Genomic DNA, 230686 nt, shown 5'->3' on the forward strand with positions numbered 1-230686 from the left:
CAGAACCCGTGACGAGGGAGGTGCCGACGCCGAACGCGTCGACGGGAGACGCCGACAGTGCGGCGATCGAATACTCGTCGAGGTCGCTTGTCACCGTGATGTGGGTGTTGACCGCGCCGAGCGAGTCGAGCTGGGCGCGCGCGCCGGCGACGACGGTCGGGAGGTCCCCTGAGTCGATCCGGATCGAACCGAGCCCTGTCCCGGCGACCGCGACGGCCCTGTCGATTCCGGCCTGGATGTTGTAGGTGTCGACGAGCAGGGTCGTCGAGGAGCCGAACGCCGCCACCTGGGCTTCGAAGGCATCCGCTTCGCTGTCGTGCAGGAGCGTGAAGGAATGGGCCGCCGTACCCATCGTGGGGATGCCCCAGCTGCGCCCGGCCTCGAGATTGCTCGTGGACGCGAACCCGGCGATGTACGCCGCGCGGGCGGCGGCGACGGCGGCGTACTCGCTCGTGCGGCGCGAGCCCATCTCGGCGATCGGCCGGCCGAGGCTCACCGAGACCATGCGCGCGGCCGCGCTAGCGACGGCGCTGTCGTAGTTGAGCACGCTCAACACCAGGGTTTCGAGCACGACGGCGTCGGCGAAGCTGCCCTCGACGGAGAACAGGGGAGAGCCGGGGAAGTACGCCTCGCCCTCCTGGTAGCCCCAGATATTGCCGCGGAAGGCGTAGTCGGCGAGCCAGTCGAGGGTGGGCGTGCGCACGACGTGGTTGTCGCGCAGCCAGGTGAGCTCGGCATCCGTGAATCGGAAGTCCCGGATGAGCTCGAGCAGGCGCCCCGTGCCCGCGACGATGCCGTAGCGGCGCCCATCCGGCAGCCGCCGGGCGAACGCCTCGAAGAGGCACTCCCGGTCTGCGGTGCCGCTCTGGATGGCGGCGTCCACCATGGTGAGCTCGTATCGGTCGGTGCGGAACGCGGAGGATTCAGTCACGCGGCCAGCCTATTCCTCCGGCGGGGTTGCCCCAGCGGACGGGCCGCGGCCGGCGTTCCCAGCCTGCCCCGGCCGCGCCGGGTCATACTCTCCCTACAGCGCGCCGAACGCGACGATGCAGTTCTGGCCGCCGAAGCCAAAGGCGTTCGCGAGGGCGTAGCGCACGGGCCGCTCACGGGCCACGAGCGGCACGTAGTCGAGCGTGCAGTCGGGGTCCGGCGTCGTGTAGTTGATCGTCGGGGGGATGATGCCCGTCTTGATGCTCAGCGCACAGAGCAGTCCGGACAACGCCCCGGCCGCACCGATCATGTGGCCGGTCATCGACTTGGGCGCCGTGACGGCGATGCGGTCGGCGGCGTGCCCGAGCGCCCGCCGGATCGCGGAGGTCTCGGCGCGGTCGTTGGCCTGCGTCGAGGTGCCGTGCGCGCAGATCACGTCGATGTCGCTCGGGTTGAGCTTCGCCTTCGTGAGCGCCTTCGTCATCGCGGCGCTCGCGTACTGTCCGGTGGGGTCAGGGGCGACGATGCTGAAGCCGTCGCTCGTGAGCGCCCCGCCGAGCACCTCGGCGTAGACCTTCGCTCCGCGTGCCCTGGCGTGGGAGAGGAGTTCCATCACGAAGATGACGGCGCCCTCGCCGAAGACGAGTCCGCTCCGGTCGGCGTCGAAGGGGCGGCTTGCCTCGGCGGGCGAGTCGTTGTGGGTGGATGCCGCGTGCATCGCATTGAGGCCGGCGAACATCACCGGGGTGATCGCCGCTTCGACGCCACCGGCGATGACGACGTCCGCGTCGCCCATCATTAGCATCGTGCGTGCCTCGAGGAGGGCGTATGCGCCGCTCGCACAGGCGAGCGCGCTCGCGTTGACCGGGCCGTGCACGCCGAGGTCGATCGCGACCTCGCATGCGGCCATGTTGAGCAGGGAGGAGGGTACGAAGCGCGGCGGGATCCGGCGTGAGCCGCCCGAGTTGACGAGTTCCGTCGCCTCCTGGATCTCTGCATATCCCGAGACGGCGCTGTTGACGACGACGGCGGTGTCGATGCCTTCCATGGATTCGCCGAACCCGGCGTCCTGGACGGCTTCGCGTGCCGCGGCGATGGCGAGTTGTGATGCGCGTGTGGCGCGCTTGGCCTGCTTGAACGGCATCCGCTCTGAGGCGATGAAGTTCTTGACCTCGCCCGCGATGCGGGTGGGCAATCCGGAGGGGTCGAACTGGGTGATGCGTGCGACGCCGCTGCGACCGTTCGTGAGGCCGGACCAGGTCTCCCGCCAGGTGTTGCCCAGGGGCGTGAGAGCGCCCAACCCGGTGATTACGACTCGGTCAATCATGACGATCATCTCCTCGACGGCGAATCTGACGCCGTCCTGCGCGGCGACCGTCGGTTGGCGGGAACCCTCTTTCGAGTGTAGTTACGGCCATATTCCCGGCGTGGTACACGCGGGCGCCCGCACGGCCTCGGAGCCTCGGTCAGCCGGGCCGACTAAGCTCGATTGTCGTGACGGATGCACCCATAGGAATTTTCGATTCTGGCGTCGGCGGTTTGACCGTCGCTCGGGCGATCAAGGACCAGCTGCCCAACGAGTCGATTCTGTACATCGGAGACACGGCCAATTCGCCGTACGGGCCGAAGAAGATCGCCGACGTCCGCGGCTTCGCACTCAAGGTTCTCGACGACCTCGTGGCCCAGGACGTGAAGATGCTGGTAATTGCCTGCAACACCGCGTCGGCCGCTGTGCTCCGAGATGCGCGGGAGCGTTACAGCGTCCCGGTGGTCGAGGTCATCCAGCCCGCCGTGCGACGCGCGGTCGGCACGACCCGCAACAACAGGGTCGGTGTGATCGGCACGATCGGCACCGTGAATTCACGGGCATACGAGGACGCCTTCGCGGCAGCGACGAACATCAGGCTTTTCACCAGGGCCTGCCCCCGATTCGTCGAATTCGTCGAAGCCGGGGTCACGACCGGCGACGAGGTGCTCGCCGTCGCCGAGGAATACCTCGCCCCCTGCGCGCTGCGGACATCGACACCCTCGTGCTGGGCTGTACGCACTACCCGTTCCTGCGCGGCGCGATCTCGTACGTGATGGGCGACGCCGTGTCAATCGTCTCGAGCGACACCGAAACCGCCAACGACGTCTACCGGATCCTCGTCGGGCAGGGCCTCGCCCGCACCGAGAAGGCACCTCCGAGTTACCGCTACGAGGCGACGGGCAACAGCGCCGATGACTTCCTCGACCTCGCCCATCGCCTGGCCGGCCCGGAGGTCTCGAACGTCGACCTGGTCGAGACCGGTGTCTTCAGTCTCAGCGAGCTCGTCGAGTTCGCAGCAACCCACCCTAATTCCGAGCACAACCACGCAGCGTCCCTCCTCCACCCGAGGGATGCCCGGCACACCAAGGAGACCTCATGACCGACATCGTGCGCGCAGACGGACGGGCCATCGACGAACTAAGGCCGGTCACGATCGAACGCGGCTGGAGCGACCAGGCCGAAGGGTCCGCGCTCATCTCCTGCGGACGCACGAAGGTGCTCTGCACCGCGTCGTTCACCAACGGTGTCCCGCGCTGGATGAGCGGCAAGGGCAAGGGCTGGGTCACCGCGGAATACGCGATGCTCCCGCGTTCCACGAACGAGCGGATGGCCCGCGAGGCGGTCAAGGGCAAGATCGGCGGCCGAACGCACGAGATCAGCCGTCTTGTCGGCCGCAGCCTCCGAGCGGTCGTCGATATGAAGGCGCTCGGCGAGAACACCATCGTGATCGACTGCGATGTGCTCCAGGCCGACGGCGGCACCCGTACCGCCGCGATCACCGGAGCCTACGTCGCACTCTTCGACGCGCTCGAGTGGGGTCGGCAGCAGAAGTTCATCGGCCAGAAGGCGCAGCCCCTCACCGACAGCGTCGCCGCGATTTCCGTCGGCATCATCAAAGGCGTTCCCATGCTCGACCTCGCATATACCGAGGACTCGAGTGCCGAGACAGACATGAACGTCGTCGTCACCGGCCGGGGCTCCTTCGTCGAGGTGCAGGGCACGGCGGAGGGCGCCCCCTTCGATCGTGCGGAGCTGAACTCACTGCTCGACCTCGCCCTCGCAGGGACCGTCACCCTGACCGAACTGCAGAACGCCGCCCTCGGGCGCTGACGGATGGGCGCTGACACCATGCGGCTCGTACTGGCCACCCACAACGCGCACAAGGTCGACGAGTTGCGCCGCATTCTCGCGCCGCAGCTCCCGGGGTCGACGTGCTCGCGTACGACGGCCCTGAACCCGTCGAAGACGGAACGACCTTCGCCGAGAACGCCCTCATCAAGGCTCGTGCAGCCGCGGCACACACCGGCCTGCCCGCCATCGCGGACGACTCGGGTATCTGCGTCGACATCCTCGGCGGCGCGCCGGGCATCTTCTCCGCACGCTGGTCGGGCCCGGCCAGGGATTCCGGCGAGAACCTGCGCCTGCTGCTCTGGCAGCTCGGGGACGTGCCGGAGGAACACCGCACCGCGCATTTCACCTGCGTCGCCGCCCTGGCGCTGCCGGACGGCACCGAACGGGTCGTGACGGGGGAGTGGCCCGGCCGGATCCTGACCGAGGCCGCGGGGGCCGGCGGCTTCGGGTACGACCCGATCTTTCTCCCGGACGGTTATGCGATCTCGGCGGCGGAGCTGACGGCATCCGTCAAGAATCGCGACAGCCACCGGGCGCGCGCCTTCGACGGGCTCGTCCCTGTACTGCGGGAGCTGCTCGGCTGATCCGGCACCGGCACCGGTCTCGATACCGGCGGAGGCGCCGCTCAAGCCCTGATAACGGCTCTCATTCCCAACTGGGCGCTGAACTGGCGACGCGCCCCGGCACCGCCTAGCGTGGAGGCATGGGCCACGATCACGCGCACGGGCACGGGCAGGCATCCGCCACCAATCGCACCCGGTTGTCCTTCGCGATCGGGATCGTCGCCCTCGTGCTCCTCGTCGAGGTCGCAGGGGCCTGGCTGACCGGGTCGCTTGCCCTGCTCGCTGATGCCGGGCACATGTTCTCGGACCTGGCCGGCCTGATCATCGCCCTCATCGCCACCGTCGTGGCCGCCCGGCCGGCCACGGACCGGCAGACGTTCGGCTACCAGCGCGCCGAAGTGTTCGGCGCGCTCATCAATGGGCTGATCCTGCTCGGCGTCGCCGTGTCCGTCGTGATCGGCGCGGTTTCCCGGCTGCTCGGGCCCGGCGAGGGCCACGTTCAGGCCGGACCGATGCTCTGGGTCGCCGTGATCGGCCTCGTCGCGAACATCGGCGCGCTGCTCCTGATGCGCCCTGCTGCCGGCTCCTCGATCAACATGCGTGGCGCCTACCTCGAGGTACTCGGAGACACTCTCGGCTCCGTCGCGGTCATCGTCGCGGCCGGGGTCATCCTCACCACCGGTTTCGAGCAGGCGGACTCGATTGCGTCCCTGCTGATCGCGGCCATGATCGTGCCCCGCAGCTTCACCCTGCTCAGAGACGTCGTACGGGTGCTCAGCGAATCGGTGCCCGTCGACACCGACGTCGCAGAGATCCGCAGGCACCTCATCGAAACGCCGGGGGTCGCAGCGGTGCACGACGTGCACGTCTGGGCGATCACGTCCGGCGCGCACGTGTTCAGTGCGCACGTCGTCGTCGAACCCGCCGTGCTGCAGTCCGGCGGCTCAGGGGCGCTGCTCGACGCCCTCTCGGAGTGCCTCAGCACCCACTTCGATGTCGAGCACTCCACGTTCCAGCTCGAGCCGGCCGAGCATGCCGATCACGAGGACTTCCCGCACCGCTGACCCCGACCTCCCGCTTCCTCTCCCCGCGCGCGACTCAAAGACGTCCGTGCCTGTTCCGAATTCAGGAGTTGAGGCCCGGAACCGGGATCAACGCACTCCTGAAGCGGTTCAGCCGGGCTCAGCTCCTGAATTCGGAACGCAGCGCGCGCTGGAGTCCGCGATGGGGAGTGTTAGTCGTCGTGCTTGGGGTGGCCGGTGAAGACATCCGCGTCGAGGACGAGGCTGCCGGTGTCGGTCGTCGCCGGCGCGGCCGCGGCGAGCGCCTTGGCCTTCTTCGCCTTGCGCGAGGACTGCACGTAGTGGAACGCGGTGGGGATGAGCGTGCCGAGCACGGCCGCGATCAGGATCAGGTCGATGTAGTGCGTGACGAAGTCGGCGACCGGCGGGATGTACCCCAGGAAGTACCCCCGAAGGTGAGGCCGGCGCCCCAGATCATGGCGCCGACGAGGTTGTACAGGGAATACTTGCGGTAATTCATGTGGCCGACGCCCGCGGCGACGGGTGCGAACGTGCGCACGATCGGCACGAAGCGTGCGATGATCACGGCGAAGCCGCCGAAGCGTTCGAAGAAACCGTTGGTGCGCTGCACGTTCTCGACGCTGAACAGTCCGGATTCCTTGCGTTCGAAGACGCGCGGGCCGAGCTTGTGACCGATCAGGTAGCCGACCTCGCCGCCGAGGAACGCCGCGAAGCCGATGGCGAGGGCGACCCACCAGATGTTGATGTGGATGACGCCCGCGAAGGTGAGGAGGCCGGTGATGACGAGGAGGGTGTCGCCGGGCAGCAGGAAGCCGACGAGAAGGCCGGTTTCGGCGAAGATGATCGCGCACACTCCGAGCAGGGCCCATGGACCGAACCCGTCGATGAGGTTTACCGGGTCAAGCCACGGGATGAGTCCGGCGTGGTTGAGAGCAGTGTTGAGCACGAAGATGACTCCAGTCGGTGGTGGCCATGGCGACCGCACGGTGATGAGCAGGGATGGTCTGTTACAGGCTAGCGCTAAAGGGAGGGTGGAACCCGTGAATTACCCGGCCGCGGGGTCGTCGGCCGGGGTATCGGCCGGGCCGTCTGGTCGGCCGCCGCCGGCCGCGTCCCGGCGGTTCTCGGCGCGGTCGGCGAGCCAGGTGCGGCCTCCGAAGAAGATGGATGCCGCGATGAAGACCCCGGCGATGACGTACGCGGCGCTCTTCACGCCGGGCAGGCTCGCCGCGAAGTATCCCGTCAGGGTGAGCCCGACGCCCCAGGCGAGTGCGCCGACGAGGTTACTGGAGAGGAACCGGTAGTAGTTCATCCGGCCGACCCCTGCGATGACGGGCACGAAGACGCGCGCCCAGGGCATGAACCGGGCGATCACGACCGACCACCAGCCGTACTTGCGGTAGAAGGCCTCGGTCTTCACGATGGCAGCGCGGGTGCGACGGCCACCGCGGCGATCGAGGTAGCCGCGGCCGAAATGCCTCCCGAGTAGGAATCCGACCTGGTCGCCGAGGAATGCGGCGATTCCGGTTCCGATCATCAGCACGACGATGTCCACGTTCGCCGCCGATGCCGCGACGAGCCCGGACCCGAACAGGAGCGAATCCCCGGTGATGAACGGGATGAAGACTCCGAGGAATACCGCGGTCCCGGCGAAGACGAGGGCCCAGACGAGCAGGTAGAACACGATGACGCCCGTGTTCGCGAGCACATCGGTCAGTTGGCCGTCGAGGGCCGATGTGCTCATCATGTGCGGGAGAGGGGACTTGAACCCCCACGCTCGAAAGCACAGGAACCTAAATCCTGCGTGTCTGCCAATTTCACCACTCCCGCTTGTGCCGTTCCAGTGTAGCCAGATCGTCTGGTCAGCCTGCCCCTCCGCGGCCCTGCAGGGCGTGGGTGAACGCCGCGGTTCGGGCACGGAGGGCGTCGACGACGGCGGCGACGGCGGGCTGGTGCAGGGACTCGGCGCGGAGCACCATCCAGTACGGCAGTTCCTCGTTGAACTTGTCCGGCAGGAGGCGCACGAGGTCCGGGTGCTGGTCGGCCATGAAACACGGCAGGAAACCGATCCCTGCTCCCGCCCTGGTCGCTTCGACGTGCACGAACACGTTGGTCGAACTCAGTGAGGGGCGCATCGACGGCACCTGCCGCCTGGGGGCATCGAGGTCGTCGACGAGCAGCATCGAATCGACGAAGTAGACGAGCGGATGCTCGGTGAGCTCTGCAACGCTCACGGGCGTGCCGTTCTCGGCCAGGTAGTCCCGCGACGCATACATGCCCAGGACATAGTGCCCGAGCAGGATCGCGTCGGCCCGGTGCACCTGAGGCTCTCCGACGACGACCTCGATATCGAGTCCCGACCGGTGCTGGAGCGCGCGCCGCGTCACCGTGACGATCTCGACCCGCAGGCCGGGATGCCGGCGCTGCAGCGCGGCGACCGCCGGCGTTGCGATGTACGCGCTGAAGCCATCCGTCGCCGAGAGCCGCACGACGCCGGAGAGCTGAGCGGCCTGCCCGGGAGGGCCGCCGAGCAGGGAGACGGCGGCCTCGACGTTTTCCGCGGCGTTGACCGCGCGGGAGCCGAGTTCCGTGAGCTCCCAGCCGCCGACCGTGCGGGACAGCACCCGGCCGTCGAGCGCCTTCTCGAGGGCTGCAATGCGGCGCGAGACCGTGGTGTGATTGAGGCCGAGGCTTTCCGCCGCGGTCACGAAACGGCCGCTGCGTGCGACCGCGAGCAGCACGAGAAGGTCGTCGGCGTTCGGCGGCAGGGTGGGGCGGGGTCCGGTCATATCTGCAATTATGCACACACGGAGTTCGGAAGTGGTCATGGCCGCAGAGCCGACGGGCGGCGATACTCGGTGGAGCCAGGGCGGCGACCCGCCCCCGGCATCCAGCGACAGTGTCAGCGAAGACACCGAAGGAGACAGACATGAGCGTCAACGAACGCATCACTGCCGACAGCCCCGGAGGCGCGGGATCCCGCGACAACCGGGAAGAAACCTCCGGCCTCAGGAAGATCGTGGCCGCCTCGATGGTCGGCACGGTCGTCGAATGGTACGAATTCTTCCTCTATGCGACCGCGGCGAGCCTCGTCTTCGGCAAGTTCTTCTTCCCGAACGCGGGCAGCGAACTCGACGGGATCATCGCCGCGTTCCTCACCTACGCGGTGGGCTTCATCGCCCGGCCGCTCGGAGGCATCGTCTTCGGCCAGATCGGCGATCGCCTGGGCCGCAAGCACACCCTGCAGGTCACGATCATCCTCGTCGGGGCCGCGACCTTCCTGATGGGCTGCCTGCCCGGCTACAACACGATCGGATACTGGGCGCCCGCGCTGCTCGTTGCACTCCGCTTCATCCAGGGCTTCGCCGTCGGCGGGGAATGGGGCGGCGCCGTGCTGCTCGTCGCGGAGCACAGCCCGGACAAGTCCCGCGGCTTCTGGGCGAGCTGGCCGCAGGCCGCCGTCCCGGTCGGCAACCTGCTCGCGACCCTCGTGCTGCTCACCATGTCGTGGATCCTGCCTGCGGAGCAATTCCTCGGCTGGGGCTGGCGGGTCGCCTTCTGGCTGTCCGCGATCATCGTGGTGATCGGCTACTACATCCGCACCCATGTCAGCGAAGCGCCGATCTTCCTCGAGGCCCGCGCCCAGGTCGAGGCCGAGAAGGCCATCAGCTACGGCGTGATGGAGGTCGTCCGCAAGTACCCGCGCGGCATCCTCGGTGCGATGGGGCTGCGGTTCGCCGAGAACATCCTCTACTACACGATCGTGAGCTTCTCGATCGTTTACCTCGTCACGGTGCACAAGTACAACACCAGCCAGTTGCTCCTGGCCCTGTCTGATCGCCCACGTCGTGCACTTCCTCGTGATCCCGCAGGTCGGCAGGCTCTCCGACCGCTTCGGCCGCAAACCGATCTACCTCACCGGCGCGATTCTCGGGGCCAGCTGGGCGTTCTTCGCCTTCCCGATGTTCGACACCCTCAACCCGGTCGTCATCGTCGCCGCGATCACGATCGGGCTGTGCTTCCACGCCTTCATGTACGCCGGGCAGCCGGCGATCATGGCCGAGATGTTCCCGACCCGGATGCGGTACTCCGGCGTCTCCCTCGGCTACCAGGTCACGTCGATCCTCGCCGGCTCGCTCGCGCCCATCATCGCGACGGCGCTGCTCCAGCAGTACAAGTCCTGGCTGCCGGTCGCGTTCTACCTCGTGATCGCGTGTGCGATCACGGTCGTCGCCGTTGTGACGCTCAAGGAGACCAACGGCATCTCGCTCCGCGACGTCGACGCGGCGGATGCCGCCAGGCACGGCCTCGAACCGGCCCCGACGCTGCGTTGACCGTGGAACAGTCCCTCGCAGGGAGGCGCGCCCTCGTCACCGGGGGAGCGAGCGGCATCGGCGAGGCCGTCGTGCGCTCCTCGCTGCCCGCGGAGCCCACGTCACGGTCGCCGACATCGACGCGGCGAGTGCTTCGGTGCTCGCCGCGGAGGTTCACGGTTCGACGTGGGTCGTCAACCTCGCCGACACTCCGGCCCTGACGGACGCCCGGCTCGCGGACGCTGCTCGGCGACGTGGACATCCTCGTGAACAACGCGGGGATCCAGCGCATCAACCCGATCCCCGACTTCGACCCCGCCGACTTCCGGCTGATCCTCGCCCTCATGCTCGAGGCCCCGTTCCTGCTGATCCGGGCGGCGCTCCCTGGGATGTACAAACGCGGTTTCGGACGGGTGGTCAATGTCACCTCGGTGCACGGCATCCGTGCGTCGCCGTTCAAGGCCGCATACGTCTCGGCGAAGCACGGGCTCGAGGGGCTCTCGAAGGTGACCGCCCTCGAGGGCGGTGACCACGGTGTCACGAGCAACTGTGTGAGTCCCGGCTACGTGCGCACGCCGATGGTCGAGAAGCAGATCGCCGACCAGGCCGTCGTGCACGGCATCCCCGAGTCGGAGGTGCTCAGTCGGATCATGCTCACCGAGAGCGCGGTCAAGCGCCTCGTCGAACCGGCGGAGGTCGGCTCGCTCGTGGCGTGGCTCGCCTCGACGGACGCGGCGATGGTCACCGGCTCGAGCTACGGCATGGACGGCGGCTGGTCGGCCCGCTGATCCGACTGGCCCATTCCGGTGTGCGGCCCGGACGGCGGATGCCTGTGGATAACTTCAACGGGGATCCGGCCGTCCGGGCACACTGTGCGCATGAGCGAGGCCGTGCGCATCATCACCGAGCAGGTGCGCTCACGGGTGCGCCGTGACGGCGTCGACCTCGCCTCCGACGAGAACCTCGCCGAGCGATACGTGCGCGCCGAGCTCCAGCGCTACAGTGAGCGGGCGCTCGGCGGGGCGCATCCGCTCATCTCCGACGAGCATCAGGCGGCCAGGGAAGTCGTCGCTTCGCTGACCGGGTTCGGGGCGCTCCAGCCGCTCCTCGACGATCCGGAGATCGAGGAGATCTGGATCAATGGACCGTCCCTGGTGTTCGTCGCTCGGGACGGCGTACCCGAACTCACCGACATGGTCCTCACCGCACGGGAGGTGCGCGACCTCGTCGAACGGATGCTGCAGGCCTCCGGCCGTCGTGTCGACCTGAGTTCACCGTTCGTCGACGCCTCCCTGCCGGATGGTTCGCGGCTTCACGTCGTGATTCCCGACATCACGCGGGAGTGGTCGGTCAACATCCGGAAGTTCACCCGGCGCATCCGCGACCTGAACCAGCTCGTCGGCCTCGGCTCGCTCACCCAGCAGGCCTCGGAGTTCCTGCGGATGTGCGTGCTCGCCGGACAGAACATCCTCGTGTCGGGAGCCACCCAGACCGGGAAGACCACGATGCTGAACGCCCTGCTGTCGGCGACCCGGCGCAACGAACGGATCGTGACGGTCGAGGAGACCTTCGAACTCGACCTGTCCGCCCGCGACGTCGTGTCGATGCAGTGCCGACAGCCGAGCCTCGAGGGTCGTGGCGAGATCACCTTGCGGCGACTGATCAAGGAGTCATTGCGGATGCGCCCCGACCGCCTCGTCGTCGGCGAGGTTCGCGAGGCCGAGAGCCTCGACCTCCTGATCGCCCTCAACAGCGGCCTGCCGGGGATGTGCTCCATCCACGCGAACAGTGCGAGGGACGCCCTCGCCAAGCTCTGCACGCTGCCGTTGCTCGCGGGGCGCAACATCGATTCCGCGTTCGTGCTGCCGACCGTCGCCGGGTGCATCGACATCGTCGTGCACTGCGAGATCGACCGGCACGGGCGCCGGCGGGTGACGGAGATCCTCGCGGTCAGCGGACGGCTCGCCGGCACCGTGATCGAGGCGAGCCCGATCTTCCTCGCCGACCGGGGCGGGCTCACGCCGACGGGCGGCCACCCCGGCAAGCTGGCCAAGTTCCGGGCGGTGGGGCTCGACCCCGCGATCGTGTTGCGGGCGGACCGCGCATGAGGCTCGCGCTGGGCTGCCTCCTCGGCGCCGGCCTGCTGCTCATGGCCGCGCCCTTCCTCTGGCCGCGGCGCCGGGTGGCGGCGGGCGCACAGGATTCACCCCCGAGCCCGGCTGACGGCGCAAGCGGACGGCCCCAGCCGCGCGGCCCTGCGACCTTGCGCGGGTCCCTCGCCCTTGCCGGCCTCGGCTCGCTGCCGCTCCCGGCGTTCACGGCGATTTCGCTCCTGCTGGGCCTGGCCTGCGCTGCCCTCGCCCAGGCGTTGATCGGAGTCAGGGTGCTCGCCCTTGTCGCCGGCGTTGTCGGCACCCTGGTGCCGATGACGATCGTGCTGTGGCGGGCCCGCGAGCGGCGGCGCTCGCACCGTACGGTCTGGCCGGACGTCGTCGACCACCTGGTTTCGGGCGTGCGCTCCGGCCTCGCCCTGCCCGACAGCATCAGCACGCTCGCCGAATCCGGGCCGGTGCCGACGAGGGCCGCCTTCGCCGACTTCGCCCGCGACTACCGCGCGACCGGGAGTTTCGGTTACTCCGTCGACCGGCTCAAGGCCGGCCTTGCCGATCCGGTGGCCGACCGCATTCTGGAGACCCTGCGGATGGCCAGGGAGGTCGGGGGAAGTGACCTCACCCTCGTGCTCCGTGACCTCGCGGCCTGGCTGCGGCAGGATGCCGCGATTCGGGCGGAGGTGGAAGCCCGGCAGTCGTGGGTCGTCAACGCCGCAAGGCTCGGCGTCGCCGCACCCTGGATCGTGCTCCTGTTGTTGTCCTCCCGGCCGGAGGGAGCGGTCGCATACAACACCGGCAGCGGGGTTGCCGTGATCGTCTCCGGACTTGTGGTGTCGGTGATCGCATACCGCCTGATGGTCTTCATCGGCCGCCTGCCCGAGGAACGCCGGTGGTTCCGGTGAGCGCCCCGCTCGCGTGGGGTGTGTTCTTCGGCGCGGTGCTCGGTATCGGGCTCTGGTCGCTCGTGAGCGTCTTCCCCCGGCTCAGCCGGCCCCGGCTGGCCGACCGGTTGGCCCCGTACATCCTGGACGTGTCGCCGGAGGCCCGCGCGTTCGTCGGGCGCACCACCGTCGATCCGATCCCGGTGCTCGGCACCCTGTTCATGCCGGTCTTCGGCCGGCTTCGACGCGGACTCGCGGCTCTCCTCGGCGGTTCCGACACCGTCGAACGGCGTCTCCGGCAATCGGGGTACCGGCGCAGCCTCGACGAGTTCCGCTCCCAGCAGCTCGTCTGCGCACTCCTGTCCCTGGCCGCCGGCCTCGTCGCGGTCGTGTTCGTCCCCGCCCTGCACGCCCTCCCGGTGCTGGCGGCTGCCGCGATCCCCGTGCTCGTCGGGCTCGGCGGTGCCTTGCTCTGGGATGGGCTCCTGCGCCGAGCCGCACACAGCCGACTCACGAGGATGCGTGCCGAGCTGCCGACCATTCTCGAGTTCCTCACCCTGTCCCTGTCGGCCGGGGAAGGCATCCTCGATGCATTGGCCAGGGTGTCCCGCACGAGCGCGGGGGAGCTGTCCCGCGAATTCGCCGGCGTCGTCGCCGAGGTGCACTCCGGGATCCCGCTCGTCGAGGCCCTCCAGTCACTCGCCAGGTCCCTGCAACTGACGGCGCTGACCCGCTTCGTCGACCAGGTCGGCGGTGCACTCGACCGCGGCACCCCGCTCGCCGAGGTGCTGCGCGCCCAGGCGCAGGACGCCCGCGAGGAGACCAAGCGCGAGCTCCTCGAGGTCGCGGGGAAGAAAGAGGTCGCGATGCTCGTTCCGCTCGTATTCCTGATCCTCCCCATGACAATCCTGTTCGCAATCGTTCCTAAAAGGGAGATTCGCGTGCGACTGGCTCTCGCCTGCGGATTGCTAGTTCGGGCAGGGCCTAAGGCCGCTGCTACAGGAGGACTACTTTCCTGAAGGGAATACAGACGTGAACACAAAGAAGGCGATGGTGAGCAACCCGACACCGACCGTGGATAGCTCTAACCGCGTAGCAGGTCGAGGACTTGGGCCGGTCTTCACTGAAATATCGACCAGCGGGCTGCTTAGCGTCATATTCGGCATACCGTCCGTGATGAAAAGCAGAGTCGAGGACGCCCTTCGGCGTATCAGTTGGGGGGCGAATCGAACTTGCGAGCCGAATACGTCCGCGGCTATTGGTCCGGCAACTGTAGGGTCCGCCACTATCGAACTCCCGAAGTCGAAGACGAGAGGTTTGTCAAGATGGAAGGAGGCCGAGGTTATGTCAGCACGGCTTCGCGACCTGACTGTCAATATGGCGAGATATGGGTCAAGGAGGACGCGCTCGTTGAACGTGACCTTTACATACTCGGATCGTGCGCTGACTAGTGGCGATGACGTTAGTGAATACGTCAACGATCGCTTCGGGAACTGTTTATGGAAAGTCCATACCAAGAAAAACGCCGTAAGTACGAGACCGACTATCCCCAATATGTCCATAGGGCTCAGCGTAAGCGCCCGTTCAAGCGACGGCAGACAGGAACGGACAGCGAGCACCTAGACGCGCTGAGTGGAAGGCGATGCCTGACTTTGCTGGGGAATATCAGGCACTTCCCAAACACCGAACACCCTGCCGGTCGGACGCTTGTCTCCATCGGTTCGGCTGACAACAACACGACAGAGTTCGCGCGCGATCGCGTTCCGCTCGGCGTCGGTGGCCGCGGGCCACGCATCGAGCAGACCCGAGGCGAGCGCCGCCCGCTCGCGCCCATCTGGCGGCGCTCGTGGCGAACCGATCAAGCGCGGCCTGCGCCGCGCCCTGTTCGGCCGTGAGCGTGTCTCGAGCGGCCAAGTACGCGGCCTCGGGAATGATCCGGCGCGCGTGGTCGACGGTTAGGTTCTGCAGGGCCGTTGCCGCGTTAGATATGACGCGATCAAGGCGCTCGCGCTCGACCTTCGCGGATGCCGAGCGCTTCGGAACGGCGCGCGCCTCACGGGTAACGGCCTCGGCGACGGTCGGGAGCCATTCGAGCACGAGCCGTTCGGCATTCCCACGGCGGTACGTCATCGGCCGGGGGCATTCGCGCCGCGCACACCGGTAGTACGGCTGCTCGGTCGGCGTCCCGCTGCGCGAGCCTGGCGACTTCAGGCTCATTCGGTAGCCACACGAGCCGCAGAGCACGATGCCTGACAGGGCGCTGACGGGCGACACGAGCCGAGCCGGGAGCGTGGCGCGCTCGCCGCTGCGCTGCTGGAATGCTGCCCAAAGCTCGGCGTCGATGATCGGCGCTTGGATGCCTGGCTGCATGATCGTGTTTGGGCACCGCTTGCCGCTGCGGTGGGTGAGTGGACACGCGGGGTCGTGGTGCACGAGCAGCCCGGCCGCGAATCCCGTGCGGAGGTAGTAGGCGACCCCGCGCGCGGTCGTGAGAGCAGTCACGCCGAGGGTGGCGAGGTAGTCAACGAGCGTGACGAGCCCGGCCCCGGCGACGTATCGGCGGTACAGCTCGGCCGCGATCGGCGCGAGTTCCGGGTCGGGTGTGTAGCCCGTGGCGCGATCGTAGGAATAGCCAAAGCGCGGCTTGCCATTGTGGGGGAGTCCGTTTCGCCAGCGGCGGCGGTGTGTTTCCTGCCATTGTTCCCCGGCGCGTTCACTCTCGAATGCTGCCATTCCGGCGAGGATGCCGCGCGAGAACCGGCCCGAGCTGGTCGTGGCGTCGATTGGCTCGGTGGCCGATTCGAGCCGCCCGCCTGCTGTCTCGATACGGTCGAGGGCAATCTCCCAATCGAGGCGGTTCCTGCTGACTCGCGATACTTTCCAGACCACGATGACATCGACGTCGCCCGCCTCGACCTGGGCGATCGCGCGCTCCATCTGGCGGCGTTTCCAGAATCGGCCGGATAAGTCGAGGTCGGTGATTATCTCGCCGAGGACGAAACCGGAGCGGGCGCAGTGGTCGCGGATCGCCGTTTCTTGCAACTCGGGCGAAATCATGTCGTCGCGTTCCTTCGAGACGCGGATGTACGCGACCGCGCTCAGTGGCCGAGCTGGAACGGCTCGAAGGTTCGCGGCCATTGCTACGCCTTCGCGACTACTGCGGCCTGCAGGCGGTCGAGCCTGGCCGAGAGTTCTTCGAGTAGCTGCCTGTCCGTGAGGTCGGAGACGCCTACCTTCACCTCGTGTAGGGCGGCGTCCTCGGGCGTAATGAGGCCGCACGCGGCGAGTGCTTCGACCACGGGGCGACCGTAGGCGCGGGCAAATTTGACGGCGAATGAGGGCTGGATCATCGCGCCTTGTTTCCATCGCGTGATGTTCGATTTATCGAATCCTGCACGGTCGGCGATAGCAGCGGGGCGGGCATCGGGGACAACGCTCTCGACGTATGCCCACCAGTTTGTATTGGTCATGTTCCTAGCGTAGTTGCGCAACTGCAACGGCGCAAGGCTGCAATTGTCCTGACCTGGAGGTGCTTATACACGCCTACGGATTGGGAATTGCGGTCGTGCGGGTGAAATTTGCTGAACAAATTTACAGCATCGAGTTTTCCGCTTTGTCGCCTGCTGATTGCGATTCGGCAACATTCGGACGAATTATTGAAGAACTGCGCGATCAAGTTGCACGACTTCAACACAACCCCTAGTGTCCTTATTGCACAACTTCAACCGAAGTGAGCGACACTGCAACACGGAGGGCAACACTGCAAATGGCACGAACAAAATTCACAGTTATGGCGAACGCTGAGCGGATCGCCGAGCTGAGCGCGGAGGCAGGGATCCGATCGAACGCCGAGCTGGCGTTATTCGTCGGGGTGGACAAGGGCACGCTCTCGCGCGTCCTGAGCGGGGCCAGCGCAGCCGGGCCGCAGTTCCAGGGGAGTTTCCTAACGGCCTTCCCGGTCAAGTTCGAGGAAGTCTTCGAGATTGTCGAGCGCGCAGCGGGCAAGGCGGTGGCGTGAGCGCCGAGGCGAAGGCCGAAGCGTTCCGCCGCGCTGGCGGCGCGCTCGCCGCCGTGCTTGATCGCATCAACACACAAGCAACACCCGAGGCGTGCGAAGCGCGCGAACTCGACCGCGCGGCATAGCGGCACCCGCCGACCGCGACGCAAAGAACCGACACGAAGGGCACATTCTTATGGTTCACATCCTCGACGTATTCGCCGCACTCGGCGGCGAAAAGATCGTCTCGCGCATCGCGCTGAACGAATGGGAAGGCCACGAACGACGCGCCCGCGCAACGTTCGCCCTGGCCCGACTGAACAACCTCGACACCCTCAACTTCATCCTCACCCGCACCGACCTGTTCGACGCCGCGTTCGCAATCTGGGACGACTTCATCGACGGCCGCACGATTCAAGACGGATGGCGCGAGGCCGACGACATCGCCTGGCCCGAGCTGCGCGAGCACGCCGCCGTGTTCGCCCGGGTCGCCGCGTATATGCCCGGCCGTGAACTTCTGGCCCTGGCCGACAAGGCGTGGGAGTCGCGCGCTTTCGCCGTCCCGATCAACCTCGGCGGCAGGCTGGCGGGCTCGATCGAGCGACGCCCCGACCGCCTTGCCATTCGATACTTCGCAACGAACGAAACGGCCGGGCTGACGGCAATCATCAAGCCCGGAAACACGACCATCCGCACGCCGAACCTGCCGCTCGTCGGCCCGCGTCCCGAACACGACCGCACGGCCCGTTTCAACGCGACACACGGCGGGCAGGCGGCAGCATGAGCCGCACGCGCCGCTCGGTTCGCTACCCGGCCGGGTCGGGCCGCACGTTCGAGCAGGTACAGCCCGAGCAGTCGCGGTGGCTAGCCGACCGCAACGACCGGATCGGCAAGGCGAAGCGCGACGAACATCGCATCGCGCGCGCCGAGGAGTTCACCGCGCGGCGCGACCTGGAACCGCGCTGGGCGATCGGAACGGCCGTGCAGGCGGTCGCATAGTGGCCTCAGTGGCGCTCGACGGCGCGCGCCCGAGGTCGCGCCGTCGCGACCCCATTACCTCGGTGGACGCCGGACGGACGGCCCCGCTGGTCACTTCGCAAGCTGCGGTACTCGCGCTGTTCGATCGCGTGGGCAAGCTCGCCGACCACGAGCTGGTCGCGCTCGCCGAATGGGCAGGAGTGACCTGCACGCCGCAGCGGATCCGCACTGCGCGGGCCGAGCTGGCCGAGGCGGGGCACTTGATCCTGCTCGAGGGCGCGTTTCGCCTCACCGATCGCCGACGTCGCGCCCGTGTCTGGGCGAAGCCTGAGCGGTCGGTCGCTTGACCGAAGCAATCGGCAGCGGCATCGCCGCGGCCGCGTTCGTGATCTTGTTCGCCGTGTGGTGGGTCATCAAGACCCCCGGCGACTAACCAACTGAGAGGAAACACCAATGAGCGTCAAGCTCGCCGGGCGACTGCCCGACACCGACCGGAACGGCCTCGACCGCCTTCAGGGCGTTCTGGTCAACCGGCCCGAGGAACGCCACCTCGTGATCGCCGTCATCGACTGCGCGACGACCAAGGTCGATCACAGCGCAGACGGCGACATCTTCACGCCGACCGCGGGCGTGCTTTTCATCGAGCCGATCACCGACCGCGACGACAAAAACGGGGTGCTCGACATCCTGGCGCGCGTTCGCGCTGAACGACTGGACGACGCCACCCTCGACTTCGACTTCGGAGTCGGCGACCCGCTGCGCGACGCCGCCGAAGACCTGCGCCGCACCGGCGCGACCGTGAGCTTCATGCGCCCCGGAGACGTGCTCAAACACGGCCAGGGAGTCTTCACCGAGGGGGACGCCGATGCCGATTCTTGAACGCGGCGCGCGCCTCGCGATCGACGCCGACTGCCCGAGCTGCGGCTGGCCCGAGCGCAATTTCGACACCACAAGCCGCCTGTTCGGCTGCAACAAATGCACGCACACATCTGACGAGAGGAACGCATGACGAACACACCAATGCCCGGGATACGGCTGGCCGCATCCGACGACCCCGAGGCGTGGCACGACGACCGCGCCGGGGGCGTAACGGCCTCCGAGATTCACGCGATCGCCAGCGGGGGCCGCGCCACCTGGCGGCGCATCCTGGCCGACAAACTGAACGGCTCCACGTTCACCGGCAACGCGCACACGCGGCGAGGCCACGAGCGGGAGGAATGGCTGCTCGAGCTGGCGGCGCAGCAGTACCCGGGCATCGAGTCGAACCGGCACCTGTACGCCAGCATCGACAACCTGCGGCACCGCGCGACGCCTGACGGCCTCGGCGTGCTGAGCAACGGCCAGCTCGTCGGCGCGGAGGTCAAGTCGCACGCCTACGGCTGGACGCGCACGGATGTCCCCGCCGAACACTTCGACCAGTGCCAGTGGGGCATGGTCACCACCGGTGCCGAGCGCTGGCTGTACGGCTGGGAGACGATGGGCGAGGACGGATTCGCCACCCTCGAAGACCCCGTGTTTCTGTGGATTGAGCGCGACGAAAAGCGAATCGCGCAGCTCGTGAAAGCGGCCGACGCGTTCCTTGCCTGGCGCGATGCCGGGGCACCCGAGGCCGACGACCTGCCCGACGACCTGGACGACGCGCTCGCCAATTGGGCGGACGCCCGCGATCGCAAGGCCATGGCCGAGGCCGACGAGAAGAACGCGGCGAAGGTCGTGCGCGCGTTCATCGCGGCGACCCCTGGCGCTGCGGATGACGGCATCAGGCGCACCGGAACTCGCGCCGGGTTCAGCTACACCGTCGCGCACGGGACCGAGCTGGACGAGGCCAAATGGCAAGCCGCCGAGCCCGAGTCATACGGTGCCTGGCTCGACCTCGCGAAGCGCGCCGAGGCCGCGGCCGCGGTCGCCCTCGCGCTGTACTCCAAGCCGACGAAATCGTCGCGGCTGAGCTTCGAGAAGTCGAAGGCGGCGGCGGCATGAGCGCGACTGAGCAGGATGTCGCGGCGACGATCGCCGAGTACGAACGCCTCGCGATCGGGACCGGGCAGTGGCGCGGGACCGTGGTCGAGTTCTCAAACGACGGCAACGTGTGGGCCGCGTACCTGTTCCCGACCGAAGCCGAGCCGCACCCGGCGCTGGCGCGTGCCACCGTGCACCGCGAGGGCGTGACCGTGCCCACCGTGGTCACCGTCGCATGGGCCGAAACGGTGCCCGCTGTCGCCGAGTGGGCCGAGCTGTGGAGCCGCAAGCCGCACTCGCTGTTCGGCGCTGCTGCGGCGCGCGCTGCGCTGCGGCGGGCGTTCCGCGACGCGATCGGCGACCGTCGCGAGCCCGAAGAAATCGACGCGGCCGCAGCACCCGCGGCCGCGGCGAGCATCGCCTCGGATTGGCTCGGAGAACTCGCCGAGGCGAACACCGCCGAGGCCGTCGCGGCGCTGTGGGCTCGCGCTCGCAAGGCGCGGGCGGTCACGGTGCAACTCGAGCGCTCATTCACGGCTCGGCGGCACGCGATCGCCGAGCAGGCGACGGCGCAGCAGCCCGAGGCGATCGCGGAGCCGCAGCCGAAGGCGAAGCCGAGTCCGGCGACCGTGGCCGCAGCTCGGCGCAAGCCTGGCGCAGCGTCGGGGTCGGCCGAGTGACCGACGCGCTCGCCGTGAACACGGCAACCGGCGACGTCGGCGTCGCCGGATCCGAGGTCGGCCTGGTCACCCTCGATATGGCGGCGCTGAGCGAGGACGACCTCCTCGCGATGTTTCCCACGCCGGTTCAGGCGGCGGGCGCGCTGCTGCTCGCGCGCCGCCTGATAGCGCAAGCGCCCGAGGTCATCAACGGCCGGTCGAAGGCGCTCAAGGATGCCAAGCGCCAGCTCCTGATCGCGAAGGGGTACGCCCGACAGCGCGCGAGCGGCCGGACGGCCGAAGATCGCCGCGTCGAAGCCGAGGCCGACGCCGAGGTAATCACCGCGGGCGAGTGGGTAGACAGCTGCGAGCTGCTGCTCGAATACGCGCGCGAGCGCCGCAAATCACTAAGCGAGGACGTGGAAATCCTGCGGTCCCTGAACGCCAACTTCCGACAGGAGCACAAATGACCGAAGACACCACCGAGCAGCCCAGGCCGTACTTCGCGGACGAGCTGGTCACGCTGTACCACGGCAGTTGCGAAACCGTCGTCGCCGGATTCGCCACCGGGTCGATTGACGCGATCGTCACGGACCCGCCTTACGAAATCGGCCTCATGGGCAAGGCGTGGGACTCCAGCGGCATCGCGTACAGCGTCGATTGGTGGCGCGAGTGCTACCGGGTGCTCAAGCCTGGCGGGCACCTGCTGTCGTTCGGCGCAGCGCGCACCGTGCACCGGATCGCCTCGGCGATCGAAGACGCCGGATTCGAGATCCGCGACGGAATCCTGTGGATCTATGGCACCGGGTTCCCGAAGAATCGCGACGTAACCGAGGCGATGACCAAGTACCTCGCGGGCGAAGGCGTGCCCGGTGTGGTCGCGAACATCAACCCGGACGTGTACGCCGTGACCGGGTTCCTAAAAGCTGCGCGGGATGCCGCGGGCTGGTCGAATCGCCGCATCGATGACCTGTTCGGCACGAACGGCATGGCCGGACACTGGACCTCGCAAGCGTCGCAGCCCGCGATTCCCTCGGTTCGCCAGTGGGGCGAGCTCAAAGCCGTCCTCGGGTTCGGCGACGAAATGGACGCGACCGTCGCCGAGCTGGCCTCCACCGAGAGGCCCGACGATTGGGGCACTCGCGAGAGCGTAGGCACGTTCCTCGGCTCACTCGGCCAGACGAGCGGCCCCGCGGGCGCATGGGGCACGGCGCTCAAACCGTCATACGAGCCGGTCATCGTCGCCCGTAAACCGTTCGCGGGCTCGGCGACGAACAACGTCATCGCCTACGGCACCGGGGCGCTCAACCTCGGCGCGAACCGGGTCGGCGGGCCGGACGGCCGCTGGCCGACGAACGTCCTCCTGGACGAGAGCCAAGCGGCCGAGGTCGAGCAGCAGAGCCGCGGCGGTTCGGTCGTGTTCCCCGTGTTCCGATACGTCGCGAAGCCGGGCAGCATCGAACGCCCGAACGTGGAAGGCATGACTCACCAAACGGTAAAGCCGCTCGAACTTATGCGGTGGCTCGTTCGCCTGGTCACACCGCCGCACGGCGTGGTGCTCGACCCGTTCGCGGGCTCAGGCACGACCCTCGAGGCGGCGTTGATCGAAGGATTCACGGCGATCGGGGTCGAGCTGGAAGCCGACCACCTGCCCCTGATCCGGCAGCGCCTGGCGAAGCCGCTCCAGCAGACCATGTTCGGAGACTGGGAGCAGGACGCCGCGTGAGCTATAACGACGACCTCAACGCGCACTGGTTCGGCGGCAAGCCGAAGCCCGTGCCCCCGCTGCGCCTCACTGGTAAAGACCTCGCGATCCGCAACAAACGGATCGACAAACGGGACGGCCAGCGCTGCGCCCGCTGCGGCGTCATCATCTGGTCGGGCGGCTCGCGCCACCACCGCAAGTTCAAGAGCCGCCGAGGCGGCGACGAGGTATCGAACGGCGTCCTGCTGTGCGGTAGCGGAACCACAGGCTGCCACGGGTGGGTTCACTCCAACCCGGTATCGGCGCGCATGGTCGGCCTCGCGCTCAACACGAACGACAACCCCCGCCTCGTCCCCGTTCGCCACGCCGCGTTCGGCGGCATGGACGTGTGGCTTGACGACCTCGGCAACGCTTCGCTGACACCGCCGCGGCTCGCCGCATGAATCGCCGCGGGCAGAAACTGCACATCCCCGAAACGGCGATGACCTACGCGGTGCACTGGCCCGAACTCGGCGTCCTCAAAGTCGGCCGAGCCTGGCGCATGTCGCGAATCCGCGGCTTCATCGCCTCGGGCGCGGAGGTGCTCATTCTGGTCCGCGACACGCCAGCGATATGGGAACGCGCCGCGCTCGCCGAGCTGGACGGCACGTTCGAGCGCGCGTTCACCGAGGCAGGGCAATCGCTCGACATTCTGCCGAACGGCCGCGGGTTCACCGAGTGTTTCCGGGTGGCATCCGCGGCCGTGGGTCGAGCACTTCAGACGATATTTAGAGGGATCGCACGCTATGGCAATGCACCGGCAAAGAACAATCCGGCCGGAGATATTCAGGAACGAGAACCTCGCCGACCTGTCGCCGGAAACGCGGCTGACAGCGATCGGCCTGCACCTGTACGCCGACGACCACGGGCGGGAGTCGGCGACAGCGGCGCTCATCAAGGGGGCGCTGTGGCCGCTGGATCGCGGCGTGACCGAGGCGACGATCGAGGAACATCTGGTCGACCTGGCGGACGCCGGGTGGCTGATTCTTTACGATCACGGCGGTCGGACGTACTACGCCCTGAGCGAATGGCCGCGGGTAGACCGCCCGGCCGACTCGATCCTGCCAGCGCCCCCCGCTGTGCCCCTGGCGACGCCCTCGGCCCCTCGCGAACCGATCGCGAATACATCGCGATCTTTCTCGGTAGGGGAGAGAGAGGGAGAGAGGGGGAGCGAGGGAGAGGGTGCCTGGAGGGACGCGGAGTGGGCGCGCGAGGGAGCTGAGGGGGAGCGGCATTCGCGAACCAATCGCGAGAACACAGACACCACACGCGCACCGTCCCCGTTCTGTCGCTCGCACCCGAACGGAACGGACAACCCCTGCCGATCCTGTGGGACCGCACGACTACGCCACAAGCAATGGGTGGCCGATCAAGTAGACCGAGCAGCGCCCCGCGGGCCGCGCTTCGACACAACCGAGGAGGGGCGATATGAGTCGACCAACACCCCCGAAGACTAAGCGCGGCCAGCGGGCAGCACTCGACCGGGCACTCGACGCGCACGTCCGCTGGGAGCAACGCACACTCGCTGACCTTCGGGTGGCCGGGTGGAACTTCACCACGATCGAGCAGGCGCGGCAACACCGCTCCCTGCTTCGCAAGATGGAAAGCCTCGGCACCGACGAGCAGGTCGAGCTGATCGCCCGAGCGCTCAACATGAAAAACCGCATCAAGCACACCGACGAAAGGCAGGCCGCAGAATGAGCGGAGAGACAGTAATCACGGTGGTGGGAAACCTCACCGCAGCCCCCGAGCTGCGCTACACGCAGGGCGGGCTCGCCGTGGCGAACTTCACGATCGCGAGCACGCCGCGCGAGTATGACAAGGCCAGCGGCGAGATGAAAGACGGCCAGGCGCTGTTCCTGCGCGCGAGCGTGTGGCGCGAGTTCGCCGAGAACGTCGCGGCATCGCTCACCAAGGGCACCCGGGTAATCGCGAAAGGGCGCCTGAAGCAGCGCAACTATGAGACGGCCGAGGGCGAGCGCCGGACATCCTTCGAGCTGGAGGTCGATTCGATCGGCCCGGACCTTCACTGGTCGCAAGCGTCGCTGACGCGGAACGCCCGCTCGAGCGGGCCGCAGCAGTCGAGCGGCCGCGACGACGACGGGGCATCCGCTGCGCCCGCTGGCGACGCCTGGGCGACCTCGGAGACGAGCTTCGGGGACGAGGTGCCGTTCTAGTGGCCGCATGGTTCAGGGTCGGCACGCGGTATCTGTTCTCGCCGTCCGACGAATCGCCCGAGGAGTTCCCGGCCGCGACGGTCGAAGTGTTCGTCCGTTATCCCGACGAGACGAAAACGGCGCTCGAGCGCGAGCAGGTCGGGCAAGTGCTGCACGCCCTGGCCGCGGATGTCACCCGAGTGCTCGGCGTGGAACTCGAGAAACGGTTCCCGGATGCCTGAGCCGACCAACAACGCCGACGACCTGGCCGTGATGATCCTCGCGCACGCCGAGGCGATGGAAGAACGCGGCCTGACGGCGACCCCAGCGAACCTTCGCTGGATCGCGGGACAGGTCGCGCAGCTCGCCGAGCCCGCGACCGCGCCCAGCGGAAGCATGATCGACGCCTACGCCGAGCAATTCGGGCCGGGTGTCAAGCCGGTCGGGTTCGTCATCGAGTATCGGCGGCCCCGAGGTCGAAAGCGTTGACCGGTCGCCCGTGCAAGCGCGGATGCACGATCCGCGGCACCCACTTCGCCGCGTGCCCTGACTTCGGTCGGGCGGGCGGCGCGTGCCGAGGCTGCGCGCCGGTCGAGTCTCGAGCGGGGTCGTTCATCTGCGAACGCTGCTATGACTCCCTGAGCCGGACGATCGACGCCGCGCCGGATGTCCTGGCGCTGATCCGCTCGAAGGCCGACCCGCTCAAAGCCGCGGTCTATGACCGGGTGCTCGTGTCCGGCAGCCGTTCGGATATGACCCCGGCACCCGTCCAGGCCGACTTCATCGACGCGGCCGACGACATCATCAGGACGCTGCGCGAGTGGGCGTACTACGCCGAGCACGGCGCGGCACGTTCGGGCGCGCCCCGTGGCCTGCAGCCCGGTTCGGCGTCGGATGTCGCCTATGACGACGCCCTCGAATGCACGGCCGTCATCCTGGCGAAGCTCGACCGCCTGACGAACGACGCCGAGCAGGTCGCGGCGCTGTGCGACGGGGTACTCGGTGGCGTCGGGATGCCCGACACGGCGTTCTGGACGGTCGCCCGGGCCTTGCGGCGTTGGCCCCTCGAAGAACGCGCGTGGTGGGCTGCTCAGCCTTGCCCCGAGTGCGACCTGCGGGCGATCAAGGTCAACCCGGCGAGGTTCCCGGGCGGGCCGACACTTTACAGCTGCCGAAGCTGTCGCTGGCAGCGACGCGACAACGACGCGGCCGGGTACTGGGCGCTGTTCTTCAGCCCGGCATCCGGCCGCGCCGCGTAAGGAAAGGAGCGGATGAAACACGACATCGACCTCGCCCCGGCGCTCACCGAGGGGATCCGGTATCTGGTCGCCAATCCACCGAAGGACGGCAACTACATGAGCGCGCTGTCGGTGCTCATTGTCGGCGCGGTGCCAGCGCTGGCCGAGCAGTTCGCCCGCGTCGCCGAGGCGGTCGCCGCCGAGCTGCGCCCCGTCGCCGAGCCGATCGCCGACGTCGACCGGAAGGTCGCCGAGGCACGAGCGGACGGCGCGCTCGCAGCCGCGGCCGCGCTGCGGCGGGCGGTCGCATGACGCGCCTTACGATCAAGGCCGCGGCCGAGCGGGTAGACAGGTCCGAGCGCACCATTTACCGCTGGATCGACCGCGACCTGCTCACGATCCGCAACGGCACTGTCGCCGAGCTGGACCTGCTCAAAGCCGACCGAACGCAACGCCAGCGCAAGGGACGCCCGCGCATAGTCGCCAGCGCTCGGCAGTCTGGAAAGCTGGCGGCGCTCGCCGACGAAACGGCCGTACGCTCGGGACTGTCGGCCGAGGTGTGCCGCGGGCTCTTCGCGGCCGGGTGGAACTACACCGAGCACGGCGACGAACCGGCCCGGTGGATGAGGCCAAACCAGAGTGGAAAGTGACGTGACGGCAGCTGCACCGCATGCCGTGACGCCCGGGACTTCGGATGTGCGCCAGTAGGCCGTGCGGGGGCCGCCGCTATTTGCATGCAACACCCTCGCAACAAGTGTGCCCCCCACAATGGATGTCACCTCGCCGTCCGTGTTGTCATTCCGAAACGAACAGCGATGCTAACTTTCAGTTACAGATATCAGAAATACTGGTAACAGGGGGAATCATGGCGCAAGTCGGCGCAGCGCGCGGAGCGAAGGAACGTCTTCGGACAATCAATTTCTACGAAATTGTGAAGTACAAGAACCCGCGAGTCAACGAACGAATGAAGCATGCCGACTGGAACGCGATCTTGAAGAGCATCAAGGATGTTCCGCTCAGCAAGCGCGTCTGGGAAGGGCCGACAAAGATACTTATCGGCGAGGTGCTGACCGTGGAGGGGCAGCACCACCTGAAGCTGTCGCTTGTGCGGAACCAAGACGCATGGCTGGACGTATACAACCCTGAGGCTCAGTCAATCGCCGAATTGAACTTGGGCGACGCCGGCGAACTGCTCGAGACTTCCATTGTTGCCTTCCTGGGCTTTGGGAATGTTATCGGAATGATCCAGGGTTCGACTTCGGCTCCCACGCCGAACGCACTCCAAGAATGGCTCAACGGCCTGAAGATTCTGGGGCCAAACTTCACCGTTGAGACGCAGGTTATGGTTTCACATGAGGCTCAGGAACTGGTCAAACAGTCCACTGAGGCGTCGCAGATCGAAGTGAAGATGCACACCAATCGTGCGGACGCACTCGAAAAACGCGGCTCGAAGTTGTCGCAAATCTTCAAGGCGGTCAACGCGGAATATGGTCCCATGACCGTGACGGTGATCCTTCGGGCGTCAAAGGCGAGAGATCAAAGCGAGGGGCGCGTGGCAATTCGCAACGAGGCCAAGAAGCTTGTTGAGGCAGCCGGAGCCAAAGAGGTAACGAGCGCAAAAGCGAAACTGATTTTCGTCGACGCGGATGAATCGACGCGGACGCAGGAAGTCGACTTCGCCAAGCAGAAGATCACCGCCAAACGAAAGATTGCGACGACTGGCGAGGACGGGAATCCAGTCCGCAATGCCTCGGCAATCCAGGCAATCCTTACGGTCGCCGAGTCCAACCATGACGAACTGCGCGCTATCGTAAACTCAAAGTGAATGTCGGTAGTCGGCCGCAGTATAAACGGGGACTGGCAATCGTCCAATATGAGGTGACGGGAGATGGAACCGTGAACAGGCTACAAATCGTTACGTCTTCCGTGCGGAACTTCTGGATCGACAACTTGTGGTTTGACGTCGTCATCGTCGTCGGAGTCCTCGGGGTTCACGCGGCCCTGATCCTCTGGAACCCACTGTTCGATATTCTGGGCTCGGCTGCGCCAACCGATCGGCGCGCGGTCTACGCGTCAGCGGCGATTGTCGTTTCGCTGCTTGGCTCATTTAGTGCAGTTGCGATCGGACAGTTGAGTTCCGCAAAGGGAGCGCGCGCTGAGGCTCTGCGCGGTCACGGCGCTGAGTCTTTGGCCCGAAACTGGCGCAGTATCTTTCGGGTAGGCATGTTGTCCGCGCTTCTGGCGCTTCTGGCGCTTCTGCTGGACCCGTCAGCGGGCAGCGTTTCAGCAGTTCCTGTCGTTGTCCGATGGCTATTTGAAGCCGGGCTTGTACTGGCGATAACCAAGTTTCTCAGGCTAAGCGCTCTGTTCTATGAGGTCATCACTCTCGCGTCAAGTAGTACGGCCGATGACGAGAATGCGCTCGCTGAGGCACCGGTCGTTGACGAGAACTGGCATAAGCGCGTCGCGTAACGAGAGATCGGCCAGCGAAGTCAGCGGGCGGCATACGCAAGCTCGAACGATTCGAACATACGTTCTGGTTTGGAGATGATTAAGCGTCAAAAGTGTCACAGGTTTGTGCTACGATTCTCGTGCGCGAGAGTAATGCCCAACTAGATCTAGTTGGGCATTTCGCGTTTAACGACTTCCCGACCGGATGCCCGGGCGGGACTGCCCGCCGTCACCGCCGAACCAACTACAGACCGCCCGACTGCCCGCGCGTGCCCGCGCGAGTGGCCGGGCGAGTCATCACACTCGGGCGGATGTCGACGGCGGGTTCAGACTTCGAGGGCCGAACGGCACCTCGAGCAGCACGGCCGCGAGGCCGAACGACCTGCCACCCTGGCGACAACGGCGACCGAGGCTTACGGCCCGGCAGCCTGAGCCGCGTCACGGCAGCAGCAACCCCGGACGCTGAGACAATGCGGGGCGCGCGTTACATCCCGGCGCGAGGAACGGGACGGGGCAGGCCAGGCGCTACTTCGGAGCGCCGGTAAGGCGAGCGAGGGGCCGCTCGCGCCTACCCCCGACTTACCCGGGGGTGTCGTGACCATGCACCGACATCCTCGGGTGACATCAACGCTGGCGGCGCTCGCCGCGGTCGCCCTGGCCGCGGGGGTCATCCTCACGCCTGGCCGCGGGCTCGGCATCGAGCAGCACCCGGCCGCAGTGCTCGCCGAGGCGCAGCCGGCCGCGACATCCTCGGCGTCGCCGGCCCCGATCATCCGCGACGGGTTCGCCTCGGCTGTGGTCGCCTGGCCGGTCGATACCGAGGACGCGAAGATCAGCGACCTGTTCGGCCCTCGGCCTGCGCCGTGCTCGGGCTGCACGACCAACCACCTCGGCGTTGACTTCAACCCCGGGGCCGAGTACCCGATCCACGCCGCAGCAGCGGGCAGGGTAATCGAGGTCGCCGGGCCGAGCGGCGACTACGGCTGGCACGTCATCATCGCGCACGACTTCGCGGGGCAGAAGCTCGAGACGCTGTACGCGCACATGCCGCGACGCCCTCTCGTGAGCGTCGGCCAGCGCGTCGGCATCGGGCAGCAGCTCGGCAACGTGGGCACTACCGGGAACTCCACCGGGCCGCACCTCCACTTCGAGCTGCGCGACCACGGCGTGCCCGTTGATCCGCTGCCCTGGCTCTACACCAACACGAGAGGGGCAACACATGGCTGACTACCGAGCCGCGAGCGAACGCCGCGCAGTAATGCCGACACCGAGCCGATCACGGCCCGAGCAGTTCGTCACCGCGCCCCCGCGTTCGATCGAGCGCACGGGGGCAAACAACACTGGGGGGCCGGGGTCGCACCCTCGGCGGGGGACCGGGAGCGCTAGGGTGCCGAACCGGGAGAACGGCCCCGACCCTGAGCCGACAGGCCGACAGCGCCAGGCGTTGCTTCGCGATGTCTGCCCGATCGGCTCACGCTGTCACCTATGCGGCGGGCTGATCCTGTTCAACCTTCGACGCTGGCACCCCAAGGGACCGAGCATGGACCACCTCCTACCCCGGAGTAAGGGGGTACCTGGGACCGGGCAAACCTGGCGCCTGCTCACTACGGCTGCAACTCGGGCCGAGGAAATCGCGACCTGCCCGAACCGGAGCGGATTCGCTCGCGCGAGTGGTGACACCCCCGGCCCGGGTCGCGGTCCAATTTTTTAGGAATCTGAGCCACGGACACCCGCGGCCTTACCAAAAACCCTCTCCCCGATCCGGACGGATGCCCGAATGGGCACGAATGGGCACGGACGCCCCGCTGACGAACGAACCGGGGCAGCTTCGGGCACCCGATTGGTGGCCGAGGTCGTGCCCGCAAATCGGCGCGAATGGGTCGAGCGAAGAACGGCGGTCGAAGCATGGCGAACCTGCCCGCGCACGGCACAATGCGGCGCTATCGCGCGGGATGTCACTGCATCAAGTGCAACGCGAAGAACACCGAGGTCAAGGCCACCGAGCGTGCCCGCAAGCGCGAGCGCGACGGCAAGGCGACGACCACACCACGCGCACCACGCCGAGCTGTGCCCACCGTGCCCACCATGCCCACCGCGGCCGCACCTGCCCCGCCTACTGAGCCCGACGCCGGATCGGTCGCTGGCGCGCTTGCCCTGGCGCTCGTGGCCGTCGAAGCCGACGACCCGCTGACCCTGTACCGCAAGGCGCACGCGCTGCGCCTTGCGTCGGTGCTGGACGACCTGACCAAGCCGCACCTGTGGCGAGGGATCACCACAGCGCTCGCCGAAGTACTGGCCGCGCTGCTCGGCGACAAGTCGCCCGAGGATGGAGAGGCGGCAGTGCTCCGTGAATTCATGGAAACGATCGGGGCCTCACGCCGAGGTCGAGGTTCGGCCAAGGTTCGCGACCCCGCGGAACCTGGCGCGTGAAACGATCGCCCCCGAGGTAGTCGCCACGACCCGGGTGCTCGGGCGCGAGCCGTTGCCCTGGCAGTCCGACGCCTTCGACGTCGCCTTCGAGGTCGATTCATTCGGCATTCTGTGGTATCGCGAAATCGTCATCGTTGTCCCTCGGCAGTCAGGCAAGACGACCCTGGTTATCCCGTGGGGCGTGCACCGCTGCACGACCTGGCCGGATCGCCAGCTCGTGGTTTACACGGCGCAGACTCGGCAGGATGCCAAGGAGAAGCTGGTCGAGGATCAGTTCTGGCTGATAAATCGGAGCCCGTTCCGTCGCCTGCTCAAACCATCACGGTCGGGTCGCATCGAGCCGAATATGAGCCACGGCGAAGAACACATGCGCTGGCAAAACGGGTCGAAGTGGGCGATCGACGCGCCGACTGAGAAGGCGGGCCACGGTAAGACCCTGCACCTCGGGATCGGCGACGAGATATTCTCGCACGCCGACGCCCGGGTCGAGGCGGCGATGTCGCCCGCGATGATTACGGTAGAAGACTCCCAAAAGCTCTGGATCTCGACGGCCGGGAAGACCAAGGCGCGGTCGCCGTTCCTGTGGGGCAAGGTCGAGGCCGGACGGAACCGGGTCACGGCGGGGCTCAATTCTCGGTCTCTGTTCATCGAGTTCTCAGCATCCGAGGACGCCGACTGGCTCGACCCGCTCGTGTGGTGGCGCACCATGCCCGCGCTCGGGTACACGCAGACGCAAGAGAAGGTCGAGGCCGAGGCCGAAACGCTCGGCGAGGACGAGTTCCGGCGCGCGTATCTCAATCAGTGGAAGGACGACCGCGGGCAGGACTGGAAGATTCCGGCCGAGCATTGGAACGCGGCGAAGGATCGCGACTCGAAGATGTCGGGCACGCTCGTGTGGGTCGTGGACGTGTCGCCCGAGCGCGCGCGCGCTTCGATCAGCGTGGCGGCGCAGCGGCCGGACGGCAAGATCCACCTCGAGACGGTCGAGACATCCGAGGGCACCGCCTGGCTGATCGACGGCGATCCGACCCGCGACCTGCGCGGCCTGGCGGCGCTCGTGGCCGATCACGGCGGCGACGTTTACTTTGACTTCATCACGGTCGGCGCGCTCGTGCCCGACATGCGCGACGCCGGGCTCCACCCGCACGCCATTGCCACCGAGGACGTCAAGGTCGCCGCCGCTGCGCTGTTCGACGGCGTAGTCAACGGCCGCGTGCGCCACCTAGGACAAGCCGAGCTGACCGACGCCCTCGCGTCAGCGGCGACGCGCAAGATCGGCGACGGGTGGGCCTGGTCGCGCGGCGCATCTATGGCCGACATCACGGCGCTTGTCTCGGCGACGCTCGCATTCTGGATGCTCGCGAAGACCCTGCCAGACCTCAACTACGACGCGCTGTCCGGAATCGGATAGCAGAAAGGAGGCCGATATGGGCCTCAAGGAATGGCTCGGATTCGGCGAAGAAAAACGGGCGCTCGACATCCCCGAGTGGTTCAACGACGAGCAGCGCGCCCGCGAGAACGCAGCGGGCGACAACGCCCTCCGCGTCATCCCGGTTTACGCCGCGGTGTCGCTGATCGCCGACCTGCTCGCGTCGCTCAACGTCGCGGTCTATGCCTCGGCCGGGGCCGGTCGCAAGCGGGTCGAGCCGCCCGCGTGGTTCCTTCGACCGGACCCGAGGATCAGCAGGTTCGACTGGCTGCACCAGCTCGCCGTGTCGCTGCTGCTGCGCGGGAACGCCTACGGGATCGTCCATAAAAATGCGTTCGGTATCTCGCAAGTTATCTGGCAGCACCCGGACACCGTGACCGTCGATGAGGCGGGGCACTGGCCGCAGTATTGGGTCGGGAGTTTCAACACGACCCTGTACGAGCAGGGCGGGCAAATGCTCCATATTCGCGCGTTCGTTTCGCCTGGCAGCGTCAAGGGCCTGTCGCCGATCGGGACGTTCCGCGCACGCTTCGAGACGTGGATGGACGCGGCCGGATACGGGGCCGATTGGTTCAAGAACTCGGCCGTACCGGCGAGCATTCTGCAAAACAAGACGGGCAACCTCAAGCCCGGGCAGGCCGAGGAAGTCAAGGCCAAGTGGAAGGCGAGCACGACCAAGCGCGAGCCCGTCGTGCTCGATCAGCACTGGGACTGGACGAAAGTGAGCGTCACGCCCGAGGAGGCGCAATTCCTCCAAACGATCAAGGCCACGGCATCGCAAATTGCCACGATATTCCGGGTCGACCCCGAGGATGTCGGCGGCGAGACGGCCGGATCGCTCACCTACTCGACCCGCGAGTCGAACCAGACGCGGTTCAACATCCGCACGCTGACGCCCTGGACGGTGCGATTCAAGAACGGGCTCGATCCGCTGTTCCCGGCCGGGCAGTCGGTCACATTCGACCTCGACGCGCTCGCGCGACCGAACCTGCTCGAGCTGCGGCGCGCGAACACCGAGGCGCTGCATAGCGGAGAGCGCACCCTGGCCGAGATTCGCGCCGAGGGCGACCGCGAAATGCTCACCGAGCAGGAGGTCGCCGACTGGCAGGCGTGGTACGCCACGCGGCGCTCGGCGAGCGAATCGACCTCCGAGTCCACATCAACGTCCGCAACCACTAACTAAGGAGGCACTAGTGCCAGAAACACCCGAGGTCGAGCGGCGAACATTCGACCGCCCGATCCACTTGCGAGCCGCGCCCGAAAGCGCAAACGGCCCCGGAATCCTGACTGGATACGGGGCCGTTTTCAATTCCGAGAGCCGCGACCTCGGTGGGTATGTCGAGGTCATCGACCCCGGCGTATTCGACACGATCGGCGAGGGCGACGCCCGGATGATCGACACCGGCAGCAACGGCCGCGTGCTGTGCCGTTTCAATCACGACAGCAACGGCCTCCTCGGCACGACGAACGCGGGAACGCTGCGGCTGTTCGTGGATGACATCGGCGTCCGATACGAGGTCGACCTTCCCGACACGCAGCACGGCCGCGATATGGCCGAGCTTGCACGCCGCGGCGACCTCGCGTTCTCGAGCTTCGCGTTCCGGATCCTGCCGAACGGCCGGACGTGGCGCGAGAACGCAAGCGGCCAGCTCGTCGCCGTCATCACACGGGCCGTGCTCGTGGATGTCGCCCCCGTCGCCGATCCGGCGTATTGGGGCAGCTCGGCAGAAATGCGGGCAGCCGTAGACCTGGACGCCATTCGCGCGTCCCTCAAAACCACCGACACCGAAGCGCGTGCCTCCGAGGTTCGCGCCGTGGCGATCGGCCGGGCACGACAGATCACCATCCTGACCGAAAGGAACCACAAATGACCACTACCCGCGAGAACATCGACCGCCTGCTCGCCGAGCGCGCCCGCGACTGGGAAGCGACCGGCAAGCCGCTCGCCGACATCGCCGCCACCCGCGAGTTCAACGCCGAGGAAGGCCAGACCTGGGCGCGCGTGAACGCCGCCTTCGACGCCGCCTCGGCGCGCATCAAGACCCTCGAGCTGTCCGAAGATCAGGAGCGGCAGATCGCCGAGTTCCGCGAGTCGGTCGGCAGCGACGACGCGCTCAGCACGGCGATCGCGAACGAGATTCGCGCGGTTCTGCTCGGCGATCAGCGCGGCGGCGCGGACTTCGCGTTCACCACGCGCGAGTTCAAGCGCGCGCTGACTTCGACCACCGCGGCCTCGGGCGGTAACACCGTCCCGGCGACGTTCTGGGCTGAGCTGATCCGCCCGCTCCGAGACTTCTCAAGCATCCTGCAGGCGGGCGCGACGATCATCACGACCGCCAGCGGCGAGGAAATCACCATGCCGACGCTGGCCTCGGCCGGTACCGCCGCGCAGACCGCCGAGTCGATCGCGCTCAGCGGAACGGACCCGACGTTCGGCAAGGCGAGCCTCAAGAGCTACAAGCTCGGCGAGGTCGTTCTCGCACCGCGCGAGCTGATCGAGGACTCGGCCGTCGACATCGAGTCGCTGATCGCCACCCTGATCGGCGAGAACATCGGCGTCCTGCTCGGCCAGCGCCTGGCTGTCGGCACCGGCACCGGCCAGACCGCGGGCCTCGCGACCGCGGCGACGACCGGAAAGACCGGAGCCGCCTACGCGGCAACGTTCGACGACCTGATCGACCTGTTCTTCTCGGTCGGCGCGCCGTACCGCACCCGGGCGTCGTTTATCGTCGCGGATCAGGCGTTCGCGTCGCTTCGCAAGATCAAGGGATCGGACGGCCAGTACGTCTGGCAGCCGAGTGTTCAGCAGGGCCAGCCCGACCTCATCCTCGGCAAGCCCGCGTTCGCCGACGCGAACCTCGCGGCCCCGACGAACGGCGCGAAGTCGGTCCTGTTCGGCGATGTCTCGAAGTACTGGGTCCGCTACGTCAACACCCTGCGCTTCGAGCGCAGCGACCACGCCGCGTTCACCAACGACCAGGTGGCCTTCAAGGGCACGCTCCGCGCGGACGGCGTGCTCACCGACGCCTCGGCCGTTAAGGCGTTCGCGGGGCTCGCGTAATGGCGTCGAAGTCCGACGCCGAGGTCGTGCCCGAGGTTGCCGCCGAGGTCGCGCCCGAGGTCGCGCCCGAGGTCGCGCCCGAGGTCGAGCCCGAGGCGACGACCCCGCCCGAGGTTGAGCCCGACCCGGGCCTGGCCGAGTTCGTGCAGCAGGTTCAGATCACCGGCACGCGCGACGGCGAGAAGTGGCCGGGCATCGGGCGGCGCGTGACGCTCCCGATCGCCGAGGGCCGCAGCTACGCCGCGCTCGGGTACGTCACCGAGGCGTAGACAGCAGCAGGGCAAGGCGGCTCCGGGGCGACTCGGAGCCGCCTTGCCTGGCGCGGAAAGGATCACGCATGGCATGGCCGATAACCCCCGCCGAGCTGCGGAAAGCGCTCGGATACACGCCCGAGCAGGGCGACGAACTCGAGCTCGAGCTGATCGCCACCGGAGCGTGCGAACGGATCGACTCAAAGACGGGCCGCGACATCGAACCGAACCGGCACCTGAAAGCGGACGGCACGCTGCCCGTCATATTCACCCTCGCCGCGCGCGAGACGGCGAAGCTGTGGTGGAACCAATCGAAGAACGGCCCCCGCGGGCAGGCACCCGACCCGGGGGCAGACGGCGCACCGCGCGGTATTGACTTGCCCCGCAAGGTCGAGGGCTGGCTCGGCGACTACCCGCCGCCGCCTGGCATCGCATGAGCGGGTCGAGCAACACCACGGCGCAGCACACGGCGAAGGTCGCCCTGTTCGAGGCGTGCAAGGTCGCCCTGGCGGGCGAGGACGTGGACGTGTCCTTCGGGTTCCGCTGGCCGTTCGTGTCGAACGACTGGGCATCGCTCACGGACACCGATTCCGAGGTCGACCCGAAGGCGATCGCACCCCGGCGCAGCCAAGACGAGACATTGATCCTGTCGATGTCGGTCGGATCCTGGCGAGCAGGCGACGACGCCGCCACCGAGCTGGCGACATCTGCGCGCGCATTCGACCTGCTCGGGAAGATCCAATCGCACATCCGAGAGAACGACATCACCCTCGGCGGGACCGTGCTGTGGTGCGTTCCTGGCCGGTCGAGTTCAGCCGGAGCAACAACAGACCAAGACGCCGAGTTCGGCCGACTCACTGAAATTGCCGCCACGTTCGTGTGCGCGCACCGCATCACCACCTGAGAGGAACAACACATGGCGAAACTTCGCAACGTGTCCCCGATCGGCGCGCTGGACATCCCCGCGCTCGGTCGGATCATCGCCGGGGGCGAGTCATTCGACGTCCCCGACGAGCTGCTCGCGAGCTTCACCGAGCAGACCGCAAACTACGCCCTCGTCCCCGAGGACGGCACCGAGAGCGAGCAGGCGCCTGACGCCGAGCCCGCGCCCGAGCAGGAAACCACGCCGGAAGGGGCGAGCGAATGACGCAACTGGATTACACGGTCGGAGTCGGTAAGGAATCGACCTACGGGGCCGCGGTCGCCCCGGAACAGTTCTTCGAGTCCGAAGCGAAGATGGACCTCGAAATCACGACCGTTTCGGCGTCGGGCCTTCGCCCTGGCAAGGGCGTCAACCGGACGAACCGCAACAGCGTGGTTCGGCGCGCAGTCATGGGCGACATCGACGTCGAAATTACCGACGCCGGGTTCGCCCTGCTGCTCGAGGCCGTTCTCGGAACAAAGACGAGCGCGGCCGGTGTGGATACGTTCACGATCAAGACGAACGACCCAATGCCCTCGTACACGATCGAGGAGGTCGTTCCGTTCCTGGGCGGCAGCGGGCAGGCCGGGCAGACCTTCGCCGGGTGTGTCGCCGAGTCGATCACGATTGACGTCAAAGAGGGCGCGATCGTCACCGCAAAGGTGTCCTGGATCGGCAAGCAGTACGCCACCAAGGGGTCGCCCGCTGCGGCGTCCTACCCGGCCGGGGACGAGCTGTTCACGTTCGTCGGCGGCTCGATCACCCTCAACAGTCTCGCGGTCGCGAACGTCACCGAGTTCTCGGTGACCATTAAGAACAACTTCGACGGCGGCGGGTTCAACCTCGGCGCGGCCGGGCTGCGCGCGCGTCGGCCGGAACTCGGCAAGCGCGAGATCACCGGATCGCTGAACGCCGAGCTGGTCAACGCCACGGTCACCGACTGGTACACGAGCCAGAATGCGCTCCCGATCGTGGTCAACCTCACGACCTCCCGCGGCGGCAAACTCGACATCACGCTGCCCGCGGTTCGCACGAAGGGCGAGCTGCCGAAGTCGAACGGTGGGCAGGTATCTGTTCAGACCGTGAGCTTCGAGGCGTTCGACAACGGGGTGGCAGCTCAGCCGGTCACGATCGCGTACAAGTCGGCGGCGAGCGTCGCCGACCCCGTCATTACGTCCGCGACATACGGAACCTGGTACACCGACCCGGTCGATTCTTACGTCGTGACCGTGATTACGGGCGCGGTTACGGTGTCGCTGGAAACCTTGCCCAAGGGCGCAAGCACGGGGACGTGGAGCGCTATTGCGATAACACCGCGGGCAGGCGTTCCCGGCACCTATGACTACTTCATCCCGGTCGACGCGACGGTCGGCAGCACCTACCGCACGCGGATCAAGGCGACAAACTCGGCGGGCGTTTCGGTTTACTCGACCGAAACCGTCCGCACCGTCGCGCCGTAGCAATGGCGGGCAGCGTCGCACCGAAGATCGCACTCGACGCGAAGGACGTTCGCGCAAAGTGGGACGCGGTAAAGGAGTTCTCGCCGCGCCTCGCGCGCGAGCTGCGGCGAGAACTTCGCAAGACCGGCAGCGAGGTCATTACTGAGCAACGCCGCGTTCTCGACGGCCCGCTGCCCACCGGGATCCAAGTCACCGGCCAGACCCTACGGCCGACACTGAACAAGAAAACCGGCCGGGTCGGAGTTCGGAAGCTGAACACATACGGCGACCGAGCCATCCAACGACCCGGCCGGTCAACCGGGCTGCGCGAGGGCATCAAGTCGGGCCTCGTCACCCGGGTCACAATCTCGAAGTCGCGAACCTCGATACAGGTTCGCACGACGAACGCGAAGAAGACGGGCTCGAACTTCTGGCAGTCGAAGAAGTTTCGCCACCCCGTATTCGGGAACCGGCAAGTCATGGTCAACCAGCGCGGCATGCCGTTCTTCTGGCAGCCCGCGATAGACGGCGGGCAGCGCATGGCCGGGCGCATCAATACGACGATCGACGCCGCATTCCAACAAATACCGAGCGACTAGCACGAGGAGGCCACTATGGCGAAATTGAGAATCAACGGGCACGACCTGGTCGTGAAAACGATGTCGAAGGCGCGGAACATCGACATCATCGAGCTCCAGCGACAGTCTGGGATCAAGATGGGCGAGCTGCGCGAACTCGTGACCGAGGCCGACCACATGGGAAACGTAATCGCGTCATTCCTGGCGCAGCACAACGCCGGGTTCAAAGTCGGGTGGAACGACCTGCTGAACGGCACCCTCGAAGACCTCGGCGAAATCATCGCCGAGCCCGGCGACGAGCCCGCGAAGGTCGAGGACGAGGTAGAGGAAAACCCTCCGGTGCGGTCCGAAACGGTCGCCGCCGCCGCCGACGCAGCAGCACCGGCCCCGACCCCCGCGTAGCGGCGATAGAAGCGGCCGAGCCGCGGGTCGAAGATCAGATCCGAAACCGGATTCTGACGATCAGCCACGCCGAGTTCTGGCCGGGCATTACCCCGTTCAACGTGGGCGAGCTGGAATACGGCGTCTGGCTGTCGCTCGCGCTGTCGTGCGACGCGCAAGTCGCGGCCCGCGAGAAGGCAAACCGAGAAATGGAAGCGAGGCGACATGCCAAACGCTAAGGACTTCATATTCAACCTCCTGGCCGACAGCTCGAAGGCCGAGAAGACAATCGACGGGTTCTCGAAGTTCGCCGGGAAGGCTGCGGTCGGAATTGCCGCAGCGTGGGGCGGCGTCAAGATCGGCGAAGCGATGTCGAGCACTCTCGACACCGAAGACCTCAACGCGAAGATGTCGGCCAGCCTCGGGCTGGTGCCCGCGGAATCGAAGCGGATCGGCGAGGTGTCGGGCCGGGTGTTCGCGCAGAATTACGGCGAGAATGTCGGCGCGGTCAACGGCGCGGTCGAGTCGGTCATTTCGTCATTCTCAGGAATGCGCGAGGCCAGCGAAGCCGACCTCGAGTCAATGACCAAAAAGACCCTGAACTTCGCCAAGGCGTTCGAGGTGGATGTCTCCCGGGCGTCGCAAGTCGCCGGGCAAATGGTCCGGCAAGGGCTCGCGACAGACGGCGGCAACGCCCTCGACCTGCTCACGGCATCCATGCAAAAGGTTCCGGTCGAGCTGCGCGGCGACCTGCTCGACGCGACCGACGAGTACGGCGGGTTCTTCAAGCAACTAGGGCTCGGCGGCGAACGCGGAATGAGCATGCTGGTCGCGGCCAGCGCTAAGGGCATGTTCGGGGTCGACAAGACCGGCGACGCGCTCAAAGAGTTCACGATCCGCGCGACCGATATGAGCGCAAGCTCGGTCGGGGCGTACAACGCCCTCGGGCTGTCTGCGGAGGAGATGTCCAACGACATCCTGGCGGGCGGCGACCGTGCCTCGGGTGCCTTCCAGGACATCGTTTCCGGGCTGCTGTCGATCGAGGATCCGACATCGCGGGCGAACACGGCGATCGCCCTATTCGGCACGCCGATCGAAGACCTCGGAACCGCGGACATTCCGCTGTTCCTGTCGTCGCTGCAAGGCGCAGCGGGTGGCCTGGGCGAAGTGCAAGGCGCGACCGAGAAGATGGGCGACGTCCTCAACGACACCCGACAGAATCGGCTCGAGACAGTGAAACGCGGGTTCGAGCAGTGGACAAAGAGCATGGTCGACGTCCCCGGGCCGCTCGGCGAAATCTCGGCCGGGCTGGTCGTTTTCGGCCCCGGCGTGCTCGAAGTGCTGGCAGCGCTCGGCCCAATGGCGATATTCATGGGTGGCCCAATGGCCTCCAGCCTCGGCGTCGCGGGTAAGGCCGTCTTCGGGTTCGGGGTGTCGCTGCTCGCGTCGCCGATTACCTGGATCGTGCTCGGAATCGTCGCGGCGATCGCACTGCTCGCCGGGGTCGTGTTCCTGGTCATCCAGAATTGGGACGGAATTGTCGCCTGGTTCGGAGGCGTGTGGTCGGCCGTTTGGTCGGGTATTCAGTGGTTCTTCGGCGTCATCACCGAGGCGTTCCTGACATTCGACCCGCTCGGAATCATCATCAAGAATTGGGGACCAATCACCGAGTGGTTCGGCAATTGGTGGGGCGGGATCAGCGGCATGGCGAGCGACGCCCTCGGCTGGCTCGGCGGCAAGGTCGGCGAAATCGTCGGGCTGTTCACGTCGATTCCCGCCCGCGTCGGCGACGCCTGGAACGGGCTGGTCGGGCTCGTGCGCGGAGTTGTCAAGAATGTCCTGTCGTTCGCGGTGGACATCTGGAACGGCACCCTCGGAACTATCAACTTTGACCTGCCGTGGATCCTCGGCGGCGGGCACGTTCAGTTCCCGAAGTTTCACCTGCCAGCGCTCGCCGCGGGCGGCATTGTGACCGGCCCGACCATCGCCCTTATCGGCGAGGCGGGACCGGAGGCGGTCGTTCCGCTGTCGCGCAGCTCGGAGTTCGGGATGGGCCGCGGCGGCGATCAGTTCGTCGAGGTGCCCATTGAGCTGAGCATCGACGGCACCGTGCTCGCGCGCATCCTGCGCCGAGTCATCGCCAAAGCGGCATATTAGGGGGCGCGGATGCAATCACCGACCAATACCACCCTCAACGCGGCGTTCGCCGCTCGAGCGGGCATGTTCGCGCGGCTCACCCGCCGCAGCGGGGGGTCAACGTTTCAGGACGTGACCCTGGCCGAGAGCATTACCGTCCGGCGCGAGCTGGCCGGGGACGTGCCCGAGGCGGTGTCGCTCGTGGGCGGCGCTGTAACAACCCGTGTGACGATCAACGCCGACCTGGCAATGCCGGGAGCGCCGCACCCTATGAAATCGGCAGACAGGGCCGCGTGGCTCGGCGCTGACATCGAGCTGGCGGCGGGATACAGCGCCGCCGAGGTTCCGGTGTTCTGGGGCAGCGCGCGCGAGCTGTCCGTCGATGACGCGGCGAAGTCGCTGACGATCGAAGCTCTCGACAACAGCGACCGAATGCGCGCCCCGGTAAGCCTCCCAATGTACGGTTCGCACTCTCACCCGATCGCGCCGCAGACCCTGTATCGGTTCCCGACGAACCTGTCGGCCGTCATCGTCGCCGCGCTGCACGCCTCGGGCATCCGGGTGACACCTGCCCCGAGAAACGCGAGCGCGTGTGTTATCTCGGTGCCGTTCGCGTTCGGAGCGCTGGCCGACATCGGCTGGACCGTGCCGAACGGGCGCGGCCCCCAACGGGGCGTGTCATGGCTCACGCCTGGCCGGTTCGTGGACATGCCCGCCGAGCAGACCGGCGACAACTACTGGAACGTCTCGGCATATCCCGACCGCGACACGAGCTGGGAACCGGGAGCAATCGCCCAGGTCGAGTTCTGGTACAAGCACACCCCGGGCACTGCGGCAAATCCGGTCGTTCTCGGCATGGGAGCACTGGCGGGAATCGCCCTGTATGTCGATACGTCGAGCCGGGCTTACTTGCGGTCGTCCGGAAACGGCGGTGCAACGTGGACCAATATCGACTTCAACACGGGCCGCACACTCTCGGCGGGCTGGCATCACATCGCCTACGAGCTGAACTATGCCGGGCGCGCGAAGCTGTGGCTGGACGGGAACCTATTCACCGACGTCGCCATCGGTAGTACCTCGGGCGTCCTCGGGCCGATCAAGGTTCAGGGGATCGAGCCGGGCAAGGTTCAGGCGTTGCACGTCTATTTCGGTATCTACACGGCGTTCTCGCCGCCGACCGTGTCTGTCGTCAACTTCACGGCGGCGGCGAGCGTGGACCGCGCCCTGCTGGAAGTTGAAACGCTGCCACGAATCGACGGCCGGATCGCGTGGGAGCTGTGCAAAGAGATCGCCTCGGCCGAACTCGGAATGGTCGGCTTCTCGGAGCTCGGCCAGTTCTATTTCAAGAACCGCGACACGCTGAACGGGTCGACCACACCGGTGGCAACGTGGGGCACCGACCTGCTCGACAACATCGCCGGATCCGTGAGCGTCGAGTCCATCCGCACTCGGGTGACGAGTTCGGTCCAACTGTCCCGGCTCACGCTATCGGGGCGGGGCGCGACTGCGGTCCCGTCCTACCTGGCGCAGGATGTTCTCACAATCCCGACCGGCATCTCCTCGCACATGCTGTACCCCGCGAAGCCGTTCGCGGCCGAGTCGGCGACGGTGTCGTTCATCACGCTTATGGGCGGGGCCTGGGAATCCGACATCGGGATCGCGCTCAGCACGAGCGCGAGCGGTGCCACCCGCTACACAGGCTCGGCCGTGTCCGCGACGATTCACCCGGTCGGGCCGAACGCCTGGCAACTGATCGTGCGAAATAGCTCGACTCAGGTTCTTTACACCGCCTGGCCCGCGGAATGGTCATCGCCGACAGAATCGAATCCACCATTCGGGCTGGCTGCTGGCGCGCCCGCAATATGGGTGAACGGCCGAGTCCTGGCCGACGAAACCGCGACCCCCGAAGTGCTCGTGAACGTATCCAACACGGCAGCGATCACCAAGTGGGGCGATCGTGCTCTCGCGCTCGACGCGACCGACTGGCGGCAGGATGTCGCCAGCGTCACGGCGCTGGCGAACCGCCTACTCGCCGACCTCCTCGAGCCGCGGTTCGAGCTGCACGACATCAGCGTCCCGCCCGACCTTCGGTGGCAGATCGGCGACCCTGTGCTGATCACCGATTGGCAAGGCCGAGTGCCGAACATGACGGCCAGAATCACGAGCATCGAGGTCAAGCTGAGCCAAACGGGCGAGAACGGCATGGTCGGAACCTACGGCCTGCGCGCACTCCCGGGGGTGGGCTGAGATGCCCGCCTGGCTGCAAGGCGTCACCCTCGGCGACGCGCTGCTATGGCTCGGTGGCATCATCGCGGCCGCGCTCGCCGTGTGGCGAGGCTGGCCAACATTCCGCAAGGTCGTGGCGTTCCTGGCCCGCGGGATCAAGCTGGTCGACACCCTCGCGAACCTGCCCGAAGACCTCGGATTCATCAAACACGAGCTCGAGGCGAACTCGGGCAAGTCGGTCAAAGACATCACGACCCGAACCGAGGCGGCGGTCAACGGAATAAGCACCGAGGTCGCGCACGTCAAGCGGCAAGGCGCGGCGCTGAAAACATCGGTCGCGAAATCGAACCGGCGCCTGACGCTGCTCGAGCAGCGCCTACTTGCGCTCGAGCAGGCCGAAACCAACTAACCCGACCGACGAATACGGCCCCGCGATCAGCGGGGCCGTTCGCATTTAAGGAGAGACTATGCCGACATTCGGAATCGACATCGCCACATCGCAGCAGGGGATCGACATCGCCCGCGCACGCGACGAGGGCGCACAATTCGTCGCCGTCAAGGCGGGCGGGTTCAACACGGGTGACCTGTACTCGGCCCCGTTCTACCACGCGCAGATTGACGGGGCGATCGCGGCAGGGGTGGCCCGCTGTCACTACTGGCTGATCGGCGGCGGGTTATCGCCCGAAGCTCAGGCCGACTGGTTCGCGGACCACCTGTACCGCTTCGACGTGACGCGCGACGTGCTCGCGCTGGACGACGAACGCCTCGACGCAAACGGCACCTTCTGGAAGGACGCCGAGGTCGCCCGGTTCATGCGCCGGGTTCAATTCCGCACGGGCATCGCCTGGGCGCGGCTGTGGAAGTACGCGGGCGCAGCCGACACGCGCACGTTCGCACCCTGGCCCGAGTGCGAAGCGCTCGGAGTCCGCAACTGGTGGGCAGCCTACGGCGACCGACCCACCGGGCACACCCCCGACCACACGCCCGACCTTCGCGGCTCGATCAGCGAGGCGCACGTTCATCAGTTCTCGAGCCGTGTTCAGGTCGCCGGGTTCGCCCTGGACGGCAACTACAGCGCGCACGACCTGGCCGAGCTGTTCGGCGGGGCGGCATCCGCGGCGGGATCCGCTGCTGCAAGCGCAGCACCGGCCGCACCGGCAGCAGCCACGGGCATCCCGCGCACGGGAACCGAGGAAGACGGCGTGCCCGGTGTCAACTACTGGAAGCGATACCAAGTCATCGCCTCCCGGAACGGCTACACCGGAAAGATCGACGGCGACCCCGGCGTGAACTCCCACCGCGGATTCGCTCGGTTCCTCAACTCCCTCGACTTCCCGGGATACGCGAAGACGAACGCCGACATCGACGGCAAGCCCGGGTCCGTGTTCTACACCCGCCTCCAACTGCTCGCCGAGAAGAACGGCTACACGGGCCGGATCGACGGCGACCCCGGGGTCAACACCTACCGGGGTGTCGCGCACTACCTCAACACGGCGATCTAGCCGCGTTTCACCAACGAACGAAAGGCAAAAACAGAATGAGCCAATTCATCGTCGCCACCGTGCGAACGCTCGTGCCGATCCTGGTCGGGTTCCTGCTCGGCCAGCTCGCGCGCCTCGGGCTCGAAGTCTCGGGACCGGTCGCGGACGGCCTGATCGTCTCGATCCAAACCACCGCGGCGTCGCTGTACTACGTCGCCGTCGCCTGGCTCGAGCGCAAGTTCCCCTGGGCGGGCTGGCTGCTCGGCATCGCACGCAACCCGGTATATGACCTGCGAACCGCGGCCGAGCGCATCGCCGAGCAGGACGCAACCGGGCCGAAGCACGCCGAATAGCTGAGCAATCAAGCGCCCCGCCGATCCGGGAACGGATCGGCGGGGCACCTGGCAGAGAGGAAAGCATGACCGAGGTACTGTTCGAGTTCGTCACACCGACCGCGGCAGGGGTAGACATCCCAGCGGTCGGCGTGATCGCCTGGTCGCTCACGGTCGCCGAGGTGGCCGCGGGCCGCACGCGCACCACCGAGCCATTCACGGCCCCCCTGGTCGCCGGGCGGGTGTCTGTGGAGCTGTCGCCGACCGGGCCGGGGCAGGCGTGGCGAATTAGCCCGTCCTGGCTGCGCGGCCTTGAGACGTTTTACAAGGCCGTGCCGCTCAGCACGACCCCGTTACGCTATGACGAGCTGGAAGACATAGACCCCCGCACCCTGGTCGTGTCACCGACAGCGCAAACGGCGTGGGACGCCACCATCGCCGCTGTTCAGGCGATCGCCGACAGCATGACGCCGGGCGGCGCGTTCTACATCGACCCAACGGACTCCGGAATCTTGCGCATCCGGGTAGACGTCAAGCCCGTCCTGACGCTCCACCCGACATCGCAAACGGTCAACAATCAGCAGCAGGTCACCCTGGACGCCGACGCGACCGGCAACCCCGCGCCGACCGTGCAATGGCAGGTCGACGCCGGGGCCGGGTGGGTTCCGATCGCGGGCGCAACGTCGAAGGACTACAGCTTCACGGCGACCGAGGCGGACAACGGCAAGAAATACCGGGCCGTGTTCACGAACGGGGGCGGGCAGGCCGCTACCGACCCCGCGACCCTCACGGCAGGCCAGCCGGTCGGGTTCCCAGTCATCCAGCAGTTCGTCCTGACTTATGACATGTATGACAACGACCCCGCGTTCGACTTCGACTATGCGGGAACCGGCGACCCCGCACCGACCCTCACCCTCGAGACGCGCTACCCGACACCGCCGTGGAATCAGACGGCCTGGACGCCGCGCGTCGCCACCTATGTCGGGCCATCGGCTGTCCCCGGGCTGAGCCGCTACAGCGCGCCATTCGTGGGCATGTTCGCGAGTCTCGACCTGCACGTTCGAGTCAAAGCGAGCAACACGCACGGCAGCGTGACAAGTCCAGAGAAAACAGCGCAGATTACGAGTTGGACGTGACGAAATGACAGATCCCGGATTCCCCTTACTCGAAGGCGGCATCATCCCGCGCCGGTTCCTGCCCGGGAACATCGGCGGCGGGCCGCAGGACGAGTCGTTCGCATTCTCGGGCGCGCTAGACACGATCCGCAGCGGCGTTCTCGGCTGGACGAGCCCCTGGTGGGCGTCGATCCGACCGCTCGGGCTCACCGTGACAATCGGAACAATGCCCTCGGCTGGCGCGAGCAGCCCGAACACATCGTTCGACCTGATCGTCGGGAGCGTCGTGGCGGGAACCGTGACCGTGACGGATTCCAACGACTACGCGGCCATGGATGTCTTCACGATAGACACCATTGGACCCGCAACGAGGATCACGGTCGACCTGTCCAAATGGTCGAACGCTGCACCGGTAAAGACCGGGAACGCAGTGGTTCAGTTCTGGTGGGAATACGTCATTGATTGAGCAGCCGCCGACCGTGCCTGCCCGGGTGCCAGCGCCACCCGGGCTCACCTATCCGCTGCGCTGGCGAGAGAACAGCGCGGCCGCGCTCGCCAAGGTGGTGGCCTCCGATATTCACTATGCGAAGATCCCGGCCGCGATCCGCGAAGCGTTCGCGGTCCCGTTCGTGTCGCCATATCTACCCGCATACCGCTTCGCCTGGGCTGCACATGTCGGAAGCTCAGAGCAGTTGTCACGGGACTGGGCAAAGAATCGCGACGCCTTGCCATTGCCCTGGGGTGGGAAATACCAGGGGGATTCGAGTGGGGGACCAATCGAACCGCTACCACGGCGGTCACTTCGACAACCTCGCGAGACGAAACACTGGTCCACGAGTTCGGGCACCATATCGACGCCACATACGGCACGCTGTGGCCGGGAGCAACGGAAGGGATACAGGAGCTCAGCAACACCGCTCCGTTCCTGGCGATACGGGCGCAAGTCGGCGCAAATATCCCAAAAGTTCTCTACGGGTCAACGAACCGCCTCGAGTGGTTCGCCGAGCTGTGGACAACGCAGATCATGAACGATTCGGTGACGTTCCTCGGGCTCGGAGGTAACGACCGGACCGCGGCCGTGGCGATCCGTAAGTTGTTCACCGATCGCCTACCTATGCCGCCGCTGCTCAACTTCTAACGAACGAAACGCCCCCGCCTCGGCCTAACGGCCGAGTCGGGGGCGTTTCGTCGTTCCTCGGGATGCCTTACTGGGCGAGGCGCTCTTTCAACCATTGCCACTTTGGGAGCTGTAGTTGCACGCCAAGCCCGCCTTCGATCTTCTCAACCTTCCCGTTAGAAACGAGGAGCACCTTTTCCGATTCGAGTCGTGCGGCTAGGGCCTGGAAGTGTTCAGTCTTGTATTCCCCGGCCGGGAGATATCCAACCTTCGCAAGCCCTTGTTTCACGATCGCGCAGACCATGACCGCATCCCTGTCCGCCTTGTTTGTCGGCTCGGCAACGAGGGCGAATTTGTGTTTTCCCTTACCTATTGCCTTGATATTCACTTGGTTATAGGTCACGCCGCGCACGAACTCCGTGCCTTCATTTGGTACGAGTTCCTGCGGCCAATCCTGTGGCGGCGTCTCTTTTTCCTGAACAGACCCATGATTCCCCCAATGTCGCGTATGTCGAAAGTCTAGTGACGCAACGCCAATCGACGGCGAAACCAAGGGGGAGCGGCCGGACTTTTAGGAACCACCGCATTCGCGATCTTCCCCGGCCTTTTCATCCTGCAGGCCGGTTTCTGACCGTGCCGGCCTCGACCGCATATATGGACCGCACCCTGGCACCCTCACCACCTGCACGACAAGCACCGACACGACGACCACCGAGAAGAGGAGACGAACATGCATACCCTGACGCGGCGCATCCGCAGGCAGTGGACGGCGAGGCACGACGACACCGGGGACGTGCCCGGCTGGGTCCTGATCACGCTGATGACCGCCGGGCTGGTGATCGTGATCTGGGGTCTCGCCGGGCCGGCGCTGAGCGGCATCTTCCAACAGGCGATCAACCGGGTGAGCGGACTCTGACGGGTTCGGCCCGCCCGGCGCACGGCGTCGCGCCGCAGACCGGCGGTCGGCGAGGGATGCTGCGCCTCGATTTCGGTGCCGACCGCGGCTCCTCGCCGGCCGAGTTCGTGCTCGTCGCGGCACTGCTGACGGTGCTGACCCTGACCGTGCTTCAACTCGCACTCGCGCTGCACGTGCGCAACACCGTGCTCGATGCCGCCGCCGAGGGCGCACGTTACGGTTCGCTCGCCGACACCGGCCTCGATGCCGGCACCGCGCGCACCCGGGACCTGATCGTGGCCGCGCTCGGTCCCGCCTTCGCGACCGACGTGACCGCGACCTACGCGAGTGACAGAGGCTTCCCAACCGTGCGGATGCGGGTGGTCGCCCCGCTTCCGCTGCTCGGGTTGCTCGGCCCCGATCGGAGCCTGGAGGTGATCGGGCGTGCCGTCGTCGAAGGCTCGGACTGAGGCAGACGCCACCCGTCATTCAGCCCCCGCCGGTTTTGTGAAACGAATCTCCCGCCGACTGCGCTCTGACCACGGGTCAGCGTCCCTCGAATTCATCACGACGGGCATGATTCTCCTTGTGCCGCTCGTCTACCTCGTGCTCGCCATGTCCGTGCTTCAGGGCGGCGCGCTCGCCGTGGAGGGCGCCGCCCGGCAGGCCGCCCGGGTCTATGTGCGCGCGCCGAGCGAGGCAGTCGCGGCGGAGCGCGCTCAGCGCGCGGTCGACTTCGCCCTCGCCGACTACGGCCTTCCGGCCGGGGACGCGCAGGTGTCGATCGACTGCGCGGCCGCGGCCGGCGGATGCCTGAAACGCCGCACCGCAGTGACGGTCACCGTGCGCCTGCGGGTGTCCCTGCCCCTTGTACCGGACGTGCCTGGGCTGGCCGGGACGGCGAGCGTGCCCCTCGAGTCGAACGCGACCCAGACCGTGTCCCGATTCTGGCAGCCGGGGACCGGACCATGACCGTGCGACCACGACGCCGGGCGCCCGAGGTGCGAGCCGCCGACAGGCCGGACGACCTGTCGGACGACACCGGTTCCACCCTCCTGCTCACCATCTTCTACGGCTTTCTCGCGCTCGTCGTGATCCTCCTGGTCGTGGCCGCATCGTCCCTCTACCTCGAGCGGAAACGCCTGCTCACCCTCGCGGACGGTGCCGCGCTCGCCGCAGCTGAGGCGTACACCCTGGACGCGGTCACCATCGCCCCGGATGGTTCGGCGGTCCCGCTGCGCACCGAACTCGATTCCGGTGCGGTACGCACGGCAGCGGATGCCTACCTCGCGGCGGCCCCGCACCCCACCCTCGAGGAACTGGTCGTGAGCCGGGCGGCATCCGCAGACGGTCAGAGTGCGACGGTGTCCCTGAGTGCGTACTGGCGCCCGCCCATCCTCACCCTCGTGCTGCCGGCGGGTGTTCCCCTCGAGGTGTCGGCCGTCGCCCGCTCGGTCTTCCGGTAGAGGCGCACGCGGGGCTACTCTCCACAGTGAACCGGGAGAGTCCGGGAGGAACCGGGAGGAACCGGGAGGCCCCATGTTCACCGATCGCCGCGACGCCGGCCGCTTGCTCGCCGAGCTCGTCGCCGAGCTGGACCTCACCGACCCCGTCGTCTATGCGCTGCCACGCGGCGGAGTGCCGGTCGCCCTCGAGGTCGCCCGGCGCCTGCACGCTCCCCTCGACCTGATCCTCGTGCGCAAGCTCGGTGCACCCGGATTCCCCGAGGTCGCGATGGGCGCCGTCGTGGACGGGGCAGACGCCCAGATGATCGTCAACGAGGACGTCTTCGTCGAGACCGGGGCCGACGCCGCGGGACTCGGCCGGGCCAGGCGCCGGGAGCTCACCGAGATCGAGCGGCGGCGCGCCGCCTATCTCGGAGACCGTCCCCGGGTGAACCCAGACGGACGGGTCGTCGTGGTCGTGGACGACGGGCTGGCCACGGGAGCGACGGCCAAGGCGGCCCTCGCCGCAGTGAAGCGCCAGGGCGCCGCCCGTATCGTCCTTGCGGTGCCCGTCGCCCCGGCCGATGTCGTCGAGGAGATGCGCGGGCTCGCGGACGACGTCGTCGTGGTGCAGACCCCCGAGCAGTTCTGGGCGATCGGCCAGTTCTACGTCGACTTCCACCAGCTCTCCGATGACGAAACGGTCACACTCCTGGCCGAGGCGTGGGCCGGGCCTTGAACCGTCCCGTCACCCGCTAGCCTCGAATTCGAGCGCGATCCGCGCGGCACGACATCGTGAACGAGACAGGGGCGCCCGGCGTGACGGCGAAATCCAAACGGCTGGCGGGGGCCGGTGCCCAGCTCGTCACCGAGGTCAGCATCAACTACGGCTCCTCGCTCGCCGGACTCGCGATCCCGATCGTCGGTTCCCCCGTCGTCGTCGCGGCCAGGCAGATCGTGATGGCCTGCGCGGTCCTGCCGTTCTACCGACCGAAGCTGTCGACCCTGACGTGGCGGCTGCTCTGGCCCGCGCTCCTTCTCGGACTTGACCTCGCCGTGATGAACCTCGCCTTCTACGAGGCGGTGCACCTGCTCGGGCTCGGCATTGCTGCGACGATCGAATTCCTGGGCCCGTTCTCCCTCGCCCTCTTCACCTCGCGGCGACCGCTCGACTTCATCTGCGCGACCACGGCGGCCGGGGAGTCTTCCTGCTGACCTGGTCCTCCGGAGAGATCAACCTGCTCGGCCTGTTCTACGCCCTCGTCGCGGCGGCGGCGTGGGCCGGGTACATCCTGCTGACCCGACGGGTCGCCGTGACCTTCCCCGGCCTCGAGGGCATCTCGGTCGCGAGCGTCGTCAGTCTCACCCTGCTCGTGCCGTTTGCGCTCCTCACCGTCGACTACACCCGGCTCGACTGGGGTGTGCTCGGGCTGCTGCTCGCGATCGGGGTGCTCTCCTCTGCATTCCCGTACGTGCTCGACACGTACATCCTGCGCCGGATCACCCCGCGGCTCTACGCGATCATCACGAGCTTCGGACCGGTCATCGCGGCGATATTCGGTGTGCTCGTGCTCGGGGAGACTCTGCTGCTCCAGCAGCAGATCGCGATCGTCGTGGTCTGCGTGGCCGCGGGCGCCGCGATCGCGACCCAGCGCGACCGCCCGATCTCCGACCTGGAGGCGACAGCGGGCGCCATTCCCTAGCCAGGAAGTGTCTCGTATATGCGTTTGAGGCTTATATAAGCCGAGTACATACTGAATGCATGCACATCTTGGACTTGCAAACCGCCTTCGATGTCCTCGTCGACGGGAACCGCCGCGCGATTCTCGCCGAATTGCGACTCGGCGACCGCAGCACCGGCCAACTCGCGGCGCACCTGGGCCTCAGCCAGCCCGGAACCTCCCGGCACCTGCGCGCGCTGCGCGAGGCGGGCTTTGTCGCGGTGGAGCCTCGCGCCCAGCAACGCATCTACTCGCTCGCGCCCACAGTGTTCGACGATCTCGACGCCTGGTTGCAGGGGTACCGCCGGGCTGCGGCGGGGAGAGTGATCCGCTGGCCGATTCGGTGCCGGCGACACGTGCAGCGGATGCCGACCCGAGCGGCGCGCAGGCTGCCTCCTTCCCTTCTGCGGTCCCGTCCGCTTCGCTACAGCCGGCGAAGTCCCCGAAGCCAGCGAAGTCCCACAAGAAATCCGCAAAGTCGAAGGCCGGGAAGTCTCGGAAGCCGGCGAAGTCGGGCGGTTCACGGAAGTCCTGAGCCCCCACCGGGCCGGCAAGGTCGAACGCGGGTGTTCCGCCGCTCCGCGGGTGGTGCACCAGACGCGGAGCGGCGGAATACCCGCGCTCGGCTACAGCCCGGAACCGAGCGCGGCGCCGCTACTCGGCGCCGCTACTCGGCGCCGCTACTCGACGATGATGCCCAGGTGATCCGCCATGATCGGGGCGAGGAGGCTCAGCTGGGAGTCGTCGACCGTGGCTCCGCGGAGACCCTCGAGACCACGGATGACGCTGAAATCGCTTCCGCGCAGGTCGACGTCCTTGAGCGTGGCCCTCGTCACGTCGAGAGTGCCGATCCGGCAGTCCCGGAGCTCGAGGCGCTGCACAGTCGCGCTGCCGAGGTCGAGCTCCTCGATGATGCAATTGCTCAGCAGGACATCGTGCAGCTGGGCGTTCCGCAGGTTGACGAAGTCGAGCTTGCTGCCGTCGAACTGCACGGACCGGAGGCTCGACTCGTAGAGTTCGACGGAGCCGAGGCGAGAGTGCTCGACGCGCACGTCGCGCCAGACCGAGCGGGGTGCGCTGAAGATGGCCGCGTGCAGTTCGCCCGCGACGCACTCCGACAGGGTTGCGCCGCGCAGTTTCGCATCGTTGAGCGACACCGTGTGGAATTCGCACTCGCGGAAGGCGACTCCGGTGAGGTCCCGTCCGTCGAAGTCGCAGCCGCTGAAACGCTGTGCTTCGACGTCGGCGCCAGAGACGAGCTCTGAGCCATCGGCATCCGTGAGGTCGTCGAGGCGGATCGGGTCGAGAAGGGGAGGTCTGGTGCCGGAGCGGGCGCGCGCCACGCTCAGTCCTGCGCCGCGGGTGCGGCGGGGCTCTGAACGGCGGAGACAGGCTCTGCGGTTACCGGCTCTGCGGCGAGGGGCTCGAGCACGAAGACGGGGATGATCCGTTCGGTCTTGACCTGGTAGTCGGCATAGTCGGGGTATGCCGCGACGGCGCGTTCCCACCACGCGGCGCGTTCGTCGCCGGTGACCTCGCGGGCGACCATGTCCCATTTCCGGGTGCCGTCCTGCAGTTCGACCTCGGGGTGGGCGACCACGTTGGCGTACCAGACCGGGTTCCGCGGTGCGCCGCCGAGCGAGGCGATCGCCGCGTAGCTGCCGTCGTGCTCGACGCGCATCAGCGGGGCCTTACGGATCTTGCCGGACTTCGCACCGAGCGTGGTCAGCACGATGACGGGCATGCCGCGCATCGTGGTGCCCTGCTCGCCGCCTGAGCTCTCGTAGAGGGCGACCTGGTCGCGGACCCACTGCTGTGGGCTGGGTTCATATTCTCCGATGAGGGGCATGACACCATTAAACGTCACTGCACTGGGGAACATTCCACATCGGTCATTCCCGGCCGGGCAGCGTTCCGGGGGTCCCCGACGCTGGTCCGGGCTTGATTCCGGGCCGGGGGCGGCGGGGAACGTAGCGCGGGATGTACCGGCCGAGCAGCACGGCGCCGATCAGCCCGAAGGCGCCCATCACGCCGCTCGCGAGGGAGATCGACACGATCGTGAGCCCGGCGACGGCGACCGGGGCGACCGCGCTGCCGAAGTCGCCGGTGAACCGCCACGCTCCGAGGAACGGTGCCGGGTTGTCCTTGGGGGCGAGGTCGGCGCCGAGTGTCATCAGGATTCCGCTGCCGATCCCGTTCGCGACCGACAGGAACATCGCGACACCGATGAGCCACTGCACGTTGGTGGACAGGTCATGCGTGAACGCGAGGACGAGGAGGCCGAGGCCGAGGCCGATCATCGAGGGGAGCGCGCTCCACATGCGACCGTAACGGTCCATGATCTGGCCGCTCGCGTAGAACAGGGCGAAGTCGATGCCGCCGGCGATGCCGATGATGAGCGCGATGTCCGGCTCGCTGATGCCGATGCTGACGGCCCAGAGCGGGATGAGGACGGCGCGGGCCGACCGCATCGCGCCGACGAGGCCCGCGCCGGTGCCGAGCCGGAGGAGGACGCCACGGAAGCTCCAGATGGTCTGGAACAGGCCCTGGCTCTCCTCCTCCGCGAGTTCCTGGCCGGCCGGGCGCACGGTTCCATCCGGGGACGTCGCGAGTTCGGGAGTGCCGAAGGTGCTCGCGGGGTCCGGCAACAGCAGGAGCACGAGGGCCGCGCCCAGACACGCGACGACGAACACCCAGAACACGGCCTGGGTGCCCCCGGTGAAGCGGATGACCGCGGTCGCGATGAAGGGGCCGACGAACCAGCCGCCGCGAAAGATTCCGCCGAGGGTCGACAGCGCACGCGCCCGGTAGGCGACCGGCACGTAGCTCGTCATGAAGGCATGCCTGGCGAGGGAGAAGATCGCCGTCGCGAGGCCGACGATGAAGATCCCGACGCCCAGCACGAGCGGGTTCGGGGCGACCAGGCAGACGAGGATCGCGATGATCGCGAGGAACGATGCCCAGATCATCGCGTTGCGCTCGCCGATCCGGGAGACGACCCAGCCGCTCGGGATGTCGCCGATGAGCTCGCCGACCATGATCATCGCGGCGATGAACCCCGCCATGGCGAGTGACGCCCCGAGGTTGTTGGCCACGATCGGGATCAGCGGGATGATCGCACCCTCACCGACGGAGAAGAGGAACGTCGGCAGGAAGGCGGCAAGGGCCACCGAGCGCAGGCTGAAGGGGCGTTCGGTGCTTGTCATGACTCCTCGATGCTACCCGGGTGCGCAGCCGCGCCCGGGTGGGCACCAGCCCGCGACCTGCGACGCCGGGTAGGCTGGGCAACAAATGATTGAGCTGGACATTTCGGAGCAGATCGCCGCATTGCGGGCCACCTTCGGCGACATTCGGGCCGTGATCGACATCGATCAACTGCGCACCGACATCGCCGACCTGAACGACCAGGCCGGCGCCCCCGACCTGTGGGACGACTCGGAGCACGCCCAGAAGGTCACGAGCGACCTCAGCCACCGCCAGTCGGAGCTCGCGCGCATCGAGAGCATCGAGTCCCGGCTCGACGACCTCGAAGTCCTCGTGGAGATGGCCAACGACGGCGAGGGCGACGAGGAGTCGGCCGAGGAAGCCACCGCAGAGCTCGCGAGCCTGCAGAAGGTACTCGGCGAACTCGAAGTGCACACCCTTCTCAACGGCGAATTCGACGAACGACCCGCCGTGATGACCATCCGCTCGGGCGCCGGTGGCGTCGACGCCGCCGACTTCGCCGAGATGCTGATGCGGATGTACCTGCGCTGGGCCGAACAGCACGACTACCCGGTGACGGTGCTGGACGTCGGATACGCGGAAGAGGCCGGCATCAAGTCCGCGACCCTGCAGATCGATTCGCCGTATGCCTTCGGCACGCTGAGCGTCGAGGCCGGCACCCACCGGCTCGTGCGGATGAGCCCGTTCAACTCCGCGGGCAAGCGCCAGACCTCTTTCGCCGCCGTCGAGGTCGTGCCGCTCATCGAGCAGACCGAGTCGATCGAGATCCCGGACACCGACATCCGCGTGGACGTGTTCCGGTCGAGCGGACCCGGCGGCCAGTCCGTCAACACGACGGACTCCGCCGTCCGGATCACCCACCTCCCGACCGGCACGGTGGTGAGCTGCCAGAACGAGAAGAGCCAGATCCAGAACCGCGCGGCCGCCATGCGGGTGCTGCAGTCCCGGCTGTTGCTGATCCAGCGCGAGCAGGAAGCCGCGACCAAGAAGGAATTCGCCGGCGTCATCACGGCGAGCTGGGGCGACCAGATGCGCAGCTACGTGCTCGCCCCGTACCAAATGGTCAAGGACCTCCGCACCAACTATGAGGTCAACAATCCCACCCAGGTCTTCGACGGCGACCTCGACGGTTTCATCGCCGCCGGCATCCGCTGGCGGAAGCAGGCACCGCAGGATTGAGCCCAATTCGGCGGTTCCTGCCTGTGAGGAAAAGCTTGCCGGTATGTCGAACTGGCAAAACACAGGATGCCTGCCTAGGCTCAAGGGGCCATGATCCGTTTTGACAGCATCACTAAGAAATATCCGGGAACGACCCGACCGGCCCTCGACGACATCAACGTCGAGGTTCTGCGCGGCGAGTTCGTCTTCCTCGTCGGTGCATCCGGTTCGGGTAAGTCAACCTGCCTGCGGCTGATCCTCAAGGAGGACAAACCCACGAGCGGGCGCATCCACGTGCTCGGACAGGACCTGCGGTCGATCTCGAACCGCAAAGTCCCGTACTTCCGGCGCAACCTCGGAGTCGTCTTCCAGGACTTCCGGCTGTTGCCGAACAAGAGCGTGTTCGAGAACGTCGCCTTCAGCCTGCAGGTGATCGGCAAGTCGCGCGGCTTCATCCAGGAGGCCGTTCCTGACACGCTCAAGATGGTCGGACTCGCCGAGAAGGCGCTCCGGCTGCCCCACGAACTCTCCGGCGGTGAGCAGCAGCGGGTCGCGATCGCGCGAGCCATCGTCAACAAGCCCCAGGTGCTTCTCGCCGACGAGCCGACCGGAAACCTCGACCCCACCACGAGCGCGGGCATCATGGCCCTGCTCGAGCGCATCAACGCGGGCGGCACGACCGTGGTCATGGCCACGCACGAGGCCGGCATCGTCGACCAGATGCAGCGCCGGGTCATCGAGCTCTCCGGCGGCAAGATCGTGCGCGACGAACGCCAGGGTGGTTACGCGACCGCAGGCATCCCGATCATTCCGCTCGGAGCTGGCCTGCACCGGAAGCCGGCCATCGACCCGCAGCACACCGTGTCAGCACTTGCGCCGAGCGCACTGCCGTCGGTGTTCGCCCCGGCGAACCAGGCAAACCAGGCGAACCCGATGGCCCCGGCCACTCCTGCCCTCACCCACCCCTCCGCACCCGTGCCCGCGCCGCTCGTGCCAGCGGCCGTTCCCGTTCCTGCTGCACCCATCACGCCGGTCGTCATCGTCCCCGACGCCCCGGCTCGTGCGGGCGCCCTCGCCGAGACGGGCGCAGACGCTGCGGCCCCGGCCACGCCGCCCGCCGCCATTCCGCAGCCGTTCGGCGAGCAGGCCATGGCTATTGCCTCAGATTCCGGCATGCCCCTCCCGCTGACCTCGGCGATCTTCCTGCCCGGCCGCGAGCAGCAGGCGGATGCCGCGACGACGCCAACCGGGACCGGTGCAGACGATTCCCCGTCAGATGCGGGTGCTGCCGAGCAACCGAAGTACATGTCGCGTCCGATGGCACCTACCCAGGACGACGTTCTCGACCAGCTCACCCTGGCCGAGAGGCTGGGGCTTCGTGCTCCCGGCGAAAAACCAGACCAGACCGGCGAACAGAATGTGGGACCCACCCGATGAGACTCGGACTGGTGCTCTCCGAAGCCGCCAACGGCCTGCGTCGCAATGCCTCGATGGTTGTCTCTGTCGTGCTCGTGACCTTCATCTCGCTGACCTTCGTCGGCGCTGCGATCCTGATGCAGATGCAGATCGGCCAGATGAAGAACTTCTGGTACGACCGCGCCCAGGTCGGAATCTACATGTGCACCGCGATCTCACCGGGGGAGACCTGCACCGGGGGAGAGGCGAGCCAGGGTCAGATCGACGCCGTCAAGGCCCAGCTCGAGTCGCCGACGCTCTCGCCGTTCGTGGACAAGTACTATTTCGAGACGCATGAACAGGCCTTCGAGAACTTCAAGAAGCAGTTCGCAGGCAACCCGGTCGCCGACTATGTGACTCCGGAGCAACTGAACCAGACCTTCTGGGTGAACCTCAAGGACCCGTCCCAATCGGATGTGCTCGTGGAGAGCCTGTCCGGCGTGGCCGGGGTCGAGAACGTCGCTGACCAGCGCAAGTACCTCGACCAGATCTTCTCCGTGCTCAATGCGGCGAGCTACACGGCGATCGGTATCGCCTCGCTCATGCTCGTGGCTGCAGCGTTGCTGATCGCCACCACCATCCGGCTGTCGGCCTTCTCGAGGCGGCGTGAGCTCGGCATCATGAGACTCGTCGGTGCATCGAACCGGTTCATCCAGACGCCGTTCATCCTCGAGGGCGTCTTTGCGGCGCTGCTGGGATCGCTTCTGGCAGGTGGTGCGGTCCTTGCCCTCGTGCAATGGTTCGTCCAGGGCTTCCTCGGTTCCCGGCTGACAGGCTTCTCGCTTGTGGGCATGCAGGATGCGCTCCTCGTCGTGCCGATCCTGCTGGTGGTCGGCGCGGTACTCGCGGCCTTCTCCGCCAACTTCGCCATCACCCGCTACCTGAAGGTCTAGCCGTTCGTCCGAACGGCTCGAGGCCGAGAGCTAGACTGGTGGGCTGGCCGGTACCGGTCTGCCCACCCACCGACGTTGAGGAGTAACCCGTGCCCAGGGAAATCGGCGAAAAGGTCGTCTCGACCAATCGCAAGGCACGCCACGACTACCTCATCGAGGAGACGTACGAGGCCGGAATGGTGCTCACCGGGACCGAGGTGAAATCCCTGCGCGCCGGCCGCGCCTCGCTCGTCGACGGCTATGCCTTCATCGAGGGCGGCGAAGCCTGGCTCGACGCCGTGCACATCCAGGAATACATGGCCGGTACCTGGACGAACCACCCGCCGCGGCGCAAGCGCAAACTGCTGCTGCACAAGCAGGAGATCATCAAGATCAGCCACAAGACCAAGGAGGGCGGCTACACGCTCGTTCCCCTGCGGATCTACTTCAGCAACGGCAAGGCCAAGGTCGAGATCGCCGTCGCCAAGGGCAAGAAGGAATACGACAAGCGCCAGACGCTCCGTGAGCGCCAGGACAAGCGCGAGTCCGACCGCGCGATGTCCGCGCGCAAGCACCTCGGCGACTGACACCCGGTTGAATCGCCCGCCCGTCGGACGAGCGGGCGACGGCATCCGCACGCGTCGATGCGGCGGATGCGGGGCGTTACGATGAAGGCAATGAGTACAGCCGACGCGGAATACAACGCCTTCGGCCCCTGGGTGGACGCGGTGCGGACACTGGATGAGGTCCCGCGGCTGTTTCGCGACTTCGGGTGCGATCCCACGTCGGAGCGCCTCGTGCTCAAGGTGCCGCGGAACATCCCGCGCAGGGACGCGGATCCGACCATGGACCTCTATGACCACCTGATCATCGCGGGGAGCGACGCCCTCACCGTGCTGAGCAGGACAGGTTCGGCATACGCCGGCTCGACTCTGCCCTACGACGCCGTCGTTGCCATCGAGGACAGCGTCGACCTCACCGACGGGCGCCTTCGGGTGTACTCCCGGGACGGCAGCGTGCTCCAGGTCGGCTACAACGGCTCCTCGCGCGAGGTCGTCAGCGGATTCGTCGACATGCTCCGTGACATGTCGCTGGGCTTGGGAGTGACGTTCGGCTCACACGACGCCGCAACGGCCGCTGCTTCGATGCTGACTTTCCCGGTCGGCCCCGCCATCGACCGGCGGCCCAATGCCGTCCTCAACTCTGCCGTATTCCGGGCAACCGACGCGGACCTGATGGCGGACTGGACGAATCTGCGGGATCGCGAGCCGGAACTCCACCTCTACGCCGCGCATCCGCGTGAGCGGGTTCGGGCGACCGGCGGCTTCATGGCGCGGGTGTTGAACCTGTTCCGTCCGACTGTGCTGCACGGCGCCATCGTCTGCGGGACCGACGCGGAGGTTCAAGTGCTGTCCCGTCGCGACTGGTTCGGTCTGGCCGATCGGTCCGAATTGTCGAGCTCCCGGCTGATCGTGTTCCTGGCGCGGTTGGAGTCGGTCACCGTGCAGCGGCATCCGCGTTACGCCGAGGCGAGTATCGTCACGGTCCGGTCTGGTGCTGCGCGCATCGATGTGATCGTTCCCGGCGACTCCGAGGCCGAGCGCGTCCTGCTGGCCGTCGCCCCGCATTCCGGCAGAAGTGTTGTAGACTGAAGGGCTGCACGATCAGTTCGAAAAGAACGAGTGCAGTATTGACAACTCAACAGCGTGTGACAGGACCCACTCATTCCGCCGCACGTCGGTGGCGCCGAACAATGGCGACGAGTGCTCATGGGGATGATCGGTTTCGACATTGCCTGCGCAATTGTGAGAAGCGGGTCGAGGATGCAGGGTTAACTCGTTAACGCTCCCTGCAAAACAATAAGTGCCAAAACAAACCGCACTGACTCTGCTTCTGCTTACGCCCTCGCGGCCTAAGTAAAGCAACTAGAGAGTCCGTCAGGCCGGGAATGCTCTCTACCCGGACCCTGACGTCATTTAGAGAGATTGCTCCTACTCTGAGCCGCGGGGTGTAGGGGGACTTAAACGAGGGCTGGGCTCGTCGGATTAGCTGACAGTGGCAAATTCCGGAGCCGAGTAGAACGACTTCACTGGATACACCCGTAGAAGGCATATGACCACAGCAGTGGACGGGGGTTCAATTCCCCCATCTCCACCATCGGTTCCTGTCACACGCTCTTGAGTCCTCGAGTCTCGGACCGTCGGTCGTGAGCTCGTGACCCCTTGAGCCCGTGGGTCGAATCACCATAGTGTGATTCCCTACGACCACGACTCCAGGAGATGACATGTCCCTCGTCCGCGTGCACAACTTCTCGGTCTCCCTCGACGGCTTCGGCACCGGAGAAGGCCAGGAACTCGACGCTCCCTTCGGACACGCAGGCTCCCGGCTCCTGGAATGGGCGATCGCGACACGCACCTTCCGCGAGATGGGCCTTCACGGGGAGTCTGCGGCATCCTTCGGCGTCGACGATGCGTTCGCCAGCGCCTGGGGTCCCGGGATCGGCGTGGAGATCATGGGCCGCAACAAGTTCGGCCCGGTGCGTGGTCCCTGGGAGGACGAAGAGTGGAAGGGATGGTGGGGCGACAACCCGGTGTTCCACACCCCCGTGGTCGTGCTGACGCACCATCCCCGGCCGATGCTCGTGATGGACGGCGGAACAACCTTCCATTTCGTTGATTCCGACCCCGTCTCGGCGCTCGAACAGGCTCGCGCCCTGGCCGGCGACCGCGACGTCCGGGTCGGTGGCGGCGTCAGCACGGTTCGACAGTTCCTCGAGGCCGACCTGATTGATCACATGCATATCGTCCTCGTACCGATCGTCCTGGGCCGGGGCGAACGACTGTGGGACGGACTCGAAGGGCTCGAGCAACGCTTTGACATCGAGGCGACCCCTTCTCCGTCCGGAGTCGTCCATCTGGTCTTCACCCGTCGCACGGCTCGGTAGTCCGCCGCGCGCTTTCGGGGCATGATGACCTCGGACGAGGAGTCTCATGGCCGACACCGGACTGCGGAAATGGGCGCCAGGCGTCGCTACAGCGCTGGGCTATCGGCGCATCTGGCTGCTGCCCGATCTGCGCGCAGGGGCGATCCTGACCGCCCTGCTCATCCCGGTCGGCATCGGCTATGCCGAGGTCGCCGGCCTTCCGCCCGAGTCCGGCCTGTTCGCCACGATCGTTCCTCTTCTCGTCTACGCCGTCGTCGGGCCGTCCCGGATCCTGGTGCTCGCTCCCGACTCGGCTCTCGCGCCGATCATCGCCGCGGCCATCCTGCCGCTCGCCGCCGGGGACAGCGCCCGTGCCGTTGCCCTCGCCGGACTCCTGGGAATCATGGTCGGCGCGGTACTCATCCTGGGCGGATTGCTGCGCCTGGGGTTCGTGACCGACCTGCTTTCCAAGCCGCTCCGGGTCGGCTACCTCAACGCACTCGCGGTGATCGTCATTCTGTCGCAGATCCCGCCGCTCCTCGGATTCTCTCTCGTCGGCATCGCCGCTGCGAGATGCGATCGCCATCGTCACCGGCATCGTCGGCGGCCAGGTGAACCCGACCGCGATGCTGTTCGGGATCGGCTCACTGGGTGTCATCGTCGTCCTGGTCTGGACGAAGAGCCGGATCCCTGGGATCCTCGTCGCGGTCGTGGCCTCGATGGTGCTGACGTTCGCCCTCGGCCTCCACGACGGCCTCCCCGTCGTCGGCGCTCTCCCCGCCGGCCTTCCGGCACCCGCCCTCGCCGGCCTGCAGGGGGCAGATGTCGTCGGCCTGGCCCTTCCCGCGCTCGGGATGGCGCTCATCGCCTTCGCGGACACCGCGGTGCTCTCCCGCACCTTCGCCGCGCGCCGCGGGGACAACGTCGACGGCAGCCAGGAGATGGTGGCGGTCGGCGCTTCGAATCTGCTCGCCGGCCTGTTCGGCGGGTTCCCCATCTCGGCGTCGTCGTCGCGTACTGCCGCCGCTGAGAGCGCCGGGGCGCGCTCTCAACTCGCCGGAGTGGCCGGGGCTGTCCTCCTCGTTCTGTTCATGCTGCTCGCACCCGGCCTCACGGACTTCCTGCCATCCGCCACGATCGCGGCCGTCGTGATGGTCGCGGCGGCGGGGCTCGTCGACATCACGGGATTCGTCGCCCTCGTGCGGATGAGCAGGACCGATGCCTTCTTGTCCGTCGCTGCTTTCTTCGGCGTGCTCGTCGTCGGCGTGATCGAAGGGATCATCGTCGCGGTCGTCTTGTCGCTCGGCGAATTCGTCGGCCACGCCTGGCGGCCGTATCGTGCGGAGCTGGGTCGCATTCATGGCCTCCGGGGCTACCACGACCTGTCCCGGCACCCGGAAGGCGAGCGCCTGCCCGGAATCGTCATCGTGCGTTTCGACGCGCCGCTCTTCTTCGCCAATGGCGGGATCTTCGACGACTACGTCCGGGCGACCGTCAGCGCGGCCGGCGCCGACGTGCAAACCGTGATCCTGGCCGCGGAACCCATCACCGATATCGACACCACCGCCGTCGACGAACTGCTCGAACTGGATGAGTTCCTGCAGAAGCGCGGCGCCACCCTCGTTTTCGCGGAGATGAAGGGTCCCGTGAAAGACGTCCTGCGTCGATACGGCCTCGGCAAACGGTTCCCGCCCGAACGATTCGCCGACACCGTCGGCGCTGCCGTCGACGCGGCGACCGGGACGCTGCGGGGCGACCTCGACGGCACGCAGTGGGACCGTGACGCCTGACCTCGTGATGTCAGGGCATCAACGGCGGGCCTGGGCGAGGGTTCCGGTCACGGGGCCGGCGGGGTCGTCGATCAGGCACGAGACCAGGTGGCTGCCGGAGATCGTCCAGCCGTCCTCCGGCGGAACGAAGTAGTTGTAATCGAGCTGGGAGCCGTCATAGGCGCTGCCGGTGAAGGCCTCGAACCGGGTTCCGCAGCCGTCTTCGGCCGCCGCGACGACCGCGTCTTCGCCGGGATACGACTCCATCGGCAGGTCGAAGCCCGCGTAGACCTCGAAGGCGTGCACTTCGGCACACGGCACCAGCGTGACGGTGACAGCGGATGCCACATCGGCGTCCCCGACGTTGTCGAGGCAGTCCCCGACTACGACCTTTGACACCTCGATCGGCACGGCCGTGGCTGATGCGGCAAGCGAGGCGGCCCCGTCACTGGCCGAGGGGGCCAGACGGGCGACGGAGGCGCATCCGCTCACCGCAAGCGACAGGCCGAGGGCGAGTGCTGCTGTGGCCGCGGCTCGCGCGATGACGGCGCGCCGGGCAGAGAGGGGGCAACCCGGACCGGCCCGGGGCGCGAGGGTGGCATCAGCCGTGAGGGGCCGTGCCGGCGGTGCCGGCCGCGGACGCACGGAGGACGTCGAGGGTCGCGGCGTGCAGCAGTCCGTTGGTGGCGAGGGAGCTGCCGTGCCAGGGTCCCTCGAGCCCGTCGGCCGAGGTGAAGGTGCCGCCGGCCTCCTGGACGATCGGGGCGAGCGCGGCCATGTCGTATGGCTTGAGGTCGAATTCGGCCACGATATCGAGCACGCCTTCGGCCAGGAGCATGTACGACCACATGTCGCCGTATGCCCGAGTGCGCCACACCGACCGGGAGAGGGCGACAAGCTCGTCGAGGTGGCCGGTCTGGTCCCACTGCTGGATGCTGTTGTAGCTCAGGGACGCGTCGGTGAGGGTCGGGACGCCGGAGACCTGGAGCCGGCGCGGGGCTGCGTCGGGGGTGCGCTCGTCGCTGGACCAGGCGCCGGCGCCGGCTCGCGCCCACCAGCGCTTGCCGAGGGCGGGGAGCTCACCACTCCGACGACGGGGATACCGTCGACAGCGAGGGAGATCAGAGTTCCCCAGATCTGCACGCCGCGCAGGAAACCGGCGGTGCCGTCGATCGGGTCGATGATCCACTGGCGCACGGTCGAGCCGGCGGTGCCGTATTCCTCGCCGAGAATGCCGTCTTTCGGACGTCGTTCCGCGAGGAGGGCGCGGATGGCTCGTTCGACGGCCTGGTCGGCGTCCGTCACGGGGGTGCGGTCCGGCTTGGTCGTGACGACGAGGTCCATCGCGGTGAAGCGGTCGCGGGAGATGGCATCCGCGGCATCGGCGAGTTCGATGGCGAGGGCCAGGTCATCGTCGAGGCTGTAGGTCGAGGCCTCGTCGGAGGCACTGTTTCGGGGAGGAATTGTCGCGTCGGTCACACTCCCAAGGATAGTAATTTCCGCGCGACTCACCGGTGCGCGGCCTCGATTGGCGCCGGGGACGTTTCCGGTGTTATTCTCTAGAGTCGCTTCGGGTCGTCCCGGAGAAACAAATACGCACCTCTAGCTCAATTGGCAGAGCAACTGACTCTTAATCAGTGGGTTCCGGGTTCAAGTCCCGGGGGTGCACCAAAAAGCCAGATTGACCGGCTGTTTTACTGGGTTCCATGTCATTTGGGATCACTTGGAGTCAGCTATTGTCACCTGAATAAGTGTGGAGTAACTGTGGACTTGTGCTAGGTCCACACAAATAGAAAAGCCTCTGACAACCAGCGTTGTCAGAGGCTTTTGTGGTTAAGTATGGACCTGTCGCGTGGAGACCTGGGGCTAAGTCCACACAAATAAAGCTGGCGACATCCGCGCCCGCAGGGCTCACGTTCCTACGATGGCGCTCACAAAACTCTTCGACCGAATTTCGCGCTCACCTTGCGCACATCACTCACCGAAACGTCCCGGCTTATGTAGCTGCGAATGGTTGTACTTAGCTGGCCATGCCCGAGGAGCTTCTGTGCGGCTTCCGGCCCAAACTCTGGGTGGTGGCCAACTTCCGATGCAATCGAGCGCCGCATGGAGTGGGTGCTCGCGAACTCGACCTCGGAACCCGCAAGGGCCGCTCGCATCGAACGACGCAGATTGGCGAGGTTGAGAGGTGCACCTGTGGCGGCATAGAAGATGAGCCCGCCGGTACCTGGTGTATCAACCCGACGGCGCAGAATCTCGATGGCGAAGTCATCCAGGACGACACGGCGGACATCTTTCGCCTTTGTGTAAGGCTGCACAAAATAGAAGCCGGGAATCTCATACTTACGGGCCCCGAGCTTCCTACCTCGCGGGCCCTGGATGGACACGGCCTGGTGAATCGTGATGACGGGAGGCTCTGCCGTCCAGTCGATGTCCTGCACTTGAATGGCGGCAACCTCAGACACTCGGGCACCGAGAGCAAGCTGCAGAGACAGGACGTCGATTAAGTCGGTGCTGCCTTTGCGGGAATTCGGGCCTGGACGCGACCGGTCTTTAGCAGCAATCAGGAGGTCGAACATCTGCTCGGCAGTATCGGGCGTGAGCGTCTCAGGGTCGGCTTTTTCTACTTTGGGGAGGTGTCCCGCTGCATTGACCGCGGTGTTAGAGGCCACGGCATCGTGACGAAGCGCCAAAGTCATTAGGTTGCCGGACACCGCCCGGATGAGTTTTGCTTCGGAGGGGGACTTCTTGTGCTCGTCAAGAATGAGCTTGGCAAACGTGCCCTGTGTTAGCTCGTGAAGGCGGCGTTGGCCGATAGCCGGCAGAATCTGGAAACGGGCGGTGCGCGTGTATCGAGTGACGGTTGCGGATGCCAAATCGGTGTCGTCCAGTTCCGCGATATACAGCTCGATGAGCTGGGCAACCGTTGACATCCGGCTCAGCGCAGGGGTACCGATGCTCGTGGGAGTCTTGACTCGAGCGTCCATCTTGCTCTTGAGGGCAGCCTTCGCTTTGGCTTCCGTATTGGAGGATGCCCGCACTTGCCTGCGCTCCCCGGTCGTTGGGTGTCGCTGCCAAGCTACGGCCCTCCATGCGCCCTCTGAGACCTGCTTGGCGCTGATGTTGCCGTAGGCGCCGAGCTCGAGAACCGGTCTGCCGGCCATTACATAGCTCCGAAGAACGCGACGATGGCATCAGCCGGCCAGCGAGTGGTCCGGCCGATGTGGAGGGGCTTGGGCATGCGACCGGCGACGACCCAGTTGCGTACAGTACCGACGCTAATCTTCGCGTAGGTCGCAACGTCGGTAGCGTCCCAGAGCGGAGCGTAAACGGTGACGGTTGGAGTGGCATTTGGCATGGCGTGTCTTTCAGTTCGGCGACCGAGGTGACAACCTCGATTCGCTATACGCATGCGCGGTAAAGAACAATTTAGCAACGCTAACGAAATGGCGTCCCATAACTCGGTGTCATCCGACGTCGAAACCGACTCACATTCCGAGCGGATGCAAATACCGGGATTTTGCATCGAGCCGACCCGTCGAACTGAGAGCACCGACTTTCTTCATGCCCTTGAGCAGATCGACTTCCGTCCGAGGGTCAATAACGATCAGTGATCGGCTCGGCGCAGGTGGCTCCCAATCAAGCGACTTCAGGATCGGGTGCACGAGGACCAGCTTCACACTGCCACCTGGCCATGGTTCCGCTGAAGGGACTACGCATCGAGGTGCGTAGAGCCTTTCCAGAGCGGACGCGGATTCGGCCCACTGCGACCAGGTCCCGCTCGACGAACCTTTCGCCAAAGCCCGAGCTTGGTACTCGGTGGCGACTTCACAGGCATAAGCAAAGCGATTCTGACGCAAGAGGTCGGCCCAAGAACCGCCCTCTACGATAGTTTCCGCACGACCGATCTCTCCGTATCCTTCAATGAAAGACGCCAGCAGCCCGCCGGTCGTCACACTCAGCCGCAGCTCTCCGTCGGTGGCTTCGCCGCAGGCCCAGAAAGTTTGATGCATCTTTTCGCTCATGCAGCCTACATGCGCGGCACCCGTCAGTACCGCACACGCTGCGGTACGAAAATGTCCGCGAGCTCACCGTCGGCTAGCCAATCCACCATCACTGTCAGGGCCAAGCTCGGCGGCGAGAGCGCCTGCCGCGGCTGCACCATGAGCTGAAGTGTCGGGTCTGAGTGAACATTCACAAGAGGCCACGCGCCGCCGGTCGCCAGACCGATCCGCCACAGGTTTTCGATTCCTGCTTCCGGATGCCAGCCGAGCTCTACGGCGATCGCCCGGCTTGAGCCGAGGCATTGCGCGAACCAGCTCGGGTATGGCTGGCCCGGTTCGCGAATCCTCTCCACGATCAGAAAATTCCAGCCGGTCCCGGTGCCCACCATTGAGACCAGACTTTCTAGAAATATCCAAGAGATCATTGGCGACCACCCGTCGCCTGACGAATTCTTCCATCTGTATTTCAGCGGTTCGGGCTCCTCCCAGAGGACCAACTCGAGGCTGAGGTCGAGGTCGAAAGTGCTGGGCATTGGAAGGGGCATATGGAGCTCATGCGCGGGGTCGCCAATCTCCGAACTGTCCCGCGCATGTAGTTCGCATGAAACCCAAGATGCACGAGCTGATGGATGGACCCGGTCACTGGCGAGTAACCACATTGAGTGGCACGGTCCACGAATTCAAGACCGAGCCCAGCCTCTACTGGCGCCGGACGCCAGCGCATGGATCTTTCGATGCTGCGTACGACAACCGGTGGGCACGGCTGCGCCGGCTCAGCCGCGTGGAGGTTGGTGTTCGCGTCTCACTCGAAGTGAGCGACGGCTCTTATCTGTACGGTAACACCTGGCATAAGACGTCGACGGTCGTCTCCATCCAGCGACTGCCCGGATATTGTGACGTGTGCGGCAGCCGCCGGCCACTGCTCCTACCCTGCTGGCGCTGCGCGATTCAGCCGGACTGGTTCGAGGGTGACGACGGAGCGGACCCCCGCCGGGTCGCGCTCCGCCGACGCATTGAACGCCGGCTCGGCCGCATCCGTTCGTGGCAGCAAAACAGTTTGGCGGCTGTCAAAAAGTCCGCTTACAACGCCACCGATTGGCGCTGGTGGGTCGATGGGGTCAGGCCGCTCACCGCCGAGGATGTCGAACCGTCCTACTGCGAGAACTGCCGGAGCCTGCTCATCGGCGCTGATACCTCGCCGAGCCTCACCAACTGCACAATGTGCTCCATCAGCCCCGGCTGGGCGTTTCGCTCACACTATGAGGGTGAGAGCAACAAGCGGTACCCGGACTCCGCGCGTCTCCGTCGCCGCGTCCGCTGGGTCGAGTTCATCGCCCGCCTTCGCGGAGTCCCAGCATGGCAGCCACGCTCATAAGACACCGCCAGATCCGCCATCCGTGGCGGGGTCCTGACAGTACTTCGCATTGATCTCGCCTTGGGCTTCTATAAGTGTGATCTCCCCGGTGAGGCGGCGACGGCACCGGCCGATATTGTCTTCGTTAGGTTCGTGGCCGGCGAGTCCGGCGGTCTTCTCGATCTCTACCAGGCGACAAATTGCGCGTATTGCGTACGGCTGACGCGTAGATTTGGCCCATGTTGGATATATCGCTCGTTAAAGAGGGGATCTTCGCGTCAGGTCAACTTTCGACGCGAATGATTATGGACGAGGCTGGCCCCACCGGTTTCATGGGCTCAGGGCAGGTCGAAGGGGACGCTGCCGGGACAGCGGACGCTGCCGAGACTGCGGACTACATTGTTGGATTGATACAGGCAGTGGGCGCAAATCTTCAGGCCGTTGGGGTCGGTCTCCAGAACTATCGGGAGACCAGATACCAACAGGACGGCGACATAAGCATGAGGATGCGCAATGAGGGCACCCCCTTCCCCAACGTTTCCAACTCAAAATACGACGAGCGGGAGCTTCGACTAGACGTGTATGAGCGGAGTTTGTATATATCGATGGGATCTGTGCTGGATTGCCTTGCCGGCGCTGTCATTGGAATCTCCGGACTGAATGTCAACATCCATCGGGCTGACTTTGGCCTGTTTCAGCCCATTGATGAGATCAATGCAAGTCCAACGAGCCCGAAGCTTCGGATCCTGTTCAAGTCCCTTCTCCTCAACAATGACGTCGGCAGGGCGGAACAGCTGAAGACAGTGCAAGCCTTCGGATCTGCCCTCGTGCAGAGTGGACCCACGGGCTGGACTGATTGGACCCTCGGAATGCGCAACATGTCAGTCCATCGCGAGCATCGCAACGAATTGATATCCATCGGTAGGGAACGGACAAAGCACACGGTGCACCGTCTCCCTGTAGCAAACCCTGGCCTTTCCAATCTGCAGGGAATCCGGCAGACGAGTGAGAGGCTCTCTGGCTACCATCTCACTGAAGACATTCAAACCACTCTGGACGGGATCGTCGGATCACTTAACGCTGCATCCGCCGCAACAATGGGTGCAATGGAAACTCTCTGGGAGAGGCGAAAGAGGGACCCAGCACTCATAAGTCAGCCGCTGGGCCAGTGGAAGCTAGCGCACCCGGTCATGACTTTCCGAGGCTATGCTCCAGGTTCCGTCAAAATCGACCCCGGACGACTCCAACTGATGATGAACCCGCTTGACGCCAGACGTTTGCAGGCTGGGGCCCTACGTGTCAGGGTGAGTTGAGGCCAGTAGCTCAGAGCAAGTCCGCCGTTTGACGTAGGGCGAGAATCAGGAAGTCCCGATCATGTCCAGCCCGTCTTTGATCGTCGTGCGCGACGATAGTTCGATGAGTAAGAACAGCAGTCCCGGCCCGCGCGCGGGTGGTCCGAGCGCCAGGAGGTCGTTCACGCCCGCGCAGAAGCTTGACCATCTGGCCGCGTATGAGGACGCCACGACCCGGAACGGGGGCGGCGCGTATCTGCGGGAACAGGGCATCTATTCCTCGCAGATCACCGAGTGGCGCAAGCTCCGCGACGCGGGTGTCCTGCAGGGCAAGAAAGCGGGCGAGAAGATCGGCAAGCTCACGCCCGAGCAGGCCGAGATCGCCCGGCTTCGCCGGCAGCTCGATGTCACCGAGCGGCGTCTGGCGACGACGGGGGTGGCGTTGGAGATCATGTCAAAAATGCACGAGCTACTCGAAAACTTGTCGAAGAGCTCGCGGGACGAAACACCGCAGACGAAACCGTGATGACCACCTACCGTGCCCTGACCCGCCAAGGCGTGTCCACCCGCACCGCAGCGGTCCTGGTGGGGTTGCCGCGGTCGACGGCGACCCGGGCACCGCGCATCCCGACTGTCGGGCCGGCGGTGGTGCCGGCGAACAAGCTCGATGTTCTCGAGCGGGCCCGGATCCTGGCGGTGGTGAACTCGCCCCGGTTCGTGGATTTGCCGCCGATCCAGATCTACGCGCAGCTGCTGGACGAGGGCGTGTATTTGGCGTCGATCTCCACGATCTACCGGGTCCTGGCCGAGAACAAGCAGGTCAAGGAACGCCGCCGGCTGGCCCGGCACCCGGCCCGGGCGATCCCGGAACTGGTCGCCACCGCCCCCGGCCAGGTGTTCACGTGGGATATTACGAAGCTGGCTGGCCCGATCAAGGGCAAGTACTTCGATTGCTACGTGATGATCGATATCTTCTCCCGCTATATCGTCGGCGCGAAGGTCCACCCCGCCGAGTCCGCCATCCTGGCCGCGGAAATGATGACGGAAACCTTCGGCATCCACGGCACCCCGCAGGTCGTCCACGCCGACCGGGGCACGTCGATGACGAGCAAGACCGTCGCCGCGTTGTTGTCGGATCTGGAGGTCACCAAGTCGCACTCCAGGCCCCGGGTCAGCAACGACAACCCGTACTCGGAGTCGTGGTTCAAAACGCTGAAGTTCGCCCCGGTGTTCCCGGAACGTTTCGCGAGTCTCGGCGACGCCCGCCGCTTCATGGACACTTTCGTCGAGGGTTACAACCACACCCACCATCACACCGGCATCGGCCTGAACACGCCCGCTGACGTCCACTACGGCCTCGCAGCAGGCAAAGCCGCCGAGAGGTCCGCGACCCTGGCTGAAGCCCGGGCCAGGAACCCGGAACGCTTCAGCACCAGCGTCGATCCCAAGATCCCTAACGCGGCCTGGATCAACAAGCCTGCCGAAGCACAAGAAGACGAGACGAAACTAGCCGCCTAACTCACGCTGGCCCCATTAAACTTGACAAATTCCGTATCGGCGGAAATAGGCTCGAGGTTCCGCTCACCTGCGCCAGAGTCCGCCGCCAACGAGGACCTCACGGTTTCCTCCGAGCGGGCGAGATTCGATAGATACGCTGAAACAGCGAAATCTTCTGCAAAATGTCAGCGGGCACCACAACTGGAGGTCGTGGTGCCCGCTGATCACGTGGTGCGTTTGTTAGTTGTTGTCTGTGTTGTCTGTGTTGTCTGTGTTGTCTGTGTTGTCTGTGTTGTCTGTGTTGTCTGTGTTGTCTGTGTGCTCGGTGTTGTTCGACATGATCAGTAGTCCCTTAGGCTGGATGGCGGCGAGGGCCTTGATCGGGTTCAAGGTTCCATCGGTCAGGTTGAGGGTCGCGAGGTAGGCGGGTCCGGCATCGGGCGTGACTGACGAGATGGCCTGCCCGGCGGAGAACGGTCCAGTGACGGCGTCAATAGTGTTGTGGGTCGGGTCGGTGATCCAAAGCGTCTGCTCGGGCCGGCCCGCGAAGACGGTGTCGTCCATCGGCTGCGCCACTGAAAGAACGTGAAGCGTGGCTGAGGGTTCTGCGCGGGAGGCGAAGACGAGTTGCTGGTCGCCCTGGGCGGTGAGCATGAAGTCACCGCCGAACCGAGACGCTGTGCGGGGGACCATGGTGTTTCAATCGGGATCCGTCAGGGCCAAGTTCACGCTGTGGCCTGCGTTGGCACCATTGGCTGCGGTCGCTAGGGCGTTGTCGGCGAACAGCGGGGTGAGGGTTGCTGTCGTGCCGTCAAGGTCCACGAAGTACAGGGCCGGACCGGTCGCGTTGGTGGGCGCCGAAGCGGAGATGACGATCCGGCCGTGGACGAGAGAGATCGCGTCGGTGCCACCGCCATGGGTGAGGCCCGCGTAGTCATAGGTCTTCACCGCGTGCTCGTCATCGGGGGACAGGGTGCTGAAGTGGGAGTTGCCGTCTTCATTGGTGGTGATCAGCAGGCGGTGATGAGCGTTGTCGGCGGTGAGGCCATCCACTTTGCCGGTGACCTGCCACGACGTGCCCGGGCGACCGTCCAACCCGTATTCCTGGATTGTGCTGGAGGTGACTCCGCTCGGGGACGCTTCCCCGAGCGAGCCGACCCCGTTCTGAAAAGCCACGAACACATGATCGCCCAAACGGGAGATGTCATCTGGTTTGGACTCGGCTCCGACGGCGGCAAAGGAATACACCGTGTAGCCCGTTGGCGGGGTGGAGTCCCGGTGTTCCACAGCTGAGGCCGGAAGTGCTGAAGCTCCCAGAGCACCAATTGTCACCGCCACACCCAGGATTGCGAACGATGTGCGCTTGAACTGAACAAATGCGTGACGCAAGAGATCCATCCTTTGATCGTCGATATGGTTCCGATCGAACGATACGGATCTCGCAAGGCATACCCCTGATAAGGGGGACAACGGTGGGGAAAGCTGAGATGAACCTCAGGTGAACGAACCCTTTCATAAGTCCCCGGGAACAGCGATTCGGAGATGCAGCCATGCGTCGACGTCGACGCTCGTTGAAAAGTAGGCCGTTAGCGAAACTGGCCTACTTTTCGAAGAGCGCTGACACCAGGCGTCGCTGCAGTCGGCTGCTCGCGCGACACGCGGCGCCTGACCTGCAAGCCCAGGATCTCGCGGTGGCCGTCCTTGTTCACGCCCGTCGCGAGGAGCGCGTGGACGTTGGCGACACGGCCGCCCTCGCGCACCTTCAGCACCAGGGCGTCGGCGGCGACGAACATGTAGGGGCCGGCGTCGAGGGGCCTCGTGCGGAACTGCTCGACCTGCTCGTCGAGGTCTTTGGCCATGATCGATACCTGCGATTTGGAGAGGCGGGTGATGCCGAGGGACTCGACGAGTTTCTCCATCCGCCTGGTCGAGACTCCGAGGAGGTAGCAGGTCGCCACGACGCTGGTCAGGGCGGCCTCGGCGCGGCGGCGGCACTTGAGGAGCCAGTCCGGGAAGTAGGTCCCGGTGCGCAGCTTCGGGATCGCGACGTCGAGGGTGCCGGTGCGGGTGTCGAAGTCCCGGTGCCGGTAGCCGTTACGGGAGTTGGTCCGGTCGGCGGAGATCTGGCCATACTCGGCGCCGCAGACGGCTTCGGCCTCGGCGCTCATCAGCGCGTTGATCAACGTGGTCAGCATCTGCCGCATCAGGTCCGGCGAGGCTTGCTCGAGTTGTTCGGACAGAAAACGGGCAGTGTCAATAAAATGGGGTGCGGTCATCGCGTGTACTCCTGGTGACGTCCCCCACGCGTGAACCTTGCCATGGCCGGTGGCGACCAGTTCGGGATCGCGCGGCCGGGTGCCGGGGCGGGCGCCGTGCCAAATTTCGTCCTCGGGTGACAACCCGGCGGATCTTCTCTCTCTTCACACCGCGGGGGTGTGTGGTTAACCACATTGCTCTCAGTCGTGCCTAGTGACCGTTTGGTCACACGGATATGGTCTCGATGCCGGTGCCGACGACACCGCTAGTTTTGCTCGGGCGCGCTGCAAATGGACTCTGCACGAGCGTGAACGATTTTGTGGGAACGAAGACGTTGTGCCGCTTTCCGTGCTTGTGCCCTCGCCCGGCGATCGCTAGCAAAGGACCACACTCTTGTATTTTGAACTGGTTGCAGCGCCGGATGCCCGTGCTGGTTTTGATTGGTCGGTCGTCAGTGGTGTTGTGGCCGTTGTCAGGCCGTATTTTCCTTTGGCCGTGGCGGGAACGATTGTGTGGGGCCTGTGGTTGTTCCGGTTTGTGTTGTCGCACCGGGTGGGGCCCATTGTCACGGGTTTTCGGGCGTCGACGTCGGTCGTGGTCCCCTCGTTTCACGAGGATGTTGAGATTTTGATGAGTTGTCTGGATTCCTGGAGGGCCCAAGACCCGGGGGAGATCATCATTGTTTTGGATGTGGTCGATCTGGAGGCGTTCGAACGTATCGAGGATTTGGCTGATCCCCGACTGATCCCTGTGCTGTTCCACCATGCGGGTAAGAGGTCTGCGCTGGGGTGCGGTATTCGTTTGGCTCGTTTCGACATTCTCGTGTTGACGGATTCGGACACGTGGTGGGGTGACGGGTTGTTGGAGAACGTGCAAATGCCTTTTGACGACCCGCTGGTCGGTGCGGTTGGCACGCGCCAGAACGTGTATCAGCGTGAGTCGAGCGTGTGGCGGAGGATCGCTGACTGGATGGTGAACTTGCGCTATCTCGACTACGTTCCGGCGATGGGTAAGGCTGGGGCGGTGCCCTGTGTGTCTGGCCGCACCGCCGTGTATCGTCGGGCGGCGGTCCTGCCCGTTCTCGAGCACTTGGAGGATGAGTTCTTCTTCGGCCGGCGGTGCGTGTCCGGAGATGACGGGCGCCTGACATGGCTGGTTCTCGCTTCAGGATATAAAACGGTTCATCAGTCCTCCGCCCGGGCGGTGTCGATGTTTCCCTCGAGTTTCCGTGCTTTCGTGAAGCAACGAGTGCGGTGGAGCCGCAACTCCTACCGCTGCTACTTGACGGCGGCATTCAGAGGATGGCTGTGGCATGTCCCCTTCATCACCAAGGTGACCGTGCTGCAAATCCTGGTCACGCCGATAACGATGGGGCTCAGCTTGTACTATCTGCTCTTCCAGCGCCTGGAATTCACTGCCTGGGGCGTCGCGGGAACTCTGTCGTGGCTTCTTTTAGGTCGCGGAATTCGAGGGATATCCAACCTTCGCGAGAATCCCAGAGACATTTGGCTACTGCCGTTGTACGCATTCGCGGTGATTCTGGTGGCGCTGCCGATCAAGGTCTATGCGTTTGCGACGATGAACCGGCAGGGCTGGTTGACTCGGCGCGCTGACCAGATCGGCGGCGACGGTCAAAACCACCAAAGCCTGAGGACGGACCTCGACACGGAGCAGGTGTCCTTGTGAGTATCAGGCGGCCCATTGTAATTATCGTTCTTGTTTTGCTCGTGACCTCTGCGGTCGCGGCCACGTGGATACTCGGGGTCAGTGTTGGAAAACAATCCGCACCGATGAGTAATGCTCGTGGTGATGCGGTTGGCTCTGGCGCTGTGGGGACTCTGTATCCGGGTGATCCGGCGCGGGAGTCGGCCTTGGTGACCGGGGAGAACAAACGGCTGGTCTATGTGCGGGCTATGGCCACCCTCGCTCCGTTCCGAGTGCGCAGCCTGGTGGGTCCGTTTCGGCTGGAAACCAGCGGAACGTTCACTCTCGTCTTGCCCGGGCGGGATAGCCCCTACACCCTGGCGGACCTGCTCGCACTGGCCCCGGACACTCTCATCCGCCAGCCCGAAGGGTCCTACTTTCTCACTGAAAACCTGGTTGTCCTCACCGGGGCGACGTTGGCGTTGGACGCTCCCGAAGGGATCAGCCTCCGCCTGAAGAGTGACCCGGCTTCCTTCGTCTCGATCGTCACTCTCGGAGGTAGCCTGAGTGTGTCTGGTTCGGCGGCAGCCGCAGCGACGATCACGAGCTGGGATCCAGCCTTGGGAGCACCGGACACCATCACCAGCGATGGCCGGGCGTACATTCGGGCAATCGGCGGACACACCGACCTCACCCACGCGCACATAGCGAATCTCGGCTTTTGGGGCGGGAACACTGGCGGCCTCGCGTTCACCGGAACGGACCCGTCGAATATATTTGATTCCTCGATCGGTTCGGGCACCCCAGGAGCGGGGACGATCCCCAACGGCGCACCCGTGGTTGCCGGAGCGGACCTTGCTAAGATCTCCGAGGGAGCAGGCGAGCAACACACCCTTGCTTCCGCAACCGTTGACCATGTCACCGTGACAGGAAACGCTTACGGAATCTTCGCGAGCAATGCACACAATCTGACCGTTGACGATACCCAGATCACAGGAAGCCTCATCGACGGCCTCGCGTTGCACCAGTCGGTCACCGAAACCACCATCAGCAACACGACGTCGACATACAATTATGGCGACGGTTTCTCCTTGGACCGCTCCAGCAGCAATGCTCTCTATCACGATGACATTTCAGCGAACAACGGGCGTGACGGCTTCAACATTGACGGCCAACCTCTCGCCCTCGGCCCCGGCCCGGCAGGATTTGGCACCGAGGGATACGGGGGAAACCGAATCGTGAACAGCACCATTACGGGCAACACGCGAAACGGCATTGAAATCAGCGGCGGACAGAACGTGGAAGTGACAGCGTCTTCCATCGCTGGAAACGAGGACGGCATCCTCGTGGACCACGGCGCAGCCAACGTGCAGCTGACGAATAACACCCTCCAGGACCAACGCAACCGGGGCATCACGATCCGAGACGCCGGAACGTCATCGACCGTGACAGGAAACACCATCAGCGGCGGGGACACCGGCGTGTCCCTGCGGAATTCTGCTGCCTCCGTGACGGCGAATGTCGTGGCCGGAATCACCAACCACGGCATGGCCCTCCAAGGCGACACCAGCCAATCGCACATCACCGACAACACCGTATCCGGGACCGGCTCAACTGCGATCTGGTCCGAAACAACTGCCGCATCCTCAGGTGACAGCATTGTCGGGAACAACGACGTCCGGGGGTGGCACCCAGCACCCACACTCGCAACGGTCACGAACTGGGTGTTCCAACCCCTCACCTTCGTGTGGCTCTTCCTCGCCACACTCCTCGTCGGAAGCGCAGTCACCCGCAAACGACATCTACAACTTCGAAGCATCCATAGCCCATTCCCCGAGCAAGCCCAGCCATCCCGCAACATTGCCACCCGCGAAGGAACAAAAAACACCGAACACACGCCCGTTCCGGCCCGGAGGCTGCCATGAAGCACCCACCAGTCTTTCTGGTCTTGGTCCTGGCGATCGCCCTGCTGGCCGTTTTCGCCGTCCTCTACAGCGGCTGGCTGACCCAGGAAAATACCTCCTCGGGTGACCCAGGAGTTGCCACGGAACCGAGCCAGTTCGCCTCCGCCAGCCCGGCTGCCACGGCGCCAACCCGAAACGCGGGGTGCCCCACCAGTGCCGCCACAGTGATCGTGACCAGCGCCGCCGAGCTCACCCGGGCACTAGACCACCCGCAGCCTGGAACGGTTATCCAGCTCGCTGACGGCGTTTATTCCGGAAATTTCACCGCGTCCGGGCGAGGTAGCGCCGCGCTGCCCATCACCCTCTGCGGAACCAAGAGCAGCGTTCTGGACGGAGGTGATGACCGTCACGGGTATGTTCTGCACCTCCAAGACGCCGCATTTTGGGTTTTAGACGGTTTTACCGTCCGCAACGGGCAGAAGGGAGTGATGTTGGATGGGACCAGCAACACGGTCCTCCAGAACCTGACCGTTCAGCACGTGGGCGATGAAGCCATCCACCTGAGAGCCTTCAGCAGTGACAACACGCTAGTCGGCAATACGATTTCGGATACAGGGCTTTTCAAGCGCAAATTCGGTGAAGGCATCTACGTCGGCACTGCCGAAAGCAACTGGTGCACTATCAGCAACTGCGCCCCCGACACCAGCGACCGCAACGTCATCACCGGGAACACCATCTCCGGCACCACAGCGGAAAGCGTCGACATCAAAGAGGGAACAACCGGCGGCACCCTCAATCAGAACACCTTCGACGGTTCGATGATTGTGCAGTCTGCAGCCAATGCCTGGGTGAATGTCAAAGGCAACAATTGGACCATCGACTCCAACACGGGAACCAACTCACCCCAGGACGGCTTCCAAACCCACGAAATTCTCGACGGATGGGGAACCGGGAACATATTTCGTAACAACACCGCCAACGTCAACGGCCCCGGCTACGGATTCGCTCTCACGCCCGTCCGCGGCAACATCGTCGAATGCGGTGCGCAAAGCTCCAACGCCCAACACGGCCTTTCCAACGTGCCCTGCACGCCCATCTAGTCAAGCCCTTCTTTCCGCGTCCTGTCCGCACCGGACCCGAACGTAAACACGACGCCACCATCGAAGACCGGCTTCTGTCATCATCCAAGATGCCCCGCAGGTACCGTTCGCGGGCTCGCCGACGATCCTCATCGATGGCGTCGACGCGTTCCCGAGCGAAGGACGCACCAGCGACCTGGCCTGTGCGTCCAGTAATCCACTGGGTTACTCGAACGAGATCATCGTGAGCGCGGTTGTTAGCCCTCGCGGTCGGCCCTCAATTCAGCGAACCGTGCCAGGAAAGTGATGCCGATCCAGGCGGCCGAAGTGATGGCCGCCAGGGCGATGAGTGCCGGCATGACCGTTTTCCAGCCGCGACTCCGCATTCTCCCCATTGCCGAAGGCTAAAGTGCAACCCTGCGATTGTGCTGCCGTGGTGCTCGAGTCGCCTGCGAGATCTCTCATACCAAGCCATAATCATGCCGACAGCTGCGCGGTCGCCAGCACACGCTCCACACCCGAATTGATGTGATTGGGACCCCGTCAACGATGGGGTGTGGACGACGGGGACATCAGCGACTGGAGCAGCTGCGCAGCCTTCTCCGTCCCCGGCTGGCGCGGATCGCTTTCCCGAGGCGTTCGGCCTCGCTCCGATATGCGTCATCGGCCAATACCTGTTCGATGACCGCGCGGATCTTCGCGGGGGGCGAGGACGATGGCAACATTGCCCCTGCCCCCTTTTCCTCGATTATGCGTCCGATGAGAACCTGATCGAACATGAGGTTGATCGGCAGGATGACTAGGGGTAGGTCGTGTGCCAGGGCAAGCATCGTGGTCGAGTGCCCGCCGTGCCCGACGACCAGGGAGACAGTGGGCATCACTTCGGCATGGGGGAGATAGCGGTGCAGTGCCGTGTTTGCGGGCGCCTGTAGTTCGTCGGGCTCTACTGCCGGGCCAGTCGTGACGAGCACCCGCACCGGGAGATCGCGGACGGCGTCGAGGACCTTTTGAAGCACCTGGGCTTGCCCGGCGACGTAGGTTGTGCTCAGGCTCACCAGGATCGTCGGCGTCGGTGGGACAGCCGGCGACGCGATATCCCGGGCAAGCTCCGTCAGCACCGGCCCCGTGTAGTTGAGCTTCACTGTCGAGCCCCGATGAGAGGGTCGGTCCAGTTCCTCGAGGGTTGCGACGATGACCAGGTCGGCTTCGGCCCACAGTCTTCGCGGACGCAGGCCGGTCATCCGTGCGACGGCCCCCGGGGCGCCGCTGGCCATCTTCCGATCGACGGCGTCGTAGAGGGAGTGCACGAGCACCGCTCGGCGAAGCCCCGCCTGTGCCGCAGAGTTCAACGCCCCGAAGAGCAGGCAGTCGATGACGACAAGATCAGGTGGCGCCTTCTTCACCTCTGCAAGCAGGTCGCGGCCGAGGCTGCGTCCGGTGATCAGGCGAAGAAAGCCGATGGCGTTTGAGGCGGCACCCCGTTTTCCCGTTGCGGTCCACGGGCCAGGTTTCCGGTAGGAGGCGAAGTCGAACCCCGCTCGCTCGAAGGCCGCGCGCTGCTGCTCCTGGCCGAGGAAGGACACCTTTTCACCTCGACGAAGCAATTCCTGCGCTATTCCTACCGCCGGAGCGACGTTTCCGCCGCCATCCCAGGTGACAAAAAGGACTCGAGACATTTCAGTTCCCTCATTCTCTCGGTGATGCGAGGATCGCATCCACTAGCTGCTGCATCCTCTGCTCGGTCAGTTCGCGGCTGAGGCCGCGATCGCGGCGCAGGAGTTTCCAGGTGTAGACATCCGTCGCAACAACCAGCAGGTCGGTGATGGCTGAATGCTCGGGGCTGGCTTGCTTGGCAAGCCGCAGGCCGAACACCGTCTCCACCCAATCGCGGTGAAGCTGCTTTCCCGGCATCGTGATGCCCCGGATGCGCTCGTCGGAGCCCTCCTGGCCGAGCAAGGCGATCACCCAATCGCCTCTGGTCTCGTAGTGATCGATGATCACCCGCACCGCTTCGGTAACGTCGCCCACCGGAGTGGCGCGTTCGGCCACGACCTCGGCACTGCCGAACTCGACGGCGGCATCAAAGAGGCCAGCGCGGCTCCCGAAATGGCGAAGGATCGTCTGCACGGTCACACCTGACCGGTGAGAGACATCGGCGAGCACGATTTCGACGGTCAGTTTCTCGGTCGCGAGTTCCAGCACGGCGCGCAGAATGCGCGCCCGGGTCTTGGCGACGCTGATCGAACGGTTGGTCATGGAGTAGTTGCGCTCAGAATTCATGTTAACCATAACTAACAACAATTGCGGGTGAATGTCAACGGCGTTCCCCAAGCGTTTGGTCTGTATCGAAGACCTCGGCGATCTGGATCTGTTGGTCACGGACAAGACCGGAACCTTGACCGAGGGGCGCATCAGCTTCACTGCTGCGATACCCGCCTACGGAACGATCACGGCCGAGGAGTTGTTTCGTCTGGGCTTGCTGGCGACGGAGACCGACTACACCAAAACTCATCCATCGATTGTGGGTCTCAACGCGTTGGATGCCGCCCTATGGCAGGGCCCAGAAGCAGCTTCTTTCGTCGTGGGCAGCACGCACCAGCTCGACCTTGTTCCGTTCGATCACGACCGGCGCATGACGAGCGTTCTCGTTGTCGACGCTGAGGGTACTCCCCGCCTGATCGCCAAGGGCTCAGCAGAGGACGTCTTCGGGCGCTGCTCGGACGTCTCGGCGGGCGCCCAGGCCATTCTCGACGCCCAGTACGAAGCGGGCGCGCGAGTGGTCGCGGTGGCGAGTCGTGTCGTAGCAGGCCTCGCCCTGATTGAAGCCGCCGACGAACAAGACTTGACGCTGGCCGGCTTTCTCGTCTTCGTGGACAAACCCAAAGCCGATGCGCGCGCATCCCTCGACCAGCTCGCCTCCCTCGGTATCGCCCTCAAGATCGCGACCGGCGATAATGCCAAAGTGGCCGAGAAGGTCTGCGCAGACCTGGGAATGATCTCCGGCGGCACCTTGACGGGCGAGAATATCGACGCCCTCAGCGACGACGAACTCGGGGAAGCCGCCCGCCGAGCGACCATCTTCGCCCGTGTGTCACCTGAGCAGAAAGCGCGGATCTTTGAACGACTTCGCGAGAAAGGACGTTCGGTCGCTTTCCTCGGCGACGGCGTCAACGACGCTCTGGCCCTTCATCGGGCCGACATTGGTATCTCCGTCGAGACTGCGGCCGACGTCGCTAAGGATGCTGCGGACGTGCTCTTGCTGGATAAGGACCTCAGCGTGCTCGCAAACGGCGTGATGGAGGGCCGCCGTATCTTCGCTAACACGATCAAGTACGTACTGATGGGCACATCCAGTAACTTCGGCAACATGTTCAGCGCTTCCGTCGCATCGGTGGTCTTGTCCTTCCTTCCAATGCTCCCTGGCCAGATCCTCCTGAACAACCTGCTCTACGACGCCAGCCAGCTCGCGATCCCGAGCGACCGGGTCGACGAGGAACAGCTTCATGCACCCTCGCACTGGGACATCCGCTTCATCCGCCACTTCATGATTGTCTTCGGACCGATCAGCTCGCTCTTCGACTTCGCCACCTTCGCTCTCATGCTCTTCGTCTTCAGCGCGGCACCACCCGAGTTTCGATCAGGCTGGTTCATCGAGTCAATCGCTACGCAGACGCTCATCATTTTCGCGATTCGCACCCGCCGTGTTCCCTTCTTCCGTAGTCGTCCTTCGCTCGGGCTCACTCTGGCATCCCTCGGTGTGGTCTCTATCGGTGCCTGGCTGCCGTACTCACCGCTCTACGATGTGCTCGGATTTGCTCCGCTCCCGGCACCGTTCTTCCTGGCGCTGGTCGGAATGGTCGTTATTTACCTTGTACTCGTCGAGATCGCGAAACGATGGTTCTTCAGCCTTAGTGCCAAGCAGTCCGAACACCGCCCCGCCGAGCATCCCGTGCGCCGACGCAGCTACCCCCACCGTGTCGCACGACGCGCATCCCGCTTCACGTCGAGATCACCCCACGCGGGAAGCTGAATCGATGTGGATCGGGCCTTGCGAACCTCAAACGATTGGCCAGTGCTGGCGCTCGCCTGGCTCCAAGTGAAAGCAAGCCCTCGCCTAATTCGCCCTCATCCACATAGCGCTCGACGTGGCAGTCTTTCGCGGGCATCGACCTGCGGATCAGGTAGAGATCGACGTTGTCGAGCCCGAGCTTGTCCAGGCTCGCATCGAACGTATCGAACGCATCGAACGAGCACCTGACGCCGAAGTCCGGTCGTGGTTCCGGAGCAGGCGAACGTCTGGTTGCTCTGGTCGGTCGCGTGAGTTCTCGATCTGTGATCGGGCCAGCGGGCGCGGCCTGCGTCGATCGCAGATCGAGGAATTGCCAACGGTGAACTGAGACGATGCTATTTGGTGGGGGGCATCAGGACGGTGTCAATCAGGTACACGGTTGCGTTCTTGGTCTGAACTCCGCCGCAGATCACCGAGGCACCGTTGACCTTGAGGGTGTCTCCACTGCCGGTCACGGTGAGGCTGGCACCGTTGACGGTGGCGTGGGGGCCAGCGATCATGTCCGGGGCAAGTTGACCGGGAACGACATGGTAGGTCAGGATGCTGGTCAACGTCGCCGCTCCAGCAGGCGTTTTCAGGGTGGCGAGGGTGGCGGCATCGATTTTAGCGAACGCGGAATCCACCGGGGCGAAGATCGTGTACTGCGCCCCATCCAAAGTCTTTGCCAAGTTGACGGCCGGGTTCAGGGACCCGGAGACTGCTGCCGTCAGCGTCTTCAGGAGCGGGTTGTTCGACGCAGCGACAGTGACGGGCGAGGTGGACATTCCCGTCACTGAGCCAGGTCCGGTGGGAACTTCTTTGGCATACGCCGCGCACCCCGTGCCGACGAGCATCGCCGCAGAATCATTGCTCGGGCTTGCCATCGCACTTTGCGTTGGAGCCGGAGCGCTCGTGGTGGTACTCGCGCACGCTGATAGCCCGAGGGCAGCGGCAGCAGCAAGAGAGATGATGGTCAGTGTCTTACCTGTCTTGGACAACATGGAAATTCCCTTCGTCATGGTGCGTGGTTTGTGCTGCATGCGGTGAAGAAAACCGGATCTGTTCCCTATACGGAAACTACTTCTCGATTGCTTGCTCTCGCGGATGCACCCTGTCACGTTTCACACAGCAAATATTCAGGGAAGACACTTCAATTCACGTAGAAGAAACAGAGGGGGACCACCAGTTTTCATGGCCGCTCCTCCGTCGGGACGAGATAAAGCCATCGGGCCGACATCCCTATGAGCTCGGCGGGCTCGGACTAGGTGGCCTGGCGGTTCAGCGCAGGGGGGTCCGGCTGACTGCGAGTACGGGGCCGAATGGGCGAGTCAGATCTCGCTGCTTTGAGACGTCTTCGGCGACCAAGTCGCGGTCGCGGCCATGATCGACCGCATCGTTCATCGCGCTGACGTCATCTCACCAAAATGGCGCCAGCTACCATCTCGAGAACAGCGGAGTCACCGCCCTGCCGTCCCCGAGGCCCGAGGCCCGAGGCCCGAGAACATCGTTCCTCGTTGTAGCCGGTCGTTGGCCCTGCAGCCGTGAGCTTCCCCTCCTGCCTTGACAGCCCGGTGAAGGGCTCTGTCGCCGTCACGCCCCGATCCGCAGCCTTGCAATTCATCGACGATGAACGTACCTACCGGGAGGCTCTTCATCGCCGTAAGCCGAACTCAGCGCAAATTGATGCACTTTCGACGCCAGCATCGCGGTTGCCTCTCAAAGAGCCGGATCACCACTACGCTCAAGCTACCGGGCGGTGGATTCCGGCTCGGGCGGGGTAGGAAAGTTCATTCCCAAAGCCTGCTTGAAGAACAAGAGGAGGTCCCCATGCCCAAAAAAGTCAAATGGCTGGAGTCGCCCGAGGCGCAGGACTACCCGAGCGCCGCGGACTACTTGCACCTGCTCCTGCAGGCTGAGAGCGTCGACGCCACCGTGCAGGCGCTCCAGGATACGCCGATCACCATTCAGAAGGCCAAGGACATTCTGCGGGCGGCGGGCCTACCGCTCCTTGATGTGACCAACCCCCACGTCGCCTCTGACTTGATGAAAATCCGGACTGGCGTGAAGCTCTCGCCGATTCTGCTCGTTCGTGGCAATCTCTCTTCGGCGGTGCCTGTACACATTGCAGACGGGTACCACCGGGTCTGTGCGACATATCACACCGATGAGAACACGAACATTCCCGTGCAGCTGGCCGACCTGATCTTGGGGAGGCCGGCCGTCCCCTAGTGGTGGTTTCGCGATGACATTCCAAACCCTGGCGATCATCTCGATCGTTGCGCTGCTCGGGCCTTTGCTGGCGATCCCGCGACGGTGGAATCTTCCGGTGACGCTGGGCGAGATCCTCGCGGGCATCCTCGTTGGCCATACGGGGCTTCGTCTGGTCGATTCGTCGGACCCATCGATCACGCTGTTGGCCAATGTCGGATTCGCTTTGATCATGTTCGTGGCCGGCTCACACGTGCCCGTGCGGGACGCGCAGATCCGATCCGCACTGGGCACGGGCGCAGTTCGTGCGTTGTTCGCCGGAGTCCTGGCGGTGGCGCTTGGTATTGGTGCCGCCATCGTCTTCGGGAGTGCTCACGCTCCCCTTTACGCGGTACTGATGGCATCGTCCTCGGCGGCACTCGTCTTGCCGGTGATTGATTCCCTGCGGCTGCGCGGAAACTCGGTGCTGCAACTCACTGCCCAGGTCGCCATCGCCGAATACGTCGCGATCATCGCCCTGCCTCTGGCGATCGATCCGCCTAACGCCGCCCGGGCGGCCCTCGGAGCGGGCGCCGTCGCTGCGGCCGCTGCGGTGCTCTACCTGACGTTGTCGCGTCTGGAGCGAAACGGCGCTCGACTGCGGTTGCATCGGCTCTCCGAGCAGCGCAAGTTCGCTCTCGAACTCCGCATCCAATTGGCGGTCTTGTTTGCGATGTCGGCTCTCGCGGTCTTCGGCCACGTCTCGATCATGTTGGCCGGGTTCTCCTTCGGACTGGTCGTCGCCGCCATCGGCGAGCCCCGCCGGCTAGCCAGACAGCTGTTCGCTCTCGCGGATGGGTTCTTTGGACCACTTTTCTTCGTGTGGCTCGGCGCGTCTCTCAACCTCGGTGACCTCCTCACACACCCGCAGATGATTCTCCTGGGCCTCGCGCTCGGTGGTGGCGCCCTGCTCGCCCACGCCGCCACTCGGTTCCTCGGTCAGGAGCTGCCTCTGGGCTTGCTGTCTGCTGCCCAGCTCGGGGTTCCCGTCGCCGCGGCCACGATCGGTGAGCAAGCCCACCTCTTCGTACCTGGCGAGGGCGCGGCCCTCCTCCTCGGCGCGCTCGTGACCATCGTCCTCTCCTCACTCGCGGGCGGGCGCGCCGCGAAGCGGCAGGCGAACATTTCTGCCGCACCTCCTGCGGCACCCTAGTCTCAGATCCAGCCGCGTCGGGAGGACGACGAGAGTTTACCAAAGAGCGCCTCGGCCGCAGCCCTGGACGTTTCCCACCTGCCGCCTCGCCAGCGACCCCGATCGCGCCCCCGTCTGTTGCTCCGGACTGCCCGATTCCAGGCAAACTAGAGTGCCACGGCGCGGATCACCTACGTTTCCTTTCGGCGGTCGAGGCGTTCTCACGAGTTTGGGCCTGCGAGTGTGTGTCAACTGGCTTGCAGGTGTCCACGCACGATCGTGTTCCGAGAGTGCGCGGGGTTCCCGTTGTTGGGTTGAGCTGAGATGTCGACGAGGGGATATTGGGTGAGGTCGACAGTATCGGGGATGTCGAAGCGGCCGGTGTTTCCGTCGAGCAGGCCGATGCTGATCAGTCCTGAGGCGTCTGCTTTGATCAGCCAGACCTCGCGTAGCGAGGTATCCGGGGTGGCGGGAGCCGTCAGGTCGACGGTCACGTTGCGGTGCCCGTCCGCGCTTTTCCTTAACCGACGCTTGGCCGTGTGCTTGCCAGCCGGGGAAGGGGTGAGTTGCGCTTGGTAAATCACTGTTGGTGCGGCGGCCTGCTGAAGTGAGTCGAACCAGATACCACCGGCCAGGCCCGCGATGAGGCCAACGAGCGCAGCTGCGAAGGAAACAGGTAGCCACCGACGGCGACGCGGCGCCAGATCAACGAGTGTGCGAGCCCTCGTCGCGGTGAGATGATCCCTCGAAGTTCGGGTTTGGGCGGGCTCCGGGACATTGGTTGCCGCTGCGGACGTTGCGCCGACGAATTGGTCACGTCGTGGTGTGCTCTTGACGGCAGCACTGAGACCGAGAGCGCCATGAATCCGCTCCCAGACCGTTTCAGCAGGCTCGGTGAGGGACACGTTGCGCGCCGCCTGGCCGACAATCACAGTGTGCTGGAGAGAAAGGAGTTCGAGCGCGCACCCCGGACATCCCGCGAGGTGCTCGCGTTCAACTTCGGTGAGGTCGGCCCCGGCCAGGGCGATGATGGCAAGGTTCTCGGGGTCAATGTGTGTCATCGCTCGCCTCCAATCGGTTACGTGCTCCGCTGAGGATTCGAAGACTGCGGTTCATCCCGGTGCCCGGGCTATTCGCAGTCAAGCGTCGACCGGCATGTTGCTTGATCATGGTCCCCCCGTCGACGGTGGGCGCAGATCGATGTCAGGCACAGAATAGCCAGAAGCGCCTTCAGAGAGCCACTGGCAATAGGTTTGGCCGTCGAAGGGATTTTGTGTCCTCGTGGCTCGGGTTGAGTCGGCGGCCATATGCACGTTTGGCCCACAGGAGACCGGTGGAGCTCACCCTGATGTATCGGGCGGATTTGGATCTAGTTTGTGTGCGTTGAAGCGGACACCTCCTGCGCTCGGATGGCAGAGCGCAGGAGGTGTCTGGGTGTTGCTTAGTGGTGGGCCTTGTCGAGCTTGACGGTCTGCACGGCGAGGGCGAGGTTGTGGTCAGCGAGGCTGCCCCACGCATACACGATGGTGTTCGTGCGCTTGGCAATGGTCACGTCGGCCGGACCGATCAGCGCTGCGGTCGTGCCGGTCGCGGCGACGGCCGCGCTGATCGTCCCCGTCGGGAGGGTCAGTTCGACCTCGTCGGGGTTGGTCAGGTCGGTGATCGCGGCGGCACCGTTGGCCAGGATATCGACAGAGGGTGCAGCGGCGACGTGGCGGACCGTGAGTCGACCCTTGCCCTTTCCGACGGGATCCGGGTTGTTCTGGAACAGGGTCGCGGTCGGCATGCCGGCCTCCGTCAGGTGTGCGACGGCGGTGTAGTTGTTGCCGCTGCCCAGCTTCAGATCGATCGGGCCGATCACGGGATTGGAGGCGTCTTTGGCGTCGGCGGCGGTGATCGCGACGGAATACGTGCCTGGGTCAAGGCTCAGAGTGTCCGAGAAGGAACCGGGGGTGAAATTATCCAGGGTGAGTGCTCCGTTGACGTAAACGTCGACGGTGACGCCCGGGATTGCGTGGAACACGGTTAGTTCGGCGGGGCCGTTGTCCCCGTGGCTGTGGTTCTCATTGGCGTTTGCCGGCATGAATCCCGCGAGGGCGACGAGTACACCGACTACGGCGCCGACAGCGATGGTCTTGCGCATAGTTACCTCCTGCTAGTTGTAACGGGCGGGAAGCGTCATCGCCTCCCAGACTCTCTTCTGATTGAACTTCCGTTTTGGATGCACGCGACGCTAACAATTTTCTGGAACCCATCTGCTGGACCCTGGCTGGCGCTGCCAGCGCGAATCTTTCAGCCGAGTCCGCAGTGTGGTCCAGGGCCGCGAACTGTCCCTCGTAGGGTGCGATTCTTATCACTTGGTCGATGATCCTGTCCCGTCGGTATGCCGGGTCAACTTTCCGAACTCGGATTCTGGCGCCAGCTGAGATCCGCAAAGTCGCGGCTGGGTAGGGACCTCTGACATGAGACAGGCGCGACCTGTGATCGGGCGGGTGGCTTGCTGTCGACATCGAGCACAGATCCTGAACCCGCTGCACGATCGGCTATTTGGATCCCCGGGATGACCTCGAAGTGCGGATCGGCGCGGGTGATGCGGCCATACTGCACGTCATCGCCAAGGATGCCTCAGCCGAGCGAGGACGTAGGGGGTGATGACCGTGTGGGCTCCGAGGAATGGAATCTCAACTGATTTGACGTGCGGTGTCCTGACGGACTTCTAAGGGAACGCGAGCAGGACTACGAAGAAGATGGTTCCGGCGACGATGCAGTAAATCGCGAAAGGAGTGAGTGTCCTGGTCTCGAAGAAGCGCAGCAGGAACTTCGTGGCTAACCATGCGGCAACGGCCGAGCAGAGTGCACCGACGAGGAACGCGCCGCTCTGATCGGCCATCTGTGGGCTGAACAGTCCCGGGAGTTTCAGTGCGGCCGCGGCGCCGATGATGGGTGTGGCCAGTAGGAAACTGAATCGGGCAGCGGTTTCGTGGTTGAGTCCGGAGAGGAGCCCACCGACCATGGTTGATCCTGATCGGGATATTCCCGGTAGCAGGGCGGCCGTCTGCGCGACGCCGATTCCGAACGCCTGTTTCCAGGTGAGCTTGGCGATCGTGGTGTCGGACCTCTCGGTCTCGGACATTTGCGTGTTGGCCGAGCCCGCGGGGATGGGGCGTCCGCTCGCAACAGCATCAACGCTCACCCGTCCGGTCTGAGCCCGGTTCGGATGCCGTCGGAGGCGTTCTGCGGTCAGAAGAATGAGGCCGTTGAACACAAGGAATGCGGCAGCGATCAGTGGGGATGCGAAAAGGGACCGGAGGGGCTTCTCCAAGAGCAGGCCCACGATACCCGCGGGGATTGTTGCGGCGACGAGTAGCCAGGCGAGTTTCGCGTAGATGTCGTCAGGGCCGATTTTACGATCCCGGATGGAACGTCCGAACCCGCGGAAAACGCGGATCCAGTCCTTTATGAAGAAGAGGAAGAGAACGATAGCGGTAGCCAGATGGGTGGCAACGAGAAGCCCGAGGAACGCGGGGCTGCTTTGGTCGATGTTCCAGCCGAAGAGTGTGGGCAGGATGACACTGTGGCCAAGGCTGGAAATGGGGAACAATTCCGTGATCCCTTGCAGGAATCCCAGAATCGCCGCTTGAATCAAAGTGATCATATGAACAGGCTAGAGGTTCCGGTCACCTGACCCGACGTGCGCCGCCAATGATGACGTCAAGGGTTCCTCAACGTGAACGAAATAGAAAGACTGGGACGGTCTGGCCGGGCAGGTCCCGATCTGGTCGGTACCCGGGCCCCTTCGATTCCCTACCTCGGTGGATCCACAATCGGTGGCGGGGCATCCGTACCGAGGGCTCGTTTTCGGTTCTCTTGACTAAGGTCGGTGAGGGCCTCCAATTCGTCGTCCGACGCACCTTCCAACGCGATGAGTCGGTCGTCGGCAGTTGGCTGGGCGCGTAGCAACTCGTCGAGCTTGCGCTGGGTGACCGCTTGTTGTCGTGCTTGCGTGTGTTGGATTGCGAAGACCATCACGACGGTCACAGATGAACTCGCAATGTAAAGGACGTTCTCCCACCAGGGAGGAAATTCCGCCGCTATCCCGACCGCGACCCACACTACGAGCGCACTTCCGGCAACCAATCCCGCTGCGGCGTGTTCACTCACTGTGCCGATATTGTGCAAGACCCGGCTACTCCACCGTTTGTCGGGCACGCTCGTCCAGTCGTTCCGTGTCATTTCGCGAGATCGGTCCAGCCGATTCTGGTGGCCCGCGTTGATTGATTCGTTGCCGTTAGCCGCATTCTCCACGCTCGAGAGACTAGGCGTTGTTCCCATCAAAACAACTGTTGACTCGACGCGCAAACCCGGTGGTGCGAGGCACTGATTCGGCTGGTCGAAAGTGTTGCGCAACCGTGCGTGTTTGATCCGGCGACGGTCCTGCCCGGCAGTTCGCCGAGTCGTGGCCGTGACCCGTTTCGGTGGACCGTCCATCGAGGACACAACAGCGAAGGATTTCACAGCGTCGACACCGTGGGTGGACCAAGAATCGATTCCGTGCCGTTTCCACTTCAATCAGCGTGCAGTGTTGCGACGAGAGCGAGCGGGACGAGTTATGGGTGGTCGGCGTCCGGCTTTCGGGGTGGAGGTGTGCGTGTCGGCGACGGCTCGCTGTGTGCAAAGGAGAGCACGATTCCGATTGCGATGAGGGTGGTGAGGAGGGCGGTGCCCCCAGCAGAAATGAGGGGAGGGGCACGCCGAGGACAGGGATGAATCCGAGGACGACGCCCATGTTGACGAGTGCTTGACCGATGATCCAGACCATGACGGCGGCAGTACTGACTTTGGCTTGAGGGCTGGTGGTGGCGTTCATGATGCGGAGGAAGGCGATGGCCAGCAGGACGAAAAGGGCGAGCACCACGATTGCGCCGATGAGACCGAGTTCCTCGCCGATGATCGCGAAGATGTAGTCGTTGTCCGCGGCTGGAAGCCAGGACCATTTCGCTTTGGAGTTCCCGAGTCCAACGCCGAAGATGCCGCCCGACGCGAGGGCCCACGTGCCGTGCAAGGGTTGCCAGCATGCGGCGGAAATCGTGCCGGTTGAGCCGTCGCAGCCGGTGCCGAAGAAGCTCAGTATCCGGGCCATCCGGTTTCCGCTGGCCATGGCCGCAGCCAGGGCGCCAAGGGCGCCGATCCCCAGGGGGATGGCGAGCATGCGTAGTTTTACGCCGGCGAAGAAGAGGGAGCCAAAGAGGATGCCGGCGAGGATTACTGTTGTCCCCAGATCGCCGCGGATCATGACGAGCATGACGGCCGTGCCGCCGATGCCAAAAACGGGCACGAGGACGTGGCGCCAGTCGTCGAGGTGATCTTTCTTCTGTGCCAGAAGCATGCCCAGCCAAATGACGAGGGCGACTTTGATGGCTTCAGATGGCTGGAATTGAAAACTGCCAATGGACAGCCAGTTGGTGTTCCCGGCCACGGTCACACCCAGCGGGGTGAAGACGAGCAACTGAACGAGGCAAGTAGCGATGAGCGTCGGCCAAGCGATACGTTGCCAGAACTTCAACGGCATCCGGCTGAGCACGAGCATCAATGGGACACCGACGAGGGCGATGGCACCTTGATGAAGCACAACGCCGAAGAAACCCTCGTGAGCAACAAAGGAATCTACTGATGACGAAGACAGGACCATGATCAAGCCCAAGATAACCAAGAACAGCGTCGTTCCCAGGAGTAGAAAATAGTTCGGGGATTCTGAGCGGATCAAACGGCCCACGCTAATGCGCGTTGAATGTGACGGTCTATTTGACGGAACCCTGTGTTCGGTCTTTGAACGTGGCGCACGGGTCGGGTTGCGCGAACTCGTCACGAACCGAGCCCCTTCTCAGGGGACGTCGCGGAGGTGGAATTTAGTGTGGATTGACCACAATTGCTCGGTACTTCACATACGGTCATATGCGGGGAGTGTCCTGCCGGGTGTGGGATCAGATCAGAGTGCGCGGCAATGGGCTGGGGCGCCACCACGACACTACTGAGGGAATCCCGAACCGCTAGTTCATCTCACTCGTGTCGCGTCGGGTCGCATGTCTCTCCCAGATTGTGCCTGCTCGGAAATCTCTGCTGGGAAAGCCTCGTCGACGTTGAGCTCGACCGACAAGGGGCCGTGGAGGTGCGCAGGCTGCCTGTATCGCCGGCTCGGACAAGACAGTTCACGGCGTTGGCGGTCGCCGTTTTTCGATTCGTCGACTTGCCCGTGCACTGCGGAGCGGAATGAACGGCTACTCGCGGCGGGGCCAAAGTCTTTCCCGATGTTGGCGCTCGAGATTGCCCCCGGGCGCCCGTTCCCATCTTCTGCAGTAGGGATTCCCCACTGGAAACGTTTCGTTTCCATACTGAATGCCGCGTTTGTGTCCCATCGGGGAGCTGCAATCTGACGACCATGGACGCCATTTGTGAACTCCCGTGTTGAACACGCCATCAAACAACGCTGATTCTGATCCGGCGACACTCGTCATTCCCCGTTGACGGCGCTCAGCGAATTTCCCCAGTCTTGCTCATCGGAGCTCCCCAGGTCGCGGGGTTAGGTTAGTGGAAGTTCGTGCCCGTTGTCACGCGGCGGAGCTCGTTGGATTGGGCGGCGTGGTTGCGGAGTCGGTAGGAGCCGCCGTCGAGGGTGACGACGACGGATCGGTGTAGGAGCCGGTCGAGCATCGCGGCGGCGACGGTGGTGTCGCCGAGGATCTCGCCCCAGGCGCCGACGGGGCGGTTCGTGGTGATCACGATCGATGTTTTCAGGTAGCGCTGGTTGATGACTTGGAACAGTGCTGACGCGGCCTCGGCGGGCAGCGGAAGGTAGCCGAGTTCGTCGATTATGAGCAGGGTGGGGCCTGCGAAGAACCGCATCATCGTGCCCCACTTGCCCTCGATCGCGGCGCGGTGGCAGCGGGCCGCGAGGTCAGCGGCAGAGGTGAAGTAGGTGCGGTAGCCGGCCTGGACTGCGGCGTGGCCGAGGCCGGTCGCGATGTGGGTTTTCCCGACTCCGGGCGGTCCGATCAGGAGCACGTTGGTCGCGGTCTCGAGGTAGCGGCAGGTGCCGAGCTCGGCGAGGAGGTTGCGGTCGATACCGGAGGCGGCGTCGAGGTCGAAGTCGTCCAGGGTGGCGCCGGTGGGGAGGTTCGCGAAGCGGAACCGGCCCGAGAGACGTCGGGCGTCGGTCGCGGTGACCTCGATGGCGAGCAGGCGCTCGAGGGCGTGGGTGAGGCTCCAACCCTCGGCTTGGGCCTGGTCCAGGACGCGGGGCAGAGCGTCGGCGGCGTCGGCGAGTTTGAGCTCGGTGAGGTGGCCGCGCAACTGCTGATAGACGCTCGCCGCCGTCGCCGTCGAGACAGGCGCAGCGGTCGTTTCGGTGGTGGTCAGGGGTGTGTTCATCGGAGGGTGTTCCTGTTCTTCGCGGCCGTCTCGTAAGCGGCCAGGCTGATCACGGTGGTGGGTTCGGCGGTGCCGGTCAGCGCCAGGGCGGCGCGGCGGGCCGCGATGCCGGGCGGGATGCGTTCCTTCTTCCGGTGCGGCCGGCCGGGAGGCGCTGAGGCCATCGCGATGGTCTCCAGGGCGGTGACGTGTCCGCTGTCGCGGATCGTGACTCCGAGGCCAGCCTCCGCGAGCGTGTGTCGGGCAAGGACGACGCCCGAGATCGTGGCGATGTCGATGGTTGCCGCGCCGAGGCGTTGGTGGACGACGACGCGGGCCGCGGCCAGCTCTGGCGGCACCGAGTACCGGTTCCCGCGCCAATCGATCAGGGCCTGCCGTGTCGCGGTGCGTTCCTCGGTCACCACGACCGGGAACACGGTCGGCGGCAACGGTTGGAGGCGCTCTGCGGCGAACATGACCGCGGCCGTCGTCGACCCGTCGCGGCCCTCGCGCCGCCGGCCGTCTTGCCCGGTCGCGAATGCGGTGAGGCGTTGCTGTGCTTGCTCGAGGGTGACGTCGTCGGGGAGGTTGCGCCACCAGCGCTGCGCGGCGGTGTGGTTGTTCTTCTCGACCACGCCCTTGCGGTTGCCCGACCGGGGCCGGCACGCGACGACGCTGACGGCGTGGTGCTTGGAGAACGCGGCGAACATCGGCGTCAGATCACTCGTCCCGGCCTTCAGCACGGTGCTCATCCGGTCGAACCGCCACGTTTTCGTCACCCCGCCCAGCAGCCCCAGCAGCACCGTCATTGCCGCGAGCAGGTGGGGCAGGTCCATCGATGGGGAGATCACCGCCCGCCAAACCCCGGAGTGCGCGAGGGACCCGACGAGGACGTAGGCGCGTTTGGTCGGGAACGCCCAGGCGGCTGGGGCGTCGGGCAGCTCGACCCAGTCGAACTGGGTCTCCTCGCCCGGCGGGTGCTCAATGATCGCGTTGGGCCGCTTCGTCACGTGCGCGCAGGCCGTGCAGGCGGGCCGGAGGTTCCGGTCCCGGATCTGGCGAGTCAGGGTTTGATACGACCCCGAGAAGCCCAGCGGGACGAGCTCGTCCCGCAGCGTCGCCGCCCACAAATGCGGGTCCTCGCCCAGGCGGGCGGTGACGTAGTCGATGAACGCGTCGAACGGGTCCGGGGCGGCGCGTTGACGCACTCCCGGGGTGCGTTGGCCGGCCAGGTAGGCGCGGATTGTCTTACGGTCGTGGTCGGTGCGGCGGGCGATCTCACTGATCGTCATCCCTTGCCGTTTGAGCGCGTGGATGTCCACGTCGTCCTCCTCTGAAAGCATAGGAGTAGGGCCTTCCTCGTACTGGTGTGTGGTCGAAGACCACCAGCATCGAGGAAGGCCCGCTTCTATGAGCGGAAGCGACCCGGAGTGGGGAATTTCAGTGAGCAGAACTGGGGAATTTCAGTGAGCGCCGTCACCGTTTGGTGGGTTTGGCGGGCTTCCTGTGAGATTGCGCTGGTCGAGGAGCACTTTCACAGGAATCTCCGGTCACTGCTGGCATATAGTTGGGACTGCCCCGAGTTCAGTTGACTCGTTGGGTTAGTGGTTTCAGGCGGCGTTGAGGGCCATGTTTATTGTCTCAAACTCGATCGGGGTGAGTTTGCCGAGGCGACGTTGCCGACGCTTCCGGTGGTAGGTTCGCTCGATCCAGACGACGATTGCCAGGCGTAGTTCCTCCCGGGTGGCCCATCGTTGCCGGTCGAGGACGTTTGTCTGCAGCAGGGCGAAGAACGACTCCATCGCGGCGTTATCGCCGCACGCGCCGACGCGGCCTATCGACCCGGTGATGGCGTTGTTCTTCAGGACCCGGACGAAGGCGTTGGAGCGGAATTGAGAGCCGCGGTCGGAGTGCAGAATCGTGCCGTCGATGTCACGTTGCCCGATCGCGTTGCGGGCCGCTGCGACGGCCAGGGATGCTTTCATTCGGGAGTCGATCGAGTAGCCGACGATCTTGTTCGACCACACGTCCTTGATCGCGCAGAGGTAGATTTTGCCCTCATCGGTGCGATGCTCGGTGATGTCGGTCAACCACAGCTGGTTCGGCCGGGTCGCGGTGAAGTTCCGCTGAACGTGGTCGTCGTGGACGGGCGGGCCGGCCTTGCCCCTCAGGCCGCGTTTCTTCGCGAACACGGACCAGAGCCGCTGCTGAGAGCACAACCGCCAGACCCGGTTCTCACCAGCCTTCAGGCCCGCATGGTTGAGCTCGTCGGAGATGAACCGGTAGCCGAACGCGGGGTCGTCCTGGTGGGCGTCCCACGCCGCATTGGTCAGGTGCGCATCATCCCAATCACGTTGGGAGACCGGGTTTCGGAGCCACTGATAGAAGGCTTGTTTGGAGAAGTGCAATACCCGGCAGGTCACCGTGACGGGGACTCCGTCGACGGCCAGTTCGCGGACCAGCGGGTACATCATTTTGGGTTGACGTCCCGGGAGAGGTAGGCGACCGCGCGGCGCATTACTTCGGCTTCCTGCTCCAGCAGCCGGATCCGTTTCCTCGCCTCCCGCAGCTCAACCGACTCCTTCTCCGTCACGCCGGGCTTCACCCCCTCTTCGACGTCGGCTTTCTTCAGCCAGTTCGCCAGGCACGACTCGGAGATGCCGAAGTCCTTCGCTATCTGGTTCAGCGGGGCTTCGTGCTTGCGAGCGACCGCGACGACATCGCGACGGAACTCGGGTGGGTAGGGCTTGGGCATGGTGACATCTTTCCAGCGAAGACGAATCTCCACAGGTCAGGAGTCAACCAAACCGGGGGCAGTCCCGTCTGCCCTGCTTGACCTCCTCGCGGAACTCAACCTCACCCATGTCCCCGACCGCATCCGCGTCGCGACCAAAACCCTCTGCCAAGAACTCATCGATGAGGAGGCCACCGCCCTCATCGGTGTCGGCCGTTTCGAGCGTTCCGAAGACCGCACCACCCAGCGGAACGGCTCCCGCCCGCGCGTGCTGTCGACGGCGGTCGGGGACCTGCACCTGAAGATCCCCAAGCGGCGCCAGGGTTCATTCTTCCCCGCGCTCCTCGAGCGCCGCCGCCAGGTGGACCAGGTCCTGTTCGTCGTCGTCATGGAGGCTTACCTCCACGGCGTTTCGACCAGGAAGGTCGACGACCTGGTCAAGGCCCTCGGCGCGGACACCGGGATCTCCAAGTCAGAAGTGTCACGGATTTGCGCGTCTGGACCGGGAAGTCGCCGCGTTCCGCGACCGGGACCTCGGCGAGACCGGGTACCCCTACGTGTTCCTCGATGCCACGTATTGCAAGGCTCGCGTCAACCACCGCGTGATCTCCCAAGCCATGGTCGTCGCGATCTGGGTTGCCGCCGACGGGCGCCGTGAGGTCCTCGGCTTCGACGTCGGTTACAGCGAGACGGAGGCGTTCTGGACGAGCTTCCTCCGCTCGCTGAAGACCCGCTTTCTCGACGGCGTCGAGCTCGTGATCTCCGACGCACTGAGCTGCTGCGGAGATTTCGGACAGCGGACCTGGTGGTTTCTTCTACGCTGCTAGGGCTGTTGATAACCATGGTGGACTTCGTTGGGTATACGGTAACCGAGCGCTGAGTGCCGGCGTCGGCTGTTGTAGAAGCCTTCGATGTAGCGGATGACGTCGTTGCGAGCTTGGCTTTTTCTCGCGTACACGGTCCGGTAAATGCGTTCGTTCTTCAGTATTGAGAAGAACGATTCCGCAATGTTGTTGTCGCAGCATACGTCCGTATGGTGCCAACATTGTGAGTCATCCCGGCATGGGAGATCGTTTTGCGGGCTGGTGGGGTGCCCTCTGCCCGCTGTGGATCGGGCAGAGGGCCGTTGTTTAGTGTCCGCTGGTGTTGATTTTACCGTTGACGCCGTCGGGGAAGAATCCGCCGGAGGTGGCCTTGTTGGGGGTGAGGTAGGCGATGTTGAGGACTTGGCCGGGGGTGCGGCTGAAGGCGAGCGCGTTCGCGTCCGTGGGGACCAGGTTGGACTTGTCGGCTGTGCCGATGCCTTGGTCAAGGTCCGTGGGCCCGTCGAGGCTGTCTCGGGCGTCGGAGATTTTCTGGACGGTCGGGTAGATCGATGGGGTCTCCACGCCGAGGGAGTAGAGGGTGGTTCGGATGATGCCTGCGTGGTAGGCCTCAACGGCGAGGAGGCCGGCCGCGGCTTCCAGGTAGGTTCTGTTACTGATGAGGGGTGCGGCGCCTTTGTATGCGGTCACGCCGACGTCTTCGAAGATGAAGGCGCCGAAGAGGAAGTTGACTTCGTTCTCGAACACGTCGAAGGTTTCGCCGGGGCCGATCAGTCCGGCGGCGAGGGCTGCGGCGGTGAAGCTGTCATCGAGGTTGAGCGTGGGCCGGGACACTGCGGCGCCACCGAGGGCGCTCCGGAGGAAGGCGACGTGGGATTTCTCGTCCGCCGCGATTTCTTGCGCGTACTTACGGATCGCGGGGGTGTCGAAGGGCACGGCGTAGCCGCCGCTAACGTCTCCTTGCTGTCCGCGCCCGGTGATCATGTCATCGGGCAGTCCGTTTCCTGTGACGGCTTGGAGGTAGAACTCGGCCTCGAGGTATTCCAGGTTCAGGGCGAAGTTCAAAATTGCGGAATCGCTGGGCGCACCACCGTCATCTTTTCGTTCGGTGGCCAGGGCGGGTTGACCGGCGAGGAGCACCGCTGATCCGACACCGAATCCGGCGACGCCCGCTGCCTGGAAAAAACGGCGCCGGTCCAAGGCGTTTTCCGCGCTCCTGCTGATCGCGTTAGTAATGAATTTGTGCTCAAACATGAACGCTTCTCCAACCATCTCGTGTGCTCATGGCGGGCCGGGACCCCTGTCCGCACCCGAAACAGCATGGTGCGTCCAACCTCGCATCACAGCCTGAATGACTCCGACCCAGCGAACGTTACGCTCCGCCAGCGCGGCTTAGGGGCTCGCACAGGAATTAGTTTCAGGATACTGAAAACATCAAATAGGCGGCCCTCTCGGCCGGTCGGCCTAGCACCGGCTGCAACCCACCATGGTCCCGGCCTGACGTTCGCGGGAGTATTTATTCGGTTGCCCGGGGCCGGTCGATGTCGGGGTATACGATGCGTTCACTCATTTTTTGTCACAGGGAGGACACCACATAATGCTGGGCAATTTGACTGGATGGCATTTCCTGATCATTCTGGTGATCATTTTGCTGCTCTTTGGCGCACCCAAACTTCCCGGGCTTGCCCGGAGCTTGGGTCAGTCGATGAAGATTCTCAAAAGCGAAATCAGAACGGAACCAGAAGACGACAAACCCGTTTCGTCAGCTGTCACCCCTGAGCCGCGCATTGAGCCCGCCAAGCAGACGGGCGCCACTGGGCCGTCTTCGATGCCGTAACCGTCGTGGTCCTGGGCGCCCGGTCTCGGCCCGCCCCCGCGGGGCGGATGACTTTGGGCCAGCATCTTCTGGAACTACGTAAACGCCTGTTCCTCGCAGCGGCCGGGATTCTGCTCGGCGCCATCGTGGGCTGGTTACTCTCCGGCTTCGTCTGGGACGCGCTCCGGGAACCGATCTATGCCATCGTGCACGCCCAACACCGAAACGCTCAAATCAACTACCCCGACATCACCTCCGCTTTCGACCTGAAGCTGAAAATATCGCTCTACGTGGGCCTGATCGTGTCCAGCCCAGTCTGGCTCTACCAAACCTTCGCGTTCCTGATGCCCGGCCTCACTCGCACAGAAAAGCGGTACACGTTCGCCTTCTTCTTCACCGCCATTCCCCTGTTTCTGGCGGGCTGCGCGGCGGGATGGTATGTCCTTCCCCACGTCGTGGAACTCATGACCGGATTCGCACCCACCCAAGACGCGGCCTTCATCAACGCCCAAAACTACTTCGACTTCGTCCTCAAACTCGTCGTCGCTATCGGGATCGCTTTCGTGCTCCCAGTGTTCCTGGTACTGCTCAACTTCGCGGGCGTGATCAGCGCCCACTCCATCATCAAGTCCTGGCGAATCGCAACGCTCATCATCATCTTGTTCACTGCCATTGCGACCCCGGCCGCCGATGTCATCTCCATGTTCCTGCTCGCCATCCCCATGGTCCTGCTCTACTTCACCGCGTACGGCATCGCCGCCCTTCACGACCGTCGCACCGCCAAACGTGCCCAAAACCTCGAGGAAGGGCTCACCGCCTGACGCGGCGGCCTGCGCTCAACGAGCGTCGCTTGTCCCGGAAATGTCGAGTCCTGAGGGTTCGGTCGCTGGCGGTGTGATCACGGGTTCCTGCTGGACGACATCTTCCGCTCCCTTTGGCGAAGCGAGCGGATCGTCGGTGCGGGGCTGCACCTGGCTGGGGCTGTGTGGCGGCGCATCGTCACTGTCCAGGAGTGCCTCCCGGATGATCCGGCGGGGGTCATACTTGCGGGGATCGTACTTCTTCCAGTCGACGTCATCGAAGTCAGGGCCCATCTCATCCCGTAGCCGATCCGATGCCCCGGACGCTAACACCCGCAGCTGCCGCACTACACGGCCCAACATGGCCGCGTAATGCGGAAGCTTTTCCGGGCCCACCAAAAAAACTGCCACCACCCCAACCAGCAACAACTTCTCCAACGTCAAACCAAACATGCGCACACAATAGCCCGACCAGCCATGCCAAGGGGCCGGCAGCGATTCGTTCCACATTTCTCTTTAAAATGAGCTGCTGCGCGTTGACTGCTCTGCAGCAGCGCAGTTCTCGATTCCGGGAAGCGCAAAGAAAACATCCATTCCGTTGTCGGATCTTTCGGAAGTTCTACTGCCACCGGATTGCCTTTGCCCTCGCCCTCCGCTTCCACGTGCATTCAACCGATTTCTTTACGCCATTAATCCCGCACGAGCGTCGCCCGCTCACCGAGGTCTACGAAGGAGGGCGGCCGGTGCTGCCTCCTGCGGTTAAAAGCAGTTGTTGCCTCACGACGGCTGAAAACCCACACGCCACGACATCCGGCCTAGGCTCAGCGCCCTTTCACGGGGAGGCTGGGACATCATCGCCGGCCGAGAACATGATCCATTTCGCTCAGGAGCTCCGTGTCTAGAAACCAAGACGGGTCGAGGACCGAGGGCTCAACGAGCGTGCCGCCCAGTGACCAAGAACCCACAGGCACCAACAGCAGAGTGCCCAGTCATCGTTCTCGGCGTGGCTGGACGCGCACGCGAATTGTCCAGCTTGCCGCCGTCGCGGCCGCGACAGGGGTCGTCGCCGCGATCGTCGTACTCTTTGTCCGGCCGGCGGGGACCCAGTTCCCGTGGCATACGCACATTATCTCGACCACGTTTTGGGTGGGCGAAGTCTTCGACCCGACGGCCGCAGGTGGCAGCCAGGTTCTCTCCACTTATGACTCGCTCTGGATCCAGAGCTTTGGAGGGTGTGACGGGGTTCTCGGTGATGGGTCCTGTCAGACCGAGCAGCGCAGGAGCGCCAATGGGTTTCTTCCCAGCCAGATGGCTCCGAAGGAGAACCCGTTCTACCTGGATCTTCCCTTCGATGACGTCCACGATCAGACTGCCCTCTCCATGCGCCAGAAGGTGATTCCGTGGGCAGGGGAGCCGGCCTACGCAACGCCCGCGGGAGACCCTACGGCGAGTCTGATGAAGAACAGGTGGGTCAGGATTCGGGCGAACGGGCAGACTTGCTACGGCCAGATAGAAGACGCCGGCCCCGGCAGCTATCACGACGCCAGCTACGTTTTCGGCTCCAACGATCAACGACCCGAAAATCGCAAGTTCAACGGTGCAGGCATGGACGTGTCCCCAGCGCTGAACGGGTGCCTACACTTCACCGACGTCAACGGGGAAACCGACACTGTCGACTGGCAGTTCCTCGCAGCAAGTGACGTCCCGGCCGGCCCGTGGACCGCGATCGTCACGACCAGCGGAACACGCTAACACCACACAACACACCTGGCGCCTGGTGCAGTTCCCCGAGGTGGCCCTGACCCTGGGGGTGGACACCTCACAAGAGAGAATGTTCACTATGGCAAGATCACGGCGGGAGTTCACTCCTGAGTACAAAGACGAGGCCGTGAAGCTGGTTTTGACTACCGGCAGAGCGGTCGCGACCGTCGCTCGAGAGCTCGGGATCAACGAGGCCACGCTGGGCCGCTGGGTGAGCGCGTTCAAGGCCCGCAACGAGACCGGTTGCGCTATCGCGGACCACATGCGCACCGACCTCATCCAGGACGCCCTCACGATGGCCATGGTGCTGCGCGGAGACCGCCCGGCGACGGTGATCTTCCACAGTGACCGTGGCACCCAATACGCGTCGGAACACCTCGATTATGGAGGTGGTTTATGGGACGTCCGAAGGAATGGATGGCCACGCAACTCGGGCGGGAGCCGATGCGGTCGCCGGGCCGGCCGCCGGGGTGGCGCCGGTCGGGACACGTTTCTTTCGTCACGCTGGTGGGATGCGAGACCTCAGCAAGGCACCGCTGTCAGGAAGGTTCTTGACCTTCGTCGAGCGTGAGGAGATCGCGATCCTGCGAGCACAGAATCTTGGTGTTCGACAGATCGCACAGGCGTTGAGTCGGTCCTCGTCGACGATCTCCCGCGAGCTACGACGCAACGCGGCCTCGCGCGGCGGCAAGGCTGAATACCGTGCCACGAGCGCCCAGTGGCACTCCGACCGGCGTGCCCGCTGGCCCAAGATGGCCAAGCTCGCGGGTAGCCCGCTGTTGCGCGAGTACGTTCAGTCCCGGTTGGATGGAACAGTGAAGCGCGCTGATGGCACGCCCGCGGCAGCTCCCGGGATCGGGGCGTGGAACGGGCGTCGACATGGGCCCCGACAGGATCGCCACTGGTCCACAGCGTGGAGCCCGGAGCAGATCGCAGGTCGGCTTAAGGTCGATTTCCCCGACGATAGGAGCATGAGAATCTCCCATGAGGCGATCTACCAGGCCCTCTACATCGAGAGTCGTGGCGCGCTGCGCCGCGAGCTGACCACGGCCTTACGCACTGGTCGGGCGTTGCGAGTGCCGCGGGCCCGCGCAAAACGCGGCAAGAGCTTCCTGTCAAAGGAAGTCATTATCGCCGCCCGGCCCGCAGAAGCCAACGACAGGGCCGTTCCCGGACACTGGGAAGGGGACCTGATCCTCGGACTAGGCGGGGTCGCGATCGGGACCCTCGTCGAACGCACCACGAGGTTCACGATGCTGTTGCACCTGCCCCCGATGGACGAGCACAAGATGATCGGCGCACAGGTCAAGAACGGGCCCGCGACAGCCGGACACGGCGCCGACGCCGTCTGTGATGCGATCGCCCGAACCATCACCGGCCTGCCCGAGACCCTGCGCAAGTCATTGACCTGGGACCAGGGCGCCGAGATGGCCCAACACGCCAGACTCCGCATCCAGGCCGGGCTGCCGATCTACTTCGCCGATCCCCACTCGCCGTGGCAGCGACCCAGTAACGATAACACCAACGGGCTGCTGCGCCAGTACTTCCCCAAAGGCACCGACTTCACCCGCTACGCCCTGGACGATCTCGACGGCGTCGCCAAGACCCTGAACGAACGCCCCCGCAAGGCACTCGGATTCAAAACGCCAGCCGAAGCGATGGACGAGCTACTGTTGTCCGCAAGCACCAGTGTTGCGACGACCGGTTGAATCTGCCCACGCTGCCGCGGTCGGAGTGTCAGATCGCGTCCTGCTCGATCCGGGGCGTCACGGCCGCGTTTGTGAGGGCGTCGGCGACGAGTTCGGTGCGCATGTGATCGGCGATGGACCAGCCGACGACTTCCGCAGCATCTCCGTGGATTCAGGGTCGGCGTTCGTCCAGAAGGCGTTGAGTACGAAGGGGGCGTACGTTCTGCGGTGCGCTCGCTTCCATTGGTGCACTGTGCGCGGCGCGACGGCAGCCTATCGATCAGATTTCGGAATCGTCGTCTAGCCCGGTGACGACGGGGAGCGTCTTCTCAGCGCTACCCGCGGAATGTGAGTGCTCTGGCTGCCGGCTACGGGTTGGCTGCGGCTTCTGGAACGACAGCTCCCCACCCACGCGCCCGCCATGTGGTCGGCCGTGGTCGGCGTACTCTTCACGAAAGAAAGCCATCCGCCAAGGCCCCATTTCCATCCGGGCGCCTGTGCGCAGGACCTGTGCACCCTCCTGCCCGCGCTCCTTCTTTGCGCCGCCGGAAACCGCCCCAAGCGGATACAGAACGTACTCATCGTTCTCGTCGTGGCGGATTTCAGCATGGAAAGACTGGAGACCCTTTAAACACAAATTCGCCTCCGGGGCCGAGCCAATGGTGGTGATGGTCGGTAGCAGGTCGAACTCAGCCGGCATCTGGCCGTTCCAGTTCTCCGAACCGACCACAAAAATCAGCCGGGGCCGTCCGGATCCCGGCGTGTAGTGCGTCGTGGTGATTTGGCGCCGGATTCTCCGATTGAAGGTCGGCACGAGTGGATACACAGTCGGCGGCGGCAACGGCACGGAAGGTACCTGCGTGGCTCCGGCACTCCGACGCCGCAAAAGGGGTGCCAGCGCAGCCCAGCTGCCGAGCGCGATGTTTGGGGAACCTGTCAGCAGGCGCTGGATGATCGGCACGCGCACAGCGCCAATACGGATGACCAGTCCGGCGGGTCCTGACAGGGAGACGCTCAGTCCTCGCACGGCCAGGTTCGAAGCTAGGGCACGGATGTTCTTCAGCGTCGCCGTTCGGGAACGCACGAACATTTCCGGGTGATCTGAGAAGACCTCGACATCAAGTCCCTTAGCCTTGATGGTGCCGTTCATTTGCCCCGCCGGCGTCTCGGTGGCGACGTCCGTATCGGCGCCCTTCTCTCCTGGCCCCGCTAGGGAAAACGTCAGATCGATGTCCAACCGGGTTGAAATACTCATGGCTACTTGATGATCGGATCGATACCGGAACTCTCGCTCGTGGTGACCCTGAGGGTGCCGTTCAGTTTCCAGGTGGCGCGCGGGGATTCCGGCCCTATGTCACGCGGCACTTCAACCGTCATGTCGACGAAGCTGTAGTTGATCGCGGCATTCTTGCCGGTCAGGTAGGACCACATCTCCCTACCAAGATCTGTCCAGTCCTTGATATTGTGCACATCGTGGCCGACAACGGTTGCGGGATCTGCGGGGGTTTGGCTGTCAGTCACGGTATGTTCCTTCTCGCTTGTCGGCTGGAAATGGTCACTCAGTCATCAGAGATCCGACCAGACGATTAGCTCTGAATCGGAGCAAACTCGTGCACAGGGCGCGCAGCCGCCAATTGCTTCATCGGCTGCGTGCACTCAATCGTAGTGGAGGGCGCCGTCTGGGGGAAGGGCGATGAATGTCTCCGTTAGGGTCAATACCGTTTGTCGATTTCAAACGGTGGAAGCAACAGGGGCTATTTCCTTCCTTGAGACTAGCTCGCTGAGCAGGTCAGCTGGGGTGCTGCGTTTGAGGGTTTTGCGGGGCCGCTCGTTGAGTTCAGTGGCGACTTCGAGGAGGCGTTGAGCGCTGTGGGCGTTCAGGTCGGTTCCTTTGGGGAAGTACTGACGCAGTAGTGGAGTGGTCCCCGAAAGTTGGACTAGGTAATGGAACTCTATGTGGTGGCGGTTGTTTGGGCGCGGTATTCGTCGGGGCTGAGGTAGCCGAGCCGCTTTTGGATTCGGGTGGTGTTCCACCATCGCAGGTAGTCGTTCAGCCCCGTGTGGAACTCGTCGACGGTTCCCGGTTTCTGGATGCGGAACCATTCCTCCTTGAGGTGGCTGAAGAACCCCTCCATGACGGCGTTGTCCAGACACGTGCCCTTGCGAGACATCGACTGAGTGAGCCCGGCGCCCCGCAACGTGTCCCGCCAGAGGGTGTGGCGGTACTGGAATCCCTGGTCGGAGTGGACGAGAGGCTTCTCGGCGGGGGTGAGTGTGTCGATTGCCATGCGGAGACTGTCGGTGACCATTTTCACGCTCGGAGAGGGCCCTGCCGTTGCAGAGATAACCCGGTTGTCATAGAGATCCAGGACGGGTGAGAGGTAGACCTTCGAGGCGCCGATGTTGAACTCGGTCACGTCCGTGACCCACTTCGTGTGCCTAGACTCTGTGGCGAACTGCCGGTTCAATACGTTGTCGGCCGCCGCCCCGACTTCTCCTCGGAATGAGTTGTACCGTTTGCGTCTGCGCACTGGGCATTCCAGCCCGAGCTCGCGCATCAGTTTGAGCACCGTCTTTTTAGACACCGTCCACCCCTGTCGGAGCAGAACGGCAAGGATGCGCCGGTGCCCGTAGGCACTCTTCGCCGCCTCGAATGCGCCACGGATAGCTTCCTTGATGCCGGCCCGGGTGTCGCTGCGGCTGAGCCGGTGCCGGTGGTCGTAGAACGTTGACCTGGGAAGGTCCGCGAGCTGCAGCAAAAGAGGTAACGGGTAGTGCGCCTTGAGGTCATCGACAGCTCGAACTTTCAGCGTCGTTCCGGTGACCTCAAGGCCCGCAATTTTCCCAAATAGGCGACCTCAGCGCTCAACCGTTCGTTCTCCGAGCGCAGCGTCTCGATCTCGGACTTCGGAGGGGAATCCTTTTGATCCGTTGGCGGTCTGCCTCGCCGCTTCGGGAGTAGCCCATCTTCCCCGTCACGCCGATAAATGCCCGTCCAGGTCGCCACGGTACTGGGCGACGGAAGGCCATACTCCTCGGAAAGAGCCCTCCCGGACTCACCCCTGACATGGCGGCGCACGATTTCAAGCTTGATCTCGAAATCGTACTGTTTGCGGTCTCTCGTCACCAGCGCCCCCGAACCTCGTATCTGCCATCGCTGATACAACATTTGGACCGGAGACCCGGCAAGGTCAAGAGACAAGGCCACCGACTTGGCGGTAAAACCCTGCTCGAACAACTCGACAGCCGAAACGGCCTCGGAGTGACTCAACGTGCTTTTCGAGTACATCTGACTACTCCCTGAAGATGGAACCCTAAATTCGGTGTCCAACTTTCGGGGACCACTCCAGTAGGCCGTTGGTGTTCTCGTTCGAGCCGCGTTGCCAGGGCGAGGCGGGGTCGCAGAAGTAGATCGGAACGCCGGTGGCTTTGGTGATGTCCACGTGCCGGGCCAGCTCGGTTCCCTGATCCCACGTCAACGAGCGCGGCAACAGCACGGGCAGGGCGTCCAGGGCGTCGATGAGGCCGTCGTGGACTGCAGCGGAGCTGTGGCCGTTGGGCAGGTGCACCAAGACGACAAACCGGGTCGTGCGTTCAACGAGAGTCGCGATCGCCGATCCTGACGCGGATCCGACGATCAGGTCGCCCTCCCAATGGCCGGCGACCTTCCGGTCGTTGGCCTCTTTGGGGCGTTCGCTCAGCATCACCTTGTCGCGAATCTTGCCCGGCGCGTTCAGATGTTTTCCCCGTGGTTTCCTGGCTGATCGGCCCCGTCGCAGGTGCCGGTGCAGTCGCACTCCGACGTAACCGCGGCTCTGGACATAGAGGCTTTGATAGATCGACTCGTGCGAGACCTGCAGCTCGGCCTGGCCGGCGAATACGACCGCGAGGTCGTCACTGCTGCTGCGGGCTCCAGTTCTTCCGCAACCGCTCCTCGACGGCGGCGGCAAGCAGCCGGTCGTCGAGCTTGCTCGGCTTGGGCCGGGCCACTCTGATCACGCACCGTTTCTGAGCGGCATAGGGCCGGTAGCTGCGCGTAATCGGGTGGGCATTACGACGCAGCTCCCGGCTGATCGTCGACGCGGAGCGCCCCAAATCCCGGGCAATCGCGCGAACACCGGCCCCGCCCAGCCGCAGATCCGCGATGCGTAGACGCTCCTCTTGACCCATATAGCGCCCCGAAGAGGCCACGGCTGGAACGGGAATTCGCCCGCCAGCGGCCTTGATCCACCGATATCCCTGTCTGCGATTCACTCCCACAGACTCACACGCGGCCGCCGCCGACATCCCCTCGCGAACCCGAACCCAGAACAAGTTCTCGCGCTCCTTCAACACAACTCTCGACGCCATCAACAACACCTCACTCAAACGGTGTTGCTACGACCCCTTGAAGCCGCCCATGGGATACAAGACGTAGGAGATCATCTGTTCCCGGGCGGGGGGCAGGTGCTTACGAGATGAGGGCACGGGTTTTGTTACCTGCCGCTCGTCGAGACTTCCGTTACGTCGTTGCAGGAGCTGCCCATGGCCTGCTTTACCAGGGGATCCGATTCGGCAACGCCTGCGTACCGGGTCTCAGTGGTCCCGTTGGTGGCTGTCGTGCCGTCCGCAGACATATTGATGTGGGTCCACTGGATGTCGTAGAGCCCGTCACCGCGCTTCTGGGCGAGGGCACCCTCGATGAGGGTTCCGCCATTTCGGTTGTTGCACGCAACACCCGTTCCGTGCTCTCCGAAGCCGTTGAGTAAAAAGCGGTATGGCTGTCCGTCTGTGCCCATCGTTGTGACGAAGCTGCAGTTAATGAACGCGTGTAGCGACGCCGAGCGCCCGTCATCCAGTACCGTCGCGACGATGGCGGGGCCATCCAGCGGGGCGCTCCATCCGCTGTGCGCGCCGGGGCCAGCGAGATCATCGGGCAGGAGCACCGTGGCCCCGGATGCGGTATGGATGCCGTAGCTGAACGCACCGACCTCGGTGTAGAACTCGGTGTCCGGCTGTTGGTCGCCGTCGACGTCCCCGATGATCGCCGTCGTCGCGCCCGCGGGGATCGCGATGCCGTTCGGGATGCATCCCGTAGCGCCAGTAGCGCTGTTTCCGGGTGTCGACGGTGACGGCAGCGGCGACGGCGGGGAGGTCGACGAGACTGCTGACGGTGTCGCGGAGGTCGTTGGAGACGCTCCGGTCGTGGCGGGGGTGGTCGGGGCTTGAGTTGACAGCCCCGAGCCGGTGGGCGCGCAGCCCGCCAGGGCCATGCCGACGACGACCGTGAGTAGAAGAAATGTTGACTTTGACATGTAGGGAACACCGAATCTATTGAGCAACGTGCACGGGCTACACGCTGACCGTATGGGATGAAGTCGTCCCCTGGTGCACTCGTGCTGAAATGTCTCGCCGAGATATCCGGCAACCTATCCCCTAACGGACACGAAAGTGAAATGAGCCGGGCACCGGGTCCATGCCGGGACCATGACCGACCCGGCCGAGACCCGTACTCGAGACGGGGAAATAGGGCAGTCCTGGTACCCCAGTGTGCAGGCCGGTGGGCGTTGCCTTTTTTGCTTTTTCGTCTGGGGGAGTGTTCACTCCGTGCCGCCGGCGTCAAGCCGTCGTCGCAGTTTCGGCAAAACTTTCTCCTCCGCTGCGCTCCTCCAAAACTTTGGCCTGCAACCGCTCCTTGGGGCTTGACCCCGACAGCACTCCATGAGGGCGGAAAACCGCCGAAAAGGCAAAAAACGTTGAGTGAGATAGAGAACATGACCGAATACATCAGCACCAAGGACACCGCCAAGTTGGTTCGTGCCGCATTGAAGAACGCGTTTCCCGGAGTGAAGTTCAGTGTTCGCATGAGCACCGGCACCGCGGTCGCGTGGATGAACGTGAGCTACAGCGACGGACCCACAGAACTCGAAGTGCGCGCGATCACCGGCCACTACGAGGGCCGCCATTTCAACGGTATGACGGACGGCTACGACGACGCCGGAACAGTCCTAGTCGCGGGAGACGGCGAAGAGATGCCCCGTGAGGTGCGTTATTGCTGCGACGGAATCAACAGCCACCGCAACTACACCGCCGCCGGATACCGCGCAGCGCAAAACCTCATCAGCACCGACAGCGACCGAAAAGACCTAGTTCTATTCACTCCCGAGGGCAACCCCATCGACAATGCGACTTTGCCCGACGGGCTTTACGTCGCGGGTCACTACATCGAATACGTCTACAGCCCCACGCAGGTTGCCCAAGAGATCCTCCACCGCGTGAACCTCTGCACCGTCACCACACCCGCCCGATAGAGAAGGAGAACCAGACATGCCCACAATCACCATTGACTCACACCCCGTCGTCGCATTTGTCGACGTTTTCGAGGAAGCGGACCTAGCGCGCGACATGGGCCCCCGGTTCACCTGTGGCGAGGTCGAGGCCCTGTCAGACCTCCTCCGAGCCGTGGGGGCCACCGCCGCCGCCGAATACTGGATAGAAGCACACGCCTCCGCCGACGACGAGGACGACCAGCACCACCGCTAAAGATCTAGCCCCCCTTGACGTTGCACACTAGGGGGACTAGACTATTGTTATGACGAAGCCGCAGAAGTACCGGGACGTAACGAAGTTCCTCCGCTCGCAGGGGTGGTTTCTTCTTCGGCCCGGCAAGGGTGGTCACCAGATTTGGGTCTCCGAGGACGAGACTCAGACCATCACCATTCCGGGGCACAAGGAGCTGTCAGCGGGAGTTGTGCGACAGATCACCGACGCATTCCCGAACACCCCCAGAGCTGGAAGTAGGACAGACCATGGCCGAGCAAAACGTACCGTTCCACGTCGTGCTGGACCTCACCGAGGACCGCGCATATAGCGTTCTCACGCTAGCCCTCGAAGGCTACGCCGACCGCACCCGCGCAGAGGCCGAAAACGAGGAACAAAACGAGCAGCCAAACCAGTTCCACGTAAACGATTTGAACGCGCTAGCTGAGATAGCGGCGAACCTTCTAGAGGACATAGACCGACAGTTGACCCAGACAGATAAGGCGCTCTCATGAACACAGCCACAACGACGAAGCGAACCCTAACGGCGCGCGCCTACCGAGACGGCAAATGGTGGACCATCGAGATTCCCGAACTCACCTCACCATCACCCCGAGGGGGAGACACCCGCATAACGGCGATCGGGCAGGCCCGCAGCGTCAAAGACATTGACGCCGCCGCCCGCGACATTGCCGCAGTGTGGCTCGACGTGGGCGAGGACCAAATCGAGGTTCAGGTGACGGTAGAGATTCCGCCGCACGCTGCCGAGTTGTGGACGCTCGCGAAGAAGAACGAAGAAGACGCCCGGGCCGCCGTCGCGGAAGCGGCCAGGCTCAACCGCGAAGCAGTTAAGGCCCTCACCGCAGACGGACTCAGCCAGGCGGACACCGCCCGGATTCTCGGCCTCTCACCGCAGCGCATTAGCCAGCTCACCCACTAGGAGCGTGGGTCAGTAACGGCGAAGTTTAAAACGCCGTTGGATTTCTTGGGATGGGGTTTTGGGTCTGGGAAAATGGGGTATGCGATTCGGATGGTCTCTTTCCTGCGGCTGGTCTTGAGCACGCCGACCCGGTCGTTGAGGACGGTGTTGAGGCTGGCGGCGGGGTGAATAAACGGTTCCGCGCGTTCGAGCCGGCCGCGGTGATGTTGGTGCCACCGTCGCTGGATGAGTGGTTGCCACAGAATCATCTCTCTCGGTTCATCGCGGATATCGTCGAAACCCAGCTGGACCTGTCGAAGTTTTATGCGTCGTATGCGAAATCGAAGGGGTAGCCGCCGTATGACCCGCGCCTGATGGTGCGTGTCCTGCTTTACGGGTATTGCGTCGGGGTGCGCTCATCGCGGGAGCTGGAACGCGTGTGCGTGGACGTGGTCGCGTTTCGCTGGTTGGCCGCGCAGCAGGCCCCCGATTTCCGCTCGATCGCCCGGTTCCGCAAACGCCACCTCGCGAGCTTGTGGAACGTGTTCTTACAGGCGTTGGAACTGTGTCGTGCGGCCGGGATGGTGTCGCTCGGGCAGGTCGCGTTGGACGGCACCAAGGTGCGCGCCAACGCGTCCCGGCGGAAGGCCATGAGCTACGCCCGGTTGACGGAGAAGCAGAAAGTCCTCGCCGCCGAGGTCTCCGCCCTGCTGGCCGATGCGGACGCGATCGACGAGGCCGAGGATGCCCGGTTCGGGAAAGACAAACGCGGCGATGAACTCCCGCCGGAGCTCGCGAGGCGGGAATCGCGCCTGGTGGAACTCGCCGAGGTGCGGGCCGCGTTGGAGGCCGACGCGGCGGCCCGGGCTCGGAAAGAGGCCGAGAAGAAAGCCCGGGACACGGGCGATGATGACGATGCTGTGGCGCAGAAGGGTGACGACGCGGCCAAGAACGCGGTCGTGAGCCCGAGGGCTCAGCGCAATTTCACCGACCCGGACGCGCGGATCATGAAGACCGCTGACGGGTCCTTCCATTACGCCTACAACGCGCAGGCCATCGTGGATGCGGATCATCAAGTGATCGTCGCGACGACGCGGACGAATGTTGGCGTGGATGTTGAACAGGTCGTGCCCCTGCTCGAGAAACTCCATGTCGCGGCGGGGGTTCTGCCGGGGCAGGTCCTCGCCGATACCGGGTATTGTTCAGCCGCGAACCTGGACTACGCCAAGACCGTTGAGATGGCCAGCGACGGCGGGACCGAGTTCTTCATCGCGACCGGCCGGGTCAAGCATAACGAACGTGTTCCCGAGGTTCCTCGGGGCCGGATCCCCGCCGATGCGACGCTTCGGGAGCGCATGGCCCGGAAGTTGAAGACGAAAAAGGCCGCGCCGTCTACGCGCGGCGCAAAGCGATCGTGGAGCCCGTGTTCGGTCAAATCCACACCCGGCAAGGAAAATTCCTGTTGCTTCGCGGGTTGGAACAAGCAGCCCACGAGTGGGACTTGATCGCTGCCTGCCACAACCTGATGAAGCTCCACACCCTGCACACCAAAGCCCTCCTCGCCACGCAAAATGCCTGGAGAGGCCGCCCGGCAGCCTAAAGACCAGGGCGAGATCGCCCTGACGGGCGGCAGCGATCCTGCCTTGCGCCGTCAAAGCGGCCGTGGCCCTATTTTTGATGGGCACGCGAACGGATACAGAGCCGCAGCCCATGACGATCGCGTCGGCAACGCCCCAACCCGACCCGACGACATCGGAGGCATTCCTTGGCATCAAGGCCCAATAGGCGTTACTGACTCACGCTCCTAGGCACCAGGCCGTCGTGAACGTTTTCCGGATGATCACCGGGGGAGTGGCTAGCGACCAGAAGATATCACACGCCCTCGGCGATGGCGGAGTAATTTAGCAGGGCTTTACTTTTTGGTAAGTCGGCATTTGTGCTGACGTGACAGCAGCGTGAGGGTCTGCCACATTCATCCCGGGGGATGTTCGTGAAGCGTGATGTCCTCGTGGCCGCTGTCGACACGTGAACCGACTGGGTCCAAAATGATTGGGCACGGCATCGCGATCTCGTATGTAACAAACCCTGCCAAGAAAACTCGTGGCGAGTCTCAAAGCTCCAACAGCGAGCGGAACGCTCAGCTCGCGAATATCGTCCTTGACGACGGAACGAAATTTTCGCTCAGGGTCGCACCGTCTCCTGACGACGACGGCCCGGTTGCGATACTCCTTCCCGCGCTAGGGGCGGCAGCACGCTTCTACGAGCGATTCGCTCGACGGCTCGGTGCCCTGGGGTTGACCTGCGTCACAGTGGATCTCCGAGGTCAAGGCGAAAGCTCTCCCGCGCCAGGCCGGAAGGAAACGAGCGGCTACCGAGAAGTTATTGAATCGGATTTCCCACGCATTGTTGCGGCAATTGAACAGAACTTTCCAGGGCGAGACGTGTGGCTCATCGGTCACAGTCTTGGTGGCCAGCTCGCTCTTGTGTTCTCCGGCCTGCACCCCACTACAGTTACGGGGCTCGTTCTAATCGCGACTGGTTCCGCGTGGTACGGCGGATTCGTTGGTTTCCGGCGATTACGGAATCTGGTGCTATCCCAGTTGATCGCATTGGTAGCGAGATGCATCGGTTTTTGGCCAGGAGTGCTCTTCCGCTTCGGTGGGCGCCAATCGCGTGTCCGGATGCATGACTGGGCCGCGCAGGTGAGAACAGGTCGCTATCGCGCCACGGGCTCAGACCTTGACTACGAGGCCGCAATGAGAAACGTGAGAGTGAGCGTGCATTTCATTGAGATCGAGGGCGACCGGCTAGCTCCGCCTGGTTGCGTCGATCACTTGTCCCAAAAAATCTCGAACGCCAAAGTTACCCGGTGGCGCTACGGCAATGACGTTCCTGGGGAGGCTCCCCTGAATCACTTTTCATGGGCGCGACAGAGCCCGGGACTTGCAGAAGTGGTGGCCGCATCGATTCTTACGAGCTGCAGCCAGCCTGAGACACCGTCCAACAATTCACTGCAATTGGAGAACGAAGAACGACCGTCACACAAACAACTTATGCCCCGCATGCAATCGTCGTGGGAGGAGGCTGGTCGGGTATCGCATCGGCATGGTATCTACACCGGGCAGGCTTCCGGGTGGACCTGTACGACAGCGGGCGCTCCCTGGGGGCAGGTCTGCCTCTTCGACGATTGGCGATAAGAACGTGACTTTTGGCGGGAAGAATATCGGCACCAAGTACGAGCTCTTCCGCGAATTCGTCGCTGAGGTCGATGGCGGAACATTCGAATACTTCGGCCTCAACTCGTCACGCGTTGAAGGCGGGCGGATTAAAACGATCGATGGCAAGGCGCGGTTACGTGCCGTTGCCGGGCTGAATATTGGCTTCGTTGGGCACCACCTGTGGTGCGGTTGAGCCCCACTGTTCAGATGCGTGATTCGTATCGTTCAGCCCCACTGCCGGCGTGGTTGAGCACCACCTGAAAAGCTCCTCCCACCATGTGAGCGCCACGTGGTGGAAGGAGTACCGGCAATGGTACGGAAGATCAAAGCGAAGCAGATCCTGCAGCAGCGAAATCAGGGTTTGTCGCGACGGGCGATCGAGTCCGCTCAGGGGATGTCCCGGCACAGTATTCGGGCTGTGCTCGCTGCAACAGAGCGGCTCGGGCTCGGCTGGGACGACGTCGCGGAGTTGTCGGAGGCCGCGGTGTATTCGATGTGTCAGCGCCAACGGCCTACTATTCAACGAGCGTCGACACGATGCTGTTCCCCGGCCGCGGCGTGCATGAGAGCGTCTTCGCGCAGCCGGGCTGGGCGCCGGTGGCCTCGAAAAAGCCCCGGCTTCCCTGCACCTGGGGGAGGCGAGGAATGTGCCGGGGCTCGTTTGTTGGAGTGGGGGACTCCGCCATCAACGGTAGGCGGGTGGGCTGAATGCCGGCTGTGCGGGACACGCGTGTGCGGTGGGAACGGCAAGGTCGGAACTGGTGATCCCGAGTGTTTCAGAACTAACGGTGAGTACTGCAATTCAAGCAGGAGGTTGTGTGACGTAGTCATGAGAATTGCTGCAGGCGAGATTCCGTCGATCTGCGAAGGCGAGAAACGGGAGTCGTGAGACGTTTTATATCTCTAGGGATACAAGACGGTCGGAAGGGTCGAATTGTTGTCGCGTTAAAGGCACCCCGAATCCTTTGCGGGCGGGGCATACGCGAATGAGCGGCCCACTCAGATCATTGTGGCCAGCGAACGCGGGGGAGTATCCGTAGGGGTCCGGCTTACGGCGACTGCCGACGGTGCCCTCTCTGTCAACCTTGGGTGAGGCACCGGGATCGTCCCGAATAGTGTCATAGAGGGCGGGGAAGGATTTCCCCTTGATGAACACAGTGATGGCAGGACCCAGCTCGACCGGGCAGGCTGTCGGGATGGAAGATGTTCCCGATCCCCAGGTTCCCGAGCGTGCTCGGCGGCGGACCTACACGGCCAAATACAAACGTGACATTCTGGCCGAGTACGACCGTCTCGACCGGCAGGGCCGCGGCGCGCTTCTGCGCCGGGAGAAGCTTTATACCTCGTTGGTGAGCGCGTGGCGAGACCAGCGCGAGAAGGGGGTGCTGGTCGCGTTGGCGCGGCCGGCGGGCGCGCCGCCGGCCAGCGTCGCGGAGAAGGACGCGGCCCGGCTGCGGCGAGAGAACCTCCGGCTCTCGGGCGAGTTGGATACCGCGCGGCAGGTGATCTCGATCCAGGGAAAACTCTCGGCTCTGTTGGATCAACTCTCGACCAACAGCAGCGAGAAGAGCACCGAGAAATGATCGAGGCCACCATCGCCGAGCTCGTCCCGCTCGTGGGCACGAGAGACGCGTGCCGGGCCGTGGGACGCTCCCGGGCAACGCACTACAGCCACCACCGCCGGTCCCTGGCGCCGCCGTCAGCGCCGCGGCCCCGGCCAGAGCCGGCGGCGCAACCGCGCGCGCTGACCGAGCCGGAGCGCACCGCTGTTCTGGAGGTGCTGCGCTCGAGCCGGTTCGTGGATAAGGCGCCGGCGGAGATCCAGGCGATCCTCCTCGACGAGGGCACCTACCTCTGCTCGGTCGCGACGATGTATCGCCTGCTCCGCGCCCACGGTGAGACCGGGGAGCGGCGGGCTCAGGCCACGCACCCGGCCCGGGTCAAGCCCGAACTGATCGCGACCGGACCCAATCGGGTGTGGTCGTGGGATATTTCCAAGCTCAAGGGTCCGGCCAAATGGTCGTACTTCCACCTCTATACGATCATCGACATTTACTCCCGGTACGTCGTGGGCTGGATGGTCGCGACCCGGGAATCCGCCGAGCTGGTCGAGCGGCTCCTGCTGGACACGATCAAGAAGCAGAACATTCGCCGCGACCAGTTGACGATCCATTCCGACAACGGGTCCTCGATGGCGTCGAAACCCGTCGCGTTCCTGCTCGCCGATCTGGGCGTGACCAAGTCCCACTCCCGCCCGCACACGAGCAATGACAATCCATTCAGCGAATCGCATTTCAAAATTTTGAAGTACCGGCCCGAGTTCCCCGACCGGTTCCACAGCCTCGCCGAGGCGCGCTCATTCTGCACCGAGTTCTACGCCTGGTACAACGGTGAGCACCGCCATTCCGGCATCGGTATGCACACCCCGTTCAACGTCCACCACGGCCGCGCACCCGTCATTCAGCACGCCCGCGCCCGCGTACTCACGACCGCGTATGCCGCCCACCCCGAACGATTCGTTCGGCAGCACCCGCAGCCACCAACGTTCCCGACAACGACCTGGATCAACGAACCCGAGAAAGCAGGAACGAACTCAATGACCGCCTAGAGAATATGACTCATACAGGTTGACATATTCCGCGGCGTTTGATGGAATCCCCGCCCGTGTTTCCGATCATGCAGAGCGATAGCACCCTGGAAGACCCCGAGCGCGAGCCACAGTGCCCCCAGCAGGATTCGCGTCATAGTGGGTCCTTCGAATACCGCTAGGAGAATCCAAGCCAGCCCGATGCAGCACCAAACAACACCAACCCAGATACGTGGCCTGCCGACCATCCAACGCATAAACCCTGATCTGGCACTGCCGACGTCAGCCATGTGGCCAAGGTACCTCCTACCAACGGGTTTCTTCTGCAGCCCATGACAGTTGCCCGCAACCGGTTCCTGAAAGAAGTATTCGGTATCGGGGGCCGATCGACTTGACTCAGGAGTCTGGGACGGCGAGCGAACGGTGAGGAATTGCACTTTGGTGGAGGACTCAGGAAATCGAACCTGACTAGGCTCCCCGATAGGAGCATCCCCCGGAACGCTCACGCGTCGCCAGCATCCTAACCGAAGTGAACAAATCCGCTGTGGGCAAGCTCAAAGCTTCTTTCCCTTCCCTCGGCGGGTTGGTGTTGGCGGCGCTTTGTTGAATTGGGTCTGTCTGCTGTCCCATAACGACACGGCTTTGAAACACCCCTAGACGGTTCTATATTTCTTGTTATCGAATTGTCTATGGACTGAGTATTCCGGTTGCGGGCGCCCACCGATGCGTGGCCGCGACGTCGGATTTCCGCCAGTCATTGGATGGCGGCTCGGGTAATTTTGAAGCGAAGCTCGCCCCGACTAGCCCCTCTCGCCGAAAGAAGCCCATGCCGACGCACACCGTCATCGACCCGGCCATTCTCTACTTCGGAACACCCGTTGCTCTTCTCAGCACGGTCGACCGCGACGGTGAAACTAATACCGCCCCGATGTCGTCTGTCTTCTGGCTTGGCCAGACCGCACTCCTCGGCATGGGCGCCCGCTCCTTGACAGCACAGAACCTCCTCGACACCGGCGAGTGCGTCATCAACCTCCCCACTGCCGAACTGGTCGATGCGGTCGATAGGATCGCTTTGACCACCGGCCACATGCCGGTTCCTCCTGGCAAGGCTCTTGTCGGATACCGCTATGAGCCCGACAAGATCAACCGTGCGGGTTTGCATTCCCGGCCGGGTGACACCGTTCGAGCAGAACGGATCGACGAATGCCCCGTCAATCTCGAAGCCCGCATCGTGCACTCTCGTCCCCTCAAGAAAGACGACCCGGCCGATGGCGATACGGTCATTTTCGAAGCCAGGATCACCCGGGTGCACGTCCACGACTCGATCCGCCTGAAGGGGTCGAAAAACCGCATCGATCCGAACCTATGGCGACCCCTGATCATGAACTTCCAGCGCTTCTATAGCCTCGGCGACGAGTTGCAACCTTCGCGCCTGGCTCAGACCGACGAGGAGTGGTACCGCTGATGACGCCCTGACAGCTCATCTCGCCAACGAGACGCCCTGGCGCCTTGCCGAACCGGTGATCAGGAATGCGACGAAATGCCCTAACCGGGCCGACTAAACACGGCAAAACGCGATCGAGAAGTGCCGAACGTCGGTGTCGTTCGTAGAACTGGACGGGCATTCTATTGTTGTGAGTGCAGGTTACGCACGTGGAGCCAGATCGGGATGGCGAAGAGTGGAATGTGGCGTGCCGGAAGATTTCTGGCAAACCAGACTGGCAGGTACGTCGGTGGCTGAGCCGCGTTCATCGCCCAGCGACTTTGCGAATCCCGTCAGCGGGCGCCTCCCTGCACCGGCGATGAAAACCATTGACTCAGCGCCGATGATCGTCGAAAAGCGGCATCGGCGGTCTCCGGCGAGACTGCAACGGATGACGGATTAGAAGCCGCGATGGTTCGAGCAATCGGCGACGCCGTCTTGATGTGGTGGACATCGATGGCTTGGCTCGGGCATCTCGGAGCGTTTGGAGATCTTGGAGTCGAGCTTGGTGAAGGACTCGCACCGAAGCCCTGAACATTTTCGGTGGCTCAAAGATCACCAAGTCCGTAATCGTCCGTTCGATTGTGCAATGCGATCCGGATGGCATCTCGCAGCAATCCGTCTTGCCTCTCAGCCTCGACTCGCGCAGCGTCGATTTCGGCGGATTCCTTCATTCCCGCGTCGCCCACTTTGGGGATTTTTGCTTGGAGGATCTGTTTTCTTAACGTGTCCTCGTCGGCTTTGTTGCAGGCGTTCCAAGCGTTCAGTACGGATTGTCGAGCGATGGCCTCTGCGCGCCCGGATAAAGCGAATCGATCGGTCGACTCGTACTGTTGAGGGATATCGACACCTTCGATCTTGCCCATGCTCAGTACGGCGCTTCTGTGCTGGCTCCGTTGGGCGATGAAAGTCAAAATATCGGCGTAGAGGAGCATCTGCTTTTCCAGCAGCCGCGCCTGCCTATCTGCCGTGATCGTGCGCTTCAGAGAGACGTCCGAATTTTCCCCAGCGCGCTTTGTAGCTCGACTGGTATTCCAGAAACCGAACAATGCCACTACCAGCACGGCCACCGGCGGGAGCCACACCGAGACTGGCACGCCGATGATCGACCCGGCAGCGGGCGCTTTCGATAGTGCCGTTGTAAGGATGTCCATTCGGACAGCGTAGCGACGCGCTTTCCATCATTTGACTATGGTCTCGGCTACCTTTGCGGTCAAAGGAGAAACATGAAGATCGCACCACCCCGGTGTTCGACGACCGGCTGAGGCTCGGCACTCATAGGTCACGTCCCGCTGAGCGGTGGAGTTTCTCAACACCGTGCGGGTCAGTTGTTCTAGCTTAGGCGGCGGCGAGTTCTGGGAGGATCACCGCCTCGTCGATGACCTTGACGGGGTTGTTCATGGTGGCCAGCTCGAGCATGGATGCTTCGGAGAAGTAGCGGCGTTCGCCGGCTTCCCATTCGTCGTGCTGCTCGATCAGAACCGACCCGGCCAAACGCAAGAGAGCGGCAGCGTTGGGGAAGACACCGACGACGTCGGTGCGGCGTTTGATCTCCTTGTTCACTCGTTCCAGCGGGTTCGTGGACCAGATCTGGCGCCAGTGCCGCCGCGGGAAAGCGGAGAAGGCAAGCAGATCGGGTTGCGCGTCGACGAGCATCGCGGCGACCTTTGGGTGCGAGCGGCTCAGCATCGTGGTCACCTCGCGGAACTGTTTCTCGATGTGTTCGCGGTCGGGCTGGGCGAAGATGGTGCGGATGATCGAGGCGACCATCTCTTGCGATCCCTTCGGCACCACGGCGAGGAGGTTTCGCATGAAATGGACCCGGCAGCGCTGCCAGCCGGCGCCCTGGAACACGGTCCCGATGGCTTTCTTGAGGCCGGTGTGAGCATCAGACATGACCAGGTTGACCCCGTCGAGGCCGCGGGTCTTCAACGACCGCAGGAAGCTGGTCCAGAAGCCCTCGTTCTCGCTGTCACCGACGTCGAAGCCGAGGACTTCCCGGCGTCCGTCGGCGGCAACGCCGACGGCGACGACAATGGCCTGGGACACGATGCGGTGCCCGACGCGGGCCTTGCAGTAGGTGGCGTCGAGGAACACGTAGGGGAAGTCTTGGGCGGCGAGGGTGCGGTCGCGGAACTCGGCGACTTCGGCGTCCAGGCCTGCGCAGATCCTGGAGACTTCGGACTTGGAGATCCCGGTGTCAGCGCCGAGGGCTTTGACGAGGTCGTCGACCTTTCGGGTCGAGACGCCGTGAACGTAGGCCTCCATCACGACCGCGAACAGGGCCTGGTCCACCCGGCGGCGACGCTCCAGCAGCGCCGGGAAGAATGACCCGGCGCGCAGCTTCGGGATCTTCAAGTCAAGGTCCCCGGCCGTGGTCGACAAGGTCCTCGACCGTGTCCCGTTGCGGTGGGTGGTGCGGTCGCTGGAGCGTTCGAACGGGGCGGCGCCGATGAAAGCGGTCGCCTCCGCATCGATCAGTTCTTGATACAAGGTTTCGGTCGCGACGCGGATGCGGTCGGTGACATCGGTGAGTTTGAGTTCTCCCAGCAGGTTGAGCAGGGCAGACTGGTCTAGAGCCATCGTGTGGTGTCCTTCGTGAGTTGCTTTAGTCGGTACTCACTGACCATCCCACGGTGGCTCTTTACGTTGACGAAGCAACGCTCAAGAGCGGGAAACCACACCACTCACGGGGACGTAACCTTTGCTTGCCGCGTTCGACCGCCGGTCGATGCGATGGCAGTCAGCAATGAGCCCCCCGCACCGTTAGACACTCGTAACTATTTTCTTGCAGCCCTGACATTCCTGTGGGGGATACTGAGCTGGTCGATCCCGCTTGAGCGGTGTCGAAAAAATTGAGCAACGATGCCAGGAGACCGGATGACCATGACGCAGTCGACCCTCCAAGAAGCTGTAGCGCGGGTAACGGCAGTAGCCGCCGCTCACGCCCAACAGGTTGATGCCGATGGCAGCTACCCTGTTGATTCAGTCGCGGCACTCAGGTCGAGCGGGCTGCTCGGCCTGGTGATCAGCGAGGACGCTGGCGGCATGGGGGCCGGGCCGGTCGAGTTCACGGAGGTGCTGAGCGCAATTGCGGTGGCGTGCGGCTCTACCGCGATGATCTACCTGATGCATGTCGCGGCCGCGGTGACGGTGGCATCCGCCCCGCCTGCCGCGATGCCGGAACTTCTCTCGCGGATGGCTTCGGGCGAGGTGCTCGGTACGCTCGCGTTCAGTGAGAAGGGGTCGCGATCGCACTTTTGGGCTCCCGTGTCCGAGTCGGTAGTCGACGGGGCTGGCCTTCGCTTCACGGCCTATAAAAGCTGGGTGACCTCGGCCGGGTATGCCGACGTGTATGTGATGTCGTCGAAGAGTGCGGTCGACCCGGAGACCGTCGACCTGTATGCGATCCCGGCTATAACGCCGGGTTTGGATATCGCCGGTCCGTGGATCGGACTGGGGCTGCGCGGCAATGCGTCGAGCCCGATGACGGTAGCGATCACTATTCCGTCCAGTTATCGTCTCGGTGAGCCGGGCAGCGGGTTCGGCACGATGATGGCCACCGTGCTTCCCTGGTTCAACCTGGGCAACTCCGCAGTGTCGCTCGGGCTCTGCACCGCAGCTGTTGATGCCGCGGTCGCACACGTGACCGGTGCCCGGCTGGAGCACCTGGACCAGGCTCTGTCCGCGTTACCTACGATTCGGGCACAAATTGCGAAGATGAGCATCGCGTTGATGGCGCAGAAGTCCTACCTTGCACAGGCGGCCGCGAAAGTGGCGAACCCAGCCGAGGACACTCCGCTGTTCGTGCTGGGGGTGAAGGCATCCGCCAATGACGCTGCGCTGACCGTCACCGAATCGGCGATGCGGGTGTGCGGCGGAGCGGCGTTCTCAAAACACCTACCTATCGAGCGGGCCTTCCGGGATGCGCGTGCGGGGTCGGTCATGGCCCCGACCGCCGACGTGCTTTACGACTTCTACGGGAAGGCTGTCACCGGCCTTCCGCTGTTCTGAGTTTCGGATGTCGAAACTCGTCGGAGCCCCCTGCTCATCGGAGCGGTCGCCTACACGCCCAACGTCGTTCCCATCTGGGAAGGCATCCGCGAATACTTCGATGAACCGGAAACGGCGATGGATTTCGTGTTGTTCTCGAACTATGGCCGCTTGGTCGACGCGCTGCAAGCGGGAATGATCGACATCGCCTGGAACACGAATCTTGCGTATGCGCGGGCCGTGCTTCAGACCGACGGGCACGTGCGGGCGCTGGCCATGCGCGACACGGACGCCACATTTTCGACGGTGTTCGTTGCGGCCTCGGGAAGCGGCTGGTCCGGACCCGGCGATATCGCGACTCGGCGCCTGGCACTCGGGTCGGCGGACTCAGCGCATGCCGCGATTCTGCCGATGCATTATCTGCGCGAAGCCGGAGTGGATGTCGATCACCTGCACATTCAGCGCTTCAACAGTGACATCGGAAAGCACGGTGACACCGGTCGCAGTGAGCTGGACGCGATCGATGCAGTGCTTGCCGGTGATGCTGATGTCGCTGCGATCGGTATCACGGTGTGGGAGAACATCGGCCGCGGCGACCTGATGCCGGGCATGCTGGAGCCGGTCTGGCAGACGGAGACCTACTCGCACTGCATGTTCACCGCGCTCGACACCCTGCCCGAGTCGGTCTATGCACCATGGGTGGCGAAGCTGATCGCCATGGACTGGGAGGTGCCAGCGCACCGGCGCATCCTCGAATTGGAGGGTCTGACCCGATGGGTCGAACCACACCTCGAGGGCTACAACGGACTGTTTGCGGCGATCAAGGAACAGGGCGTCGACGCCCGATGGTAGTCATGGCGCTGATGCGCACCGTCGAGCAAATGGCCGAAGGCGACACGGCAGAGTTTGCGGTGGCGTCGGCGAGCGAACTGGAACTCGTGCGCCGATGGTGCGAGAAAACGGGCAACACCCTCGTCAGTACCCTGATTGTCGAACAGGACGCCGGTCATGTGACCGTGTGCCGAGGCCGGCCACGCAACCCCGGCAGCATGATCCCCGCCGACCGGATGCCCGGAGCGCGGCTCTGGCTCTATACCAACTTTCACTGCAACCTGGCCTGCGACTATTGCTGCGTCGCGTCGTCGCCGAAGACCGATCCGCGTCTGCTCGGCATCGACACTATTCAGGCGCTTGTCACCGAGGCTGCCGACTGGGGGTGCGCGAGCTGTATCTCACCGGCGGCGAACCGTTCCTACTGCCGGACATCGACGTCATCGTGCGAGCCTGCGTAGATCGCCTGCCGACCACACTGCTGACCAACGGGATGCTGTTCCGCGGCCACGGGCTGCGCAAACTACAGGCGATGCCACGTCAAGGCTTCGCGCTCCAAATCAGTGTGGACTCACCCACCCCCGAGGTACACGATTCCCACCGCGGTGTCGGCAGCTGGAAACGGGCACTCGCCGGCATCCGAGTCGCACTCGACGAAGGATTCACTGTGCGGGTCGCCGCGACGATCTCGGCGCACGACGACCCGGCCCTCGACCAGTTGCACGCGCTATTCGACGGGCTCGGCATCCCGCGAGCCGACCAGGTCATCCGCCCCATCGCGCTCCAAGGCGTCGCCGAAGAGGGGGTCGCATTCACACGCGAATCACTGATCCCCGAGGTGACCGTGACGGCGGACGGTATCTACTGGCATCCCGTCGCCGCCCTTGACGAAAACGCGCTCGTGAGTCGCCAGATACTCCCCCTGGCTCCCGCGCTCGACCGGGTCAGTGAGCTCTTCACCCAACAGTGGTCATCCGCAACGTCCGCCACGTCGATGTTCGCCTGCGCCTGAAACGAAGGAGAACTCCATGACCACCACCCGAACCACCGCACCGACACATATCAACCAGATCGAGACCGGGCGTCTCACTCGCGCGGTGCTCGCGGCCGTGCGGATCGCAGTGGGGTTGATGTGGCTGCAGAACGTGAACTGGAAACGCCCGCCAGACTTCGGGCAGGCTGCCCAAGACGGCCTGTACCAGTACACCGCCGATGCGGTGAAGCATCCGGTGCTCGGAGCTTTCAGCTGGCTGGTGCAGAATGTCATCTTCCCCAACTTCGCGCTCTTCGGCTGGGGGGTGCTGATCGCGGAATTCTGTCTCGGCGCGTTCCTGCTCGTGGGATTCCTGACACGCTTCTGGGCGGCCATCGGCATCCTCCAGACCATCGCCATAACCCTCTCGGTGCTGAACACCCCCGGGGAGTGGCAATGGAGCTACTACCTGATGTTCGCAGCGCAATTCGTCCTCCTGGCAACCGCCGCCGGAAGGATCGCCGGCGTCGATGGACTGCTGAGACCCCGGTGGTCGCTCGCCTCGGGCCGGCCGAGTCGGATCGCGATGGCCCTCTCATGAGCGCCACCCCACTTACCGGTGGTACAGCTTCCACCTCAGCAATCTGGCGCACCCGCGGCCTGATCGTCGCCGGTTTCACCGCGCTCAGCTCGTTGTTCTCGCTGCTTGACTACACACCGCTACAGTTCACATCGGTCAACCTTGTGCAAGCACTCGTCCTGGTCGCACTCGGTGCCCTCGCCGCGCTCGGCTGTGCACTGCGAATGCCCGCGCTCCTGCTTACAGCCGGCGCGATCCTCATCGTCGTCGGACTGGTGCGCCTCGCCACCTACGCTGCGACTATCGGCATCATCTCCGGCTCTGTCAACGCCGCCGCCCTCATGACCGGACTCGGCACCGCCCTCACCGCCATTTGGATCACCTCACGGCCGATGCCAAAACGTGGTTGAAGACACCACGGTTGATTGGCAGGTCCAACAGGCCCATCGTCACGACCACCAGCGCACTCCGAACCTGAAACGGTGCGAGCCACGCATCCCCCTCGAAAGCCCTTTGCGGTGAGTGGGCAGGCCCCGAACAACCCTCTACAGGGTTGCCACGCGATGCAGCATCAGCACGATCAGAAGCCACAAGCGACAGCGTTCGGAGGCGTCGGGGCCGGGCGTAGCCTGCCAAGCATGAAACGGGACGTGGACGAGGACCTGAAGGGCGCGGAGTTCCGCGAGTGCAACCTGAACAGCACCCGTCTGATCGGCGTGGTTATGCAGGGCGCCGTGATCGACGGGCTGGTGACCAACCTCGTTGTGAACGGCGTCGAAGTCATGGAGAACGTCGAGGCTGAGCTCGACCGTCCTCACCCGGTCCGCCGACTCATCAGATCGGACGACCTGGCCGACGTTCGCCGAGGGTGGCGGCAGCTGCGCACCGGCTGGGCGGCGACCGTGGCGCGCATGCGGCAGTCGCCGGGCATCGAGCACGAGCGCGTGAACGACGAGTGGTCGGCTGTGCAAACGCTGCGCCACCTGGTCTTCGTCCACGACTCGTGGTTTCGGCGCTGCTGTCTCGGGTCGACCGACCGATTCACTCCGATGGGGCTCGGCATCGACTCTGTGCCCGGCCGCGAGGAGTAGGGTCTCGACCCATCGGCGAACCCGACGCTCGACGAGGTGCTGGCGCGCCCAGAGCCCATTGTCGGGCAGGCAGTGTCGGGCAGTCACCGTCGGGCCAGAATAGGTGGTACGTGGTTAGAGACGAGGGGGCGATGAGATCGACAGGGTTCAAGGCGACCTCGGTTCTGGCTAGCGCGGGCGGACTCCTCACCAATAGCGGAGTCGACGACGCGGTCGACGTGCTGCTTATGATTGTGGCGGCCTCGGCGTCGGGCTCGAACGTTCACCCCGAGGTAGTCAACGCCGCCCGGCCCCCTCTCGCGCGAGAGGATCGGGCAATCGAGGCCGAGATCGGTCGGCCTGCCCATCGTGTGGCAGCGACATGAACACCGTGACCCTGATCGGCGACATGTCCGCCCTGCTGCATGGGGCTCGGCGATGACGGCCGTCGTGGTGATCGCCAAGGAGTGCCTGCCCGGTCGGGTGAAGACCAGGCTGCACCCGCCGCTCAGCCTCGAGCAGGCGGCGCTGCTCGCGGCGGCAAGCCTCGACGACACGCTCGCGGCCGTTGGGGCTCTCCCGGCGACGCGTCGCATCCTCGCCTTCGACGGTGTCACGCCGCCGGTCGCCGCCGACGCCTTCGAGATCCTGCCCCAGACGTCCGGCCGTCTCGACGCACGCCTCGCGGCCATCTTCGACTCCCTCGACGAACCCACCCTCCTCATCGGCATGGACACACCCCAGGTCACCACGGCGCTGCTCGAGCCGGTCTTCACCGACTGGGACGACACCACGGATGCCTGGTTCGGCCCAGCGAACGACGGCGGCTTCTGGGCGCTCGCGCTCGGCGACCCGCGCGGCCTGCTGTCGCGTCGCGTGCAGTCGAGCGGCGTGCTGTCGCGTGGCGACCTGATCCGCGGCATCCCGATGTCCCAGGACGACACCGGCGCCCGGCAGCTCGCCCGCCTGCACGAGGCCGGGCTCCGGGTGCGGCGGCTCCCACACCTCACCGACGTCGACACGGTCGCCGATGCCGACCGGGTGGCGGCCCTCGCCCCCGGGGGCCGGTTCGCGGCGAGCCTCGCCACGATGCGGCCCGCGGTGCCAGGCAGGCCCGACGCGGGGCTGACACCGAGCGGGTAGGAGCTGTCGCCGGGCCAGTGATGCATCCGACCTCGCTAGTGTCCTGCGCCGTTAGCGTTAGTTCGTTGTAGAAGTCTGCTGAGGGATTCGAGGATCTGTTCGGCGGGCTTGGTCCAGATGAATGACTTCGGGTTCTCGTTCCAACCCTTGACCCATTTGCGGATGTCGGATTCGAGGGCTTGAAGGTTTTGCCGAGGCGTCCCGGACACACGCGGGCCCGGTGGTTGAACGTTGTCTGGCGGCATCACATGGCTGCGGTTCAGCTATTCAGCTGACTCGAGCCATGTGTCTACGGCGTCTCGTGCGGCGGCGGGCCGTTCATGGAACAGGAAGTGGCCGGCGCCCTCGATGATGGTGAATGTGGCTGCAGGCATTGAGGCGGCTGTTTCTTCGGCGGCGGCGAGGGGAATGAGGCGATCTGCAGCCCCGTGGATGATCGCCGTGGAACACGTTATCGACGGCAGTATCGAGCGGAGGTCAGAGCGCTGAACGACAGCACGCTGTTGGCGCAGGAAGGCGCCCGGGCCAACTGGCGCTGTCATGGCCCGCCATGTGGCCAGCAGCGCCTGGTCAGACTCGTTGTTGGCTGCGACGACGCCGGGGAAGGCGGCGTCGACGAGGGCGTCGAAATGCCCGTCCTCGACGAGTGCGGATTGGCTGGACCGCGCCTTGACCTGCTCTGTGGTGTCGGCTCGGGCGGACGTGCTCACGAGGGCGAGGGCGGTGACTCGGTCGGGTGCTTGCCGGACGACTTCCAAGGCGACGTACCCTCCCATGCTGGCACCAAGAATGGCGAATTCTCCGGCGTTCTCGCGGAGAATCCGTTCAGCCATTGCCGCGATCGTGTCGTCATGGCGGGTATCGGCAATGGTGACCTGACCGTGGGACCAGACAGTGTCGATCACCGGCGCGTAAGCGAGGGGGAGCAGAGCAGCGGCGGAACCAGGACGATCTTCATGAATCCATTCTCACCCGACCCACCGACAGTCAAGTCGAACGCCACCTCGTAACGTCCAGTTGGATGAGGCAAGCGTGAGTTCATTTGGCTTGTTCTGCCTGGATGGTTGAGGTTGGTGCGTCGATCCAGGCCGCGGCTGGGGAGGCGAGGAACTTTGGCTCGCCTCTGGTGCTGAAACGCTCGCGGTTCCCCTTACGGGTCAGTGCTGTCCTCTCGCAAACATTGCGCTCCGAATTTTTCCTGGCACTTTCTATCGGCTCAGCTACGCAGCAGTTATCAGGAACGCTTCTCGACAAATAATTCGAACTCGACTCAATTACGGCGACAACACCTCACTGGGCGACGATGTCGTGCTCCGCGGCGCAGACGAACCAACCGACACGTCAGCAGAGGGTGGCCAGAAATTCCTCAATGGACCTCGCGGCGCACAGAACTGGGAATTCGTTCAACTGCACCGCTACACCTGGGATCCCTTGTATCCGCCCAGTGAATCCATCGCCCTGGGTCAGGCCATGGGACTGCCCCCGGTTTGGTTGACTCCTGACCTGTGGAGATTCGTCTTCGCTGGAAAGATGTCATCATGCCCAAGCCCTACCCACCCGAGTTCCGCCGTGACGTTGTCGCGGTCGCCCGGAAGCACGAAGCCCCGCTGAATCAGATCGCGAAGGACTTCGGGATCTCGGAGTCCTGCCTGGCGAACTGGCTGAAGAAAGCCGACGTCGAAGAAGGCGTCAGGCCCGGTGTGACCGAGAAGGAATCCACCGAGCTCCGGGATGCCAAGAAGCGCATCCGGCTGCTCGAGCAGGAAGCCGAGGTCATGCGGCGGGCAGTGGCCTATCTCTCCCGGGACGTCAACCCAAAATGATCTACCCGCTGGTCCGTGAATTGGCCGTCGACGGTGTCCCCGTCACGGTGACCTGCCGGGTGTTGCGCTTCTCTAAACAAGCGTTCTACCAGTGGAAGCGCAACCCAGTCTCCCAGCGCGACTGGGACGACGCCCACCTCACCAACGCTGCCTGGGACGCTCACCGGGACGACCCTGCGTTCGGCTACCGATTCATCGCCGACGAGCTCCACCAGGCGGGCCTCACGGCCGGTGAGAACCGGGTCTGGCGGCTGTGCTCGCAGCAGCGACTCTGGTCCGTGTTCGCGAAGAAACGCGGCCTCACGCGCAAGGCTGGCCCTCCCGTCCACGACGACCTCGTCAAACGGAAATTCACCGCGACACGCCCGAACCAGCTCTGGCTGACCGACATCACCGAACACCGCACCGACGAGGGCAAGATCTACCTCTGCGCGATCAAAAACGTCTACTCGAACAAGATCGTCGGCTACTCCATCGGCTCCAGGATGAAGGCGTCCCTGGCCGTCGCCGCGGCCCGGAACGCGATCGGTCAGCGCACCATCGACGGCACGATCCTGCACTCGGACCGAGGCTCTCAATTCCGCTCCAACGCGTTCCTGCGAGTGCTGAAGAACAACGGCATCACCGGGTCGATGGGCCGCGTCGGCGCATGCGGCGACAACGCCGCGATGGAGTCCTTCTTCGCGCTGCTGCAGAAGAACGTCCTCGACCGGAAGTGGTGGTCAACCCGAGAGGAACTGCGCCTCGCGATGGTGATTTGGATCGAACGGACATACCACCGCAAGCGCCGGCAACGCCGCCTTGGCAAGCTCACCCCGATCGAGTTTGAGACAATAAACGTGGCCCTCAAAGCCGCCTGAAACCACTAACCCTTTGAGTCAACTGAACTCGGGGCAGTCCCCATGTTCGATGCCCCGGAGCAGCACCTGAACGTCAGATTTGCCATGGGCCAGACCCTTGTCGATGACTGCCAGACCAATGCTTCGATCAGTGCGGAGGACGAGTTGGTGCTTCTGCTTAACGGCCGTGCCAACGGCACCCCCTACAACTGCAAACCGTGAGGACCATCATGAGAAAACGCACTCGTTTCTGCTTGGCTGGCCTCGCCGCCATCGGCCTGGCAGCACTGGTCGTCGCCAACCTTCCCGGCCACGCGGAAGCGGCCGTGAATTTCAGCGATCCCAGCGTTGGCTTCCGTGACCAAGCCAGCGGCGCATACCTGCGCATCGACCTGGACTCCGCGGCTGCTGGAGTGGGCCAGTTCTACTTCAGCGCACCGGGCGTGGGACTCGTCGTCCCCGCGAAGACGGCGACCCTGGACCCACACAGCGCCCACGACGAACAGTTCCGCTTCGATGGTGCCGGCACCCAGTATGCCTCGGCCGTGCTGACCAGCGACATCGCCCAACCCGTCCCGAGCGGGGCATCGGGCACGGCAACCATCAAAGTCATCGGTCATGACGACCCGACCGCGCGCACCGCGAACGTGGAAGTGTGGATCAATGGCAAGCACTTCACCCTGAAAGCGGCGCCCGCCCCGCACAACGCCGGCCCCACCCTGACCGCGGTCATCACAGCGCTCAAGGCAACAGACCTGGGTGCGCTCTACGACCTGGGAGACCCGAGCCTGCGAAACGGGCTCACCCGGGAACAGTTCGTCGCCACCATCGGCGCTACCGGCGGCGGCAGCGTCACAGGTTTGACTCCCACAGGCGCCACGACTTACGTCACAACTAGTGCCGGGGCGGACTTCACGCTCACCCCGATAACCTTCGACTACGTCAAGAACGGTGTTCCCGGTGAAGTCACAGCCCACCTCCGCCTCATCTACACCGGAGGCCAGTGGCGCTACATGACCATGCAACCAGACAACGCGCCCTCGAACTCGGACAGCAACACTCCTGACCCGACCGTGCCCTAGCATCCCAATTGACCAACGCGACGCCGCAGGCAGGGAGAACGATGCGAAGAACGACTCGGTTTCTGAGCGTGGTGACCGCAGCCAGCATGTGTGTGCTCTTGCTGATGGGCTGCGTGCCCGGACAATCCATCGACAGCCTGGCCAAACAACCCGAAGCCGCATTGACCTAGCCCGGCAGCACCGATGTCCGGATCAACAATGTCCCAGGACGGGTTCAATTCGGCCTCGATGGCGGCGACGTGGCCATCACCGGCATATCCGGGACAACAACGCACCAGCAACGCGAGGTCATCGCCTTCTACTCGCAGGCACTGGCAGCGAATGGCTGGACACAGCCCAGGGACGATCATCGCTCCGAGACCGCTTCGGGACTGCCCTCTTACTTTATGCAATGGGACAAGACGAAGCCCTACCTCACCTATGTCGTCGTCGTATGGACTGAGGGCGAAACAACGAAGTACGAAACTCAACTGCAATCGTTGCGGTAGTCCGTTCGATTCGCGGTCTGAAAAAGCAAGTTGAGATCCCGCGTCGGGGTAGAGAAGAAGCACCGCCGCGGTGGGAAGGACGAGATTCGAATCACACCACCGCGGAAGCGTCCGCAAGGGGTTCCGCTGCCAGGGCGGTGATACAGCCGTTCTGTTTCGCAGCGAAGAGTGGCTCTTGGTGGAGGATTCAGGAAATCGAACCTGACGAGGCACCCCGATAGGCGCATCCCCCGGAACACGTATGCGTCCACCACATTCTAGCCAAAGTGGCCCTGACCCCGCTGGCAAGCACTCAAAATCCCGTCCCGTAGGAGGTTCGGCTTGCGGCCATGTGCACCTCTGACGGCGCGACCTCTCGGAGGCCCGGGCCGGGGCCCGGACGCCAGTGTCGCGCTCGAGCGGCATCGTGAGGCGAGACTTGCTGGGCCGACTTAAGCGGTCCTTTCGCGGGCCTGTCGAAAACGGACTGGGACTCATCGCCGTCAAGCAGCCGGTATTTGCGTGCGAAGTCGATTCCCAGCTACGCGACACCGGCTGATGTTGAGCGGTGTCGATACCCTGAAGCATGACTTACGAAACGAATTTCGCCGCCTACATCATTGCTGCCGCAATGTTTCTCGTCGTCATTGTGACGCAGCTTGCCGCGTCGGGAAAGATTCGCCGCAATGGTTTCGTTGGGCTCAGGATTCCGCCCACGATGGTCAGTGATGCTGCGTGGGTAGCAGGCCATAGGGCCGCTCGGGTGCCGTCATGGATTGGCTTCGTTCTGGTCGCGATCGCTGCAGGGACAGCCCAGTTCATACCGGAGGCCACGACTGCTCCCATCGTGTTCTTGTTTCTATTCCTCGGGTGGTCCGTCGTGGCCGCCTGGCGAGGGGCGGGAGCCGCAACGAGCTGAATCTAGCTTTGGGCAGCCTGCCAGATCAAGCTACCGGGCGGGGTTCGCCCGTGCGCAAGGGGTTCCGGCTACGGGCACGGATGGCGCTCGGGCCCAGTCGTTTGGCTTCTGTGCATCCGGGAGCATCGTGGGTCGGCGGCTGGTCCTCGACAGCTGGTCAATTGCCGAGGGCTCGAATGCGTCGTCCGGCGAGGGCGGCCACGATTCCGATGCCTGCGGTGAGCCATATGGCCGCTTCTGGTCCGGCGGTTGAGGCAAGCACGCTCAGTCCTCCCGCCGTGGTGAGCACGATGATGAGGGCGTCGGCTTGCCACGCGATCACGTTCAGAATGGACACGTCGCCAGCTGGCGTGACGACGGGAAGGAGCAGACCGATGGGCATCGGTCATTTGGCACAGTCCAGAATCCGCACCAGAGCGATGAAGACCGACACCAGCATCCACCACGGCAGGACACCGATTGGTGCCCCGCCCGGCACGGCAGCAATGGCACCTATGGATCCGAGAAGGAGGCAGGCGAGACCGGGGAGCAGCGCATGGGAGCCGATCATGGTCAGGGCGCTCCGTCCATACAGCGACGACGGGCCGACGTTCTCGTTGGCGTTTCGCAGCCCGTCGCACCACACGCCGGCGGCGAGGTAGGCGAGGAGTACCCCGGCCAGGGCCATGACCCAGTCGATTCCGTCAGTGGCTGAAGCAGTTTGGGCGTTCAACCACCCTGCTCCGACGAGAGCCAGAGAGCCGAGTGTAGTCCGCACTGGGAACCGCCGTGCGGATCCGATGTCGCGCTGCAGAATCGCGATCGGCAGTGGCCCGGTGAAGGAGATCCGGCAGTGCCTCCCTCGTGTCGGTGGGGTGCGGAGGGCGCCTGACGCTCCGGCAATATCGCCGGTCTGCACCAGAGTGCCGATTGACTGCCAGCGGCGGGCTTGCGCCATGATTTCAGGGCTGCGGAGGTTATTCAGCAGTGCAGGAGCGGCCAGAAAGACCAATGGTGACAGGGCGAGGGCGATGACTGGCCACCACGGGACTGGCGCAGCCGGACCGAGGGATTCCCACAACAGGGCAAGCCATCCCCAGGGGGTCGCGAGCAGGACGATGTCGACGCCGGTTTCCACTGCAACCGCACTGCCCAGGATGACAATGGCCAATGGGATCGTAATGCGGCGGGGACAGCTCTGCCCGACAAGCCACAGCACGGCCAGCACGCCCGAGTACGCGATCGAGCCCAGCACCATGAGCGCGGCCGGAATGGCCGCTGTCGGCCCGCCAAGGAGCCGCGCCCCGATAACAATTCCAGATACCGTGACCGCCGCCAAGGCCAGCACGGTGACGCTGATCAAGAACGGACGGCGCAGGGTATCGCTGCGGGCGAGGTAACTACCCGCGAGGAATTCAGTGAGGAACGGACTCGGTACGACCGGACCGCGCGTTCGCCCGATCAGGACCGCGCAGGCTGCCAGTATTGCAGCGATTGCGCCCACACCCCGGGAGCTATCCGGGGCGACGATCGTGGCAAGGATTTCCGGACTCGCCAAGCCGAGGACTAGTGATCGCACGACTGGCACCGCGACGATTGCGACGATGAGTGCCGCGACGTAGACCGTGTAGACGGCGTCGCTCGCCGTTGGCAGGCCGGCTCTTGATGCGGTTACGGATCGAGACTGCGCCAGGATCTGACGGTCAGTGGAGGTGCTCACGACTCTGCGAGTGACACGGACCGGTCCGCGATGGCCTCGATCATGTCTGTGCTGTGGCTCGCAATCACGACCGTGGCCCCACGATCGATCTCGGTGCGAACAACCGATGCCACCAATGCTCGTCGTGTGGCATCCAGGCGCTGCTCCGGTTCGTCGAGGATCAACACGTCGAAAGGACGCACGAGAGCCGTGGCCAAGGACAACAACTGCGTCTGTCCCGACGAGAGCTCGTTCACAAACCGGTTCTGGAGGTCACTGATCCCGAGAGCCGCCATGGTGGTGTCAGCCGCATCAGTGGCAGCGGATCCGAGTCGTCCCCACGTTGTCGCGATGAAACGCAAATGCTCGTGAGCGGTCAGCTCCCGGGCAAAGGCCGGCAGGCCGATACGGGCAGAGATGGTTCGCCGCATAGTGCGATGGCGTTCATCGACCGGCTCACCGTCAATGAAGGCCTGACCTCCAGTCGGACGAAGCTGGCCACTGAGGATTCGAAGAAGGGTCGTCTTGCCGGAACCGTTCCGCCCCTGCACAGCCAAGGCTTCACCGCTACTCACAATGAGGGATACGGGCGCCAACAGCACCTCTGAATCGATCGAAGCGGAGACATCGCGGGCTTCGAGAGAGGACACAAGCCTCATCCTCTCGCACTTCCAATCTCGATGACCGACCCGCCTCAGGCTGGGCGGGCAAGAATCGTCATTCTGTCTCGTAAGGGGTTCCCCACTAGGAGCCTCTGGCGGGGGTGCTCCCAGGTCACGGCGAGCGGAACACGATTCGCGGAAATCAAGCTCTCGACAGCCCCCATCCTCCGGCGTCGGTTTCACCGGGCTTCGCACCGCCCGCACCGCAGCAATCGGCGCAGGGCTTTATTTGGTTTGGCCGTCGTGCGCTCGGCCACCGCACCACCGCCGTCTAGAAGTCAGTCACTTTCTTGGCATGCCACGCACACCTTGCGGGAATACGATCTCTCTATCGGGCTTCCCGTCACGTCGGCAGCCCGCGACGCACCGCCTCACAGCAGCGTCGAAGCATCGCTGCACCACAGATCGACGCTGCTGCGATGCGGCGGCTGATCGTTAAATTGTGACCCCGACGACACCGTTTCTCATCCAGCTAAAGCACACAGGGAGCATCAATGGGCACTGACGACCAGACCAACACATGCAGTTTCCACATGAGCGGTGCGCTGCCAGCAGGTGGCGACCACCTCGGTGGCACCTTCGGTCAGTCGCCGACCCTGGACAGTTGGTACCCGCAGCGTCTCCGGGTTGAGCTTCTCCACCGGAATGGCGTCGACGCCGACCCGCTCGGCGCGGACTTCGACTACGCGGCGGCTTTCGCCACGATCGACCTCACGACGCTCAAGTCGGACATCAAGCGACTGCTCACCACATCGGTCGACTGGTGGCCGGCGGACTACGGCAACTACGGTCCACAGATGATCCGAATGGCGTGGCATGCCGCCGGCACGTACCGAATTGCCGACGGCCGTGGCGGAGCGGGCACCGCGATGCAGCGGTTCGCACCAATCGGAAGCTGGTGGGACAACGGCAACACCGACAAATCACGACGACTCCTACAGCCGATCAAGCACCAGTACGGCAACGCTCTGTCGTGGGCCGACCTGATGGTCTTGACCGGCAACTGCTCCCTCGAGTTGATGGGCCTGCCGACGTACGGCTTCGGTGGTGGACGACTCGATGCGTGGGAACCGGACGACGGCACCTGGTGGGGCCCGGAGGTCTGGAACCCGCACGCGGTCGCGAGCCCTGACGAGATGGTGAGCCGCGACGAACGCTGGCATGGTCAGAACGGCGACGCGGACTACGACCTGCAGAGCCCCCTGGCCGCGTCGCACCAGGCGCTCATTTACGTCAACCCTGAGGGGCCCTATTCGAACGGCGACCCGCTGGGCTCAGCACGCGACATTCGCATCACGTTCACGCGGATGGCGATGAACGACGAGGAAACGGTGGCATTGATCGCCGGTGGCCACGCGTTCGGTAAGAGCCACGGCCAGGTACCCGCATCCGACATCGGACCATCACCCGAGAAAGCCCCGATCGAGTCGATGGGGCTCGGTTGGCACAACCCGGTGGGTACCGGCAGTGCCGAGCACACTTCGACCAACGGCATCGAGGGCAGCTGGACTCCGAACCCGACACAGTGGGACAACACCTACCTCGAGAACCTGTTCGCGTACGACTACGAGCAGACGAAAAGCCCGGCCGGCGCGCTGCAGTGGACACCGACTGACCCGGAGGCGCCGAAGACTCCGGACGCCCACGTACCCGGTCAGATGAACCCGCTCATGATGATGACCTCGGACATCGCACTCAAGGTCGACCCGGAGTATCGGGCCATATGCGAGCGTTTCCTGGCCGACTTCGATCTGTTCACCCTCGCGTTCTCGAAGGCCTGGTACAAGCTCACGCACCGCGACATGGGGCCGAAGCACCGGTACCTCGGCCCGGAGGTCACCATCGCCGACGACCTGCTCTGGCAGGACCCGCTCCCGGACGCAGCAGGATCCTCACTCGACGAGGCCGACGTGGCAGCGCTCAAGGAAGCCGTCCTCGCGACCGGGCTGTCCGTGTCCGACCTCGTCTACACGGCGTTCTCCGCCGCCTCGACCTACCGCGACAGCGACAAGCGCGGAGGGGCGAACGGTGCCCGCCTGGCATTGTCGCCGCAGAAAGACTGGGCGGTCAACCGACGCACCGTCCCAGTCATCGACGCGCTGCGGAACGTGCAGGCGGCTTTCACGGCGACGTCGGGCGGACGGAAGGTGTCTCTCGCCGACCTCATCGTCCTCGCCGGCAGCGCCGCCGTGGAGCAGGCGGCACGGGCGGCAGGATCTGACGCCAGCGTGCCGTTTACGCCAGGCCGTGTCGACACGACGCAGGAGTTGACCGACATCGAGATGTTCGAGTGGCTGCGACCCATTGCGGACGGGTTCCGCAACTTCGTGTCCGAGCGCTTCGAAGAGTTTGCTCCGGGCGTCGCGCCCGAGGCGGTATTCCTCGACAAGGCGAACTTGTTCACTCTCACTGCACCGGAGTGGACCGTCCTGCACGCCGGGCTCCGCGTGCTCGGCAGCAACTGGGACGGGTCCGACGTGGGTGTGCTCACGGATCACGTCGGAGTCCTGACGACCGACTTCCTCGTGAATCTGACCGACACCGACCTCATCTGGACGAAGGACGACGAGACCGCGATGACCTTCACTGGTCGGGTTCAGGCGACCGGCGAGGCTCGCTGGAGGGCCTCCCGAAATGACCTGGTATTCGGCTCGAACGCGCAACTGCGGTCGATCGCCGACGCCTACGCGGGCAGCGACGGGCAAGAGCGGTTCGTCCGCGAATTCATCCGCGTCTGGTCGAAGGTCATGATGCTCGACCGCTACGACGTCAATGGCCACAAGCGTTACGGGGCAATGGCCGCCTGACCCCGGAGGTCGCGTCCCGGCGAGCTGACGGCGTGGAGGCACGGCGCGGTCACGCGCTGAGCCTCCAAGCCGTCGAGGCCTTGACCGAACGACGCTTGAGGCCGCGAGCCGAACGTTGCACGGATTGATCAGGCTGGGGACGGCCAAGGAACCTCCGCGGGCACCACGTGGTCGACCACACTCGCACCTGGACGGCCTGCGAGGGTGGACGGGCCGCTATGCCCTGGAAGCCGTTACCCCCACTCGTAGAGACGCCGGCCGGATTTGCTTTGGCCTCGGGTCGCGAGAGGGTGCCGCTGATGTTCTCTGTGGCGGCTCGTAAGGCCTGAGCCTTCCGGGGTCATGTCCCGCTGAGGAATGCGCGTGACCGGTAGAGGTTCCCCTGTGACACAAGTGTGCCCGACCAGGCGACCGCATTGCTGGGGCAAGTATTTGTCTCGATAGGGGTCCCGCTTACGGGCACGACGCTGATGTCGTTAACCGGCCGGGAAGCATTGGCGCTGGTTCATCGGGTTGTTGCTGGTTGGGCCATCGAGGCGTCGTAGAGGCTTGCCACTCAGCGCTATTTGGCGGCCGACTTTATGTTGAGTTCGTCGGCCTCTTCCTCCGTAACGATTCCGACGAGCTCGGCAATCTTGACGACGATGTCTTCCATGGGCTCTTCGGCCGTACTGAATCCACCACGCGACGCGAGTGTCGGGGTGACCTGGTCGAGCTCCTCGAACGTCACCCCGTGCATGACCGGCACTAAGAGGCTCCGGCGCAGCAGAGCGCTGAGCTCGTTGCTCGCAATGCTGCGGTCGGTACGCAGCTTGTCGAGCATTGCGGGCGTCACCAGCACAATCCCCATGCGCGAACTGACCAGTCCACGGTCGATGGCTACTCGCATGTCCGTGCCAGGTCGCAGGCTTACCTCACTGAACCACACCGACACGTCTTTTCCGAGGAGCAACTCGTAGACGTCATTCGCGGCCGCCTGACGGTCGGGCCAGGCGTGACAGAGGAACACGTCATTCACCTGAGTCCGTAAGACAGTCGCCGCGCGGACAGACTCCAGGTCGCGCACCTGCTGTTGCGTGTACGAGGCAGTCGACCCGCTGGGCTGCCAAGCCGGACGGGCGACACCACGTCCCCCGCCCCCGCTACTGCCCGACAAGCTCCCACTCCTACGCACAGGCGCGGCCGGTGTGGCGTCGGACGAGTGCGACCGAGGCGGCGAGTATGAAGAACGCCCATAGCCGGACGAGCATGCAGGGCAATTCGCGCGACCGCTTGCTGTGCGGTGGCCTTCTCTTGGAGCTGTGCATTGAGCCATGTGCTGATGATACGGAAGACCTAAGACACCGAGTGGAGCAATGGCCCGTCGGTGCCCGTAAGCCGATCGGCATACGCACCTCGAACCACATTGCCAGTCACGGGATTCAGTCAAAAAGGATCCCAGATAGGGTTCGATCTACGGGACGGTCTGGAAATGCTCGACCAAGGGGAACGGTTCGTAGAAATGGTGCAGTAGGGCGCGCCATTCTTGGTACTGCGCGGATTGCCTGAAGCCGATCGTGTGGTCGTCGAGTCGCTCCCACTCAACGAGCAATAGGTATGTGCTCGGAGACTCGATCGAACGCGACAGCGTCAGGCTACGGCACCCGGGCATTGACGAGATGATGGACCGCGCATCGGCAAAGGCGAGCTCGAATTCAATTTCACGACCGGGAATCACGGGTAAGAGGGCATGTTCTGTTATCACCTAAGCAGTGTCCCATTCAGCGTTCCCATGTGACACAAGTGCGCCCGACCAGGCGACCGCATTGCTGGGGCAGGAATTTGTCTCGATAGGGGTCCGGCATACGGGCTCGGATCCATCCGCGGCGTATATGGGACCCTTTCCTTATGCCTGCTACTACTCGACTCATTTCCGTGACGGATGTGGAGCGCCTTGCCGGCCTTCAGCTCACCGGCCGGCTCTTCTTCGCTCCGTGGGACCCAGTCCGCGCGGACCCCTTCTTTACCGTCGCAGGCCAACAGGCGGAGGTCGAAAAAGCGCTCGCTTGGCACAGCCGTGGCGAGGCCTTACCGCACGTGATTCTCGACGAGGATTCGCAGGTTGTTGGTCGGATCACGTTTAGTGGGATCACCTACGGGGCCTTCCAATCGTGCAACATGGGTTACTGGGTCGCCCAAGAGAGCAACGGACATGGCTATGCCACCGACGCAGTTCGAGCAATGACTGCGCTTGCATTCGAAGAGTTGGGGCTGCACAGGGTTCAGGCTGAGACGCTGATCCCCAACGTGCGCTCACAACGGGTGCTTGAACGTGCCGGTTTCGCGCGCTACGGATCGGCTCCTCAATACCTGAAAATAGCGGGCCGGTGGCAAGACCATCTCATGTATCAGCTGCTTGCCGATTCCCAATAGGCGGTCAACTTCACCAACGTGATCCCACCTCATCCGCAACCAGTCGCGGACCGGGGCGATTGCAGCTTTCACGTCTCGCAGCCCGTTTCGTCGAGGGTTCCTCGACTTGCCTATCGCCGCCTTTCCCCCCGTTTTGATTCCGTCCCATGATTGCTCGGCCTCATGACCTCACCGTGGGGATAAAGTGGGGGCCACCGATGATCGCCTGACTTCACGCCCATGTGTGAACGGTCGAGGGCGTGGGAGGCACCTGATGGGCACCTTCCTCAGCACGTTTCTCTCCGATTCCGCGGAACTTCCGGAACTCACCAATCGCGTTCATTCAGCTGGGCCGGTGCCGCTATCGTCGCCGCTGCCTGTCGCGGATCTTGCCGCAGACAGCATCGCGGCGACCATGCTCATGGCCTCGTTGCTGCACCTTGTCCGCACGGGAGTGCGCGACCCGAGGGCGAGCGAAGTTCCGCAGGTGAGCATTGCGCCGCAACTCGTCGCCGGCGACCTACCGGAGCGACCTACTCTTCCGGTGGAACGGGAGCCCCGCGCCAGCGTGGGCGCCCCTGTCCGGATTCTTCGCCTCGAGCGATGGCTGGGTTCGCACTCACGCCAACTACCCCCACCACGAAGCGGCTTTGCGCACACTTCTGAGATTGGACGATTCCGTCACAGCCGAGACTGTCGCTCATGCGATTTCGCGCCGTCGCGCCCTCGATTTGGAGGATGAAGCCGCAGACTCTGGTGCGGTCATAAGCGCGGTTCGCAGCCCGAGCAGTTGGAGAGGACATCCTCAAGCCCAAACCCTGGAAGCGGATCCCTTCATCAGCCTGGTGCAGCAGGCAGGAGGCTCGGGCCGCCATAGCCTGGGGTTGGCCGACAGCTACGCGCCACTGCAGGGCGTCCGGGTGCTCGACTTGACCCGGGTGATAGCCGGTCCGGTGGCCACTCGCAGCCTCGCGTTCTTCGGCGCAGACGTCCTTCGCATCGATAGCCCTGGCATGCCGGAGCTCTCCTGGCAATATCTCGATACCGGGCAAGGGAAGCGTTCCGCGCTTCTTGACCTCGGCTACAAACCAGATCGAGACCGCCTCGAACAGCTACTAACGGACGCCGACGTTATTGTCATGGGATACAGGCCGAACAGCCTCGACCTGTTCGGCCTGTCCCCAGCCGAAATCCACAACCGCCATCCAGGGCTCGTTATCGGCCGGGTGAGCGCGTGGGGGCAAAGCGGACCTTGGGCCGAGCGTCGAGGATTTGACAGTATCGTCCAAGCAGCCAGCGGCATCGCCCAGATCCACGCAGACGGCACGGGCAGGCCAGGTGCTTTGCCAGCCCAAGCTCTGGATCATTCCGCCGGGTACCTACTTGCCGCCGGGATCATGTCATCACTTCGACGTCGACACCTCGACGGGCACGGGTGGACCGTCGACATTTCACTGGCCCGTGTCGCACAAGAGCTACTCGTCCAGCCTCATTCCCCGCCAACCGAAGCCGGCCCAAACGTGATCAGAACCGTGAACGCGGAAACGCCGGGAGGAACCGTCACCTGTGCCGCACCCGCGATCAGCATCAGCGGCGGCTCGAAATGCTACAGGTGGATCGGCCGCCCGTGGGGAGCGGACCAGCCAGAATGGTCCGAGCCAGGATCCGCCGACGTCCAGCGATAAGGCCCACCAGGAAGGTGCGCCATCGGCAGGTGCAACATGGCGAAGCCGCCCGCTGCGGGTTCCGCTTACAGCCTTTAGGTTGGAAAGATGGATGAAGAGGTTCTAGCGGGGGGCAACTCGAGTATGGTCGTGCGGGTAGGCGACACCGTTCGCCGCTCCGCCGGTCCTTGGACTCCCGCGGTGCATCAGCTTCTGACCGCACTCCGCGCGGCGGGAGTGATGAAAGTACCTGAGCCCTTTGGCCTGGACGAGCAGGGCCGGGAAGTGCTCTCCTACCTTCCGGGAATCGTTGGCAATTACCCAATGCCCAGCTGGATCTGGTCGCCCACGATCCTGCGCGAGGCTGGGTCCTTGCTTCGACGGGTGCATGACGCGAGCGCGCCCCTCGTGCACGCGGCCGCGGAATGGCAGTTGCCTGCGCACGAGCCAGTCGAGGTGGTGTGCCTGAACGACGTCGCACCGTACAACATGGTTTTCCAAGACGGTCACATCACGGGTCTTATCGACGTTGACATGGCCTCACCCGGGCCTCGGATTTGGGATCTCGCTTACCTCGCATATCGGCTCGTCCCGCTCGGCGAGTACGCAGACCATGACGCCCCAGGATGGGATGCTCGCCCCGGCCGGCTCGATGCGCTCATTCGCTCATACGGCTATGAGTTCGACCAGACTGCCGTTCTTCGGACGGCAGCGGACCGCATGGAGGATCTCGCCGTGTTCACGGATCAACGTGCCGACGACACGGGCCGCAGTGATTTCCTGGAGCATGCCGCACTGTACCGACGTGATCGCGACCGACTTCTCGACATGAGCGCAAGCCTGCAGGCCTCGTGAACGCGGATATCCACGTAGTCCAAGTCAACGATCCACGCCTGAAGCGTCTAACCGAGGCGGGGTATGTCGTTGTCGGCGAGTCGTGGGGTGCCCGCCTGCGCCTCAGCGATCCACCCAACCTAACGGTCCTGAACGCGGCCGTCATCGCGGCAACGGACCAAGGATTTCTGATCGAGGAACTCGATGATAGCTGGGCGCCTCAGGTCACGGCCCTTGAAGCCTTGAACCACGCCGACTACCCGTTTACGCCAGCGACATCCGTGCCGCACCGCGACGAGTGCGACGTGCTCGAACTGTGGAAATCTGGGTGCCGCCTATTTGGCGCCATCACTGACGGGCAACTCGTGGCCGTCAGCGCAATTAGCCTGACGGCCACGCGCGCGGAAACCGAATTCACTTCCGTCCACCGCTCTTATCGTCGGAAAGGGCTCGCCGTTGCCGTCAAAGCCGCATCGGTCACGGCGTTGGCCCACGACGGCGTGCGGATCTTCGGCACGGGTGGAGCTCAGAGTTCAACACCGGCAGCATCCGCATGAACGAACACCTCGGCTATGCCATCGAAGAACGCTGGCTCAGCCTCACGGTGCCGCAGTAGAACAGGAACGCACGCGCCCGGAGGAGGTCCGGCTTGTGGGCACCAGACCCTACGGACCCAGCGTGGCCCGAACGATCACGATTGCCTTCGGTGGTTGCGTCACGAGAGGCGACATTCGGAAACCTGTGGTCTCCGGGGTGTTGCGTCTATGCTGAGGCCATGCACGTATCGCTGCGATTTCTTCGCCCTCGACCGGTTCCCGGTCGCATGGGCTTAGTCGTACGCGCTTAGGTCCAGCGACAGATCGGTCGGGGGTGGCTCCTCCATCCGATCTCATCAAAGGACCAGAACATGACGTCATATCTCTCTGCGGCGGAACTCACCGACGCGCTCAACCTTCGCGACCTCTCCGACCCTGACCAGGGTCACCATGCGATGCAGACGCTGCTCGACGGCGTCGTATCCGCTCTTGCCGGTCACTGGGACATCCCGGCCGAAACCATCCGATACAGTCCGCTGGTCGCTGTCGCCGACAACTACGACAAGCTCGGCTTCGACCCGACGGCAGTCACCAGGGACCGGCGATACTCGCGCTATGTGAGTCCAACGGTGATGCTGCGCAGCCACACATCGGCCTCGATTCCCACCCTGCTGCAGTCGGTGTCGACGCAGACCAGCTGCGACCGGCTGCTGGTGTTGCCTGGCCTGGTCTACCGCCGCGATGCAATCGACCGCACCCACGTAGGGGCCCCGCACCAGGTTGATTTGTGGCGGGTGAGTTCTGGCAAGACACTCACTGCCGCAGATCTGCAGACGATGATCGAAACGCTGGTGAAAACGGTGCTGCCCGGCGCGAAGTGGCGCGCCGTTTCGGCGGCGCATCCGTACACGGTCGACGGCTGTCAGGTCGATGTGTCAATCGCGGGTGAGTGGCTGGAGCTGGCGGAGTGCGGATTGATCGCACCGCACATCCTCACCGCGGCCGGTCTGGACCCCGATGCGTGGTCTGGGCTTGCTCTGGGCATGGGGCTGGACCGGGCGTTGATGCTGAGAAAGGGTATCCCTGACATTCGGCTTCTGCGGGCGGCGGATCCACGGATCGCACAGCAAATGCTCACCCTGTCACCCTGGCAGGCCATTTCGGTCATGCCCGTGATCCGCCGCGACATCTCGATCGTCGTCGACGTGGCTGCGGACGCCGAGACCCTGGGTGATCGAGCAAGGGCGGCGTTAGGCGATCGCATCGACGACCTTGAATCGGTGGAAGTTCTGAACGCCACCGCGTACGCGGATCTCCCGCGAGGCGCGCAGGACAGGCTGAGGCTCCGGCCGGACCAAGCAAATGCACTTGTCCGACTCACACTCCGACCAATCTCCAAGACCCTGACGCACGGCGAAGCGAATGACATCCGCGACGACATCTATAGGGCGTTGCATGAAGGCCCCGTTCTTGAACTGATTGGATAACCGGTTGACGGGCTCTGTTGCGCGGAGTCCATCTGCGCGCAACAGAGACCCGGACACGACCCACCCAGTCTCATCCCCGCGTTCGCAAGGGCTTCGGCGGATTCAAGTGGTGGAAGCAACAGAGGCTATTTCCTCCTTGAGACCAGCTCGCTGAGGAGGTCGTCTAGGGTGCTGCGTTTGAGGGCCGATGTGGGTGCGACTGAACCCGTCAGAAAGGGGTGGGCGAACCCATCGGCGGGGGAGGAGTGGCCGGTTGCTGGGTATCAGGGCGCTGAGGGGCGGCCGTGGTACGCTAGATCCATCACGATCAGCCCGCTCGCCTCACGGCTCGGGCTGATTTTCTTTAACTGGGGGACTCGTGGCTGAGTACACAAAGAAGTGGTTGTCGGTCGACGGGCAGGTCGCCAAGCTTGAGTCACGCGGCGTTGAGGTGGGTGACCACGAGAGTTTCCGCGGGTTGCTTCGAGCCGTCGGGTATTACCGACTCACGGGCTACCTTTATCCATTCCGGGAATCGGAACCTTTTCGGGATGACGCCGGACGGATCAGGTTTCGAGTTCTTAACCGCTATCGTTCCGGCACGTCTGTAGGGCAAGCTTCTGCGCTCATTGATTTTGATCGTCGCCTGCGGATGCTCGTTCTCGAGGGCATCGAGCGGATCGAGATTTCTTTCCGCATGCAGATCGGCTATGTGTTGGGCAGGCAATCGGCATTCGCCCACATGGATCCCGTCAACTTCGTCAACTCGTTTACGGAATCACAGACTGATAAGGCGACCGGCGACACACTGCCCAGTAGACACGCGCAGTGGATCGAGCGTGTGAAAGAGCGCCAGGCCGATTCTGACGAAGCCTTCGTCGCTCACTTTCGCAACAAGTACGACGATGAAATGCCTATCTGGGCGTTAACGGAAATTCTGGAGCTCGGACATCTCGGCCGGCTCTATTCGGGATTGAACAGTTCGTTGGCGACGGAGATCGCCGCGGCCTACGGGGCACCGTCGAAGAAGGTAATGGTCAGCTGGATCTCCAGCCTGAACTATGTCCGGAATGTCTCTGCACATCACGCACGCCTCTTTAACCGCAAGCTTGTCAGCGCACCGGCACGACCCAGTCACGACCAGGTGCCACTTCTTGGTCATCTCAAGGACGGGGATTCCGCGAAAGCTGTGTTCGGCGTGTACAACGCTCTCGCGGTGATGGCCTATCTGCTCAGATCGATCGAACCGTACAGTGGCTGGCCCGCCAGGGTCGTGGAGCTCCTCAACTCTTTTCCCGAATCTGGCTGTGTGACGATCGAATCGATGGGCGTCCCGGATGGCTGGCCGACGCTTGAGCTCTGGCGCGCCTGATAGGCGGCACGCCCGGCATTGAATCGATGCACGTGAGCTTGCCAAAGGCAACCGGAGCGCTTCATCTCGGTTGAAGTTATCAGGGGAGTCCTGATCGTCGGAGATGTGGTTACCGGGACTCTGCGCTGAGCCGGTTCAAAGGGGCGTCCCGGCGTGTGTATCGCGGCGAAGGGGCCTCCTCATCGTGTCTCAACGATGAGGTTCGTCGATGCTGAAAGCTGAAACGGATTCGCGGTCGAATCGGATTAGGTGGGCGTCGATGGCGAAGATTTTGAGCTTGTCGGTTGTGGTGCGTAGCTTGTTGAGCGCGTCGCTGTCGATGTTTAGTGCTGCGCATATTTCGGCCGGTGTCATCAGGGGTGAGATAGGTGCGGGCTTGATCACGCGTTCTCCTCCGTCGGCATCGGCGTGAGTGCCGCAGTGTGGGCTGTGGCGATGGCGGAGATTTTGTCGGGTCTGAACCCTGTCCAGTGTTCGGTGCCAACGGTCACGACGGGTGCGTTTCGGTAGCCGAGTTGTGTGACCACGGCGGCGGCGACCTGGTCGTGGGTGAGGTCGATGGTCTCGTAGTCCAGGCCGACGTTGTTGAGTGCTCGTTTGGTCGGGGTGCAGTGGATGCAGTTCGGCAGTGTGTATACCGTGAGTGGTTCTGGCATCGGTGGGTCCTCTTTCTCTTATCTCCCATTGTCTTTTGGCGAAGACCTTGAGACAGCGCCAGGGGTGAATGTGCAAGGGGCCGTGGAATACCGTAGCGCAGCGAGGATATGCCGCGAAAGCCCTTGCGCAGAGGGGAATGGTGCGTACGCTCAGATCGTAAAAGGCAACGGAGTTGTCGCAAAGAAGCCTCGTCGACCAGCGGTCGACGAGGCTTCTTTGATCAGTTCAGAGCCGAAGGCTACCTCTCAGTCTTGGGCGTGGATGCGGCGGCCGTGGTGCGTGGTCTGCGGGTCCGCGGCGTGTTCTTGAGTATTTGCGGGTCTGGGGGCCAGCGAATATTGCCTTCGGGGGCCATCGATATTGCCGCTGGGTGCCACCCAGTCGCGCAGCCGGGGGCCACTGGCGCCCCCGACCGCGCGAGCCTCAGGCCGTGGCGTGACCGGCGGTGTGTTCTCGCATGTTGTGGCCGCCGGTCTCGACCCAGATGGTGTTGTGCACGATGCGGTCCATGATCGCGTCCGCGTGAACCCCGGAGCCAAGGCGCTGGTGCCAGTCCTTTTGGGCGTATTAAGTGCAGAACACTGTTGATGCCTGATCGTAGCGGCGCTCGAGGAGTTCCAACAGCATGCTCCTGGTGCTCTCGTCGGGCTCGTCGAGGAGCCATTCATCGATCACCAGGAGCGTGAATGCGGCGTACTTGTTCAAGAACTTCGTCGTGCCGGAGGGTTTATCGCGGGCCAGCTGCCAGGCCTCTTCGAGCTCCGGCATTCGAATGTAGTGTGCTCGCACCCGGTGCCGGCACGCGGCTTTCGCCAACGCGCAGCCTAGATATGATTTCCCCGACCCGGTGAATCCCTGGAACACAACGTTCTGTTGCCGGTCGATGAAAGGGCCGGGGCAGTCTGCTCTTCTTCTGCCTCCCGGCCGCGTCATATGTCCACGTGGTGGCGGCGGTGTCGGGGGCGGTGCTGTTGAGTTGGTTGTAGGCGTTGTAGCTGTCGTCGATGGGTGCCGCGCGGAACTTGGGGTGGGTGAGGCTTGGGTATGGTGAACTTCGCTCCAAGCGAAAACGAATCTTCAGAGATCAGGAGTCAACCAAACCGGGGGCCGTTCCAGCCGACAGAATGCTACGGTCAGGTCAGGATCACTTGATCATTGACGAGACGGCGTTTCTGCGTCAGTCGCACGGGCACATCCGGTGCAAGCCGGTGTCGCAAAGGCACGGGACCCCTTGGGTTAGCCGGCCTATCAACAGACAGGACCGACGCTCAATGGGCGTTTTGCGAAAATCAGTAGACCGGGTGAACGTCCGTGGCCTCTTGAGGCCGTCTGACGGGACTGTCCAAAGCACACGGTGGTACTTTGCCGCCCTGGCGATGGCGTCTCTGATCGTGTCCGTGCCTGCTGCGTTTTTCGAAGCGACCGGCGGCGTGATAGTGCTGATGCTTTTGGGGTCAACGGTAACGTTGCTGTCATCGTGCGTTCACGTCCTCCTGAGTCGGCAGGTACCACTGTGGCTGGACGTATTGGACACGGTTGCGATTGTTGTTCTCGGGCTCGCCAGTCCGTCCACGACGACGGTGATCGCCTACGTGCTCACCGCGATCTGGTTTCGAGCCTTCTACGGATCGATCTGGCGTTCTCTGCTGCGATGTGTCCTCGGGATGGCAGCGCTCTCTGCGACAGTGCCGTTGTGGTCGTTGATTCCGACCCACTCGGTGCCACCGACAACGACGGGCTTATACGAGTCGTTCCCGCTGATATTCATCGCCGTTTTCATCGCCCGCCAAATGGGCGGTGGCCTGCTGGCGCGAGAGCAGGCCACTCGGCGCGATACCGTGTTGGCCGCCACCGGCTCGCAATTGTTGGGCCTCACTGACGAGACCTTGATCAGGGCTCTCGCTTGGGCGGCTTGTGCTGAGATTTGTGATGCCACTCCAGGTTTGCGCCTGCTCAAACTGGTGCGCGATGGCGCCGAGTTGAGGGTTCAAGGAGTTGCCGGCAGCTTCCTTAGTGTTCCGGGAGCGTTTCCTGGGACCGTCGTCTCGTCCACAACGGATCCAGGGGATGCGCGGGTCCTTCAGCCGGGACCGCTGGATGACGCCGTCGGCGTCGACCTCGCCTGGTCGTGCGTTAGTTTGCGGGGATTGCACGAAAACGCCTGGATGCTGGTAGGTGCGCCGAAGAAGATCCCCTCAGATGCGTTGTTGTCTGTGCGTGATTTGGTCAACCAGGTGGCTCTGGCCCTCCGCAATAGTGACGTGCATCAACAACTCACGTTACAAGCCCAATATGATTCGTTGACTGGGCTGGACAACCGGGCTTCCTTCACCGCGAAGCTGGCCTCAAGCCTCGCGGACCAGGCGCATCTGGACGGTCTGCACGTTTTGTTCCTCGACTTAGACGACTTTAAGGATGTCAACGATGTCCTGGGTCATCGTGCCGGAGATGCGGTACTTCTCGAGGTCGCAGCGCGGCTGCGCGGGTGCACTCGCCCCGGCGATGTCTGCGCGCGACTGGGCGGCGATGAATTCGCCATCTTGTTGCGCGGTACCACGGCCAGCGCTGCTAAGGACGTCGCTCAACGCATGATTGACTCGCTGACACCACCCGTGCGCGTTGGCGAACGCTTTGCGCAGGTCGGTGCCAGCGTCGGGATCGCGACGCTCACACCCGGGATTGATATCGATGAGCTTGTACATCAAGCCGATATCGCGATGTATGCAGCCAAAGCCAACGGCAAAGGTCAAGTACAGGGCTATCACGTGGGGCTCATACACACCGGTGCGACCCGGCTAACAACCGAATGGGCCCTCGCAGTCACAGCTATTCCCACGCGCCCACTCCGTGGAGCGCGTTGATCATTTTTGTGTCTCTGAGGCTCTCCTCACGCTCGACGAAGGTCAAAAACCTATCCTGACAGCGGTGCCTTGCTGAGGTCTAGCATCCCGCCAGCGTGCCGGAAGAAGCGAGTCCCGACCGGCGCCGACACGCAGGCCCGCTCGCCCGCTCGCCCGCTCGCCCGCTCGCCCGCTTCCTCGCTCGAGATGCCCTGGCCAACGAGGCCCCCAGAAATCCTGGCGGTGCTCCCGGTGCCACCCCGGCGGCCGGCCTGGCGACCGCATCGGTTCTCGCCCGAGTTGCGTGGCCATCCAACCCTTCGGACGTCCCATAATCCACCTCCATGATCGAGGTGTTGCTTCCACCGGTTGAATCCACTCTTCTTGTTGTATCCGCTGTAGAGAAGAACAATCTTGCAGCCGTGAAATGTGCAGAACACTCGGAGAAGTACCTGGCGGTCGATGCCAGACATATCCATCGGCGGCGCTAGGCCGGCTTCAGTAAAAATCGCCTGCAACGATTTGCGCACGCGAAACTCGTACAGTCCATCGCCGAGTGATTTCCCCCACTCGCCTGCGCAAATGTCGATTCCATAGACCTCGAGTACGTGCTCGATTGCCGCGATGAGGACCGCCTGCTCGTACGGAGGGAGCGAGTCCACGAAGCGGTCAAGGGTATCGCCCTCATATTCAACAGTCCAGGCGGCCAATATCGTCCTCTCTTATGGTGCGCCGTGAGCTTATCGAGTCCGGGAGCGCCCATAGGCCCGTACGATCCCTTCAAAGAGCCACGATGGTGGCATCAGCGGCCCCGGTGTCGAGGGATAGTGGCGTGTGCCCGGGCAATTGGTCAACAGCTTGTTGGACAGCGGGGCGCTGGCTCTCCCCGGCCCGCGCGATTGCTTGCATGCCGGTCCAGTTCGTCCTCAGGTATGGATCGGAACACGTGGGATCCCGCTCACCGATTTCTTCGCCACCGGAAACGCGGGTGCCGGTGCGTGCGCCGAGTCGAACTTATTGTCGAGTCCCGGGTGTGTGTCTCGGCGAAGGTGCCCCGTCGGCGAGGCTGAAAGTCAGGACGGACTGGCGGTCATCGCGGAGGAGGTGTTCGTCGATGGCGAAGGTTTTGAGCCTGTCGGTGGTGCGCAGCTTGTCGAGGGTGTCGATGCGCAGTGCTGCGCATACTTCGGCTGGAGTCATGAGAGGTGAGATGGGCAGCGGCTTCCTCACTCTTTCTCTTCCTTCAGTATCGGCGTGAGCGTGGCGGCTTGTGCTGCGGCGATGGCGTTGATCTTGTCTGGCCTGAACCCCGCCCAGTGTTCGGTGCCAACGATGACGACGGGTGCGGATCGGTAGCCGAGTTGTGTGACCAGGTCGGCGGCGGCTTGGTCGTGGGTGAGGTCGACGGTCTCGTACTGCAGGCCGACGTTGTCAGAGCGTGAGGAAGCCACAACCGCGAGTGGCCGGCGTCGATGGGACCGCGTTGCCGTCCGTCGGCTTGGAAGGGTGTTTGCCAATCATCCAATCCTTAGGTGAGCCACCGATCAGGGGGTCTGGTTTTCCAGGGACTTGACCTTGTCGAGGAGGGCACCTATGGCGGCGTCCTGTGAGGCGAGGTGCAATTGTATTTGTTTCGCTTCTTCGAGGATCGCGCCCGCATCTTCATAGGTGGCGGCGGCTCGTGCGTCGGAGGCTGCAGCCTGGATGTTCTGGCCCACAATGATGATCGGGAGGAGCACCAATTGGAGGAACGTCTGGGCGACCCAGGCGATGATAACGATGGAGTCGTGGCTTTGAATGGCGGCCGGCAGGCTGACAAGGCTGATGGCGGCGAATGCGTAGGCCGCCCACATTGTTCCGACGCTCTTCGTGATGCCCAAGCCGATTTTTTGATTGATGCCGTTCACCCGGCCGGAATCAGCGCGCAACTTCGAGAGAACTGAGCGCACGGTCGGCGGCCCTTGGGCGGCACGTTCGGCGGCTCTCGGGTGTTGGGTGTAGTCGAAGTCTGCGCTCATTATGTCGGTGCTCCCATTTCATGTTGGAGGTGTGAAGTATCCCACCGTTGGCTCCCTCATGATTTCTGCGCGCCCCGCTTCAGCGGATATGAGCGGCAGCATGTCCAATGCTCTACGAGAGTTCTTCATCCTGGTCTTTGGGGAGGCGTGGGCGAACCCGTGACCTACGCATTGGCGAGGCTAGCGACAGAATTCCAGTAGGGGACATCCACAACATACCGGCGGTTGGTTCTAAATCGTGCGCTTTGTGCGAGGATCTGGGGATGGAGCAGGTGCAGGACTTTCGATCAACAATTTTTCATGCTGGCACGAGGGCGAGCGTGGCTCTCATCGTTGGCGTGCTCGTTGGCGTCGCCTCTGGTCTGATTGTGAAATGGGCATTCGCGCCGGCTATCGGTTGGGTTGGGGCGGCGGTCGTCTTCCTGTCGTGGACGTGGATAGCGGTAGGTCGACTGGATCATTCTGAGACCGCACGATATGCCACTCGAGAAGATCCATCCCGGTTCGCCGCCGAGGTACTCATTCTGTGCGCAAGTATCGCCAGTTTCTGGGCCATTGCGCTTATCCTCATTGAGGCTGGCACCGTGGAAGGACTGGCCAAAGCCGGACTCGTCGCCTTGGCGTTGTCAACGATCGCGGCTTCTTGGCTGATGGTCACCACCGTGTTCACCTTGCGATACGCGCACCTGTACTACAGCAACGAAACCGGGGGCATTGACTTCAATCAACGCGAGCCGCCCCGGTACTCCGACTTCGCTTACCTGGCCGTGACGATCGGGGCCACGTTCCAAGTTTCGGACACCAATCTGCAAAATCACGATATCCGCATCACCGCGCTGCGCCATTCGTTGCTTTCTTACGTCTTGGGAGTCGTTGTCCTAGCGACAACGATCAACCTCGTTTCCGGACTCGCCCACTAACCATCTGCTTCAGCGCACCACGTACTCGCTCGAGACAAAACGTCTGGAGAAGGAACGAAGCATCCCCAGTGTTGCCAGAAAGGCGCTCGGGTCCCGGTTTCGTGTTCTGCTCCATCCCGGTCAGGGCCCCGTCCCGGGGCTTGATTCGCGCGCGAGCTCCGTCTCGAAAACTCAGAACTAGACAGCCGTTGCCTGGCGGCCTTCCGAGCCCAGATGCGTGCGAGCCTCCCTCAACCCTTTTCGTTCTTCTTCGGCCAAAGGGTCACCGTTGATGGTCTTCCTTGGCGATCGCGCTTTTCCCGTCCTCTGACCCAACGATGTGGCCGTGAACTTCAGCAAGTGTTAGCGGCCTGGGGTTGTGGGATCGTCAACCGTTTCTTTGAGTTGGTCCGAGGTTTAGAGGAGTGCTTCGCGGGCGAGGACGATGGTTCTGTCTCGGGGAAGCTCGATGACGTCGACGGGGTCGGGTGCGAGCCTGTCGAGGGCTAGGAAGAGGACTTGGGCCCAGCGAAACATTTTGCTCCGCCGGTTGTAGCGGGGTACTGGGGTGGAAATGAAGAATGTTGCGCGTGAGGAAGCGAAATTTACTAGCGCTGTCTTGTCAACGGTGTGAGCTTCGGTCAGCAGTTCTGTCATCCGGGGTTGCTCAAGGAATCCGATTTTCGCGACGACGCGAACGATTCCGGAGGGGAACGTTTCGACGTTGATTCGTTGTTTCATCCCGACGGTGGAGGGGACGTCGATCGTTGACCAGCTCAAGAGGATGGAGCGTTTTTGGAGGGCATGATTTTGAGTGACCATTGTGCGCAGGGCAACGGGCACAATATTTGGATTCCGGGTAATGAACACTGCGTCTCCGGGAACCCGGAACAGGTCCCCTTTGGCGCGTGTGAGAAAGGACTCCAGGTCGCTGATGGGGAGCTCGCCGATGCGTCGTGCGGCGCGGATGCGTTGCTGTCCTATCCACCATGAGCCCATCACTGTGAATATGATTGCGCCAATTGCCAGTGGGAGCCACCCTCCCGAGGTCGCTTTGGGTAGGTTCGCAACGAGGAACGCGATAGTAACCAGGAGGATTGCGCCTGCGGCGATAATTCTTGGCGTGAGGCGTCTGGAGTGTGCCCAACTCCAGGCCAGGTAGACGATGCTGGTGATGGAGATGGTAGTGGTGACGGCGATGCCGTATGCGGAGGCCAACGCGGCGGATCCTCGGAAGCCAATTGTCACGGCGAGCACAGCAAGTGCAAGTAGGACGTTGATGGCTGGAACGTAGATCTGGCCCTCGTTCTTTTCCGATGTGTGAACTACTCGAAGTGGAGGGAAGAGCCCCAGACGCCACGCTTGATGGATGACGGAGTATGTCCCTGAGATCACAGACTGGGAAGCGATGATCGTGGCGGCCGTGGCGAGGATGACCATGGGGAGTTGACCCCACGCGGGCACGAGGCCGAAGAAAGATGCGGTCGCCTCCTGCGGGTGGCGCAGAGCCAAGGACGCCTGCCCAAGATAGTTGAGGACCAGGGCGGGAAAGACGACCCACATCCATGCGCGCGTGATCGCTTGTCGGCCGAAATGGCCGAGGTCGGCGTAGAGGGCTTCGGCTCCCGTAACGGCCAGAACGATCGCTCCGAGGGCGAAGAATGCTGTCCCGGGCTGGTCGATGAAGAAAAGTACAACCCAGTGCGGCGAGAGCGCTTGAAGGACCGCGGGGTCCTCCAGGATCGATGCGCCACCCGTCACTGCGAGGACAAGAAACCAGAGCAACATTATCGGGCCGAAGAGCCGTCCGATTGTTCGGGTGCCAAATCTTTGTATCGCAAAAACACCCAGCAAGATCACGACTGCGATCGGCACCACAAGGGCGGACAGGGTCGGCTGGATCACTTCTAGACCTTCTACTGCGGACAGGACCGAGATCGCGGGAGTGATCACGCTATCGCCTAGAAACATTGCGGCACCCAGCATGGCAACAATAGTGAAGGTCGTGAGGGTTCGAGCTTTCAGACCGCTCCGGCGGAGAAGCCCGAATAGTGCGAGAAGCCCACCTTCGCCTCGGTTGTCAGCCCGGATTAGGAAACGCACGTAGAGGATCGTGACAACCAAAGTGAGCGCATAGACGATGGTCGCCGTCGACCCATACACATATTCGGCCGACGGTCCGCTGGCATCGAAGCTGCCGGCGTCAAACGTCGTCGTCGCCGCGTAAAGCGGGCTGGTGCCAATATCGCCGAAGACGACACCCATCGCCGCAATCATGGGACCCACAACCAAAGCCGGACCGCGTGCGCTCAATTTTTCCAACTTCACGAATCTTTCTACGTCCAAGACAGGCTCACGGCAGCTGGGACCGCTGTCGATCCGGTTAACGGTTAGCGTGCGAAGCGGTCTTGAAGGCGCCGCGTCAACTAACTCCTGAATCCTAGGGTGCGTGGAGAGCGTTCTGTGCCGCAACGGGTATCGTGCGACGTGTCGGCAACCATCGGTGAGCACCAAGTCGACCTGGCCGGCGCCCACTCCAAAGTTCCCACGGACCGCCCCTCTCTGTGAACCTCCGGAAATAGATGGAAGGCCCGGCGGCTGGGGTGCGTGAAGCCCTGGTCGTCATCGAAGGCGGTAACACCACGAGCAGGGCGGCGATGCGGGTCGAGACGCGGTGGCGGGTTAGGGCACGGTAGGTGGTCATCGCGGATTCGTCTTCGGTGTTTCGTCCCGCGAGCTCGAGCAACACGTACATTTTTCGACATGATCTCCAACACCATCCCGTCGTTGCGGCAGAGCAGATCGACTGCATACGCCACCCCGACCGGGCTGCGGGCAACGGCGGTTCGTGGTCGATTCCCGGCCCGATACGGCAGCATGGACCCCATGCAGGCCAACTCAGAGTTCAAGCCGGAGTTCTTAAAGATCAACCCGCTCTTCGCCCGCCCGGGAGAGGACAGCGTTGTCCCACGCTATGTCCTCTGCGCGGACCCGATGGAGCCGGAGACGGCGTACCAGATCATCCACGACGAGATCATGCTCGATGGCAATGCCCGGCTGAACCTCGCGACCTTCGTGGGCACCTGGATGGATGATCACGCCGGCCGGCTCTACACGGAGGCCTTTGACAAGAACGTCGTCGACAAGGACGAATACCCCCAGACCGCGGCGATCGAGGAGTATTGCTGGCGGATGATCGCGGGCCTCTGGCATGCGCCTGAGCCGATGGACACGATCGGCACGTCGACGATCGGATCCTCGGAGGCGTGCATGCTCGGCGGACTGGCCCTGAAACGACGCTGGCAGCAGGCCAGGCGGGCGGCCGGGAAGCCGACCGGGCAGCCGAACCTCGTGATGAGTTCCGCGGTGCAGGTGTGCTGGGAGAAGTTCTGCAACTACTGGGACGTCGAGGCGCGCTTCGTGCCCATCAGCGAGGAGCATCCGAGCCTCGACGGCCACAACCTCGAAAGCTATGTCGATGAGAACACGATCGGCGTCGTCGCGATCATGGGCGTGACTTACACCGGGGTCTACGAGCCGGTCGCGGCGATCGCCGCAGCCCTCGACGAGGTCCAGGAACGCACCGGACTGGACATTCCGATCCATGTCGACGCGGCATCCGGGGGCATGATCGCGCCCTTCCTGCAGCCGGAACTGGCCTGGGACTTCCGGTTGGAACGGGTGCATTCGATCAACACGTCCGCGCACAAGTACGGTCTCGTATACCCCGGCCTGGGCTGGATCGTCTGGCGTTCGAAGGACCTGCTGCCGGAGGACCTGGTCTTCCATGTCAGCTACCTCGGCGGGAGCATGCCCACGTTCGCCCTCAATTTCTCCCGTCCCGGCGCGCAGGTGCTCCTGCAGTATTACCTCTTCCTCCGGCTCGGGTTCGAGGGATACCGTGCCGTGCAGCAGGTGTCCCAGGACGTGGCACGATTCCTTGCGCGCGGCATCGAGAAGATCGGCGCCTTCACCCTGTGGAATGACGGTTCCGATATCCCGGTGTTCGCGTGGCGGCTCACCCCCGGCCACACCCGGAATTGGAACCTGTTCCACCTCTCGGACCGGCTGCGTTCCCATGGTTGGCTCGTTCCCGCCTACCGGATGCCCGACGACCTGTCCGAGATGACGGTGCAACGCATCGTTGTGCGCAACGGGCTCAGCATGGACCTGGCCGCACGCCTGCTCACGGTCATCGAGCAGGAGACGGCCTACCTCGACAGGCTCGAGGGGCCGATGCCGGTCGAAGGGCAGCAACCCGGATTCACGCACTGACACCCCGCGGCGGTCATCCGCACAGCAGATTCCCCGTATGTTCGGTTGGGCGCCGCGATGCCAAATGCAGCCATGAAGGAGACCCGGTCACGACAGGCGTGGTGGCGGCGTCGACCATGAGGGGGATCGCGGAGGGGAAGCACTGAACGAGAACTGAACCGCACTCCTAGAGTGAGGGATTCTCTGGCAGGCGCCGGTAGACAGTGTGGTGAGAAGCCTCGCTCAGCCAAACACCCGGCAGCCTGCGGCCGGCGGTGTCGATTGGGTTGACGAGGACCGTTGGAACGTGGCCGTGCTGGTCACGTTTGACCACGACAACAAAAGTTTGGCCCAAAACATCGTCCGTCCGGAGAGTCACGGCCGTCCACATTGTTGACATCGGGTTTCCCTCAGCGTAATAGGTCTTGTCGAGTGTAGAAGTTCGGTGTGCCTCCTCACAGCAGTTCGCGAGGTCGGGCGTGGACAGAGGTTAGTCAATGCATGCGTTGCCCGCGAAGTGTTGGGGCGCTCCGGACGGTCAGCGGGACGGTCGGTGGACATGACGGTGCTTCCGATAGGACAGCAGGCAGTCGAGGAGGCAACAATGAAGCACGTCCCTATATAAGGCCCTCGACCCGGGAAAGGCCCGAAGGACACTCCCGCACCGCGCCAGAACGCAGCCTGGTCCCAGCTACACTCTCGATTCCCCATGCTCCGGCTGCTGACAGAGCCACGAACCGCTCGGTGGGTTCCCAGCAGTTGCCTACTCGCGTTGTATAAGGTGCGGAGCAAGCGTGTTGTTTTTGACGGGGTAGCCGCTTTCGGACCGCAGGAGAAAGCCGGGGTCAACGTGACGGAAAAGCCGCCGCAACCGCTTCGGACGCGAGCGCATTCCTTGGGTGCCCCTATTCGGCACGGACGGTTGCAGCGGCGTGGCCCATGGCAAACCGTGAGGGTCGCGCTCGTGTTCTCCGTGAGCGTTCTCCTGGTCAGTGGGGGGACTATTGCAGCTGTTGCCACGTGGGATGTTGCCAGCAGCGTGAAACCGGGCGTGCATCTCGCCCACCTTGCGGACACACCCGGGAGCACTGCTGCGCCTGCGGCAGACGTCGCAGCCATTTCCGGCGGGGTCGATCTACTCCTGACGGGAACGGATACCCGGTCCGGGCAGGGTGGGGCTTTTGCGACGGGCGCAGGTTTGGCGGGAAGTTCCGGTGCGGGCAATAACGATGTCACCCTGTTATTACACATTTCGAAAAACCATCAGAACGTGAGTGTGATCAGTTTCCCTAGGGATCTCATGATCCCTGTTCCTGCGTGTCCGCAATCTGATGGGTCGACGGCGTCGGCGTCCAGTCGGGTGATGTTGAACGCGACGCTCGCCCGCGGAGGGCTTTCCTGCGTGGTGCTCACGATCGAAAAACTTACCGGCGTTCAGATTCCCTTCGCCGCCCAGATCAGTTTCGACGGGGTCTCAGCGATGTCCAACGCCATCGGCGGCGTCACCGTGTGTGTGGCCTCCCCGATCGATGACCTCTACACGAATCCGCCCTTGCATTTGGCGGCCGGACAGCAGAGCATCGTCGGTGACATGGCCTTGTCGTTCCTGCGGAGCAGACACGGTGTCGGTGACGGCAGCGACCTGGGCCGCATCAGCAACCAGCAAGTGTTCATGGCTGCGTTGGCCCGGAAAGTCGAAACGGGCGGCGTCCTCGGTAACCCTGTCATGCTGTACTCCCTGGCCAAGGCGGCGACAGACAACATGGTCCTCTCTGATACCTTGACCAATCCCACGACTCAGGTCCAAATTGCGCTCGCGCTCAAAGATACCGGGTTGGCGAACATGGTCTTCCTTCAGTACCCCGCTGTGGCCGACCCTCAGGATGTGAACCGTGTCATCCCGCAGAAGGAGGGTGCTGCTGTCGTGAACGCAGCTCTCGCCGCTGACCAGCCCATTCAGCTCAGCGGTGCCCCCGGTCGGGCAGCCGTTCTGGACAAATCTGCGCCCGCGGCCCCGAATCCCACGCCCACTTCCCTCTCGACTCCTGTGCCGGGCAAGACTGTACCGGCCACCACACCCACCCCTGTGCAGGCGGCCACGCCCGGCCCCGGGGGCGCCGTCCTCCCGGCGACCGTGACGGGACAAACAGCAGCTCAACAAACCTGCAGCAAAGGAAACTAGGGCGCTCGACCCATCCCGGAAATCCACGCTGGGTCACAACGAAAATAGCGCTTTGAGACACGCGGATACGGTACCTGTCTAACGCGAAAGCCTATTTTCTGGCTGGAGCAGGGGAGAGGGATTGCTTCTTGGGCAGAAAGTCCCCGGACCACGGATACCGCCCGCATCCCTGTTGGCCTTGTCCCGGCGTCGATATCCGCAACTCGACGCTTTCATCCTCGGGTCCTCGGGTCCTCGGGTTCTAGGGCCCTCGAATGCAACCCAGAGCAGCGACTTCTGTGCATTCATCACCACTCGTGGGAAAGCACCACTTGGATATCGGCGAAGACGCCGGTCGACAGCGCCTCAGCTGCCAGTTTGCTCGGTGTTGGCATCGCTGGCACGCTTGGCAGCGTCGTGCTGGAGTGGCGGCTACCAGCGTGGAGAACTGGAGATCGCCGGTTAGAGGGAGCTTCCCAAGGGGTTGAGGGGGTGCAGGTTGCGGTCGAAGTCGTATCGGAGGAGTTGCCCGGTCGGGAGTTCAGCGTCACGGGTCTGCCGAGCATTGCTGTCGTTGAGAACGATCCGTAGTTGAGCAATAACGTGCGGATCTGCCATGAGAAGTATGGTTTGCCGGTCGGACAGCAGCGGCATGAGCAGATCTGTGACGAACGACCGCCTCGAAGTGGATACGACGTTCTTGGTGTCCATGTTTGCTGATAGTTCGAGTCTGCTCGGCGGGCTGAACGAGGTCGAAGTCGCGTCACCGGTGTCGCCAGCTTCGGGGGACGACTCGGTCCGCGACAACCAGCCGGGCCGGAGTGAGGGGTCTTGGCGCCGTGCGCTTTGGTGACGATCCCAGGCCTCTTCAACGTCCAGTCGACGGTCGGAGCGGACAACGCGCGGTAGGTGACGCAGTTCCGTCAGTACCCCTTGAGTGAGCGGCATCCAGCCCGGTTCGCAGGGCGTGAGGACCATGTCTGGTGCGATCCGGAAGAGATTTAGTCGGTGAGCGGCCAGACGCGCCTGGGCGGTGAACGTCGGGTCCGTCATCGTGCCGAGAGGAAGGTCAGGCCCGGGATCAGACCGGGAACCGGCTGCGACCTGGTTCGCGTTCAGTGGCAGCAGGATGAGTGATCCGAATGAGTGCATCCCTGTCCTCTGCTTCCTCAAGTCTTGGTCTCGACTTAGGTCCTCGCCCTTGGCGTTCTGGTCTTTCCGGGTCCGATGAAGGGTTGGACCGGGGGATCTAGTCGAGTTGAGCACTTTAGAACGCGGCGCGCTAGCAAGGTAAAGCTATCCATGTTGCCGCGCCGCCCAGACGGCGGCCGTTTAACGTCGCGGCAAGGTGAACGCTTGTGGAACATTGACAGCCGCGATTGCTTCTGTTGGGGTCTCCGCGTACAGTCATCTTTGCAGGGCGCCGTTCGTTAGCTGAGGCTCCTTTGTGGATATAAGCCAGCGACCCCCAACGTCCAGAGACGCCCCGGGTCAGGACAGGTTTTCCCGGAACAAGGGATTGCCCCGATTGGCTCCCGGTTTCCGGGTTAACGCCGCAAAGTGCCAAAGGTCTTACGAGGAGAGGTTACCTCGGCCGGTCTGGTCGGACTCTTCGTGTGCGCTGAGCAAAGCGGAGGGAGCACGTCAATGAGCGAGAGCCATAGACCCTACCTCCTGCCGACCACGCGCACCAGGTAGCAGTCTGCCTGCACACGCCTTTCTGGTGGCGTGCCCCGCGGTGATCGCATCCCGGCCAGGTCATATATTCTCGCCCGGCCCTGTGGTTTCCGCGGTGTTCCCGACATCGCCGGCCCTCGTGGGGCCGCGTTTGATCGGCTCCCGGATCCTGTCTTTTCATTTCCTGCAGAAAGTTCACCATGGATACAACGTCAAACCTCGTTCCTCCGACCGGGCCCGTGTCAGCGGTCCTGGATTCCGCGCACGTGGGCGATATTGAAGGGGCCATGGGCACGATTCGACTCGGCGATGATGCGCCGCGGCGGGGCGTGCGGGCAAAACTGCGTACCCTTTTGGCCATTCTGGGTCCTGGACTGATTGTGATGGTCGGCGACAACGACGCTGGCGCGTTTGGGACCTACACGCAAGCTGGCCAAAATTATGGGACCACATTGCTGTGGACGTTGCTGCTGCTGGTACCCGTCCTCTACGTGAACCAGGAAATGGTGTTGCGGTTGGGGGTGGTCACGGGGGTGGGCCATGCCCGGCTCATCTTGGAACGTTTTGGAAAGTTCTGGGGAGCCTTCAGCGTCATTGACCTGTTCATCCTGAACGCGCTCACCATCGTGACCGAATTCATCGGTATCAGTTTGGGCTTGCAGTATCTGGGCATCCCCCAGATTCCCGGCGTAATTGTTGCAGCCGTGCTCGTGCTCGGCGCCGTCAGCACCGGGTCTTTTAAACGGTTCGAACGCGTCAGCATGGTTCTTGTTGCCGGGTCCCTCTTGTTGGTCCCCATTTTCTTTCTGTCGGGTCCGAATCTGGGCGAGATGGCGACCAATTTTGTGCTCCCCGGGATGCCACCCGGGTCCCAACTTTCCACGGTGATGCTGCTCATCATCGGGATCGTCGGCACGACCGTCGCCCCGTGGCAGTTGTTCTTCCAACAGTCCTATGTCATTGACAAGCGCATCACGCCCCGGTTCATGAATTACGAAAAGGTCGACTTGTGGATCGGGATCTTGATGGTCATCGTCGGTGCGGCCGCGATCATCGGCTTCACGTCCGCCACCTTCACGGGCCGGCCCGAATTCGGCAACTTCACTGACGCACTCGGGGTCGCAGAAGGCCTCGGCAAGTTTGTCGGACGTGGCGTGGGAGTGATGTTCGCGATCGCGTTGATCGACGCGTCCATTATTGGTGCGGCCGCAGTAGGTTTGTCTACTTCATACGCGTTGGGCGACGTGTTGGGGTTGAAGCACTCCCTGCACCGCAAACCGTGGGAAGCGAAGGGCTTCTACGCCGTATTCGCTGCCCTCCTCGCCCTGGCAGCCACGATTGTTCTGATTCCCGGTGCGCCGCTGGGACTCTTGACCGTGGGAGTACAGACTCTCGCCGGGGTGCTGCTACCTTCAGCCACGGTCTTCCTCTTATTGCTCTGCAACGACAAAGACGTGCTGGGCCCCTGGGTCAACGGCAAATGGTTGAACCTGTTCACGTCTGTTGTCGTCGCCGTGCTGGTCATGCTTTCCATCATCCTCACAGCCAGCGTTCTCTTCCCAGACATCACGGGAGAGACAATCTTGTCCATCCTCGGCGGGGGCAGCGTCTTGGGAATTCTTGTCGGAGCGACCGCCCTGGTCCTTCGCCGGCGACGCCCGGCCGGTGATGCGGTGCTCCCGATGGAACACAGTCAACGTCTCCGTTGGCGGATGCCACCCCTCACCCTCCTCGCCCGCCCGGAGCTCTCCACCGGTCGGACCATCGGATTGGGCGTGCTGCGCGCCTACCTGATCCTCGCCATGGTCCTAGTCGTCGTCCGCGTCATCCAGCTCGCACTGGGCCACTAGCCGCGAGCACCATATTCTCAATACCACCCCGACAACGTGCCACCTCTACCTAGCCTTGTTCGTGAAAGAAGCCACTGTGTCTAACTCTCCCGTTCCAACAACAACTAAATCCGCTCTCCGTCTTTCCCAACTCCTGCGCCATGCCGTGGTCGACAGCCAAGGAAAACAACTTGCCAAACTCGCTGACGTCATTGTTCGCCTCAGGGGAGATGACTACCCCCTCGTGACCGCGCTCGTGGTCAAAGTGGGTTCCGAAACCATCTACGTCCCGATCGCCGACGTCAGAGCCTTGGAACCCAATCGAGTCGAGCTCACCACAGCCCGCTTGAACGTGCGGGCATTCCAGCGCCGCCCGGGCGAGGTCCTACTCAACGCTGACGTCCTGGGCCACCGCCTCATCGACGTGCACATGGCCTCCCTCGTCCGTGCTCACGACATTTATCTCAGCTCCGACACCGCCACGTGGGCTGTCACAGGATTGAACGTGCACCAAACCCACTGGTGGTCCACCCGGAAGACCATCTCCACCGACCCGGCACGGGACTGGAAATCCTTTGAAGCCCTCATCGGCCACGAACCCTCGGTCCTCGTTCGCGCCCCGTTTGGGAAATTACGCCGTCTCAAAGCAGCCCAAATTGCAGACCTCATCGAAACGGCAGACGCTAAAGAGCAAAGCGAACTCCTCACTCAAGTCCACAACGACCCGGAATTCGAAGCAGACGTCTTTGAAGAACTCGACGAAGACAGCCTCACCCATCTCCTCAAATCCCGAAGTACTGCTGACGTCGCTTCTGTCCTGACCCGGATGCGGGCAGATGACGCGGCCGACGCCATCACTGACCTCCCCCAGGCGCGACGCCGGGAAGTCCTCGCTCTGCTCCCTGAACCCCAACACACCAAAGTTCTGGCCCTGCTGGGCTACCACACTGCAACGGCAGGGGGCCTCATGGGTGTGGAATACCTCGCTCTGGCGGAGCACGCGACCATCCAGGACGCCCTTGATCTCATTCGCACCTCGACAACTCAACAACCGGAAGCGCTCACCACCATTTACAGCACCGCCGACGACGGAACACTCCGTGGTGCGATCAGTATCATCCGCGCCCTCCAAACAGACCCGCACCGTCCCCTCCGCGAAGTCGCTGACCCTGATCCCGTTCACGCCGCACCACAAGATGACATCATCGACGTCACCACCCGCATGGCTGACTTCAACCTCCTCACCCTCCCGGTCCTCGACGAAAGCGGCCACATCCTCGGCATCATCACCGTCGACGACGCCCTCGAAGCCGCCCTGCCCCAGGACTGGCAACGCCGCGAACCCCAAACTCACGCCTCCCTCACCCCGGGCGCCGTGTGAGATCGTGCCGTCTTTTCGAACAGTGGCTCCTCCCAGTGAAGGATCGTCTCATCCAGAGCAGCGTTACGATTTCACTGAGATAGCGGCGGAGGAAATGGGCTCGGATCTCCGCTGACACGATCTCAGTTCCGCGCTACGTAGAGGCGATTCGGCGACACCGGCTGCGAAGTGCTTTCTTCTCTTCCCTCCGTCTCTCTTCTCACCGAATTCGTAAGGTTGACCGAGAGCTCAGGAGAATCACATCACGGGCGCTATGTTCGCCAGTGAATATTGGCTTCGTTGGGCACCACCTGTGGTGCGGGTGAGCCCCACTGTTCAGATGCGTGATTCGTATCGTTCAGCCCCACTGCCGGCGTGGTTGAGCACCACCTGAAAAGCTCCTCCCACCATGTGAGCGCCACGTGGTGGAAGGAGTACCGGCAATGGTACGGAAGATCAAAGCGAAGCAGATCCTGCAGCAGCGAAATCAGGGTTTGTCGCGACGGGCGATCGAGTCTGCTCAGGGGATGTCCCGGCACAGTATTCGGGCTGTGCTCGCTGCAACAGAGCGGCTCGGGCTCGGCTGGGACGACGTCGCGGAGTTGTCGGAGGCCGCGGTGTATTCGATGTGTCAGCGCCAACGGCCTACTATTCAACGAGCGTCGACACGATGCTGTTCCCCGGCCGCGGCGTGCATGAGAGCGTCTTCGCGCAGCCGGGCTGGGCGCCGGTGGCCTCGAAAAAGCCCCGGCTTCCCTGCACCTGGGGGAGGCGAGGAATGTGCCGGGGCTCGTTTGTTGGAGTGGGGGACTCCGCCGTCAACGGTAGGCGGGTGGGCTGAATGCCGGCTGTGCGGGACACGCGTGTGCGGTGGGAACGGCAAGGTCGGAACTGGTGATCCCGAGTGTTTCAGAACTAACGGTGAGTACTGCAATTCAAGCAGGAGGTTGTGTGACGTAGTCATGAGAATTGCTGCAGGCGAGATTCCGTCGATCTGCGAAGGCGAGAAACGGGAGTCGTGAGACGTTTTATATCTCTAGGGTTATGAGGCATGCGGAGGCCTTGAACACGGTTTCTCATTGACATCCGCGCGGAACCAAGCCAGGACCATTTGTTAGCGGCCATGCCAAACTGCCCATAGGCGGCCACGGAAGTGCCCACTGATGGCCAGTAGAACGGCCCGTTGGTGGCCATGAGATCTGCCCACTTCTATTTCTGAACCCCCGCCCGGTTACGTGGCGGGAGCCCCTTCCTGGGATTTGATGACGGTGTCTAGTCGCATCAAAGTCGCCCAGGAAGAGGCCCTGAATGAAGTTTGACGGAGAAATCATGGAAATACTCGCTGCCTACGACCTGACTGAGTCGTTGCGTGCCGCGGCCGAGCTCACCGGGTGCTCGCATCACACCGTCGCCCGGCACGTCGCCGCGCGCGACGCGGGCCGTCCGCTCGCGGAGCCCGCCTACCGGGGCCGGGTCACGGACCCGTTCCTGCCCAAGATCGAGGAATGGGTGGAGGCGTCGCAGGGCAAGATCCGTGCGGACCGGGCCCACGCGAAACTGATCGGTCTGGGCTACGCGGGTTCGGAGCGGTCGACGCGGCGGGCGGTCGCGCAGGTCCGCGCTGCGTTCCGGCTCGGTCGGGTGCGGGTGCACCGGCCGTGGATCACGGAGCCGGGGATGTGGTTGCAGTATGACTTCGGCGACGGCCCCGTCATCGATGGGAAGAAGACGGTGTTGTTCGTCGCGTGGCTGGCGTGGTCGCGGTTTCGGATCGTGATCGCGTTGCGGGACCGGACGGCGCCGAGCGTGTTCGCCGCGTTGGATCGCTCGTTCCGGCTCCTTGGCGGCGCGCCGACCTACGTCCTGACCGATAACGAGAAAACGGTCACCGTGTCCCATGTTGCCGGGGTGCCGGTGCGGAATCCGCAGACGGTGGACTTCGCCCGCCACTACGGGGTGAGCGTGCTGACGTGTCAGCCCGCGGATCCTGCGTCCAAGGGCGGGGTGGAGTCCTCGGTGAAGCTCGCCAAGGCTGACATCGTGCCCAAAGACACCAACCTGCGGCCCGAATACGCCTCGTTCGCCGAGGTCGAAGCGGCCTACGAAGCATTCATGGCCCTGGTCAACACCCGGGAGCACCGCGCCACCAGGCGGAAGCCGTCGGTGATGCTCGAGGAGGAACGGCCCCGGTTGCACCGGGTCCCTGACACGGCGCACACCGTCGCGCTGGGCCTGACGCGAGCCGTCCCGGAGAACACGCCGATGGTCACGTTGGAGAACGGCCAGTACTCGGTGCCGGCGCACTTGCTCGGCGCCCGTGTGTTCGTCCGCAGCCACGGGGTCGGGGCCTCCGAGCAGGTCGTCATCGTCCACGTCGGCAGTGACGGGCCCGTTGAAGTCGCCCGGCACCGGCGGGCCCGGCCGGGCAGCCCGAAGATCGACGACGCGCACTTCCCCGACCATCGGGAGAAGATCCCGGGCGACTACACGATCACCCCGCGCAGCGCAGCGGAGACGGAGTTCCTGGCCATCGGGGCTGGCGCGCACGCGTGGTTACTCGAAGCGGCCGCGGCCGGGACCGCGCGGATGAACGTGAAGATGGCCGAGGCCGTCGCGTTGGCGAAGATCAGCGGCACCGCCCCGGTCGATGAGGCCCTCGGGCAGGCGGCCACTTATGGTCGTTTCGCGACCGGTGACCTCGCCTCCCTCCTCAGCGCAGGCTCGATCCGTCCGCAGGCACGCACGGCGGGCGAGACGAGCTCGCTCGCGCAGGGCACCGCCGGGTGGGCGGCGATCGGGCAAGCCGCCGATGACGAGTTGGAGCAGAGCGCGTGAGCGTCACCCAGGCCGCCGCGCCCGCGCTGCCCGCGGACCTGGAAGCGTTGATGCGGCAGTTGAAGATGCCCTACGCCCGCGCCCTGGCGCCGGAACTGATCGCAACAGCCCGGGCCCAACGCTGGGAACCCGTCGAGATCATCAAAGCCCTGTTCGTTGAGGAAATCACCGGCCGGTCCCGGTCGATGCTCGCGACCAGGAGGCGAGCGGCGGGGTTCCCCACAGGAAAAACATTCGACACCTGGGACGAATCGGCGTCCTCGATCCCGGCCCCCACCCAGCAGGCCCTCCGGACGTTGGAATGGATCGGCCGGAAGGAGAACGTCGTCGTTTGCGGGCCCTCCGGGACTGGGAAGACCTTCTTCCTCGAGGCCCTCGGCCAGCAAGTCGTCGAGGCCGGGATGAGGGTCGCGTGGTTCCGCCTTGAGGACCTCGGCGCTCTCGTCCGCGCGCACCGCGCCGACGACTCCGTCGGCCGGGTCGTCGCCCGGATCCTGCGCTCGGACCTGATCGTGATCGATGACATCGGGCTCCTCGAAGTCGGGGCCGACGCCGCGGAGGGCCTCTATCGACTCGTCGATGCGGCCTACGAGAAACGATCCATCGCGGTCTCGTCGAACCTGCATCCCGCGAAGCCGCATACGTTCAAGTTGACGTATGCGAGTTGATACCTAATCTTCATAGGTTGAAGCGAAGACTTCTTCCTCGCGGTCGACAGCATCGAAGACGTAGTGCAGTGCGCCGCCGGCTGTCATGCCGAATGCCGCGGCGACCAGTCTCGGGTCGTGGGAGTGGGCGAGATCGGCGAGACGGGTTTGACGCAGGACAGCTGGCGTGACGCCGGCCGGATCGAGAATATGAGTCATGAAATACGGCGACGCTGCAGTTTCGTGAGCGCGTGAGTCTTTCGTGAGGACGAGGTGCGGGTTGTTCGTTCGCAGCGCCAGCCGCGCCGTCAGCACCGCATCGATAGCAGCGAGCGTGATGGGGTCCAGCGGCACGTTATACGGCCGTCCCGCGATGACCATCGTCCCTGCCTTTGTGCTGATGTCCGAGACCAGAACAGCGCGGATCTGACGGCTGCTCATACCGTGGAGAAGAGCGAACAGTCCGACCACGCGCTCTCTCGGGTCGATGGTGGTGAGTATCCACCGATGGATAAGTCGGCGTTGTTCGGCGCTGTTGAGCGTTCGTCCGGCGAAGCCTGTTGGGCGTGGTCGAGTCAGACCGAGGGCCGGGTTGATCAGGATGAGCTTTCGTTTGCCAGCGAAGGTGAAGAACATGCGGAAGCTGGCTAGCCGATGCCGGGAGCGGCTCCCGAGGAACTCCTCGATATCGCCGGCGGTGACGGCGGCCCAATCGTTGATGCCGCGTCTCTCGAGGAAGTTGGCCAGGGCCGCGACATCAGCCAGTCGGGCCTCGATCGTGGCGTCTTTGAGTCCGCGGCCGCCGACCAGGTTTGCTCGAGTGCGCGATCGCAGGAGATAGTCGCAGAAGGCTGCCACGGCCGGGCGGAAGGGGATGGGGGCGCGGGCCAGGCGGCGCTCTCGGCGCCCCGCGCTCCGGCGGTCTTCCTCGTCTTGGAGGAAGGATCCGAGCCCATTCGTGACGAAATACTCATTGACGATTCGGGCGGTGTCGCCCGGTGATCGTCCGGGTGAACGCAGCGCGCGGACCAGAGCTTCGGGAGTGCAGACTCCTTGGATTAGGTGGTGTTCGATCTGCCGCAGGTGTCGCACCGCTACTGCGCTGACGAATCGGTCGCCGATGTCGTCGACCAGGGGTTCGAACCAGTTGGGAATGCTCGCCCCGAGCCGGATAAGAGCGGCGGCTGTTCGGTCGATCAGGGAGTTGTGGGTCCTTTGATAGCAGGCCGTGCATAGTCCGTGAGCTGCGTGTTTGGCCAGACGGCCACACTGGTCGCAGTTTCGCGGTGTCGGTTCTTTCCGGGGACGAGCTCGGCGCACGCACATCCCGCACAGGTCCTGTTCCGCACGGAGCACTCGCCGTTGGCCACACCGTGGGCACGGTTCCATCGTGGCCTCGCGTTTGGCTTTCCAATAGCACGAGGTGCAGCGACCCCGAGCATGGAGATTGGGGCTTCCACAGTCGATGCAGTTGCCGACGAGCGTCATCAGAATGGTGGCGGGGTATTGCGCGAGGCCCGAGACCGTTCCTGACCGGCCGCCGCTCGGAGGGGCTCCTGCGTGACCGGAGTTGGCGGAGTCCCGTTGCCGATGTCGGTGGTCGTATCAAGTTCGAGGAGATCATTTGCGGTGCAGTCCAGCGCTTGGCACAATGCGGCCAGAGTCGCGAGCTTAATTTGCGAAGGCTGTTGAGTCATCAAGGCGGAGATCGACGCGGATGAGAGTTCCAGACCGGCCTTGTCGACCAACAGGCGCCGCAGTTGAGCACCGGTCCACACTTCTCGTTGAGCGGCAGCCATCCGGAGCCGCCAGCGAAACTCTGCCATGTCCTATTCCTCCTTGGTCGCTTCGGCGAGAGTGGTCGTGAGGGCACGACGATAGGCGTCCTCGACGAACGTAGATGAGGGCGTCACATATCGCATCGTCGTGCCCACATTCCAATGGCCCAGCATCTGCTGAATGGCGACGAGATCGACACCGCGCTCGTAGTTGCGCGTCGCGCAGGCATGCCGCAGACTATGAGGGCTGAACTGCTCGTGGACCGGCCGGCCCTCCGCTCTGCACAGGGCCGCCAACCGGTTACGGATCGATCCTGAATTCATGAATCGGCCGCCCTCGTCGCAGAACAGGGCCGGGCTGCTTCCTCGAAATTTGGGGCGGACCTCGTCGAGATACCAATGCAGGATCAGGCCCAGATCGTCCAGCATGGGCACCCAGCGTGGCCTGGGACCGGAGCCTTTCGCCGCCTTACCCAAACGCACGTGAATCTTCCCGAACGGGCCTCGGTCAAAATGAAGATCGCGGATTTCCAACGTCGAGGACTCTGCAGAGCGAAGACCTGCGTGATAGAGCGTCCGGAAGAGTGCGTAGTCCCGAGCGATCGGAGCCCATTTTCGCGACTGCTCCATTCGAGCCTTCAGGAACGCGAAGAAGTCATCCATGCGCTCGGGCGATGGGGGCGGGCGGGTCGCGGGCGACTCGCTGGTTACGTGATGCCCAGCATGGAACACGTCGATCGGGTCGGCCAAACGGATACCGAAGCGAGCCTCAACGTCGGCGAAGTGCCGGGCTTGCAGAAACTGGAAGTAGTGTCTGAACGTGCTGACGTAGTCCCTGCGCGTGACGGGTCCCACGCCGCGTTCGATAAGCGCGGCGACGACCGCGTCGACGTCGAAGGCGGTCAGCTCCCATGCGGGCTTCTCCGCCAAAGCGAGGAAACGCTCAAGCACGCCCGTGCCGTTGTCGATGGTGAGGGCGCTGAATCCGCGGGCCACTTGGCTCGCGACGAAACCGTCCACGCACTGCCGCTGGAATTCCATCGGCTCCATGGCATCGGCCAGTTGCGCGCCTGGAGAATTGTCGCTCACCACGCGCAGCCGGGGTCGCGGCGTCACTGCATACCTCCCGCCCGCCTCGATTTCTGAGGCGCTGCCTCATATTTCACTCCTCGATCGAGCAAATCGCACCTCGCCACGCCGACCACGCTCGACCTACTCCCCACAGGGGATGCGGCACTCAGAGTCGGAACGAACGTATGGGAACCTCAGTTCGCTGGGGCGACGTCTTCGGCGACCAGGTCGTGGCCGCGGCCATGATCGACCGCATCGTTCACCACGCCGACGTCATCTCACTCAAAGGCGCCAGCTACCGGCTCAAGGACAGCGGAATCACCACCCTGCCTTCCGCCAGACCCGAAAACACCGTAGAATAGATGAACCACGGTGGCCTACTTTTCGAAGAGCGACAGTTTCAAGCGGTCAATGCAACGCAGGCGGCGCTGAAGACCTCATGAGGAGTCTGCCATCCCAGCGTTCTCCGCGGGCGGTTGTTGAGTTCTGCCACGATTTCCTTGAGTCTCTCGGTGTTGGTCAGGTTGAGATCGGTGCTCTTGGGCAGGTACTGGCGGAGCAGGCCGTTGGTGTTTTCGTTCGTGCCGCGTTGCCAGGGTGAGTACGCGTCGCAGAAGAACACGGGAATCCCGGTCGCTGTCGTGAAATCAGCGTGACGAGCCATCTCGTTGCCGCGATCCCAGGTCAGCGTTCGGCGCATGACAGCGGGCAGCTTGTTGAAGGTTTCGATGAGTGCCGCGATCACGGTTTCGCTTTTGGCGCCGTGTGGGAGCGGGACGGCGATCAGAACGCGACTGTGCCGTTCGACCAGGGTCACGATGTGGGACGTGCCGTAACGTCCCACGATCATGTCGCCTTCCCAATGGCCGGGTGTCTTGCGGTCGTTCGCCTCGGCCGGACGGTCCTTCAGGGGCACGAGGCCCGGTATCCGTGACTTCTTCCCGCCGGAGGCAACACGCCGTTGCGGATGGCGGCGCAAACGCCGAGTCCGAAGCTTGGCGGTCAATTCCGCTTTGAGACCGGGCTGGGCTTGCACAAAGAGCGAGGTGTAGATGGTTTCGTGAGACACCCGCATCGACGAGTCGTCCGGGAACTCCGCGATCAGGCGCTTCGAGATCTGTTGCGGAGACCAGCAGACCTTGAGTTTGGATTCCACGTGCTCGCGCAAACGATCATCCAAAGCGAGTTTGCCGAGGCGTGGCCGCCGGCTCCGGGCCTCGGCGAGACGTTCAGCATGAGCGGCACGGTATCCATTTCTCCCACTGTTGCGAAGCACCTCCCGCGAAACAGTGGAAACCGGTCGACCGAGCTCGGCGGCGATCGATGTCAGAGACCGGTTAGCCGCGAGACCGCGCGAGATCGTCTCACGCTCATCGAGCGACAACCGCAACGCCGGCCGAGGCTTCGTCGCCCGCGGTCTGACACCACCAGACTGCTTGAGCCACAGACAGGCCGTCGACCTCGATATTCCCGCCAGTGCCGCGGACTTTCGAAGCGACGCACCCGACGCACGTGCCGTAAAGAACGCCATCCGCTGTTCCGGTGGCTTTGGTTTCCGTCCCATTCTCGCTCCTTCCCAAGAAGCAGACTAGGAGGTCACCTGAACGACACCCTTGCATTGACCGCTTGAAACTGTCAGCACCAACGGCCTACTATTCAACGAGCGTCGACACCTGGGTCTGCGATGTTGGGCGTCCAGCCGTTGTTTGCCTCCAGGTATGGCATCGCGTCGGCAAACTGCGCAGGAATCGTTGCGGTGCCTTGATGCTGAGCGCACAGCCATTCGATGTAGGTGGCCAGCCTTCATTCAGCCAGATATCCTTCCAGCCAGAGGGCGTCACCGAATCGCCGAACCATTGGTGCCCGAGTTCATGGACCACTGTTGCTTCGTCCGCGACCTGTGAGTAAACAGGCGGGGTTTGAGTCTCTAGGGCGTAGTCGACTGAATCGTCGACAGTCGGGGTTTGACGGCGTGTTAAAGCGAGGTCCTCGCCCTAACTCAAGCCACGCCGACGCAAACGTCCTTACGGCTTGATCAGAGCGTTGACCGCTGGCAGCCCGAGGTTGCTCTACTCTGGCACCCTCGGCTTCCTCACCGGGGCGGAGTCCTACTCCGACGTTCAGCGACGCTTCGAGGCGTGAAGCGATCCTGTGCGTGCTTGGGGGACGGGGAATCGCGGAGGTGTCCTCTGGCTGTGTTCAGGAATGCATTGTCGAACGATGGTCAGCGATACCACTTGCCGGCGAGTGGGTCCTCACCTGGGTACGTCGGAAGTGAGTAGCCGGGGCTCCAGAACGGCATGACTCCGTAGTAACCGTAGGTATTTTCGTAGAATTCCTTTTGGTTCACGAGTTCTGGGTCGTACGTGGGGGCACCGGCGATGTGCTCGGCGGACTGGCTGATGTGGACTTCGTCCTGGGTGATTTTCGTGATCGCATCTATCGGGATGAATGATTTGGCTTCTCCAAGTCCCAGGAAGCCGCCGGAGGCCACTTCAAGGAATCGAATCTTGTTCTCTTTTTCATCCAGGAGCAGCGCGTCGATTTTCCCGAGGGGTTGGTGGTCTTTGTCGAACACTCGCCGACCTCGAATGTCATCTTCTCGCTCGGCGACGGTTTCGTCACTGTCCTGTAGCCTGACCAGCTTGTCGAAGTGCGCATCTGTCATTTTCCCTATCCGTTCCGGCGGTGTGCCGCCTTGTCTTGCGTTGGCTGTTGGTTCGCTTTCATTCGGGAGGCGGAGTGGCAGGTCCAGTCAGGCCCTGTCAGGATCGATGGCGTTGCCACCCGCGTCGATCTCGGATGTGGTTCAGGTCGTGGACGCCGCGTAGATCCGCTCGACATAGGCGGCCAGCACGGCGTCGAAGTCGGCGTCCGATTGTTGGGCGGTGAGGCCTTCGAGCAGAGCGCGGCTAAAGCTGGCGCTCAGACCGAGATTCTCGGCCAGCAAGCGGCACGCCTTCGTCTGACTGTAGCCACCAGAAAGCGCCACCACTCGAAGCACCATCGGATGGTAAATCAGGTCGGAGTAGAAACCGGCTACCGTCGGGATCGACAGCTTGAGGATCACCGGCTGGTCGGTGGAGAGCCCGTCGAGGGCTGCCAGGGCATCGGCTTTGAGGAAGTTTTCGGCCTCGGCCTTGTCGGGAGCGTTCACGTCGACTTCGGGTTCTAGGATCGGCACAAGGCCGTGGGCCAGAATCTGCCCTGCGACGGAAAACTGTTGGTCGACGATCGCCTGGATTCCGGCGGGGTTGGCTTCCTTGATCACGGAACGCATCTTCGTACCGAACATCGTGCGCTCAACCGCACGTGCGAGGAGGGGTTCCAGCTTGGTGAGTGGCTTCATCAACTGGACACCGTCTACCTCGACAGCGAGGCCCTGGTCGACCTTGACAAACGGCACGATGCCCTTGGCGGTGAGGTAATCACCCGTCAGCTGGCTGCCAACGGTGCGGTCCATGGTCTGCTCGAAGAGGATCGTCGCGAGAATGCGGTCGGAGGTGAAGCTTTCTGCGGTCATCACGCGGGCGCGCATCTGATGCATCAGGTCGAACATCTGCTCGTCGGTACTGTAGGACGACGGGTCTATTCCATAGAGCTTCAGTGCGCCGCCCGTGCTGCCGCCGCTCTGATCGAGCGCTGCGACGAAGCCGACTCCGGTGTTCATTCTTTCTGCTTGTTCGGTATTCAAAGTCCCTCCAAAGGTTGTGGACTCCATTTCAGTCTAGTGAGCAGCGATCCTCGTCTGAGTCGAGTGGCCGAGGGCGGTTTGTCCGCCACTTCTGTTCTGGTCTGGTCGCCTGAGCATCGCCGCAGGCGCGTTGACGGCGGCCTTAGGGCAGTCTGAGGGTGTCGAGGGTCGCGCGCAGGGTATGAGCCGAGTGCTTGAAGAGCTTCTGCTCCGCGTCGGAGAACGGCACCTCGATCACCCGGGACACGCCGCCGGCATTGACGACCGCCGGAACAGAGAGCGCAACCCGGCTTATGCCGCGATAGTCGGTGAGCAAGGAACTGATCGGAAGTATGGCGCCCTCGTCTCGCAGCACGGCCTCCACGATCCGGGCGCCGGAGAGTCCGATCGCATAGTTCGTAGCGCCCTTGCCTGCGATTACCCGGTATGCGGCGGTCTTGACGTCCTTGGTGATGGCCGCGAACTCGGCCTCAGAGAACTTCGCCCGGTCGTCGGATGCCGGCGAGATGTCGTCCTTGACCCATTCGGAGAGGGAGATCGGACCGACGCGAGCCTGAGACCAGAGCGGGAATTCCGAGTCGCCGTGTTCGCCGATGATGTCGGCATGTACGTTGGCAATCGCGACGCCGACGCGGTGCGCGAGCAGCAAGCGAAGCCTCGAGGAGTCGAGGACGGTGCCTGAGCCAAAAACCCGTGCCGACGGGAGCCCGCTGAAATGAAGGGCCGCGTAAGTGACGATGTCGCACGGATTGGTCACGATCATGAACACGGCGTCCGGCGCTCGTTCGACGAGTGTGGGCATCAACTCACGCAGGATGCCGACGTTGACAGCGGACATATCGAGACGCGATTGCCCGGGGTGCTGCCTGGCTCCTGCGGTGATCACGACCATGTTCGAGCCCGCGATCGCGTCGAGGTCCGCCCCGCCGGACACGCAGGAGGCGCCGGTGAACTGCGTGCCGTGGGCGAGGTCGAGTACTTCGGCTTCGACCTTGGGCTTGTTGATGTCGTAGAGCACCACCTCGCGGGCTGATTGCCGGATCAGCGCCGCGTAAGCGAGCGAGGTACCGACGGTGCCCGCTCCGATGATGGCCAGTTTGGAATTCTCGATTGCACTCATGAATCCACTCTCCTCCTTCGCGGTTTCCTCCGTCGCGGCGAATTGTAGGTCACCGGATGTCGCTGCATCCTTGATGCATGGAAACACTGCCGATCGGCCGTATCGCTCGTCTCGCTGGCCGATTTCCGAACCGCAGATGTAGCATGAAGGAGCGATCCCGTCCACCGATTGTGATGGGTCATGTGTGCACTCTCGATGTGAACGCGTTTATGTCTCGGTCGCTCATCCAGTGAACCAGGCTCAGTAGCGAGCAGTTCATGACCCGTTTGAGACCGAGGGAATCCATGGCCGATGCAACGCACGAATCCACCAGCATGTCCAAAGTGCCACAGTCCGGTGAACCCGCCGAGGTCTCGCCCGCTGCCGAGGTCTCGGTCCGGCGCTGGAATGAGCTGAAGCGCGAGTACAACCTTCGCCACACGACACTCGAGAGGTTCACGGAGCCGATTGCACCGGCTGACGAGCCGGGGCTCTTGCCGGCGCCGGGTGATTCTCCCAGTTAAGCCACCATACCGAAATTCATTGCACCGGCTAAAACCTTGTTTTTGTGCAACACTTGCATTAAAGCATCATTCGCGGAGGCGTACAGCCGGTTTATTCCGGCCTCGGCACCGAACGCGATTCACGTACACGGCGTGCGTCGCAGGTGGTCAACTCAGGGAATTGGAGCATGATGAGGACGCGAGCCCGGGAATGAGCACGGACAAGACCACGAACGCTGCGGCCGATTCGGCGACGTTAAAGCCCGACCCGGCACACGACCTGAAGTCGCTCCCGATGGCTGAGGTCCAGAAGCGGCTCGGCAGCTCACCGGACGGGCTGACCCAGTCAGAGGCCGACACACGCCTGGCAAAGTACGGTCCGAATGAGATCGCCGAGCATACGACGAACCCGCTTCTGAAGTTTCTTTCCTACTTCTGGGGCCCGATTCCGTGGATGATCGAAGTGGCCGTGGTTCTGTCCGGAGTGGTCGGGCACTGGCCCGACTTCTTCATTATCCTGGTGCTTCTCATGGCGAACGCTTTGGTCGGGTTCTTCGAGGAGCGCCAGGCCGGAAACGCCATCGCCGCCCTGAAGGACACGCTCGCTATGAATGCCCGGGTTCGACGTGACGGTACCTGGGTCACGCCCGCCGCCAGTGAGCTGGTGCCGGGAGACGTGATCCGTCTGCGGCTGGGGGATATCGTTCCCGCGGATGCCCGACTGCTGGAGGGCGACGAGATCGAGGTTGACCAGTCTGCGCTGACCGGCGAGTCACTGCCCGTGACGTGCGCGGCCGGGGATGCGGTGTTCTCGGGTTCGATCGTGCGCCGCGGCGAGATCGGCGCCATGGTCTATGCGACCGGCGCCCATACCAGCTTCGGTAAGACGGCCGGTCTGGTGCAGGATGCCCATACCGTCAGCCACTTCCAGAAGGCCGTTCTGAAGATCGGCAACTATCTCATCCTCCTCGCCCTCGCGTTGGTGACCGTGATCGTGGTGGTGTCGACTCTGCGGGGCGACCCGATCCTGACGACACTGCAATTCGCGCTCGTGCTCACGGTTGCGGCTATCCCCGTCGCGATGCCGACCGTGCTGTCGGTCACCATGGCGGTCGGCGCGCGGCTGCTGGCCCGGGAAAAGGCCATCGTCAGCAAATTGGTGGCGATCGAGGAACTCGCCGGCGTAGACATCCTGTGCGCGGACAAGACGGGCACACTCACCCGCAACGCGCTGACCCTGGGCGACCCGTTCAGCCTTGACGGTGTTTCGGCCGCGGATATCGTGCTCGCGGGTGCGTTGGCTTCCCGCGCGGAAAACGATGACCCCATCGACCTCGCCGTCCTCGGCGGTCTCCCGGGGAAGACCGCGATGGATGCCTACACGGTCACGCACTACCAACCCTTCGACCCGGTTCACAAACGCACCGAAGCCACCGTCACCGACGACAGGGGCGCGACGTTCAAGGTCACCAAGGGCGCACCCCAGGTCATCCTCGCTCTCGCCGACAATTCCGCGGACATCACCTCCGCCATTGACACCGCTGTGAATGACTTCGCCGCACGCGGCTTCCGGTCTCTGGGTGTGGCCCGCGCAGAAGGACATGGAACGTGGCAGTTCCTGGGTGTCCTCCCGCTCTTTGACCCGCCTCGCGAGGACGCCGCTTCCACCATCGCCACAGCGAAGGAGATGGGTGTGACGGTGAAGATGGTCACCGGTGACGCGATCGCGATCGCGAAGGAGACCGCCGCCAAGGTCGGTCTTGGCACGAATATTCTCGACGCGTCCGGCCTGGGCGACGTGAAGAAGAAGGAGACAGCGGCGGTCGGGGAATCCATCGAAACAGCTGATGGGTTCGCCCAGGTCTTCCCCGAGCACAAATACCACATCGTCGACGTGCTGCAGAAGCGCGGTCACATTGTCGGGATGACGGGAGACGGCGTCAATGACGCGCCCGCACTGAAGAAGGCGGACTGCGGGATCGCAGTCTCGGGAGCGACTGACGCCGCCAGAGCCGCGGCCGCCATCGTTCTGCTCACCCCTGGTCTGTCCGTGATCATCAAGGCAATCGAGGAAAGCCGCCGGATCTTCCAGCGGATGAACTCCTACGCCATCTACCGCATCGCAGAGACCTTGCGTGTCCTGCTGTTCATGACGGTATCGATCCTGGTCTTCAACTTCTACCCCGTCACCGCGATCATGATCGTGATGCTCGCCATTCTGAACGACGGGGCAATCCTGTCGATCGCCTACGACAACGTGAAGTATCGGAAGGCACCAGAGGCGTGGAACATGCGTCTGGTGCTGGGCATATCGACCGTGCTTGGAGTTGCCGGCGTTATCGCCGCCTTCGGACTCTTCTATCTGGCCGAGAATGTCTTCCACCTCGATCGCGACCATATCCAAACCCTGATGTACCTGAAGCTTTCGGTGGCAGGGCATCTCACCATCTTCCTGACCCGCACCCGCGGCCCGTTCTGGTCGATCCGACCGGCCCGCATACTGTGGGTCGCGGTCCTGGGAACCCAGGCCGTCGCGACCCTCATTGCCGTTTACGGGCTCTTCATGACTCCGCTCGGCTGGGGCTGGGCCGCCTTCGTGTGGGGCTACGCGATCGCCTGGGCGCTTGTCAACGACCGCATCAAACTACTCGCCTATCGCATCCTCGACCCCGCAGGGAAGAAAGGCACGGCGGGCCGTGCGCTCACACAGTCGGCCGCACACTTGTCCGACGCACCGGAACCCCAAGTCGCCTCCACGGATCCGAGCACAGAAGGCGCCGCATCGCGAGAAACGAAGGGCCAGTCATGAAGATAAAAACAAGTGGCTTCCGCGTCGAAGCAGGAAAGAATGCGGACCTCGCCAAGCGCGCAACGGATGTTGGGGATGTCTCGGGGCCGACACAACGTATAAACAGGTCTTGCCTCGGCGTATCAAAAAGCTGAGCGAGCTGCAGCGGTTGCACTACGCCTCGGTGCACTAGTCCGTGTTGGTGATCTTCCAGGGCATGGATGCGGCAGGAAAGAATGGAGCGATCCGACACGTCATGTACGGGGTGAACCCCCAGGGCTGCCAGGTCTCCAGCTTCAAACAGCCCAGTAGCGAGGAACTCGAGCACGACTTTATCTGGCGTCCGACCCGCCGCGGGCCGGATCGGCACCTTCAATCGCTCATACTACGAAGAAGTTCTCGTCGCGCGGGCGCACCCGGAGATTATGCACGGCGAGGGTATCCCGGCCGAACTCATCGACGAGTCGTCCATCTGGAGAGAACGGCATCGCTCGATTGCGGACCTCGAGGCGCATCTGAGCCGCAAGGGGACGATGATCGTCAAGATCTTCGTGAACCTTTCGAAAGAGGAACAGGCGAACGGATTCCGCGAACTCATCGACGTTCCCGAAAAAAACTGGAAGCTCACTCTCTCGGACATTCACGAACGGGAGTGTTGTGACTCGCATTTGTCGGCTTACGAGAAATGCCTGACAGTCATGAGCACCATGGACAGCCCCTGGTACGTGGTGCCGGCGGACAGTGAGAAGAACGCCCTGCTCGTTCTGTCCCAGATCATCGGGGACACGAGCGCAACAGGGAACTGGCTACTATCCGCGCTGAACTCTGAAATGCATAGCGGGCACGGAGAACTGAGACACAAAAAGAGAGGTAGCGTTTTTGGTTGTGTTCTACGGAAACGGTTGGGGGTCCGAATCCCTCCAGGGGCACCATAGACGGCTTACTCGAACCATCACCCCGTTCCGCGGCGGTGAGCAGATCGTCTACGGTTTACCAATGCTCTTGACGGTCTTTTGCGCTGCGTGTGGGCATGGACAGTACATGCGCGGTCCTTACGGTCGTCGGTGCAGTAAGAGGAGTAGCCAAGCTTCCCAAAATCAGCCGAATTGGGCGCATTCGGCTAACGATCAGCGTTCGTACAGACGATACATAGGTGTGGAATAAATGTGGACTTCGTTCTCTAAAAGCCTCGCACCCCAGTAATGGCCTCGCGAGAATTCGGAATCAGTGGGTTCCGGGTTCAAGTCCCGGGGGTGCACCAGTAAAGCCAGATCAGCGAAGGGTTCCGTTCTCACGAACGGGGCCCTTTTTTGTTGCATTGAGATTCAGCCATGTCTGCGACATGTGCAGGTCCGCCAGATTCGACCATGACTTTGAGGCTCACGACCGCACGCCACGAGCAATACTTCCTGCCGGGCAACGCCCTGCGTTCTAGAACGGTGTCGGGTCGTCGGGGTCGTCGGGTGTGGGGTCGAGGTTCCAGACGTCCACGAACCGGGCCGGTGGTTTCGGTGCGGGTTTCGGTTTCCGGGGTGGTCTCATATCGGCCGAGGGTTCGACGATGTAGTTGTACCTGGCCGGGGAGGTCCATTCGATGCGACCGTCGCCGAGGTGCCTCGGCGACCACCGGGTGTAGCTCTTCACCGCGTGGTGATACGGGCAGAGGTGGGCGAGGTTCATCGCGTCGGTCTCCCCGCCGTGCTGCCACTCCACACTGTGGTCGAGGTCTGATCGTTTGGCGGAGCGCCGGCAGCCCGGGAAGGTGCAGGTTTCATCGCGCACCTCGAGCCATTTCTTGAGCGCGGTGGGTGGTTTGTAGGTGTCGCGTCCCATGGAGAGCACGACGCCGGTTTCCGGGTGGGTGAGGAGCCGGGTGAAGCTCGGCGCCCCGGCCGCGAGACGCCTCGCGGTGTCGGGTTCGATGGGTCCGTACCCGGCCAGATACCCGGGTTCCTCGCTCTTCCCGAGCAGGGTCAGCACGGGGACGGTGACGTTGACCTGCGCGGCCACCCCGGCACCGAGTCCGTCCGGGGTGACCCCACTGATCAGGACATCGGTGAGCACGTCCGCCGCCAGCTGGGTCAGCGTGCGGGTTTCCTCCGGGCCCTGCAGGGTCAGCGCCGTGTCGAGGGTGCGGTGGTACGCGGCCTGCACCTTCTCCGCGTCCCCGGTCAGGTACAGGGAGGCCATTCCGTCGTTGAGGGCGTGGAACACCACGAGCCGGTCTTCGACGCTTTTCTGGTGCCGGGCGGTGATGGTTTCCGGGTGGGTGCGTTCCCGCACCCTTTGGGCCCGGTCGGCGAGCTTCGCCACGGTCAGCACTTCCGCGTCGGGCACGAGGACCTCCTCGAACACGGCCCGGGCCCGGGCGGCCGCTTCCGGGTCATCATCGACTCGGATGCCCCAGGCCTGCTCCATGATGACTTGCGCGTGCCGGTAACTGATCGCCCCGGAGGCCAGGGCATCCCGGGTTGCGGGGAGGTCTTCGGCGAGGGTGCGGCTGGCTTCGATCAGGGTCTCCGCCGTCCGGCGCGGGAGCCGCAGCAGGGCGCTGACCTCGCAGGTGAATTCCTCTTTCGTGGCTTCTTCCGGAGACCACGGCATTCGCGGCCCGCCGGCGCGTTCTGCGGCCTCCGCCCGGGCCCGGCCCACGTCCGCGAGCACCCGTTGCGCCGCATAGATCGCGGCCGCCCGCTTCGCGGCGGCCCGGTTCATCTCCCGGTCCGCCTCCCGGATCGCGTCATAGAAATCGGCGAGGGACGGCTCCACCAGGCTGAGATGCCGGGGGTTCAGGTAGGTGTCGGGAGGACTGTCGGGAGGGGTCCCGGGCGGGGGTTCCGCCGTGCTTTCGGGCTGAGGTTCTGAGGTATTTTCAGTTGTCACACCGGTCACTCTACGGACCACCACCGACATTCCCGGGGCATCCGCCACCCCACAAGCCACCTGTGGAATACCCGGTCAAAGAAGATTTCTGTGGACAACTTCTCCCCAAGGCCCTCCAGCCACACCGGGAGGAGGTCGCGATGACCGGCGACGGGGTCGACGACGCGCCCGCGCTTCGTCGAGCGGACGTCGGACTGGCAAGGGGGATCAAGGGCACGAAGCGACGAAGGAAGCGGCAGGCATCGTGCTCGCCGACGACAACTTCGCCACCATCCAGAGTGCAGTTCACGAAGGCCGTCGCATCCGCGACAACCTGCAGAAATCCATCGTCTTCATTCTGCCCACGACCGCAGCCGAGTCTCTGGTGCTCCTGCTCGCCGTGCTGTTCGGATTCGCGCTGCCGCTCCAACCGACGCAGATCCTGTGGGTCAACCTGATCACGGCCGCGACCGTCGGGGTGTTCTTCCTCGAGCAGGGAATCGGGTCCACCACCGTGGAAGCGCAGACCGCGGCCGCGACCATGCCCACCTTCAGCCGGCTCGCGTTCCTGTTCACTTCCCGGTTCCTCCGGGCGTCGAGCCTCACCCTCTGCACGCCATTCATGAACCTCTGGTTCAGCTCGACGCCGATCGGGGTTCGCGAATGGGCGTACACGCTGGGACTTTCCGCCGTCATCTTCCTGCTCGTGGAAGTGAACAAGGCGATCGGACGGGCGCGCGCGGGCCGGGCCTCGCGGGTCGCTGTCCCGTGACCGGCTGCTGAGCGCACTGCGGCATAATCAGGAACACGGAGACGCGGGTGTGCAAGAAGCGCCACCACGCACCGCGTCCTGATCGGTCGCAGGGGTGGGTCCGGCAGGTGCGGTAGCCAGGTCTACGCCAGTCAGTCTTTTCATCGAGGGGGATGTCCATGGCAATTCGAATCACGAGCACGTCAACGAAAATCGCCTACGTGACGAGCGGTGGCGTTCTCGTCATTCTCGGGTCGGCCCTGACGATCGGTCTCCCGGTGCCTGTTGCGTCCGTCGCGGCAGCCGTCCTTGCGCTGGTCCTGGTCGTCTTTGCTGCGAGAACCTTTCGCGCCGAGGACGAACCGGTCGAACAGAGGCGCCCGTGGTGGAAGATGACGGCGCACCGGACATCCGGTGTCGTGTTTGCACTCCTGTTCGGTTCCCAGGCGATCTACGTGCTTATCGCTTTTGTCAGTCGGCCGGAATCGGGGGGCCTGATGGTTCCACTGGTCACGAACATCTTGATCGCGATGATGTTCGCTTTCTCGTCGATGCGGCTGGGAACGACATCACCCGCGACCGCGTCGCGTAACCAGTAAGGCCACCTGCATCGGTACCTGAGGCCGCCCGGTTCCTCGCCCACGTCGCCACTTTTCTTGAGTGAGACCACCCTGTCGCTGCGCACAATGGCATACACTCATCGAGGGGAACCAAACAAACGGGGAAACCGGTTTTTTATTGGATGGCATCGGCGTTCGCTGAAAGGCGCATCGCCGGCGTCTGTGCCGTCGGGGGTCGGTGAGCACGGAGTCGAACTCGCGTTCGGCCGGTGCCGCGCTCACCGAAAAAACATCTGGGGGAAGTTTGAAACAATCAACTCGCGCGCAGCTGGTGGACATTTCAACAGCACTCGTCATCGCCGGTTGCGTATTCGTGCCGCTCTTCTGGCTCGGCTACGCAGTGGGGCCGATTCTCGGTATTTCGGTGTTGTTGGCCATCGGTGTCCTGATGATTCGGTCGGCGCTCAGATCGGAACCCAACCCAGAGGCGCTGATCGAGCCGGAGTGAGGGTGCCGGACGGGGATGCAGAGGTGCCGTCGGGTCCATGTTCGATGCGGAATCGCCAGGAGGCGCACCATGACCGTGAAACAAGAGCGCGCCGTACTCACTCGCGAGAAGATTATCGCGGGGGCTGCGGACGTCTTCTATCGCCAGGGTTTCGGCGGGGCCACGCTCTCGGACATCACGGCCGCCGCCGGAGTGACCAAGGGCGCGCTGTACTTTCATTTCCAGTCCAAGGAGCACGTCGCCCTCGCCGTGATCGAAGCGGAACACGAGATCGCGACAGCTGCCGCGACGGCGATACTCGACACGACAACCGGGCCGCTTGAGTCGATGCTCAGGCTCTGCAGCGATCTGGCCGGACGATTGACCACCGACCCCATCGTCCGTGCCGGCATCCGCCTCACAACCGAAACCTCGACTTTCGATCGGTCGATGGCGCGACCATACGAAGATTGGCTTGCGACCTTCGAGGCACTGACTCTGGCCGCCACGGAGGCCGGCGAACTCCGCGCAGGCACCGACGCCGAGAAGCTGGCGCACTTCATCATTCCCGCTTTCACGGGGGTCCAGATGGTTTCTGATGTCTTCACCGAACGTGCCGACCTCCGTCGACGCGTACGGGAAATGTGGGAGATTCTCTTGCCCGCAATCGTGCCTCCCGAAAATCAGAATTCAATCGAGTGGATGCTGGAAGCGGCATTCCCGATTCGATAAGGTCTCAGTCGTGAACCGACACGACGACTGCACTCCCGAGCACACTCCGGGGAACGCACGAGAGCGATTCCCGGTGCGCACGCCCACACCGTTGTCGGGGCCGGGACGGTGGCGGAGAGAGCCCGAGCGCTGCCTGCATTCCTTTTCGACGCCGGAGGAGTACGTTGCGATCATGCAGCGGACGGGAGTGAATCGTGGTTGCGACCAGAATCGCGGGTATGACCCCGATGCCTGATCTGTTTGCCGTGGCTGCGGATGCACTGAACGCCCTGACCGGGCAGGAGGCGCGTCTGTACGAGCCGCTCCTGGCGGCGTTGCCCGTGGACGGGGCATCCGTCTCGACGTTCGGCGATATTCTTGCCGCTGAAACGATTTCGGCCAGTGACGCCCAGTCGTTTCGTCTCGACGAGTTGCAATTCGATCTTGGCGAGGGCCCCTGTTGGGACGCACTGCAGACTGCGGCTCCGGTCCTCGAGCCTGATATTCGCAAACGGCCGAACCGGACCTGGCCGGCCTTTTCGGAAGCGATCCTTGCAGATGACCTCGGTGCGGTCTTTGCTTTTCCCCTGATCCTGGGGCCTTTGCGCATCGGTGCGATCGATCTGTATACCAACCGCCCCTATCGCCTCAGCTCGCAGAGCGTCCAGCAGATTTCGAGCCTTGCGACCGTGGTCAGTCGTCTGGTCCTCTCTCGAGCCATCAGACTGTCCCACACCGAGATCGAAAACGAGACCGACAGTGCCACTCGCCAGAAATTCTCTCGTCGCGAGATCCATCAAGCCACCGGAATGGTCCTGGCTCAACTGAGAATTCCTGCCGCGGATGCCCTCCTCGTCATGCAGGGCCATGCTTTTGCGGCTGGCCGGTCAATGGCCGAGATTGCGGCAGAAATCATTGACCGCCGATTGAGTTTCGCGGTAATCGAGAGCCAGATCGAAGGGTCCCATGATTGATGGAACGAGAGAGGACCGTTTAATCGACACGTTCGCGACCCTTGCCGACACGCTTGTGGCCGACTACGACGTGGTGGATCTCCTGCAGACCCTGGTCGAGAGTTGCACTGATCTCTTCGATATTGCGGCCGCTGGAATTCTTCTGGCCGACGCCGATGGCGAATTGGAAGTTGTCGCTTCGACGAGCGAGGCCAGCAGACTTGTCGAGGTCATGCAACTGAGCGCTCGGGCGGGCCCCTGCGTGGAATGCTTTGTCACCGGTGCCGTCGTATCCCTGACGGACGTAGAGGAGAGTCCGCCCGCGTGGCAGCGTTTTCGGGACAGCGCACGCGAGCAGGGTTTTGCCGCGGTCTTCGCCATACCGTTGCGGCTGCGGGAGACGACAATCGGTGCCCTCAACCTGCTGTCGAATGTTCCGGGTGCACTTCGCCAGCAGGACGTGCGGGCCTCCCAGGCGCTGGCCGACGTTGCCACGATCGGAATCCTGCAGGAGCGTACGCTCCGGGAAAGCATGTCGGTCCGGGAACAGCTGACAAACGCGTTGACCTCCCGGGTGGTCATTGAGCAGGCCAAGGGCGTACTTGCGCACTCCCGAGGCGTGTCGATGGAGGAAGCGTTCACCCTGCTGAGGACGTATGCCCGGGCAAACCGCCTGCTGCTCTCAAGCGTCGCCCAAGGTCTTGTCGAACAAACACTCGTGATCTGAGCGGGCATCCCGCCGACCGTCTGCACGCTGAACCACGAGGAGAGGGATGTCCATGGACTTCGAGCAGGTCATTTCGGCCGGCGTGCAGGTCGTCGAGGCTGCCGGTGCAATCATCATGGTGCTCGGTGGGGCCCTGGCTTTCGCGGTCGCCCTTCCGCGCGTGCTGCGGAGCTCCACCCGTGCCCAGGCGTACGTGGGCCTCCGTCGTGACCTGGGCCGGGCCATCCTCCTCGGCCTCGAGGTCCTGATCGTGGCCGACATCATCCGGACCATCCTCGTCGAACCGACCGTCCAAAGCGTCGTCGTCCTCGCCGTGATCGTCGTGATCCGCGTTGTGTTGAGCTTCTCGCTCGAAGTCGAAATGGACGGGGTATGGCCGTGGTCACGCTGGCGGGTCGATCCCGTCTCCCCGGTCACCCCGCAGCCGCCTGCTCAGTAGCCTGCGCCGTAGCCCCGTGGCGGTCGGGTCACGAGCACGCCACGCCACACCAGGTGGCGTGGCTGCTTCAGACCCGGGTCATGCCGTCGCCCAGGATCAGGGCACCGAGCATCAGGGCCACGACAACCGTGACGGTCTGGGACGGATTGATGATGCGCTTCTTGAGCGCCACGAGGGGTTTGATCATCGTCTGCGGGGACGCCAGCGTGAGGATCACAGGGACCGCGACACTGGACACCCCGATGACCGTGTAGACGAGGATGCAGATCACCAATTCGGCAAGCGGGAGCGCGTGCGCGCTGAGGGCGAGCCCCGCTGCAGTGCCGAGAACGAGGGCCTTCGGCCGGATATTGAGCACAAGTCCGACCCCGGCGCAGGACACGGGCCCGAGGGTCGCGATCCGGTTGAGCCAGGCGGGTTCGGCCAGCCGGGGAGGGGACGGATGCAGGAGTTTCCACACGCCGGACCCGATCAGCACGGCGCCGAGAACGATCTCCGTCCAGCCGATGGCCGGCTGGAGGGCAGTCATGTCGGCCGGGGGAAGCCAGGTCAGTGTGGCCGTGAACACGGCCGTAACGACGATGAGCCCGACGATCCAGCCCGCGAGGAAGGCGGGGGCCGACCAGCGCTGTTTCGGAGACAGAAGCAGCAGCACCGTCACGAGGAGCGGGGTGGTGCTGAGCGCGACCGCGAGTGCAAGCGGGAGCAGCCGTCCGATTGTGGCGAGCATGGGAGCGCCTCACCCCTCGTGCCCGGGCTCCGGCGCTTGCGTGGCTGTCGGGCGGGGAGATGAGGGTGGCTTCGCTTTCCGCGCATTCTTGCCTGCGACATCGGCCGCCTTCAGGAGACGTCGGGTCTCGACTGTCGGGCCGAATGCCGGCCTGACCCACGCGACGTCGGGATCGGAGTCGACGAGGAACGTTCGGGCGAGCAGGGTGAGGGGGATAGCGAGGATGGCGCCGATGGGCCCGATCACGACGGCCCAGAACAGCACGGAGAAGAAGGTGATGGTCTGGTTGAGGGAGACGGCGCTGCCGACGGCCTTGGGCTGGATGATTGACTGCACGCCGCCGTTGATCACGCCGTAGACGATGATCACGGCGATCACGGTCGGCCAGCCGCCGACAAGATAGCCGAACACGACGGGCGGGGTGATGGCGAAGAAATAACCGATGTTGGGGATGAAACTGCAGAGGAAAGCCAGGAGCCCCCAGAGCAGGGCGGCGGGCACCTGGAGGATCCACAGCGCGATGGTGTTGAGAAATCCCTGCACCAACCCGAGCACGGTCGTGACGATCATGTAGCGGCGAACGTTCGCGGCGAAGACCTTGAGGGCATCGACGAGGCCCGGCCGGCGCTGGCTCAACTGCCCGAGAATGGTGTGCGCATAGGAAGCGTCCGAGGACATCAGGATCAGCATGGTCAGGACGATGACCAGGAAGCCGACGATGCCGAAGAAGCTGCCGAGGAAACCGCTGAGGTAGGGGACGAACCGGCTGGGCGTGAAGCCTTCCGTCATCGCCTGGATCTGCGAGTCGCCGATGCCGATCGTGTTGAGAAACTCGCCAAGGGAGACGCCGAGATCGTGGATCTCCGCGGCATAGCCAGGCAGCATCGAGACGAATTGGGAGATGGCCACGATGACGACATAGAAGAAGCCGGACAGCAGCGCGAAGACGACGAGGATCACCGAGCCGGTCGCGAGGCCGTGCGGCACGCCGCGCTTCTCCAGGCGTACCCGGACAGGATGAGCGCAGATGGACAGCACAAGAGTGAGCAGGACCGGCGCCAGAATGCCGCGGATGCTGCTCATCCCGATCGCCGTGATCGTGGCGGCTGCGAGGCCGACCAGGAGCAGCGTCCCGCGGGGATACCGGGGCAGGGGTGTGGGGTCGGGTCCGACGATGCTCATACTTGTCCCGCCATCCTCTTCGATGGGTTGTCCATCGAGTGGCTCCGCCAACGATTCATTGGGAAACGTAGTCCCATTTCGTGCGCCCAGCGTCGTTTCCGCGTTTCTCCGCTTCGGCGCCTCGAAGCTAGTCTGAGAGGAACAAACCAGAGCGGGGGAGACGGATGCTGTCAGGCGAGCTGTTGAGTGAGGCCTATGGCCGGGTCGGCGGCGTGGTGCGTTCGGTGTTGCGGCAGGCCGGACCGGCCCTGCTCGAATACCGGGCGGACCCGGAGGCGAATTCGATCGCCTGGCTGGTCTGGCACCTGACACGGGTGCAGGACGGACATGTCTCCGAACTTCTCGGCGAGGACGAGGTCTGGATCAGCGGCGGCTGGGCCGCGAAATTCGACCTGCCCTTCTCCGACTCCGAGACCGGATACGGCCAGACCGCGGAACAGGTCGGCGGCGTCCGGGCCAGTGCCGAGCTGCTCGGCGGTTACTTCGACGCCGTGCACAGCCGGACCCTCGCCTATCTTCCGACGCTGACCCCCGAGGACCTCGACCGGATCGTCGACACCTCGTGGAACCCGCCCGTGACCCTCGGAGCCCGGTTGGTGAGCGTGCTGGCCGACGACCTGCAGCACGCGGGCCAGGCCGCGTTCGTGCGGGGCCTGGCGGTCCGTTCCGGGGACTGACCCCGCCGTGCGCCAGGGCGCCGTTCCTCCCGCCGCCGGCGCAACTCCTGCCGGGACCCGCGCGCGCGTGCCGCTGTGGCTCAAGGTACTCCTGTCGACGGCCCTGCTCTTCGTCATCGTCTGGTTCGTCGTCGTGCCGCAGTTCGCCGGCGTTGAGGCAGCCCTCGCGTCGCTGGAAAGCGTTTCGCTGCCGCTCGTTCTCCTGGCCGCTGCCCTCCAGCTGTCCTCGCTGCTCTCCTTCAGCGCGTTGACCGCCGCGGTGCTCGGACCCGTCCGGCCGGGCTACTTCACCCTCCTCCGGATCGACCTCGCGGACCTCGGGGTGAACCACGTGGTGCCCGGCGGAGGAGCGACGGCAGCCGCGGTGCGCTTCCGGCTCCTCGTCCGCGCCGGAGTGCGATCCGGCGCTGCGCTCACCACGGCGACCATCGAGACCACTGGTTCGAACCTCGTGCTCGGGATCGTGTTCGCCGGCGGGATCCTGTTGTCGATCACGACCCTTGTCGTCACGGGCACGTACATCGTGGCAGGGACGGTGGTGCTGGTCCTGCTGGTCGGCACGGGCGCCGGCGTCTGGTTCCTGACCCGCCGGACTGAGCTCGTCGTGCGTGGATCGCGCCGGGTGGCGGCGCGCGTGCCGCTGGTCTCCGAGGATCGGGTCGAGGTCTTCGTTCGCAGCGTGGCGGCGCAGGTCCTCGAGCTCGTCACAGACCGACGGCGGATGTCCGCCGCGCTCGGCCTCGCCGGCGCGAACTGGCTTCTCGACGCTGCTTCGCTCGGAGTCCTGCTCGCCGCGTTCGGGCATCCGCTTGCCATCGGCCCGCTGCTGGCGGTCTACGGGCTCGGCGGGCTCCTCGCGCTCCTGCCGTTGACCCCGGGAGGCCTCGGTATCGTCGAGGGTGTGCTCGTGCCCGCCCTCGTCGCGGTCGGGACTCCGCACGCGACGGCGCTGCTCGCCGTTGTCGGCTGGCGGGTGCTCGAGTTCTGGCTTCCGATCCCGCTCGGTCTCGCCGCCTACGTTTCGCTGCGCCTCGGCGTGCTCCGGCGGCGTCCCGCCGCTCCCTGAGCGTCACGGGCGCGGTATGCGCATCCAGGAATATTCGTTCTCCGGACGCCCAGGCGTCCCGTAGCGCGGAGAGCGCAGAACGGTTCCGGTGTCCGCGAGGTACTCGAGGTACCGGCGAGCCGTCACCCGGGAGATCCCGAGTGCGTCGGTGACCTCGCTCGAGGAGACCGGGGACTCGTGCTCTTTGAGGAAGTCGACGACGGCCGAGAGGGTGCCTTCCGCGAGTCCTTTCGGCCGGGGAAGCTCGGCGGGCGCGCGCAGGCTCGCGAATGCCAGGTCGACGTCCGACTGGTTGGTGACCCGGGATTGGGTGCCGAGCTGGAGTCGGAAGTCCCGGTACTGGCCGAGCTTCTGCGCGAAGGTCGCGTAGGTGAACGGCTTGATCAGGTATTGGACGATGCCTGCTGCCACCGCGCCACGCACGATCTTCAGGTCGCGCACCGCCGTGATCGCGATGATGTCCGTCATCAGCCCGGCCGAACGCATCCGGCGGCTGACGTCGAGGCCGTGGAGGTCGGGGAGGGTCATGTCCATCAGGACCAGGTCGATCGGGCGGCCCGCGGACTCGGCTTCTGCCAGCGAACGCAGGGCGGAGTGTCCGTCCCGCGCGGTTCCGGCGTGGACGAAGCCTGCCAGGCGACCGAGATAGACCGCGTGGGCTTCAGCCGCGATGGCCTCGTCTTCGACGACGAGCACGCGGATGTCCGCGTCAGGCATCGTGCGGATCCCTCGCTCCGGTGGGGCGCACGGCGGCGACCTCCGCTGAGGGTGCCCGGCAGGGAAGCGTGACCGTGAAGACCGCGCCCCTCCGGAATCCGATCGTCAGGGTACCGCCGAGGCGGTTGACGGTCTGTTGGACCAGTGCGAGGCCGAGCCCACGCCCGAACTCACCGGGTTCCTTGGTGCTGAAGCCGCGGCGAAGCACGTCGTCGAGCGTCTCCGGATCGACGCCATGGCCGCTGTCGGCGACTTCGACGACGACGGAGGCCGCACCGTTGTGCACGGAGAGGTGGACCTCCCGCGGCGCCGCGGCGTCCATGGCCGCGTCGAGGGCGTTGTCGATCAGGTTGCCCACGATCGTGACGAGGTCCCTGGCCTGCAGCCCGGTGTCGGACAGGCTGCCGGTGGCCTCGACGGCGAGGACGACGCCGAGCTCGCTGGCCTGGGCGAACTTACCCATCAGCAGTGCGCTCAGCACGGGCTCGTCGACCGACGCGACCACCTCGTCCGTCAACATCTGGCCGAGTTCGAGGTCCCTGGTCGCGAATTCCAGTGCGTCTCCGGTGCGGCCGAGTTCCATCAGCGAGACGATCGTGTGCAGCCGGTTGGCATGCTCGTGCGTCTGGGCCCGCAAGGCATCGGACAGGGTCTGCATGGACTGCAGCTCGCTGCCCAGGGACTCCAGATCGGTGTGGTCGCGGATCGTGGCGACCCACCCCATCGGCGTCGATTTCCCACGGCCGCTCACCGGTGGCGCGAGTGCGGGCTGCTGGCTGACGACGAGCACCCGGGTGCTGGTGAGGTGGATCTCATCCTGCACGGGGCGGCCACTGCGAGCAGGTCACCGAGTCCCGCCGGGAGCTCGAGCTCGCCGAGGGTCGGGGCGGCGGCTCCGCCCCTCGGATTCGCCGGTCGGGACGGGATGCCGAGAAGCTCGGCGGCCTGGTCGTTGTAGAGAACGAGGTCGCCCTTTAGATCAACGAGGACGAGGCCTTCCCGCACGGAATGCAGTACGGAGTCGTAGTACACGAACAGCTGGGCGAGCTGTTCCGGTCCCCAGCCCAGGGTGACCCTGCGCAGGTAGCGCCCGATCAGGGACGTGACGATCGCGCCGGCCACGAGGAGGGCGAGTGCCAGGCCCAGGACAGCGGGCAGTCGGGCGGTCAGGGCGATCGACAGGTTGCTGGTCTTCACCCCGGCAGCGACGTGCGCGCGGACGGCGCCCTGCGCATCGACGACGGGCACGACTGCGCGGACGGACGGGCCCAGGGTTCCCGTCGTGACCTCGGTGAACGGCGTTCCCGCCAGGGCCGGCGCGATGGTGCCGATGTACGGCCGCCCGATTTCCGATTCGGTCGGGTGAGTCCATCTGGTTCGGTCCGGCGCCATGATCGTGATGAAGTCGAGCCCCGCCTTCTGCGTGACGCTGAGCGCGTATGGCTGCAGGAGCGCGCTCGGATCCGGGGTCCCGCTGGCCTCCAGGACGAGCGGGTTCTCCGCGATGGCCGTCGCGACCGACAGCATCCGGCTCTCGGTTTCGGCGTAGCCGCGATCGCGAGCGTCGATGAACAGTGCCGTGCCGACCGAGGCGGCGAGCGCGACGATGAAGACGGAATGGGCCAGGAAGAGCCGGCGCGCGATGCTCCAGTCGCGGATCATGGCGTGCCGCCCTTCTCACCTCGATGTGAATGAAACCATATGCCCGTCGCGCGTGAACAATATGACCGCAACCGTGACGCCACGCGCCGCGTCGACCATTCTGAAACGCACAACACCAGACAAAGGAGTCTCTCATGGCAGCACTGCGAGCCACACGTCCGGTCCGGCCGGCGAAACGGATCGACACGTCCCACTACCTGTACATCGCGGTCGTCGTGGCCGTCGTGCTCGGCATCACCGTCGGCCTGCTTTTCGGCGGGAAGGACGGCTTCGCCGTCTCGCTCAAGCCGCTCGGCGACGTGTTCATCGCACTCATCAAGATGATGATCTCGCCGATCATCTTCTGCACGATCGTGATCGGCATCGGCTCGATCGCGAAGGCCGCGACGGTCGGACGGATCGGCGGACTGGCGCTCGGGTACTTCCTCGTCATGTCGACCTTCGCACTCGGAATCGGGCTGCTGGTCGGGAACCTGATCCACCCCGGCGCAGGGCTCGACCTGAAAGCGGCCGCGGCATACGTGCCGCCGGCCGCCGCGGACTCGCAGGGCTTCTTCCTGGGCATCATCCCGACGACGCTCTTCTCGTCGTTGACGAGCGGCAACATCCTGCAGACCCTCTTCGTCGCACTGATCGCCGGGTTCGCCCTGCAGAAGATGGGCAGGGCGGGCAAACCGATACTCGAGGCGATCGCGAACGTGCAGGCCCTCGTCTTCCGGATCCTGATCATGGTGATGTGGCTCGCTCCGATCGGCGCGTTCGGCGCCATCGCGGCGGTCGTGGGCGCGACAGGCTTCCAGGCCGTGGTCAGTCTCTTCACCCTGATGGGCGCCTTCTACCTCACCTGCATCCTCTTCATCGTCGTCATCCTCGGCGGGCTGCTGAAGATTTCCACCGGCGTGAGCATCTTCAAGCTGATGCGCTACCTCGGCCGGGAATACCTCTTGATCTTCTCGACGTCGTCGTCTGAGGCGGCGCTGCCGCGGCTGATCGCCAAGATGGAGCACCTCGGTGTCTCGAAGCCGGTCGTCGGCGTCACCGTGCCGACGGGGTACTCGTTCAACCTCGACGGCACCGCCATCTACCTGACCATGGCCTCCCTCTTCATCGCCACAGCAATGGGCCAGCCCCTCGCCCTCGGCGAGCAGATCGGCCTGCTCGTGTTCATGATCATCGCGTCGAAGGGAGCCGCCGGTGTGTCAGGTGCCGGCCTCGCGACCCTCGCTGCGGGGCTGCAGGCCCACGCCCCGCAGCTGCTCGGCGGTGTCGGCTTCATCGTCGGCATCGACCGGTTCATGTCGGAGGCCCGCGCACTCACGAACTTCACCGGCAATGCCGTGGCCACCGTTCTGATCGGCTCCTGGACCCGGGAGATCGACAGGGCCCAGGTCGACCGGGTCCTCGACCGACTGGAGCCGTTCGACGAGACCACGATGATGGCGCACACCATCGATCCCACCCCCGCGGAGCGGTCCGTCGCGGCAGAACGGGCTGCGCAGTCTGCGGTGCTCGAAGACGCCAGGCACTGACCCAGGCCCCACCTGGTGCGCGGCGCCGGGCCCGCCCCCTTCGAGGGCGGGCTCGCCGTCGCGCATCCGTGTTCTCGCCGGGGAGGGATAGTCTCGGAATCAGCGCCGCCGGAGGCGCCTGACCGGGGGACCGAGAAGAAGATGACGGAGATGCCCGACCTCACGTCGAAGGAAACCGCGAGGCTGAACCCGGAGCCTCCCGAGGCGACGACGCTCGCGGACTTCGCGAGCAGCAGCGCCGGTGAGGTGCTGAGCCGACTCGGGTCAACGGCTGCGGGCCTGACCGGCGTCGAGGCAGCTCGTCGGCTCGCCTCGACCGGACCCAATGCGGTGCGCACGCACAAGGCAGGTCCCCTGTCCGTGCTCGGCAGGCAACTGCGCAGTCCCATCCTCATCCTCCTGATCGTGACCGCCGCCCTGTCGCTTCTCCTCGGGGACGTCACCAACTCCATCGTGATCGGCGTCATCCTCCTGGCGAGCGTCGGGCTCGGCTTCAGCAATGAGTACCGGGCCGAGCTCGCCGCCGAGGCGCTGCATTCGCGGGTGACGCACAAGGCCGTCGCCGTCAGGGACGGGTCCCTGGTCGAGATCGATGTCGTCGACATCGTTCCCGGCGACATCCTCCACCTGTCCCTCGGCGCCGTCGTCCCCGCCGACATCCGCCTGCTCTCGTGTGAGGACCTGCTCTGCGACGAGAGCATCCTGACCGGGGAATCACTGCCGGTTGACAAGTCGCCGGAACCCATCCCCGCCGGAGCGGCGCTCGGCGACCTGAACTCCTGCGTGCTGATGGGCACGGTCATCCAGTCCGGAAGCTGCGTCGGCGTGGTCGTCTACACGGGCGCCCACGCCGAATTCGGGCGCATTGCGCTCGGCCTCGGCACCCGGCAGCCGCAGACCGAGTTCGAGCTCGGCCTGCGGCGTTTCTCGCTGCTGCTGCTCCAGGTGGCCATCGGGCTGACGACGCTCATCTTCGTCGCAAACCTGCTTCTCCAGCGCCCCCTGCTCGAGTCCCTGCTGTTCTCGCTCGCGATCGCGGTCGGGATCACGCCCCAGCTCCTGCCCGCCGTCGTGTCTACGAGCCTCGCCACCGGAACCAGGGAGCTCGCGAAGCGCAAGGTGCTGGTCAAGCGCCTGGTCTCGATCGAGGACCTCGGAGACATGGACGTGCTCGTCACGGACAAGACGGGAACCCTGACCGAGGGGAAGATCTCGTTCACGACGGCGCTCCCTGCGGCCCCGCACGTGGACGCGGGTGACGTCCTCCGGTTCGGGCTGCTCGCGACCGAGGTCGACTACTCGACGGGCACGGTGTCGACGGTCGGCCAGAACCCGCTCGATGTGGCCGTCTGGGCCGCACCGGAGGCCCCGGCCTCGCAGGTGTCCGAGTACACCCGGCTCGACGTGATCCCATTCGACCATGAGCGCCGGATGACAAGCGTGCTCGTGCGAGACCCGGCAGGGACGCTCACCCTCGTCACCAAGGGATCGCCCGAGGATGTGCTCCGGGTCTGCCGCGACGTGGCACCGGCCGCCCGGCACCTGCTCGACCAGCAATACGCGAAGGGCAGCCGCGTCGTCGCGGTGGCGACCCGGACCGGCTCCGGGCTCACGGACATCAGCCCGGCCGATGAGAACGACCTCACGCTCGCCGGGTTCCTCATCTTCCTCGACCGCCCGAAACAGAGCGCGCGGGCCTCACTGAAGCGGCTCGAGACCCTGGGCATCTCCGTGAAGATCGCGACGGGGGACAACGCCCGGGTCGCGGAGAAGGTGTGCGGCGACCTCGGCCTCGAGTCGGGAGGCACCCTGACGGGCGGGGAGATCGACGCCCTCACGGATGCCGAACTCGCGGTCCGGGCGGAGGAAGCGAGCATCTTCGCCCGGGTGTCCCCGGAGCAGAAGTCCCGGCTCATCCACGCCCTGCGGGCGAACGGGCGTGCCGTCGGTTTCCTCGGCGACGGCGTCAACGACGCCCTCGCCCTGCACGGAGCCGACATCGGGATCTCGGTGGACAGCGCAACGGATGTCGCCAAGGACGCCGCGGATGTCGTGCTGCTCGACAAAGACCTCGGAGTGCTGGCAGACGGGGTGATGGAAGGTCGACGGATCTTCGCGAACACGATCAAGTACGTGCTGATGGGCACCTCGAGCAATTTCGGCAACATGTTCAGCGCGGCGACGGCATCCGTCGTGCTCAGCTTCCTGCCGATGCTGCCGGGGCAGATCCTGCTGAACAACCTCCTGTACGACGCCGGCCAGCTCGCCATTCCCGGCGACAGGGTCGACAAGGAGCAGCTGCTCGCGCCCTCGCACTGGGACATCGGGTACATCCGGCGCTTCATGTTCCTGTTCGGCCCGATCAGCTCGCTCTTCGACTTCGCGACCTTCGCGCTGATGCTCCTGGTCTTCCAGGCCGCGCCCGGAGAGTTCCGGGCCGGGTGGTTCATCGAATCGCTGGCCACGCAGACGCTCATTATTTTCGCGATCCGCACCAGACGGGTGCCGTTCCTGCGCAGCCGGGCCTCTCGAGGGCTCACCATCTCGGCGTTCTCCGTTGTCGCGATCGGCATGTACCTGCCGTTTTCTCCGCTCGCCGGAGTCCTCGGCTTCGACCCGCTGCCGCTGCCGTTCTTCCTCGCCCTGGCCGGGATGACCGTGCTGTACCTCGTCCTGGTCGAGTTCGCCAAGCAGTGGTTCTTCAGCCGCCCCGCGCAGCAGCCGACGGCCACCCGTCAGCGGGTCTCGAGCCACCACCTTGCCCGGCGCGCGGCACGCTTCAGCGTCGTGGAACCGGGAGCGGTCGTCGCCAGGCGACGGTCGGCCTCGCGGCGCCGACGTGCCAGGGCCGGGCGGAAATAGCCTCACGACGCAGGCGGATCCTGACGGAGGCTGATCAGGGGCCGATCAGGAAACGGATCAGGAGGCGAGGGCGGCGACGATCGAGTCGCCCCACTGTCGTGCCCGGTCGAGCTCCCCGTCGGCGAGCGGTCCGGTCTTGCCGTCGACGATGAACCCCGTCGGCCGGGTCAGGATGTGGGCCCCTGCGGACTTGAGCCTGCGGGTCACCCTTCCTGCGGCATCCCCGTGCAGGGGCGAGTGGACCCGGGTGTCGAAGGCGGCAGCCTGGATGCCGCGCAGGGTGCCGGGGTTCAACTGGTCGAGGAAGGCCTGCATCCGCGGTGACGGACGCCAGCCGTTGATCGGGCAGCCGACGACGAGGAGATCCACTCCGGTCAGGCTGTCCGGGCTGATGGTCGAAACGGACACCGCACTGCCGCCGATCGCATCCGCGATGGCCCCTGCAACGGATTCGGTGGTGCCGTAGTTGGAATCGAAGACAACGAGCGCGCTCACGAGCGGCCTCCAGTCGGAAACGACGGTTCAGATGCTCTCAGTGTGGTCCCGGAGGGTGGGCCTGTCGAGGCTCGTTCGTGCCGGAGAAGCACCCAGAACGGGTGTCAGACGGGTGCGATCAGTCGTCGAGGCCGCGCGCGACGAGGGCCTCACCGATCGCATCCGCTGCGTACAGGGAGCGCACGACGACCGGCACCGCGAGCGCGAGCAGGGAACCCTGGGTGCCGCGGGCCCTGCGTGCCTCGAGTACCTCGGTGACGATCTCGGCGACGAGGGGGATGCAGCGCAGAGTGATCGCAACGAGCAGTCCGACCCTGTCGGCATCGACCCAGCGATCGAAGGGGCGGAGCAGCCGCTGGAACCCCTCGAGGACCGCCGTGACGGTGGTCGTGAGCGTGAAGAGCGCTGCGAGGGCGACGGCCGCGAGCAGCCGCCCGGCCATGAGCGCCGCCGGCACCCAGCCAGACAGGAGCGCCTGGATCGGCACGGCGATCAGGAGGATCCACAGGATCGGACCGATCTGCTGCCAGGCTGCGCGCGGAGGCACGCCGGCCACGGGATACAGGCCGGCGATGATGCCGAGAGCGACCAGGAGCTGCCACGGCTCGCCGAGAATGCCGACCCAGAGCACCCCGGCCGACAGGACGGCGAGCTTGAGCAGGGTCGGCGCCCGGTGGAGGAGTGAATGCCCGGGGGAGTAGAGGCCGATCATGCCAGCAATGCCCGGTACGCATCGATGGCCACGGCCGGTGCGCCGTCCGCGACGACCGTGCCGTCCTCGATGCAGATCACCCTGTCGAAGTCTTCGAGCAGGTCGAGCTGATGGGTGACCACGATCACCTGCTGGGTCATGGCCCGGAAGAGGTCGGCGATGCGCCGGGAATTGCGGGCGTCCAGGAGCGTTGTCGGCTCGTCGGCCACGACGACCTGCGGCTCGCCGACGAGGACGGCGGCGAGGGCGAGCAACTGCTTCTGGCCACCGGAGAGCCGATGCGCCGGATGGGCGGCGTGGGCGCTGAGCCCGAAGCGGTCGAGTGCCGCCTGGGTACGGCCGGCGATCTCGGCGGCGCCCAGTCCGCGTTTGCGGAGGCTGAACGCGACGTCTTCCTCGACGGTGGGCATCACGATCTGGTTGTCAGGATTGGTGAAGATGAAGCCGACCCTGCGCCGTACTTCGCGCGCGTTCTTCGCGACGAGGAGCCCGTCGACCGTGACAGTCCCGGCATCCGGTGTGATGAGCCCGTTGATCAGGCGGACGAGGGTGGATTTGCCCGAGCCGTTCGCGCCGACGATCCCGATGCGGCGTTCGGTGAGGGTGAGGCTCAGGTCGCGGAGCACGCTGCGGTAGCCGAAGGAGTGCGACACTCCGTCGAAGACGATCGTGCTCACGGTGGCCTACTCGTCCGAGGCCCGGGCCGGGGTCGGGGTCGCGGTCGAGGTCGAGGTCGGGGTCGAGGTTGCGGACGACGCGGTGACTGCGCGGCGGCGGGGGATGAGCCCCGGGTATGCGCGGTGCACCTGCCGGGCGACGAGCACCGTGACCACGGCCTTGATCGCGTCTCCGGGCAGGAATTTCGAGGCGTCGACCAGGGCGCCCCAGATCGGGAGGTGCAGGGTGAACGCCGTGACGGGAACGCCGATGGCGTAGATCATGACGATGCCGCCGAGCACGGTCGCGCCGAGGGCGGGCCAGAACGGGTATTTCGGGAGCAGCCGGCTGGTGAGATACCCGATCACGAGTACGCCGAGGAGCCAGCCGTAGAGATAGCCAGCGGACGGCGAGGTCGTGAACCAGGCGAGGCCGCCACGGCCGCCGGCGAGCAGCGGCAGCCCTGCGGCCGTGAGGGCGAGGAAGAGCAGTACGGCGAAGAAGCCCTTGCGGGCCCCGAGGACCGCGCCGGCGAGCATCACGCCGAGGGTCTGCAGGGTGATCGGCACCGCGATCACGCCGAGGGAGAGAGGTCCGGGGACGCCGAGCGCCGCGATCAGCGCGGCGAAGATGGCGATCTGCGCGAGGTCGCGCACGGTCAGGGTTCTGGCGGTCATGGTTTTCAATGTACGAGCAGCGCGGGGGCGGTTTCCAGAGGAGACCTACAAAGAATCCGGCGGATCTCTATCCGCCGGCGCCGGGGACGGCCACAGTGGCGGCGTCGTTGCCCGTCCCGGCGAGCCGGGCTGCCCGATCCTCCATCGCCGTGATCGCATCGGCGGCACGCACGAGGGCGAGGTGGCTGAGCGCCTGCGGTGTATTGCCGGCCTGGCGGCCCGCGCCGACGTCGTACTCCTCGCTCAACAGGCCCACGTCGTTGGCGAATCCGACGAGCCGGTCCATCAGGGCCCGGGCGTCTTCACCCCGTCCGGAGTTCGCGTACTGCTCCACGAGCCAGAAGGAACAGGCGAGAAACGGATGCTCGCCACCGGCCAGTCCGTCGACAGGAACCTCCGTGCGGTAGCGCAGCACCAGGCCGTCCCGCAACAGGTCGGCCTCGATCGCGGCGACCGTGCCGAGCATCCGGGCATCCGTCGGATCATGGAAGCCCACCTGGGGAAGCACGAGCAGGGAGGCGTCGACCTCCGTGCCGCCGAAGTACTGGGTGTATGTGCCGAGTTCGGCGTTGAAGCCCCGCTGCTCGATGTCGCTGCGGATCTCGTCCCTGAGGGCGGTCCAGCGTTCGACGGGGCCGTCGAGGCCGAATTCGGTACAGCCCCGCACCATCCGGTCGAAGGCAGCCCAGACCATCACGCGGGAGTGGGTGAATTCGCGGGCCGGACCGCGCACCTCCCAGATACCCTGGTCCGGCCGGGACCAGGTTCGTTCGAGGACCCGATCAGGGCGCGCTGCAGCGGCCAGGAGAATTCGCCCTCGGTGAGGCCGCTGTGGCGCGCGGCGTGCAGTGCCACCATGACCTCGCCGATGACGTCGGCCTGGAACTGGTCGACGGCGCCGTTGCCGACCCGCACGGGGCTGGACCCGCGGTACCCGGGCAGGCTCGGGAGCTCGCGTTCCGGCAGGTAGCGTTCGCCGGCGAGGCCGTACATGATCTGCACGTCGTCCGGGTCGCCGGCGATCGCGCGCAACAGCCAGCCGCGCCAGTTCTGGGCCTCCTCGGCGTACCCGTGCGCGAGCAGCACGCTGAGGGCGAGCGCCGCGTCGCGGAGCCAGACGTAGCGGTAGTCCCAGTTGCGGTGGCCGCCGCGGAATTCGGGCAGCGAGGTCGTCGCCGCCGCGACGATGCCGCCGGTTTCCTCGTGGGTGAGCGCCCGCAGCACGAGCATGGAGCGCACGACTTCGTCCCGGTATGGACCGTCGTGGGTGCACGAGCGCGCCCAGTCTGTCCACCAGGCGGTCGTCGCAGCCAGGGCGGCGTCGACGTCGATCCGGGCGGGCGGCGGCCGGTGCGAGGGATGCCAGGCGAGCTGCAGGTCGACGACCTCTCCCGCCGCGACCGTGAATGTGGCCGTGTGCCGGTGATCGGCGGCGGTCAGTTCCGGGCCGCGCACGGCGATGGCGTCTGGCCCCGCGACGGCGAGCAGCACGGTCTCGCCGTCCTGGTGGACCTGGCGCACCCAGGGAATGCTCACTGCATAGCCGAAACGGATGCGCAGTTCCTCGGTCATCTCAACGGCACCGGCCAGGCCGCGCACCCGGCGGAGCACGTCCGGCCGGCCGTCACCGTGCGGCATGAAGTCGAGGACCTCGACACGTCCGGTCGGGGTCGTCCAGACCTGGGCCAGGATGAAGGTGCCGTCGACATAGTTGCGCGTGCTCGTTGCAGCGGGGTCTGCCGGGGCGAGCAGCCAGCGCCCGTGGTCCTCGGTGCCGAGGAGCGCGCCGAACATGGACGCGGAGTCGAAGCGCGGCAGGCAGAGCCAGTCGATGCTTCCGTCACTGCCGACGAGGGCCGCTGAATGGCAATCGCCGATCAGGGCGTAATCCTCGATGTTCAGGGGCATGCAGACATCCTGTCACCGCGCGGGCGTCCTCCGGCCGTGAGCGGATGCCCGGGCCGGGACCCGGAGGAAATCCTCAGGCGACGAGGCGGGCGCGTTCTGCGGGTTCGACAGCGGTGTACCCCGGGAGCGGCACGGCCGAGACGAAACGTTCCGCCTGCGGGGCAGTCGGCTTGCGGGCCGCTGCATCCGGTTCGGCCCAGACGGTGATGGGGGCGGGGGTGAACGACAGTGCCGCCGGTTCACCGACGGACTCGCCGCGCAGTTCCGAGGTGGCGCTGCGGAGCGCGGATGTCAGGGAGGCGGCCACCTGGCGGGCCTTGAGGCCGTGGAAGATCACGTCGGTGTCCGCGGGGCTGCGCGGAACGAGGGTCCAGAGTCCCTGCTCGCCGATCAGCCGCGACAGCTCGCCGTGGAAGAGGTCGAACACCTCGTCGTCGCTGAGCTCGGGGGTGGGCAGCACCGGTACCGGAATAGCAGGCGCGGCACGACGTCGTCGACCAAACATCGGGAGCCCCTTTCGATCGAAAGCTCTTTCTGCTATCAGTGTGGCGGCCCCGGGCATGATTGAACCGCGGACACGCCGGTCAATCGCGAGTCCGGGAGGGAAACCGGGGCTTTCTAGCTGTCGATTTGCCGTTCATCGGCATCTTTGACGATGGTGCCAATGGCGACGGCTGCGCTCAGCGCCCAGCCGATCCACATGAGCAGCAATCGCCAGTCGCGCGGTCCGCGCCGGGTGGCCTGCAGGATGTTCCAACCGCCGGCGACGACGCCGAGCATCGCGCTGCTGAAGATGAATTTTCGCATGGGTCCTCCGAGGACCACGGTACCCGGATCGGGACCGGGTCGTGTGCCGCCCGGTCCCAGGCATCCGGCATGTTTCCGTCGGGTGAACAAACTGACCGACCGTGCAGGAACTGACCGATCGGTCAGGTAAGGTAGTCCAGTGCAGATCGAACCGGAAGACCTCGTCCCCGCAGCGGCCGCGACCGCGACCGCGACCGTCCGCCCCGGCGCGGGAGCCGAACTGCGGGTCATGGCGCTCCAGCAGTTCGCTGCCGTCGGGTTCGCCGGTACCTCCCTGCAGCAGATCGCAGCATCCGCCGGGTACTCGAAATCGAGTGTGCTCTACCATTTCGCCTCGAAGGACGCCCTCCTCGGCGAGGTGCTGACCCCGGCCATCGAACGCCTCGAGGCCATCCTCGGCGGGTTCACGTCGACCTCGGAGAACGCGGCCTCGCGGCACCGGTTCATCGAGGACTTCGTCGACTTCCTGCTCCAGTACCGGCTCGAAGTGCATGTCCTGATCAACCAGGCCCAGTCCCTCAAGGGCATCGCCGTGATCGATCGGGCCAGGGCCCTGATCGTGCGCCTCGGCGACGCCCTCTGCCAGGAGCACGCCACGACCATCGACCGGATGCGCTTCGGTGTCGCGCTCGGCGGCGCCGCGTACTCCCTCGTCGCCGGCCTGACGTTCTTCGACGAGGACATCACGCCGACCGACGATCTCCGGCCCGCCCTCATCACCCTCCTCTCCGAGCTCCTCGCCCCCGTCGCCGTCCGCACCACCCAGCCCAGGAAGTAATCACAATGGCAACCCTTCTGTATCGGATCGGCCACTTCGCCTACAAGCGCGCGTGGCTCGTCATCGGCGTCTGGGCACTCCTCCTCGTCGGGATCCTCGGCGGCGGCATCGCGCTCGGCGGCAAGACCGCCGAGTCCTTCGCGATCCCAGGCACCGAATCGCAGGACGCGATCGACCAGCTCGCCGCCGTCTTCCCCCAGGCGGCCGGAGCCTCGGTGCAGGTCGTCTACAGGACGCCGGACGGGGCATCCGTCAACACGGAGCCGTACAAGACGGCCATCACCGACATGGCGACCGAACTCGAGGCCGTTCCCGGCGTCGTGTCCGTGATCACCCCGTATTCCGACTACGCCTCGAGCGCCATCTCGACGGACGAGGCCACCGCGCGCAGCGTCGTTCAACTCGACGGTCCATCCGCGGATGTGACGGACGCTACCCTCAACGCCGTCACGGCGACGGCCGCGATCGCGGAGAAGGCCGGTCTCGAGGTCGCCTTCGGCGGCCAGGTCTTCTCGTCCAACACCTTCGGCATCACCATCACCGAGGTCTTCGGCCTCCTCTTCGCCGGGGTCGTGCTGCTGATCACCTTCGGGTCGCTCGCCTCGGCTGGGATGCCCCTGCTGATGGCGCTCATCGGCGTCGGCGTTGCGATCGGCGGTATCACCGCGATCTCCGCGTTCGTGCCCGTCTCGAGCACCGCACCGATGCTCGCAATGATGCTCGGGCTCGCCGTCGGCATCGACTACTCACTGTTCATCCTGTCCAGGCACCGGACCCAGCTCGCCAGGGGCGTCGAGCCGCACGAATCGGCATCGACGAGCGTGGCCACCGCCGGGAGCGCGGTCGTCTTCGCCGGGCTCACCGTCATCATCGCCCTGCTCGGACTGCTCGTCGTCGGAATCCCGTTCCTGAGCGTGATGGGTGTGGGAGCCGCGGTCGCCGTCTTCATCGCCATCCTCGTCGCGATCACCCTCCTGCCCGCGATTCTCGGCCTCGCCAAGGGCCGCCTCACCCCGAAACCCGGCGGGCGCGCCCACAACCGGGCGACCATGCCGGACACGGGCAGGCCCACGATGGGCCGCCGCTGGGTGGGCCTCGTGATGAAGGCGCCGATCGTCGCCGTCATCCTCGTCGTCGGAATCCTCGGCACCCTCGCGATCCCCGCGCTCAGCCTCGACCTCAACCTGCCGGACGGAGCGTCCGAGCCGGTCGACTCGACCCAGCACAAGGCGTTCACCATGATCGAGGAGGGCTTCGGTCCCGGCTACAACGGCCCGCTCATCGTGGTCGTCGACATCACCCAGACCACGAACATCTTCCCTGACCTCGAGACGATCAGCGCCAAGCTGCGTACCCTGCCCGACGTCGCCTTCGTCGGCAAGGGCACCCCGAACGCCACCGTCGACACCGCGATCATCCAGGTGATGCCGAACAGCGCGCCGAACGACCCCAAGACCAAGGATCTCGTCCAGGCCATCCGCGACCTCGCGCCGGGGATCGACTCCGAACTCGGGACTCCCGTCACGGTGACGGGAGCGACGGCCGTGTCGATCGACATCTCGAACCGGCTCAGCAACGCCCTCATCCCGTTCGCGCTCATCGTCGTCGGGCTCTCGATCATCCTGCTGACGATGGTGTTCCGTTCCGTCTTCGTTCCGGTGAAGGCCGCGGTCGGGTTCCTGCTCTCCGTCTTCGCCTCGATCGGTGCGACCGTCGCGATCTTCCAGTGGGGATGGTTCGCCGACCTGCTCGGGGTGAGCACGCCCGGTCCGATCCTGAGCTTCCTGCCGATCCTGCTGATGGCCGTGCTCTTCGGACTGGCCATGGACTACGAGGTCTTCCTCGTCTCCGGCATGCGTGAGGAGTACGTCAAGAACAACGACCCGCGCCAGGCCGTCGTCTACGGATTCGCACACGCCGCCCGCGTTGTCACGGCAGCGGCACTCATCATGTTCTTCGTCTTCTTCGCCTTCGTACCCGACGGCACCGGGGCGATCAAGGGCATCGCATTCGCCCTGGCCGTCGGCGTGTTCCTCGACGCCTTCCTGGTGCGGATGACCCTCGTGCCCGCAGCGATGGCCCTCGCAGGCCGGGCGGCGTGGTGGCTGCCGCGCTGGCTCGACCGACTGCTCCCCAACGTCGACATCGAGGGCGAGGGACTTCGACACCACATGCTCGACAGCCACTGGGCGAAGGCCCAGGACGGCGCCATCACGGCGGACCAGGCCGTCTTCGGCCTGCCGGGCAGCACGATCGGCCCGCTCACCGTCTCCGTGCCGACCGGATCGGTACTGGTCCTCACGGGGACCACCGCCCATCGCCGGGTCGTCGCCGCGACGCTCGCCGGCCGTCTCGACCCGGTCTCCGGCCGGCTCCAGGTGCTCAGCTACCCGCTGCCCTCCGAACGCGGCCGCGCCTTGCGCGTCGTCGCGCTCGCCGATGTCGGCGACAGCCGCGACAACGGCCTGACCATCGGCGAACTGCTCGCCGAGCGACTCGACCTCACCCAGCCACGGTTCCGCTCCCGCAGCCGGCGCGGTCAGCTCGACGCCTGGATCGGACGGATCAACCGTGCCATCGCCGACGACCGTGCCCCGGTCGCACCCCTCACCGCGGACACCCCGGTGTCCTCCCTCTCCGCCGTGTCCCGTGCCGCGGTCCTCGTCGCGGCGGCGCTCGCCGAGCGTCCTGGCGTCGTCGTCATCGACCTGGGTGAAGGACTCCCCGCCGATCCCGCAGGACTCAGCATCGGTGTCGTGGTTGCGACGCTCGCCCCCGCAGACACCACGCTCATCATCGCGGCGGCGTCGCAGCATCCGCTCGCCGCAGCCGGCCGGGCCGTGCTCGTCGTCGACCTCGAAACGCTCGAGCCCGTCGAAACGGCGGGTCCCACCGCCCGCGGAGCTCTCGGCGGATACCCACCGCTCGACCCGGAGCCGCGTCATGCGACCCGGCCAACCGACACCCTCGACCCCCGCGACGCCGTCTTCGGCGCCGACGCCCTGGATGGAAAGGCCGCACTGCGATGAGCACCACGCTCGAACGACTCTTCAGCCGCACGCCGGGACAGCGCCGCTGGACCTTCGGCGCCGTACTCGCCGGACTGATCGTGGTACCCCTTGCGGTCGCAGGCGTCTTCGCCGGCGCGCTCGCGACCGCCGACCAGCGGCTCGACACCCTGCCGGCGATCGTCGTCAACAACGACACCTTCGTGACGACGACGGCCGCGGACGGCACGAAGCAGACCGTGCTCGCCGGGCGCCTGCTCGTGACCGAGCTCACCGCGCCGGCCTCGTCGCGGACGGCGTCGACCGGGTTCGCCTGGACGATCTCCAATTCCGCGGACGCTGCGGCGGCACTCGCCTCCGGCAAGGCATACGCGGTGCTCACCATCCCCGCAGACTTCTCCAAGTCGATCACCTCGATCGGCACCGCAGCGCCGACCCAGGCCGAGCTCGCCATCCGCACCGATGACGCGCATTCCTATCTCGCCGGAACCGTCGCAGGGACGGTCGGCTCCGCGATGACGGGCGTCTTCGGCCGGCAGATCACGACCCAGTACCTGAGCGGCCTGTATTCCGGCCTGTCAACGCTCGGCGGCTCGCTGACGACGGCAGCGGATGGCGCCGGCCAGGTCTCGACGGGCGTCACCGGAGTGGCCACCGGCCTCGATTCCCTCTCCGGGGGCGCGGCCTCCGCTGCAACCGGGGCGGCGTCCGCCTCGACAGGAGCGTCGAGCTTCGCGACCGGGGTTACCGCGTACACGAACGGGGTGGATGCGCTCAGTGCGGGCCTCGGCAAACTCAACACCGGCACGGCAGGTCTCAGCGCCCTCAGCAGTGGCGTCGCCCAGTACACCGGGGGAGTCACGCAGGCGGCAACCGGGTTCACCAAGGTCTCGGCGGGCTTCACGACGCTGGCCGGCCAGTTCGCCGGGGTCGCCGCGGCGATCAAGGCTGACCCCGCAAACGCCGACGCCTACATCGCCCAGTACCAGGCCGGACTCGACACGTACCAGGCCGGACTGACCCAGTTCCAGGGCGGACTCGACACCCTCTCGACGCAGGGCGCCGGACTCAGCCAGCAGACGACATCCGCCCTCACCGGGGTGCAGGGCGGCGTGGCGCAGAGCGCGACAGGGGCCGCGAAGCTCGCAGCAGGTTCGGCATCGCTGCGGACGGGCGCGACCGGCCTCGCCTCCGGCGTCTCGAGCCTCTCGAGCGGCGTCTCCCAACTCGCGACGGGGACCGCGGCCGCGGCCACCGGGGTGCACCAGCTCGAGACGGGCGCGAGCCAGCTCGCGACCGGGCTCGCGTCCGGAGCCGAGAGCGCGAAGAAGCTGAACCAGGACGACCCTGCGCAGTCGGCTTCGGTCGTTTCCGAGCCCGTCGCCATCACCACGAGCCGCGACAACCCGATCGCGACGATCGGCCCGCTCCTCGGGATGGTCTTCGTGCCGGTGGGGCTCTGGATCGGCGCGCTCGCGATCTTCCTCGTGATGCGCCCGGTGACAAGCACCGCTCTCGCTTCGACCGCCTCAACAGGGCGCCTTGTCTCGCGTGGCTTCGGCCGGGCGTTCGGCCTTGCCGCAGCCCAGGCGGTCGTCGTCGTCGCGCTGCTGCACGCCTCGCTCGGCGTGACCTGGACCCTGCTCCCGGCGACACTCGGCTTCGCGGTCTTCCTCGCGTTCGTCTTCGTCGCGGTGCACCAGTTCCTCACCGTGGCGTTCGGACGGGTCGGCATCGTGGTGTCCCTCGTGCTCCTCGCCCTGCAGCTCACTGCGGTCGGCGGACTGTACCCGATCGAGCTCGTCTCGGCGCCGTTCCAGGCGATCAGCCCGTTCCTGCCGCTCACCTGGGCCGTGAGCGGCATGCAGGGGATCGTCTCCGGAGGGGAGCAGGTGCGCTCAATGCCGTGGGCATCCTGCTGCTCTTCGCGGTGGTCAGCATCGGCCTGACGTTCTGGGCCGTTGCCGCCAAGCGCGGCCCGCGCTCCTTCGCCCTGGCCCTCGCCCGCGGCTGACGCACGAGCTCCTTCCGCGAGAGCGGGTGAAACGTCGGTTTGAGCGGACCAGACCGACGATTCACCCGCTTTCGCGCGTGGGGACGGGGCTAGTGCTGCTGTCCGGGGCGCAGGGACTCGTGGGCGCGGGGCGACCGCGGGGCGCGGCGCACCCGGCGCTGGGCGGTGTGCAAGCGCGCGAACGCGAGGGTCTCCACGAGCAGCACGAGGCGTTCCTGCTCGGTGCGCGCCTTGCGGGTGTTGACCTCCGCGACGATCCGGCCGTCCCAGCCGGTGCGCGCGAGCAGGTTGAGCACCTCGGCGACCGGCTCGCTGCCACGGCCGGGCAGCAGGTGCTCGTCGAAGACTTTGCCCTCGTCGAGGGAGCCGGAGCCGTCGCAGAGATGCACATGCCGGAGACGGTCGCCGAGCTCCGTCGCCATCGCGAGACTGTCGAGCCCGCTCAGGGCGCAGTGCGAGAAGTCGAGCGTGACGGCGTCGCAGTCCATCCGGGTGGTGTCCCAGCCGGGGGAGTACGCCTTCATGCCCCGGCCGCCGAACTTCCACGGGAACATGTTCTCGACCGCGATCTCGATGCCGCTGTCCGCGCTGATCTCGCGCACGGAGTCGAGGAACGTGACGGCGAAGTCGGCCTGCCAGCGAAACGGCGGATGCACCACGACGGTTCGCGCCCCGACCTCGGCCGCGAGCGCCGCCGAGCGTTCGAGCTTCACGAGTGGGTCCCGACCCCAGACGAAATGCGTGAGCAGGAGCACGGGAGCGTGGATCGAGAAGATCGGCAGCTTGTATTTCCGCGACAGGGCCAGGAGCGCAGCGGCATCCTGGGTGACGTCGTCGCGGGAGACCATGATTTCGATGCCGTCGTAGCCCGCGAGTTTCGCGAGCCGGAAGGCGTGCTCCGTCGAGAGCGGATAGGCGCACGTCGTGCTCATGCCGATGCGAATCATTGGCGCCAGAGTAAACCCGACTGCTGAACAACGGGTGTCGCGCGCCCGAATAGTCAGGGGCTCCGCCGGGGCTGCTGGTATCCTTGGAAGTTCACCGAGGTGCGTGCGCCGTGCAGGTACCGGAACGGACCAGCCATTTCGATTGAAGCCGTTAACACGCCCGCCGCCGAGCCGAAGGTGACATACGCCCTCGTCGCTGTCTCGAACCGGCTGCCCGTGGACTTCGTCGTCGCCGAGGACGGCACCGAAAGCTGGAAGACCTCACCCGGCGGACTCGTCACCGCCCTCGAGCCGCTGATGCGCTCCTCCGACGGCGCGTGGGTCGGCTGGCCCGGCGTCGCCGACCGCGAGTTCGCCCCCTTCGAAAACGACGGCATCAACATCGTTCCCGTCTCACTGACCGACGCCGACCTCGAGGACTACTACGAGGGCTTCTCCAACGACACCCTCTGGCCGCTCTACCACGACGTGATCTCCCCGCCGAGCTTCCACCGCGAATGGTGGGAGGCGTACGTGCGCGTCAACCGCCGGTTCGCCGAAGCGGCCGCCGCGGCCGCGGCAGCCGGTGCAACCGTCTGGGTGCACGACTACCAGCTGCAACTCGTGCCGCGGATGCTGAGGGACATGCGCCCCGACCTCGTGATCGGCTTCTTCAACCACATACCGTTCCCGCCGTACGGCATCTATGCGCAGCTCCCGTGGCGTAAGCAGATCCTCGACGGCCTGCTCGGCGCCGACCTGATCGGCTTCCAGCGGCTGGCGGATGCCGGCAACTTCTCCCGCGCGGTCCGTCGCCTCTTCGGATACACCACCCGCGGTGTCGCGATCGACGTTCCAGGCGCCGGGGGACACCACCGCCGGGTGATCGCCAAGCACTTCCCGATCTCGATCGACGCCGTCGCATACGCCGACCTCGCGAAACGTCCGGAGATCCAGGCCCGCGCGCGCCGCATCCGCGAGGACCTCGGCAACCCGAAGACGATCATTCTCGGCGTCGACAGGCTCGACTACACCAAGGGCATCGGCCACCGGCTGAAGGCCTTCGGCGAGCTCCTCGAGGACGGGTCGATTTCCGTCGAGGACGTCACCCTCGTGCAGGTCGCGAGCCCGTCCCGGGAACGGGTCGGAGCGTACATGGCCCTCCGCGACGAGATCGAACTCGCCGTCGGCCGGATCAACGGCGACTACTCGACGATCAGCCACACCGCGATCAGCTACCACCACCACGGCTACCCGCGCGAGGAAATGGTCGCCCTGTACCTCGCCGCAGACGTCATGCTCGTCACCGCCCTCCGCGACGGGATGAACCTCGTCGCGAAGGAATACGTCGCCGTCCGCGACGACAAGGACGGCGTGCTCGTCCTGAGCGAATTCGCCGGGGCGGCCGACGAACTCAAGCAGGCCGTGCTGATCAACCCGCACGACATCGACGGCATGAAGGCAGCCATCCTGCGTGCGATCGCGATGCCGCGCCCCGAACGGCAGCGGCGGATGCGCGCCCTGCGCCGCAAGGTGTTCGACAACGACGTCGCCGCCTGGTCGTCGTCCTTCCTCCGCACACTCCGGGAGGGTGCCGCCGTGCAGCCCGGCGTTCCCGATGATCTCGCTCACGCCCTCCGCGACTTCAGTTCCGCGGGCTCGCTGCTCATCGCGCTGGACTTCGACGGCACCGTCGCCCCGATCGTCGACAACCCCCAGGACTCGCGTGCCGTCGCCGGCACCCGGGAGGCCGTCGAACGCCTGATCGGACTCGACGGCGTGCGTGTCGCCCTCGTCTCCGGCCGGTCGCTCGCGAGCCTGCGCCAGGTCGCCGAACCGCAGGTCGAGGTGCTTCTGACCGGTTCACACGGCATCGAGGTCCAGCTGGACACCCCGGGCGAAGAGCTCGGACTCGACCAGGACGAACTCGACCAGCTCGACACGCTCGCCCGCGTGCTCGAACGGGTCTCGGCATCCGTGACGGGTGCATGGATCGAACGGAAGCCCGCCGGCCTGGCCTTGCACACCCGCAAGTCGACCGCGCAGGCCGGCCAGGCCGTGCAACGCGACGCCCGCGTGCAGCTCGGCGCCGTGCTGCCAGACCTCACCGTGCGCGAGGGAAAGAATGTGCTCGAATTCTCCGTGCGCTCGAGCTCGAAGGGTGACGCGCTCGAACGGCTCCGTGCATACACGGGCGCCGACCGGGTGTTCTACGCCGGAGACGACGTGACGGACGAAGACGCCTTCACCGCACTGCACCCCGGCGACCTCGGACTGAAGATCGGCGCAGGCACCTCCCTCGCGGGCTACCGGGTGCGCGGACCGGAGGAAGTGCCGATCGTGCTGCAGCTGATCGCCGACCTCCGGGAGGCCGCCCCAGCTCCCGGAACCCCCGGAACTCCCAGCGAACGGTAACCCTGCGGCAAAGTTCCCGAAACACAGGTTCTAGAATCACTACATGCCTGAGATCGATCTGAAACCGCGTAGTCGCGACGTCACCGACGGAATCGAAGCCACGACCTCCCGCGGAATGCTCCGTGCCGTCGGGATGGGCGACGCGGACTGGGACAAACCCCAGATCGGCATCGCGAGTTCCTGGAACGAGATCACACCGTGCAACCTGTCCCTCGACCGCCTCGCGCAGGCGGCCAAGGAGGGCGTGCACTCCGGTGGCGGCTATCCGCTGCAGTTCGGCACCATCTCCGTCTCCGACGGCATCTCGATGGGCCATGAGGGCATGCACTTCTCCCTCGTCTCCCGAGAGGTCATCGCGGACTCCGTCGAGGTCGTCATGCAGGCCGAGCGCCTCGACGGCTCCGTGCTGCTCGCCGGCTGCGACAAGTCCCTGCCCGGCATGCTGATGGCCGCTGCCCGGCTCGATCTCGCGAGTGTCTTCCTCTACGCGGGCTCGATCGCGCCCGGCTGGGTCAAGCTCTCGGACGGCACCGAAAAAGACATCACCATCATCGACTCGTTCGAGGCCGTCGGCGCCGTCAAGGCCGGGCGGATGTCCGTGGCCGACGCCAAGCGGATCGAGTGCGCCTTCGCCCCCGGCGAGGGTGCCTGCGGCGGCATGTACACCGCGAACACCATGGCGAGCGTCGCAGAAGCCCTCGGCATGAGCCTTCCGGGATCCGCGTCCCCCGCCTCGGCCGACCGCCGCCGCGACTACTACGCGCACCGCTCCGGCGAGGCCGTCGTCAACCTCCTGCGCCTCGGCATCACGGCCAGGGACATCCTCACCCGCAAGGCCTTCGAGAATGCGATCGCCGTCGCCATGGCCTTCGGCGGCTCCACGAACGTGGTGCTGCACCTGCTCGCCATCGCCCGCGAGGCCGAGGTCGAACTGAGCCTCGACGACTTCAACGTGATCGGCGACATGGTTCCGCACATCGGCGATCTGAAGCCGTTCGGCAAGTACGTCATGAACGACGTCGACCGCCACGGCGGGGTGCCCGCCGTGATGCGCGCCCTGCTCGAGGCCGGCCTCATCCACGGGGACGCCCTCACCGTCACCGGGAAGACCGTCGCAGAGAACCTCGCGGAGATCGACCCGCCCGACCTCGACGGCGAGGTGCTCCGCACGCTCGACAACCCGATCCACAAGAGCGGCGGCATCACCATCCTCAAGGGCTCGATGGCGCCGGAGGGCGCTGTCGTCAAGACCGCCGGCTTCGACAGTGACGTGTTCACCGGACCCGCCCGCGTCTTCGAGCGCGAGCGCGCGGCGATGGACGCCCTCACCGAGGGCACCATCGAAAAGGGCGACGTCGTCGTCATCCGCTACGAAGGCCCCAAGGGAGGCCCCGGCATGCGCGAGATGCTCTCGATCACCGCGGCCATCAAGGGCGCCGGGCTCGGTGCCGATGTACTACTGTTAACGGACGGCAGATTCTCAGGCGGCACAACCGGACTGTGTATCGGCCACATAGCACCCGAAGCGGTGGACGCAGGTCCGATCGCCTTCGTGCGCGATGGTGATCTCATACGGGTCGATATCGCAGCTCGCACGCTCGACCTACTGGTCGACCCTGAAGAGCTCGACGCCCGACGAGTCGGCTGGGCGCCTCTCCCTCCGCGCTACACCCGCGGCGTGCTCGCCAAGTACACGAAGCTCGTGCAATCGGCGGCCGTTGGCGCCGTCACGGGGTAGCGCTCACCATTCGTACTCGACCTTAGGGACCTGAATCAATGACCGCGGAACAGAACCCCGTGCCATCACCCACGCCCTCGCCGACCTCGGCCGCCACGTCGTCCGCCGCGGCGACGGCCGCGGCAGCATCCGGTGAGCCCGAACTCCTCACCGGTTCCGGTGCGATCATCCGCACCCTCGAACTGCTCGGCGTGACGGATGTCTTCGGCCTGCCCGGCGGCGCCGTCATCCCGCTCTACGACGAGCTGATGACCCAGGACGCCATCCGGCACATCCTGGTGCGCCACGAGCAGGGCGCCGGCCACGCTGCGGAGGGCTACGCCTCGGCGAGCAACCGCGTCGGCGTCGCCATCGCGACCTCAGGCCCCGGCGCCACGAACCTCGTCACGGCGATCGCGGACGCATACATGGACTCGGTGCCGATCCTGTGCATCACCGGCCAGGTCTTCTCGACGCTGATGGGCACGGATGCCTTCCAGGAGGCCGACATCGTCGGCATCACGATGCCGATCACGAAACACTCGTTCCTCGTCAAGCGCCCGGAAGACGTTCCCGGTGCGATCGCATCCGCCTACCTGATCGCCTCGACCGGCCGGCCAGGCCCTGTGCTCGTCGACATCACCAAGGACGCCCAGCAGAAGACGGCGCCGTTCATCTGGCCGCCGAAGATCGACCTGCCCGGCTATCGTCCGATCACCAAGGCCCACGGCAAGCAGGTGCAGGCGGCAGCCCAGTTGCTCGCCGATGCGAAGAAGCCCGTGCTGTACGTCGGCGGCGGCGTCATCCGCGCCCGCGCATCCGCCGAGCTCCTCGCCTTCGCCGAACTCACCGGCACGCCCGTCGTCACGACGCTGATGGCCCGTGGCGCCTTCCCGGACTCGCACGACCAGCACCTCGGCATGCCGGGCATGCACGGCACCGTTCCCGCCGTGCTGTCCCTGCAGGAGGCCGACCTGATCATCGCGCTCGGCGCCCGCTTCGACGACCGGGTCACCGGGAAGGTCAGCGAGTTCGCGCCGCACGCCACGATCGTGCACGTCGACGTCGACCCCGCGGAAATCTCCAAGATCCGCACCGCAGACGTGCCCATCGTCGGAGACGCCAAGGACGTGCTCGCCGACCTGACCGTCGCCTTCTCCGCGGTGCTCAAGACCACCACCCCGGACTTCACCGAGTGGTGGAGCTACCTGAACGGTCTCCGCGAGGAGTTCCCGCTCGGCTACTCCGAGCCGACGGACGGCCTGCTCGCCCCGCAGTACGTGATCAAGCGCATCGGTGAACTGACCGGGCCGGAGGGCGTCTACGCCGCCGGCGTCGGCCAGCACCAGATGTGGGCGGCCCAGTACATCAAGTACGAGCGCCCCAACTCCTGGCTCAACTCGGGCGGTGCCGGCACGATGGGCTACTCCGTTCCCGCGGCGATGGGCGCCAAGGTCGCAGAACCCGACCGGGTGGTCTGGTCGATCGACGGTGACGGATGCTTCCAGATGACCAACCAGGAACTCGCGACCTGCACGATCAACAACATCCCCATCAAGGTCGCGATCATCAACAACTCCTCGCTCGGCATGGTGCGCCAGTGGCAGACCCTGTTCTACGACGGTCGGCACTCCTTCACCGACCTGAACACCGGGCACGGCTCGGCGATGGTGCCCGACTTCGTGAAGCTCGCCGAGGCGTATGGTGCGCTCGGCATCCGCGTCACGAGCGCGGACCAGGTCGACGACGCGATCAAGCTCGCCCTCGCGACGAACGACCGCCCGGTCGTGATCGACTTCGTCGTGAGCCGCGATGCGATGGTCTGGCCGATGGTGCCCCAGGGCGTCAGCAACAGTTACGTGCAGTACGCGAAAGACCACGCACCGACCTGGGGAGAGGAGTAAGCCCATGAGTTCCCATGTCCTGAGCCTCCTCGTCGAGGACAAGCCCGGCCTGCTGACCCGCGTCGCCGGCCTCTTCGCCCGGCGCGGCTTCAACATCGAAAGCCTCGCGGTCGGCCACACCGAGATCCCCGGCCTGTCGCGGATCACCATCCTCGTCGACGTCGAGGACCTCCCGCTCGAGCAGGTCACGAAGCAGCTCAACAAGCTGATCAACGTGATCAAGATCGTCGAGCTCGACCCCGCGCAGTCCGTGCAGCGCGAGCACCTGCTGGTCAAGGTGCGTGCGGACAACACGACGAGGTCCCAGGTGCTCGAAGCCGTCACGCTGTTCCGTGCGCGGGTCGTCGACGTCGCCCCTGACTCCGTCGTGATCGAGGTGACCGGGGATTCCGGCAAGACCCAGGCGCTGCTGCGCGTGCTCGAGCCCTACGGGATCAAGGAAATCGCACAGTCCGGACTGCTCGCCATCGGCCGCGGGTCCAAATCGATCACCGAACGCGTGTTCAAGAGCTAGCGTCCGCCCCTCACCCCCTTTCTTCACCGACCTTTCTTCACCAAACAACTAGGAGATAACCACTCGTGTCTGAGATTTACTACGACAAAGACGCTGACCTGTCGATCATCCAGGGCAAGAAGGTAGCCGTCATCGGTTACGGCTCGCAGGGACACGCGCATGCCCAGAACCTCCGCGACTCGGGTGTCGAGGTCGTCATCGGCCTGAAGGATGGCTCGAAGTCGAAGGCCAAGGCCGAAGAGGTCGGCTTCACCGTCCTCAGCACCGCCGAGGCAGCCAAGTGGGCCGACGTCATCGTCATCCTCGCGCCCGACCAGGTGCAGCGTCACCTCTACGCCGCTGACGTGCTTCCGAACCTCGCGGCCGGAAAGGCGCTCGTCTTCGGACACGGGTTCAACATCCGCTTCGGCTACATCACCGCACCGGAGGGCGTCGACGTCGTCATGGTCGCCCCCAAGGGACCCGGCCACACCGTGCGTCGCGAATTCGAGGCCGGCCGTGGCGTACCCGTCATCGTCGCCGTCGAGAAGGATGCGACCGGCAATGCCTGGCCGCTGACTCTCAGCTACGCGAAGGCGATCGGCGGGCTCCGTGCCGCCGGCATCAAGACCACCTTCACCGAAGAGACCGAGACCGACCTGTTCGGCGAGCAGGCCGTGCTCTGCGGCGGCGTCTCGCAGCTCATCCAGTACGGCTTCGAGACCCTGACCGAGGCCGGTTACCAGCCGCAGGTCGCCTACTTCGAGGTGCTGCACGAGCTCAAGCTCATCGTCGACCTGATGTGGGAGGGCGGCATCGCCAAGCAGCGCTGGAGCGTCTCCGACACCGCGGAATACGGCGACTACGTCTCCGGCCCGCGCGTGATCGACCCGCACGTCAAGGAGAACATGAAGGCCGTTCTCGCCGACATCCAGAGCGGCGCGTTCGCCGAGCGTTTCATCGCCGACCAGGACGCCGGAGCACCCGAGTTCCTCGCTCTCCGCAAGAAGGGCGAAGAGCACCCGATCGAGGCCACCGGCCGCGAGCTGCGCAAGCTCTTCGCGTGGAACGCCTCGAACGACGACGACTACGTCGACGGCGAAGCCGCCCGCTAACCACCGCATCGCGCACGACGCACCGCGCACCGCACCATGAACGGCGGGGCTCCTCTACCCGAGGAGCCCCGCCGTTCGTCGTAACGCCCCGCAGGGTCAGTGCTCGGTGAGGACGGCCTCTTCAGCCTCCTCGAAGGCCAGGTCGGGCGGCGAAATCCGGAAGCCCCTGGTCAGGATGGCGAGCACGACGACGCCCACGCCGAGCCAGGTGAGGCCGAGCGTGATCGCGTTCACGTCGAGCTTGGTGAGCAGCCATGCATCGATGACGGCTCCGATCGCGGGCACGACCACGTACAGCCACACGTTGTGGTGCCGGCCGGCCCTGCGCTCGCGGATGAAGAAGGCGATCACGGCGAGGTTCACGAACGTGAACGCGGTGAAGGCGCCGAAGTTGATGAACGATGTCGAGGTTGCCACGTCGAGGAACAGGGCGATGAGGCCGACGGCTCCTGTGATGATGATGCTGATCACGGGCGTGCGGTAGCGCTCGCTGATGGTGCCGAAGATTCGGCGGGGGAGGACGCCATCGCGGCCCATCGCGTAGAGAAGACGGGCTCCTCCGGCCTGGGCGGCGAGCCCGGAGGCGAACTGGCCGAGCACGAGCCCGGCGATGAAGATCGCGCCGAACACGTTGCCGCCTATGGTGAGAGCGATGTCGAAGGCGGCGGACGACACGTTCTCGAAGACGCCGCCCGGCTGGACGAGTGTCGTCGTGTACGCCACGACGATGAAGATCGCTCCGCCGATCAGGGCGATGAGCATGATCGCGCGCGGCATGGTCTTCCGCGGGTTGATCGTCTCCTCTGTCAGCGTCGTGACGGCGTCGAAACCGAGGAAGGAGTATGCGGCGATCGCGGCCCCTGCGGAGATGCCGGTGAGGCTCGCCGTGTCGTTGAAGAACGGCGTGGAGCTGAAGAGGGCAAGCGGGCCGGAGTTCGTGAGGACGGAGCCGATCGAGAGGGCCACGAAGAGCACGATCACGAGCACCTGGAAGGCCATCAGGATGTAGTTCGCCTTCTGTGCCACCCGGATCCCGATGATGTTGAGCGCGGTCGTCGCGAGGATGAACCCGAGGATCCAGATCCACCCGGGCACGTCGGGGAATTGAGCGCCGAGGTACGCGCCACCGATCAGCCAGATCACCATCGGCAGGAAGAGATAGTCGAGAAGGACGGCCCAGCCGACGAGGAAACCGACGCGGGAGTCGATCGCGCGGCGCACGTAGCTGTATGCCGACCCCGCGACCGGGTACGCGGCGGCCATCCGCCCATAGCTCGATGCGGTGAAGAGCATCGCGACGAGGGCCACGAGGTAGGCGGCGGGCGTGGCGCCGCCGGTGACCTCGGCGACGATGCCGAAGATCCCGAGCACGATGATCGGCGTCATATAGGCGAGGCCGAAGATTACGACAGAGGAGAGCGTGAGAGAACGAGTGAGGGTGGGACTGGGGTGCGTTGGCGTAACCATGGGTCGTCCTTACTGGGTTGGGGTGGCGGGGCGAACTGAGGGGGCTACTACTGAGATCAGCGGGGCTGGAGAGGTCGGGGACCAGGACTGGGGCTGCCAGCTGGACGGAGAGATCCGGCCGCCGTACAGGGGAGCTCGATCGGGGCATCCGTGTCGGCGAATTGCGCCCACGGTCGGTTGGTACCCGCGGTTCCCTGCACTCGCACCCGGGTCACGTGGTCGAGGTCGATGGTGGTAAGAAGCACGTCGGAGTTGGTGTCAGCGCTCTCGTCGAGGACGTGGCCCTCCGGGTCGACGACGATGCTCCGACCCCGGCCGACGGGACCTGCGCAATTGACGCTCACGGTGAAGACCTGGTTCACGATCGAGTTGGCGCGGGCGAGCACGAGCTCCTGGGCGCGGTCGTCCGTCGTCGTCTTCACGAGGTTCAGTACCACCTCTGCACCGAGCCACGCGAGATGCCTGGTCACCTCGGGGAACCAGGCGTCATAACAGATGGAGAGGCCGAGCCGCCCGACACCGGGCACATCGAAGACGACGAACCGGTCGCCGGGATCGTACGGTTCGAACGGCCGCCAGGGAAACATCTTGCGGTATGAGGCCACGCGTTCCCCCGTCGGGGCGTACACCACGGCCGTGTTGAAGAGTTCCCCGTTCTGGCCGAGTTCGCACACGCTCCCCGGAACGAGCCAGATGCCTGCCTCCCTGGCGAGCGCTCCGAGGGAATCGCCGAGCGGGCCGTCGAGGGGCTGGGCGGATGCCCTGAGGCTCGCGTTCCGTGCGTCGGCCGACTCAGGTTCTGACGTGACGTCGCCGCGGTCCGCGGGGGAGCCGAAGAGATGCAACTCGGGAAACACCACCACGTCGGCATCGGGGGCTCCGGCAAGCACGGACCGCAGCTCGGCGGCGAACGGCTCGATCGCGGCTCCGATCAGCTGGGGAGCCGCCTGCACGGCGGCCACTTTCAGGGTTCTCATCCTTCGTCCTTCCGAGTTCTCCTAAATTAGATCATTTTGAACATTACCGGCGCGTTTCGTGTCGATTATTGTGGTGTCGTGACCACATCGATACCGGGCGACACTGAAGCGGCGCCATCGGGCCTCGCGGCCCTGACCGCCGCCGCCGTCACCGGGATCACCCGCCTCGCGGCCATCGACACCGTGCGGGCCCGGCTCGCCCTCGCCGTCGACCTCGGCCTGCTCCTGCCCGGGGAGCGTGTCCCGCCCGTCGACGACGTTGCGGAGGCTCTCGCCGTCAGCCCGATCACGGCCCGGCGAGCGCTCGAAAGCCTCGCGGACGACGGCGTGCTCGTGCGCCGCAGGGGCCGAGGCGGCGGAACCTTTGTCGCCGACGTCCCCGCCCACTCGGCCGTCGCCGAGATCCGCAGCTATCTCGCAGACGCCGCCGAAGTACACGATCTCATCGACCGACGGGTGCTCCTCGAGTGCGCCGTCGTGCACCACGCCGCGCTCGCCGCGACGGAATCCGACCTCGCCGTCCTCGACCTGCAGATCACCCGGATGCGGGAGGCCAGAAGCTGGACCGAGTACCACCTGGCCGACGAGAGCTTCCACGTCGGAGTCGCCGTCGCGAGCGGTCTCGACTTCGCCCTTCCCCTCTACCGTGCCGCCCTCGCCGCCCTCTACCGATACTTCCTGCCCTATCCGATCTCCTTCCTGCACGGGGTCAACGACGACCACGCCGACCTCGTTGCCGCGCTCCGCCGCTCCGACCCTGTGGATGCCGTGCGCATCGCCCGCGCGCACGTCGAGGCCCTGCACCACACCATGTTCATGGGGCTGCCGCAGCCACCGAACGATGCCCCGACAGCGGTCACCGCCACGCCCCCCTCCAGGTCTCCTGACCCGCTGCCTGACGCGGCGCCGCACTCCGACGGCTAATCTGGCCCTATGACTTCAGCACCACGCGGCGGAAATCCGCGCGACGACGACGCGCTCGGCTGGGCCGGCGACGACGATCCCACCCTGCAAACCCGGTCGGAGGACGCCGACGCCCGCGAGAACTCGCGCACGCCGGTCGAGTCAGACCCCGTTGCCTCCGCACCGGCCAGCGCTCCGGTCTACGCCGCTTTGCCGGACGGCTGGAGCGTCAAGGGCCCGACCGCTGCGATCGAAGCGGATGCCGCGGCCCGCAACTCGGAACGCTCGCCGATGAGTTCATTCACCCTCATCTCCCTCGGGGTGTTCGGCGGCATCTACCTGCTCTTCACGATCGGCTGGTTCATCGGCGTGAGCCGGATCGACAATCCGCTCGGCGACGCTCTCGCGAGCTTCATGTTCAGCCTCGGAACCTGGCTCGCCGTCGCGGCCCCCGTCGCGTGGTTCGCGGTGACGCTCTGGCTGACCCCGACCCGGCCGCGCGGACGAATCCTCTGGCTGCTCCTCGGCGTCGTGCTGCTCGCTCCGCTCCCGCTCCTCGTGAGCGGAGGGGCCGTCGCATGAGCGAGCCCGTCGCACTCCCGAACCCGTCCGGTCCGGACACGTCCGGTCCCGATGCGTCCGGCACCGGTTCGACCGAGACCGTCGCCGCACCACAGCGCCGCAGGCCTTCCTGGCCGTTCCTGGTCGTCGCCGTCTTCTTCGGACTGTTCTACGCCTGGGATGTCTGGGCGGCCCTCGGGAACCTGATCGGCCTCAACCTCGCCGCCGGGTCCCTCGACACCCAGCTCAGCGGGTTCGGCTGGGGAATCCTGATCGCCGGGGTACTCCTGCCGATCCTGATCTTCCTGCTCGCCGCCCGGATCGGACGGGGCAGGCCAGTGTACGCGCAGGCCGCCCTGTTCCTCGTCGGCCTGGCCCTCGCATCCGCCCTCGCCCTCGATATCTACCAGTTCGGACTCGGCAGCCTGATCGTCTGATCGAGGCGTCGGACCGGGATCGCAGGCTCAGAGAATCGCCAGCACGACGAGGGCGATGAGCGCGACCTGCTCGATGACCCGGGTCCGGAGCGGGATCGCGGCCCGGCCGAAGCGCAGCGGGTCGCGGGCGGCGAACGCGTTGGCCGGGAAGACCGCGATCAGGAAGATCACGAGCATGACTCCGGTGACTCCGGTGGTCGGCGGCCAGAGCAGGCCGAGGCCGCCGAGCATCTCGCAGACGCCCGTGAAGATCACCAGGACGACGGGGCCACGCGCGCCGAAGAATCCCGTGAAGCGGAGTCCCGGCGGGATCATGGCAGCCATCGTGCGCTGGACCACCGGGATGAAGTGGGTGATCCCCGCGCCGAAGAAGAAGACGGCCAGAAGGCAGCGCAGGACGAACTGGAGGGAGTCCAACGTAACAGTGCTCATTGGGGAATATTACGGCCGATAGACTCGACCCAATACTGGCGCCCCACGGTCGCGGCGCGAGCCACAATTGCTGCTGCTATCGGAGGTTCTGTTTTCGTGTCAAAACCAGTCGTTCTTATCGCTGAAGAATTATCACCCGCAACCGTCGATGCACTCGGACCCGACTTCGAGGTCCGCACTGTCGATGGCACGGACCGGCCGGCCCTGCTCGCCGCGCTCGCAACGGCCGACGCCGTGCTCGTGCGCTCCGCGACGAAGGTCGACGCCGAGGCTATCGCGGCTGCACCCCTGCTCAAGGTGATCGCCCGCGCCGGTGTCGGACTCGACAACGTGGACATTAAGGCTGCGACGGCCGCAGGCGTCATGGTCGTCAATGCACCGACCTCGAACATTATCTCTGCCGCAGAACTGACCGTCGGTCACATTATTAGCCTCGCCCGTCACATCCCCGCCGCGAGTGGCGCCCTCGCAGAGGGGCAGTGGAAGCGCTCCAAGTACACCGGTGTCGAACTGTACGAAAAGACCGTCGGCATCATCGGCCTCGGCCGTATCGGCGCCCTCATCGCCGCTCGAATGCAGGCCTTCGGCACGAAGATCATCGCGTTCGACCCGTACATCACCTCCGCCCGTGCGCAGCAGCTCGGCGTTGTGCCCGTGACTCTCGAAGAACTCCTCGCGCAGTCCGACTTCGTGACCATCCACATGCCGAAGACGGCGGAGACGACCGGCATGATCGGAGCCGCGCAGTTCAAGCTCATGAAGCCGACCGCGTTCGTGATCAACGTCGCCCGAGGCGGCCTCATCGACGAAGACGACCTCTACGACGCCCTGACTGCCGGCACCATCGCCGGGGCCGGCCTCGACGTGTTCGTGTCTGAGCCCCCGACCGGGTCGAAGCTCCTCGGCCTGGAAAACCTGATCACCACCCCGCACCTCGGTGCATCGACCGACGAAGCCCAGGAGAAGGCCGGCGTCTCCGTCGCGAAGTCGGTGCGCCTCGCCCTCTCCGGCGAACTCGTGCCGGACGCGGTCAACGTCGCCGGCGGCGTCATCGACCCCTACGTGCGCCCCGGCATCCCCCTCGTCGAGAAGCTCGGCCAGGTCTTCTCCGGCCTCACCGCACAGCGCCCGCTCACAAGCGTGGACATCGACGTGCGCGGCGAGCTCGCCGACTACGACGTGAGCGTGCTGCGCCTTGCGGCACTCAAGGGCATCTTCACGAACGTCGTGAGCGAGACCGTCTCCTACGTGAACGCGCCGCTGCTCGCCGAGCAGCGTGGCATCGCGGTCCGCCTGCTCACCGACAAGGAATCGCCGGAGTACCGCAACGTCATCCAGATTCGTGGCGCCCTCGCAGACGGCTCACAGGTTTCCGTCTCCGGCACCCTGACCGGCACGAAGCAGATCGAGAAGATCGTCGAGATCAACGGGTACGACGTCGAGGTCACCTTCGCCGAGCACCTGATCGTGATGGTCTACACCGACCGCCCCGGAATCGTCGCCGTCTACGGCCGCGAGTTCGGCGACGCCCAGATCAACATCGCGGGCATGCAGATCGCCCGCCACGAGGCCGGCGGCAAGGCGCTGAGCGTGCTGACCGTCGACTCACCCGTCTCGGCGAGCCTGCTCGCCACCGTGCGCGACGCGATCTCGGCCGACGTGATGGTCGAAATCGCCATCACGGAGTAGCGGTCCGGTCGGTCATTCGACCGATCACGGCGAGCAACCGGTCCAGTCTCGCCGCCGACACCACGTCGGCGGCGGGATAGGCCGCGCTCGTGATGGTGGAACCGAAGTACAGTCCGTCACTGATCAACATGATCGCCTCTGCGACGTCCGGATCCCCGACGGTCTCCTCGATCACGGCCAGCCACTGGCGCCGCATTGAGACAACGGCCGTGTTGGCCAGCGGATGCGATCCCTGCGCCAGGCGCACGGCTCCCGCGATGGTGCGGTCCAGGGGAGTGCCCTCGCTCATCGAGGTCCGGATCAGGTAGTCAACGGGTCCGGCCGCCGCAGAGCGGATGCGTACGATGTCGTCGGCCACGAGCTCCTCGAGCCGGGTGAGCAGTCCCCGGACCAGGGCCTCCTTCGACCCGAAATGGTAGAGCAGCCCGCCCTTCGACAGGCCGGCCGCCGCGGCGACACCCTCGAGGGTGGCCGCACGTTCGCCCTGGTCGATGAGGAGCCCGGTGAACGCGTCGAGGACCCGGTCCCGGGTCGGGGAATGGTCGGCTGACCGGAGCGGGGGCTGGACGGGCGAGGGTGTCATGGTGCTACTGTACCGTCTGGACGGTATAGTTTTGTGCCGTCCCCCTTCTGCGACGGGTCCACCCGTCCCCTGCCCGGAAAGTTGTTGCACCGTGTCAACCCCGACCCGCCCCCGGATCCCCGTCCAACCCGGCGCCGCGCCCGTGCGCCGCTGGTGGGCCCTTGCGGTGCTGATGCTGCCGGTGCTGCTCGTTTCGATCGACAACACCGTGCTGAACCTTGCCCTGCCGCAGATCTCCGAGGCCCTCAGCCCGAGCGGCACCCAGCTGCTCTGGGTGATCGACATCTACCCCTCGTACTCGCGGGGCTGCTGGTCTCGATGGGCAGCCTCGGCGACCGGATCGGCCGGCGCCGACTGCTGCTGATCGGCTCCGCCGGCTTCGGAGCGATGTCGGTGATCGCCTCCTTCGCGCCGAGCATCGAATGGCTCATCCTCGACCGTGCTGCACTGGGCGTGTTCGGGGCCATGCTGATGCCGCCCACGCTCGCACTCCTGCGGTCCGTCTTCACGGAACGCAATGAGCGCCGCCTCGCCATCGCCATCTGGGCGAGCGGCTTCGCGGCCGGCAGCGCACTCGGCCCCGTTGTCGGCGGACTCATCCTCGAGAACGGGGAATGGGGATCCGTCTTCCTGCTCGCGGTCCCGCTGTTGCTGCCCTTGCTCGTGGTGGCGCCGCTGATCGTGCCGGAATCCCGGGATCCGAACCCGGGTGCGATCGATGTGCCGAGCATCCTGCTCTCGCTCCTGACGATGTTCCCGATCGTCTTCGGCATCAAGACGCTCGCCGACTCCGGGTTCGGCGTCGCCGGAACCGTGTCGATCGCAGTGGGACTGGTTGCCGGCATCCTCTTCGCCCATCGGCAGCGGCGTCTCCATGAGCCGATGCTCGACCTCGCACTCTTCCGTCGCGGTTCGTTCAGCGGCGCGGTCGGGGTCAACTTCCTGAGCGTCGTCGCGCTCGTCGGCGGACTGTTCTTCGTCTCGCAATACCTCCAGCTCGTCCTCGGCCTGGAGCCCCTCGCTGCCGGCCTGGTACTCGTGCCCGGCCTGGTGGCGATGATCCTGGCCGGATTGATCGTCGTCCCGATCGCCAGGCGGATCCGGCCGTCGATCGTGATCCCGGCCGGGCTGCTGTTCTCTGCGGCCGGGTACACGGCATTCGCGATCGGCGGAGCCGGATTCGGCCCTGCCGGTGTGGCCGTCGCCTTCGTCGCCCTCGGGATCGGGATCGGGGCTGCCGAGACGGTGTCGAACGAATTGATCGTGGCGAGCGCACCGCCGGAGAAGATGGGCGCTGCATCCGCTGTCGGGGAAACCGCATACGAACTGGGCGCGGTTCTCGGCACCACGGTCCTGGGCAGCATCCTCACCTCGGCATACCGCTCCGCGGTGGTGCTGCCTGATGGGCTCGGCGCCGGACAACGGGCCGCGGCGGGGGAGACCCTCGGCGGGGCCGTCGCCGTTGCGGCCGAGCTGCCGGCAGGAGCCGGCCGGATGCTGCTGGAGTCTGCGCGGGAGGCCTTCCTCACGGGAATCGGTCCCACCGCCTGGATCGGAGCCGGACTCGTGGTCGTAGCGGCCATGGTCGCCTGGGTCGCACTGCGCTCGGCGCGGTGAGCCGGCGTCGATTCCGGGAGTGACGAAGACGCGGGGATCACCCGACCTGACGCGTCGCAGTAGGGTTTGGGTACAGCAATCCGAGCCCCCAGGAGTCCCATGTCCCGTCAGATCAAGCTCGCCGTCATTCCCGGAGACGGGATCGGACCCGAAGTCGTCGCCGAGGCCGTCAAGGTGCTCGGCGCAGCGACAGTGGCCGACGACGTCGAATTCGCGCTGACCTGGTTCTCGCTCGGCGCGACCCGGTTCCTCGAGACGGGCGACGTGCTCACCGATGATGACCTCGGGGCGATCGCCGCCCACGACGCCATCCTGCTCGGCGCCGTCGGGGGAGTGCCCGGCGACCCGCGCCTCGCGAACGCGAACATCGAGCGGGGCCTGCTGCTCAGGCTGCGCTTCTCGCTCGACCACTACGTCAACCTGCGACCGAGCGTGCTGTTCCCCGGTGTGCCGAGCCCGCTCGCGGCTCCCGGCAACGTCGACTTCGTCGTCGTGCGCGAGGGCACCGAAGGGCCGTACGTCGGCAACGGCGGCGCCATCCGCCAGGGCACCGCGCACGAGGTCGCCAACGAGGTCTCGGTCAACACGGCCTTCGGCGTCGAACGCGTCGTACGCTACGCCTTCGAGGTCGCCAGGGGCCGCGCGGCCAAACACCTGACCCTCGTGCACAAGACCAACGTGCTCGTCTTCGCCGGCGGCCTATGGCAGCGGATCGTGACGACCGTCGCCGCCGAATACCCCGACGTGACGGTGGACTACCTGCACGTGGATGCTGCGACGATTTTCCTCGTCTCAAATCCGAGTAGATTTGATGTCATCGTCACGGATAACCTCTTCGGCGACATCCTCACCGACCTGGCGGCCGCAATCAGCGGCGGCATCGGCCTGGCAGCATCCGGGAACATCAACCCGGACGGCCGGTTCCCGAGCATGTTCGAACCGGTGCACGGTTCGGCCCCCGACATTGCGGGCAAGCAGCTTGCGGACCCGACGGCCGCCATCCTTTCCGTCGCCCTCCTGCTCGATCACCTGGGCCTGACGGATGCCGCGGCCCGGGTCCGGGACGCGGTGGTCGCCGATATCGCGGCCCGTACGGAAAATGGGGCATTCACGGCGTCGCGCGGTACCAGCGCGGTGGGCGACGCCATCGTGACTCGAATGACAGACAAGGGACTCCAATGAGCCAGGCAGCACTGAGCGACACCACCACCGAGACCACCACAGGCACCACGACCGACGCCGCGACCACGGGCGCCTTCCCGCTGACCTTCAGCCTGACGCCGTCCACGATGGCGCGCACGAGGGCCGAGCGTGAGGAGATCCTCGCCGACCCCGGTTTCGGCAAGAAGTTCACCGATCACATGGTCTCGATCGATTGGACCGTCGAGGAGGGCTGGCACGATGCCCGGGTCGTCCCGTACGGCCCGTTGCAGCTCGACCCGGCCTCTTCGGTGCTGCACTACGGCCAGGAGATCTTCGAGGGGCTCAAGGCCTACCGCCACGCCGACGGCTCCATCTGGACCTTCCGCCCGGAGAAGAACGCCGACCGGCTCCAGCGTTCGGCACGCAGGCTCGCCCTGCCGGAGCTCTCCGAGAGCGATTTCATCGAATCGATCCGGCAGATGATCGCCGTGGACGGCGATTGGGTGCCGTCGGACCATGAGACGAGTCTCTACCTGCGACCGTTCATGATCGCCAACGAAAGCTTCCTCGGTGTGCGCGCCGCCCACAAGGTCGGCTATTACGTCATCGCGAGCCCTGCGGGCGCCTACTTCGCCAACGGCGTCGCCCCGATCAAGATCTGGCTTTCGACCGAATACGCCCGTGCCGGCCGCGGCGGAACCGGGGCCGCGAAGTGCGGTGGCAACTACGCCGCCTCGCTCCTGCCGCAGATGCAGGCATACGACAACGACTGCGCCCAGGTACTCTTCCTCGACGGGGAAACCGGTTCGCACATCGACGAGCTCGGTGGGATGAACGTCTTCTTCGTGTACGGCACCGACACGCTCGTCACCCCGCGACTGACCGGCACCATCCTCGAGGGTGTCACGCGCGACAGCATCATCCAGCTCGCCCGTGACCGGGGACTGACTGTCGAGGAGCGCGACGTGACCCTCGACGACTGGCGCGACGGAATCGCATCCGGTGCCATCACCGAGGTCTTCGCGTGCGGCACCGCCGCCGTGGTCACCCCGATCTCACAGCTCAAGGGACCGGGCGGCCTGGCCATCGGCGATGCGGATGCGCCGGCCGGCACGATCACGATGGCGCTCCGCCAGGAGCTGACCGACATCCAGTACGGGCTGCTGCCCGACCGGCACGGCTGGCTCACCCGCCTCGACGTACCCGCGGACCAGGCGTGAAGGTCGCGCGGTTCAGCCAGGGCGGAATCATCGCCTTCGGCATCGTCGACGACGATGAGCTCGTCGTACTCAAGGGCGACCCGATGTTCGCCGGGTACGACCCGACCGGCGACCGGATCGCCCTGCGCGACGTGAAGCTGCTCGCGCCCGTGATCCCGCGCTCCAAGATCGTGGGCATGGCGCATGCGTTCTTCTCCGACGACGAAGAACGCGAGCACGCCGAACCGCGCGAGCCCCTCTTCTTCCTCAAACCGAACACCTCGGTGATCGGGCCGGACGACCCGATCTTCCTCCCGGCGCAGTCCCACGACGTGCGCGTCGAGGGCGAACTCGCGATCGTGATCGGCAAGATCGCGAAGAACGTGACGGTCGAGAACGCCGAAGACGTCATCTTCGGGTACACGATTGCGAACGACGTGACGGCGCGCGATCTCCTCGAGCGCGACGGGCAGCTCGCCCGCGCCAAGAGCTTCGACTCGTTCTGCCCGCTCGGCCCCGTGATCGACACCGAGTACGACTGGACGAGCCTGCACCTGACCGGTCGGGTCAACGGCGAGAAGTTCCAGAAGGGGACGGCTGCGCTCTACAAGCATTCGGTCGCCGAGGTCGTCGCGTTCGTCTCGAGCGTCTTCACGCTCCTGCCGGGCGATGTGATCCTCACCGGCGCCCCTGACCGCGCCGAAAAGGTCCACGACGGCGACGCCGTGCAGATCGAGATCCCGGGCATCGGCATCCTGACGAACCCGGTCAAGCGCCTCTAGAGCAATAGATCAGGGGTGCCAGGACCGGACCTGGTCCGCGGCCGTGGCGAGGAGTGCGAGCGACTCGTCCCGGTTCACCCGGGCGAGCAGCATGACGCTCATCGACAAGGCGGCGAGCGTGCGGGCGCGTTCGTCGAGGACAGCGGCCCCGGCATCCGTGCCCGGAGCGATCTCGGCCGCCGCTCCCGCGAGGGCGTTGCGGAGTGCCGCCGTGAGCTCGGCGCGGTAGTCGTCGACGACCTTCCTGGCGGGGTCGTCGTGGCCGGCGAGTCCCGCTGCACAGTTGACGAGCAGGCAGCCCCGGCGCGGTGAATCGTCGGGCAGGGAGGCGACGGCCAGGCTCAGGTCGCCGTAGTACGCGAGCAGGGCGGCACGGCCGGCCGATTCGGCGAGCAGCGGGCGCAGGCGCGGGCGGATGACCGTCTCGAGGTAGTCCGCGACCGCGGCGTCGAAGAGCCCGCGTTTGCTTCCGAACGCGTGGTACAGGCTCGACCTGTTGAGCCCGGTGACCCGCTCGAGGTCGGCGAGGGACGCCGCCTCGAAGCCGCGGTCCCAGAACAGGTCGCGTGCCGCGGTCACGACGACGGGAGCGTCAAAGCTCGGCGTGCGGCCCATCTCGGTCTCCAGTCAGTGGTCGGGTTTTTGTGTACCGTTCGATTCAGCATATAGTAAACCAGTCGGTACAAAAACGTTCCGAGCCCCACGTTCGGCACAGAGAAGTTCAGGAGTCACCCATGACAGCGAATACCAGCACCCAGATCCAGCTCGCCGCACGCCCCGTCGGATGGCCGACGGCGGCCGACTTCCGCACGGTCCACGTCGACCTGCCGGAGCTCGCGCCCGGCGAGATCCGCGTCGCCAACGAGTTCGTGTCCGTCGACCCCTATATGCGCGGCCGGATGAACGATGTGAAGAGCTATTCGCCGCCCTACGCACTCGACGAGACCATGACCGGTGGCGCGGTCGGCCGGGTCGTCGCATCTGCCGCCGACGGAGTGTCCGTCGGCGACGTCGTCGTGCACCAGTACGGCTGGCGCGACCTCGTGCAGGCCCCCGCCGCGGGCTTCCGCGTCGTGCCCGAACTGCCCGGCGTTCCGCTCTCCGCCTACCTCGGCGTGCTCGGGATGACCGCTCTCACCGCCTACGTCGGCCTCCTCGACATCGCGGGCATGAAGCCCGGCGACACGGTCTTCGTCTCGGGCGCAGCCGGGGCCGTCGGCAGCATGGTCGGCCAGATCGCCCGCCTCAAGGGTGCCGGCCGCGTTGTCGGTTCCGCAGGCACGCCCGAGAAGGTTGCGCTGCTCACGAGCAAATACGGCTTCGACGCCGCCTTCAACTACAAGGACGGCGACATCGCCGGCCAGCTCGCCCTCGCCGCACCCGATGGCATCGACGTGTACTTCGACAACGTCGGGGGAGAGCACCTCGAGGCCGCCCTCGGCGCCTTCAAGGACGGCGGACGCGCTGCACTCTGCGGCGCGATCTCCCTCTACAACACGACCGAGGCATCCGCGGGACCCCGCAACATGTCGAACATCGTGACCCGCGGGCTCACCCTGAAGGGGTTCACGGTCGGCAACTACCTGCAGCACTTCGGCGCGTTCTCGACCGAGATGTCCGGATGGCTGACGAGCGGCGCCGTCGTCTTCGACGAGACCGTCGTCGACGGGATCGACAACGCGGTCGAGGCCTTCCTGGGCCTCATGCGCGGAGAGAACACCGGCAAGATGGTCGTGCGCAGGACCGTCTGAGCCGACTCGATCCCGCTCCACGACACGCATCCACCCATTTTTGAACATTGGAGAATCATGGCCCACGTACTCTTCGTCGTCAGCGCCGCTGACCACTGGACCCTCAATGACGGCACCCTGCACCCGACCGGGTACTGGGCGGAGGAGCTCGCGGAACCGCACCGGCGATTCAGCGAGGCCGGATGGTCCATCACCATCGCGACTCCCGGCGGGGTCGCGCCCACGATCGACCGCGGCAGCCTCACCCCCCAGGCCGCGGGCGGGGAGGACCGGGCCGCCGAGATCATCGCCTACCTCGGGTCGATCGGCGAGGAGCTCGACGCCCCGCGCAGCATCGACGACATCGATGTCGCCGACTACGACGTGGTCTTCTACCCCGGTGGCCACGGCCCGATGGAGGACCTCGCTGTCGACGCGACGTCCGGCGCGCTCATGACCGAGGCGCTCGACACCGACCGTATCCTGGCCGTGTTGTGCCACGCCCCTGCCGCGCTCCTCGCCGCGAAGCGCGCGGACGGCAGCTGGCCGTTCACCGGTTATCGCATGACCGGGTTCACGAACGAGGAAGAGGTCATCGGGGGACTGGCGCCCAAGGCGCCCTGGCTCGTGCAGACCCGCCTGGTGGACCTCGGCGCGGACTTCGTCGAGGCGGCGCCGTTCACCGCGCACATCGAAGTCGACCGTAACCTGTACACCGGTCAGAACCCGGCATCCTCCGGCGAGCTCGCGGCCCGGATCATCGCCGTCGTCGCTGCAAAGTAGTAGAAGCACGCGCGCCTGAGGTGTCGCAGATCGAGGTTCCGGAGGCCCGCGAACCTCGATCTGCGACACCTCACGCGGTGCCGGCGGTCGCGTTGTCAGCGGCTGCGGCGTCAGCGGCCGAGGGCGCGGAGCGCGTCCTGAACGTCGTCGGCATCGTTCCAGAGGTGGAAGGCCACGCGAGCGCGGCCCGCCCGACCGGATGCCGTGAGTCCGGCCGCCGTGAGGCGCGCGAGGTCGGTGCCCGCGGCATCCGCCCACGTCACGGTGGCCTGGCCGGTCTGTTCGGTCGGGTCGATGCCGAGTCCGGCGCGGAAGGCGTCGGCGAGGCCCACGTCGTACCGTCGCACCTCGGCCAGGTCGAGTGTGCCGAAGAACTCGAGGGCGGGTTCCGCACCGACCCAGGTTTGCCACGCCGGCGACACGTCGAAACGACGGGCGTCGGCCGCGAGCCGCATTCCCGGCCCGTAACAGGAGCCCCAGACGTCCTCGCCGGCGTACCAGCCGGCCTGGGCCGGGCGCACGACGGAGCCGAACCCCTCGGCAATCGTGAGGAAAGCCACGCCGCGCGGCGCGCACAACCACTTGTACGCGTGGCAGATCGTGGCGTCGAAGACCGAGGCGTCCACAGGCATCCACCCGGCTGCCTGTGAGGTGTCGCACAGGGTGAAGGTCCCGTGACGGCGCGCAGCGGCGATGATCGCCGTCGTCTCGGCGACAGTGCCCGTCGCGGACTGGACGAGTGACCAGGAGACCAACCAGGTGTTACCCGTGATGCTCTCGGCCAGGTGCGCGAGCGGAACGTGTCGCACAGTGACGCCGCGGTGGGCCTGGTTCAGGAACGGGAAGACCATCGAGCTGAAGTCGCCGTCGACGCAGAGCACCTCCGACCCGTCCGGAACGCTCGCGGCCACGAGGCCCGCGAGCACGGAAGCCTGGGAACCGATTGCCACCCGGCGCACCGGTACCATCACGAGCCGCGCGTAGACGGCACGCACCCGTTCGACGAGCGCGGCGTACCCTGCGGCCGAGGCAGAGCCGCTCGCCCAGGCGTCGAGGTCTGCGCGAAGGGCCGCGACCGTTCCGGCCGTCGGCAGCCCGAGCGTGCAGGCGGCGAGGTACCCGCGCCCGCCGGGGAACTGCGCCCGGGCTGCGGGGATGCCCAGTGGCGGACCGTCGATTCGCGAGCGGGTCGTGTCGGGGGAGGCTGGGCTGGTCATTCCTCCAGCATCCGCCGCTCGCACTCATTCGACAATCGCCAGTGAGTGATAGAAACCATAACCCAGCGTTATCCTTGAGGATGCCTCTCGCCGATTCCGCCCTCGACTCCCATTCGCTGCGCATCGTTCAGGCTCTCGCCGAGCACGGTTCGATCACGGCAGCGGCCCGCGCCCTCGGCTACAGCCAGCCCGCGGTCAGCCAGCAACTCAAGCGCCTCGAGCTGCGGGTGGGACTCGCCCTGGTGGAGCGGGTCGGCCGGGGTGTGCGTCTCACCGAGGCCGGCCGGTTGCTCGCCCGGCACGCCCGTACCGTGACCGGAGCCCTCAACGCCGCCGCAGGTGACCTCGCCGAACTCCAGGGTCTCCGGGCCGGCCGGGTGCGGGTTGCGGCCTTTCCCTCTGCGTCCGCGACGATCGTGCCGCGCCTGCTCGCCGACCTGGGGAGGCGGCATCCGGGGCTGTCGATCACCTATGTCGAAGCCGAACCACCCGAGGCCGTCGCCCTCGTGCGCGAGAACCGCGTCGACCTCGCGATCACGTTCAGCTACCCCGGCGACCTCGTCGACCCGCACCGGGACAGTGCGGAGGGGCTCTCGGTCACGACGCTCGGACGGGACGAGGTGCTGCTCGTGGTTCCGGCCGGCCACCGGTTCGGCGATGCGGAGTCGATCGACCTCGGCGATCTCGCGGGCGAGCGCTGGATCGGCGGCTGCCCGCGCTGCCGCGGGCACCTGCTCGAGCTCTGCGAACGGCGCGGGTTCGTTCCGGACATCTCCTACGAGACCGACAATGTCGCCGCGGTCTTCGGCATGGTCGGCGCCGGTATCGGCGTCGCCGTGCTGCCGACGCTCGCGATCGACTCCGTCGGCGCTCGGTCGGGAGTGCTGATCCGTCCGACCCGGCCGGGAGAGTATCGCACGCTCCATGCCGTCACCGCTGACGGGGCCATTGGCGTGCCGGCGCTGGGGAGACCCTCCGCGCACTCGCATCGCTCACCGTATCCGCCCGATAGTGCCCCGCACGCACGCAGGCACGCACCTGTCCCCGCGTGCACCCACCGCGTGATCGACGCGCCAAGTAGACTCGATACCGATGTCTGAGACCACTGTGTACCCATTTTCCACCGCGACCGGCACGGATGTTCGCGTACGGTTCTGCCCCTCACCGACCGGAACCCCGCACGTGGGTCTCGTTCGCACGGCCATGTTCAACTGGGCCTACGCGCGGCACACCGGCGGCACCTTCATCTTCCGGATCGAGGACACCGACCCCGCCCGCGACAGCGAGGAAAGCTACCTGCAGCTCAAGGACGCGCTGCGCTGGCTGAAGCTCGACTGGGACGAGGGCGTCGACGCCGGGGGACCGCACGGGCCGTACCGCCAGTCCGAGCGCTACGACATCTACCGGGACGTCGTCGAGCAGCTCAAGGCCTCTGGCCACATTTACGAGAGCTTCGCGACCGGCGAGGAGATCGAGGCGCGCAACGTCTCCCTCGGCCGCGACCCCAAGCAGGGCTACGACAACTTCGAGCGCGACCTCACCGAGGAGCAGCGCGCCGCCTACCGTGCCGAGGGCCGCGCCCCGCGCTGCGGCTCAAGGTTCCGGACACCGACATCAGCTTCGACGACCTC

General features: G+C 64.9%; 217 protein-coding genes, 3 tRNA genes, 1 other RNA gene, 22 pseudogenes and 2 riboswitches (2 of these 245 only partly in view). Of the genes and pseudogenes, 156 read left to right on the forward strand and 87 right to left on the reverse strand.

Translation table 11 applies throughout. The features are described 5' to 3' along the window. Both RGU41_RS02675 and RGU41_RS02680 read right to left on the reverse strand, forming a co-directional pair. Positions 1-931: the 5' portion of a nicotinate phosphoribosyltransferase gene (locus RGU41_RS02675; protein ID WP_134445817.1), read on the reverse strand. It extends 398 nt beyond the left edge of the window; only the first 931 of its 1329 coding nucleotides appear in the window; it begins with the start codon at positions 929-931; its stop codon lies off the left edge, out of view. Between the two features lie 93 nt (positions 932-1024). Beyond that, the gene (locus RGU41_RS02680) at positions 1025-2257 is read right to left on the reverse strand and encodes a beta-ketoacyl-[acyl-carrier-protein] synthase family protein (protein ID WP_134445816.1); all 1233 of its coding nucleotides are present in this window, start codon (positions 2255-2257) and stop codon (positions 1025-1027) included. Between the two features lie 167 nt (positions 2258-2424). Here RGU41_RS02680 and murI point away from each other — a divergent pair. The 4 genes and pseudogenes from murI (at position 2425) to RGU41_RS02700 (ending at position 5717) form a co-directional block, all read left to right on the forward strand. Continuing rightward, positions 2425-3338, forward strand: a pseudogene (gene murI, locus RGU41_RS02685) (glutamate racemase). Then, entirely contained in the window at positions 3335-4069 is a 735-nt protein-coding gene (rph, locus tag RGU41_RS02690) for a ribonuclease PH (protein ID WP_134445814.1), read from the forward strand. Before murI ends, rph begins: the two are co-directional and overlap by 4 nt. Before the next feature lie 18 nt (positions 4070-4087). Next, positions 4088-4674, forward strand: a pseudogene (rdgB, locus tag RGU41_RS02695) (RdgB/HAM1 family non-canonical purine NTP pyrophosphatase). A gap of 119 nt (positions 4675-4793) precedes the next feature. After that, entirely contained in the window at positions 4794-5717 is a 924-nt protein-coding gene (locus RGU41_RS02700; protein ID WP_322135442.1) for a cation diffusion facilitator family transporter, read from the forward strand. Positions 5718-5887: 170 nt separating this feature from the next. On the opposite strand, the pseudogene RGU41_RS02705 reads toward RGU41_RS02700, so the two are convergent. The 4 genes and pseudogenes from RGU41_RS02705 to RGU41_RS02720 all read right to left on the reverse strand — a co-directional run bounded on the left by RGU41_RS02705 (position 5888) and on the right by RGU41_RS02720 (position 8524). Continuing rightward, a pseudogene (locus tag RGU41_RS02705) lies at positions 5888-6642 on the reverse strand (DedA family protein). Positions 6643-6741: 99 nt separating this feature from the next. Beyond that, positions 6742-7443, reverse strand: a complete 702-nt coding sequence (locus RGU41_RS02710) for a DedA family protein (protein WP_134445811.1) — start codon at positions 7441-7443, stop codon at positions 6742-6744. A gap of 1 nt (position 7444) precedes the next feature. After that, positions 7445-7526: transfer RNA gene (locus RGU41_RS02715), tRNA-Leu, on the reverse strand. A 32-nt stretch (positions 7527-7558) separates the two neighbouring features. Beyond that, a complete protein-coding gene (locus RGU41_RS02720; protein ID WP_134445810.1) occupies positions 7559-8524 on the reverse strand; it encodes a LysR family transcriptional regulator in 966 nt (321 codons plus the stop codon). A 101-nt stretch (positions 8525-8625) separates the two neighbouring features. On the opposite strand from RGU41_RS02720, the pseudogene RGU41_RS02725 reads away from it, so the two are divergent. The 5 genes and pseudogenes from RGU41_RS02725 to RGU41_RS02745 all read left to right on the forward strand — a co-directional run bounded on the left by RGU41_RS02725 (position 8626) and on the right by RGU41_RS02745 (position 14020). After that, positions 8626-10030 (forward strand): annotated as a pseudogene (locus RGU41_RS02725) (MFS transporter). Between the two features lie 2 nt (positions 10031-10032). Continuing rightward, positions 10033-10797, forward strand: a pseudogene (locus tag RGU41_RS02730) (3-hydroxybutyrate dehydrogenase). Positions 10798-10887: 90 nt separating this feature from the next. Next, complete coding sequence (locus tag RGU41_RS02735) at positions 10888-12117, forward strand: CpaF family protein (RefSeq protein WP_134559451.1); 1230 nt, start codon at positions 10888-10890, stop codon at positions 12115-12117. Continuing rightward, complete coding sequence (locus RGU41_RS02740) at positions 12114-13022, forward strand: type II secretion system F family protein (RefSeq protein WP_134559450.1); 909 nt, start codon at positions 12114-12116, stop codon at positions 13020-13022. The genes RGU41_RS02735 and RGU41_RS02740 overlap by 4 nt, the downstream gene beginning before the upstream one ends. Continuing rightward, positions 13010-14020: a type II secretion system F family protein gene (locus RGU41_RS02745; RefSeq protein WP_322135443.1), complete on the forward strand. Its 1011-nt coding sequence runs from the start codon at positions 13010-13012 to the stop codon at positions 14018-14020. The genes RGU41_RS02740 and RGU41_RS02745 overlap by 13 nt, the downstream gene beginning before the upstream one ends. Positions 14021-14666: 646 nt before the next feature. On the opposite strand, the gene RGU41_RS02750 is transcribed toward RGU41_RS02745, so the two are convergent. Further along, positions 14667-16139: a recombinase family protein gene (locus tag RGU41_RS02750; RefSeq protein WP_322135444.1), complete on the reverse strand. Its 1473-nt coding sequence runs from the start codon at positions 16137-16139 to the stop codon at positions 14667-14669. A 2-nt stretch (positions 16140-16141) separates the two neighbouring features. Next, positions 16142-16471 carry a helix-turn-helix transcriptional regulator gene (locus RGU41_RS02755; protein WP_322135445.1) on the reverse strand — a complete coding sequence of 110 codons (330 nt, stop codon included), beginning with the start codon at positions 16469-16471 and terminating at the stop codon, positions 16142-16144. Between the two features lie 320 nt (positions 16472-16791). On the opposite strand from RGU41_RS02755, the gene RGU41_RS02760 reads away from it, so the two are divergent. The 41 genes from RGU41_RS02760 (at position 16792) to RGU41_RS02960 (ending at position 46430) form a co-directional block, all read left to right on the forward strand. Beyond that, entirely contained in the window at positions 16792-17019 is a 228-nt protein-coding gene (locus tag RGU41_RS02760) for a hypothetical protein (RefSeq protein WP_322135446.1), read from the forward strand. Continuing rightward, entirely contained in the window at positions 17016-17144 is a 129-nt protein-coding gene (locus RGU41_RS02765; protein WP_322135447.1) for a hypothetical protein, read from the forward strand. Before RGU41_RS02760 ends, RGU41_RS02765 begins: the two co-directional genes overlap by 4 nt. Positions 17145-17194: 50 nt before the next feature. Continuing rightward, positions 17195-17782 carry a hypothetical protein gene (locus RGU41_RS02770; protein WP_322135448.1) on the forward strand — a complete coding sequence of 196 codons (588 nt, stop codon included), beginning with the start codon at positions 17195-17197 and terminating at the stop codon, positions 17780-17782. Then, positions 17779-17997, forward strand: a complete 219-nt coding sequence (locus tag RGU41_RS02775; protein ID WP_322135449.1) for a hypothetical protein — start codon at positions 17779-17781, stop codon at positions 17995-17997. The genes RGU41_RS02770 and RGU41_RS02775 overlap by 4 nt, the downstream gene beginning before the upstream one ends. A gap of 8 nt (positions 17998-18005) precedes the next feature. Then, positions 18006-18323, forward strand: a complete 318-nt coding sequence (locus RGU41_RS02780) for a hypothetical protein (protein WP_322135450.1) — start codon at positions 18006-18008, stop codon at positions 18321-18323. Positions 18324-18429: 106 nt separating this feature from the next. Beyond that, on the forward strand, positions 18430-18855 hold the full coding sequence (locus RGU41_RS02785; RefSeq protein ID WP_322135451.1) for a hypothetical protein: 426 nt from the start codon (positions 18430-18432) through the stop codon (positions 18853-18855). Continuing rightward, a complete protein-coding gene (locus RGU41_RS02790) occupies positions 18842-18985 on the forward strand; it encodes a hypothetical protein (protein WP_322135452.1) in 144 nt (47 codons plus the stop codon). The genes RGU41_RS02785 and RGU41_RS02790 overlap by 14 nt, the downstream gene beginning before the upstream one ends. Next, positions 18982-19956 (forward strand): YqaJ viral recombinase family protein, encoded by a 975-nt coding sequence (locus RGU41_RS02795; protein WP_322135453.1) that lies wholly within the window; start codon positions 18982-18984, stop codon positions 19954-19956. Before RGU41_RS02790 ends, RGU41_RS02795 begins: the two co-directional genes overlap by 4 nt. Beyond that, positions 19953-20615 (forward strand): hypothetical protein, encoded by a 663-nt coding sequence (locus RGU41_RS02800; RefSeq protein ID WP_322135454.1) that lies wholly within the window; start codon positions 19953-19955, stop codon positions 20613-20615. The genes RGU41_RS02795 and RGU41_RS02800 overlap by 4 nt, the downstream gene beginning before the upstream one ends. Beyond that, positions 20612-21064: a hypothetical protein gene (locus tag RGU41_RS02805; protein ID WP_322135455.1), complete on the forward strand. Its 453-nt coding sequence runs from the start codon at positions 20612-20614 to the stop codon at positions 21062-21064. Before RGU41_RS02800 ends, RGU41_RS02805 begins: the two co-directional genes overlap by 4 nt. Then, the gene (locus tag RGU41_RS02810; protein WP_322135456.1) at positions 21061-22320 is read left to right on the forward strand and encodes a site-specific DNA-methyltransferase; all 1260 of its coding nucleotides are present in this window, start codon (positions 21061-21063) and stop codon (positions 22318-22320) included. Before RGU41_RS02805 ends, RGU41_RS02810 begins: the two co-directional genes overlap by 4 nt. Further along, entirely contained in the window at positions 22317-22742 is a 426-nt protein-coding gene (locus tag RGU41_RS02815) for a hypothetical protein (RefSeq protein ID WP_322135457.1), read from the forward strand. Before RGU41_RS02810 ends, RGU41_RS02815 begins: the two co-directional genes overlap by 4 nt. 1024 nt (positions 22743-23766) lie before the next feature. After that, positions 23767-24039 carry a hypothetical protein gene (locus tag RGU41_RS02820; RefSeq protein WP_322135458.1) on the forward strand — a complete coding sequence of 91 codons (273 nt, stop codon included), beginning with the start codon at positions 23767-23769 and terminating at the stop codon, positions 24037-24039. Further along, entirely contained in the window at positions 24036-24515 is a 480-nt protein-coding gene (locus RGU41_RS02825) for a single-stranded DNA-binding protein (RefSeq protein WP_322135459.1), read from the forward strand. Before RGU41_RS02820 ends, RGU41_RS02825 begins: the two co-directional genes overlap by 4 nt. Beyond that, entirely contained in the window at positions 24515-24736 is a 222-nt protein-coding gene (locus RGU41_RS02830) for a hypothetical protein (RefSeq protein ID WP_322135460.1), read from the forward strand. Before RGU41_RS02825 ends, RGU41_RS02830 begins: the two co-directional genes overlap by 1 nt. Then, entirely contained in the window at positions 24729-24983 is a 255-nt protein-coding gene (locus RGU41_RS02835) for a hypothetical protein (protein WP_322135461.1), read from the forward strand. Before RGU41_RS02830 ends, RGU41_RS02835 begins: the two co-directional genes overlap by 8 nt. Continuing rightward, entirely contained in the window at positions 24980-25753 is a 774-nt protein-coding gene (locus RGU41_RS02840; protein ID WP_322135462.1) for a hypothetical protein, read from the forward strand. The genes RGU41_RS02835 and RGU41_RS02840 overlap by 4 nt, the downstream gene beginning before the upstream one ends. 12 nt (positions 25754-25765) lie before the next feature. Continuing rightward, positions 25766-26044, forward strand: coding sequence for a hypothetical protein (locus RGU41_RS02845; protein WP_322135463.1), 279 nt, complete (start codon positions 25766-25768; stop codon positions 26042-26044). Then, on the forward strand, positions 26041-26382 hold the full coding sequence (locus RGU41_RS02850; protein ID WP_322135464.1) for a helix-turn-helix domain-containing protein: 342 nt from the start codon (positions 26041-26043) through the stop codon (positions 26380-26382). The genes RGU41_RS02845 and RGU41_RS02850 overlap by 4 nt, the downstream gene beginning before the upstream one ends. A 215-nt stretch (positions 26383-26597) precedes the next feature. Further along, positions 26598-27557, forward strand: a complete 960-nt coding sequence (locus RGU41_RS02855; RefSeq protein ID WP_322135465.1) for a hypothetical protein — start codon at positions 26598-26600, stop codon at positions 27555-27557. Positions 27558-27628: 71 nt separating this feature from the next. Next, positions 27629-28204 (forward strand): hypothetical protein, encoded by a 576-nt coding sequence (locus RGU41_RS02860; protein ID WP_322135466.1) that lies wholly within the window; start codon positions 27629-27631, stop codon positions 28202-28204. Positions 28205-28801: 597 nt separating this feature from the next. Then, positions 28802-29410 (forward strand): M23 family metallopeptidase, encoded by a 609-nt coding sequence (locus RGU41_RS02865; protein WP_322135467.1) that lies wholly within the window; start codon positions 28802-28804, stop codon positions 29408-29410. Between the two features lie 678 nt (positions 29411-30088). Beyond that, entirely contained in the window at positions 30089-30613 is a 525-nt protein-coding gene (locus RGU41_RS02870) for a hypothetical protein (protein ID WP_322135468.1), read from the forward strand. A gap of 34 nt (positions 30614-30647) precedes the next feature. Further along, the gene (locus RGU41_RS02875) at positions 30648-32024 is read left to right on the forward strand and encodes a terminase large subunit domain-containing protein (RefSeq protein WP_322135469.1); all 1377 of its coding nucleotides are present in this window, start codon (positions 30648-30650) and stop codon (positions 32022-32024) included. Positions 32025-32040: 16 nt separating this feature from the next. Next, the gene (locus tag RGU41_RS02880; protein ID WP_322135470.1) at positions 32041-33225 is read left to right on the forward strand and encodes a phage portal protein; all 1185 of its coding nucleotides are present in this window, start codon (positions 32041-32043) and stop codon (positions 33223-33225) included. Between the two features lie 10 nt (positions 33226-33235). Continuing rightward, positions 33236-33913, forward strand: coding sequence for an HK97 family phage prohead protease (locus tag RGU41_RS02885; protein ID WP_322135471.1), 678 nt, complete (start codon positions 33236-33238; stop codon positions 33911-33913). Continuing rightward, positions 33910-35103: a phage major capsid protein gene (locus RGU41_RS02890; RefSeq protein ID WP_322135472.1), complete on the forward strand. Its 1194-nt coding sequence runs from the start codon at positions 33910-33912 to the stop codon at positions 35101-35103. Before RGU41_RS02885 ends, RGU41_RS02890 begins: the two co-directional genes overlap by 4 nt. Continuing rightward, positions 35103-35372: a hypothetical protein gene (locus tag RGU41_RS02895; RefSeq protein WP_322135473.1), complete on the forward strand. Its 270-nt coding sequence runs from the start codon at positions 35103-35105 to the stop codon at positions 35370-35372. The genes RGU41_RS02890 and RGU41_RS02895 overlap by 1 nt, the downstream gene beginning before the upstream one ends. A gap of 68 nt (positions 35373-35440) precedes the next feature. After that, positions 35441-35791, forward strand: coding sequence for a hypothetical protein (locus RGU41_RS02900; RefSeq protein ID WP_322135474.1), 351 nt, complete (start codon positions 35441-35443; stop codon positions 35789-35791). Further along, entirely contained in the window at positions 35788-36258 is a 471-nt protein-coding gene (locus RGU41_RS02905) for a hypothetical protein (protein WP_322135475.1), read from the forward strand. Before RGU41_RS02900 ends, RGU41_RS02905 begins: the two co-directional genes overlap by 4 nt. 12 nt (positions 36259-36270) lie before the next feature. Then, entirely contained in the window at positions 36271-36501 is a 231-nt protein-coding gene (locus RGU41_RS02910) for a hypothetical protein (protein ID WP_322135476.1), read from the forward strand. Then, positions 36498-37736 (forward strand): phage tail tube protein, encoded by a 1239-nt coding sequence (locus tag RGU41_RS02915; protein WP_322135477.1) that lies wholly within the window; start codon positions 36498-36500, stop codon positions 37734-37736. Before RGU41_RS02910 ends, RGU41_RS02915 begins: the two co-directional genes overlap by 4 nt. A gap of 2 nt (positions 37737-37738) precedes the next feature. Continuing rightward, positions 37739-38314: a hypothetical protein gene (locus RGU41_RS02920; RefSeq protein WP_322135478.1), complete on the forward strand. Its 576-nt coding sequence runs from the start codon at positions 37739-37741 to the stop codon at positions 38312-38314. Positions 38315-38329: 15 nt separating this feature from the next. After that, positions 38330-38695 (forward strand): hypothetical protein, encoded by a 366-nt coding sequence (locus tag RGU41_RS02925; RefSeq protein ID WP_322135479.1) that lies wholly within the window; start codon positions 38330-38332, stop codon positions 38693-38695. 204 nt (positions 38696-38899) lie between these two features. Continuing rightward, positions 38900-40831, forward strand: coding sequence for a phage tail tape measure protein (locus RGU41_RS02930; RefSeq protein ID WP_322135480.1), 1932 nt, complete (start codon positions 38900-38902; stop codon positions 40829-40831). A gap of 9 nt (positions 40832-40840) precedes the next feature. After that, entirely contained in the window at positions 40841-43057 is a 2217-nt protein-coding gene (locus RGU41_RS02935) for a hypothetical protein (RefSeq protein WP_322135481.1), read from the forward strand. A 1-nt stretch (position 43058) separates the two neighbouring features. Next, the gene (locus RGU41_RS02940) at positions 43059-43445 is read left to right on the forward strand and encodes a hypothetical protein (RefSeq protein WP_322135482.1); all 387 of its coding nucleotides are present in this window, start codon (positions 43059-43061) and stop codon (positions 43443-43445) included. 58 nt (positions 43446-43503) lie between these two features. Next, positions 43504-44538, forward strand: a complete 1035-nt coding sequence (locus RGU41_RS02945) for a GH25 family lysozyme (RefSeq protein ID WP_322135483.1) — start codon at positions 43504-43506, stop codon at positions 44536-44538. 35 nt (positions 44539-44573) lie between these two features. Continuing rightward, positions 44574-44870, forward strand: a complete 297-nt coding sequence (locus RGU41_RS02950) for a hypothetical protein (protein ID WP_322135484.1) — start codon at positions 44574-44576, stop codon at positions 44868-44870. A 65-nt stretch (positions 44871-44935) separates the two neighbouring features. After that, complete coding sequence (locus RGU41_RS02955; protein ID WP_322135485.1) at positions 44936-45985, forward strand: immunoglobulin domain-containing protein; 1050 nt, start codon at positions 44936-44938, stop codon at positions 45983-45985. A gap of 4 nt (positions 45986-45989) precedes the next feature. Continuing rightward, positions 45990-46430 (forward strand): hypothetical protein, encoded by a 441-nt coding sequence (locus RGU41_RS02960; protein ID WP_322135486.1) that lies wholly within the window; start codon positions 45990-45992, stop codon positions 46428-46430. Between the two features lie 739 nt (positions 46431-47169). Here the strand turns inward: RGU41_RS02960 and RGU41_RS02965 are convergent. Next, positions 47170-47493 carry a hypothetical protein gene (locus tag RGU41_RS02965; protein WP_322135487.1) on the reverse strand — a complete coding sequence of 108 codons (324 nt, stop codon included), beginning with the start codon at positions 47491-47493 and terminating at the stop codon, positions 47170-47172. Positions 47494-47811: 318 nt separating this feature from the next. Here RGU41_RS02965 and RGU41_RS02970 point away from each other — a divergent pair, with 318 nt between their 5' ends. The 8 genes and pseudogenes from RGU41_RS02970 to RGU41_RS20700 form a co-directional block, all read left to right on the forward strand. Then, positions 47812-47997 (forward strand): hypothetical protein, encoded by a 186-nt coding sequence (locus RGU41_RS02970; RefSeq protein ID WP_134447281.1) that lies wholly within the window; start codon positions 47812-47814, stop codon positions 47995-47997. Between the two features lie 56 nt (positions 47998-48053). Continuing rightward, positions 48054-48446: a TadE/TadG family type IV pilus assembly protein gene (locus tag RGU41_RS02975; protein WP_134559449.1), complete on the forward strand. Its 393-nt coding sequence runs from the start codon at positions 48054-48056 to the stop codon at positions 48444-48446. A 106-nt stretch (positions 48447-48552) separates the two neighbouring features. After that, positions 48553-48948, forward strand: a complete 396-nt coding sequence (locus RGU41_RS02980) for a hypothetical protein (protein WP_322135488.1) — start codon at positions 48553-48555, stop codon at positions 48946-48948. Next, a complete protein-coding gene (locus RGU41_RS02985) occupies positions 48945-49442 on the forward strand; it encodes a pilus assembly protein TadG-related protein (RefSeq protein WP_134561739.1) in 498 nt (165 codons plus the stop codon). The genes RGU41_RS02980 and RGU41_RS02985 overlap by 4 nt, the downstream gene beginning before the upstream one ends. Before the next feature lie 73 nt (positions 49443-49515). Then, positions 49516-50160: a phosphoribosyltransferase gene (locus RGU41_RS02990; RefSeq protein WP_134559447.1), complete on the forward strand. Its 645-nt coding sequence runs from the start codon at positions 49516-49518 to the stop codon at positions 50158-50160. An 80-nt stretch (positions 50161-50240) separates the two neighbouring features. After that, positions 50241-50636 (forward strand): hypothetical protein, encoded by a 396-nt coding sequence (locus RGU41_RS02995; protein WP_322135489.1) that lies wholly within the window; start codon positions 50241-50243, stop codon positions 50634-50636. Positions 50637-50716: 80 nt separating this feature from the next. Continuing rightward, entirely contained in the window at positions 50717-51124 is a 408-nt protein-coding gene (locus RGU41_RS03000) for an EamA family transporter (protein WP_322137285.1), read from the forward strand. Between the two features lie 59 nt (positions 51125-51183). Further along, positions 51184-51363: pseudogene (locus RGU41_RS20700) on the forward strand (ArsR/SmtB family transcription factor); the annotation flags it as partial. Between the two features lie 459 nt (positions 51364-51822). Here RGU41_RS20700 and RGU41_RS03010 read toward each other — a convergent pair. Genes RGU41_RS03010 through RGU41_RS03020 form a run of 3 tightly spaced genes read right to left on the reverse strand, consistent with a single transcriptional unit; the run spans position 51823 to position 54348 of the window. After that, a complete protein-coding gene (locus tag RGU41_RS03010) occupies positions 51823-52485 on the reverse strand; it encodes a pentapeptide repeat-containing protein (RefSeq protein WP_134559444.1) in 663 nt (220 codons plus the stop codon). A gap of 2 nt (positions 52486-52487) precedes the next feature. Continuing rightward, positions 52488-52991, reverse strand: coding sequence for a nitroreductase family deazaflavin-dependent oxidoreductase (locus RGU41_RS03015; protein ID WP_134559442.1), 504 nt, complete (start codon positions 52989-52991; stop codon positions 52488-52490). A gap of 43 nt (positions 52992-53034) precedes the next feature. Next, entirely contained in the window at positions 53035-54348 is a 1314-nt protein-coding gene (locus tag RGU41_RS03020) for an MFS transporter (protein ID WP_322135491.1), read from the reverse strand. A gap of 85 nt (positions 54349-54433) precedes the next feature. Here RGU41_RS03020 and prfB point away from each other — a divergent pair, with 85 nt between their 5' ends. The 9 genes and pseudogenes from prfB (at position 54434) to RGU41_RS03065 (ending at position 62565) form a co-directional block, all read left to right on the forward strand. Continuing rightward, positions 54434-55546 (forward strand): peptide chain release factor 2, encoded by a 1113-nt coding sequence (prfB, locus tag RGU41_RS03025; protein ID WP_134447297.1) that lies wholly within the window; start codon positions 54434-54436, stop codon positions 55544-55546. A gap of 90 nt (positions 55547-55636) precedes the next feature. Further along, on the forward strand, positions 55637-56962 hold the full coding sequence (ftsE, locus tag RGU41_RS03030) for a cell division ATP-binding protein FtsE (RefSeq protein ID WP_134447299.1): 1326 nt from the start codon (positions 55637-55639) through the stop codon (positions 56960-56962). Beyond that, positions 56959-57873 carry a permease-like cell division protein FtsX gene (ftsX, locus tag RGU41_RS03035; RefSeq protein ID WP_134447301.1) on the forward strand — a complete coding sequence of 305 codons (915 nt, stop codon included), beginning with the start codon at positions 56959-56961 and terminating at the stop codon, positions 57871-57873. The genes ftsE and ftsX overlap by 4 nt, the downstream gene beginning before the upstream one ends. Positions 57874-57962: 89 nt before the next feature. Beyond that, positions 57963-58439 (forward strand): SsrA-binding protein SmpB, encoded by a 477-nt coding sequence (gene smpB, locus RGU41_RS03040; RefSeq protein WP_134447303.1) that lies wholly within the window; start codon positions 57963-57965, stop codon positions 58437-58439. 90 nt (positions 58440-58529) lie between these two features. Further along, positions 58530-59504: a hypothetical protein gene (locus RGU41_RS03045; RefSeq protein WP_134447305.1), complete on the forward strand. Its 975-nt coding sequence runs from the start codon at positions 58530-58532 to the stop codon at positions 59502-59504. 119 nt (positions 59505-59623) lie between these two features. Next, positions 59624-60009, forward strand: a transfer-messenger RNA (tmRNA) gene (gene ssrA / locus RGU41_RS03050). 127 nt (positions 60010-60136) lie between these two features. Beyond that, on the forward strand, positions 60137-60796 hold the full coding sequence (locus RGU41_RS03055) for a dihydrofolate reductase family protein (protein WP_134559434.1): 660 nt from the start codon (positions 60137-60139) through the stop codon (positions 60794-60796). Positions 60797-60842: 46 nt separating this feature from the next. After that, positions 60843-61265, forward strand: a pseudogene (locus tag RGU41_RS03060) (SulP family inorganic anion transporter); the annotation flags it as partial. Positions 61266-61401: 136 nt separating this feature from the next. Continuing rightward, entirely contained in the window at positions 61402-62565 is a 1164-nt protein-coding gene (locus RGU41_RS03065) for a SulP family inorganic anion transporter (protein WP_322135492.1), read from the forward strand. 18 nt (positions 62566-62583) lie between these two features. Here the strand turns inward: RGU41_RS03065 and RGU41_RS03070 are convergent, their stop codons facing one another. Together RGU41_RS03070 and RGU41_RS03075 are read right to left on the reverse strand one after the other, a co-directional pair. Continuing rightward, the gene (locus RGU41_RS03070) at positions 62584-63189 is read right to left on the reverse strand and encodes a septum formation family protein (protein ID WP_322135493.1); all 606 of its coding nucleotides are present in this window, start codon (positions 63187-63189) and stop codon (positions 62584-62586) included. Next, a pseudogene (locus RGU41_RS03075) lies at positions 63146-64008 on the reverse strand (inositol monophosphatase family protein). The gene RGU41_RS03070 and the pseudogene RGU41_RS03075 overlap by 44 nt, the downstream one beginning before the upstream one ends. A gap of 132 nt (positions 64009-64140) precedes the next feature. On the opposite strand from RGU41_RS03075, the gene RGU41_RS03080 reads away from it, so the two are divergent. After that, positions 64141-64215: transfer RNA gene (locus RGU41_RS03080), tRNA-Lys, on the forward strand. Positions 64216-64475: 260 nt separating this feature from the next. Here RGU41_RS03080 and RGU41_RS03085 read toward each other — a convergent pair. The 3 genes from RGU41_RS03085 to RGU41_RS03095 all read right to left on the reverse strand — a co-directional run bounded on the left by RGU41_RS03085 (position 64476) and on the right by RGU41_RS03095 (position 67081). Then, on the reverse strand, positions 64476-65585 hold the full coding sequence (locus RGU41_RS03085) for a tyrosine-type recombinase/integrase (protein WP_322135494.1): 1110 nt from the start codon (positions 65583-65585) through the stop codon (positions 64476-64478). 447 nt (positions 65586-66032) lie between these two features. Next, the gene (locus tag RGU41_RS03090) at positions 66033-66569 is read right to left on the reverse strand and encodes a hypothetical protein (RefSeq protein ID WP_322135495.1); all 537 of its coding nucleotides are present in this window, start codon (positions 66567-66569) and stop codon (positions 66033-66035) included. A gap of 23 nt (positions 66570-66592) precedes the next feature. Then, positions 66593-67081 (reverse strand): hypothetical protein, encoded by a 489-nt coding sequence (locus RGU41_RS03095; RefSeq protein WP_322135496.1) that lies wholly within the window; start codon positions 67079-67081, stop codon positions 66593-66595. A 1060-nt stretch (positions 67082-68141) separates the two neighbouring features. On the opposite strand from RGU41_RS03095, the gene RGU41_RS03100 reads away from it, so the two are divergent. Together RGU41_RS03100 and RGU41_RS03105 are read left to right on the forward strand one after the other, a co-directional pair. Next, positions 68142-69215, forward strand: coding sequence for a hypothetical protein (locus tag RGU41_RS03100; protein WP_322135497.1), 1074 nt, complete (start codon positions 68142-68144; stop codon positions 69213-69215). Positions 69216-69318: 103 nt separating this feature from the next. Beyond that, a protein-coding gene (locus RGU41_RS03105; protein WP_322137286.1) for an IS3 family transposase occupies positions 69319-70712 on the forward strand; the annotation gives its coding sequence in 2 pieces (ribosomal slippage) (positions 69319-69649 and positions 69649-70712; 1395 coding nt in all). A gap of 219 nt (positions 70713-70931) precedes the next feature. Here RGU41_RS03105 and RGU41_RS03110 read toward each other — a convergent pair. The 3 genes from RGU41_RS03110 to RGU41_RS03120 all read right to left on the reverse strand — a co-directional run bounded on the left by RGU41_RS03110 (position 70932) and on the right by RGU41_RS03120 (position 72967). Then, positions 70932-71384 (reverse strand): hypothetical protein, encoded by a 453-nt coding sequence (locus RGU41_RS03110; protein WP_322135498.1) that lies wholly within the window; start codon positions 71382-71384, stop codon positions 70932-70934. Between the two features lie 6 nt (positions 71385-71390). Beyond that, positions 71391-72089, reverse strand: coding sequence for a hypothetical protein (locus RGU41_RS03115; RefSeq protein WP_322135499.1), 699 nt, complete (start codon positions 72087-72089; stop codon positions 71391-71393). Positions 72090-72277: 188 nt separating this feature from the next. After that, complete coding sequence (locus tag RGU41_RS03120; protein ID WP_416172946.1) at positions 72278-72967, reverse strand: IS256 family transposase; 690 nt, start codon at positions 72965-72967, stop codon at positions 72278-72280. Between the two features lie 373 nt (positions 72968-73340). Between RGU41_RS03120 and RGU41_RS03125 the strand changes: the two genes are divergently transcribed. The 3 genes from RGU41_RS03125 (at position 73341) to RGU41_RS03135 (ending at position 77595) form a co-directional block, all read left to right on the forward strand. After that, complete coding sequence (locus RGU41_RS03125) at positions 73341-74633, forward strand: glycosyltransferase (protein ID WP_322135500.1); 1293 nt, start codon at positions 73341-73343, stop codon at positions 74631-74633. A 188-nt stretch (positions 74634-74821) separates the two neighbouring features. After that, a complete protein-coding gene (locus RGU41_RS03130; RefSeq protein WP_322137287.1) occupies positions 74822-76516 on the forward strand; it encodes a right-handed parallel beta-helix repeat-containing protein in 1695 nt (564 codons plus the stop codon). Next, the gene (locus RGU41_RS03135; protein ID WP_322135501.1) at positions 76513-77595 is read left to right on the forward strand and encodes a right-handed parallel beta-helix repeat-containing protein; all 1083 of its coding nucleotides are present in this window, start codon (positions 76513-76515) and stop codon (positions 77593-77595) included. The genes RGU41_RS03130 and RGU41_RS03135 overlap by 4 nt, the downstream gene beginning before the upstream one ends. 551 nt (positions 77596-78146) lie before the next feature. Here the strand turns inward: RGU41_RS03135 and RGU41_RS03140 are convergent. Then, positions 78147-79157 (reverse strand): glycosyltransferase, encoded by a 1011-nt coding sequence (locus tag RGU41_RS03140; RefSeq protein ID WP_322135502.1) that lies wholly within the window; start codon positions 79155-79157, stop codon positions 78147-78149. A gap of 103 nt (positions 79158-79260) precedes the next feature. After that, the gene (locus RGU41_RS03145; RefSeq protein WP_322135503.1) at positions 79261-79854 is read right to left on the reverse strand and encodes a TetR/AcrR family transcriptional regulator; all 594 of its coding nucleotides are present in this window, start codon (positions 79852-79854) and stop codon (positions 79261-79263) included. A gap of 31 nt (positions 79855-79885) precedes the next feature. Here RGU41_RS03145 and RGU41_RS03150 point away from each other — a divergent pair, with 31 nt between their 5' ends. Next, positions 79886-81604, forward strand: coding sequence for an HAD-IC family P-type ATPase (locus RGU41_RS03150; RefSeq protein WP_322135504.1), 1719 nt, complete (start codon positions 79886-79888; stop codon positions 81602-81604). A gap of 374 nt (positions 81605-81978) precedes the next feature. Here RGU41_RS03150 and RGU41_RS03155 read toward each other — a convergent pair whose 3' ends face one another. After that, positions 81979-82623, reverse strand: a complete 645-nt coding sequence (locus RGU41_RS03155; RefSeq protein WP_322137288.1) for a fasciclin domain-containing protein — start codon at positions 82621-82623, stop codon at positions 81979-81981. Positions 82624-83449: 826 nt separating this feature from the next. Between RGU41_RS03155 and RGU41_RS03160 the strand changes: the two genes are divergently transcribed. Together RGU41_RS03160 and RGU41_RS03165 are read left to right on the forward strand one after the other, a co-directional pair. Continuing rightward, entirely contained in the window at positions 83450-83851 is a 402-nt protein-coding gene (locus RGU41_RS03160) for a hypothetical protein (protein ID WP_322135505.1), read from the forward strand. Positions 83852-83864: 13 nt separating this feature from the next. Then, the gene (locus RGU41_RS03165; RefSeq protein ID WP_322135506.1) at positions 83865-85022 is read left to right on the forward strand and encodes a cation:proton antiporter; all 1158 of its coding nucleotides are present in this window, start codon (positions 83865-83867) and stop codon (positions 85020-85022) included. Positions 85023-85249: 227 nt separating this feature from the next. Here the strand turns inward: RGU41_RS03165 and RGU41_RS03170 are convergent, their stop codons facing one another. From RGU41_RS03170 to RGU41_RS03205, 8 genes are all read right to left on the reverse strand, one after another. Continuing rightward, positions 85250-86062, reverse strand: a complete 813-nt coding sequence (locus tag RGU41_RS03170; RefSeq protein WP_322135507.1) for an anti-sigma factor domain-containing protein — start codon at positions 86060-86062, stop codon at positions 85250-85252. 380 nt (positions 86063-86442) lie between these two features. Continuing rightward, on the reverse strand, positions 86443-87144 hold the full coding sequence (locus RGU41_RS03175) for a DUF4397 domain-containing protein (protein ID WP_322135508.1): 702 nt from the start codon (positions 87142-87144) through the stop codon (positions 86443-86445). A 573-nt stretch (positions 87145-87717) separates the two neighbouring features. Next, positions 87718-88656 carry an undecaprenyl-diphosphate phosphatase gene (locus RGU41_RS03180; RefSeq protein ID WP_322135509.1) on the reverse strand — a complete coding sequence of 313 codons (939 nt, stop codon included), beginning with the start codon at positions 88654-88656 and terminating at the stop codon, positions 87718-87720. A gap of 149 nt (positions 88657-88805) precedes the next feature. Then, entirely contained in the window at positions 88806-89306 is a 501-nt protein-coding gene (locus RGU41_RS03185) for a low affinity iron permease family protein (RefSeq protein ID WP_322135510.1), read from the reverse strand. 10 nt (positions 89307-89316) lie between these two features. Continuing rightward, positions 89317-90774 (reverse strand): putative peptidoglycan glycosyltransferase FtsW, encoded by a 1458-nt coding sequence (locus RGU41_RS03190; protein ID WP_322135511.1) that lies wholly within the window; start codon positions 90772-90774, stop codon positions 89317-89319. An 809-nt stretch (positions 90775-91583) separates the two neighbouring features. Continuing rightward, on the reverse strand, positions 91584-92426 hold the full coding sequence (gene istB / locus RGU41_RS03195) for an IS21-like element helper ATPase IstB (RefSeq protein ID WP_322135512.1): 843 nt from the start codon (positions 92424-92426) through the stop codon (positions 91584-91586). Then, positions 92423-93748, reverse strand: coding sequence for a Mu transposase domain-containing protein (locus RGU41_RS03200; RefSeq protein WP_322135513.1), 1326 nt, complete (start codon positions 93746-93748; stop codon positions 92423-92425). Before RGU41_RS03200 ends, istB begins: the two co-directional genes overlap by 4 nt. A 267-nt stretch (positions 93749-94015) precedes the next feature. Then, positions 94016-95160, reverse strand: a protein-coding gene (locus tag RGU41_RS03205; protein WP_322135514.1) for an IS3 family transposase whose coding sequence is annotated in 2 segments (ribosomal slippage) — positions 94016-94881 and positions 94881-95160 — 1146 coding nt in all. Because the reading frame shifts where the segments join, the coding sequence is not laid out codon by codon here. Between the two features lie 25 nt (positions 95161-95185). Here RGU41_RS03205 and RGU41_RS03210 point away from each other — a divergent pair. Next, positions 95186-95909: pseudogene (locus tag RGU41_RS03210) on the forward strand (IS256 family transposase); the annotation flags it as partial. A 53-nt stretch (positions 95910-95962) separates the two neighbouring features. Here RGU41_RS03210 and RGU41_RS03215 read toward each other — a convergent pair. Next, positions 95963-96172 (reverse strand): annotated as a pseudogene (locus RGU41_RS03215) (integrase core domain-containing protein); the annotation flags it as partial. Between the two features lie 97 nt (positions 96173-96269). After that, on the reverse strand, positions 96270-97217 hold the full coding sequence (locus RGU41_RS03220; RefSeq protein ID WP_322135515.1) for a ferritin-like domain-containing protein: 948 nt from the start codon (positions 97215-97217) through the stop codon (positions 96270-96272). A gap of 343 nt (positions 97218-97560) precedes the next feature. Between RGU41_RS03220 and tatA the strand changes: the two genes are divergently transcribed. Both tatA and tatC read left to right on the forward strand, forming a co-directional pair. Next, positions 97561-97800: a Sec-independent protein translocase subunit TatA gene (gene tatA, locus RGU41_RS03225; RefSeq protein WP_134558614.1), complete on the forward strand. Its 240-nt coding sequence runs from the start codon at positions 97561-97563 to the stop codon at positions 97798-97800. A gap of 47 nt (positions 97801-97847) precedes the next feature. Continuing rightward, the gene (gene tatC / locus RGU41_RS03230) at positions 97848-98600 is read left to right on the forward strand and encodes a twin-arginine translocase subunit TatC (RefSeq protein WP_322135516.1); all 753 of its coding nucleotides are present in this window, start codon (positions 97848-97850) and stop codon (positions 98598-98600) included. A 15-nt stretch (positions 98601-98615) separates the two neighbouring features. Here tatC and RGU41_RS03235 read toward each other — a convergent pair whose 3' ends face one another. Then, positions 98616-99032, reverse strand: a complete 417-nt coding sequence (locus RGU41_RS03235) for a twin-arginine translocase TatA/TatE family subunit (protein ID WP_322137289.1) — start codon at positions 99030-99032, stop codon at positions 98616-98618. 693 nt (positions 99033-99725) lie between these two features. Between RGU41_RS03235 and RGU41_RS03240 the strand changes: the two genes are divergently transcribed. The 3 genes and pseudogenes from RGU41_RS03240 (at position 99726) to RGU41_RS03250 (ending at position 102049) form a co-directional block, all read left to right on the forward strand. After that, positions 99726-100331 carry a hypothetical protein gene (locus RGU41_RS03240; protein ID WP_322135517.1) on the forward strand — a complete coding sequence of 202 codons (606 nt, stop codon included), beginning with the start codon at positions 99726-99728 and terminating at the stop codon, positions 100329-100331. An 88-nt stretch (positions 100332-100419) separates the two neighbouring features. Beyond that, positions 100420-100563 (forward strand): annotated as a pseudogene (locus RGU41_RS03245) (transposase); the annotation flags it as partial. 108 nt (positions 100564-100671) lie between these two features. Next, positions 100672-102049, forward strand: a pseudogene (locus tag RGU41_RS03250) (IS30 family transposase). Positions 102050-102308: 259 nt separating this feature from the next. Here RGU41_RS03250 and RGU41_RS03255 read toward each other — a convergent pair. The 8 genes and pseudogenes from RGU41_RS03255 to RGU41_RS03290 form a co-directional block, all read right to left on the reverse strand. Continuing rightward, the gene (locus RGU41_RS03255; protein ID WP_322135518.1) at positions 102309-103283 is read right to left on the reverse strand and encodes an FHA domain-containing protein; all 975 of its coding nucleotides are present in this window, start codon (positions 103281-103283) and stop codon (positions 102309-102311) included. Between the two features lie 2 nt (positions 103284-103285). Further along, on the reverse strand, positions 103286-103549 hold the full coding sequence (locus RGU41_RS03260) for a hypothetical protein (protein WP_198413482.1): 264 nt from the start codon (positions 103547-103549) through the stop codon (positions 103286-103288). Between the two features lie 210 nt (positions 103550-103759). Further along, a pseudogene (locus RGU41_RS03265) lies at positions 103760-103951 on the reverse strand (IS30 family transposase); the annotation flags it as partial. A 29-nt stretch (positions 103952-103980) separates the two neighbouring features. After that, the gene (locus RGU41_RS03270) at positions 103981-104787 is read right to left on the reverse strand and encodes an IS3 family transposase (protein WP_322135519.1); all 807 of its coding nucleotides are present in this window, start codon (positions 104785-104787) and stop codon (positions 103981-103983) included. Positions 104788-104834: 47 nt separating this feature from the next. Beyond that, positions 104835-105317: a helix-turn-helix domain-containing protein gene (locus tag RGU41_RS03275; RefSeq protein ID WP_322135520.1), complete on the reverse strand. Its 483-nt coding sequence runs from the start codon at positions 105315-105317 to the stop codon at positions 104835-104837. A 25-nt stretch (positions 105318-105342) separates the two neighbouring features. Then, a complete protein-coding gene (locus tag RGU41_RS03280; protein ID WP_322135521.1) occupies positions 105343-105978 on the reverse strand; it encodes an IS30 family transposase in 636 nt (211 codons plus the stop codon). Beyond that, complete coding sequence (locus RGU41_RS03285) at positions 105923-106387, reverse strand: helix-turn-helix domain-containing protein (RefSeq protein ID WP_322137290.1); 465 nt, start codon at positions 106385-106387, stop codon at positions 105923-105925. Before RGU41_RS03285 ends, RGU41_RS03280 begins: the two co-directional genes overlap by 56 nt. A gap of 116 nt (positions 106388-106503) precedes the next feature. Further along, positions 106504-107322, reverse strand: coding sequence for a hypothetical protein (locus tag RGU41_RS03290; protein ID WP_322135522.1), 819 nt, complete (start codon positions 107320-107322; stop codon positions 106504-106506). A gap of 459 nt (positions 107323-107781) precedes the next feature. Here RGU41_RS03290 and RGU41_RS03295 point away from each other — a divergent pair, with 459 nt between their 5' ends. The 11 genes and pseudogenes from RGU41_RS03295 (at position 107782) to RGU41_RS03330 (ending at position 116736) form a co-directional block, all read left to right on the forward strand. Continuing rightward, positions 107782-108318 (forward strand): LPD29 domain-containing protein, encoded by a 537-nt coding sequence (locus RGU41_RS03295; protein ID WP_322135523.1) that lies wholly within the window; start codon positions 107782-107784, stop codon positions 108316-108318. A 16-nt stretch (positions 108319-108334) separates the two neighbouring features. Beyond that, positions 108335-108550 (forward strand): hypothetical protein, encoded by a 216-nt coding sequence (locus RGU41_RS03300; RefSeq protein ID WP_322135524.1) that lies wholly within the window; start codon positions 108335-108337, stop codon positions 108548-108550. 49 nt (positions 108551-108599) lie between these two features. After that, complete coding sequence (locus RGU41_RS20705; RefSeq protein ID WP_416173133.1) at positions 108600-108878, forward strand: type II toxin-antitoxin system HicA family toxin; 279 nt, start codon at positions 108600-108602, stop codon at positions 108876-108878. Continuing rightward, the gene (locus RGU41_RS03305; RefSeq protein WP_322135525.1) at positions 108817-109062 is read left to right on the forward strand and encodes a hypothetical protein; all 246 of its coding nucleotides are present in this window, start codon (positions 108817-108819) and stop codon (positions 109060-109062) included. Before RGU41_RS20705 ends, RGU41_RS03305 begins: the two co-directional genes overlap by 62 nt. Then, positions 109059-109487: a hypothetical protein gene (locus tag RGU41_RS03310; protein WP_322135526.1), complete on the forward strand. Its 429-nt coding sequence runs from the start codon at positions 109059-109061 to the stop codon at positions 109485-109487. Before RGU41_RS03305 ends, RGU41_RS03310 begins: the two co-directional genes overlap by 4 nt. Before the next feature lie 50 nt (positions 109488-109537). After that, positions 109538-111066, forward strand: a pseudogene (locus RGU41_RS03315) (IS1182 family transposase). A 445-nt stretch (positions 111067-111511) separates the two neighbouring features. Next, positions 111512-112291, forward strand: a pseudogene (locus tag RGU41_RS20710) (alpha/beta fold hydrolase); the annotation flags it as partial. Positions 112292-112539: 248 nt separating this feature from the next. Continuing rightward, a complete protein-coding gene (locus tag RGU41_RS20715; RefSeq protein ID WP_369125152.1) occupies positions 112540-112671 on the forward strand; it encodes an NAD(P)-binding protein in 132 nt (43 codons plus the stop codon). Then, positions 112668-112877 carry a hypothetical protein gene (locus tag RGU41_RS03320; RefSeq protein WP_322135527.1) on the forward strand — a complete coding sequence of 70 codons (210 nt, stop codon included), beginning with the start codon at positions 112668-112670 and terminating at the stop codon, positions 112875-112877. Before RGU41_RS20715 ends, RGU41_RS03320 begins: the two co-directional genes overlap by 4 nt. Positions 112878-113844: 967 nt before the next feature. After that, a protein-coding gene (locus RGU41_RS03325) for an IS3 family transposase (protein ID WP_322137291.1) occupies positions 113845-115292 on the forward strand; the annotation gives its coding sequence in 2 pieces (ribosomal slippage) (positions 113845-114202 and positions 114202-115292; 1449 coding nt in all). A 706-nt stretch (positions 115293-115998) separates the two neighbouring features. Next, positions 115999-116736 (forward strand): flavin reductase family protein, encoded by a 738-nt coding sequence (locus RGU41_RS03330; protein ID WP_322135528.1) that lies wholly within the window; start codon positions 115999-116001, stop codon positions 116734-116736. Positions 116737-117302: 566 nt separating this feature from the next. Here the strand turns inward: RGU41_RS03330 and RGU41_RS03335 are convergent. After that, a complete protein-coding gene (locus RGU41_RS03335) occupies positions 117303-117908 on the reverse strand; it encodes a hypothetical protein (RefSeq protein WP_322135529.1) in 606 nt (201 codons plus the stop codon). Between the two features lie 184 nt (positions 117909-118092). Beyond that, the gene (locus RGU41_RS03340; RefSeq protein WP_322135530.1) at positions 118093-119337 is read right to left on the reverse strand and encodes an IS256 family transposase; all 1245 of its coding nucleotides are present in this window, start codon (positions 119335-119337) and stop codon (positions 118093-118095) included. A gap of 297 nt (positions 119338-119634) precedes the next feature. On the opposite strand from RGU41_RS03340, the gene RGU41_RS03345 reads away from it, so the two are divergent. The 8 genes from RGU41_RS03345 to RGU41_RS03380 all read left to right on the forward strand — a co-directional run bounded on the left by RGU41_RS03345 (position 119635) and on the right by RGU41_RS03380 (position 125344). Further along, the gene (locus RGU41_RS03345; protein ID WP_322135531.1) at positions 119635-120768 is read left to right on the forward strand and encodes an acyl-CoA dehydrogenase family protein; all 1134 of its coding nucleotides are present in this window, start codon (positions 119635-119637) and stop codon (positions 120766-120768) included. 117 nt (positions 120769-120885) lie between these two features. Next, a complete protein-coding gene (locus RGU41_RS03350; protein WP_322135532.1) occupies positions 120886-121599 on the forward strand; it encodes a phosphate/phosphite/phosphonate ABC transporter substrate-binding protein in 714 nt (237 codons plus the stop codon). A 2-nt stretch (positions 121600-121601) separates the two neighbouring features. Then, positions 121602-122039: a hypothetical protein gene (locus RGU41_RS03355; protein ID WP_322135533.1), complete on the forward strand. Its 438-nt coding sequence runs from the start codon at positions 121602-121604 to the stop codon at positions 122037-122039. Next, complete coding sequence (locus tag RGU41_RS03360; protein WP_322135534.1) at positions 121964-122590, forward strand: radical SAM protein; 627 nt, start codon at positions 121964-121966, stop codon at positions 122588-122590. The genes RGU41_RS03355 and RGU41_RS03360 overlap by 76 nt, the downstream gene beginning before the upstream one ends. 16 nt (positions 122591-122606) lie before the next feature. Then, positions 122607-123152 carry a DoxX family protein gene (locus tag RGU41_RS03365; protein WP_322135535.1) on the forward strand — a complete coding sequence of 182 codons (546 nt, stop codon included), beginning with the start codon at positions 122607-122609 and terminating at the stop codon, positions 123150-123152. After that, positions 123149-123541: a hypothetical protein gene (locus RGU41_RS03370; protein ID WP_322135536.1), complete on the forward strand. Its 393-nt coding sequence runs from the start codon at positions 123149-123151 to the stop codon at positions 123539-123541. The genes RGU41_RS03365 and RGU41_RS03370 overlap by 4 nt, the downstream gene beginning before the upstream one ends. A gap of 228 nt (positions 123542-123769) precedes the next feature. After that, positions 123770-124222, forward strand: a complete 453-nt coding sequence (locus RGU41_RS03375; protein WP_322135537.1) for a hypothetical protein — start codon at positions 123770-123772, stop codon at positions 124220-124222. A 417-nt stretch (positions 124223-124639) separates the two neighbouring features. Beyond that, positions 124640-125344, forward strand: coding sequence for a TIGR04282 family arsenosugar biosynthesis glycosyltransferase (locus RGU41_RS03380; protein ID WP_322135538.1), 705 nt, complete (start codon positions 124640-124642; stop codon positions 125342-125344). A gap of 263 nt (positions 125345-125607) precedes the next feature. Here RGU41_RS03380 and RGU41_RS03385 read toward each other — a convergent pair whose 3' ends face one another. Then, entirely contained in the window at positions 125608-126249 is a 642-nt protein-coding gene (locus RGU41_RS03385; protein ID WP_322135539.1) for an alpha/beta hydrolase, read from the reverse strand. Between the two features lie 633 nt (positions 126250-126882). Here RGU41_RS03385 and RGU41_RS03390 point away from each other — a divergent pair. The 5 genes from RGU41_RS03390 to RGU41_RS03410 all read left to right on the forward strand — a co-directional run bounded on the left by RGU41_RS03390 (position 126883) and on the right by RGU41_RS03410 (position 130474). Further along, a protein-coding gene (locus RGU41_RS03390; protein ID WP_322135540.1) for an IS3 family transposase occupies positions 126883-128027 on the forward strand; the annotation gives its coding sequence in 2 pieces (ribosomal slippage) (positions 126883-127162 and positions 127162-128027; 1146 coding nt in all). Positions 128028-128069: 42 nt separating this feature from the next. Further along, positions 128070-128228 carry a hypothetical protein gene (locus RGU41_RS03395; protein WP_322135541.1) on the forward strand — a complete coding sequence of 53 codons (159 nt, stop codon included), beginning with the start codon at positions 128070-128072 and terminating at the stop codon, positions 128226-128228. Positions 128229-128236: 8 nt separating this feature from the next. Then, positions 128237-129088, forward strand: a complete 852-nt coding sequence (locus RGU41_RS03400) for a hypothetical protein (RefSeq protein ID WP_322135542.1) — start codon at positions 128237-128239, stop codon at positions 129086-129088. Between the two features lie 239 nt (positions 129089-129327). Further along, the gene (locus tag RGU41_RS03405; protein WP_322135543.1) at positions 129328-129576 is read left to right on the forward strand and encodes a hypothetical protein; all 249 of its coding nucleotides are present in this window, start codon (positions 129328-129330) and stop codon (positions 129574-129576) included. Positions 129577-130141: 565 nt separating this feature from the next. Further along, positions 130142-130474 carry an SdpI family protein gene (locus tag RGU41_RS03410; RefSeq protein ID WP_322135544.1) on the forward strand — a complete coding sequence of 111 codons (333 nt, stop codon included), beginning with the start codon at positions 130142-130144 and terminating at the stop codon, positions 130472-130474. Between the two features lie 157 nt (positions 130475-130631). On the opposite strand, the gene RGU41_RS03415 is transcribed toward RGU41_RS03410, so the two are convergent. The 3 genes and pseudogenes from RGU41_RS03415 to RGU41_RS03425 all read right to left on the reverse strand — a co-directional run. Further along, positions 130632-130856: a hypothetical protein gene (locus RGU41_RS03415; RefSeq protein ID WP_322135545.1), complete on the reverse strand. Its 225-nt coding sequence runs from the start codon at positions 130854-130856 to the stop codon at positions 130632-130634. Between the two features lie 3 nt (positions 130857-130859). Continuing rightward, on the reverse strand, positions 130860-132173 hold the full coding sequence (locus RGU41_RS03420) for a hypothetical protein (RefSeq protein WP_322135546.1): 1314 nt from the start codon (positions 132171-132173) through the stop codon (positions 130860-130862). Beyond that, positions 132170-132748: pseudogene (locus RGU41_RS03425) on the reverse strand (ABC transporter ATP-binding protein); the annotation flags it as partial. The gene RGU41_RS03420 and the pseudogene RGU41_RS03425, both read right to left, overlap by 4 nt. Before the next feature lie 560 nt (positions 132749-133308). Here RGU41_RS03425 and katG point away from each other — a divergent pair. Next, on the forward strand, positions 133309-135621 hold the full coding sequence (gene katG / locus RGU41_RS03430) for a catalase/peroxidase HPI (RefSeq protein WP_322135548.1): 2313 nt from the start codon (positions 133309-133311) through the stop codon (positions 135619-135621). Positions 135622-136183: 562 nt separating this feature from the next. On the opposite strand, the gene RGU41_RS03435 is transcribed toward katG, so the two are convergent. Next, a complete protein-coding gene (locus RGU41_RS03435) occupies positions 136184-136639 on the reverse strand; it encodes a toll/interleukin-1 receptor domain-containing protein (protein WP_322135549.1) in 456 nt (151 codons plus the stop codon). A 435-nt stretch (positions 136640-137074) separates the two neighbouring features. Then, positions 137075-137365: an antibiotic biosynthesis monooxygenase gene (locus RGU41_RS03440; RefSeq protein WP_322135550.1), complete on the reverse strand. Its 291-nt coding sequence runs from the start codon at positions 137363-137365 to the stop codon at positions 137075-137077. A 170-nt stretch (positions 137366-137535) separates the two neighbouring features. On the opposite strand from RGU41_RS03440, the gene RGU41_RS03445 reads away from it, so the two are divergent. The 6 genes from RGU41_RS03445 (at position 137536) to RGU41_RS03470 (ending at position 143884) form a co-directional block, all read left to right on the forward strand. Continuing rightward, positions 137536-138033 (forward strand): GNAT family protein, encoded by a 498-nt coding sequence (locus RGU41_RS03445; RefSeq protein ID WP_322135551.1) that lies wholly within the window; start codon positions 137536-137538, stop codon positions 138031-138033. 647 nt (positions 138034-138680) lie between these two features. Beyond that, the gene (locus tag RGU41_RS03450; RefSeq protein ID WP_322135552.1) at positions 138681-139697 is read left to right on the forward strand and encodes a CoA transferase; all 1017 of its coding nucleotides are present in this window, start codon (positions 138681-138683) and stop codon (positions 139695-139697) included. Between the two features lie 87 nt (positions 139698-139784). Further along, complete coding sequence (locus tag RGU41_RS03455) at positions 139785-140531, forward strand: aminoglycoside phosphotransferase family protein (RefSeq protein ID WP_322135553.1); 747 nt, start codon at positions 139785-139787, stop codon at positions 140529-140531. Beyond that, positions 140528-141067, forward strand: a complete 540-nt coding sequence (locus RGU41_RS03460; RefSeq protein ID WP_322135554.1) for a GNAT family N-acetyltransferase — start codon at positions 140528-140530, stop codon at positions 141065-141067. The genes RGU41_RS03455 and RGU41_RS03460 overlap by 4 nt, the downstream gene beginning before the upstream one ends. Positions 141068-141417: 350 nt before the next feature. Further along, positions 141418-142533, forward strand: coding sequence for a hypothetical protein (locus RGU41_RS03465; protein ID WP_322135555.1), 1116 nt, complete (start codon positions 141418-141420; stop codon positions 142531-142533). A gap of 358 nt (positions 142534-142891) precedes the next feature. Then, a complete protein-coding gene (locus RGU41_RS03470) occupies positions 142892-143884 on the forward strand; it encodes an Abi family protein (protein WP_322135556.1) in 993 nt (330 codons plus the stop codon). Between the two features lie 189 nt (positions 143885-144073). Here RGU41_RS03470 and RGU41_RS03475 read toward each other — a convergent pair whose 3' ends face one another. The 3 genes and pseudogenes from RGU41_RS03475 to RGU41_RS03485 all read right to left on the reverse strand — a co-directional run bounded on the left by RGU41_RS03475 (position 144074) and on the right by RGU41_RS03485 (position 145474). Next, positions 144074-144268, reverse strand: a complete 195-nt coding sequence (locus RGU41_RS03475) for a hypothetical protein (RefSeq protein WP_322135557.1) — start codon at positions 144266-144268, stop codon at positions 144074-144076. Beyond that, positions 144265-144540, reverse strand: coding sequence for a glutaredoxin family protein (locus tag RGU41_RS03480; RefSeq protein ID WP_322135558.1), 276 nt, complete (start codon positions 144538-144540; stop codon positions 144265-144267). The genes RGU41_RS03475 and RGU41_RS03480 overlap by 4 nt, the downstream gene beginning before the upstream one ends. Positions 144541-144964: 424 nt before the next feature. Next, positions 144965-145474: pseudogene (locus RGU41_RS03485) on the reverse strand (ATP-binding protein). Positions 145475-145719: 245 nt separating this feature from the next. Then, a riboswitch (cyclic di-GMP riboswitch) is annotated at positions 145720-145794 on the forward strand. Between the two features lie 123 nt (positions 145795-145917). Between RGU41_RS03485 and RGU41_RS03490 the strand changes: the two are divergent. Next, positions 145918-147402, forward strand: a complete 1485-nt coding sequence (locus tag RGU41_RS03490) for a GGDEF domain-containing protein (RefSeq protein WP_322135559.1) — start codon at positions 145918-145920, stop codon at positions 147400-147402. A 50-nt stretch (positions 147403-147452) separates the two neighbouring features. On the opposite strand, the gene RGU41_RS03495 is transcribed toward RGU41_RS03490, so the two are convergent. From RGU41_RS03495 to RGU41_RS03510, 4 genes are all read right to left on the reverse strand, one after another. Continuing rightward, positions 147453-148091, reverse strand: a complete 639-nt coding sequence (locus RGU41_RS03495) for a hypothetical protein (protein ID WP_322135560.1) — start codon at positions 148089-148091, stop codon at positions 147453-147455. Positions 148092-148395: 304 nt separating this feature from the next. Next, complete coding sequence (locus RGU41_RS03500; RefSeq protein ID WP_322135561.1) at positions 148396-148581, reverse strand: hypothetical protein; 186 nt, start codon at positions 148579-148581, stop codon at positions 148396-148398. Between the two features lie 26 nt (positions 148582-148607). Then, positions 148608-148832: a glutaredoxin family protein gene (locus RGU41_RS03505; RefSeq protein WP_322135562.1), complete on the reverse strand. Its 225-nt coding sequence runs from the start codon at positions 148830-148832 to the stop codon at positions 148608-148610. 93 nt (positions 148833-148925) lie between these two features. Beyond that, a complete protein-coding gene (locus tag RGU41_RS03510) occupies positions 148926-149399 on the reverse strand; it encodes a hypothetical protein (RefSeq protein WP_322135563.1) in 474 nt (157 codons plus the stop codon). 263 nt (positions 149400-149662) lie between these two features. Between RGU41_RS03510 and RGU41_RS03515 the strand changes: the two genes are divergently transcribed. Continuing rightward, entirely contained in the window at positions 149663-150319 is a 657-nt protein-coding gene (locus RGU41_RS03515) for a DUF1345 domain-containing protein (protein WP_322135564.1), read from the forward strand. Between the two features lie 396 nt (positions 150320-150715). On the opposite strand, the gene RGU41_RS03520 is transcribed toward RGU41_RS03515, so the two are convergent. Beyond that, entirely contained in the window at positions 150716-152626 is a 1911-nt protein-coding gene (locus RGU41_RS03520; RefSeq protein WP_322135565.1) for a KUP/HAK/KT family potassium transporter, read from the reverse strand. A 549-nt stretch (positions 152627-153175) separates the two neighbouring features. On the opposite strand from RGU41_RS03520, the gene RGU41_RS03525 reads away from it, so the two are divergent. Both RGU41_RS03525 and RGU41_RS03530 read left to right on the forward strand, forming a co-directional pair. Continuing rightward, a complete protein-coding gene (locus tag RGU41_RS03525) occupies positions 153176-154573 on the forward strand; it encodes a glutamate decarboxylase (protein ID WP_322137292.1) in 1398 nt (465 codons plus the stop codon). A gap of 688 nt (positions 154574-155261) precedes the next feature. Further along, entirely contained in the window at positions 155262-156734 is a 1473-nt protein-coding gene (locus RGU41_RS03530; RefSeq protein WP_322135566.1) for an LCP family protein, read from the forward strand. A 441-nt stretch (positions 156735-157175) separates the two neighbouring features. On the opposite strand, the gene RGU41_RS03535 is transcribed toward RGU41_RS03530, so the two are convergent. Continuing rightward, the gene (locus RGU41_RS03535) at positions 157176-157865 is read right to left on the reverse strand and encodes a hypothetical protein (protein WP_322135567.1); all 690 of its coding nucleotides are present in this window, start codon (positions 157863-157865) and stop codon (positions 157176-157178) included. A 267-nt stretch (positions 157866-158132) separates the two neighbouring features. Then, positions 158133-158302: riboswitch (M-box (ykoK) riboswitch) on the forward strand. A gap of 354 nt (positions 158303-158656) precedes the next feature. Between RGU41_RS03535 and RGU41_RS03540 the strand changes: the two genes are divergently transcribed. The 4 genes from RGU41_RS03540 (at position 158657) to RGU41_RS03555 (ending at position 165082) form a co-directional block, all read left to right on the forward strand. Further along, a complete protein-coding gene (locus RGU41_RS03540; protein WP_322135568.1) occupies positions 158657-160240 on the forward strand; it encodes an Nramp family divalent metal transporter in 1584 nt (527 codons plus the stop codon). Positions 160241-160301: 61 nt separating this feature from the next. Continuing rightward, positions 160302-161600, forward strand: a complete 1299-nt coding sequence (locus RGU41_RS03545; RefSeq protein ID WP_322137293.1) for a magnesium transporter MgtE N-terminal domain-containing protein — start codon at positions 160302-160304, stop codon at positions 161598-161600. Positions 161601-162887: 1287 nt separating this feature from the next. Continuing rightward, a complete protein-coding gene (gene istA, locus RGU41_RS03550; RefSeq protein WP_322135569.1) occupies positions 162888-164414 on the forward strand; it encodes an IS21 family transposase in 1527 nt (508 codons plus the stop codon). Further along, positions 164411-165082, forward strand: a complete 672-nt coding sequence (locus RGU41_RS03555) for an ATP-binding protein (protein ID WP_322135570.1) — start codon at positions 164411-164413, stop codon at positions 165080-165082. Before istA ends, RGU41_RS03555 begins: the two co-directional genes overlap by 4 nt. A gap of 3 nt (positions 165083-165085) precedes the next feature. On the opposite strand, the gene RGU41_RS03560 is transcribed toward RGU41_RS03555, so the two are convergent. The 3 genes from RGU41_RS03560 to RGU41_RS03570 form a co-directional block, all read right to left on the reverse strand. Next, the gene (locus RGU41_RS03560; protein WP_322135571.1) at positions 165086-165919 is read right to left on the reverse strand and encodes a hypothetical protein; all 834 of its coding nucleotides are present in this window, start codon (positions 165917-165919) and stop codon (positions 165086-165088) included. A 629-nt stretch (positions 165920-166548) separates the two neighbouring features. Beyond that, the gene (locus RGU41_RS03565) at positions 166549-166887 is read right to left on the reverse strand and encodes a helix-turn-helix transcriptional regulator (RefSeq protein ID WP_322135572.1); all 339 of its coding nucleotides are present in this window, start codon (positions 166885-166887) and stop codon (positions 166549-166551) included. A gap of 3 nt (positions 166888-166890) precedes the next feature. Next, positions 166891-167928, reverse strand: a complete 1038-nt coding sequence (locus tag RGU41_RS03570) for a tyrosine-type recombinase/integrase (RefSeq protein ID WP_322135573.1) — start codon at positions 167926-167928, stop codon at positions 166891-166893. A gap of 182 nt (positions 167929-168110) precedes the next feature. On the opposite strand from RGU41_RS03570, the pseudogene RGU41_RS03575 reads away from it, so the two are divergent. Continuing rightward, positions 168111-168272 (forward strand): annotated as a pseudogene (locus tag RGU41_RS03575) (ATP-binding protein); the annotation flags it as partial. 38 nt (positions 168273-168310) lie between these two features. On the opposite strand, the gene RGU41_RS03580 reads toward RGU41_RS03575, so the two are convergent. The 5 genes from RGU41_RS03580 to RGU41_RS03595 form a co-directional block, all read right to left on the reverse strand. Further along, on the reverse strand, positions 168311-169294 hold the full coding sequence (locus RGU41_RS03580; RefSeq protein ID WP_322135574.1) for an IS30 family transposase: 984 nt from the start codon (positions 169292-169294) through the stop codon (positions 168311-168313). 268 nt (positions 169295-169562) lie between these two features. Then, a complete protein-coding gene (locus tag RGU41_RS20720; protein WP_322140258.1) occupies positions 169563-169790 on the reverse strand; it encodes a M1 family aminopeptidase in 228 nt (75 codons plus the stop codon). 344 nt (positions 169791-170134) lie between these two features. Next, the gene (locus tag RGU41_RS03585; RefSeq protein WP_322135575.1) at positions 170135-170578 is read right to left on the reverse strand and encodes a PRC-barrel domain-containing protein; all 444 of its coding nucleotides are present in this window, start codon (positions 170576-170578) and stop codon (positions 170135-170137) included. A gap of 141 nt (positions 170579-170719) precedes the next feature. Further along, a complete protein-coding gene (locus tag RGU41_RS03590) occupies positions 170720-171604 on the reverse strand; it encodes a fructose bisphosphate aldolase (RefSeq protein WP_322140878.1) in 885 nt (294 codons plus the stop codon). 142 nt (positions 171605-171746) lie between these two features. Next, on the reverse strand, positions 171747-172724 hold the full coding sequence (locus RGU41_RS03595; protein ID WP_322135577.1) for an L-lactate dehydrogenase: 978 nt from the start codon (positions 172722-172724) through the stop codon (positions 171747-171749). A gap of 693 nt (positions 172725-173417) precedes the next feature. Here RGU41_RS03595 and RGU41_RS03600 point away from each other — a divergent pair. From RGU41_RS03600 to RGU41_RS03610, 3 genes and pseudogenes are all read left to right on the forward strand, one after another. Then, positions 173418-176015: a plasma-membrane proton-efflux P-type ATPase gene (locus tag RGU41_RS03600; RefSeq protein ID WP_322135578.1), complete on the forward strand. Its 2598-nt coding sequence runs from the start codon at positions 173418-173420 to the stop codon at positions 176013-176015. A 235-nt stretch (positions 176016-176250) separates the two neighbouring features. Further along, positions 176251-176929 (forward strand): annotated as a pseudogene (locus RGU41_RS03605) (hypothetical protein). 256 nt (positions 176930-177185) lie between these two features. Further along, positions 177186-177255, forward strand: a tRNA-Pro gene (locus RGU41_RS03610). Positions 177256-177425: 170 nt separating this feature from the next. On the opposite strand, the gene RGU41_RS03615 is transcribed toward RGU41_RS03610, so the two are convergent. Continuing rightward, the gene (locus RGU41_RS03615) at positions 177426-178877 is read right to left on the reverse strand and encodes an HNH endonuclease signature motif containing protein (RefSeq protein WP_322135579.1); all 1452 of its coding nucleotides are present in this window, start codon (positions 178875-178877) and stop codon (positions 177426-177428) included. A 244-nt stretch (positions 178878-179121) separates the two neighbouring features. On the opposite strand from RGU41_RS03615, the gene RGU41_RS03620 reads away from it, so the two are divergent. From RGU41_RS03620 to RGU41_RS03650, 7 genes are all read left to right on the forward strand, one after another. Next, positions 179122-179628 (forward strand): hypothetical protein, encoded by a 507-nt coding sequence (locus tag RGU41_RS03620; RefSeq protein WP_134447314.1) that lies wholly within the window; start codon positions 179122-179124, stop codon positions 179626-179628. 158 nt (positions 179629-179786) lie between these two features. After that, on the forward strand, positions 179787-180206 hold the full coding sequence (locus RGU41_RS03625; RefSeq protein ID WP_134447316.1) for a hypothetical protein: 420 nt from the start codon (positions 179787-179789) through the stop codon (positions 180204-180206). Between the two features lie 199 nt (positions 180207-180405). Next, entirely contained in the window at positions 180406-180675 is a 270-nt protein-coding gene (locus RGU41_RS03630; protein ID WP_322135580.1) for a hypothetical protein, read from the forward strand. A 69-nt stretch (positions 180676-180744) separates the two neighbouring features. Next, positions 180745-181386 carry a ScbR family autoregulator-binding transcription factor gene (locus tag RGU41_RS03635; protein ID WP_134559421.1) on the forward strand — a complete coding sequence of 214 codons (642 nt, stop codon included), beginning with the start codon at positions 180745-180747 and terminating at the stop codon, positions 181384-181386. Between the two features lie 218 nt (positions 181387-181604). Next, positions 181605-182339 carry a GAF and ANTAR domain-containing protein gene (locus RGU41_RS03640; RefSeq protein ID WP_134447322.1) on the forward strand — a complete coding sequence of 245 codons (735 nt, stop codon included), beginning with the start codon at positions 181605-181607 and terminating at the stop codon, positions 182337-182339. Then, a complete protein-coding gene (locus RGU41_RS03645; RefSeq protein ID WP_134447324.1) occupies positions 182332-183045 on the forward strand; it encodes a GAF and ANTAR domain-containing protein in 714 nt (237 codons plus the stop codon). Before RGU41_RS03640 ends, RGU41_RS03645 begins: the two co-directional genes overlap by 8 nt. Before the next feature lie 52 nt (positions 183046-183097). Then, positions 183098-183484 carry a DUF1622 domain-containing protein gene (locus RGU41_RS03650; protein WP_134559490.1) on the forward strand — a complete coding sequence of 129 codons (387 nt, stop codon included), beginning with the start codon at positions 183098-183100 and terminating at the stop codon, positions 183482-183484. 67 nt (positions 183485-183551) lie between these two features. Here the strand turns inward: RGU41_RS03650 and RGU41_RS03655 are convergent, their stop codons facing one another. Further along, complete coding sequence (locus RGU41_RS03655) at positions 183552-184214, reverse strand: GAP family protein (protein WP_134447326.1); 663 nt, start codon at positions 184212-184214, stop codon at positions 183552-183554. A gap of 9 nt (positions 184215-184223) precedes the next feature. Next, the gene (locus tag RGU41_RS03660) at positions 184224-185396 is read right to left on the reverse strand and encodes an AI-2E family transporter (protein ID WP_134560894.1); all 1173 of its coding nucleotides are present in this window, start codon (positions 185394-185396) and stop codon (positions 184224-184226) included. 164 nt (positions 185397-185560) lie between these two features. On the opposite strand from RGU41_RS03660, the gene RGU41_RS03665 reads away from it, so the two are divergent. Beyond that, positions 185561-186073, forward strand: coding sequence for a mycothiol transferase (locus RGU41_RS03665; protein ID WP_134447330.1), 513 nt, complete (start codon positions 185561-185563; stop codon positions 186071-186073). 7 nt (positions 186074-186080) lie between these two features. Next, the gene (locus RGU41_RS03670) at positions 186081-187139 is read left to right on the forward strand and encodes a lysylphosphatidylglycerol synthase transmembrane domain-containing protein (RefSeq protein WP_134447332.1); all 1059 of its coding nucleotides are present in this window, start codon (positions 186081-186083) and stop codon (positions 187137-187139) included. 3 nt (positions 187140-187142) lie between these two features. Here the strand turns inward: RGU41_RS03670 and RGU41_RS03675 are convergent, their stop codons facing one another. Genes RGU41_RS03675 through RGU41_RS03685 form a run of 3 tightly spaced genes read right to left on the reverse strand, consistent with a single transcriptional unit; the run spans position 187143 to position 189518 of the window. Then, positions 187143-187856 (reverse strand): response regulator, encoded by a 714-nt coding sequence (locus tag RGU41_RS03675; RefSeq protein ID WP_134447334.1) that lies wholly within the window; start codon positions 187854-187856, stop codon positions 187143-187145. Continuing rightward, entirely contained in the window at positions 187849-188679 is an 831-nt protein-coding gene (locus RGU41_RS03680) for a sensor histidine kinase (RefSeq protein WP_322135581.1), read from the reverse strand. The genes RGU41_RS03675 and RGU41_RS03680 overlap by 8 nt, the downstream gene beginning before the upstream one ends. After that, positions 188604-189518 carry a PAS domain-containing protein gene (locus tag RGU41_RS03685; RefSeq protein WP_322135582.1) on the reverse strand — a complete coding sequence of 305 codons (915 nt, stop codon included), beginning with the start codon at positions 189516-189518 and terminating at the stop codon, positions 188604-188606. Before RGU41_RS03685 ends, RGU41_RS03680 begins: the two co-directional genes overlap by 76 nt. A 134-nt stretch (positions 189519-189652) precedes the next feature. On the opposite strand from RGU41_RS03685, the gene RGU41_RS03690 reads away from it, so the two are divergent. Together RGU41_RS03690 and mgtA are read left to right on the forward strand one after the other, a co-directional pair. After that, positions 189653-191047 (forward strand): cation:dicarboxylate symporter family transporter, encoded by a 1395-nt coding sequence (locus RGU41_RS03690; RefSeq protein ID WP_134447338.1) that lies wholly within the window; start codon positions 189653-189655, stop codon positions 191045-191047. Between the two features lie 150 nt (positions 191048-191197). Further along, a complete protein-coding gene (gene mgtA, locus RGU41_RS03695) occupies positions 191198-193909 on the forward strand; it encodes a magnesium-translocating P-type ATPase (RefSeq protein ID WP_134448038.1) in 2712 nt (903 codons plus the stop codon). Between the two features lie 57 nt (positions 193910-193966). Here mgtA and RGU41_RS03700 read toward each other — a convergent pair whose 3' ends face one another. From RGU41_RS03700 to RGU41_RS03730, 7 genes and pseudogenes are all read right to left on the reverse strand, one after another. Then, positions 193967-194404 (reverse strand): flavodoxin family protein, encoded by a 438-nt coding sequence (locus tag RGU41_RS03700; protein ID WP_134447340.1) that lies wholly within the window; start codon positions 194402-194404, stop codon positions 193967-193969. Positions 194405-194522: 118 nt separating this feature from the next. After that, positions 194523-195116 carry an energy-coupling factor transporter transmembrane component T family protein gene (locus tag RGU41_RS03705; protein ID WP_134447342.1) on the reverse strand — a complete coding sequence of 198 codons (594 nt, stop codon included), beginning with the start codon at positions 195114-195116 and terminating at the stop codon, positions 194523-194525. Continuing rightward, on the reverse strand, positions 195113-195793 hold the full coding sequence (locus tag RGU41_RS03710; protein WP_322135583.1) for an ABC transporter ATP-binding protein: 681 nt from the start codon (positions 195791-195793) through the stop codon (positions 195113-195115). Before RGU41_RS03710 ends, RGU41_RS03705 begins: the two co-directional genes overlap by 4 nt. A gap of 6 nt (positions 195794-195799) precedes the next feature. Continuing rightward, positions 195800-196450, reverse strand: coding sequence for a biotin transporter BioY (locus tag RGU41_RS03715; protein WP_134447346.1), 651 nt, complete (start codon positions 196448-196450; stop codon positions 195800-195802). Positions 196451-196517: 67 nt separating this feature from the next. Continuing rightward, positions 196518-198358 (reverse strand): annotated as a pseudogene (locus RGU41_RS03720) (glycoside hydrolase family 15 protein). A 73-nt stretch (positions 198359-198431) separates the two neighbouring features. Continuing rightward, the gene (locus RGU41_RS03725) at positions 198432-198818 is read right to left on the reverse strand and encodes a hypothetical protein (RefSeq protein ID WP_322135584.1); all 387 of its coding nucleotides are present in this window, start codon (positions 198816-198818) and stop codon (positions 198432-198434) included. 158 nt (positions 198819-198976) lie between these two features. Then, a complete protein-coding gene (locus tag RGU41_RS03730) occupies positions 198977-199165 on the reverse strand; it encodes a hypothetical protein (RefSeq protein ID WP_134447351.1) in 189 nt (62 codons plus the stop codon). A 139-nt stretch (positions 199166-199304) separates the two neighbouring features. On the opposite strand from RGU41_RS03730, the gene RGU41_RS03735 reads away from it, so the two are divergent. The 3 genes from RGU41_RS03735 to RGU41_RS03745 are packed head-to-tail and all read left to right on the forward strand — an operon-like array spanning position 199305 to position 204900. Beyond that, positions 199305-199943 (forward strand): TetR/AcrR family transcriptional regulator, encoded by a 639-nt coding sequence (locus tag RGU41_RS03735; RefSeq protein ID WP_134447353.1) that lies wholly within the window; start codon positions 199305-199307, stop codon positions 199941-199943. 5 nt (positions 199944-199948) lie between these two features. Beyond that, a complete protein-coding gene (locus RGU41_RS03740; RefSeq protein WP_322135585.1) occupies positions 199949-202972 on the forward strand; it encodes an MMPL family transporter in 3024 nt (1007 codons plus the stop codon). Further along, positions 202969-204900: a YhgE/Pip family protein gene (locus RGU41_RS03745; protein WP_322135586.1), complete on the forward strand. Its 1932-nt coding sequence runs from the start codon at positions 202969-202971 to the stop codon at positions 204898-204900. The genes RGU41_RS03740 and RGU41_RS03745 overlap by 4 nt, the downstream gene beginning before the upstream one ends. A 154-nt stretch (positions 204901-205054) precedes the next feature. Here the strand turns inward: RGU41_RS03745 and RGU41_RS03750 are convergent, their stop codons facing one another. After that, on the reverse strand, positions 205055-205912 hold the full coding sequence (locus RGU41_RS03750; protein WP_134559402.1) for a sugar phosphate isomerase/epimerase family protein: 858 nt from the start codon (positions 205910-205912) through the stop codon (positions 205055-205057). 177 nt (positions 205913-206089) lie between these two features. Between RGU41_RS03750 and RGU41_RS03755 the strand changes: the two genes are divergently transcribed. The 5 genes from RGU41_RS03755 (at position 206090) to ilvC (ending at position 213535) form a co-directional block, all read left to right on the forward strand. Beyond that, a complete protein-coding gene (locus RGU41_RS03755) occupies positions 206090-208306 on the forward strand; it encodes a bifunctional alpha,alpha-trehalose-phosphate synthase (UDP-forming)/trehalose-phosphatase (protein WP_241975378.1) in 2217 nt (738 codons plus the stop codon). 43 nt (positions 208307-208349) lie between these two features. Further along, entirely contained in the window at positions 208350-210044 is a 1695-nt protein-coding gene (ilvD, locus tag RGU41_RS03760) for a dihydroxy-acid dehydratase (protein ID WP_322135587.1), read from the forward strand. 38 nt (positions 210045-210082) lie between these two features. Next, a complete protein-coding gene (locus RGU41_RS03765; protein WP_134447363.1) occupies positions 210083-211927 on the forward strand; it encodes an acetolactate synthase large subunit in 1845 nt (614 codons plus the stop codon). Between the two features lie 4 nt (positions 211928-211931). Then, positions 211932-212441, forward strand: coding sequence for an acetolactate synthase small subunit (ilvN, locus tag RGU41_RS03770; protein WP_134447365.1), 510 nt, complete (start codon positions 211932-211934; stop codon positions 212439-212441). A gap of 65 nt (positions 212442-212506) precedes the next feature. After that, complete coding sequence (gene ilvC, locus RGU41_RS03775) at positions 212507-213535, forward strand: ketol-acid reductoisomerase (protein ID WP_134447367.1); 1029 nt, start codon at positions 212507-212509, stop codon at positions 213533-213535. A gap of 96 nt (positions 213536-213631) precedes the next feature. On the opposite strand, the gene RGU41_RS03780 is transcribed toward ilvC, so the two are convergent. Together RGU41_RS03780 and RGU41_RS03785 are read right to left on the reverse strand one after the other, a co-directional pair. After that, positions 213632-215002, reverse strand: coding sequence for an APC family permease (locus RGU41_RS03780; RefSeq protein WP_134559394.1), 1371 nt, complete (start codon positions 215000-215002; stop codon positions 213632-213634). Positions 215003-215058: 56 nt separating this feature from the next. Continuing rightward, entirely contained in the window at positions 215059-215979 is a 921-nt protein-coding gene (locus RGU41_RS03785; protein WP_322135588.1) for a carbon-nitrogen hydrolase family protein, read from the reverse strand. A 78-nt stretch (positions 215980-216057) separates the two neighbouring features. Here RGU41_RS03785 and RGU41_RS03790 point away from each other — a divergent pair, with 78 nt between their 5' ends. The 3 genes from RGU41_RS03790 to RGU41_RS03800 are packed head-to-tail and all read left to right on the forward strand — an operon-like array spanning position 216058 to position 217880. Continuing rightward, positions 216058-216903, forward strand: a complete 846-nt coding sequence (locus RGU41_RS03790) for a FadR/GntR family transcriptional regulator (protein WP_241975377.1) — start codon at positions 216058-216060, stop codon at positions 216901-216903. A 9-nt stretch (positions 216904-216912) separates the two neighbouring features. Continuing rightward, positions 216913-217464 carry a DNA polymerase III subunit gamma/tau gene (locus tag RGU41_RS03795; RefSeq protein WP_134447373.1) on the forward strand — a complete coding sequence of 184 codons (552 nt, stop codon included), beginning with the start codon at positions 216913-216915 and terminating at the stop codon, positions 217462-217464. Next, complete coding sequence (locus RGU41_RS03800; RefSeq protein WP_322135589.1) at positions 217461-217880, forward strand: hypothetical protein; 420 nt, start codon at positions 217461-217463, stop codon at positions 217878-217880. The genes RGU41_RS03795 and RGU41_RS03800 overlap by 4 nt, the downstream gene beginning before the upstream one ends. A 27-nt stretch (positions 217881-217907) precedes the next feature. Here the strand turns inward: RGU41_RS03800 and RGU41_RS03805 are convergent, their stop codons facing one another. Further along, entirely contained in the window at positions 217908-218312 is a 405-nt protein-coding gene (locus tag RGU41_RS03805) for a hypothetical protein (RefSeq protein ID WP_134560902.1), read from the reverse strand. Positions 218313-218408: 96 nt separating this feature from the next. Here RGU41_RS03805 and serA point away from each other — a divergent pair, with 96 nt between their 5' ends. Then, positions 218409-220001 (forward strand): phosphoglycerate dehydrogenase, encoded by a 1593-nt coding sequence (serA, locus tag RGU41_RS03810; RefSeq protein ID WP_134447379.1) that lies wholly within the window; start codon positions 218409-218411, stop codon positions 219999-220001. Here the strand turns inward: serA and RGU41_RS03815 are convergent. Continuing rightward, entirely contained in the window at positions 219991-220584 is a 594-nt protein-coding gene (locus RGU41_RS03815) for a TetR/AcrR family transcriptional regulator (RefSeq protein ID WP_134560903.1), read from the reverse strand. The genes serA and RGU41_RS03815 overlap by 11 nt on opposite strands. A gap of 91 nt (positions 220585-220675) precedes the next feature. Here RGU41_RS03815 and RGU41_RS03820 point away from each other — a divergent pair. The 4 genes and pseudogenes from RGU41_RS03820 (at position 220676) to RGU41_RS03835 (ending at position 225325) form a co-directional block, all read left to right on the forward strand. Beyond that, positions 220676-222201 (forward strand): annotated as a pseudogene (locus RGU41_RS03820) (MFS transporter). A gap of 99 nt (positions 222202-222300) precedes the next feature. Next, positions 222301-223383, forward strand: coding sequence for a 3-isopropylmalate dehydrogenase (locus tag RGU41_RS03825; protein WP_134447385.1), 1083 nt, complete (start codon positions 222301-222303; stop codon positions 223381-223383). After that, a complete protein-coding gene (locus RGU41_RS03830; RefSeq protein ID WP_322135590.1) occupies positions 223380-224564 on the forward strand; it encodes a branched-chain amino acid aminotransferase in 1185 nt (394 codons plus the stop codon). The genes RGU41_RS03825 and RGU41_RS03830 overlap by 4 nt, the downstream gene beginning before the upstream one ends. Beyond that, the gene (locus RGU41_RS03835) at positions 224561-225325 is read left to right on the forward strand and encodes a fumarylacetoacetate hydrolase family protein (protein WP_134447388.1); all 765 of its coding nucleotides are present in this window, start codon (positions 224561-224563) and stop codon (positions 225323-225325) included. The genes RGU41_RS03830 and RGU41_RS03835 overlap by 4 nt, the downstream gene beginning before the upstream one ends. 9 nt (positions 225326-225334) lie before the next feature. On the opposite strand, the gene RGU41_RS03840 is transcribed toward RGU41_RS03835, so the two are convergent. After that, entirely contained in the window at positions 225335-225940 is a 606-nt protein-coding gene (locus RGU41_RS03840) for a TetR/AcrR family transcriptional regulator (RefSeq protein ID WP_134447390.1), read from the reverse strand. Positions 225941-226059: 119 nt separating this feature from the next. Between RGU41_RS03840 and RGU41_RS03845 the strand changes: the two genes are divergently transcribed. Together RGU41_RS03845 and RGU41_RS03850 are read left to right on the forward strand one after the other, a co-directional pair. Continuing rightward, the gene (locus RGU41_RS03845) at positions 226060-227076 is read left to right on the forward strand and encodes an NADP-dependent oxidoreductase (RefSeq protein WP_322135591.1); all 1017 of its coding nucleotides are present in this window, start codon (positions 226060-226062) and stop codon (positions 227074-227076) included. Positions 227077-227133: 57 nt separating this feature from the next. Beyond that, the gene (locus tag RGU41_RS03850; protein WP_134447394.1) at positions 227134-227838 is read left to right on the forward strand and encodes a type 1 glutamine amidotransferase domain-containing protein; all 705 of its coding nucleotides are present in this window, start codon (positions 227134-227136) and stop codon (positions 227836-227838) included. Between the two features lie 110 nt (positions 227839-227948). On the opposite strand, the gene RGU41_RS03855 is transcribed toward RGU41_RS03850, so the two are convergent. Further along, positions 227949-229055, reverse strand: a complete 1107-nt coding sequence (locus tag RGU41_RS03855) for an aminotransferase class V-fold PLP-dependent enzyme (RefSeq protein ID WP_322135592.1) — start codon at positions 229053-229055, stop codon at positions 227949-227951. Positions 229056-229135: 80 nt separating this feature from the next. On the opposite strand from RGU41_RS03855, the gene RGU41_RS03860 reads away from it, so the two are divergent. Both RGU41_RS03860 and gltX read left to right on the forward strand, forming a co-directional pair. Next, entirely contained in the window at positions 229136-230155 is a 1020-nt protein-coding gene (locus tag RGU41_RS03860) for a LysR family transcriptional regulator (RefSeq protein WP_322135593.1), read from the forward strand. Next, positions 230148-230686 (forward strand): annotated as a pseudogene (gene gltX / locus RGU41_RS03865) (glutamate--tRNA ligase); it runs 1011 nt beyond the window's last position. The gene RGU41_RS03860 and the pseudogene gltX overlap by 8 nt, the downstream one beginning before the upstream one ends.

The organism is Cryobacterium sp. 10C3, from assembly GCF_034314285.1.
GTDB classification, from domain to species: Bacteria; Actinomycetota; Actinomycetes; order Actinomycetales; family Microbacteriaceae; genus Cryobacterium; species Cryobacterium glucosi.

Excerpts from the sequence above, each read along its gene's own strand:
- RGU41_RS02680 (WP_134445816.1), bottom strand. The coding sequence starts at position 2,257 with ATGATTGACCGAGTCGTAATCACCGGGTTGGGCGCTCTCACGCCCCTG.
- rph (WP_134445814.1), top strand. The coding sequence starts at position 3,335 with ATGACCGACATCGTGCGCGCAGACGGACGGGCCATCGACGAACTAAGG.
- RGU41_RS02700 (WP_322135442.1), top strand. The coding sequence starts at position 4,794 with ATGGGCCACGATCACGCGCACGGGCACGGGCAGGCATCCGCCACCAAT.
- RGU41_RS02710 (WP_134445811.1), bottom strand. The coding sequence starts at position 7,443 with ATGATGAGCACATCGGCCCTCGACGGCCAACTGACCGATGTGCTCGCG.
- RGU41_RS02720 (WP_134445810.1), bottom strand. The coding sequence starts at position 8,524 with ATGACCACTTCCGAACTCCGTGTGTGCATAATTGCAGATATGACCGGA.
- RGU41_RS02735 (WP_134559451.1), top strand. The coding sequence starts at position 10,888 with ATGAGCGAGGCCGTGCGCATCATCACCGAGCAGGTGCGCTCACGGGTG.
- RGU41_RS02740 (WP_134559450.1), top strand. The coding sequence starts at position 12,114 with ATGAGGCTCGCGCTGGGCTGCCTCCTCGGCGCCGGCCTGCTGCTCATG.
- RGU41_RS02750 (WP_322135444.1), bottom strand. The coding sequence starts at position 16,139 with ATGGCCGCGAACCTTCGAGCCGTTCCAGCTCGGCCACTGAGCGCGGTC.
- RGU41_RS02755 (WP_322135445.1), bottom strand. The coding sequence starts at position 16,471 with ATGACCAATACAAACTGGTGGGCATACGTCGAGAGCGTTGTCCCCGAT.
- RGU41_RS02760 (WP_322135446.1), top strand. The coding sequence starts at position 16,792 with ATGGCGAACGCTGAGCGGATCGCCGAGCTGAGCGCGGAGGCAGGGATC.
- RGU41_RS02770 (WP_322135448.1), top strand. The coding sequence starts at position 17,195 with ATGGTTCACATCCTCGACGTATTCGCCGCACTCGGCGGCGAAAAGATC.
- RGU41_RS02775 (WP_322135449.1), top strand. The coding sequence starts at position 17,779 with ATGAGCCGCACGCGCCGCTCGGTTCGCTACCCGGCCGGGTCGGGCCGC.
- RGU41_RS02785 (WP_322135451.1), top strand. The coding sequence starts at position 18,430 with ATGAGCGTCAAGCTCGCCGGGCGACTGCCCGACACCGACCGGAACGGC.
- RGU41_RS02790 (WP_322135452.1), top strand. The coding sequence starts at position 18,842 with ATGCCGATTCTTGAACGCGGCGCGCGCCTCGCGATCGACGCCGACTGC.
- RGU41_RS02795 (WP_322135453.1), top strand. The coding sequence starts at position 18,982 with ATGACGAACACACCAATGCCCGGGATACGGCTGGCCGCATCCGACGAC.
- RGU41_RS02800 (WP_322135454.1), top strand. The coding sequence starts at position 19,953 with ATGAGCGCGACTGAGCAGGATGTCGCGGCGACGATCGCCGAGTACGAA.
- RGU41_RS02810 (WP_322135456.1), top strand. The coding sequence starts at position 21,061 with ATGACCGAAGACACCACCGAGCAGCCCAGGCCGTACTTCGCGGACGAG.
- RGU41_RS02820 (WP_322135458.1), top strand. The coding sequence starts at position 23,767 with ATGAGTCGACCAACACCCCCGAAGACTAAGCGCGGCCAGCGGGCAGCA.
- RGU41_RS02825 (WP_322135459.1), top strand. The coding sequence starts at position 24,036 with ATGAGCGGAGAGACAGTAATCACGGTGGTGGGAAACCTCACCGCAGCC.
- RGU41_RS02835 (WP_322135461.1), top strand. The coding sequence starts at position 24,729 with ATGCCTGAGCCGACCAACAACGCCGACGACCTGGCCGTGATGATCCTC.
- RGU41_RS02845 (WP_322135463.1), top strand. The coding sequence starts at position 25,766 with ATGAAACACGACATCGACCTCGCCCCGGCGCTCACCGAGGGGATCCGG.
- RGU41_RS02850 (WP_322135464.1), top strand. The coding sequence starts at position 26,041 with ATGACGCGCCTTACGATCAAGGCCGCGGCCGAGCGGGTAGACAGGTCC.
- RGU41_RS02855 (WP_322135465.1), top strand. The coding sequence starts at position 26,598 with ATGGCGCAAGTCGGCGCAGCGCGCGGAGCGAAGGAACGTCTTCGGACA.
- RGU41_RS02870 (WP_322135468.1), top strand. The coding sequence starts at position 30,089 with ATGGCGAACCTGCCCGCGCACGGCACAATGCGGCGCTATCGCGCGGGA.
- RGU41_RS02880 (WP_322135470.1), top strand. The coding sequence starts at position 32,041 with ATGGGCCTCAAGGAATGGCTCGGATTCGGCGAAGAAAAACGGGCGCTC.
- RGU41_RS02890 (WP_322135472.1), top strand. The coding sequence starts at position 33,910 with ATGACCACTACCCGCGAGAACATCGACCGCCTGCTCGCCGAGCGCGCC.
- RGU41_RS02895 (WP_322135473.1), top strand. The coding sequence starts at position 35,103 with ATGGCGTCGAAGTCCGACGCCGAGGTCGTGCCCGAGGTTGCCGCCGAG.
- RGU41_RS02900 (WP_322135474.1), top strand. The coding sequence starts at position 35,441 with ATGGCATGGCCGATAACCCCCGCCGAGCTGCGGAAAGCGCTCGGATAC.
- RGU41_RS02905 (WP_322135475.1), top strand. The coding sequence starts at position 35,788 with ATGAGCGGGTCGAGCAACACCACGGCGCAGCACACGGCGAAGGTCGCC.
- RGU41_RS02910 (WP_322135476.1), top strand. The coding sequence starts at position 36,271 with ATGGCGAAACTTCGCAACGTGTCCCCGATCGGCGCGCTGGACATCCCC.
- RGU41_RS02915 (WP_322135477.1), top strand. The coding sequence starts at position 36,498 with ATGACGCAACTGGATTACACGGTCGGAGTCGGTAAGGAATCGACCTAC.
- RGU41_RS02920 (WP_322135478.1), top strand. The coding sequence starts at position 37,739 with ATGGCGGGCAGCGTCGCACCGAAGATCGCACTCGACGCGAAGGACGTT.
- RGU41_RS02925 (WP_322135479.1), top strand. The coding sequence starts at position 38,330 with ATGGCGAAATTGAGAATCAACGGGCACGACCTGGTCGTGAAAACGATG.
- RGU41_RS02930 (WP_322135480.1), top strand. The coding sequence starts at position 38,900 with ATGCCAAACGCTAAGGACTTCATATTCAACCTCCTGGCCGACAGCTCG.
- RGU41_RS02935 (WP_322135481.1), top strand. The coding sequence starts at position 40,841 with ATGCAATCACCGACCAATACCACCCTCAACGCGGCGTTCGCCGCTCGA.
- RGU41_RS02940 (WP_322135482.1), top strand. The coding sequence starts at position 43,059 with ATGCCCGCCTGGCTGCAAGGCGTCACCCTCGGCGACGCGCTGCTATGG.
- RGU41_RS02945 (WP_322135483.1), top strand. The coding sequence starts at position 43,504 with ATGCCGACATTCGGAATCGACATCGCCACATCGCAGCAGGGGATCGAC.
- RGU41_RS02950 (WP_322135484.1), top strand. The coding sequence starts at position 44,574 with ATGAGCCAATTCATCGTCGCCACCGTGCGAACGCTCGTGCCGATCCTG.
- RGU41_RS02955 (WP_322135485.1), top strand. The coding sequence starts at position 44,936 with ATGACCGAGGTACTGTTCGAGTTCGTCACACCGACCGCGGCAGGGGTA.
- RGU41_RS02960 (WP_322135486.1), top strand. The coding sequence starts at position 45,990 with ATGACAGATCCCGGATTCCCCTTACTCGAAGGCGGCATCATCCCGCGC.
- RGU41_RS02970 (WP_134447281.1), top strand. The coding sequence starts at position 47,812 with ATGCATACCCTGACGCGGCGCATCCGCAGGCAGTGGACGGCGAGGCAC.
- RGU41_RS02975 (WP_134559449.1), top strand. The coding sequence starts at position 48,054 with ATGCTGCGCCTCGATTTCGGTGCCGACCGCGGCTCCTCGCCGGCCGAG.
- RGU41_RS02980 (WP_322135488.1), top strand. The coding sequence starts at position 48,553 with ATGATTCTCCTTGTGCCGCTCGTCTACCTCGTGCTCGCCATGTCCGTG.
- RGU41_RS02985 (WP_134561739.1), top strand. The coding sequence starts at position 48,945 with ATGACCGTGCGACCACGACGCCGGGCGCCCGAGGTGCGAGCCGCCGAC.
- RGU41_RS02990 (WP_134559447.1), top strand. The coding sequence starts at position 49,516 with ATGTTCACCGATCGCCGCGACGCCGGCCGCTTGCTCGCCGAGCTCGTC.
- RGU41_RS03015 (WP_134559442.1), bottom strand. The coding sequence starts at position 52,991 with ATGCCCCTCATCGGAGAATATGAACCCAGCCCACAGCAGTGGGTCCGC.
- RGU41_RS03020 (WP_322135491.1), bottom strand. The coding sequence starts at position 54,348 with ATGACAAGCACCGAACGCCCCTTCAGCCTGCGCTCGGTGGCCCTTGCC.
- prfB (WP_134447297.1), top strand. The coding sequence starts at position 54,434 with ATGATTGAGCTGGACATTTCGGAGCAGATCGCCGCATTGCGGGCCACC.
- ftsE (WP_134447299.1), top strand. The coding sequence starts at position 55,637 with ATGATCCGTTTTGACAGCATCACTAAGAAATATCCGGGAACGACCCGA.
- ftsX (WP_134447301.1), top strand. The coding sequence starts at position 56,959 with ATGAGACTCGGACTGGTGCTCTCCGAAGCCGCCAACGGCCTGCGTCGC.
- RGU41_RS03045 (WP_134447305.1), top strand. The coding sequence starts at position 58,530 with ATGAGTACAGCCGACGCGGAATACAACGCCTTCGGCCCCTGGGTGGAC.
- RGU41_RS03055 (WP_134559434.1), top strand. The coding sequence starts at position 60,137 with ATGTCCCTCGTCCGCGTGCACAACTTCTCGGTCTCCCTCGACGGCTTC.
- RGU41_RS03065 (WP_322135492.1), top strand. The coding sequence starts at position 61,402 with ATGCTGTTCGGGATCGGCTCACTGGGTGTCATCGTCGTCCTGGTCTGG.
- RGU41_RS03090 (WP_322135495.1), bottom strand. The coding sequence starts at position 66,569 with ATGAGCGAAAAGATGCATCAAACTTTCTGGGCCTGCGGCGAAGCCACC.
- RGU41_RS03095 (WP_322135496.1), bottom strand. The coding sequence starts at position 67,081 with ATGCCCAGCACTTTCGACCTCGACCTCAGCCTCGAGTTGGTCCTCTGG.
- RGU41_RS03100 (WP_322135497.1), top strand. The coding sequence starts at position 68,142 with ATGTTGGATATATCGCTCGTTAAAGAGGGGATCTTCGCGTCAGGTCAA.
- RGU41_RS03110 (WP_322135498.1), bottom strand. The coding sequence starts at position 71,384 with ATGGTCCCCCGCACAGCGTCTCGGTTCGGCGGTGACTTCATGCTCACC.
- RGU41_RS03115 (WP_322135499.1), bottom strand. The coding sequence starts at position 72,089 with ATGGATCTCTTGCGTCACGCATTTGTTCAGTTCAAGCGCACATCGTTC.
- RGU41_RS03120 (WP_416172946.1), bottom strand. The coding sequence starts at position 72,967 with ATGACCGCACCCCATTTTATTGACACTGCCCGTTTTCTGTCCGAACAA.
- RGU41_RS03135 (WP_322135501.1), top strand. The coding sequence starts at position 76,513 with ATGAAGCACCCACCAGTCTTTCTGGTCTTGGTCCTGGCGATCGCCCTG.
- RGU41_RS03145 (WP_322135503.1), bottom strand. The coding sequence starts at position 79,854 with ATGAATTCTGAGCGCAACTACTCCATGACCAACCGTTCGATCAGCGTC.
- RGU41_RS03150 (WP_322135504.1), top strand. The coding sequence starts at position 79,886 with ATGTCAACGGCGTTCCCCAAGCGTTTGGTCTGTATCGAAGACCTCGGC.
- RGU41_RS03155 (WP_322137288.1), bottom strand. The coding sequence starts at position 82,623 with ATGTTGTCCAAGACAGGTAAGACACTGACCATCATCTCTCTTGCTGCT.
- RGU41_RS03160 (WP_322135505.1), top strand. The coding sequence starts at position 83,450 with ATGCCCAAAAAAGTCAAATGGCTGGAGTCGCCCGAGGCGCAGGACTAC.
- RGU41_RS03165 (WP_322135506.1), top strand. The coding sequence starts at position 83,865 with ATGACATTCCAAACCCTGGCGATCATCTCGATCGTTGCGCTGCTCGGG.
- RGU41_RS03170 (WP_322135507.1), bottom strand. The coding sequence starts at position 86,062 with ATGACACACATTGACCCCGAGAACCTTGCCATCATCGCCCTGGCCGGG.
- RGU41_RS03175 (WP_322135508.1), bottom strand. The coding sequence starts at position 87,144 with ATGCGCAAGACCATCGCTGTCGGCGCCGTAGTCGGTGTACTCGTCGCC.
- RGU41_RS03180 (WP_322135509.1), bottom strand. The coding sequence starts at position 88,656 with ATGATCACTTTGATTCAAGCGGCGATTCTGGGATTCCTGCAAGGGATC.
- istB (WP_322135512.1), bottom strand. The coding sequence starts at position 92,426 with ATGAACACACCCCTGACCACCACCGAAACGACCGCTGCGCCTGTCTCG.
- RGU41_RS03200 (WP_322135513.1), bottom strand. The coding sequence starts at position 93,748 with ATGCTTTCAGAGGAGGACGACGTGGACATCCACGCGCTCAAACGGCAA.
- RGU41_RS03220 (WP_322135515.1), bottom strand. The coding sequence starts at position 97,217 with ATGTTTGAGCACAAATTCATTACTAACGCGATCAGCAGGAGCGCGGAA.
- tatA (WP_134558614.1), top strand. The coding sequence starts at position 97,561 with ATGCTGGGCAATTTGACTGGATGGCATTTCCTGATCATTCTGGTGATC.
- tatC (WP_322135516.1), top strand. The coding sequence starts at position 97,848 with ATGACTTTGGGCCAGCATCTTCTGGAACTACGTAAACGCCTGTTCCTC.
- RGU41_RS03235 (WP_322137289.1), bottom strand. The coding sequence starts at position 99,032 with ATGTTTGGTTTGACGTTGGAGAAGTTGTTGCTGGTTGGGGTGGTGGCA.
- RGU41_RS03255 (WP_322135518.1), bottom strand. The coding sequence starts at position 103,283 with ATGAGTATTTCAACCCGGTTGGACATCGATCTGACGTTTTCCCTAGCG.
- RGU41_RS03275 (WP_322135520.1), bottom strand. The coding sequence starts at position 105,317 with ATGTACTCGAAAAGCACGTTGAGTCACTCCGAGGCCGTTTCGGCTGTC.
- RGU41_RS03290 (WP_322135522.1), bottom strand. The coding sequence starts at position 107,322 with ATGTCAAAGTCAACATTTCTTCTACTCACGGTCGTCGTCGGCATGGCC.
- RGU41_RS03295 (WP_322135523.1), top strand. The coding sequence starts at position 107,782 with ATGACCGAATACATCAGCACCAAGGACACCGCCAAGTTGGTTCGTGCC.
- RGU41_RS03300 (WP_322135524.1), top strand. The coding sequence starts at position 108,335 with ATGCCCACAATCACCATTGACTCACACCCCGTCGTCGCATTTGTCGAC.
- RGU41_RS20705 (WP_416173133.1), top strand. The coding sequence starts at position 108,600 with ATGACGAAGCCGCAGAAGTACCGGGACGTAACGAAGTTCCTCCGCTCG.
- RGU41_RS03305 (WP_322135525.1), top strand. The coding sequence starts at position 108,817 with ATGGCCGAGCAAAACGTACCGTTCCACGTCGTGCTGGACCTCACCGAG.
- RGU41_RS03310 (WP_322135526.1), top strand. The coding sequence starts at position 109,059 with ATGAACACAGCCACAACGACGAAGCGAACCCTAACGGCGCGCGCCTAC.
- RGU41_RS03335 (WP_322135529.1), bottom strand. The coding sequence starts at position 117,908 with ATGGACATCCTTACAACGGCACTATCGAAAGCGCCCGCTGCCGGGTCG.
- RGU41_RS03340 (WP_322135530.1), bottom strand. The coding sequence starts at position 119,337 with ATGGCTCTAGACCAGTCTGCCCTGCTCAACCTGCTGGGAGAACTCAAA.
- RGU41_RS03345 (WP_322135531.1), top strand. The coding sequence starts at position 119,635 with ATGACCATGACGCAGTCGACCCTCCAAGAAGCTGTAGCGCGGGTAACG.
- RGU41_RS03350 (WP_322135532.1), top strand. The coding sequence starts at position 120,886 with ATGGATTTCGTGTTGTTCTCGAACTATGGCCGCTTGGTCGACGCGCTG.
- RGU41_RS03355 (WP_322135533.1), top strand. The coding sequence starts at position 121,602 with ATGGCGCTGATGCGCACCGTCGAGCAAATGGCCGAAGGCGACACGGCA.
- RGU41_RS03365 (WP_322135535.1), top strand. The coding sequence starts at position 122,607 with ATGACCACCACCCGAACCACCGCACCGACACATATCAACCAGATCGAG.
- RGU41_RS03370 (WP_322135536.1), top strand. The coding sequence starts at position 123,149 with ATGAGCGCCACCCCACTTACCGGTGGTACAGCTTCCACCTCAGCAATC.
- RGU41_RS03375 (WP_322135537.1), top strand. The coding sequence starts at position 123,770 with ATGAAACGGGACGTGGACGAGGACCTGAAGGGCGCGGAGTTCCGCGAG.
- RGU41_RS03380 (WP_322135538.1), top strand. The coding sequence starts at position 124,640 with ATGACGGCCGTCGTGGTGATCGCCAAGGAGTGCCTGCCCGGTCGGGTG.
- RGU41_RS03395 (WP_322135541.1), top strand. The coding sequence starts at position 128,070 with ATGTTCGATGCCCCGGAGCAGCACCTGAACGTCAGATTTGCCATGGGC.
- RGU41_RS03400 (WP_322135542.1), top strand. The coding sequence starts at position 128,237 with ATGAGAAAACGCACTCGTTTCTGCTTGGCTGGCCTCGCCGCCATCGGC.
- RGU41_RS03410 (WP_322135544.1), top strand. The coding sequence starts at position 130,142 with ATGACTTACGAAACGAATTTCGCCGCCTACATCATTGCTGCCGCAATG.
- RGU41_RS03415 (WP_322135545.1), bottom strand. The coding sequence starts at position 130,856 with ATGCCCATCGGTCTGCTCCTTCCCGTCGTCACGCCAGCTGGCGACGTG.
- katG (WP_322135548.1), top strand. The coding sequence starts at position 133,309 with ATGGGCACTGACGACCAGACCAACACATGCAGTTTCCACATGAGCGGT.
- RGU41_RS03455 (WP_322135553.1), top strand. The coding sequence starts at position 139,785 with ATGGATGAAGAGGTTCTAGCGGGGGGCAACTCGAGTATGGTCGTGCGG.
- RGU41_RS03465 (WP_322135555.1), top strand. The coding sequence starts at position 141,418 with ATGACGTCATATCTCTCTGCGGCGGAACTCACCGACGCGCTCAACCTT.
- RGU41_RS03480 (WP_322135558.1), bottom strand. The coding sequence starts at position 144,540 with ATGCCAGAACCACTCACGGTATACACACTGCCGAACTGCATCCACTGC.
- RGU41_RS03490 (WP_322135559.1), top strand. The coding sequence starts at position 145,918 with ATGGCGTCTCTGATCGTGTCCGTGCCTGCTGCGTTTTTCGAAGCGACC.
- RGU41_RS03500 (WP_322135561.1), bottom strand. The coding sequence starts at position 148,581 with ATGACTCCAGCCGAAGTATGCGCAGCACTGCGCATCGACACCCTCGAC.
- RGU41_RS03510 (WP_322135563.1), bottom strand. The coding sequence starts at position 149,399 with ATGAGCGCAGACTTCGACTACACCCAACACCCGAGAGCCGCCGAACGT.
- RGU41_RS03515 (WP_322135564.1), top strand. The coding sequence starts at position 149,663 with ATGGAGCAGGTGCAGGACTTTCGATCAACAATTTTTCATGCTGGCACG.
- RGU41_RS03525 (WP_322137292.1), top strand. The coding sequence starts at position 153,176 with ATGGACCCCATGCAGGCCAACTCAGAGTTCAAGCCGGAGTTCTTAAAG.
- RGU41_RS03530 (WP_322135566.1), top strand. The coding sequence starts at position 155,262 with ATGCTCCGGCTGCTGACAGAGCCACGAACCGCTCGGTGGGTTCCCAGC.
- RGU41_RS03535 (WP_322135567.1), bottom strand. The coding sequence starts at position 157,865 with ATGCACTCATTCGGATCACTCATCCTGCTGCCACTGAACGCGAACCAG.
- istA (WP_322135569.1), top strand. The coding sequence starts at position 162,888 with ATGAAGTTTGACGGAGAAATCATGGAAATACTCGCTGCCTACGACCTG.
- RGU41_RS03565 (WP_322135572.1), bottom strand. The coding sequence starts at position 166,887 with ATGGCAGAGTTTCGCTGGCGGCTCCGGATGGCTGCCGCTCAACGAGAA.
- RGU41_RS03585 (WP_322135575.1), bottom strand. The coding sequence starts at position 170,578 with ATGACAGATGCGCACTTCGACAAGCTGGTCAGGCTACAGGACAGTGAC.
- RGU41_RS03595 (WP_322135577.1), bottom strand. The coding sequence starts at position 172,724 with ATGAGTGCAATCGAGAATTCCAAACTGGCCATCATCGGAGCGGGCACC.
- RGU41_RS03600 (WP_322135578.1), top strand. The coding sequence starts at position 173,418 with ATGAGCACGGACAAGACCACGAACGCTGCGGCCGATTCGGCGACGTTA.
- RGU41_RS03625 (WP_134447316.1), top strand. The coding sequence starts at position 179,787 with ATGGCAATTCGAATCACGAGCACGTCAACGAAAATCGCCTACGTGACG.
- RGU41_RS03635 (WP_134559421.1), top strand. The coding sequence starts at position 180,745 with ATGACCGTGAAACAAGAGCGCGCCGTACTCACTCGCGAGAAGATTATC.
- RGU41_RS03640 (WP_134447322.1), top strand. The coding sequence starts at position 181,605 with ATGACCCCGATGCCTGATCTGTTTGCCGTGGCTGCGGATGCACTGAAC.
- RGU41_RS03645 (WP_134447324.1), top strand. The coding sequence starts at position 182,332 with ATGATTGATGGAACGAGAGAGGACCGTTTAATCGACACGTTCGCGACC.
- RGU41_RS03650 (WP_134559490.1), top strand. The coding sequence starts at position 183,098 with ATGGACTTCGAGCAGGTCATTTCGGCCGGCGTGCAGGTCGTCGAGGCT.
- RGU41_RS03655 (WP_134447326.1), bottom strand. The coding sequence starts at position 184,214 with ATGCTCGCCACAATCGGACGGCTGCTCCCGCTTGCACTCGCGGTCGCG.
- RGU41_RS03660 (WP_134560894.1), bottom strand. The coding sequence starts at position 185,396 with ATGAGCATCGTCGGACCCGACCCCACACCCCTGCCCCGGTATCCCCGC.
- RGU41_RS03665 (WP_134447330.1), top strand. The coding sequence starts at position 185,561 with ATGCTGTCAGGCGAGCTGTTGAGTGAGGCCTATGGCCGGGTCGGCGGC.
- RGU41_RS03675 (WP_134447334.1), bottom strand. The coding sequence starts at position 187,856 with ATGCCTGACGCGGACATCCGCGTGCTCGTCGTCGAAGACGAGGCCATC.
- RGU41_RS03685 (WP_322135582.1), bottom strand. The coding sequence starts at position 189,518 with ATGATCCGCGACTGGAGCATCGCGCGCCGGCTCTTCCTGGCCCATTCC.
- RGU41_RS03690 (WP_134447338.1), top strand. The coding sequence starts at position 189,653 with ATGGCAGCACTGCGAGCCACACGTCCGGTCCGGCCGGCGAAACGGATC.
- mgtA (WP_134448038.1), top strand. The coding sequence starts at position 191,198 with ATGCCCGACCTCACGTCGAAGGAAACCGCGAGGCTGAACCCGGAGCCT.
- RGU41_RS03705 (WP_134447342.1), bottom strand. The coding sequence starts at position 195,116 with ATGATCGGCCTCTACTCCCCCGGGCATTCACTCCTCCACCGGGCGCCG.
- RGU41_RS03715 (WP_134447346.1), bottom strand. The coding sequence starts at position 196,450 with ATGACCGCCAGAACCCTGACCGTGCGCGACCTCGCGCAGATCGCCATC.
- RGU41_RS03730 (WP_134447351.1), bottom strand. The coding sequence starts at position 199,165 with ATGCGAAAATTCATCTTCAGCAGCGCGATGCTCGGCGTCGTCGCCGGC.
- RGU41_RS03740 (WP_322135585.1), top strand. The coding sequence starts at position 199,949 with ATGGCAACCCTTCTGTATCGGATCGGCCACTTCGCCTACAAGCGCGCG.
- RGU41_RS03745 (WP_322135586.1), top strand. The coding sequence starts at position 202,969 with ATGAGCACCACGCTCGAACGACTCTTCAGCCGCACGCCGGGACAGCGC.
- RGU41_RS03750 (WP_134559402.1), bottom strand. The coding sequence starts at position 205,912 with ATGATTCGCATCGGCATGAGCACGACGTGCGCCTATCCGCTCTCGACG.
- ilvD (WP_322135587.1), top strand. The coding sequence starts at position 208,350 with ATGCCTGAGATCGATCTGAAACCGCGTAGTCGCGACGTCACCGACGGA.
- RGU41_RS03765 (WP_134447363.1), top strand. The coding sequence starts at position 210,083 with ATGACCGCGGAACAGAACCCCGTGCCATCACCCACGCCCTCGCCGACC.
- ilvN (WP_134447365.1), top strand. The coding sequence starts at position 211,932 with ATGAGTTCCCATGTCCTGAGCCTCCTCGTCGAGGACAAGCCCGGCCTG.
- RGU41_RS03780 (WP_134559394.1), bottom strand. The coding sequence starts at position 215,002 with ATGGTTACGCCAACGCACCCCAGTCCCACCCTCACTCGTTCTCTCACG.
- RGU41_RS03785 (WP_322135588.1), bottom strand. The coding sequence starts at position 215,979 with ATGAGAACCCTGAAAGTGGCCGCCGTGCAGGCGGCTCCCCAGCTGATC.
- RGU41_RS03795 (WP_134447373.1), top strand. The coding sequence starts at position 216,913 with ATGACTTCAGCACCACGCGGCGGAAATCCGCGCGACGACGACGCGCTC.
- RGU41_RS03800 (WP_322135589.1), top strand. The coding sequence starts at position 217,461 with ATGAGCGAGCCCGTCGCACTCCCGAACCCGTCCGGTCCGGACACGTCC.
- RGU41_RS03805 (WP_134560902.1), bottom strand. The coding sequence starts at position 218,312 with ATGAGCACTGTTACGTTGGACTCCCTCCAGTTCGTCCTGCGCTGCCTT.
- RGU41_RS03815 (WP_134560903.1), bottom strand. The coding sequence starts at position 220,584 with ATGACACCCTCGCCCGTCCAGCCCCCGCTCCGGTCAGCCGACCATTCC.
- RGU41_RS03825 (WP_134447385.1), top strand. The coding sequence starts at position 222,301 with ATGTCCCGTCAGATCAAGCTCGCCGTCATTCCCGGAGACGGGATCGGA.
- RGU41_RS03830 (WP_322135590.1), top strand. The coding sequence starts at position 223,380 with ATGAGCCAGGCAGCACTGAGCGACACCACCACCGAGACCACCACAGGC.
- RGU41_RS03840 (WP_134447390.1), bottom strand. The coding sequence starts at position 225,940 with ATGGGCCGCACGCCGAGCTTTGACGCTCCCGTCGTCGTGACCGCGGCA.
- RGU41_RS03845 (WP_322135591.1), top strand. The coding sequence starts at position 226,060 with ATGACAGCGAATACCAGCACCCAGATCCAGCTCGCCGCACGCCCCGTC.
- RGU41_RS03850 (WP_134447394.1), top strand. The coding sequence starts at position 227,134 with ATGGCCCACGTACTCTTCGTCGTCAGCGCCGCTGACCACTGGACCCTC.
- RGU41_RS03855 (WP_322135592.1), bottom strand. The coding sequence starts at position 229,055 with ATGACCAGCCCAGCCTCCCCCGACACGACCCGCTCGCGAATCGACGGT.
- RGU41_RS03860 (WP_322135593.1), top strand. The coding sequence starts at position 229,136 with ATGCCTCTCGCCGATTCCGCCCTCGACTCCCATTCGCTGCGCATCGTT.